Source organism: Mycobacterium heidelbergense (assembly GCF_010730745.1).
Lineage (GTDB): Bacteria > Actinomycetota > Actinomycetes > Mycobacteriales > Mycobacteriaceae > Mycobacterium > Mycobacterium heidelbergense.
In genome coordinates, this window is sequence record NZ_AP022615.1 from 2110071 (window position 1) to 2340756 (window position 230686).

Sequence of the window (230686 nt, forward strand, 5' to 3'; positions counted from 1 at the left end):
GAGAACCTACAAACAACCCCACAGTCACCTCGCCATATTGGCGAATCTCGACAGGTGCAGCTGGTGCGCGACGGTCACCGTCTTGGTTGGACCGTTACGGTGTTTGGCGAGAATGAAATCCGCCTCTCCCCCACGCGGATCGTCGCGTTCGAACGCGTCGGGTCGGTGCAGCAGAATGACCATGTCGCTATCTTGCTCCAGGCTGTTATGGACTGCGATACCGTTTGCAACGAAATTATGTGTCCCACTTACAGTTCCGTCATAGACATCTTGTTCTCCGAGGCTGACGATCTCGACAACCGTATCCCAGAACACGTGGCTGGTGGCTAGCGCATGAATATCGGCATCATCGAGCATGGCCGCCACGCGATGTAGTCGCGCGCGGCTCGGTGAGCGCTTCCACAGCGTTGAGCCACAGAACTGTATTCCCATGGCAGAAGCAAACTCTCGATGAGTTATGTGCTTGTCGATCAGCACATCGCGAACACGCACCCAGACGTCTCTGGGTACCGTGTCCAGGTTGGTATTACGTACCACGCCTTCAAGATGCGACAACACTTCCTGCGCCGCCAAAGCTTTCGCCCCGTGGACACCAACATGACAGAGGAACCTCGTCTGATTCTCCGCTCCATAGATGTACAGGTGCCACGAGTCACGATAGCCAAGCTTCTGTACGCGCTTGATCCTCCCGAAAACGCCGACCCGAAGCAGTAATTGAGCGACGTCGTCGATGAGACGTCGACTCGTCGACGCATAGTAGATCCGTCCCTGGCCAACCTTGTCATCCCACCGCACCGAACCATCGGTGGCCCATAGGTGACGCAGGAACAGCGCCACCTGATCATTGGGCGCACGGCAAACCGCTTGCGGCACAAACTTCTCGTAGCTGCGCTTCCTGAACAGCCCCAGCTCGTCCAGCCACGCCGCGATCGGATTACGCCGACCGTGCGTCAGGTGATACGGCGACGGCAACCGCAGCGTGGTCACTCGCGCCGCAGGGTACTCGTCACGCACTCCGGTCACGCCGAAATGAGCGGCGGATACCGTCACCGCAACCAGGTTGGCCTCGTCCACCGACGCATACCGGATTGGCTGATTCTTCACACACGACCCGTCGCCGATCATATGGGCGAGCAGAATGACTTCTGAATCATCCATCCGCTGCGTGTCGACGGGCTCTGGAACTCGGCGCGGTGCCGCGATACGATCGCCAACCTTGAGCTCCTCCAACGGAGTCCAGCCATCCAACTTCATGAAGGGATGGTTGCCGGTGGCCTCGACTTCGCGTCCCGATGCCAGCCGAAGCCGGAACACCTCCTTGCGACCGCTGGGGAACACGTTGGTCATCGGCCGGGCAACCATGCGCAGGCGCTCGTCCAACGACCACACCAGCGGGCGCTCGCCGGTCCGCATCAGCTCACCGAACGTGATCTCGGCGCCCGTGTCGGCACGCAAGATCCGCGTGGCGGCAGTAAGACATCCCGACTCGCGAAGGTCGGCCAGCATCGGCCGCTTGTCGGTGCGCTGCTCGGGACCACGGTTGAGCTGGCTGATCGCGACCACGGGAACCTCGAGTTCCTTGGCCAACAATTTCAGGTTCCGCGAGAACTCCGACACTTCCACCTGACGTGATTCGTGCTTCTTGCCCGACGTCATCAGCTGCATGTAGTCGACCACGACCAGCCTCAGGTCGGCCTTCTGCCGCAGCCGGCGCGCCTTGGCGCGGATCTCCATCATGGTCAGGTTGGGCGAGTCGTCGATATACAGTGGGGCCTCGCTGATTTCGCTCATCCGCCGCGCCAGGCGAGTCCAGTCGTCGTCGCTCATCCGGCCCGAACGCATATCGGCGAGCTTGATTTTCGCCTCCGCCGACAGCAGCCGCATCACGATCTCGGACTTACTCATCTCCAGCGAGAAGATGACGCTGGCCAAGCGGTGCTTGATCGAACACGACCGCATGAAATCCAACCCCAGGGTGGAATTGTGCGTCGGCACCATTCCCCGACCCGCCAGGTACAGGTGCGCGGCGTTGTCCACCTGGACGCAGCGCACCGGAACGCTGTCCACCCGGCGCACCGCCTCGATCTGCAGCACCGGAGCCAACAGGGCCGTCGTGGTCATGTGCGCGCCATAGCGGGTCGCCGACCCCGCCGCGGCGATGGTGTCCCACCCGCATCGCAGCTGAGCCGACGTCCGGACGCCGCGTGTCGTCGGCCATTGGTGCGCTGCATCTGCGACGATCACCGTTCCGTCAGAGAACTCCACCTCATAGCACGGCCGTCCCAGCATCACGTCGGTGGCAGCCACCACCCGCGTCGGCCGCCCGTCGGCGCCAAGCAACTCATCGCCGACCGCGACGTCACCCATCGTCGTCCAGCCGGCCGGCGTGGCCAGCGGCGTGTCCAACGCGAGCGCCTTACCCACACCCGGTCGCGCCGCCACGATGATCATCTGCCCCGGATGCAGACCGTTGGTCACCTCGTCGAGTTCGGTGAAGCCGGTTGGCACCCCGCGCGAGACACCGCCGCTGGAGGCGATGGCGTCGATCTCGTCCATCGTCGGCTGCAGCAGATCCTCGAGCGGAACGAAGTCTTCGGACAGCCGGCGGTCGGCGACGTCGTAGATTTCGGCCTGCGCCCGGTCGACTATCTCGGCCACGTCGGCGCCCTCGGCGCCCGCGTAGCCGTATTGCACCACCCGCGTCCCGGCCTCCACCAGCCGGCGCAGCAGCGCCTTCTCGGCCACGATGCCCGCGTAGTAGCCCGCATTGGCGGCGGTCGGCACCGTCGAGATCAGGGTGTGCAGGTATGGCGCGCCCCCGATGCGGCGCAGCAGGCCGCGGCGGTCCAGTTCGGCGGCCACCGTCACCGCGTCGGCCGGCTCGCCGCGCCCGTAGAGGTCCAGGATCGCGTCGTAGACGTTCTGGTGCGCCGGGCGATAAAAGTCGCCGGGCCGCAGCCGTTCCAGCACATCGGCGATGGCGTCCTTGCTCAGCAGCATCCCGCCCAGCACTGACTGCTCGGCGGCCAGATCCTGCGGCGGTTGACGGCCGTACTCCTCGGCGGGAGGCGAGGAATCCATGCCTGGCGCCAGATCATCGACGACCGCCACGGTCTCCCTCCTCGCCCGAGACATACATCCGAACATACATTCGATAGCCGACACTCGGAGCGTAGGTCAAGGCACCGACACCGCCGACCCAAGCACCCATGTAGCCTCGCGCCTGGACGACCGTAAACGTTGCTGGCCAGCACTTAAAGGGGCCACTGTTCATAACGCTGTGCATCGCGTGTGCATATCCGTCGACACCTGTGTTGAGCGGGGTGTGGAGAACCTGTGGATTAAATCGAGACCCTTCGACATCAACGCTGATAAAAGGAGTACAACGCGCGTCATTCAATGTGGACAGGAATTCGTCCGGCGTGTCGCGACAGGTTACCGCCCCGGGCGTGTTGGCTTTCGGCCATATTTTCGCCGCGTTACGAGGCGGTTAAGGGGATGACACGACCGCGCCGCCGAAATAGTTCGCCAGCCCGACCGCCCGGGCCGCCGCGAAAGGAACCGTTGGGCGCGCTCACGGCACGACCGATTGCGGCGGCGGCCCATGACGGCCGCCGCCTGTTATGAGCAAACGGCGCCGGCTTAGCTCTCCGCGACGACGTCGACCGCGACCTCGACGTCGATCTCCGGGTGCAGGTGCACCGACACCCGATGCGCGCCGACGGCCTTGATGTGCGCCTTGGGCAGCCGAACGATCCGCTTGTCGAGGTTCGGCCCACCGGCCTTCTTGATGGCCGCGACAATGTCGCCGGCGCTCACCGAGCCGAACAACTTGCCGGAGTCGACGGCGGTCTTCACCGGCAGTGAGACCGGACCCAGCGCCTCGATCGCCGACTTGATCTCGTTGGCGTGCTGCAGGTCGCGCACCACCTTGGTTTCGCGGGACCGGCGAATCTCGTCGGCCTGCTTCTGTGCGCCGCGCGAGGCGACGATGGCCAGGCCGCGCGGCAGCAGGAAGTTGCGGCCGTACCCGTCCTTGACCTCGACCGTGTCGCCGACGGTTCCGAGGTGGTCGACGTCGGACGTCAGAATCAGCTTCATCGTTTACGTAACTTTCGGTTGGTTACCGCGTCGAAGAGGTGAAGGGCAGCAGAGCCACCTCGCGGGCATTCTTCACCGCGGTCGCGATGTCGCGTTGGTGCTGCACGCAGTTACCCGTGACGCGCCGCGCCCGGATCTTGCCGCGCTCACTGATGTACGTGCGCAGCAGCGTGGTGTCCTTGTAGTCGATCGCTTGCCCCTTCTTCGCGCAGAAGACGCACTTCCGCGCCTTGACCGGCTTTTCGGGAGCCGGACGCCGCTTGTTGGACTTGGCCATGTCTGTCTTTCTTCCGTTTCTTACTGGTCTGAGAGTTTGGGGTCAGAACGGTGGTTCTTCGTCACCGCCACCGAAGGACCCGGAAGCCGGGGCGCTGCCCCAGGGGTCGTCGCCCGATCCGCCGCTCGCCTGGGCCGGCGCCGGGCGGGATCCACCGCCGCCGCCGCCGCCGAAGCCACCACCACCACCGGTGCCTCCGCCGCCGCCGCTGCGGCTGGCCTTGTTGACCTTGGCGGTGGCGTACCGAAGCGAGGGCCCGATCTCGTCGACCTCGACTTCGAAGACGGTGCGCTTCTCGCCTTCGCGGGTCTCGAAGGAACGCTGTTTGAGCCGGCCGGTGACGATCACCCGGGATCCCCGGGTGAGGCTTTCCGCGACGTTCTCGGCGGCCTCCCGCCAGATGTTGCACCGGAGGAAGAGCGCCTCGCCGTCCTTCCATTCCCCGCTCTGCCGGTCATAGATCCGGGGCGTCGATGCCACGGTGAAATTCGCCACGGCGGCGCCCGACGGAGTGAACCGCAGTTCGGGGTCGGCGGTCAGGTTGCCGACAACGGTGATAGTGGTGTCACCAGCCACAATTTCCTCCTGGGTCCGCCTTTGCGGGGTGGATCTTCATGAGCGTAGTTTCGCCGAGCTTCGAACAAGCCTAAGCAACCGCGGCGACAGTCGGCAGTCAGTGTTTTTCGGTGCGCATCACCTTGGTGCGCAGCACCGACTCGTTGAGGCTCAGCTGGCGGTCGAGCTCGGATACCGTCGCCGGCGCGGCCTTCAGGTCGATGACGACGTAAATGCCTTCGGCGTGCTTGGCGATCTCGTAGGCCAGCCGACGCTTACCCCAGATGTCGACCTTCTCGACGGTCCCGCCGTCCTTGCGGACGACGTTGAGGAACGTCTCCAAGGACGGGGCAACAGTGCGTTCGTCGAGCGTGGGGTCAAGAATGACCATGATTTCGTATGGACGCATGGAAACCTCACCACCTCCTCTGGTCTGCGCGGCCACGGTCGGTCCGTGGCAGGAGGGTCGCCTGCGTCGGCAACCGGACCAGGCTACCCGACTGCAGGCCGGCCGGAGAAATCAGACGGTGGGAGCTACGCCAAGACCATGTGACGGGTTGAGACTACGTCGTGTCTGGCCGCCCACTTCCCAGTGGAAATACGGCCGGTGGCATCCAGTGCCCTTCGCAATGCGCTTAGCGCGCCGATAAGGGACTCTTCCGATGCGTCCGGCACGTCGATCGTCCAGGTAACGGCCAGATCGGCCAGCCTTGCGGTGTAGTCGGCGTCGACGCCGCGTTCCGCTAACTCGTCCGCGACCGCATCAAGGAGCGCCTCGAACTGAGAGGGGTCGTTTCCGCCGGGCACGAACTGCAGCTCAATCTCGAACATTCCGGGCATGATCCTTCACTCCTCTCTCACTGGCCCCAACAAGTTTTACGGGAAAGTTCTGCACGTAGTTGCTTTTCATAGTAGGGGTTGGATGGACTGAGCTTCACAGTTTTGATATGCAGCTGCTTACATGGGCATTTCATCTTGAAGTACCGGTTCGGGCGCTTCTCGACACGCCAGCCCTTCGCTTCCGCCTCACGCAGAACCGCCTCTAGCTTTTTGTTTGGGTGCTTTGGCCGGACCACAGTATCCAATGCAGCTGGGGACGACAATAATTCACGGGGCGCCCTGATCTATTCGGACGCAGACCAGGGTGATCTGGTTCCCGATAGACCCCTCTACTCGTGCGAGCAGCGCGCTCACTGCCGGCTTTGCAGGTATTCGTTGGCCCTGGCCACGGTGGCCTCATCGGCCTTGGCGAGCGCACCCGTGTCGAACGGCGGCTGCGGGTCGTATTCGATGAGCAGCTGTGCGGCCTGTGCGGCCTCTCGATCGACAAGCAGCTCGACCAGCCGCAAGGCCATGTCGATGCCGCTCGACACACCGGCGGGGGTGATGAGTCGCTGCGGTAGGTGCTCGACGACTCGTTCGGGGACATAGCGCGCACCCAACTCGTTGAGCAGGTCCGCGGCCCTCCAGTGAGTCGTCGCGGTGAGTCCGTCGAGCAGGCCCGCGGCGGCCAGCAACAGCGCACCGGTGCACACGGATGTGGTGAACGTGGTGGTGGGGTGTACCGATTGCAGCCAAGCGCGGACGGCGTCGTCGTGGATCAGCCGGCGGGTTCCGATCCCGCCGGGGACCACCACCACATCGGGGGCGGCGACTTCGTCGAAGGCGGCGTCGCAGGTGACGCCGAGCATCCCGCTCTCCGTGCGCACCTCGCCCCGGCGGTGCCCCACGAACACCACGTCGAACGACGGAATGCGTTGCAGCACTTCGTAAGGACCCACGGCGTCGAGCGCCGTGAACCGGGGAAACAGCGGGATCGCGACCAACGTCATGCTTGCGTCACACCGATCGCTGCTTCGGCACCGGTTTCGGACGCGCACGCGGCCGAGCGGCGCAACCCGGGCGGACGCAGCCAGACGGGCAGCCAGCCGGGCGGGGCGTCGGGGGCGCGGTCAAACGGACCGCCCGCCGGATCGTCCACGCGCCCGTTCCAGCGCACCAGGTCCTCGTCGGGACGGTATATCTGGCGAATCACCAGGGCGCACAGCGCCACGACGGCGGCGTCGCGCACCAACACCGTCGTGGTGAAGAACTGCCCGGGGAGCCCCCGGTCGGGATTGCCGTACAGGTAGTACATCCGCGGTACCCACACCAGCGCGTCAATCGTCATCCACGCCAGCAGGATTCGCCGATGCGGCAACGCCAGCACCGCCAGCGGGACCAGCCACAGCGAGAACTGGGGGCTCCACACCTTGCCGGTCAACAGGAAGGCCGCGACCACCAGGAACGCCAGCTGCGCCACCCGCGGCCGGCGCGGAGCCGTGAGCACGACGTAAGCGATTGCCGCGCAACACAGTGCAAACAACACGGCGACCACGGCGTTCAACATCGTGGGTGGCTCCCAGAAGCCCAGTTTAGGATCGAAACCGCGCCAGCCGGTGGACGATTTCACGACGTTGTACAGCGAGTCGATGTCGTCGCCGCGGCGGGCGTTGAGCCGGAAGAACTCCGACCAGCCCCGCGGAAAGAGCACCAACACCGGCAGGTTCACCAACAACCAGGTCGCCGCGGCCGTCCCCGCGGTGCGTCCCAGCGCACGAAGGCGCCCGGTCCGGATGCCCAGCACCAGCATTGGGCCCAGGAACAACAGCGGATACAGCTTGGCCGCGGCGCCCAATCCGATCAGCACGCCGGCAAGCACGGGTTTGCGCCGAGCCCACGCCAACAGTCCTCCCATCGCGAATGCCGTTGCCAGCGCGTCGAAGTTGGTGAATATCTGAAAGATCACCAGCGGCGAGGCGGCCACCAGGGCCGCGTCCCAGATTCGCCGGCCCGACAGGCCCGCCGTTGCCCACACCGTCGCCAGCCACGCCAACGCCAACCCGAATGCCGCGACGTCGAAGAACATCACCACCTCGGCGACCACCGGAAGAGGTGCGAGCTTGCTCAGCGCGGTGTAGGTCTTGGCCACTGCCATCGACACGTATTGGTAGACGCCGGTCAGCACCGGATACTCCATGTATCGCACAGCGGGCCGCCCGTCGTAGCGGGTCTGCGGCGCGCCGTTGGAGTCGGTCTCGATCCAGCTCGACTTATACGGAAACTTGCCCTGGTTCAACAACTCCGCGCCGTAGAGAGGCACCGTATCGGAGTAGCACAACTCGTAGTAGGCGCGTTGGTTTTCCCAATTGGCGACCCGTTGGTCACCCGTCCCGGTGCCGCTGCTCTGCAGGCAGGCCGCCTTCGTCGACCAGCCGAGAGCCAGGAACACCAGGGCGATCAGGAACATGACTCGCACCGGCGTCATCACCCGGGACCGCCCGATCAGCGCGTGCCGGCCCACCGGGCCCCCCGCCACGTCCGCCAGAGCCGCGCCCAAAAAGTCTGTGCGGCTAGGACAATCCCGGTTGTCGGCGTTACGCAGGTCCGCGGCCAGGGGCAGCGGTGAGATGGCGGCGCTCTGGTGCCGCGCGCCGGTCACGGTGGCGGCGGGGGCGCTTGCGGGCCGCCCGGCGGGACGCCGCCCGGCTGGTAGCCACCCGGTGGGGGTGCTTGCGGGCCGCCCGGCGGGACGCCACCCGGCTGGTAGCCGCCCGGTGGTGGCGGCGGGGCGGTGATCGTCGTGGGGGGACCGACCGGGATGGTGATGCCCGGCGCCACTTCGATGGTGGGCTGGATGACGGTCACCGACGGCGGCGGAGGCGGCGGGGGCGGCGCGGCGGGCACGCCCGCGTAGCCGCCGATCTCGGTCGGCTTCGGGAAGCTTTCGTTGGGGGTGCCCTTCAGGGCGCCATCCATGGTGGACTTCCACATGTCCGACGGCAGGCCGGAACCGTAAACCTCTGCGCCCGAGGCCGTTACCAGCGGCACGTTGTCCTGAACGGTGCCGACCCACACGGCCGTCGACAGCGACGGCGTGTACCCGACCATCCAGGCATCCTTGTTGGCCTGGGTGTCGGCCAACTGCACCGTGCCGGTTTTGGCCGCCGACGGACGTCCGCCGGCCAGGTTGTGGCCGCGCGAATAGCCGGCGATCGGCTGCATCGCGGCGGTGACGTTGTCCGCCACGCCCTTGTCGATGCGCTGCTCGCCGCCGTTGTCCGAGCCGCCCGCGTCGAAAAGCACTTGGCCTTCCGCGTTGACGACCTTTTGCACCAGGTGCGGCCGGTGGTACATGCCGGAGGCGGCCAACGTGGCGTACGCCGAAGCCATGTCGATCGGCCGGGTTTCGTACTGACCCAGCACAATCCCATTGTTGGGTGGTCCGCCCTTGCCATCCTCGGAGAGCGTGTGCTCGACGCCGGGGAAGCTGGCCGCCACACCGGCTTGGTGCGCGGCGTCCGCGACGGCCTGCGGTCCGCCCTTGAGTTTGAGCATCAGCCGGTAATAGGCGGTATTGAGCGAAAGTTTGAGCGCCTCAGCGATATTGCAGGTCCCACAGCTTTCGCCGTCCACGTTGGTGATCTTGATGCCGTTGACGGTGAGCGGTGAGCTGTCGACCTGGTAGCCCAGGCCGATCCCCTGTTCGAGCGCGGCAACCAGCGCGAACACCTTGAACGACGATCCCGTCTGCAGCCCGGCCTGCGCGAAGTCGAAGCCGTTGGCGTCGGGGCCGCCGTAATAGGCGCGTATCGCGCCGTTGCGCGGATCGATCGAAACCACGGCGGCCCGCATGTCGGGGTCCTGCCCGTCGAGGTATTTCGACACCGCCTTCTCCGCGGACTGTTGGGCTTTCGGCTCGATCGTGGTGGTGACCTGAAGCCCCTGTGTGTTCAGGGTCTGCTCGTCGATGTTGAACAGCTCCAGCAGCTCTTTGGTCACCTGGCGCTCGATCAGCCCGTTGGGGCCGGTGGTCTTGTTCTGCGCGCGGGCCTGATCGGGCGGTACGGTCGGCGGAAACACCTGCGCGGCACGATCACTCGGCGACAGGGCCTTGGTCTCCACCATGCCGTCGAGCACCCAGTTCCACCGGGCAACGGCGCCTTTGGGATCGACGGCCGGATCCAGCGTGGACGGCCGCCGAATCAGCGCCGCCAAGAGCGCCCCCTCCGAAATGGTGAGCTGCTCGACCGGCTTGTCGAAATAGGCCTTGGCGGCGGCGGAAATACCGTAGGCACCCCGGCCGAAGTAGATGATGTTCAGATACGCCTGCAGCACATCGTCTTTGGACCACTCACCCGACATCTTGGTGGCGATGACCAACTCCTTGGCCTTGCGCATCAGGCCGCTGAACCCGTGTTGCGCCGAACCGACCAGCGCGTTCTTCACATACTGCTGGGTGATCGTCGAACCGCCCTGCAGATCGCCGCTGCCGAACAGATTGTTCTGCACCGCCCGCACGAAGGCGGTCAGGTCGAACCCCGGGTTGGAATAGAAGTTGCGGTCTTCCGCGGCGATCACCGCCTGACGCACATGCACGGGCACCTGGCTGATGTTGATGTCGACCCGATTACCTTCGGGCGGAACAATTTTGGCGATCTCCGAGCCGTCGCTGGCCAGGATTGTCGAGACCTGGTTGGTACGGATGTTGCCCGGCTTGGGGATATCGACGATGAAGTAGGCCATGGCGAAGGTGACGATCGGCAACAGCACCAGCACCGCCGCGGTGAGGTAGGCCGCTCGTCGCACCCACAGCCAGTTGATCTGCTGGGCCCTGCTCCAATCGACCCGCTGTCGCGGGACTCTGTCGCCCGGTTGACCGGGTCCATCGGGCCGCTCGGGCGGCGGTGGAGGTCCTTCCGGTGGGCGGCTTCCAGGGATCGGCCGGTCGCGCCGCAGAGAAGACGCCGCCGCCCGCCCGTCCAACGCGGCCTTGACCTCGTCGATCGGATCGGGCCGGCGGGGCGACCTGTCGTCAATGACGGGCGGCAGGATCGTGGTCAACCGGTCGTCGGGAGCGACCAGACGGCGCCGCCTGGGGCCCGGACGATCGGGGGCGTCCGGGCGGTCGGTGCCGGTCTGCTCGCCCACGCGCTCGGTTGCCGATTCGTCCGCGTCGCCGGACGACTGGTCGTGGCGCCCTTCGTTACTCAATGGCCGTGCGTGCGCCGTTGCGCGCCGTCCGCGTGCCGCGGGTGCCCTTGGGTGGGCGTGCCGCACCCATCACATACGACTTCACGAGGTGATTCCAGCTGCAGGTTCGGCACACCTCGACCACGTGGACCGCGAACTCCTCGTAGCGGGTCGCCAGCATCACCAACTCTTCGGCGGTGCGCGCCGAGCCGGATACCGCACCCAGGTGGTCGCCGAACACCCACGACACCAGGGTGAGCTGCTCCTTGCGGCAGATCGGGCACATCACCTGGCTCTGCTTGCCGTGAAACTTCGCCGCGCGCAGCAGGTACGGGTTGGCATCACATACCTCGGACACGCCGGTGCGCCCCGAGTAGACCTCGGCGAGCAGTGAGCGGCGCCGAAGCGCGTAGTCCACCATCTGTCGCTGCAGTCGCACGGTGACCAGAGTACGTGGCCATCCGCACCACCGTTACGCAACCGAGAGCGTTCACGGGCCCCGGCCGCCGGGTCACCCGAGCACGAGCACGTCGCCGGCCCCTGTGGTCAATGCCGCACCAACACCAGGTGGTGTTGTGACGAATATATCGAGACGATACGATGACGCGAGGCGTCGGACCGTCGTAACTGCCCATGCAAAGGAGGTGAGTCGATGCTCGAGCTCGCCATCCTGGGTCTCCTGATCGAATCGCCGATGCACGGGTACGAGTTGCGCAAGCGGCTCACCGGACTACTCGGCGCGTTTCGGGCGTTCTCGTACGGATCGCTATACCCGGCGCTGCGGCGCATGCAGGCCGAGGGGTTGATTGCCGAGAACGCCGCCCCGGCCGGAACCCCGGTGCGGCGCGCCCGGCGGGTCTACCAACTGACCGACGCGGGCCGGCGGCGCTTCGGCGAGCTGGTGGCCGACACCGGCCCGCACAACTACACCGACGACGGCTTCGGGGTACACCTGGCCTTCTTCAACCGCACGCCGGCCGAGGCGCGGATGCGCATCCTGGAGGGCCGCCGGCGCCAGGTCGAGGAGCGCCGCGAAGGCCTGCGTGAGGCGGTGGCGCGGGCGAGCAGCTCGTTCGACCGCTACACCCGCCAACTGCATCAACTTGGGCTCGAGTCCAGCGAGCGCGAAGTCAAGTGGCTCAACGAACTCATCGCCGCCGAACGGGCCATGCCCGGTCTTTCCGAATAGATGTAAAACCCCTGCACGACACGAGAACACCCAAGACAAGAAGTTTTATGGAGTTAGGAGAACGCCCTATGAGTGACCACAAGCCGTTAGGGGCGCCGCAGGCGTCGACGGAGGTACGAGTCGCCATCGTCGGCGTCGGAAACTGCGCGTCCTCGCTGGTTCAGGGCGTCGAGTACTACCAGAACGCCGACGAAACGTCGACGGTACCGGGCCTCATGCACGTGCGGTTCGGCCCGTACCACGTTCGCGACGTGAAGTTCGTGGCCGCGTTCGACGTGGACGCGAAGAAGGTCGGCTTCGACCTGTCCGACGCGATCTTCGCGTCGGAGAACAACACGATCAAGATCGCCGACGTGGCGCCCACCAATGTGGTGGTGCAGCGCGGACCGACGCTGGACGGCATCGGCAAGTACTACGCCGACACCATCGAGCTGTCCGACGCGGAGCCCGTCGACGTGGTGCAGGTCCTCAAGGAGGCCGAGGTCGACGTGCTGGTGTCCTACCTGCCGGTGGGATCCGACGAGGCCGACAAGTTCTACGCCCAGTGCGCCATCGACGCCGGCGTGGCGTTCGTCAACGCGCTGCCGGTGTTCATCGCCTCGGACCCCGTGTGGGCCAAGAAGTTCGCCGACGCCGGCGTGCCGATCGTCGGCGACGACATCAAGAGCCAGGTTGGCGCGACCATCACGCACCGGGTGCTGGCCAAGCTGTTCGAAGATCGCGGGGTACAGCTCGACCGCACCATGCAGCTCAATGTGGGCGGCAACATGGACTTCCTCAACATGCTCGAGCGCGAGCGGCTGGAGTCCAAGAAGATCTCGAAGACCCAGGCAGTCACGTCGAACCTGCAGCGCGAGTTCAAGACCAAGGACGTGCACATCGGACCGTCCGACCACGTGGGCTGGCTCGACGACCGCAAGTGGGCCTACGTCCGGCTGGAGGGCCGTGCTTTCGGTGACGTGCCGCTGAACCTGGAATACAAGCTCGAGGTGTGGGACTCGCCGAACTCGGCCGGCGTCATCATCGACGCGGTGCGGGCGGCCAAGATCGCCAAGGACCGCGGCATCGGCGGACCGGTGGTCCCGGCGTCGGCGTACCTGATGAAGAGCCCGCCCAAGCAGCTGCCCGACGACGTCGCGCGCACCCAGCTCGAGGAGTTCATCGTCGGCTAGCTCGCCCTTCGCCGAGCGTCACGTCAGCGTGACGTTCGGCGCCCAGCGGCACGCCAGCGTGACGTTCGACGCGTAGATCGTGACGTGTAGATCTCGACGCGTAGATCGTGGCGCGTAGATCGTAGAGTCGGAGATCGTGACCGACATGTCTGAGGACGGCCTGGCGGAATTGTCCGAGTTCTCGCTGCTGGCCGAGAACGCCGAGCAGGCCGGCGTTGCGGGTCCGCTGCCCGACGTGGAGCGGGTCGACGTGGACAGGATCAGCGCGCTACGGTTTGGCGCCCGTCCCCCACGGATCGTCTTTCTGCACGGCGGCGGGCAGAACGCGCACACCTGGGACACCGTGATCGTCGGTGTCGGTGAGCCGGCGCTGGCGGTGGACCTTCCCGGTCACGGCCATTCCGCCTGGCGCGAGGACGGCGACTACTCGCCGCGGCACAACGCCGATGCCCTGGTGCCGGCTCTTCGCGAGCTGGCGCCGACCGCCGACCTCGTGGTCGGCATGTCGCTGGGCGGCTTGACCGCGATACGGCTGGCCGCGGTGGCCCCCGACCTGGTGCCCGAACTGGTCCTGATCGACGTCACCCCGTCGGCGCTGCAGCGGCACGCGGAACTGACCGCTGAGCAGCAGGGCACGGTGGCGCTCATGCACGGCGAACGAGAGTTCCCCAGCTTCCAGGCCATGCTCGACCTGACCGTCGCCGCGGCCCCCCACCGGGAGGTCAAGGCGCTGCGCCGCGGCGTATTCCACAACTCCCGCCGGCTCGACAACGGCAGCTGGACGTGGCGCTACGACGCCATCCGAGCCGTACCCGACTTCGGCGGTTTGTGGGACGACGTCGACGCGCTGGCCGCGCCCATCACCCTCATACGCGGGGGCTCATCAGGTTTCGTCACCGACGAGGACGCGGCCGAACTCCGCAGGCGCGCAACCAATTTCCGTACCGCACACGTCGTCGAAAATGCGGGGCACTCCGTGCAGAGCGACCAGCCCCGCGTCCTGATAGAGCTGCTGCGCGGGGTGCTGGACGCGCGCTGAGCCGGGGGCCGCTTCTGCCGTCGCAGACCGCGGGTTGCAATTGGCGCGATAGTCGGTAATTCCGTCCATTCGCGTTTGGCTCCGCTTCATCCGCCGAACATCTGGAAGCCCGCGGCAAGTCATGAGAAACTCTCACCGCTGGATGGCCGAAGCGGGTTTGAAAGAGACTCAAAAAGCGAATGCCGAAGAAATACGGGGTCAAGGAAAAGGACCAGGTCGTCGCGCACATCCTCAACCTGGTGCTGACCGGGAAACTGCGCAGCGGCGACCGCGTCGACCGCAACGAGATCGCGGTTGGCCTGGGGGTCAGCCGGGTCCCCATTCAAGAAGCGCTGGTTCAACTGGAACACGACGGCATCGTGTCCACCCGCTATCACCGGGGCGCGTTCGTCGAGCGGTTCGACGAGGCCACCGTCCTCGAACATCACGAACTCGACGGCCTGCTTAACGGCATCGCCTCGGCGCGCGCGGCCACCAATCCCACGCCGCGGATTCTGGGTCAGGTCGACGCGCTCATGCGATCGTTACGCTCCGCGAAGGACTCGCGGGTCTTCTCCGAAATCGCCGCCGAATATCGGCACACGATCAACGACGAATACGCGGGACCGCGGCTGCACGCCACGATCCGCGCTTCGCAAAACCTCATCCCCCGGGTGTTCTGGATGACCTACCAGTGCAGCCGCGACGACATGTTGCCGTTCTACGAAGACGAGACCTCCGCGATACACCGGCATGACCCCGAGGCCGCGCGGGCGGCGTGCGTCGGCCGGTCCTACCTGATGGCCCAGACCATGCTGGCCGAACTGTATCGGCGCAGGGTGTTCTCCGCGCCCGACGACATTGGCCGAGTTGTTGCCGGCTCTCCCCGGGTACTCGCCGGCGTCGACGTGGCCCCCGGCGAGCCGTCGATCGCGCTGTAAACGCGCTGGGCCGCCGGCCGGTCGATACGGTGTCGGTGATGAGTTCCCGTCCGGACCGGCGCACCAAGCGCCGAAAGCTCGTCGCGCTGGCCATGACGACGTTGATGGCGTGCGGCCTGGCAATGCCCGCGCCCGCGGCCGCCGACTGGAACCAGTGCGCGCCCGCCGGCCTGGAGAGCGCGCGCGTCTTGCCGAAGGACCTGACCGAGACCACGACCACCGAGCCCGACGACCGGGACACCACGGCGGGCGTCGAGCCGCTCGGCTCGGTCGACGTCGGCGCATTGGGCCTCGGCACGCCGGGCGTCCTGACGGTCGGCACGCTGTCGGACGCCCCGCCCGACGTCTGCATCAACCCCACCGGCGAATTCAGCGGCTTCGACAACCAGCTGTTGCGCGCCGTCGCCGGCAAGCTGGGTCTCCGAATCAGCTTTGTCAGCACGGATTTCTCCGCGCTGCTCGCCCAGGTGGCGTCCCGGCGCTTCGACGTCGGCTCGGCATCGGTGAAAGCCACCGACGAGCGTCGTCGCACCGTCGCGTTCACCAATGGCTACGACTTCGGTTACTACTCGCTCGTGGTGCCCCCCGGTTCGCCGATCCACAAATTCAGCGATCTGGCCGCCGGCCAGCGCATCGGCGTGGTGCAGGGCACCGTCGAGGAGTCGTACGTCGTCGACACCTTGCACCTGCAACCGGTGAAGTACCCCGGCTTCGCCACCCTGTACGCCAGCCTCAAGACCGGTCAGATCGACGCGTGGGTGGCGCCCGGAACTCTCGCGTCGACCCTACTGCGACCGGGTGACCCGGCGGTGATCGTCGCAAACTCTTTCAGCCGAGGCAATTTCGTGGCCTACGCGGTCGCCCAAGGCAACCGGCCGCTGGTCGACGCGCTGAACTCCGGGCTGGACGCCGTCATCGCCGACGGCACCTGGGCGGACCTGTACTCGCGGTGGGTGCCGCGGACGCTGCCGCCCGGCTGGAAACCCGGGTCGAGGGCCGCCCCCGCTCCAAAACTGCCCGACTTCGCCGCGATCGCCGCGAGTCACCATCGCGAGCCGGTGGGCCCGGCCGCGCCGAAGTCCACCTTGGCCCAGCTGCGCGATTCCTTCTTCGACTGGGACATGTACCGACAGGCCATCCCCACCCTGTTCACCACGGGGTTGCCCAACACGTTGATCCTGACGAGCAGCGCCATCGTCATCGGCCTGGCCCTGGGCATGGTGCTGGCGATCGCCGGGATCTCGCATTCGCGCTGGCTGCGCTGGCCGGCGCGGGTGTACACCGACATCTTCCGCGGCCTCCCCGAGGTGGTGATCATCCTGATCATCGGCATGGGCGTCGGACCGTTGGTGGGCGGGCTGACGAACAAGAATCCCTATCCGTTGGGCATCGCTGCATTGGGATTGATGGCCGCCGCCTACATCGGCGAGATTCTGCGCGCGGGAATTCAAAGCGTTGACCCCGGGCAACTGGAAGCCTCCCGTGCGCTTGGGTTCAGCTATGCGGCCGCGATGCGGCTGGTGGTGGTGCCGCAGGGAATACGGCGGGTGCTCCCGGCACTGGTCAATCAGTTCATCGGCCTGTTGAAGGCTTCCGCGCTGGTGTACTTCCTGGGTTTGGTCGCCCAACAGCGAGAGCTGTTTCAGGTGGGCCGGGACCTCAACGCGCAGAGCGGCAGCTTGTCGCCGTTGGTGGCCGCCGGCCTCTTCTATTTGATATTGACCGTGCCGTTAACGCATTTGGTGAACTACATCGACGCCCGGCTTCGCCGCGGCCGTCGCGCCACCGAACCCGAAGAGCAGGCCGACATGCTGGCGTCCACATTCGGCCAGGAGGTCACGTGACCGCCGACACCGCGGCGCGCGCGCCAGTGTCGCTGGCGGCCAAGGGCATTCACCAGACCCTGGGCGGGACGGCGGTGCTGCGCGGCGTTGACATCGACGCCCCCGCCGGCAGGACGGTCGCCGTCATCGGACCGTCCGGCTCGGGCAAGTCGACGCTACTGCGGACCCTCAACCGGCTGCATGAGCCCGATAGCGGCGACATCCTGCTGGACGGCCGGTCGGTGTTGCGCGACGACCCCGACCGGCTCCGCCAGCGCATCGGCATGGTGTTCCAGCACTTCAACCTCTTCCCGCATCTCAGCGTGCTGAAAAACGTTGCGCTGGCGCCGCGTAAATTCCGCCGGCTCTCTGCCGACGCGGCCCGGGACCTGGCGCTGACCCAGCTGGACCGAGTTGGCCTGAAGCACAAGGCCGATGCCCGCCCCGGCACGCTGTCCGGCGGGCAACAACAACGGGTCGCGATCGCCCGCGCGCTGGCAATGGCCCCGCAGGTGATGTTCTTCGACGAGGCGACCTCGGCGCTGGATCCCGAAATGGTCAAGGGAATTCTGCAACTCATCGCCGACCTCGGCGCCGGCGGCATGACCATGGTGGTCGTCACCCACGAAATGGGCTTCGCCCGGTCGGCATCCGACACCGTCGTTTTCATGGATCATGGCAGGGTCGTGGAATCCGGGCCTCCCGAGCAGATATTCGAAGCCGCCGAGACCGAGCGGCTACGGCGGTTCCTCTCCCAGGTGCTTTGACGGTCTAAGATTGGTCCGCGATAGCTACCTCATACCCCACCTATATCGGGTTAGACTGCCGACTTATGGCGGACAGCGAATCCACCGCGGCCGACGTGGCGGAACTTGCCGAAGGTCTGCACCGCGCGCTGTCCAAGCTCTTTGCGATCCTGCGCCGCGGCGACCCCAGCGGGGCGGCGGCCGGGGACTTGACGTTGGCACAGCTGTCGATCCTGGTCACGCTGCTCGATCAGGGGCCCATTCGGATGACCGACCTGGCGGCGCACGAACGGGTGCGAACCCCCACCACCACCGTGGCGATCCGCCGGCTGGAGAAGATCGGGCTGGTGAAGCGTTCGCGTGACCCGTCCGACCTGCGGGCGGTGCTGGTCGACATCACCCCTCGCGGGCGGGCCGTCCACGGCGAGTCGCTGGCCAACCGGCGCGCGGCCCTGGCCGCGATGCTCAGTCAACTCCCCGAGGCCGACCTGAACACCCTGACCAAGGCGCTGGCGCCGCTCGAACGCCTCGCCTCCGGCGAATCCGGCCCCGCAGGAGAGCCCGCGGCGCGCAAGCAGGCGTGAAAGCGCCTGGTTTTCAACGGAATTGGCGGCTGACGTAAGCTAGGCCACATGCCCACTGCACTCATCACCGGCGCGAGCGGCGGCATCGGTTCCGCTATCGCCACGGCGCTGTCCGCGACCCACACCCTGCTGTTGGCGGGGAGGCCGTCCGATCGGCTCGACGCCGTCGCGGAGCGGCTGGGCGCCACGACTTTTCCGCTGGACCTGACCGACACCGACGATATCGAGGCCGCCTGCGAAATCGTCGACGAACTCGACGTGCTCGTGCACAACGCGGGGGTGTCCATCCCCGGCCATGTCGCCGAGTCCAACGTCGACGAATGGCGCGCCACCTTCGCCGTGAATGTCTTTGGGACGGTGGAACTTACCCTGGCGCTGTTGCCCGCGCTGCGACGCGCCCGCGGCCGGGTGGTGTTCATCAACTCCGGTGCGGGGCGCAGGGTTTCGCCGGGCATGGCGTCGTATTCGGCGAGCAAGTTCGCGTTGCGGGCCTTCGCGGACTCGTTGCGCGACGACGAGCCGGACCTGCGCGTGACCACAATCTATCCCGGCCGCACCGACACCGACATGCAGCGCGAACTCGTCGCGTTCGAAGGCGGCCACTACGATCCCGCCAACTTTCTGCGGCCCGAAACCGTCGCGGCGGCGGTGGCCAATGCGGTGGCCACACCGCCCGACGGCCACCTTCACGAGGTGGTGCTCCGGCCGGGCCGACCGTAAACCGTGCGATGGGCCTTCGGAGTGTCGAGGCCTCAGAGGACCAGGTTCACCAGCCGGCCCGGGACCACGATCACCTTGCGCGGGGTGGCCCCGGCCAAGAACGCCCGGACCTTGTCGTCGGCAATGGCCGCCGCTTTCAGCGTGTCGGCGTCGGCGTCGGCGGCCACCACCACCCGTCCGCGCACCTTGCCGTTCACCTGCACCGGGTATTCCACCGTGTCGTCGACGAGGTAGGCGGGATCGGCCTCCGGGAACGGCCCGTGCGCCAACGAGGCGGTGTGGCCCAGCCGCAGCCACAGCTCCTCGGCCAGGTGCGGGGCCAGCGGCGCCACCATCAGCACCAGCGGCTCGACCGCCGCGCGGGGCATCGAGTCGCGGTGTTCCTTGGTGAGGTGGTTGGTGTACTCGATCAGCTTGGCCGCCGCGGTGTTATTGCGCAGTGCCGCATAGTCTTCGGAGACTCCGGCGATGGTGCGGTGCAGCGCCCGCAGGGTGCCGGTGTCCAGCTGTTGCCCGTCGACCACCCTGGTGTCGCCGGTCTGCTCGTCGATCACCAGCCGCCACACCCGCTGCAGGAAACGGTGCGCGCCGACGACGTCCTTGGTGGCCCAGGGCCGCGAGGCTTCCAGCGGGCCCATCGACATCTCGTACACCCGCAGCGTGTCCGCGCCGTACTCGTCGCAGATCTCGTCGGGCGATATCGAATTCTTCAGGCTCTTACCGATTTTCCCGAATTCCTGAAAGACCTCGGTCTCGCCGTCTGGGCCGTGGTAGACGAAGCGGCCGTCGCGTTCAATCACGTCGTCGGCCGGCACATACGACCCCCGGGCATCGGTGTAGGCGAACGCCTGAATGTAGCCCTGGTTGACCAGCCTGCGGTAAGGCTCGCGGGAGCTGACGTGGCCCAGGTCGTAGAGCACCTTGTGCCAGAACCTCGAATACAGCAGGTGCAGCACGGCGTGTTCGGCGCCTCCGACGTACAGGTCGACGCCGCCCGGGTCGGTCGGGCCGTGCTCGGCGGGCCGCGGGCCCATCCAGTAGGCTTCGTTTTCCTTGGCGCAGAACCGCTCTGAGTTGTGCGGGTCGGTGTAGCGCAGCTCGTACCAGGAGCTGCCGGCCCACTGCGGCATCACGTTGGTGTCGCGGGTGTACGGCTTCAGGCCGTCGCCCAGGTCCAGCTCGACGTGCACCCACTCGCTCGCCTTCTCCAGCGGCGGCGACGGCTCGCTGTCGGCGTCGTCGGGGTCGAACAGCACGGGCGAATAGTCGGGCACATCGGGCAGCTCGACGGGCAGCGCGGCCTCGTCGAGCGCGTTCGGGCGTCCGTCGCCATCGTAGACGATCGGGAACGGCTCACCCCAATACCGCTGCCGCGCGAAAAGCCAGTCGCGCAGCTTGAATTCGATGCGCGCCCGGCCGCGGCCCTCGGATTCCAAACGCGCGGTGATGGCCTCCTTGGCCGCCGCCACATCCATTCCGTCGAGGTAGCCGGAGTTCACCAGCACGCCGTCGCCCGTGTGCGCGGCCTGCGAAATGTCGCCGCCGGCAATGACTTCCACCACCGGCAGCCGGAACTCTCGGGCGAAGTCCCAGTCACGCTGGTCGTGGCCGGGCACGGCCATGATCGCCCCGGTGCCGTACCCGGCCAACACGTAGTCGGCGATGAAGATCGGTACCGGCTTGCCGTTGGCCGGGTTGGCCGCATGGTTGCCCAGGAAGACGCCGGTCTTCTCTCGGCTCTCCTGTCGCTCGAGGTCTGATTTCGCGGCGATGGCGCGACGGTAGGCGGCGACGGCGGCGACGGGTGTGGCGGCGCCATACGTCCACGACGGGTCGACCCCGTCCGGCCAGGCGGCGGCGACCAGCTCGTCGACCAGGTCGTGCTCGGGGGCCAGCACCAGGTACGTCGCGCCGAACAGGGTGTCCGGGCGGGTGGTGAACACCTCGATGTCGGTGGGGTCGCCGTTGGTCTTGGTCGCCGAGAACAGCGCCTCCGCACCGGTGGAACGGCCGATCCAGTTGCGCTGCATGGTCTTTACCTGCTCCGGCCAGTCCAGCAGGTCCAGGTCGTCGAGCAGCCGGTCGGCGTAGGCGGTGATGCGCATCATCCACTGCCGCAACCGCTTCCGGAATACCGGGAAGTTGCCGCGGTCGCTGCGGCCATCGGCGGTGACCTCTTCGTTCGCCAGCACCGTGCCCAGCCCCGGACACCAATTCACCATCGAGTCGGCCCGGTAGACCAGCCGGTGGCCGTCGATCACGTCCGCCTGCTCCCCCGCCGACAGCGTGGCCCAGTCCCGTCCGTCGTCTAGGCGGCGCGCGCCGGAATCGAACTCCGCGATCAGCTCGGCGACCGGACGGGCCTTGTTGGCCGCGGTGTCGAACCAGGCGTTGTAGATCTGCAGGAAGATCCACTGCGTCCACTTGTAGAACTCGACGTCGGTGGTCGAGAAGCTGCGCCGGCCGTCGTGGCCCAGACCCAGCCGGCCCAGCTGGCGCCGGAAATTCACGATGTTGGCCTCGGTCCTGGTGCGCGGGTGCGTCCCGGTCTGCACCGCGTATTGCTCGGCGGGCAACCCGAAGGAGTCAAACCCCAACGCGTGCAACACATTATGGCCGGTCATCCGGAAGTAACGGGCGTACACGTCGGTGGCGATGTAACCCAGCGGGTGGCCGACGTGCAGTCCCTCACCCGAGGGGTAGGGAAACATGTCCTGCACGAACAGCTTGTCGTCGGGAACCGGGGTGCCGTCCGTCGGGGCCAGGTCACCGACCGGATTCGGCACGTTGAACGTCCCGAGCTTCGCCCAGCTGTCTTGCCAGCCGCTTTCGATACGCGCCGCCAGCGCCGCGGTGTAGCGATACGGCGGCGCGTCGGACTCCGGCTCGGGTGCACCGGCGGTCGGGGATTCGGTCACCTGGACAGGGTATAAGGGCCGCCCCGGCGGGCTTGCCGGCCACAGGTTGGTCTCGGTTCCGTTGCGCACCGGTCAGGGGTTCATCCCAGGTCGATTTCGGGCCTGTTCACCGCGTTTGACCACTGGTTACAGTCAGCCTCTAGCCCTGGGTGCTGGCACCCGAGCCATCGGAAAGCCATGGGAAGGACCGACGCAGATGATGGAGATCGCCCGTACGGTGCGGGTACTCGCAGGAGGTCTGGCCGCGGGCGCGATCGGTGTCACGGTCTTCGCGGGTGCCACCGCATCGGCCGATCCGTTGCTTCCGGCGCCACCTCCGGCCCCCGCCGTCCCCGCGCCGCAGAGCGCGATGGCGGCCGCGGGCCAGGTTCCCAGCAACCGGTTGCTCGCCGCCCCGCCGGCGACAAACCCGTTCGCCCCGCCGGGCGCCGCGACGACTCCCGGCGCGCCCGCGCCCGTCGCGGCCACGCCGGCGGCGCTGACCCCGGCCGTCTCCGGCACGATCCGTGAATACCTGCAGTCGAAGGGCGTCAAGCTCGAGGCGCAAAAGCCCCAGGGACTCAAGGCGCTCGACATCACGCTGCCGGTGCCCACTCGCTGGACTCAGGTGCCGGATCCCAACGTCCCCGATGCGTTCGCGGTGATCGCCGACCGGCAGGGCAACAGCATTTACACATCGAACGCGCAGGTGGTGGTGTACAAGCTGGTCGGTAACGTCGATCCGAAAGAGGCCATCACGCACGGCTACGTCGACAGCCAGAAGCTGCTCGCGTGGCAGACGACCAACGCGTCAATGGCCGACTTCGGCGGCTTCCCATCGTCGATCATCGAGGGCACGTACCGCGACGGCGACATGATGCTGAACACCTCGCGGCGCAACGTCATCGCGACGTCCGGGCGTGACAAATACCTGGTGTCGCTGTCGGTGACCACGGACCGTTTGGTGGCGATCGCAGACGCGCCGGCCACGGACGCGATCATCAACGGGTTCCGGGTGACCGTGCCCGGGGCCGCGGCGCCCGCTCCCCCGCAGGCGTCCGGCGCGGCGCCGGTCGGGCTTCCCGCGCAGGCGCCCGGCACGGTGCCGGTCGGAGTTCCGGCGCAGACGGCCGGAACGGCGGCACCGGTCGGGGTTCCCCTGCAGTCGGTCGCGCCCAGCCAGGTGGCCCCGCGGCCCGCGCCCAACCTGTTGACCATGGTGCCGGGGTTGCCGCCCCTGCCGAACTTTTCCTTCCTCCAAGGGCACTGACTCGGCGGTCTGGAGCCGGGCGAGCGGAAGCGTGGGCGGCCTCGTATTGTGAGGCCATGTTGATCGCTGGCGTGCTGTGCGTGTGTGCGGCGGTGGCGTCCGCCGGGTTCGGGACCTGGTCGCTCTCCCACAACCAGGCCGCTGACAGCGCGGCCACCACGCAGCTGGCGCTGCGCGCCATGGCGCCAACCCAGCTGGCGGCGGCGGTGATGCTGGCCGCCGGCGGGGCGGTGGCGCTGGCCGCCTCCCCGAACACCGCACTGGTGGTGCTGATCGTCTGTGTCGCCGGGGCCCTCGGGACGCTGGCCACCGGGTCGTGGCAGAGCGCGCGCTTCGCGCTACGCCAGGAGGCGACGGCGCCCGGCTGCGGTGGCACCTGCGCCGTCTGCACGCAGTCCTGCCACTGAGGGTCCTAGTTTCGGCTCACGTCGATCGGGTGGGTGGCGAGCAACGAAAGCGGCAACGGCTGCCGGCGCAGCACCTGCCCCCACAAATCGGCCCTCGGGCCCACCAAAACATCAGATGGCAAGGCAGACAGCACAATCCAGTCGTCACGCTCGATCTCGCCTTCAAGCTGACCGATGGTCCAGCCGGAGTAGCCGGCGAAGATTCGCACACCCTCCACCAGCGGGGCGAGGACGTCGGGCTCGGCGTCGAGATCGACCATCACAATCCGACCGGCGACGTGCCGCAGGCCCGGCACGCCCTGCGGATCGGCGCCGACCCGCAACGTCGCAAGACAGAGGGCGGCGTCGCGCTTGACCGGCCCCCCGATGAACATGGTCTTGGGCTTGGCCACCAGTTTGGCCCACTGCGGCAGCACGTTGTACACCGCGGTCTCGCTGGCGCGGTTGAGCACGACGCCCAATGTGCCGCCATCGTTGTGCTCCACGATGTAGATCACGCTGCGCCGAAACGTCGGTTCAAGAAGATCGGTGTTGGCGAGCAGCAAAGTCCCGGCGCGCACCCGCTGCGCGGCGGGTGCGATAAAGTCCTCTGGATCTTCGGGTGGCGGCACCACCCCATCATCGCACCTTCGCATCGTCGGCCGGGGCAATCGAGCTTGGCCCCCGGATATTTGTACTGTTGGTGCGGCGGCTTTGTACTCTAGGGCCCGCGGCGATCGTGCCAGCCCCAATCGTGGAAGTCGGTTCTGTGATTCAAACCCGGATGCAGTCGCGCGCACCCGTCGACTTATGGCGGTCAGTGCGCAGTTTGCCGGATTTCTGGCGGCTGCTACAGGTGCGCGTGGCGAGCCAGTTCGGCGATGGTCTCTTCCAGGCGGGGCTCGCCGGAGCGCTGTTGTTCAATCCCGATCGCGCCGCCGACCCGATGGCGATCGCGCGCGCGTTCACGGTGCTGTTTTTGCCCTACTCCCTGCTCGGGCCGTTCGCCGGCGCGTTGATGGACCGTTGGGATCGACGGCTGGTGCTCGTCGGCGCCAACGTGGGCCGCCTGGTTCTGATTGCCGGGATCGGCACCATTCTGGCCATCCGCGCCGGCGACATACCGCTGCTGATCGGGGCGCTGCTGGCCAACGGCCTGGCCCGGTTTGTCGCGTCAGGGCTGTCGGCGTCCCTGCCTCACGTGGTGCCGCGCGAACGGGTCGTGACGATGAACTCGGTGGCCACCGCGTCGGGTGCCGTCGCGGCCTTCCTGGGCGCCAACTTCATGCTGGTGCCGCGCTTCTTCGTCGGCGCGGGCGACGAAGGCGCCTCGGCGATCATCTTCCTCACCGTGATCCCGATCGCGGTCGCGCTGCTGCTGTCATTCCGGTTCGGCTCCCACGTGCTGGGTCCGGATGACACCAAGCGCGCGATCCACGGCTCGGTCGTCTACGCGGTGTTCACCGGCTGGCTGCACGGCGCGCGCACGGTGGTGCAGCGTCCGACGGTCGCCGCCACCCTGTCGGGCCTGGCCGCCCATCGGATGGTGGTTGGGATCAATTCGCTGCTGCTGCTGGTGCTGGTGCATCACGTGGCCGATCCCGCGGCCGCCGGACTGGGTATTGCGTTGCTGTTCTTCGCCGCTTCGGGTCTCGGGGCTTTCCTGGCCAACGTGTTGACGCCGTCGGCGGTGCGCCGCTGGGGGCGCTACGTCACGGCAAACGGCGCCCTGGCGGCCGCCGCGATCGTCCAGATCCCCGGCGCCGCGCTGCTGCTTCCGGTGATGGTGGCGTGCGGCTTTTTCCTCGGCGTGGCCGGCCAAGTGGTCAAGCTGTGCGCCGACTCGGCGATGCAGATGGACGTCGACGACGCCCTTCGCGGGCACGTGTTCGCGGTACAGGACGCGCTGTTCTGGGTGGCGTTCATCGTCTCGATCACGTTGGCGGCGACCGTGATTCCCGAGAACGGGCACGCACCGGCCTTTGTGCTGTTCGGGTCGGTGCTGTACCTGATCGGGCTGGCGGTCCACGGCATTCTCGGCCGCCGCGGCCAGCCCGCGAACCAGAGCTAAGGTCGGAGGTGATGATGGCCGGTGCCGCCCCGATTGTGGCCGACCTGCGCGCCGAAAGCGACGACCTCGACGCGTTGGTGGCGCCGCTTCCGGCGCACCGCTGGGCGGACCCGACGCCCGCGCCGGGCTGGACCATCGCCCACCAGATCGGGCACCTGTTGTGGACCGACCGGGTCGCCCTGACCGCGGTCACCGATGAGGCCGGGTTCGCCGAGGTGCTGCGGGCCGCTCAGGCCGAGCCGACCGGCTTCGTCGACGCGGGCGCCGAAGAACTGGCGGCTCTGCCGCCGGCCGGGCTGCTCACCGACTGGCGGGCCACCCGAGGGCGGTTGCACGAGGCGCTGCTGGCGGTGCCCGACGGTCGCAAGCTGCCGTGGTTCGGGCCACCGATGAGCGCGGCGTCGATGGCGACCGCCCGGTTGATGGAGACCTGGGCGCACGGGCTTGACGTCGCCGACTCCCTCGGCGTCGAACGGCCCGCCACCGAGCGGCTGCGGTCGATCGCGCATATCGGGGTGCGCACCCGTGACTACGCCTTCTTCGTCAACAATCTGACTCCGCCGACCGAACCGTTTCTGGTCGAGCTGCGCGGGCCCGGCGGCGACACCTGGTCCTGGGGACCGCCGGACGCCGCCCAGCGGGTCACGGGCTCCGCCGCCGACTTCTGCTTCTTGGTGACCCAGCGGCGCGCGCTGAGCGCGCTGGACGTCACGGCGCACGGTCCCGACGCGCGGCGCTGGCTGGAAATCGCTCAGGCCTTCGCCGGGCCGCCGGGCCGCGGGCGATGAGCGCGAAAAGCCGCGGCTTAGTGGTCTTACCCGTTAATTCGTCGGGGTTGTTGTCAGACAGATATCGCTGGCACCGAGTCTGCGTTTGTCGTGTCGAGTCTGCGCTCAGCGCTAGCTTTTCCGGCTTGCTGTCGCCGCCACCGCAGTCTCGGCGCGTCAAGTCACGCCCCGACGAACATGCGGGCGAGACCATTTAGACACTGCCCGGCGGCGTACTGAGCTTCTGGAACCAGGCGAGGTGGTAGTTCGCCGACGTGGAGTCTCCGGTGACCGCGCCTTCGGTGGCGGCCAGCAACAGGCAGTTGAGCAAGAGCGCGGGGTCGACGTTGGGATGTTGGATCAACAGCTGATAGCGCGCGGTGTCGAGATGCACTCGCAACAAATCGATCTCTTCTTCCGCGACGCCGGTTCCGGCGGCGGCGGCCCTGGCCAACGTGTGCACCATCCGCGGCAATCCGTCGCGCCAGTGCGTGGCCTGGGTCAGCTCCCACCCCAGGTCTTCAATCGAGGGCAGCTCGCGGGCTTGCACCGAGGCCTTCGTCTCGGCGAAGTCATCCAGTCGACCAAGAGAATCCCCAGGGGCGTACATGACGATGCGTGCACTCTCGCCGACCAGCGCGGCGGCTTTGCCGCCGCGCCGCTCCGGCTCCAACAGCCGCACGCCTTGGGGGAGCGCGATGCCCGGAGGCACCCAGCCGTGGGCAAGGTCGGTGACCAGTACCGTGGTGCCGTCGGAGCGATCGGCGATAGCCCAATTCAGTCGCGGCTCCTGATGGACGACGAAGGCAAGGAGCCGCTGCAACCGTTCGTTATCGGATTCCCGTGCGGCTGACGGCTCGGTGACCTCCGGGTCGATTATCGGCGTTTCATCGTGTCCGCTTTCGTCTGCTTCTGGGGGCTCCGGGGCGGCATCGGGGGGCGCGTCGACGCTGGGATCGGCATCCCGCGGATGCGGGCGTTCGGCGGCCGGCCCGTCCCCCACCGCGTGTAACTGACGAATCGTCGATTCCACCCGCCTGCCGGCGCGGGCCCGGGCCTCGTCGATGACCCTGGCTTCTTCCGCTTGCCGGGCCAACTCGGGCATCCCCGCCAGCCTGACGAGCTTGAGCTCGTCGTTGGCGCTTCTCGTGATCCGCTGCAGGTCGGCCGTCAGATACTCTGCGAGCGTGGCGGTTTCGGGGGTGTCCGGCGACAGCTCGGCCGGCCAAAGTCCGCCCGTCACCCAGGGGGTGCAATCGACGGTAGAGCTGAAGGCCGGGATCGCCAGTGATTCCCGGGTAGCTCTTCGGAGGCGCTGGCGCGCCGTCAGCCGACCGAAGATTGCCACTCGGCCAAGCGTACCGGCATCCGACGGGTGGTCTATTCAGCCGGTGAATTGTGCAGCCGCGATGGCCTGGGTAGCGTGGGGACATGGCTGACTCTGCGCTGCAGCAGCAACTCGACGAAGTGCGCGCCCTGCTGGCCCGCGCACGAGAGTTGTTCGGCCCCAACCCCATTGAGCCTCCCACCGATATCGCGCCCGATCCGGACAGCGCCAAGAGGTGGCTGCTCTAGTCCGCGCGGTCACGGCGGCGGAGTTTATGTGCCAGCAGCTTTTCGATCGCCGCATCAAGGTCATGGGGTGTCGGAACCTCCGCCGACGGGGTGTGTCCGGCTGCCATGATTTCGTGCCGGACCTCCAGTAACGCTTTGAGGCAGGACACGTCGGCGGTCAACAGGATGCCCTGCGCCAGGGTCTCGGCGTCGGTTTCCATCGCCTCTTCGCTCAGCGCGATGCTGTGCATGTATCCGCCGCGGCAGGAGCGGACGAGAATGTGCCCACTCGGGTGAACGGTGTCGAAGGCGGGATTGGCGTCGGTCATCGACCGCCGTCAATGATGCCGCCGAAATGTCGTGCCGCGTCTTGCTCGTGCTCTTCCCACATCGTCGCCGACGTGACCAGTTTCACCGCCATGTCGGCGTGGTCGTCGGCTTGTTGCTCGTAGCACTGCCGTCTGAGCTCAAGCAGATCGCGGCCGGCATCGCGCAGTTCGCCGAAGATGGGCCCCAGCGAGTCCAGGCTCTCCTGGATCGCCGCATGCGATGACGGAACGGTGCGCAGGTAGTCGGAGGTCTCCTGGTGATGCGCGGCGGCTTCACGTAAGTGCGCGGGCACCACATGGATCTGATCTGCCATCTGCTGTCTCCTGTTCCTGCGCCGCCGGGTTGAACCGGCGAATTCACTATTGTCGAGCGGTCGGCGTGGCCGCCGGCCGGGTGGGTGTCGGTGTGTGGGGCTTCGCGGACGCGGCCGCCTCCGGTGGATGCTCCCAGCCTAGAAAGCTCGGCCCGCTCACGGTGGCGATGCGTTGAATCTGGCCGTCGAGAAGCGCTTTTTCATGGCCGAGCGCCAGGGCGTGGCGATCGGTGAAGATCCCTACATCACCGGGCACGACTTGCAGTGGATCGACCGGGGCGGTGACCGCCGTTCCCGGCGGGGGGATGGTAATTCCCTGCTGATGGAACGCATCCGCGATCGGTGCCCCGCCGACCGCGGCTTGGATGGCCGCGGCGAGCTGCGGGCTGGCGGCCGTCACCGCGTCGCCATCGGGCAGGGTCACCGTTGTCGGGCCCGCCGGCGGCGATTCGGGCTTGTTCGCCGAGGCGTCCTCATCGTGGGCCCCGCCGTCGTCGGCGTCATCGCCCGGGTTCGGGTCGCGGGATCCATGCAGGCCTTCCGGATCGTCCAGCGCCGGATCGCTTCCGCTGCCCGCCGGCCGCCCGGGCAACGCCAAGCCGCCCGGGGCACCCCAATCGGCCAGCGAGCCCGGCGCCGCGCCCAGTCCGGGCACCGGCGCCGCGCCGAGGCCGGGGATGGTTGGCATCGCCGGCGCCATCGGGGTGGCCGGAACCGTGGCACCCTCGGCCGGGCCCTGGCCCGGTGCATCCCCGGCGGGTGGGCCGGCGTCGTCGGCCAACGTCGAATCCAAAAGCGGATCCCAACCGGTGTCGGCGTCGTCGGCCGGCTGTTGGATGGTGGTGTCCGCCGGCACCGGGACGGCCGACGCCGGCGGGTGGTCGTCGGGGCCGTGCTTGGAGGCGTCGTACAGCGACGTCCATGCGGCCATCAGGGCCGATTTCGACGTGTCATCCAGACTCGCGTTCAAGACCACCGCGCGGATGTCCTTGAGCTTGCCGATGAGGAATCGTTGGAAATCGCGGGCTCCTGCCGGGGTGTCGAGGTCCGACCGCATTCGTACCGCGGCCTCGGTCTCTCGCTGCAGTGTAATCAGCGCTTCTCTGCCCTCGACGGCCTTCAGGTGTGCGTTCAGGATGGCCGAAACCACTTGCATGTCGAGCTGGGAGCTCGCCGAATTCTGGTGTGCCAGAGCGGCTTCGGCGTTTGTCATGGCTTCGGCGGCGTCGCCCTGCTCTCGGTCCGATGCCGCATCGGGTGCGCCAAACAGATCCGCATGTTGTTGGCGGATCTTGCGCAGGATCGCGTCGAGTTGTTCGGGCCGTGTCGTGGGGGTGATCACCGCGGCCAGCTCGTCGGGCGCAAGGCCCGTCTGCCACGCGTTCGGATCACCGGTGCGGTCGCGCACATATTTGATCGTGGTGATCAGCTCGTCATACACCGACATCGTCTAGGCCGACGGCGCTGCGCCCCACAACCGGCCCTGGTGCGGGATGTGTCGCGACGCCTCCATGCCGGGCGACAGTACCCAGGCGCATTGTTGCCGACAATTCACCCGGGCCCGTCTGTGCACGGACAAACCCGCGTGGGGTTCGCTAGCCCGAAGGGGCGGCGTACTGTGCCCGCAGGCTGTCCAGCGCAGCCCTTTTCGTGCGATCCAGCTCGCGAGCGTTCGCCACGACCGCCGCGATCTCGCGTTGCTTGGCGATCAGAAACCGGTGAAATTCACGCGCCCCCAGCGGGGTATCGACGGCGAGGTCCGCCCGGACGGTGGCGGCGCGATCGATCTCCTCGGCGATCGCGTCGAGTCGCCTGATGCTCTCGCGCGTCGCGGCATGGGCGCTGGCCAGCACCTCGGCCAGCACACGGTCGGCCTCGGCGGCGGTGCCGTGTCGGCTCGCCAGCGCTGACTGCCTCGCCTGGATGGCGTGCAGCGAAGGCCCGGCCTGGTCCGGCATCGGTTCGTTGCCCGTCATAGCGGCCGCCGAATCGCAACGTTGCTGCCGAGCGGACCGATTCGCACCGAGGCGCCCGAGTAGGGCGCCTCGACGACCCGGTTGTTGCCGATGGCGATCTGGACGTGCCCGGCGTGGGGGAAGACGAGATCGCCCGGACGGACCTGCGAACGGGGCACCGGGATCCCGTCGTTGATCTGCTGATAGGTCGTGCGGCCCAGGTGAACGCCCGCGTGCGCGTAGGACCACTGGACCAGCCCGGAACAGTCGAACTGGTCGGGCCCGGTTGCGCCCCAGACATAGGGGCGGCCCAGCCGCGACAACGCGGCGCGCACCGCGATTGCGGCGCGGCCGTTCGGTGACCGCGGCCCGAGGCCGCGATGGTGCGTCATCCGGTAGCGCAGCGCCCGCAGCGCCGCCGAGTGCCGTTGCGCCCGGCCGCGGGCCGCCAGTACGTGGTCCCGCTGCGTGCGCAGCCGCGCTACCCGGCGGCGCGTCGCCTCGCGCTGGGCCATGGGTGTCGCGGGCGCGGCCGTGGCGTCGGCGCGGGCCTCGTCGAGGACCTTCTTGGTGAGTTCGCGCGCCCGGGCCTGATCCTGGTGGGCGTCGGCGATGACGCCGGCGGCAACGGCATCCGTGTGCGCCGCAGCCGCCAGCCGCTGCCGGTGCTGGCCCACCGCGAGTTGGTAATTATCATGTGCCACACCGTCATTCAGGTCAGCGGCGCGCCGCAGTACCCTGTGGTAGTGGGCTGTGCCCGCGTCCATCGTCGGGGGCGATGCGTTGCCGGCAAACAACCGGTGGGCACGGCTCAACACCTCGACTTCACTTTCCATCGCGGCCCCCCTCGCCGCTGGCCGGATCCGTCTCCTCCTGGCGCGTCGACTCGACCGCCTCGGCGAAGGCGCGAACCCGGGGGAGCGCCCCCGGCGGGATGACCCCCCGGTTGCGGATATCCCACATTTCGTCGTTTCCGACACCGACCAACGCCGCGATGATCGCCTCCGGCAACGCCGACTGCACGCACGCTCGATCGAACCGTGCGCTCAAGCTGGTGGGCATCCGCGTGAGGAGGGCCCGCCGCGTAACCTCGAGCGCCTGGAGATGCTCCATGAGCCGGCCCGTCGAGTCGGCGCCGGCGTTCACGGCGACCCGCCAGGAGCTCGCGGCCAGCATCTCCGCCTTCACGCATTGCGCGATCACAGAGAGAATATACGTCTCATATTCGTTTGATGTCGTCGCGGGTAGCCGATCGATGACGGATTTGAGGGCATCGAGCTGCGCCTCGGCGTAGCCTTCCAGCACTTCCGTATCGCTATGGCGGTCGACGACCACCGCGCCGGAGCCCCGCGCGGGCCCCGCGGCGGGCGGTCGAGCGGCCATCAGCCGGGCCAATTCGGCGTCCGGGTCGGCGGCTACGAGCAGCCGAGAGTACGTGCCTGGCGGCAGGCCAAGCCCGTTTTCGACCTTCTGAACTGTGCTTTTGTGCGGCTTGCGGGCGCCGCGTTCCAGAAAGCTCAGGCCCATGATGCTGACGCCGGTCGCGGCGGCAAGGTCTGCTAGCGACCAGTCCCGTGATTCACGCAATGCACGGATGGCCGCCCCGGCCGATTCACGGCTCACCGCACGCTCCGGCCATAGGCCGGATATTACACAGAGCACGTCACTTTCCAGCATATATACGTTTTCGTCACGATTCTCTTGCGGAGGTGACGTATACCTGTATACGCTTTTGCCTACGTTTCACTCTGACAAGGAGACCGACATGGGCCACCCCTGCGCAGCCAATCCGGAACTCTGGTTCGGGTATCCCGACGATGATGGCGGTGACGGCGCGGCCAAGGCCCGCGCTTACGAGCGGTCCGCCACCGAGGCGCGGATCCAATGCCTGCGCCGCTGCCCGCTGGCGCAGCAACGTCGGTGTGCCCAGCACGCCATCGCGCACGGCGAGGAGTACGGCGTCTGGGCCGGCGTCAAACTACCCGGCGGCCAATACCGCAAGCGCGAACAGCTCGCCCGGGCCCACGACGACCTGCGGCGTATCGCCGCCGGCGAGATCAACTCGCGGCAGCTGCCCGAAAACGCGGCCCTGCTGTCACGTCACGAACACGATGCGATTCCGGTGCCCGCGGTGGTGTTGCACCTGCCGACCGCGCAAGTGGGACCCCGTTCGGCCGCTTAGCATTCGGCCGCATCCCGGCGGGCAGTTTGCTGCGCCAACCAACGGGGTAGACGGGCTTCGGCACGACCTGGCTGCCGCGCGTCCCATACCGCCGAGTTGCTGTTCGAGGGCGTCCGCGTTCCGGCGGCCAATTTGCTTGGCGGGCAAGAGAAACTCGAACACAAACTCGCCAGGGCCCGCGAGGCGGCGGCCGGCTCGGCCACATTGGGCACCTTCGAGCAGACCCGCCCGATGGTCGCCGGCACTCCGCTGCGGGCCCGTGCCGCCGACGCGGCGCTATCGATGCAGGATCGCGTGCCCGAACCGCCTATGCGGCTCGCGATGAAGGCGCTTCGGCCGCCCGGCAGGTGAGCCGGCCAGGCGTACTGTCGCGATAGCGGTGCCGCATCGCGCCCACGACATCACGCCCACGACGAAAGGTGGACGATGAGCAACCTCGAAGCCGCGCCGGCCGAGGTCGCGTGCAGTGCTTCACGGGTTTCCGGCACCGAGGTGCTGCATCCGCGGGAGGTCCCGCTGGGCGGGCCGCGGGCGATCCGGGTGCGGCGCACGCTTCCGCAACGACAACGCTCGCTGATCGGGGCGTGGTGTTTTCTCGACCACTATGGTCCCGTGTCGGCGAGCATGGACGTCCCGCCTCATCCACACACCGGATTGCAAACGGCCAGTTGGTTGTTCAGCGGGGGAGTGGAGCATCGGGACAGCGCCGGCGTTCATGCCCTGGTCCGTCCCGGCGAGCTGAATTTGATGACGGCGGGCGCGGGCATTTGTCACTCCGAAGTGTCGGTCGCGTCGAATGCCGTCCTGCACGGCGTGCAGTTGTGGGTGGCGCTGCCCGATTCGGACCGCGACACCGGCCGCGACTTCGCCCACCACGTGCCCGCACCGATTTCGCTGCATGGCGCGGTCGCCCGAGTGTTCCTGGGAGAGTTGGCGGGTGACCGTTCGCCGGTGCGGACGTTCACTCCCTTACTGGGCGCGCAGATCGATCTGGACGTGAACGCTGAGCTGGACATCGACGTCGATCCGGCGTTCGAACACGGCGTGCTTTGCGACTTGGGTCCCGTCGAGATGCGGGAGACCACCCTGGCGGTCGCCGACCTCGGGTACCAGAGCCCGGGCAATTCGTCGCTGCACCTGCGCAACGCCGGTGACCGACCCGCACGCGTGCTGCTGCTGGGCGGGATACCCTTCGCCGAACGGCTGGTGATGTGGTGGAACTTCGTCGGGCGCAGTCACGACGACATCGTCGGCTACCGCCAACTGTGGGAGGACGCCGACGACCGCTTCGGCGCCGTTCAGGGCTACCGGGGTTCGGTGAACCGGCTGCCCGCCCCGCCGCTGCCGACCACCCGGCTGCGACCGAGACCAACACCGGAAGAAAGGGAGCAGGCATGACTGCCGATAAGACCGGCGCGCAAACCACGGTCGCCGCCGAGGAGGGCCGGTACACCATTGCCGTCGAGGGCAAGACCGTCGGGCTGGCCGAATTCGCCGACCGCGGCGATCAGCGCGTTTTTTACCACACCGAGGTCGATCCGGCGTACGGCGGACGTGGCCTGGCGAGCATCCTCGTCGAGGCGGCGCTCGACGCGGCTCGCGACGACGGCAAGCGCATCGTTCCGGTGTGCTCCATGGTGGTCACGGTGCTCAAGAAGCACCCCGAATTCGACGCCATCACCGACCCCGTCACCCCCGACATCGACCGGTGGCTGCAGGCACGGTCGACGAGTTAAGCGCGGGACGGGTCTCGTCGCACGCGTTTACCTGCCGGTGCGCTCGCGGTGCTTGCACCCCGGCCAACAGCAGGGACGGCGCTTGCCTTCTTCGAGCTCTTCCCGGGTCCGGCGAATGCGGCGCTCGCGGGTCGTCTCTTGCTTTGCATCCTCGACCCAGCAGATGAACTCGTTGCGCGCTAAGGGCGTGATGTCCTTCCAGGCCGCGAGTGCCGTGGAGTTGGCGATCAGGGCCCGGCGCAGGTCGGCGGGCAGCGTGTGCACCACCCCGCCGGGTACTCGCTGGCTGCTCACCGAGCTAGGGTAAGGCGATCGAGCCGCGGGAGGCAGCATTGAGCGAGCACGAAGTACGAATGATCGTCTTATCGACCGACGACTTGGACGAGTCGATTCGGTTTTACAGCGAAACCCTGGGGATGCCGCTGAAGTTTCGCGACGGGGCCCACTTCGCAGCCCTCGACGGTGGGGCGGTCACCGTCGCACTGGCGACCGCGGTGGACCATCCCATCTACGGGCAGGTCGTCGTCGGGATCAAGACGGCCGACGTCGACGCCGCCGCGAAGGCCGTGGAGGCCAGCGGTGGCGGCATCGTGCAAGGCCCCTACAACGACGCGCACGAACGCCGCGCCGTGGTCTACGACAACAAGGGCAACGGGTTGGTCTTTTACAGCCCGCTGCCCCGGTGAGACTCGGGCGATCGCACGCTATTTCCAATCGGTCCGGCGAGTAGACGCCGCGCTATTCGCGCACACCGGTAGCCGAATTCGGTGGATCTAAGCGAGGGGTTGCTAGGGCGTTCACAGTGACTGGCAGGCACGCGACGTGCCTGCCTACACTTTCGCCGTGCAGCAGATGTTGCGTGTGAATACCGCGGGCGTGCAGGCGATGGACGCCGCTGGAGTGGTTTCGGTGGGCGAACTAAACGTGACGATAGCTCCGGCGGGGCAGGGGCCGTCGTGTCAGGTCAGCGCAGTCACGGCCCAAGCTGACACGCGCTATCTCGCCAAGGAAGCTGCTTCGGTCACCGGGCTGGCTGCTGTGGCCCATCCGGTGATCGGCGTGTAGCAATGTCGGCGGTCGCAGGGGTTGCTGGCCTGTCGGCGCTATTGGCCTGGCCCACCGACCATCTCACCGAGGCGGCCGATTACTGGGAGACCATCGGCGGGCGCTGCTACGGGGTGGTCAACGGGGTCTGGCGAGACGCGCTGTCGATCGACTGGCAAGGCGACGCTGCTGAAGCGCTGCGCGCCGCGACTCATGCCGACATGATGACAACCAGCGCGGCAGCTGATCAGTTGCAGGCGGCGGCCCACATCGCCCGCAGCGGGGCATCGGATCTGTATGCGGCCCGCTCCCGAGTGCGTTACGTCGTCGAGGACGCCCGCGCGGCGGGATTTGAAGTGAGCGAAGACCTTTCGGTCACCGACCGCACGACTGGCCGTTCAGCCGCCGAGCGGGCTGCTCGGCAAGCCGCAGCACAAGCCTTCGCCGGCGATATCCGTCAGCGTGCCGCCCAGCTTGTCGGCGTCGATCAACAAGTCGCCGGCAAGATCACCGCCGCCGTAGCCGGAATCCGCGATACTTTCCCGCAAAACCCTGCCCCTAGCCCGCCGCCGCAAGACAATCACGTCCGTGCCGTCGACCACACCTGGAAACAAGACGGTGGCAACGGCCAAGCGGATCCGCCGCCCCCGGCTCCTCCCGCCCGAGGGCTGCCGCCCGAGGGCCTTCACCCACCAGTCTCCGATTCCCTGACGCCGGGCCCGGCCAGCCGAGCGAGCGAACAAAGTGTCGGTGGCCAGAGTCTGTGGGATGAGCACGGTGGAGAGTGGCGCTACTTCCCGGGCGACAAATGGCACAATCCGCATTGGGACTACAACCCGCACTCGAGCCCAAATTCTCGTTGGGACAATATTCCGATCAATGGTCTGCCCCCTCGCATCGGTGATGCTCCGCCGATCATCTCTTCGCTGCCGCCGTGGCTTCAAAACCCTGTGGCTTCCGGAGCTCCCGGGCCGCCACAGAACCCACTGCTGGCGCCATTCCCGGGTGCAACCATGCCCGCACCCCCGCCCGCGCCTCCCCCGCCCCCTGGCCCGGGCCTGATGCCGCACATCGACGTGCCCGCACCGAGTCCCGGTGACCTGCAAACCGCCGGCGGTGAGACTGCGGTGGTTGGCGGTGGGGGTCTGCTGCTTCTGATACTGGGGGCGATGGCTCTTGCCTGAGCACCAAACTGATACGACAGGACAGCCCTTCGACCCCACCGCGGTGTCGTCGCTTGCGGAAGTGCTTGCCGAGCACACCGGGGCGCTGACATTCGTTCCACCGGCACACCTGCCGCTGTGGCTACCCGACCTCGCCGTGCCGCAGGGATGGGACGTTGGCGCCGTCGACGGCCCGACCGTGACGAGGATGCTGCTGCGCCGACTCGGCAGCAGCGACCACTGGGATGGCTGCGAGGTCCTTAATCTCTACCGTGTCTCCGGCGTGGTGCCCGAAGCACTAGTGCTCGACAACGCCGACCGCAGTGGTGAGGTCGCGAAGCTCACCGACAATGTGTACCGCGCCCTCCTGGCCGGCATCGACCGAGCCCGCCGCCGCCCAGAAGATATGTCACTAGCAACGACACAAATTCCATCAGAACTCGAAAACCGGCCGTAAGTGGAGACCCATGAGCATCATTCGCGTCAACTTTCTTCCTGAATTTTATTACGGCGACGACGCAGTGTTGTTGACTTTGGATGGCGGCGGAGTCGACGAGCTCAAAGCTGCGCTCAGTGATGCCAAGCAATGGGGGTCATCGCGACTGGAGCACGACGGGGTTGCGCACGAGTTCCGCATTGAGCCCGGCACAGCCGATATCGAACTCGACCCCACCCATGTGGTGTGGCGGCTTGACCATGCCAAGGCGGCCGAAATCGTCGCAGACCTTGCTGTTCTGAGCGACAAGGGCAGCGTAGGTCGTCCAGCCAGCGGCCATTTCTACGTCGATATGTCCACGCCCACCAAGACGCTCGTCGTGTCTCGCGACGAATACGTCGACGTGGTCTATCCGTGGCAGTCACCGGCATAGCAAAGCGCTGAAGGCGATGTTGTACTGACAGATGCCGACGCCGAGCCGGCCGCCATGGTGATGTCAATAGGGCGCTACAACGCGTTGATCCACGAGCTTGAAGAGCTACGCCGGGGCGTCTTCGACCGGCTTGCGGTCGTTAGGTCCAAGCCGAAACGGAACACCCATCGTCGTGAAATGTTCTCTCGGCAGCAGGCGTCGTTTCGTGTCAGAATACCTGACATAATGACCGACAAAAGGCAGACAGGCGGACAATATGGGAGCTAATGCGCTCGCCTCAACCGTGTCGAGTGCGATCGAGCGCTTGGGATTGACCTATGAGGAAGTCGGCGGCATCGTCGATGCGTCTGCGCGCTCGGTGGCGCGCTGGACCTCAGGTCAGGTCGTCCCGCAACGTCTCAACAAGCAACGACTCATCGAACTGGCCTACGTCGCCGACGCCCTAGCCGAAGTCCTTCCCCGCGACCAGGCCAACGTCTGGATGTTCTCGCCGAACCGATTACTGCAGCACGCCAAACCCGCCGACCTGATACGCGACGGCGAATATCAGCGCGTCTTGGCGCTCATCGACGCGATGGCCGAAGGGATCTTCGTGTGAGCGATGCGCTCGACGAAGGGCTGGTGCAACGCATCGACGCGCGCGGCATCATCCAGTGGTCGGGAACGTGCGCTCGATACACCGGCGCCCACCGTGATCCCTTGTCGGGGGAAGAGGGCGTAGATTCGGCGGCAGGTGGAACCCGCCGTTACTGTTCTCAGCGATTTATCTGTCCGATTCCGCGCGAGCGTGCATGGTTGAAGTGGAACGCGCCAGGATCTGAGTCGCCTCGATTTTTTAGATGTGAGACCACCCCAACCGTCGCCCCCGACGCCAGGCCGGTCACCGGCCCGTCAAAACAAGCTGTACCAATAATTGGTACAGTGAGCTTTGTGGGTAAAAATACCTCTTTCAGTCTCGATGAGCATTACAGCGCCTTCATTGATGACGCGGTCGCTGCCGGCCGTTATCGGTCGGCCAGTGATGTCGTCCGCTCGGCGTTGCGGCTGCTCGAAGACCGCGAAACGCAGTTGCGGGTACTGCGCGATGCCCTCGAAGCCGGCGAACGTAGCGGTATCTCCACGCCATTCGACTTCGACGCCTTCCTCAACCGCAAGCGGGCCGCCGCCCAGACACCGCGCGGGCAGTAACCGGTCAATATCTTCTCTCACCTGCTGCGCAAGCAGATTTAGAGCAGATCTGGGACTACACCTATGACCGTTGGGGTGTTGACCAAGCCGATTACTACCTGCGCGAACTACAACATGCCGTTAACAGCATTGCGGAAAACCCAGGAATCGGCCGAGCCTGCGACGAGATCCGCCCCGGCTACCGCAAACTTGCCGCCGGTTCGCACACGCTGTTCTACCAGGTCACCGAGGACGGCATTGTTGACGTCGTGCGCATCCTGCACCAACGTATGGACGTCGACCGCCACCTCTGACTTTCTCTTCAATGCCGCCACTGCATCGACCAACGCCGATGGCATGCACTGCAGCTCATCAGCGCCTGCGCACCGGCCCACGAGACCGAAACCCGATCACCTCAACTCTTGGGAATGAGTCCCGACCACTTCGTGATTCTGTGGGTGATATGGCTCCCACGTGGTAAGGGATCGGCAGCAGCGACTTCGCGCGCAAACACATAAGGTCACGCCCTCTTTCGAGGTCGTGACCCAAACGCACGCAGTTCGTAGAACCGCTCACGGTGTGGAGATCTCAAGAGCAGGTCAGAGGGAAGTTTCGGGAGTTCACTCCACCGACTTTTTGCGATTTTTCCACCGACTTTCGCCAGGTCCAGAGGCCGGATTCGGTGGTGCCGCTCTGGCCTTCGTTTGGTCGCGTCTGGCGGCATCGAGGATCCGACTAGCAGGATGCGGCGCCGTCGTTTCTACTGGTAGCTGGCGTTTCGTGGCGGTTCGTTGGATTTGTGCCGTTTCATTCCACCCACTTCCGGGCGCGGACATGGCGATGGACCGCGCCTGTCTGGCGCGGTCCATCGTGTGGGAGTGGTTCTAGGTTCGCGCCGGTGTGCGGGCAGGGTCGTGGCCGAGGTCGGCGGCGAGCTGACGCATCCGGATGTCGATGGACTCTTCTCTGAAATTGGCAGGGTCGAAGTTCGCTTGGCTTGCGACCTCTGCGCAAGACGTCTTGTCCGTCGTTTCGCAGGTGAAGTCGGTCATGCACTGGACTTTGGCGGCCTGCAGAATGGCCTCTCTGGCGACTTCCGGGTCCGAGTGTCGGATCGTGATCGCGGTGAGCATGGCCATGCGCCTCTGGAGATCGGGTCCCGGCTCCGGCAGCGGCGTCAGGGCGGCGCGTTGCATGAACGCTGATGCCGCTTCCAGGGTCGGCTCGGGCGGCGCTTCGTCAGGAACAGGCGCTGACGCATCGGCCGGTGTCATCTTCTTGTATCGGGCCATCAGCGACCACTGCCGATCGCGCGGCGTGGACGGTTGACAATCGTGCGTGGGCGCGCTGAAATAAACACAGTCCTCCTCGGAGGGTTTGAAGAGCCTCAGAACTCTTTGTTTGGCTGGAAGCCGGGTTGGCGCCCGGCTTTCGGCATTTCTGAGCGGCATATGCCGCGGGAACTGCCGTTACTGCAGTGGGTCTACGTCGTCGCTGCACCTCCCGACTTCGGCACGGATGCAACAGGATTCAGTTCAGTCTCAATGGGCTCATCACGATCGGTTCCGCGCTGGTTTAGCCCCAGTTTCAGGAGTTCGCCGCCGGCCTGCGACAACGTGATGTCGGCGGAGTCCGCATATGTGTAGACGGCTTCGGCGAGTGCCGGTGGCAGGCTGAACTCGACTCGCACCCGTGAAAGGCGCCCGTTCCGCGGCCTGCCCATCGCAACTCCCATCGAGGGTCCCGGAGATTTGTCGAGAGATTCCCGGTCGTAGATTATCTGAACTGTCACGCCAAACCTGTTGCTGTCAAATCCCTCTCGGAGAAATATCGCGGAGATTTTCCGCATGTGGTGAACTTCTTGATCTGCGCACTGCGGCGGCCAAGCTGGCCCTGTTCGGGCCAACGGTCATTCAACACGCGCGCTTCGTTATATATAGGGTCTGTTAGACAACATATTTCGCTGTTCTCAGAGCAGGAGCGATTCGGCATCGATGGAACGCGGCTCGCTGCTGATCTGCGTGCGGGGGCTAGCAGGTTGCAGATCGGAACATTTCGCTCCAGTCTTGGAGAGTTGTTCGCAGGCCGTGTCGTGCGCGCGTGTCGCCGACACTGATGCTTCGACAGGCGAGAGCCAGGCCCGCGCAGCCGCGACGGGTGGCTTTGTTAGTCGTCTGCTCTGATGACCGTGTTCAATCATCAACTACGGCAATGGAGTCCGGTTCAGCGGTGATGCGCCTGATGGTAACCCGCTGCATGTCGGTCAGCATGTCCTCGGTATAGCCATCGATCGCCAGAGCCCACCACACCGTTTTCACGTTCGGACATCGAGGACAACATCGGGGGCCGATGACGCCGAATTGGCCCATGCGCGGCGGGTAGTCCCATCCGAGGTCGAACGCGTGACTCGGGGTCAGGATCTCCTCTACCCCGCACACTTCACAGATGTGCCGCCACTGCGATTCGCTATCCGTCATACGCGCCAGTCTTGCCTCCGGGAGTGACAGATGTGCGCGGCTAACGCGGACGAGGTGCGCTTTCGGAACCGATGTCGCGGCTCGGCAGGCGGTTCGGTCCCTTCGGACTGCATGCTGCTCCAGGACCAACAATCACTTGAACCGTCTCCCCGACGTCTACGTGTAGCTCGGTGGACCTCGTGCCGGGCTGCCGCACTTGCTGCACGCAAAACTCGCGCGACACGGCTCTGCTGGTATGCGACGCTCGATCCTCGTGGACGACCACCCTCAGCTTCCGACCGCGGCGCAGTACCGCGAGCGCAGTCAACGCACCCGCGTGGAGACGCGATCACGCTACCGCGACCATCTCGCCCGGGTACTGAGCGATATGGATGTCGACGATGCCCAGGTCGTGGCCAAGATCGCATTGGATGCGCTGACAGAGTGGCGCGACATCGAGACAGGTGAGCTGTGCAGCTGCTCTTGTCACCCGCAACTGCCCAGCAACGATCTGCACGACTTAGGCTTCGCCTGCAATTGCACCCGCACACGCCGCCAACGACGCGAGTCCTTTCGCGGGCTGCTCAACGCGGGCGACGAGTACTGGCAATCCCCGGAAGGCCTCCAACTCCGCGCGGCCGATGAGGCCGCCGAGGACGAACTGCAAGCCTGGCTGGTCCAACAGCAGGGTGTCGTCGTCGACAGCCACGGCGGCTGGGCGCCCGAGCAGTGGCGGGGCACCGTCGACGGACACAGCTTCTACTTCCGCGAACGCGGCGGAGACTGGGACCTCGAAATCGACCTCCGCCCAACCGGACAGAGCATGCGGATCGTCGACGGCCAGAATGACGACGGCACCACCCGATATCGACAACACGCGTTAGAACGCGGAAGCATCGTTGCTTCCGGCACCATCTACGCCGACGGCTACGGCACGACCCCCGCCGAGCGCGCCCGGTTCATCGTCACCACCATCCGCGACCATCTACGCAGGGAAGTCTGCACACACCACCTCGACCTTCTCGACGCGATCAGCACCGTCCTCGAGGCGGGTGTCAACTGGTGTCCGACGTGCGGAGTCCGTCTCGCGGGTCATTAACTGGATATTGAGTAGCGCAGCCGCGCCCTCGGACTTGTCGGTGCCTGCCGCTAGCGTTTTGACATGCAACAAGGGGCGCGCGACATGCTCGAATCCACTGTTTGGGATTTTCCCAACTTCAGCCTAGTATCGGGTCATGAGCGCTGACATTGGAGCGCGCGTCGGATCGCTCATCCCCGCAGGACAGCAAGGCCGTGTCGCTGATGCCGTGGGCATCCCGCCAGACGCGATGTCGCGCGGGGTCCGAGGGCAGCGCAGCTTCTCAGCCGTAGAGCTGGTGCGGATTGCAGAACACCTCGGGGCGGAGGTGCACTGGCTGATCACCGGCGAGCCTGATCCACATCGGGTAACCGTCGTCGCGCGCCACGACTACGACCCGAGCACTGGCAACCGGACCATTCCGGGCCACAGCAACGACCGCGAAGTCCTCAACGACATCGCACTGGCGTATCGGCAAGCGGCAACCATGTCGTTGCCGAAGTGCAAACCGCCCACCGATGTAGCGGACGCGCGCGCGCAGTTGGGTCCCGATTTCGTGCGAACGCTCCTTGAGGACATTGAGAAGACGTTCGGCATCAACATGATCCGGGTCGCCGAGTTGTCGACGGCCTACGGCTTCACCGTCGGCGACAACGCGATCATCGCGATTCCCGCGTCCGGAAACTGGTTCCGGGAGAACTGGGACATCGCCCACGAACTCGGTCACTTCGCCCACGGGCACACCGACGTCGGCCTCTCGGAGGAGACACGCAACCTCCACGAGCGGGCTGCCAATGGCTTTGCCGCGGAGTTGCTCATGCCGGCTGAACGAGTACACGCCCAGGACTGGGCCTCCATGACAGCGGGCGGGCTGGCCGCGCTGGTCTGGGATTTCGGTGTGTCGACCGCCGCAGTGGGACATCGGCTCGATTCGCTCCAGATTCCGGCATCGCCGGTCGTGGAGGAGTGGCGGACGAAACCGACGCAGCGCCTACTGCGACGCCACTGGCGACCGGCCGTGCCCGGTGATCCGATCACCGCCCGCATGGACGCCGCGGCGCTTCGGCGATTCCCGCCGGCCATCCAAGACGCTCATCTGGAGTTGATCGCGCAGGGGCAACTGCGGAAAGCCACCCTTGCGTGGATGCTTGGGGTCTCTGCCGACGCTTTGGAGGTCGACCAACCGGCCGCACCGGAGTCCATCAGCAGCTCGGAACTGATGACAGCGCTGGGAATCTGAGCTGCCCCAGTGACTCTGGTGTTATTTCCGGATACCACCGCGCTCATCAACTTCGCCACGATCGAGCGCATGGATCTGCTGGAGAAGGTTGCCGTCGAGCGAGCATGGTGTGGATCGGTGTCCGACGAGTGCTCCGCCTGGGCAGGCGAACCCGACCTCTCCTCCATCCGGCGGGCGTGGGACCTCTTCGGCGAGCCTTTACGCCCGGACACACCAGTCGAACACCTCACGACCCGAACGTATTACGAGCGACTTCGGGTGCCCGGCGAACCCCGCACCAAGAACCTAGGCGAAGCCGAGACGCTGGCGATCATCGAATGCCGCTGCCTCCCGGCAATTCTGTGTACCGACGATCACGCCGTCCGCGACTTGGTCGCCGGAATGGGTGGCGACTACCCGAAAGTGATCGGCACCTGGGATCTTTTGCGCATCGGCTACAAGCGAGACTTCGCCACCGGAGACGAGCTTTGGCAGTATTCGCGGATTCTGCACCAGAAGCAGCGCCATACGCCTCCAACAGGTCCGTTCGACCGCGGGAAATTCAACTCCTGGCTCAACGGCTGACGATCAGCACCGTTCCGAGTCCCTATTGACCTGCAGCTGAGCCACTTCCGCCTCGAAGCGAGTCGTCATCGGTCGTGCCCTGTGCTCTCGCATCGTCCGAGGCTCGAAACTAGCTACGGCTGGGGGGTACGAGCGGTTCAACGGCTTTGAACAGGTTCAGCAAGTTCTCTGCGAATTGACCCTGATGCTGAGGCAGGAACTGTGCCATCCCTCGTACTTCAGCGATCGCTTCCCGGGCCCGCGATATTTCGGCCGTCGTAGGCCCAGTCCGCTCGGCCATGGCTTCCTCGATGTTGGTGCGCAAGTATGCGTCAAGGCGGGCACGCATTTGCTCGGCTTGACGCTCGTAGTGCTCAAGTCGGCTTGTCAGCCGGCGGTAGTCCCGCTCAGCGGCGCGACGGCAGTCCTCACTGTGGAAGTCCTTGCGTCGTCCTGGTCCGGCAATCCGAAGGAACTGCTCATCGCATCGCGGATTGGCGCAGGTGGCCTGGAGGTCCTCCCGCTCGTCGTCGTCTCGACGCTTCGCTAAGCCGACGACGTCACCGGACAACCTGGAGCCTCCTGCATGGCTGTGTTAATTTGCGCGTTTTCGATACTCATTGTCGCATGTAAATCCCCACCTCAGATACTTCGACATGCCGGCCAGCGCCGGCGCAATGGCGACAACTCGCCGGCCCAATACGCAATAAATTAGCGCGAATCATCTCGGCGTCATCATGACCGTGTGCGCGAAAACCGGCGCATCTACCGACCGAGAGGCGAAGACATGTCGGGCAAGCGAGGACGCAGCGCCATCACGGGCCGTTTCGTGAAGCAGTCGACGGTGAAGAAACACCCGAAAACCACGACCAACGAAAGCACCGGCAAACGCCGGAAGAAGAAATAGACGACGGTCCCGCGCTAGCCGGCTTCGGCTGTCGGTGGTGAGGACCAGACTTAACTGCGCGACGCACCGCGCATCACAAGATCGGAGGGGCCTAATGGCTCACCTCAAGCAGCAATTCAGGGACGCCTTAGGCTCCATCGAGCCCGGCGACGACAAGGCCCACGCGCCCGAGGCGCACAACCTGGTGCGCGATGCGCTCGAAGCCGATCCCACGCTCGCCGGATACGGCGTGAGCCCGGTGCTGATCGGGTCGTACAAGCGCAACGTGTCAATCAAGCGGATCAAGGACGTGGACGTGTTTGTCCGCCTCCCCGAGGTGTCCGCAGAGGTATCTTCCCGAGACATCCTCGACCGCTTCTTCAAGGTGCTCCATGCAGAGTTCGGCGCCGACTCCGACGGGCACCGCCGGACCAAGCGCCAGGACCGCAGTCTGCAGGTCTCCTTCCCGGAATACGACCTCTATGTCGACGCAGTACCTGCCCGCCCCTACGTGGATGGCCAGACGTGGGAGATCCCGCAGAAGGGGGACGAGGACCAGTGGGTCCGCACCAACCCCGAAGCGCTGACCACACTGTCGAGCGCGATGAATGCTAACCACGACGGCTTCTACGTGCCGACCGTTAAGTTGCTGCGCCAAACGCGACGCGCCCTACTCGGCGTCGGGACGAAGCCCGGCGGATTCTTTATCGAGGCCGCTACGTACCAAGCTTTCAACTCAGGACTCGTCGGCGGCGACGACCAAGCGGAGTACTACGTCTCAGCGCTGCAGCAGATCAGCACGATCATCAACAACTTCGCCACCTACGGCATCGAGGTGAGCGACCCCACACTGCTCGGTCACACCATCTCGATCCGCGCAACGGACGACGAGCTGGAAGCCGCCCGATCCTGCTTAGCAGATGCCGCGGCCGCGGCACGCGATGCGCTCATCGACGAGGACGAAGGAGCTGCTGCGCTGACGTTTCAAAAGCTGCTCGGCGAGAACGGTGACGGTGACACCGTGTTCAAGATGCCGCCCGGTTTCAACGAGGACGGCACCAAGCGCGCCTCGATCATCTCCCCCGGCGCGCGGGTCGTGCCCGCCGGACCGAGAACGTTCGGGTGAGCCTCGCTCGATACGACGACTTCGTCACTTACACCCGGCAACACTTCGAGGAGGGCCTGATACGGCGCGGCTTCCTTGAAACACAGGCAGGGTGGCGGGGCGCCATCGCGCACGCCGACGGCGCCACTGACGTTCTCATCACCCTCACGGATAGATTCCCATTTCACCCGCCCTCAGTGATGCCTGTCGATCATGATGCAGTGCCCTGGTCCTGGCATCGCGAGGTGAGCGGAGCGCTGTGTCTGGTGGCCGAGGACGACCACGATGGACTGTGGTGGACCGAGGTGACCGCGTTCCTGGACCAGGTCACTGCATGGTTCGACCAAGCCCACGCCGGCTGGCCCGAAGACCGCCCCGACCTCGACCTCGACAGGTACTTCCACCAGTCCGACGACACCCGCCTCTACCTCTACGACGACCTCGCGCCATACAGCAACGGATTCATTCGCTTCCGCCCGGCGAGGAACAACACCATGCACATCGGGCGCGGGACAGCACCGTCGAAGTCTGCGAAAGGTAGCAAGCACCGTTTCGGCTTCCTCGCGAACATCGGAGACGTCGAAGTGCCGCCGAGAGCATGGGCGGACATCGCTGAGCGGATCGACCCGAACATCAACCTGGACCGCCGAATTCGGCGCCGCGAAGTCACCGTCGTGATGCTGACGTATCGACGTGGCCCCCACAAGGGCATCATCGCGCTGGAGGTGTGGCCTACAACGGACGGCGGTATCGCGGCCAGGCGCCTGCGCTCCGCGGCAGACACTGACGCTGCCCGCTCCGCGCGGGCCGGCCTGCTAGCTCCTGAACTTCACCGACATCACGTCGCGGTCGTCGGCGTGGGCGCCTTGGGGTCGTTCATCGCAGACATGCTGGCCCGCTCGGGCGTGCACCGCCTCACCCTCGTCGATCACGACATCGTCGAGCCGGGAAACGTCGTCCGTCACCTCGTCGGCCCCGACACCGTGGGGTTGGCGAAAGTCGAGGCGGTCAGACGCCACATCGCCGCCCGCGGCCAACTGCAAGGGGGTGGCATCGCGGTCATCAACAACGCACTGGCCTCTGACGACTCCGCCGCGGAGCTCATGCAAGACCACAGCCTCGTAATCAACGCCACCGCGGACTTCGCCACCACAGCGCTGCTACACCTCACCGCCGAGGCACTCAACACGCATATCCTCTCGGCGGCACTGCAGAACGACGGCGCGACATACCGCATCGATGTGCTGCCTGCGCTCGGCGGCGCCGACCCGTTACCGCCCTCGGATACCGGCGCAGCCAGCGCACACCAACCTCTGTTCGAGTCCGGATGCGGTAGCCCCATCTCGCCGACACCACCGCACGCGGTCATCGAAGCTGCCGCGGCGACAGTCCGGCACGCCATCGGCTTGCTCGTCGAGCAGCCGCTGCACCCGGCAGGCGAGGTCCATCACTACACGCTCCACGAGAGGACGCAGCAGTGAGGCGCACACCGACGCGAATTCAGCTCAGAAACGCAGCGCATGCCTTGATCACGTCCGAAACCGCAAGGCACCTGCCAGCCGAGACCGGAGGCGTGCTGCTCGGTTATCGCGAGGACACCGACATCATCGTCACCCATGCCCTGGTCGTGGACGGGGAACTCGCGTCCGCAAACCGCTATGTGCGCGACGACGTGAAGGCCAACGAGCTGCTGCGTGCCTTTCTCGAAGATCGCGCCGACGACGATCCGATCGGATACATCGGCGAATGGCATAGCCACCCAGCCCCCTGCGGGCCCAGTCCGACCGACGTCCATGCGATTCGGGCCACCGCCAAATCCAGCGACGCCGCCATTGCTCTGCTTGTTCACATCCCGTCAGGCTCCCCGGCGTTTTCCGGCATCGTCGCCGCCCGCGGCCGGCTCGGACGTGTCTCGACCCGAGCAGCCACAGTGTTGTTGCCGCAGAACAGATTTCCACCTCTTGGCCCGCTACCAAACGGTGCGGTCCGCGGTGACGGACCAGTGTTTGTTTCTTATCGGCAGTCCGACGGAACTGCGGCCGCTGAATCGCTTGAGGGTCTGCTCAGGGCGGCGGGGCTGGTCGTGTGGCGCGACCGTAGCGACCTACGCGCGGGCACCACAACCGATCGGCTAGAGCAGGCCCTCACCCAGGGCCTGTCGGCAGCGGTGCTTGTCATGACACCAGACATCGTGTACAGCGAGATCGTCCGCGAACGCGAACTACCGCGCCTGCTGCAACTCGACGCAGATCCAGGGTTCAGCCTGTGCATTGCCAATCACGTTGCCCGACAGCCAGATAATTCGAGGTGCGACTTCGAGGCCCCCGACCGGCTACTGCAAACGGCGCCCGCCCGCACCCTGGCCGACAAGAAGCAAACCAACATGCTCGACGCCGCTGGCGAGGTCGAGATCGCGCGTGACATCCTGATGCACCGCGTCGAACAACGCAGATCCATGCTCCGCCAACAACAACGGCCTTTCACGATTCGCGTGCAAAGCAGGCCGACACCGTCCGCTATTGATGCCGGCGAGGACGACTTGCACATCCGCCTCAGCGCCGCCACCAGCGGGCGCCTTCCCTCCCCACGCGGACTCAGGCTCCTTCAAACCACACTGCCGATAATCAGCGACGCGGTATACGCCACTGGCGCCAGAACCGTACGCATCGCCGGCGGCGCACACTTATCGGTAGCCCTAGCCCTGGGCGCCGCACTGCCTGAGACGAAATTGGGGGTCCTTGAGGTCCGCGACCTCCAGGACCAGGTGTGGACCTCCTTGGCCGGCGAGAGACTCTCCAACAACGACGTCCACATCGAACCCATCGACCCGGAGCGGTCGTCCACAGCAGGGCGTGAGCGAATCGCGGTGTTTGTCAGTCTGACTCCCGAGGCCGACCGCACCGCTTTCGTGCGGCTCATCCGCGAGTCAACCGACGGGTTCACCGCCGCCGCCATCGTGTCGACCGAGCCGAACAGCAGAATCGACGCACGCGAAGGCGGCCGTCTGAGTGCATCCGTCGCGCGCGCTATCAAGGGGCTCGCGGCGAGCAGCGGCCGCGCCGAGGTGCACCTGGCTTTCCACGGCCCGTACACCATGGCTGCGCTCACCGGCCGCTACCTCAACACGTTGCGCACCGTCGTCTACGAATGGGACAGCGAGGGCGCCGACGGGCCGGCCTACACACCGGTCATCGTTTTGGAACCTGGCACCGCCGGAGGACCGATCACCGACGTCCTCGTCTAGAGCGATCTGAATTGCCGACCGATGCTACGGTCCGCCGGGAGTAATGGTCTGCGAGTTCACGTAAGGGTTCCAGGCAGGGCTTTCTCGATCGTGGCCGTCAGCCGATCGTGGGGACTGTGATCGGCGCCGTAAAAGTCGATGACGTATGACAGCGCGTTGTAGAACGTCGCGACCGCCGTAGTGAGCAGTCGTTGAAGGTGTGTGCTGTTCACGCGCAAGGTGAACTCGACGTAGTCACCGCGGTTGACCGGCTCCCGGAACTGGCGCGCAAGATCCAGCGAGGGATGCGTGCCACTTGATAACAGACCGTAAACGCCGCGCGCCTGGCTCCCGCGCAAGGAACTGCCCGCCGACCGAGCCAGCAACCCGAACATCCACTCGACACCCGCCTCTGGTCCTAGAAAACGCTGAGCTGCCAACGTACGACCGGGCGCGCTCTCGCTCAGATCCTCTGCGGTGGCTCCCGGGAAGGTAGCAATCGCCCGTCTACGAACCTCTGTCCATCGCCACTTCGCCGCGAGGTAATTTTCATCCTGTTTGGAACCTAACCGGCTTGCCGCCGCCTTGGTGGCTTCAGCGCTAGCGAAAGTCTCCAGGTAGGCCCGGGCGAGGATGTCGACATAGCGAATCGGCGAATCACCCAGAACCCACAACACACGAGAACTGTGCTCGACGATAGAACGCGCGACCGGCAGCGGCGAGAAGATCAACTCCTCGGCCCGATAGAGGGCCGCTAGACCGCCCAGATGCGCAGCAGCAATCTCGAGGTACGTAACAATCACCTCGGAAACTAAGTCAAAACCGGCCAACATGTCGGCGCTGGAGGTTGCCGGATCACGTTGCGACAGAATAGTTTTCGCTCTCGCAGCTGGTGAGCCCTCGCGCGGCTGCCAGAGTGATTCATCAGCTGTTGCTAAGAAGGAGATTCGGCACTGCTCGGCCACGTCGGCGAGTTCGTTGAGTCGAGCGGCGGCGCCACTATTCGGATTCTGTCCTCTGTCCATTAGGTGGGCTCCTAACGACGACGGCTTCGTCGGCGGTCGTGGTCTACCAATCGACACACGGGCACGTCGTATGTCGGGGCCAGTCATCATGCTGCCAGTCTCCTCCAGCTGCGGATCGCCTGTGGGCGCGAGGACGCGGAGCAGCACGACCTCCGCAGGGCCCCGCGGCTTTGGAGGTTGCCCATGCCTATCTGGTGAGCAACCCGCTCAGCGCTCTGGCCTGACGGGTCGTGTAGCTGGCCGTCGCGGGTAACGGCCAGCTACACGACGGATCGCAGGTCCCTTCTGACCGAGCTGCTGGCAGCACGCCTGGATGCGTCCAGGGCGCGGGGAGTGCGCAGTAGAGTCATCGGCGTCGTTGCGCTTCGCTGTGCGTAACGGAGGAGGGCAGGGGCTTTGTTCGAACAGCACGCGCGGTGGCTTGAGGAACTGCGCGAGTACATCGACCGGAAGGAGCCGGTCACCTGCCGTGCCGGCTATATGCCGCTGACCGCAATCACACTGGAGATCGTGGCCGCGGGCGTCGACCCCCGCCCACACGACAGCGTATATATCGATAGCTGGACCTCGATGGCGGCCGACTTGGCCGACAGCCTGCAGTGGATGGGCCCCGAACTTCTCGCCTTGGTCGACACAGCGGCAACAAGCCTTCAGCAGGCCATCACCAACGGTCTCCTAGTGCCGCGGGCGGGTGCCGCCCGGCCGCGAATTGATGACACCCAGCGGCCCGTCGTCGCCAGGCGGGTCGCCGCGCTTGCGGCGTTACTGGATCGCGACGACGCGCTCGTGGCTGCGTGGCGCGACCTGGTCGCCGGATGCCAGGCCATCGACCACGTCCTGTACCCCAGCGAGCGAATCGCGTTCCTGCGCGACACCGTGGTGGGCCTCAGCGAATACCGTCGACAGGATCGCGGCTATTTCAGCCAACTCTCGACTGCCGTTCAGGTGCTCATGGGCTACGCCTCCAGCGTGCAGCAGGCTCAAGCCATGGTCGGCGATACCGTCGACCCCAGCCTCGACGACCCCCAGGCTCGGATCAACCTCACCGGCAGTGACCTGGCTGAACTTGCCGAGCGCTGCATCCTCAAGCGTCCCCCGACAGGTCAGTATGTGGTCTGGTTTCGCCTCAGCCCGGGTTATTTCCTGGGCCGTGACCCGTACGTCACCCACGGAGGTATCACCTTTTATGAAGCTCAGAGCCTCGCCACCGTGCTGATCCACCAAGACCGGGCCAACGAGGTGCTCGGGGGCGTCGTTCCCGAAGAATTGCTCACCCAGGAAATCCGCGACCTTCAACTGTCGAACAAGATGGACGACACCACGGGATTCGAGTACGCTCCGGCGCTTGTCTATGCCCGCGTCGAGGTTCACGACGTCGAACGCCACCTCGCCATGGCGACGGCCAGGACTCACCTCGACGCGGTGCTCGCGGTGGTGGGCCATACGGACGGCATGTGGGAGATCCTCGGTGGCCACCTGTTCTTCGACAGCTCCCCGTGGGCGCCGTCGATCCCTCGATGGGGATTGAAGCACCCATTACCCGAGCCCGACTTCTACCAAAATGACCATTTCGTAAAGGATCTGACCGATTTCACTGCCAAGGGGCACCTCATCACGGCCGATACCGCTGACGCGGTGCAGCCCGCGTTGCGTCTGTCTGCGGCGCTCAAGAACACGCCGCACACCGACGCAGAAGGCACGGTGATGGCGGCGGTCCGGGCTATCGAGCACAGCAACACCTGGATCGCACCGACCGGCGGCCTGCGGTGGTACAACTTCATCGATCAGTATCTGACCGACGGATACACCCTCACGGTGTTCGCCCGACGAGTGGTGTTCGACGTCTTCGCAGCTGTGTTGCAGTACCGTCCCGACCACACTCCAGGTGCGTCAACTCCACCGGAACTCGCTGTGATCGAGGCGGACATCCTTCTCGATGGCGGATGGGGCACCCGCATCGACAGCCCCAAGACCATTGCCCATGTCTCAGCCCTCCGAGGGATCTATGCCGATCACTGGCTGGCGCGCCGCCTCGCCGAGAGCGACGACATCCTGACCTCGCCCGCGACGATCGGTGCCGCGTTTGACGAGGAACGCCGTCGCGTGGATGCGAGAGTCAGACGGCTCACCCGGTCCCGAAACGCCGCGATTCATGGTGGCACCCTCTCGAACGAGGCATGCGCGACCATCACCGACTTGGCCGCGGTCTTGGCGCACGACGCGCTGAACACCTCGATCTGGGCCCGCGTCACTGGACGCCCGCTCGAGGCTTACGCCACCAGGCGCGCCGACGAGCACCGACAGCGGATCGCCAACCTCAAGAACGGCGGAGACTTGACCAATCTGTTTACCCTCACGCCATGAACCTCTTCGCGTGTTACGCCATGCCGCGAGTGCCCGGCGGTCAATTAGCGCAGCCGAAGGCGCCGCGATCGTTCAGCTCGCATCAATTCAAACCGGATTCAGGGCTACCGGCCGCTAGGTCGAGGAGAGCACGGCAGCACGCAACCCCAAGACCACCGTCGGCGAACACGGCTATAGCCGCAGCAGCAGAACGCATCACCGCAGCGCCATCACCGACAATTTCGTATAGGCATCCACCGCGGGACGTCACCGCAACACCATGTTCATCGAACGCGGCTGAACACCTCCGCGTAATGGGTAATCGCGGGATGGCTGGTGGAAACAGCCACGCTTGATCCCATTCTCGACAGCGAGCCGCCCACTTCGCGGTTTCGAATCTCGATGCGGCACGAACTGTCCGACGAATCGCGCCACACGCCGATGTCAGCCTGCTTCGCCGTATCGCAGTCGCCTTCTGGATGGCCGCGGCCCCACACGGTCAGTAAGTGTAAGCACCCAGACCCGCCGGTCGAGGTTCTCAACGCGCTCGCACTCGGCCGGTAGCAATATCAGAATCCACCCTCTGCCTCCATGCCGCGTATTTGTCGCGCCATGGCGGCTCTGTCTTCTGGCGTTTCTGGGCAAACGCTTTAACCAACGGCCATCGCCCTAGCGATGCCAATCTGTCTTGACCTACCCACATCAGCGCAGTACGAGGAGATTTGCGCGCCTGTGCGGCTAGGAGTTCGGTCACGTAGTCGTCCAGACCATGCATTGCATTGAGCGCATCGGCAGCTTCGTCAGCCGTCGGTTGAAAACCCCGGTGGACAACCCGGTTGCGCGGGCCTGCCACCTTCCTGGACCACTCTCCGACCGGGCTTGTGCCAAGCGGATTCCACTGCCCTCCGAGGCGAGGGTGGTACTCCTTCTTCACGCGTGACGCTAGCGGCGCGGCCAACACTGCGACCGCTGCGTCGATGTCGCCCGTCGACTCGGGCGCACCACCGGTCTCTTCCCATAGCATCAGACCCAGCACTCCTTCGAGGAGAATCTCGCATGCCTGTGCTGCCATTACGATGGTGCCGGCAAAGTCGCCATCAACGGTGAGCGTCTGCTCAGCCTGTACGACCGCGCGGCGATAAATGGCGCGGATATCGCCGGCAGAGAGTAGCTGCACGTTCGACAAGACCTGCGCAAGCGCGTTTGTCTCGAGCAACTTCGTAGGGCGATCATCGCCGAAGTTCTTGTGATTCAGCGGCTGGAGATGGATAGTCCAGTCTGGCTTCTCGATTGTCAGCTCCCGTCGCAGCAAGGGAATCGACGGCCCAACGCGCATGTAGGTCGGTACCCGCGCGGGTACGTCTGCCGACAGGTTGTAGGAGTGTACGAAGTGCTGCAGACAGTGCAGGCACCTCAGCCACGGGTCAGTGAGGTCCTCGATTTCCGTGTCCGTTGGGACGGTGTCCGTCGAAGCCACGTCGTATACGGCTACTTCGGCGATGGTAACGATACGGTTGGGCTTGAATTCCTCGTCACCTCTGACGAACTCGGAAGCAGTAACCGGCGCGAGCGCGGGCACGTCGCCCTTGAAATGCTCCATCACCCTCACCGCAGCGGTAGTGCGGACTTGATAGTCGGCGGGTGCGGCTGGCACGTGGGTGAAGCTGATCGTCACGTCTTGCGGCCCCCCTACCCGTAGCAGAAGCTCATCGACCTGCTCATTGATCGTCGGTGTCGCGAGATAGGGCGTACTTCGTTCGTCATACACAAAGTGCAGGGTGATGTTCTTGTTGATGCCGATCGGGTCGGGCAGAGCAACGAAGTAGATATTCAGGAATCGATTCACGTCAGTCAGACCCGCGTCATCTCACGCTGCGCCGTCTCTCGGGGAGGCGTTGTCCCGCACGGTGTTCAGGATGGCCACAATGTTGTCGACATCCGCCTCGCCGAACACGTCGTCGGGACCTGTGGGCGCGTGGTCGATGTACGGCGATTCGTAGAGTCGCACAGGTTCCATGAAGCCGTTGGCCGTCAGTTCGGTGACAATGAGGTTCACGAAGCGGATCTGGTCTGCATTGAACTTCGAGCCGTCCAGGTATGCGCCGAAGGCCTCGACGGCGGCTTCGCGGTCCAGCCCGACTAATGACCGCACGAACAACCCCAGGCCATGCGACTGCTCCTTGGCCAGCTCGATATCCGATAGCTCCCCCGTACCGCTCTCGATGAGCATCTGCTCCAGCGAAGCGAGGTCGTCGGGCGTCAAGGGCTTGTTGCGTCGTAACCGTTGCAGCGCGACGTGATCCTGGTGCTGTCTGAGATACGCGCGGGCCTTGGCCTGGAAGCGTTCCCAGTTGGTGCCGGGCGTGATCCCCGGGAGTTCAACGAGCGTGGCTTCGCTGAGTTCGTCGGCAAAGTCGGTATAGACCTGATTCCGTTTCGCCTTCTCCAGGAAGCGGAGCAGACCGCGTAATTTGCGCCGCACGGATTCGAGCATTGGCAGAGTGGCGTCGACCCACCACTCATCCCCGCCGACTTCTTCGAGAAGCAGCTCTTGTGCCTTTACAGACGGGATCGCTGTCTGGCTGAGCAGTCCAGTCGCGATGTTCTGAATCTGTTCGCGTAGCCGTTCAGCCGCGACAGCGTCGCCTTCGATTTGGGCTAGTTGACGGCGCAACACGAGCATGTCGAAGCGTTTGGCGTCCTCGTCGTCGTCCTTGTGGGCTGACGGCAGGCCGGCGAGGTGTTCGGCTACATCGCCGGCGACCTCGGGCGTCAGCGAAGTCCACGCTGGCCATTGCGAGTACTGCTCGACCAGCCTGCGGTGTGGTCGCACCAGGAAGTTGTCCGGGTTCATTCCCGTGACGGCACGATGGAGCGACCACGCGACATCGACCCGTAACCCTCGTTCGGTCTCGGTGCCCTGCCCCTCTTCGGGTTCTGGTTCCGAGGGTGGCCAAGCGTGATCAATGGCGGTGATCAGGCCGAGGCGCGTTTCAAAGAGCCTCTGGTTCAAGGACTTCTGGAATGAGCCTTCCGATCCGGGCAGGTCCTGGCTGAAGAATTCGAGGTTGCCGCAGAAGTCGAAGACGTAGAAGTTCTGCTTGTCCTTACCGGGCCCGAAGAGGTCGGGACGGAGGCGGGTGCCGCGGCCGATCATCTGCCAGAACTTGGTCTTGGACCGAACGAGCTTGAAGAAGACGAGGTTGACGACGTCGGGGACGTCGATGCCGGTGTCGAGCATGTCGACCGAGATCGCGATCTGCGGGTCCTTGTCCGTGACGGAGAAGTCGTCGATCAGCGACTGAGCATAGGCAGTGCTGTGGGTGATGACGCGGGCGAATGTTCCGGCGTACTGCGGATATTGGACGTCGAAGCGTCGCGCAATGAACTCGGCGTGCGCTTGGTTCTTGGCGAAGATAATGGTCTTGCCGAGCCTGTCGCCCTCAGCTACGCGGTGGCCCTTACTCATCAGTTCGGCAAGCACCTTGTCGACGGTGTCCTCGTTGAACAGAAACCGGTTGATCTCCTCGGAACTCACCTCATCAGGGGGATTCTCGTCGCCCCAGTCCAGGGCGTCCCAGTCGTCCTTCTCCTCTTCGGAGAGATCGGCGTAGCGGATGCCTTGACGCAGGAATTTGGTGCCGACGGAGATTCCGACAGCAGGCACCAGGAAGCCTTCCTTGACGGCGTCGTCGAGGCTGTAGGCATCAGTGGGTACGCCGTCTTCGAGGTGGAAGAGTCGGTAGGTGTTGTGGTCGACCTCGTCTTTGGGGGTGGCGGTCAGGCCGACGAGCAGTGAGTCATACCAGTCGAAGATGGCCCGGTACTTCTGGTAGACGGAGCGGTGGGCTTCGTCGATGACGACGAGGTCGAAGTAGCCGGGTCCAAACTTCCTGATGCCAGAGTCGGTGTCGTTGATCAGATTCATCATCGTCGGGTAGGTGCATACATACACCCGGCCGTCGGTCATCTTCTCGGTCACCAGGTTCACGGTCGTCGCGTCGGGCAGATGCGTCTTGAACGCGTTGGCAGCTTGCGTGACCAGTGCGGTGCGGTCTGCGAGGAAGAGGACCCGTTTGACCCAGTTGGCTTCCATCAGCTGCTTCACCAGCGCGATGACGGTGCGGGTCTTCCCCGATCCGGTGGCCATCACCAATAGGGCTTCGCGTTCCTTGACGGTGAACGCGTCGTCGATCGCGCGGATCGCACGGTGCTGGTAGTGACGCCCCACGATGGCCGAGTCGATCGGCATGTCGGTCAACGGCTTACGGGTGTCGCGGCGCTGGATTAGAAGCTCCAGCTCGTCCCGGGTGTAGAAACCCTGAATCTCCCGCGGAGGGTAACCGCCGGTGTCATCCCAGATCCAGTGCTCGAAACCGTTGGTGTAGAAGATGACCGGCCGACGTCCTGTCATCTTCTCCAGGCAGTCGGCATACAGCTTGGCCTGCTGCTGGCCGACCTGCGGGCTCTTGGTAGTCCGTTTGGCCTCCACGATCCCCAACGGGAGACCGTCTGCACCCCATAGGACGTAGTCGACGAACCCCTTGCCGTCGCCATTGGGCATGCCGGTGACCGGGTACTCGCGGTCCTTGGTGTCTGTCAGGGGCCAGCCGGCTTCGGCCAGCATGACGTCGATGAACCGATCTCGGGTGTCGGCTTCGTTGTAATCCCGGTCGTCGGGCTGCTGGTTGGTGGCTTGGGCGTTATTAACAGCCTCGCGCAAGGCCGCGATCTCGGCGTCCTTCTGCGCGGCGAGCTCGTCCTTTTCGGCGAGCGCCATGGCGTGGGCTTCGTCCTGGGCGGCGAACTTCGCTGCCAGTTGGGCGACTTCCTGCCGCGTCAGCGGCGCGGCCTGGGCGGCGATTTTCGGGTCGAAGGCGGCCTTCATCGGAACTGCCTGCGGCTGAGTCGAATACCGGAATGCGGCCCACAGCATGACGTGGTGTAGTTCGCGAAGCGCATCCAACGCCACCCGCGGCGGTATCGGCTGAGCCTCGTGGACAGCGGTGTTGCCGAGCTTGCGGATCAGGTTCAGCTTGGTCGCGATCCCGACGCCGACCTTCGACTTGAACTTCGGGTCATTGATCTTGGCGGCCAGGTCGGTCTTGTACGGAATCGGCAGCGCTAGAACGTCATACAGGTAGTCGACCAGGTGCTCGATGGTGCGGCGGCTATAGAAGCACGCCGAGCGTGGGTCGCTCGTGGCGTAGCTCTCCGCCCGCGCGCAGTCAGCGTGCATCTCTGGCCAGTCGACGGTGTGCAGAAAGGCAAAGTTGGACATGCCGTTACCTCACAGCTGACCGGAGAACGCGCGGGACTGCAGCGAAACCGACATGCGTTGCAGTGCCTCCAACCTGCACCTAGCGCGTTGAGATTGCGCATCAATAGACTCAAGGCGTGCACAAAGGTTTGCTAGATCTCCGATCGATGGCACCTTGATCCGCGCCTCACCAAGCTGTTTTATGTTCAGCGTTGGCTGCGCAACAGTCCGAAGCGAGGCCTTGAAGTAGCTTTGAACGGCTTCTGTTTCCAGATACGCCGCTACGAATGTGCGCAGATTACTGTCCGAGATTGGGATTCTAGCGATGGCCCGCGCTATGTTGCTACCGATGTCGACCGCTTGCGCGATCGCAATCTTGCCAATCGTCATGCCGACGCAGACGACTAGTACCTCCGTGCCGCGCAAACGCGAGTGCGAATGCGTTCGATCAATATCCGGACCAATTAGTTTGAGCGCGGTCCTGTCGATACGACGCAGCCTTAGGTCGGAGACACGCACCAACGGCACACCGTTCTTTACCGTTTCTCCAGGCTGAACAACGCCGTAGTTAAGTCGGTCGCCAGCATCAACCAGATCTGACAGGTTCCGCTCGGTCCCATGAACAGAGTCTACGAAGTGCGCTACTGCCGATTGCCGAAGCACATGCAGCCTGGACAGCACCTTCTTTCCGACAAAGCAAAGGCTGTCACAGTGGTCAAGGATGGCGGCGATTCTGCGCTGTTCATTCAGCCCCGGTAGGGCAAGGGTCGATTCTTTGACGATGCGGTCTGAGACCGCGGGGTAGTTGGCCCCCGTAGATTTACGCACCATTTCAGCAACAAAAGCTGGCGTGCGAACCCAGTGGTACAGATACCTGGAATGGACTCGGTGTGAGGGGCGTAACACTGTGAAGCCGGTCGACGCAGTTGCGCCATCGAGTGAGACATCAACTGCAGCAACCGCGTTTAGGTTCGGACGAACGGTCGAAACGAGGACGTCTCCTGACTGGACAAGCTGTCGCGCTCTACTCGGTGCGTCGCTGCCGCGCACCCGCACCGCGTCGGTGATCGACTTGCTAGCGCTGTCAACAGCACCCAGATCCACATACAAGAATTCGCTGTCGGGCTGCGCAGCAGGATTCCAAGTGTGCACGCGTTCGGTGACGTCCCCGATTGCGACGATCACGACAACATCGCCTTCAGCTCAGCCAAGCCCGCAGCGATGTCGCCTTCGAGCAGCTCGATCTCGGCGATGATTTCCAGTGGTGGGCGATGCTCGACCTCGTCGTGAACGATCTCCTTGTACCGGTTGAGCGACATGTCGTATCCCTGGGCGACGATGTCTTCCTTCGTTACGCAGAAGGACTTCTCGGTACGGGACCTATCAAGTTCGGCGGCAGCTCGCGAACCCCACCGCGTCAACACATCTGGTAGGTCATTCGCTTCGACCGGGTTCCGCTTGTCATCCAACGAAAACCCGTCAGCTGTCACGTCGTAGAACCACACATGGTCCGTTCCGCCGGAGTTGGTCTTCGTGAACAGCAGAATCGCCGTCGACACTCCCGAATACGGCTTGAATACACCCGGCGGTAACTTCACGATCCCGTCAAGCTTCTGGTCCTCGACCAAAATTCGACGCAAGTCCTTATGTGCTTTCGACGATCCAAACAACACGCCGTCAGGCACAACAACAGCCGCTCGCCCGCCAGGTTTCAGGAGCCTCAAGAACAATGCCACGAACAGGAGCTCGGTCTTCTTGGTCTTGACGACCCGTTGTAGATCCTTCGAGGTGGATTCGTAGTCCAGCGAGCCGGCGAAAGGCGGGTTGGCAAGGATCAATGTGTGCTTCTCAGCATCCTCGGAGGCACCTTCCGACAAGGAGTCCCGGTACCGGATGTCGGGAGACTCAATCCCGTGCATCAGCATGTTCATGCTGGCAATCCGGAGCATGGTGTTGTCAAAGTCGTACCCGTGAAACATGCTGGCGTGGAAGTGCTTACGCTGCGCCGCATCGGCCAACACCGAGGGATGTTGCTCCCGGATGTACTCAGAGGCGGCTACCAGAAAACCAGCGGTGCCGGACGCCGGGTCGCAGATCTCGTCGGTCGGCGTCGGCGCTGTCATATCCACCATCAGCTTGATGATGTGGCGTGGCGTCCGGAATTGTCCGTTCTGACCGGCACTGGCGATCTTGGAAAGCATGTACTCGTACAGGTCGCCGTTGGTGTCGCGATCGGCCATCGGAATCTCGTCGAGCAGGTCGACTACGCGCGACAACAGCTGCGGCGTCGGGATAGTGAACCGGGCATCCTTCATGTGCTCGCCATAGGTCGAGCCATCGCCACCGAGGGTCCGCAGGAACGGGAAGACCTTCTCCCCGACTGTCGCGAACATGGCAGCTGGCTCCTCATTTTTAAAGCGCGACCACCGGAGCTCTTGTTGGTCTGAACCAAAACGGAGCTCACCGGCTGCGCCGACGCGAGCTTTGCGCTCCTCCAGGGTCTCCAGGTCATCGAGGCGTCGGATGAACAACAGGTAAGTGATCTGCTCGATGACCTCCAACGGGTTGGAGATGCCGCCGGACCAGAATGCATCCCAGACCCGGTCGACTTTGCTCTTCAACTCACCGGTCATCACGGCGGAGGCCCCCTCAACTCATCGACCCAAACTGAACGGAACTGTATATAGGACCCGGCCGACAAGCGGCGCACAACGCTGAGGATCGACCTGGCGAATCGGGCGGCCCCGCGACAACCGACCATCGAGACGGGGACTTGGAACTCGATATCCCGCGTCCCGGCCGTCGGCAGGTTCGTCCAGGCATTCTCGACATAACACAAAGGTCACGACCTCTTTCGAGTTCGTGACCTAAGTGCTGCGGTTACGTAGAACCGCTCACGGTGGGCGAAGGGGGACTTGAACCCCCACGTCCCGAAGGACACTGGCACCTGAAGCCAGCGCGTCTGCCATTCCGCCACTCGCCCGGAAAACAACCGATGGACCATACCACTCTAATAGCGGTGTGCCCCAACCGCCTCGGCGGGCCGGGCGGCGGGTTCCGGCAGCGCGCTCGCGCCCCACAAATGGTCGCAAGCTGCACGGATGCGATTCTCAGAATTCCCATGGTGCCGCAGCGTCGCGCTGTCCCGATACCATGCTGGGGTGATACGACACGCGGGCGAATCGTTTGCCTCGCGCCCGCGACACACCCCCGGCAGCTGCGGGCGGACGCTGAAAGATGAGTAGCCCAAAGGGGCTCGTTCAGCGCATCGAGCGCAAGCTCGAGGCTACCGTGGACAATGCATTCGCCCGAGTGTTCGGCGGACCGATCGTCCCGCAAGAGGTTGAAACGCTACTGCGCCGGGAAGCCGAGGATGGCGTCCGCGCGCTTCAGGGGAATCACCTTTTGGCCCCCAACGAATACATCATTACCCTCGGTATGCACGACTTTGCGAAGGTAGGCGCCGACACGGATCTCACGTCGAGCGCTTTCGCTGGGTACTTGGCCGACTATATCTATGAGCAGGGATGGCAAACGTATGGTGATGTGGTCGTCCGGTTCGAGCAGTCGACGAGCCTGCACACCGGTCAGTATCGCGCCCGCGGTGCTGTCAACCCCGATGCCGAACCCCGCCCGACGGTCAACCAGCCCCTCCGGCCACAATCAAATCACGCGTTCGGCGCAGAACGAGGAGTAGCACCAATGACTGACAATTCGAGCTACCACGGTGGTCAGGGGCAGGGTCGGCCCGGCGATGAGTACTACGACGACCGCTACGGGCGCCCGCAAGACGATCCCCGCGGCCCGGACCCACAGGGCGGACCGGACCCGCGAGCTGGCTATCCACCCGAGCAAGGCGGTTACCCGCCCCCGGGCGGCGGCTACCCGCCGCCTCGCCATCCCGAGCAGGGCGGCTACCCCGACCAAGGGGGCTACCCCGACCAAGGGGGCTACCCGGAACAGGGCGGCTACCAGGGCCCGCGTGGCGGCTACCCGGAGCAGGGCGGCTACCCGGAGCAGGGCGGCTACCCGGAGCAGGGGGGCTACCCGGATCAGCGTGGATACCAACAGCACGGCTATCCCGACCAAGGGCAGGGTGGCTACCCACCCTCGTACGAGCAACGTCCTCCCGCGCCCGGCGGCTACGGCGGTCAAGCCGGCGGACAAGGCGGCGGTCAAGGCTATGACCAGGGCTACCGCCAGGGCGGCTATGGCCCTCCCGGCGGCGGTCAGCCCGCGGGTGGCCAGCAGGGCTACGTTCCTCCCGGCGGCGGGTATAGCGATTACGGTCGCGGGCCGGCTCGCCAGGACGAGGGCGGCTATGCCCCGGCCCCGGCCCCGCCGGGCCCGGCCGAGCAGCAACGCCCGGCCTACCCCGAACAGGGCGCCGGATACGACCAGGGTTACCAGCAGGGTGGCGGATACGGCCAGCAGGACTACAGCGCCGGCGACTACACCCAGTACGCCGAAAGCGTTCCGGGCGGCGGATACGCCCCTCAAGGCGGCTACCCCGAAACCGCCAATCGCGACTACGACTACGGCCAGCCCGGCGAGTACGGCCAGCCGGCCGATTACGGTCAGCAAGCGGGCGGCGGCTACGGCGGCTACGGACCGGGCGGTTACGGGTCGGCCGGGACGATGGTCACCCTGCAGCTCGACGACGGCAGCGGCCGGACCTACCAGCTGCGCGACGGCTCCAACATCATCGGCCGCGGCCAGGACGCCCAGTTCCGGTTGCCCGACACCGGTGTGTCGCGCCGTCACCTGGAGATCCGCTGGGACGGACAGGTCGCGCTCCTCTCCGACCTCAACTCCACAAACGGCACCACCGTGAACAACGCGCCGGTCCAGGAGTGGCAGCTGGCCGACGGCGACGTGATCCGACTGGGCCACTCGGAGATCATCGTTCGCATCCACTAACGCGCCCGGCTTTAACGCAACGCTGCCGTGCTTCGCCCCGCGTCGGCGACCGTCGAAGTATCGTGACGTTGCCGATGTGCTCGGTATCACGGATGCGCAGCGTGCGGCACCAGGACGGAAAGGACGCCAGATGCAGGGACTCGTACTGCAACTGACGCGTGCCGGGTTTTTGATGTTGTTATGGGTATTCATCTGGTCCGTATTGCGGATATTGCGGACCGATATCTATGCGCCCACCGGTGCCGTCATGGTGCGTCGCGGCCTGGCGTTGCGCGGCACGCTGCTGCCCTCGCGTCAGCGTCGCCACGCCGCGCGCTATCTGGTGGTGACCGAGGGGGCGCTCACGGGCGCCCGCATCACGCTCAGCGGCCAGCCGGTGTTGATCGGACGGGCTGACGACTCGACCCTGGTGCTGACCGACGACTACGCCTCGACACGGCACGCCCGGCTGTCTCAGCGCGGCTTGGAATGGTACGTCGAGGATCTAGGATCGACCAACGGTACCTACCTTGACAGGGCGAAGGTGACGACTGCGGTACGGGTCCCCATAGGCACGCCGATTCGGATCGGCAAAACGGCAATCGAGCTGCGCCCGTGAGCCTGGTCCTGCGATACGCCGCCCGCAGCGACCGCGGCCTGGTACGCACAAATAACGAAGACTCCGTTTACGCCGGCGCACGGCTATTGGCCTTGGCCGACGGCATGGGCGGTCACGCCGCCGGCGAGGTGGCGTCCCAGTTGGTGATCGCGGCACTGGCCCATCTCGACGACGACGAGCCCGGTGGCGACCTGCTCGCCAAACTCGATGCCGCGGTGCGCGCCGGCAATTCGGCCATCGCCGCACAGGTCGAGATGGAACCTGACCTCGAGGGGATGGGTACCACCCTTACCGCAATCCTGTTTGACGGCAACCGAATTGGGTTGGTGCACATCGGTGACTCACGCGGCTATCTGTTGCGCGACGGCGAGCTGGCCCAAATCACCAAGGACGATACGTTCGTCCAAACCCTGGTTGACGAAGGGCGAATCACCCGCGAGGAGGCGCACAGCCACCCGCAGCGTTCCCTGATCATGCGGGCGCTGACCGGTCACGAGGTCGAGCCCACCCTGATCATGCGAGAAGCGCGCGCCGGTGATCGTTACCTGCTCTGCTCGGACGGGTTGTCCGACCCGGTGAGCGACGAAACGATACTCGAGGCCCTGCAGATCCCCGACGTGGCCGAAAGCGCTTACCGCCTCATCGAATTGGCGCTGCGCGGCGGAGGCCCCGACAACGTGACCGTCGTGGTCGCCGACGTCGTCGACTACGACTACGGGCAGACCCAGCCGATTCTGGCCGGCGCCGTTTCGGGCGAAGACGACCAGCTGACCCTGCCCAACACCTCCGCCGGCCGCGCCTCGGCCATTAGACCTCGCGACGAGGTACCCAAATCCGTTCCGCCACAAGCAGAACCGTCGAGGCGGTCGCGGCGGTCGCGGTGGCGGATGGCGATCGTTGTCACGCTGGTGGTGCTGCTGGTGCTTGCCGGCCTGGCCATCGGGCGGGCCATCATCCGGAGCAACTACTACGTCGCCCAATACAACGGCATGGTGGCGATCCTGCGCGGAATTCAGGGCTCGCTGCTGGGCATATCCCTCCACGAGCCCTACTTGATCGGCTGCCTGAACGCCCGCAACGAACTGTCCCTGGTCAGCTCGAGCCAAAGCGGCGGTCACCTCGACTGCCGCCTGATGCAACTACAGGATCTGCGCCCTCCCGAACGCGCCCAAGTGCAGGCCGGACTTCCGGCCGGAACCCTCGACGACGCCATCGGGCAGCTGCGCGAATTGTCGGCCAACTCCCTACTGCCACCGTGTCCGCCACCCCGCGCCACCTCTCCGCCCGGTCCCCAAGCCCCGACGGGCGCGGGCGGGACGACAGAGCCGACCGTCCCAGCGCCCACCACCTCTCCCAACCGCATCCCGCCCAGCAGCACCGGTCCGACCAGCACCCCCGCCAACACCGCGCCAGCAGCGCCCGCGACCACGTCCCCCACGACTTCCCCGACGCTGCCTGCACTCCCGCCACCTACACTTCAGCCGGGCATCGACTGCCGGGCGGTGGTATGACCACACAAGTTCAGCCGCCGGTCGCGGTGACGCCTCCGTTGCCTACCCGGCGCAACGCCGAACTGCTGTTGTTGTGTTTCGCGGCGTTGATCACCGTCGCCGCCTTGCTCATCGTCGAGGCCAACCAGGAGCGCGGCCTGCGCTGGAACCTGGTCGGCTACGGGCTGACCTTTCTGGCGATGTTCGGATGCGCACACCTGGCCATCAGGCGCTTCGCGCCCTACACCGACCCGCTGCTGTTGCCAATAGTGGCCCTGCTCAACGGACTTGGCCTGGTGATGATCCACCGGCTCGACCTCGTCACCAACGAGATGAGCGGCCGTCATCACCCCAGCGCAACCCAGCAGATGCTGTGGACCGTGGTGGGGGTCGCCGCGTTCGCGTTGGTGGTCACCTTTTTGAAAGACCATCGACAGCTCGCCCGCTACGGATATGTCTGCGGAGTCACGGGCCTGGTCTTCCTGGCGATTCCCGCGCTGCTGCCGGCATCGTTGTCCGAGCAGAACGGCGCGAAAATCTGGATTCGCTTCCCGGGCTTCTCAATTCAGCCCGCCGAGTTTTCCAAGATCCTGCTGCTGATCTTCTTTTCGGCGGTGCTGATCGCCAAGCGCGGCCTGTTCACCAGCGTCGGCAAGCATTTCATGGGCATGACCCTGCCCCGGCCCCGCGATCTCGCGCCGCTGCTGGCGGCGTGGGTGATCTCGGTGGGCGTGATGGTCTTCGAGAAGGACCTCGGCACTTCGCTGCTGCTCTACGCGTCGTTTCTCGTGGTGGTTTACCTCGCCACCCAACGCTTCAGCTGGGTCGTCATCGGCCTGGCGCTGTTCGCGGCGGGAAGCGTTGCGGCGTACTTCATTTTCGACCACGTCCGCGTTCGGGTGCAGATGTGGTGGGACCCGTTTTCCGATCCCGACGGAAGCGGTTATCAGCTGGTGCAGGCGATGTTCAGCTTTGCTACCGGCGGCATCTTCGGCACCGGGCTCGGCAACGGTCAGCCCGACACCGTGCCGGCGGCGTCGACCGATTTCATCATCGCCGCGTTCGGCGAAGAGCTCGGGCTGGTGGGCTTGGCGGCCCTCCTGATGCTCTACACGATCGTCATCGTCCGCGGCCTGCGCACGGCGATCGCGACGCGGGAAAGCTTCGGCAAGCTGCTGGCCGCGGGCCTCGCGTCGACGCTGGCCATCCAGTTGTTCATCGTCGTCGGCGGGGTGACGCGGCTGATTCCGCTGACCGGGTTGACCACACCGTGGATGTCCTACGGCGGGTCGTCATTGCTGGCGAACTACATGCTGCTGGCCGTCCTGGCCCGCATCTCGCACAGCGCCCGGCGTCCCTTGCGCGCCCGCGCCCACAACACGTCGCCGATCGCGGCGGCCAGCACCGAGGTGATCGAGCGGGTATGAACGCCTCTCTCCGCCGGATCTCGGTGACCGTGATGGCGTTGGTGGTGCTGCTGTTGCTCAACGCCACGATGACGCAGGTCTTCGCCGCCGACGGGCTGCGCGCCGACCCGCGCAACCAGCGCGTCCTGCTCGACGAGTATTCGCGGCAACGCGGCCAGATCGTCGCGGGCGGCCAGCTGCTGGCCTATTCCGTCGCCACCGACAGCCGCTTCCGGTTCCTGCGGGTCTACCCCAACCCCGTGGTGTACGCGCCGGTCAGCGGCTTTTACTCGCTGCGCTATTCCAGCTCGGGCCTCGAACGGGCCGAGGACCCGGTATTGAACGGGTCCGACGAGCGGCTGTTCGGGCGCCGGCTCGCCGACTTCTTCACCGGGCGCGATCCGCGCGGCGGCAACGTCGACACCACGATCATTCCGCGGGTCCAGCAGGCCGGGTGGGACGCGATGCAGCAGGGCTGCGGCGGCCCGCCGTGCAAGGGCGCCGTCGTCGCCCTGGAACCGTCCACCGGCAAGATCCTGGCCATGGTGTCGTCGCCGTCCTACGACCCGAATCTGCTGGCGTCGCACGATCCCGAGGTGCAGTCGCAGGCCTGGCAGCGGCTCCGCGACGATCCCGACAATCCACTGACCAACCGCGCCATCTCGGAGACCTACCCACCCGGTTCGACGTTCAAGGTGATCACCACCGCCGCGGCCCTGCAGGCCGGCGCGACCGACACCGAGCAGTTGACCGCCGCGGCCTCCATCCCGCTGCCCAACAGCACCGCCACCTTGCAGAACTACGGTGACGCACCGTGCGGCAACGACCCGACGGTGTCGCTGAGCCAGGCGTTCGCCCTGTCCTGTAACACCGCATTCGTCCAGCTGGGCATCCTCACCGGGGCCGACGCGCTGCGCGGCACGGCGCACTCCTTCGGGCTGGACAGCACCCCCAGCGTCATTCCGCTGCAGGTTGCCGAATCGACGGTCGGAACCATCCCGGACGCCGCCGCGCTGGGGATGTCGAGCATCGGTCAGAAGGACGTGGCGCTGACGCCGCTGCAAAACGCCGAGATCGCCGCGACCATCGCGAACGCCGGGGTGACGATGCAGCCCTACCTGATCGACAGCCTCAAGGGGCCGGACCTGTCCAACATCAGCACCACGGTGCCCTACCAGCAGCGCCGCGCGGTGTCGCCGCAGGTCGCCGCTAAGCTGACAGAGCTGATGGTCGGCGCCGAGAGGGTCGCACAGCAGAAAGGGGCCATTCCCGGCGTGCAGATTGCATCCAAGACTGGGACCGCGGAACATGGCACCGACCCGCGTCACACTCCACCGCACGCGTGGTACATCGCATTCGCGCCCGCGCAGACGCCGAAGGTCGCCGTGGCGGTGCTGGTGGAGAACGGCGCCGACCGGTTGTCTGCCACCGGGGGAGCGCTCGCCGCGCCGATCGGGCGGGCCGTGATCGAGGCCGCGTTACAGGGAGGACCATGAGCCCGCGAGTTGGTGTGACGCTGTCTGGCAGGTACCGCCTGCAGCGGCTCATCGCCACCGGTGGCATGGGCCAGGTGTGGGAGGCGGTCGACAGCCGGCTGGGCCGCCGCGTCGCGGTCAAGGTACTCAAGCAGGAGTTCTCCCAGGACCCCGAGTTCATCGAGCGGTTCCGCGCCGAGGCGCGCACCACCGCGATGCTCAACCACCCCGGGATCGCCCAGGTCCACGACTACGGCGAAAGCCAGCTGGACGGGGAGGGGCGCACCGCCTACCTGGTGATGGAGCTGGTCAACGGCGAACCGCTGAATTCGGTACTCAAGCGCACCGGGCGGCTGTCGCTGCGGCACGCGCTGGACATGCTCGAGCAGACCGGCCGAGCCCTGCAGGTCGCGCACGCCGCCGGCCTGGTGCACCGCGACGTCAAACCGGGCAACATCTTGATCACCCCGACCGGCCAGGTGAAGATCACCGACTTCGGCATCGCCAAGGCCGTCGACGCCGCCCCGGTGACCCAGACCGGGATGGTGATGGGCACCGCCCAATACATCGCCCCCGAGCAGGCCCTGGGGCACGACGCGACCCCGTCCAGCGACGTCTACTCGCTGGGAGTCGTTGGTTACGAGGTGGTTTCGGGTAAGCGGCCATTCACCGGCGACGGGGCGTTGACGGTGGCGATGAAGCACATCAAGGAGCCCCCGCCGCCGCTGCCCCCCGAGCTACCGCCCAACGTGCGCGAACTCATCGAGATCACGCTGGTCAAGAATCCGCAGATGCGCTACCGCAGCGGCGGGCCGTTCGCCGACGCGGTCGCGGCCGTGCGGGCCGGCCGCCGTCCGCCGCGGCCCAGCCAGTCGCCACCCCCCGGACGGGCCTCGCCGGCGGCGATCCCGTCGAGCCCGACTACCCGGGCGGCGGCCGTCACGTCCACCCGTAGCGTCGCGGCCCGCCGATCCCGGCCGTCCACCGGCGGTTCCCGCCTCCCGGCGCGGCGGACGTTTTCGTCGGGTCAGCGCGCGCTGCTGTGGGCCGCGGGAGTGCTTGGGGCGCTGGCGATCATCATCGCGGTGCTCATCGTCATCAATTCCCGCGGGGACAACCAACAGCAGTCGCCGCCCCCGACGGTCACCGACACCGGGACCCCGCCGGCTACGGCACCGGCGCCGGCACCGGCGAGCAAGACGCCCACCGGCACGGGGGCGGGCCTGCGGCTGAATTGGACGGATCGCGGGACGATAGGGAATTCTGGACTTCAGAGCGAGCCGCGCGAGACACCGCAATGACCACCCCGCAGCACCTGTCCGACCGCTACGAACTCGGCGAGATCCTCGGTTTCGGGGGCATGTCCGAGGTTCATTTGGCGCGCGACCTCCGGTTGCATCGCGACGTCGCGGTCAAGGTGCTGCGCGCCGACCTGGCCCGTGACCCCAGCTTCTATCTGCGCTTCCGGCGCGAGGCGCAGAACGCCGCGGCGCTGAACCACCCGTCCATCGTCGCGGTGTACGACACCGGCGAGGCCGAGACACCCAGCGGCCCGCTGCCCTACATCGTCATGGAGTACGTCGACGGCGTCACCCTGCGTGACATCGTGCACAACGACGGCCCGCTGCCACCGCGCCGGGCCATCGAGATCATCGCCGACGCCTGCCAGGCGCTGAACTTCAGCCACCAGAACGGCATCATCCACCGCGACGTCAAGCCGGCCAACATCATGATCAGCACCACCAACGCGGTGAAGGTGATGGACTTCGGCATCGCCCGCGCGATCGCCGACAGCGGCATTAGCGTCACGCAGACCGCGGCCGTCATCGGCACCGCCCAATACCTGTCGCCCGAGCAGGCCCGCGGTGACTCCGTCGACGCCCGCTCCGACGTCTATTCGTTGGGCTGTGTCCTCTACGAAATCCTCACCGGGGAACCGCCTTTCACCGGCGATTCGCCCGTCGCCGTCGCCTACCAGCACGTGCGCGAGGATCCGATTCCGCCGTCGAAACGACACGAGGGCATCTCCGCCGACCTGGACGCGGTCGTGCTCAAGGCGCTGGCCAAGAATCCGGAAAACCGCTATCAGACCGCGGCGGAGATGCGCGCCGATTTGGTTCGGGTGCACAACGGTGAGCCGCCCGAGGCGCCCAAAGTGCTGACCGACGCCGAGCGCAGCTCGCTGCTGTCGTCGACGCCACCGGGCCTCGGGGGTCCGCGCACGGACCCGCTGCCCCGCCAGCCCCTCGACCGCGCTGACCCCGATCACGCCGGCGGTTCGATCGGTCGCTGGGTGGTCGCGGTCGCCGTGCTGGCGGTGCTGACGATCGTCGTCGTCATCGCCTTCAACACGTTCGGCGGCAGCACCCGCGATGTCCAGGTGCCCGACATGCGGGGCCAGGTGTCCGCCGACGCCATCGCCGCGCTGCAAAACCGGGGCTTCAAGACACGCACCCTGCAAAAGCCCGACTCGACGGTCCCGCCCGATCACGTCATCAGTACCGACCCCGGGGCCAACGCGTCGGTGAGCGCCGGCGACGAGATCACCATCAACGTCTCCACCGGGCCCGAGCAACGCGAGGTGCCCGACGTCTCCTCGCTGAGCTACACCGACGCGGTCAACAAGCTCAAGGCCGCCGGGTTCAGCAAGTTCAAGCAGGCGAACTCGCCGTCGTCGCCGGAACTGCTGGGCAAGGTCATCGGGACGAACCCGCCGGCCAACCAGACGTCGGCGATCACCAACATCATCACCGTCATCGTCGGCTCCGGGCCGGAGACCAAGCAGATTCCCGACGTTGCGGGCCAGACCGTCGACATCGCGCAAAAGAACCTGACCGTCTACGGCTTCACGAAGTTCAGCCAGGCGCAGGTGGACAGCCCCCAGCCGGCCGGCGAGGTGATCGGCACCAATCCGCCGAAGGGCCAGACGGTTCCGGTCGACTCGGTCATCGAGCTGCAGGTGTCCAAGGGCAACCAGTTCGTGATGCCCGACCTGTCCGGCATGTTCTGGGCGGACGCCGAACCGCGGTTGCGCGCGCTGGGCTGGGCGGGGGTGCTCGACAAGGGTCCCGACGTCGACGCCGGTGGCTCCCAGCACAACCGGGTGGTGTACCAGAACCCGCCGGCCGGGTCCGGGGTCAACCGGGACGGGATTATTACGCTGAAGTTCGGCCAGTAGCCGCGTCTGTCGGGAAATACGGCTGCACCGCGGCGCGGACCTCGTTCTCCAAGCGGCGGACCAGCGTGTCGTTGCGTGTCCACCCGCAGTACGCGAGCCAGTTCGCCAGCATTCGGTGCCCGCCCTCGGTCAGGATCGACTCGGGATGGAACTGGACGCCGTGAATCGGCAATCCGGTGTGGCGCACGCCCATGATCACCCCGCTGCGGGTGCGGGCCGTGACCTCCAGTGTCGCCGGCAGCGACTCCGGCAGGATCGTCAACGAGTGGTATCGAGTCGCCGTGAACGGATCCGGAAGCCCTTGCAACACACCAACATTCGTGTGGAATACGCTGCTGGTCTTGCCGTGCAGCAACTCGGGCGCGCGGTCCACGGTGGCGCCGAAAGCGACGCCGATGGCCTGGTGCCCCAGGCAGACCCCCAGCAGGGGGGTGCGCTCCGCGGCGCACGCGCGAACCAGGCCGATCGACGCGCCCGCGCGTTCCGGGGTGCCCGGTCCGGGGCTGAGCAGGACGCCGTCGAACTGCCTCGCGGCGGCGGCATGGCCGTCCGGCGGCTCGGCGAGCCGGGCGTCGTCGTTGCGCCACACGTCGGCCTCGACACCGAGCTGGCCGAGGTATTGCACCAGGTTGAACACGAAGCTGTCGTAGTTGTCGACAACCAGGATCCGCATCGTGTCAGGCTACCGCCCGGCCGCCCGGGTGGATGTCGCTCAGTACCCCACCGGGCCGGCGGGCTGCGCGAAGTGCATCCGCACCGGCTCGGAGCGACCGATGATCTGCACGTCGGGCTTGACCTCTTCGTGGTAGCCGAGGCCGAACCGGACCACGTACTGCTTGTAGAGGATCACCAGGGGAGCGGCGGCCAGGGCGGCTTGCATGGCCGCCGCGTTGCCGATGGCGGTGATCGTGTAGGGCGGGCTGTAGGTGCGCCCATTCAGCAGCAGCGTGTTGCCGACGCACCGAGGCACCGACGTCCCGATGATCCGCTGGTCCTGCATTTGGATCGCCTCCGCGCCGGCACTCCACAACGCGTTGATGACGGCCTGGATGTCTTGCTGGTGCACCACCAAATCGTCGGGCGATGCGTCGCGCGGGAAGCGCCCGTTGGCGTCACGCTGCGCATCCTGCAGGGTCACCACCAGGCCCGGTCCGTGGACCGGGTCCAGTCCCGCCTCACCGGCCAGCACGGCGGACTGTCGCAGCATGGCGGCCAGCGCCGCATCCGACGATCGGCCGTGCGCCGAGTCGAGCTTGTTGTTCAGCTCGTTGCGCCGCGCGCTGAGGCGATTCACCGACGACTGCGCCTCGCGAACCAGATCGACCAGGCGCGGGGCGTCGCTGCGGCGGATCTCGGCGCCGCCGGACACCCCGTGCGTGGCGGCGAGCAGCAGCCCGGCCAGCAGGCACACCAACGGGACGCCGAAGCGCCATGGTGAGCGGCGCTTGTCAATCATCGGCTCTCCATTTCCTGGTCACCGCGCCAGGTGCGTTAGTCTCGTAGCGAGCTTTGCGTGCAGCTGCAATGGTTATCGTCGCACCCCGTCCGGCTCAACGTGTTGTCGATGTAAGTCCCGAGATATCCCCGAGGTAATCGTGCCAAAGTCGAAGGTCCGTAAAAAGAACGACTTCGCCGCCAACGCCGTCAGCCGCACCCCGGTCAAGGTGAAGGCCGGCCCGTCCAGTGTGTGGTTCGTCTGTCTGTTTGTCGGCCTCATGCTGATCGGTCTCGTCTGGTTGATGGTGTTCCAATTGGCCGCCGTCGGAAGCCAGGCGCCGACCGCGCTGAACTGGATGGCGCACCTCGGACCGTGGAACTACGCCATCGCGTTCGCTTTCATGATCACCGGCCTGTTGCTCACGATGCGCTGGCACTGACCACAATTCAAAACGTAATGAATTCATCTTGGTGTGGGTCTGTAACTAGCCCAGCAACCTTGCGGACATGCAATCACACGCGTGTGATTTATCCCCACTGTTGATAGCGCTTGTGGATAACTGCATCGCCAGTGGTGGGAGGGGCTAGATAACGCATGCAGCAAACAGAATGGGAGCCGCGCGCGGCGGGAGTCGCTGGTTGCGGGGCCGCCGGGATTTTGATGGCTATCGCCGGTGTGACCCTGATCACAGACATCCCGGGGCGCATTCTGGCGGGGATTGCCGCGGCGGGTCTGATCTTGTTTGCGGGCCTGACGTGGCGCGCGCGGCCCAAGCTGGCAATTACCCCGGACGGCCTGGCCCTGCGGAGCTGGTTCCGGACGCAGGTATTGCGACGCTCCGACATCAAGATCATCCGCATCACCGAGTTCCGCCGCCACGGGCGCAGGGTCCGGTTGCTCGAGGTCGAAACGGTGGCCGGCGGGTTGACGCTCTTCTCCCGCTGGGACCTGGGGAAGGACCCGCTGGAGGTGCTCGACGCGCTGACGGCCGCCGGCTACGCGGGCCGCAAACGCGGGTGACGGCGGGCCGCTCGGGCGGCGCTGTTCAGGAGATCGTGATCGACTCGATGACGACCGGATCGGAGGGACGGTCGTTGCCATCGGTGGCCGTCGTCGCGATCGCGTCGACAACCTTCTGCGAATCGGGATCGGTCACCTCGCCGAAGATCGTGTGCCGCCGGTTCAGGTGCGGGGTGTTGGCCACGGTGATGAAGAACTGCGAGCCGTTGGTGCCCGGACCCGCGTTCGCCATCGCCAGCAGGTAGGGCTTGTCGAATTGCAGCTCGGGGTGGAACTCGTCGGCGAACTTGTAGCCCGGGCCCCCGCGGCCCGTGCCGGTCGGGTCGCCACCCTGGATCATGAAGCCGTTGATCACCCGGTGAAAGACCGCGCCGTCGTAGAACGGGCCCGACGGGCCGCCCGACGCGTTCTGCGTCGAGTACTCCTTGGTGCCCTGCGCCAGGCCGACGAAGTTGGCGACGGTCTTGGGCGCATGGTTTCCGAACAGGGCAACCTTGATGTCCCCGCGGTTGGTGTGCAGCGTTGCGGTGGCGGTCTGAATGGGGCTGTTAGTCACGGGGCTAGAGTCTGCCATTACACGCACGCGCGTCCGCAGCCGGTATCGCTCGGCAAGGGCCGGCCACGGCGCGCCACCGATAGGCCCGCGAGGCTCCCATTGGTGACAGTCTGATGAGGCACCGGACGGGCGGCACGGAGAGGCGGCAGCATGAGCGCGACGACGGACAATCGGCTGACCCCCAGGCAGCGACTGGCCCGGGGACTGACCTATTCGGCGGTGGGGCCGGTGGACGTCACCCGCGGGGTCGTCGGACTCGGCGTCCACTTCGCGCAGTCGACCGCGTCGCAGCTCCATCGTCGTTACCGGGAGGGCCGGCTGGCCCGAGAAATCGCCGCGGCCCAGGAAACGCTCTCCCAAGAGTTGGCCGCCGCGCAGGAGGTGATCGCCGGGCTGCCGCAGGCGCTGCAGGACGCCCGCCGGTCCCGCCGGCGCGGCAGGCGCCCGTGGCTGATTGCGGGGGCCGTCGTCGTGGTCCTGGGCGGTGGCGCCGTCGCGTTCAGCATCGTCCGGCGCTCAATTCGTGCGGACCACGAGGAGCCGTCGCCCCGGCCGCCCAGCGTCGACGTGCAACCGCGTCCGTAAGCGCGGCAGGGGAAGGCCGCCTGGACCACCCTGGGTATCGAATCCCTGACCTAATTCATTTGCGAGCGGTCGATCCCGAATCGCACGGAGCCTCGGCCGCTGACATGCTCCATGCGTGGCGCAACGCCCTGCGTTACGCGCTGTTGGAATACAGCGGCGGTCTTCACATGCTGGTGATTGGCCCCGGGTCGCGACGCGGCATTCATGCCGACGGCCTGCGGCCCAAATTCTACCGATACCTGCAATGAGATGGTGATGAAACATGAAGAACCAGAATGATATTGAGGAACGGCTTGACACGGTCGAGCCCGAAGGCCCGGTGCGCGACGCCGCGCATATCCGGCGCATCATCGTCGCGGCCGAAGCGCTCCGGACGGCCGACACCGAGCTGACCGCGGCCGTGGCCGCCGCCCGAGCTGCCGGTGACACCTGGGACGCGATCGGTGTCGCGCTAGGAACGAGCCGCCAGGCTGCTTATCAGCGGTTCGGAAAGCGCGTCAGCGCGGCGGGCGCATGAAAGCGGTTGCATAGGCGCCGGTGGACTATCCGCCCGGAGCGGGTGTCGGCATCGAGCGTTTCTCCACCAGCATGGCGAGCGAGGGGAGGAGGAGGATCGCCGGTGGTGGTCGCCGGCTCGCATCGGCGACCACCACCGCCGGATTCAGAGCAACTTGAGCAGGTTGGAAACCAACAACCCGATACTGCTTGCTAACGCTCCGCCGAAGTTGCTCAACATCGACGGAAGATTCGCGAGGACCGACGGGATGCTTTGCAGCGCTGCGGTCAGCTCAGCCGGAATGTTCGCGAGCCGTGAACCGAGATAGCTGCCCAGGGCTGGCCAGCCGTTAATCGAATTGTTCACAAAGCTCTGGAACGCGGTTTGGAGAGCTGTAAACCCGACGTTGCCCTTGGCGGTCAAGATGTTAATCGCTCCAGGAGCCACGATCGCTTTCGCCATGGCTTGGGGGATCGTGTTCACCACGAGATTAAGCAGGCCAGTATCACTTTTACCAAAAGCGGTGCTGCTGAGCAGACCACCAAGACCTGTAGCGTTTCCATTGAGGAATGCGTTCACGGTTGCACCCGGGATATTGGCCAAGTTGGTCAGCGCCCCTAGTGGATCTCCGGCGTTCCACGAACTGATGAACGCTTGAGTGCTAGCGGAAAACGCCTGCTCCGTGTATTCGGGTAAGGCAATAGCACCATACGTCACAGCGTTCGCCACGCCGGCGCCAAGCATGTAATTCGTCGCGTTATAGAATTCATGCACGATGTCGGTCGGGATGTTTAATATCGATTCCAGCGGAAGGCCGATATTTTGGAGCGGCACTTGATACAAGGCGGAGTATAGCCCGTTCAACGCGTTCTGGAAATTGCCTGACATGAGGGCAGTGAACGCCTGTTGCACGCTCGGTGCAAAATTGTTCGCACCGGTCCCGGTGAAGTACTTAAAAGCGGCAGCCGCGGCGGTTTGGAACGACCCGACGTAGATGTTCCCATAGTTGATCCAGTTAGCAGCAACCTGCTGCAGCAGCGGGGCAGGAATATTGCTCCAGGTGTTATAAATCGTCTCCAGGTTGGCGCCGGCCGTCTGAAAAGTATTCATCCACGTCTGAACCACGAGGTTTTGGGTGGGGTCGAAGGCCGCGCTGGCGAGACCCACAGGCACCGCGCTTGCTCCGCTGGCAAGTGAGGCGAGTTCGTTCTCCATGCCCGTGAACAAATCAATCGCGCTGCTGGCGTCGGTGAGGCGGATATCGGAGACGCTCACCTCGGATAGGCGTTGGGCCAGGTGAAGGCCGGGAAGGTGCTGGGTGACCGGAGTTACGGTGATGATGCTGGCGGCCGCCACGGCCACTCCAAGGGTGATGCGAGGACGGGCTGCAAGATCCATGACTATCTCCTTTTTGGCCTGATTAGAAAACTTGGGGAGGGGCGTGGGGCGGATCGGCGGTGGTGGTCGCCGGCTCGCAAACGGCGACCACCACCGCCGGGCTCAGATCAGAGCAACTTGAGGAGGCTGGAGATGAAGAACCCAATATTGCTTGCCAACCATGTGCCGGTGTTGCTCAAGATCGACGGGAGATTCGACAGGACCGAGGGGATGTTTTGCAGTAGTGAGGTCAATGAACCACTAATCTGACTGACGATAGGGCTCAGGGAGGGCCAGCCATTGACTAGGTTATTCACGAAGCCCTGGAATGCGGTTTGGAGAGCTGCGAACCCGACATTGCCCTTGGCGGTCACGATGTTCGTCGCGCCGGAGGCAACGATTTGTTTCGCGAGGCCAGGGCCGAGCGAATTCACCCACGCCCAGACCAAGCCGTTCCCACCAAAAGCCGGGCTGCTGAGTAAGCCGGCAGTACCGCTAGCACCGTTTAGGAAGCCATTCAGCATCGCACCAGGGGTATTGAGCAGGTTGGTCACCGCCCCTAGGAGATTCCCCGAAGTGTACGCATTGTAAGCAGCTTGAAGGCTGGTGCCCAGCGCAGTCTCGGTTTGGGCGGGTATTCCCAGTATGCCCAACAAACCAACACTCGACAAAACTGTGCTTGTCAGATAACTGGTCGCATTGCTGAGATTCTTGGTAATGCCGACGGGGATCTTCTCTATAATGGTTTCAAGCGGGTACAGTATCTGCGGGATTACGAACGCGTAGAAGGCATCATATGTGTCCGTCACTGCACCCGAGATGTTGCCCGATGTGAGGGCGTTGGAGGCATTTAGGAGTTCTCCCCAGAATGAACCACCGGCGCCAAAGTAATTGATAGCGTCGGCCGCAGCCGATTGGTACGATTCGACATAGATATTGCCATAATTGATCCAGTTGGCGAGAACCTGCTGCAGCACCGAGGCAGGGAGCTTACTCCAGACGTTGTAAATGTACTGCAGGTTAGCGCCCGCATGCGTGAAGGTGTTAGCCCACGTCTGAACGATCAGGTTCTGGGCGATCGGACTGAAGTCGTCAGTCAGCGCCGCCGCGGGTACGGCAGTCGCACTTACCCCGCCGGCGAGGGAGGCGAGTTGGTTTTCCACGCCGGCAAATAGGTCGATCACGCTGCTGGCGGCATCGGTGAGCTGAATGCCCGAGACGCTCACTGTGCGTAACTGTTGGGCCAGATGAAGGCCGGGTAGGTGCTGGGCCATGGGGCCTGCGGCGACGACGGCGGCGCTGGTTAAGGCGATTCCGGCGGTGATGTAGGGGCGGGCTGCGAGATCCATGACTATCTCCTTTTTGGCCTGATTAGAAAACTTGGGGAGGGGGAGGAGGCGGATCGGCGGTGGTGGTCGCCGGCTCGCAAACGGCGACCACCACCGCCGGGCTCAGAGCAACTTGAGGAGGTTGAAGAGCAGCGTCCCAATCTGGGCTCCGATGTTCCCCAGTACCGACCCGACCTGGCCAGTGAGGTTGCCGATGAGCGACCCCAAAGGCGCCAGGGCCGCCGGGACGCCCTGCAGCGCTGTGGCCAAACCATTCAGGCTAGGGAAAGTCTTATTAAAGATAGTCCCTAGGTCTTTCGTCGCGGTGTTCCACAACTGAGTGAGTTCTTTCTGCGCGAGCTGGCCAAAGGTGGTGAACGCGCCCGGAATCAGGCTGGACGTGTTCTGCCCGGCCTTCGCGCCAATCGATTGCGAGAGCAATTGGGGAAGCTCCACCCCTAAGTTCCAAGCAAAACCGGGGTTGACAGGCCCGCCGATTAGCCCGTTCCACGGCGCGCCCGCGATCGATGTGAATCCGTTGACGAGGTCGCCGGTGATATTGGCCGGAGCGTTGACAAGCGCGCTCAGCACCCCCACCGGGTCCCCGGCCTGCACCGCGTTGATCACTCCCTGAGCAGTATCGCCCAACGCCGTGGGAACAACGTAGCCGAAGTACGAGATCGGTAGTACCACCGAATTGGACAAGCCAGTCACCGAGAAGAGCTCGGTGACCAGTTTGTTTAGGTTCGCGGTGATGTTGCCGGGGGCCGCCAGAGCCGAGAGGAAATCCTCCCCGGCGCCGGTGAAAATGGCGTTCTCGAGATTGGTCCAGGCTGCGATCGCTCCGGAGAGGTTACCGCCGGCGAGGTCGGTCCCCGCGGTGAACATTGTCCTGACCAGACCTGTTTTTCCATTGCTTACCAGCGTGCTCCAAAACGCGCTGCCAGCCGTATTGATCGCTATGGCGAATGTGTTGCCGAAGCCGAGTTCATTGAGCACGACCTGCGACGCCACCGGAAATGGATTTAAGAGCCAATCCCGGCCGAGCACACCCAGGTTGTTGGCGGCCGTCTGGAATACGTTGGCCCAGGTGGTGATGGGGTTGGCGAAGGCGCCGACGGTGGCTGCGGGCAGAGTGGCCGCGGCCGCTCCGCCGGCGAGTGATGCGAGTTCGTTTTCCACGCCGGAGAACAGATCCAGCGCGCTGCTGGCGTCGGTGAGTTGGATGTCAGACACGCTCACCTGGCGTAGTTGTTGGGCCAGGTGAAGATCGGGTAGGTGCTGGGCCATGGGGCCTGCGGCGATGACGGCGGCGCTGGCCAAGGCCACTCCGGCGGTGATGTGGGGGTGGGCTGCAAGATCCACGACCATCTCCTCTACGCATTCTGAATAACGACGCGTTAAACGTAGCTGTGGATTATTGCGAACGAATCGTGATAATAAAGTAGACAATTCACTAGAACAATATATTTATGCAGCAAAACTGGCCCGAACTGTACGAAAACTATTGCCCGAATTGGCCTAAATGGAGGGCCCCGCCAAAACAATTTGTTGACGGCATTCGAGTAGCGTGGACGCGGCTTCGTTGCCGGGTGTCGACAACGCCTTGATGTGAGCGTCTCGATCCGCTCATATTCAGGCGGTCGGCGCCCCGTCACCATGTCGGTGGGCGGCGCCACAGCGGGGTGAGACGAGTGGACGAGGAAAGACAGTCGTGCGGCTTGCCCGTACCGCCACGACACAAGGAAGTAACCGTCGACGGGTTCGAAGACAACCATGGAGGATTGGCGCCCGCCAGACCGGACAGTGCCGGTGTGTGTTTGTGGCACAAGCCAATACCGATCAAGTTCGGTGACTCACCGAAAGCGCTCAGCCCGGGCACACCACACCCACCACCTGTCTTGGGGTGGACCGCAAAACGGTGCGCACGGAGATGGCCCCGCCGGGTGGCGGCGGGGTGGGTCGGCCACTCCGAAACAGCAGTCGGGCCCGATGGGTGCGGGGCGGGTTGTCGTCGCGGGCCGCTACCTGGCTGCAGCAGATCGGGTGAGCCCCAGATCGAGGTGCGTCGCGAGGTCATCGTGGTGCGGCGTTGTTGGCGGGGGCGATCGGGCAGCGCCGCGGTGACGAACGCCGCCTGCCGTATCGGTGTCGGCTGTGAGCACTATCTGTTAGCAAACACGAGAGTATTCACTCTGTCCTGGCAAACAATTGGATCGCCGCAGTAATAGCTATCCCAAGCGTGAGGGTGAATGCGGGCGGTCCGTTACCAGTAGGTAGTTTCATATTAAAGTAATATCTTGGCGGATGACGTTTGCTACCCTACGTATTACAACGTGACTAGCAGCAGTTTTTCGGCCCCATCGGGATTGCGGAGCCGCGCGTTCCTGAACCGATCACCTAAAGCCTCCCAAAAGCCCCACGAACTTAGGTTCTCCACAGGTACGTCCAGCTCACGGGCTCCGGCGTTGTTGACTCGTAGGCCCGTGAAGAGGGGATTTGAGGGTTCGTGACGAGTTGTAGGGCGTTGCGGCTGGTGAAGACGACGGTACGGCATGCTCGGGCGACGTTGTCGACTCCGGCGAGGCGGTACAGGTTGATCACGGTGTCTCTGAGGCCCGCCCTCGTTTAGGGTGCGGTGCCGGTGCGCACGGTCGAGAAGTCCTCGCCGTAGCTGACACCACGCACCCGGTGCACACGGAGTTCTCGATTCCCAGTGCCGGTGCAGCCAGGAAGCGATCGCCTTGGGATGAGCGTGCTCGAACGCAATACGGCAGATCACGCAGACGATCTCGACCGAGCACACGCCGGTGGCTGTGGGTCAGCCGCGCCGAAATCATCCACGAGCTAACCCCAACAGCCCTATGGACTGCGCAACTGCGCCGTCCGCGACCCCGCGGGCAACCTTGATCCGCATCCAGGAATTGCGCTGCAAGTGCAGATTGGGCCCCCTTCTGCCGAAGGGGACCCAATCGCCGTTGGTGGTCACCGGCTCGCATCGGCGACCACCATGGACTCAGAGCAACTTGAGGAATGCGGTGATGAATGTCCCGATTTGGCCCGCCAACGCTGTCGCAGTGTTGCTTAACATCGACGGGAGATTCGACAGGATCGACGGGAGGTTCTGCAGCAATGCAGTCAATGAACCGCTGATGTTGCTGACGAAGGGGCTCAGGGATGGCCAGCCTTGGGTCAGCTGATTTATAAAGCCCTGGAACGCGGTCGCGAGACTACCGCCTTCCGTGACGTTCGGGGCTCCAGGAGCGACCATCGATTGCGCAAGACCCGGCAAGAGCGTCTTCACGATTTCGTTAAATAGACCGTTGCTGGCACTATTACCAAAAGCCGGGGTGCTGAGTAACCCATTATCAATGGATTTGCCGGATATTGTCCCGTTGATGAGGCCGTTGATCACGTTGCCCGGAAGGTTGGCTACGTTGGCCAGCAACCCTGCCGGATCCGTGGGCCACGCGTTGGAAATCGCCTGAAGGCTGGAGCCTAACGTATTCTGAAAAGCGGTCCCCAATCCAAGCACGCCAAGCAGGCCGACGTTTTTAAGTATGGCGCCGCTGGGCGCAATCGTGTATTGAAGGCCGGTCGAGAAAACGTGTGACATCCAGTAAGGGATCGACAAAATGTTTTCGAGTGGCTCCCCGATATTAGTGAACGGGTTCTGAAGCACCGCAAGCTCCAAGTCGTGCACCGCGGTCGTTAGATTACCCGCTAGGTAGGCATTTTGCGCGAGTTGGAGAGTTGGCCAGAAAGCTCCGGCTTTAGATGAGGTGAAATACGTCACAGCGGCGTTCGCGGCAGTCTGCCACGGCTCGACGTAGTTGTCTCCGTAGTACAGCCAGTTCACGGCGACCTGCTGCAAGACCGGAAAAGGTGTCTGAGAGAAGGCGCTGTAAAGGTACTGCCCGTTGGCGGCTGCGTGCTGGAAAAGGTTGACCCATGTCTGGACAGGCAGCCACGACTGGAAGTCAGTCAGCAGATTCGCGGGCACAGCGGCCGCCGCGGCTCCGTTGGCGAGTGAGGCGAGTTCGTTTTCCACACCGGAGAACAGGTCCAACACGCTGTCGGCACCGGTCAGGTTGATGTCGGACACGCTCACCTGGGGGAGCTGTTGGGCTACATGCAGGTTGGGTAGGTGCTGGGCCATGGGGCCGGCGGCAATAACAGCGGCGCTGGCCAGGGCGACTCCAGCGGTGATGTGGGGGCGGGCTGCGAGGTCCACGACCATCTCCTTTGCGGATTCTGGATAATGACGAATTGAATGTAGCTGTGAAATATTGCGAACAAATCGTGACAACAAAGTAGACAATTGCCTATGGCGCTATATGTGCACAGCAAAGCGTCGCCAGAAATGCACAGGACTATTGCGCGAATTAAGCGAGATGGAAGGCCCCGCCAAAATCATTTATTGACGGCATTGGAGTAGCGTGGCGCGGCATCATTGCCGGGTGTCGACAACGCCATGATGTCAGCGTCTCGCTCCGCTCACATCTAGGCAGTCGGCCCTGCCGGTGGATTTCACCGCGCGGCGCCACAGCACGCCGACACAAGGGGGCGGGTGAAAACGGTCGTGTGGCTTGTCCAGACCGTCACGGCATAAGGAAGTAACCGTCGACGGGCCCGGAGACACCCCTGGCGGATCAGCGCCTACCAAGACCGGAGAGCGCTGGTATGTGCGTGGGGCACAAGCCAATACCGATCACGTCCGGTGACCGGGCGTGGGTACGCCCGGTCACCTCTCTTGGGGTGGGGCCTAAGGCGGTGCGCGCAAAGGTGGGCTCCGCCGGTGGCGGCGGGGTGATCTCGCTGGGTGGATCGGCCACCTCGAACCAGCGGTGGGCCCGGTGGGTGCAGCAGGGGTTGTCGTCGCCGGCGGTTACCTTGGCTGCAGCAGATCAGGTGGCCCGCAGATCGAGGTGCTGGGTGTGGCGAGGGGTGACCGGGCAGACGATCGGATAGCGCCGCGGTGACGAAATCGGCCCGGCGGCGTCGGTGTCGACACACTGAAGCGCTATCTGTCAGCAAACGCGAGAGTGTTAACTATACCCTGGCAAACAATTGTATTGCTGCGGTAATAGCTATCTTAAGTGCGACGGTGAATGCGGGCCGGCTGGTTACCGACAGGTAGTTTCGTATTTAACTATTACGCCCGGGTCCCGCGTTTGCTGTCTATGTGCTTATAACGCGATTAGCAGCGCGTTTCATGCTTCATGAGGATTGCGGGGCCACACGTTCTTGAACCGATCACTTAAAGCCTCTCGAAAGTGCCGCGAGCTTAGGTTCTTCACAGGTACGTCCAGCTCACGGGCCTGTCTGACGTCGACTCCCACGCCGCAGACACATGCCTGCCCAACCAGCTGAGCAACAGCCTCACCCGCCGGGCATCGTCATCTATCACGAACCGCAGGTGTTCGAGGAACCCGCTTGGTTTCCTTGTGGAGCCTAGGGGAATCGAACCCTGACACCTGCCTTGCAAAGGCGAATCATGCTGCAGCTCAAGGATTTACAGCGCGGTCGACGTGCGAAAAGACACAACTGTAGTTGTAACTGTGATCAGATTGTGGTCAAAACGTGTGCGGTCATGGACGGTTTAGAACTTCCATAACGGGGTCGCATCTGTACCCTTTCGCCCCATAAGCAAAGCGCCGCCCCGGCATCTCTCGGAGTGCGCCCAGCTCAACTAGTGTCTGTATCGCCTTCTTCGCAGGTGGGTAGGTAACACCGGTGAGCTCGGCGGCCTCGGGGATCGTGATGATCGGATAACCAAGGAGACAGTCCGCAACAGCGTTGACCACACCTCTCGCCTGTTTCGCGGCTAACTGGCTACGAAGCTCGGACTGAAATGCGAGGAGTTCCTCGATTCGTCCGACTCCGTCCTCCGCTTGATGATGTACGGCCTCGCAGAAGAAGCTGATCCACGAGTCGAAGTCGCCGGTCTTGCTGACGCCCAAGAGCAGGTCCTTGTATTCGTCTTTTCGCGGCTCGAACCATGGCGACAGGTTGAGGAGCGGGTATGTCAATGCTCCCTCGGTGACCAATTGAAGCGTCACGATGAGTCGGCCTAGGCGACCGTTTCCATCCGAGAACGGGTGGAGAGTTTCAAACTGGTAGTGGGCCATGGCTATCTTGATCAACAGGGGATAGTCATCATCTGCGTGGATCCACTTTTCCCAGTCGGAGACACCTTCGATGAGGTAGTCACCAAATGGCGGTGGGACAAACCTAGAGGCTTCGATCCCCTTCGATCGCTCTCCGATGTATACATTCGATTCCCGAAGCCTTCCCTTGTCCCAATTGTCACCACGCGTTTTGTCCACGAGAGTGGCTTGGAGCGGTGCGATCACGGTGAGGCAGATCGGCTTGGACTGAACGAGCCTCAGGGCTTGCTCCGCGGCGCGCACATAGTTCAGCACCTCTCGAACCTCTGCTGTCCGGTTAGCTTCTTCGACGTAGTCAGCCTCAAGCACCTCCTCTAAGGTCGCGTAGGTCCCTTCGAGTGCGGAGGTGCTGCGGGCCTCACGTCGCAACGCTGGCCGAACGAGCAGCCCTGGATCGGGTAGTCGCTTGACGGCGAAGTCCAGGCGGCCAACGGACATGCTGGCTTGATCCGCCAGCTTGTGCGTCGCCAAGCTCAGGTTGACCGTGCTGGGCAGGGGCGCGGGAACGAATGCGAAGTGGTTGTAGTCGCGGCCGAGATACGCATCGTGCCCCGAGATTGGAACTAGTCGGCCCACCGGCGACTTCTCAAAGTCTTCTACCTGCACAAATATACTTTCCCCGGCTTTCGTAAAGCCGGCGCCTCGTCTGTTAAACCCCAGAACCATAGGGCCGACAACCGTTATAGGAAACTGGAAAAAACTATACTATGTCGGGGTTGTGGTATAGCTTCGCCGCCCACGACTGTGAAGGTCAGTAGAGTCCCAGCTCCTCAGTCAGTTCGGTCAGTTCGTCTGCCGCCTTCTTACTATCAAGTTCCATCTGCCGCTGATACTCCCGAACGGATGAAGCCTGAATTCGCCTGTGAGTCCCTACCTTTCGGAACTTAATAGCGCCTTCTTCCACGAGTTTGATTAGGTACGGCCGCGAAACATTGAGCATGTCAGCGGCTTCTTGAGTGGTCAGCTCAGCGTGAGCAGGCATCACTGCAACCGCTCGGCCGGCAGCAGCGTTAGCGAGAATCTGTCGGAGAATCTCGCCGAGCCCGCGCGGCAGCGTGACTATCTTCGAGTGCCCTTCGATAGTCACGTCAACATCCCCAGCGGACGAAGCGGGCTCGTCGAGGATCTGGTTAAGAGCGCACAGCGCCTGGTTTGCCAGATCAGCGTCGACCGTGTTCTCCTCGACTCTGCTGGGTTCCTTTTCCTTGGCCGTCCTGGCTTTCTGGTGTTCTTTGGTGCTGCTCATATCTGAAATATACGAAGCAAACGCAATAACCGCAACGGCCTGGATATGGCCTCTGCCTGCGACTTTGCCGCGGATTTGGCGCCCAGAAGCCCTACTAGGGTCGGTATTGTGTCGGGGGTAAGCAACGCTGTGGAGCTGTGGAGCTGTGGAGCCTAGGGGAATCGAACCCCTGACACCTGCCTTGCAAAGGCAGTGCTCTACCAACTGAGCTAAGGCCCCTCATCGTAACCGGGTGGTTGACCGGGTGTGTCAGCCGCCGCCACATGCCAGACCTCGACTCCGCGTCGTGACCGCGCCACCGCCACCGCTATAGCGATCAGGGCCATTGGCAACGCAACTCTCACGCGACGTCTGGACGGGCACATGGTTGTGGGCCTAGGAGGACTCGAACCTCCGACCTCTTCGTTATCAGCGAAGCGCTCTAACCGCCTGAGCTATAGGCCCGTACGCGCGTACGGCCGAGCGACGAGATTACCGCACTCGCCGTCCCACCCCCAAAAGCGCGACTAATCCCGGTCCGCCAACGTCACTTCGATGCCCCCGATCAGATCGGTGGTCAGGTTGTAAACGAACGCGGCGATGGTGGCCATCGCGGTCAGCAGGACGATGTTGACCAGGCCGATCAGGACGGCGCCGCCGAAGATGGTGCCGCTGGAGACCAGCTCGCCGCTGCTGCCGCTGGTGTTGTTCAGCAGGTCGCCGACGTTGCTGTTCAGCTTCGCCCACACGCCCATGCCGCCGAGCACGAGGTAGAGGAACGCCACCGCGATCATCCAGACGAAGAACAGCGCCACCGAGAGCAACAGGGACACCTTCAGCGTGCTCCACGGATCGATCCGCCGGATCTGCATGCTCGCCCGAACCGGCCCGCGGGTTCGCCGCGACACCTGAACCCTGTCGGGGGCTTCCCGCCTTTCCCGGCCTTCGGGCGTCGTCGGACGGCCCGATCCCGACGGGCCCGACGTCTCCGCACCGCGCTCGGGCGCGGTCTTACGCTGCGGCGGGCGGGGAATCGGGCCGGACAAATCCGGCAACTCGCTGGCGTACGCCTCGGCCGGTGGACCGTCGCCGCGCGTGGGCGCGGCGTCGAAGTCGCGCGGCGGGGCCTTCGAATGGGCGGCCGCGCCGCCCGCGGGCGCGGCGGTGCCCGAGACAAAGCGGTTCAGCCGGGCGTCGACACCGGCGGGCGGGCTCGGCGGGCGCACCTCGGTGTGTGGTTCGCTCGGGCGATGCGTGGGCTGAGGAGCCCGCGGCCCGCCGCGCTGCCAGGATGGCGAATCGCCGGCATCCTGAACGCGGCCTGGCTGTGTGGGCGCCGCACGGTGTACACCGGCACGCTCGACCGAACCGTCCCCGTTGAGGCTGTCGCCCTGGTTGGGGGAGCCTGGCTCGTTCGGTGAGGTCACCCCGACTCCTTAGATTTCCTGCCTCGGCCGCCTGCGCCGTGGCAGTCGCACTATTACTGGTCGGGCCGAGTCTATTGCCTGGCTCGTGCCCGGACCCCTACGGGCCGCCGCTTGCCCTTGTTACCTGGCTAATCCTCCCCGTCCGCGGCGCCATCGGCTTCCTCGACGGTTTCGTCCGCGGTTTCCTCAGCATTGCGCGCGATGGCTAACAGTGTGGCGCCCTCGCCGAGGTTCATCAACCGCACGCCCTTGGTCTGCCGTCCCGCCTTGCGGACCTGGCGCGCGGCCGTGCGGATGACGCCCCCGCCCGAGGTGATCGCGTACAACTCGCTGTCGTCGTCGACAATCAGCGCGCCGACCAGCCGGCCGCGCCGACGGTCGTACTGAACGGTCAGCACCCCCTTGCCGCCGCGGCCCTGCACCGGGTACTCCTCGATTCCGGTCCTCTTGGCGTAGCCCCCGGACGTGGCGACCAGCAGGTAGGTGCCCTCGCGAACCACGTTGAGCGACAACAGGTAATCGTCGGCGTTGAACCGCATGCCCTGCACGCCGGAAGTGGCCCGGCCCATCGGGCGCAGGGCCTCGTCGGTCGCCGAGAAACGGATGGACTGACCGTTGGCCGAGACCAGCAGCAGGTCCTCCTCCGACGAGCACAGCACCGCCCCAACCAGTTCGTCGTTGTCGCGCAGGTTGATGGCCACGATTCCGCCCGAGCGGTTGGAGTCGAACTCCGTCAGCTTGGTCTTCTTGACCAGGCCGTTGTGGGTGGCCAGCACCAGGTACGGGGCGTCCTCGTAGCTGCGGATTTGGATGACCTGCGCGATGCGCTCCTCGGGCTGGAAGGCGAGCAGGTTGGCGACGTGCTGACCGCGCGCGGTCCGCAAAGCCTCCGGCAGCTCGTACGCCTTGGCCCGATACACCCGGCCCTGGGTGGTGAAGAACAGGATCCAGTCGTGCGTCGAGCACACGAAAAAGTGCCGGACGATGTCGTCCTGCTTGAGACCGGCGCCCTGCACGCCCTTGCCGCCGCGTTTTTGGCTGCGGTACAGGTCCGTCTTGGTGCGCTTGGCATATCCGGTTTCGGTGATGGTGACGACGACGTCCTCGCGGGCGATGAGGTCCTCGTCGCTGACGTCGCCGTCGGCTGCGACGATCCGGGTGCGACGGTCGTCGCCGTGCTTGTCGACGATCTCCGTCAGTTCGTCGCGCACGATCGCGCGCTGCCGCTCGGGTTTGGCCAGGATGTCTTCCAGGTCGGCGATCTCGGCTTCGATCTTGGCCAGGTCGTCGATGATGCGCTGGCGCTCCAGGGCCGCCAGCCTCCGCAGCTGCATGTCCAGGATGGCCTGGGCCTGGATCTCGTCGACGTCGAGCAGTTCGATCAGCCCGGTGCGGGCGACGTCGACCGTTTCCGACGCCCGGATCAAGGCGATGACCTCGTCCAGCGCGTCGAGCGCCTTGACCAGGCCGCGCAGGATGTGGGCCCGTTCGTTGGCCTTGCGCAGCCGATAGGTGGTGCGGCGCACGATGACGTCGAGTTGGTGTTCGACGTAGTGGCGGATCAGCTGGTCCAGCCGCAGGGTGCGCGGCACCCCGTCCACGATGGCCAGCATGTTGGCGCCGAAGCTGGTCTGCAGCTGGGTGTGCTTGTAGAGGTTGTTGAGCACCACCTTGGCCACCGCGTCGCGCTTGAGCTCGACGACGATGCGCACGCCGACGCGGTCGCTGCCCTGGTCTTCGACGTTGGCGATGCCGGCGAGCTTGCCGTCGCGGACCTGCTCGGCGATCGAGGTGATGAAGTTGTCGTGGTTGACCTGATACGGCAACTCGGTAATGACCAAAGACGTTCGGCCCCTGGCCTCTTCGACCTCGACCACGCCGCGCATCCGGATCGAACCGCGGCCGGTCTTGTAGGCGTCGGCGATGCCCTGGCTCCCCACGATCAGCCCGGCGGTGGGGAAGTCGGGACCCTTGACCCGCTCCATGACGGCGGCCAGCGTGGCTTCCTCGTCGGCCTCGTGGTTTTCGAGGCACCAGAACACCGCCTCGGCGAGCTCGCGCAGGTTGTGCGGCGGGATGTTGGTCGCCATGCCGACCGCGATGCCGCCGGAGCCGTTGGCCAGCAGGTTGGGGAACCGGCTGGGCAGCACCGTCGGCTCCTGCACCCGGCCGTCGTAGTTGGGAATGAAATCGACTGTTTCCTCGTCGATTTCGCGTAGCATCTCCATCGCCAGGGGAGTCAGCCGCGCTTCGGTGTTGTGGCTGACGAAACCATTGGTCAGGAACGCGTGGTCTTCGGTGTCGACGCGCAGGCTGTAGACGGGTTGCACGCCGGCTTCGGTCACCGAGGCGACCTTGGCGTAGTAGAACCGGCCGTCGGTCAGGTCGGTTGCGATGGCACGCACATCGGGATCGGCGATGCGCGAGAGGATCTCCTCGCCACTCGTTCGCCAACGTTGGATGCGGTCGACGTTGTGGCGATTGAGCCAGTCCTTATCGACCCAGCGGCTGCCGCAGTGCCTGCGAATGAACCGCGCCAACCCGGGAACGTGATCGCCATCCATGCCGGCGCACGGCGGCATGGAACCTAGGATCTTGGCGAGCTTTTCTTGCTTTGCGCCGCCGAAACCGACTCGCGTGGCGAACAACTCAGCCTGAGCCCGGTTGGTGATGACGACCTTGTGCTCGCCGACTGCCATCCGGTACCGGCGCGTGACGATCCCGAACTCCAGCAGCATCTGCTGCACGTCCTTGGCCAACCGTTCGCTACGCGTCGAGTACGAAATCTGAATGGTATTTCGCGGCAACGCAGAGCACGATCCATCGCCCTCGAACAGCGCCTGCAGGAATACGCGCTTGACGACGGCGGGGGAGTGCCACAGCCAGTCGGGAACAGACTTGTCGGCCGACCGCCGCCCGCACAAGTCACCGAGTCGTGTCTTCTTCAGTTCCTTGATGTTGTGAATGTCGAGCTCGTGCAGTGTCGAGCCCGAGGCGATCCGGCGAGAGGATACATAGCGCCGGCCTCCGACGACCGCGTCGTACGCGCCGACGACCATGGTGAAGTAGTCATGGTCGCAGTTGTTGAATCCGGCGCGCGTCTCGGATACAAAACCCTCGCTGATAAAGGCTCCCAGCAGCAGTGCCTCCATCGTGGAATGCCAGTCGGCGGGTCCGAACTCCACCGGCGGGGTCCGTTGCAAGACGACGTGGTCATCGGGACGGATCTCTTCGATGAGTTTCCACAGCAGCGTGGGCACGCCGGCGACGTCGACCAGGCACAGCAACGGGTGGTTCGATGTCCCCGTGACTTCATACCCTTCGGCGGTGCGCACCGTGTAGGTCTGATGTTCGCCGGAATGGAACAGGCGATCCGCCATGACCGGGTCGCCGTGTCGGTCAAGAACCTTCAACTCGACGGCATTATCCGAATTTGGGCGGCCTGCGGGGACGACATCGCCGATCCGCACCGACTGCCCAAATGGCAAGCGCACCAATGCATCCCCGGTACAGCAATAGCGCATGGCGGCCGGTGGGTCGTTGCCCGGAGAGCCAAAGTTGCCCTGCCCGTCGACCAATGGATACCGCAGCGACCACGGCTGCGCCATCCGCACCAGGGTGTCGTAAATCGACGCGTCGCCGTGCGGGTGGTAATTACCCATCGTCTCGGCCACCGAGCGCGCCGACTTGGCGTGGCTGCGGTCCGGGCGGAACCCGGAATCGAACATCGCATACAGCACTCGGCGGTGCACCGGCTTGAGCCCGTCGCGCACCTCGGGCAGCGCGCGACCCACGATCACGCTCATCGCATAGTCGATGTAGCTGCGCTGCATCTCCTGCTGGATGTCTACCGGCTCGATCCGGTCGACGGGTTCGTCGCCGGGTGGCAGCGTGGTGTCGGTCATCTAATCCTCGTTTGTAATCGAACGTGAGACACGTCAGACATCCAGGAAGCGAACGTCCTTGGCGTTGCGGGTGATAAAGCTGCGGCGCGCGTCGACGTCCTCGCCCATCAGGATGGAGAACAGCTCGTCGGCGGCCGCCGCGTCGTCGAGGGTGACCTGGCGCAGCACCCGCACGGACGGGTCCATCGTGGTTTCCCACAGCTCCTTGGCGTCCATTTCGCCCAGACCCTTGTAGCGCTGGATGCCGTCTTCCTTGTTGATCTTCTTGCCGGCCTTCAGCCCCGCCTCCAACAGGCCGTCACGCTCACGGTCGGAGTACGCGAACTCGGGATCGCTACGCTGCCACTTCAGCTTGTACAGGGGCGGCTGCGCCAAGAACACGTGCCCGTTTTCGATCAGTGGTCGCATGAACCGGAACAACAGCGTCAACAGCAGTGTCGAAATGTGTTGCCCGTCAACGTCGGCGTCGGCCATCAGCACGATCTTGTGGTAGCGCAGCCTGGCGATGTCGAACTCGTCGTGAATCCCCGTGCCCAGCGCGGTGATGATCGCCTGGACTTCGGTGTTCTTCAGCACCCGGTCGATGCGCGCCTTCTCGACGTTGATGATCTTGCCGCGCAGCGGGAGGATCGCCTGGAACATCGAGTCGCGGCCGCTCTTGGCCGAGCCGCCGGCCGAGTCACCCTCCACCACATACAGTTCCGACCTTCTAGGGTCGGTCGAGCGGCAGTCCGCGAGCTTGCCCGGCAGCCCACCCAGATCGGTGGCGCTCTTGCGGCGCACCAACTCTCGGGCCTTGCGCGCCGCTATCCGCGCCTGGGCCGACGACACCGCCTTGTTCACAACCGTTTTCGCGTCCGACGGGTTGGCTTCGAACCAGTGCGTGAGCTGTTCGTTGCAGACCTTCTGCACGAACGACTTGACCTCGGTGTTGCCCAGCTTGGTTTTGGTCTGGCCCTCGAATTGCGGTTCGCTGACCTTGACGGAAATGACCGCGGCCAGGCCTTCCCGGATGTCGTCGCCGGTGAGGTTGGGGTCCTTGTCCTTCAGGAGTTTGCGGTCCTTGGCGTATTTGTTCACCACCGACGTCAACGCGCTGCGGAAGCCCTCCTCGTGGGTGCCGCCCTCGTGGGTGTTGATGGTGTTGGCGAAGGTGTGCACCGACTCCGAGTAGCCGGCGTTCCACTGCATCGCGATTTCGACCTCGTGGCCCGGTCCCTTGCCGGAGAAATCCACGATGCTGTTGTGAATCGGGCTCTTGGTCCGGTTGATGTGCTTGACGAAGTCCACCAGGCCGCCCGGGTAGTGAAACGTGCGGTGCTTGACCTTGTGCGAGCCGGTCGCCTTTTCTTCGGCGGACTTGGGTGCCTCGGCGGTATCGCTGACGACGTCGTCGACGACCTCCTCGTCGCTGACCCGCTCGTCGGTGAAATGGATCGTCAAACCCTTGTTCAGGAAAGCCATTTCCTGAAGTCGGCGCGCCACCGTCTCGAAGTCGTACTCGGTGGTTTCGAAGATGTCGGGGTCGGCCCAGAACCTGACCCTGGTGCCCGTCTTCTTGGTGGCCTCACCCTGTTTGAGGGTCCCCGGCACGGCGTGGTCATAGAACTGCGACCACTCGTACCCATCTCGGGCGATATCGACCTCCAGGCGGTTCGACAGCGCGTTGACCACCGACACACCCACCCCGTGCAAGCCGCCACTGACGTTGTAGCCGCTGTTCTCCCCCCCGAACTTGCCGCCGGCGTGGAGTTGGGTCATCACCACGTCGACGGTCGGGATGCCGGTGGCGTGCGTCGCGACGGGGATACCGCGCCCGTTGTCGGCGACCTCGACGCCGCCGTCGTTGAGCAACCGCACATCCACCTGGCTGGCGTAACCGGCCATCGCCTCGTCCACCGAGTTGTCGACGACCTCCCACACCAGGTGGTGCAGTCCGCGTTCGCCGGTCGACCCGATGTACATGCCGGGGCGTTTGCGGACCGCTTCCAATCCCTCGAGGACGGTGATCTGCGCGGCACCGTATTCGTCTTGCGGTTTTTTCTTTTGGGCAGCCACAGTCGGGATGCTCTCCTTGGGGTTGCATGCGAGCGGTCCAGTCACCGCAACGGTCGTACACTCCACTCTACCGTCATCGAGGGCCAGGACAGAGTTTCTGGCCGCGTTTCTACCTAGCTGACCGCGCCGTGTGAACGATATCTTCATTCATGGCGCGTCCCGACGTTTGCCACGCTGGTCCGTTTCGTCCTGGTGGCTCTCAGGCGCCTGTTAGTCAAGGCCCGACTGGGGATGGTCCGGGTTGGTGAACGCGTCAGCCGTAGGTGTCGCGAGGTCCCCTGCCGGAAACGTGTCGGGGCCCCTTCCGCCAGGACGGCGCGGCCGGCCCGGTGATTTTCAGCGACGTCACCACGCCGTTGCCGACCGCCGCCGCGATCTTGGCCAAAAGCTGCGCCTGGACCATCCGCAGCTGGGTCGCCCACGCGGTCGATTCGGCAGCCACACTGAGGACCCCGTCGTTCAAGGCAGTCGGGGTCGCGTGGTCCGCAATCTGCTGGCCCACCACCGACGACCAATGACCCAGCACCGTCCCTTCCGCGACGCGGCCGGACCAGCCGCGTTTTTTCGCCATCTCCCGCACCAACCTGCCCAGCGGTTGCGGATCGCGGACGTCGGGTCCCGGACCCGACCAGCTTCGTCGCCGTCCGGCAACGCGGCGCCGTGCCACCGGGATTGCCCGCCCGCGACCGGCGTCCTTTCCCTGGGCGCGGGCCGCCGCGCGGGCCTCCTCGAGCGTGCGCCGCACCAGGTCGATACCCGTCAACGAACCGAGCCGTTCGGGGTCTTTCGCGTCGTTGTCGGCACCGTTCATGGTCGCACCACCGACACCTGGCCCACATCGTCGTCGCATAGATCGATATGCACCCGTCTAGCATCCCAGCCCGCCGGAATGTCTTCCAGCACCGCCGCGGTCACCAATACCTGTTCCGCCGATTCCGCCACCGTGGCCAGGGCGCGGCGTCGGGCGGCGTCGAGTTCGGCAAACACGTCATCGAGCAACAACACGGGTTCGCTGCCGTCGGCCCGCAACAGCTCATACGCCGCCAGCCGCAGCGCCACCGCGAAGGACCACGATTCCCCGTGGCTGGCAAAGCCTTTCGCGGGCTGATCGCCGAGCCGCAACTCCAAGTCGTCGCGATGCGGACCGACCAGACACATCCCGCGCTCCAACTCCGCATCACGGCGTTCCGACAATGCGGCCGCCAACGCCGCCCGCAGCAACTCGCGGTCGCTGCCGTCGAAGCCTCCCGGGTGGTGAGCGCCGAGGCTGGCACGGTAGGCGACCGACGCCGGCCGCGATCCAGGCGCCAGCAATTGGTAAGCCTTTTCCACCTCCGGCGCCAGCTGGTTCACCAGGTCGATGCGGGCGCCCATCAACTCGGCCCCGTGCTCGGCCAACCGGCTATCCCACACGTCGAGGGTGTCCAGCGCGCCGTCATCGCCCCGATACCGCGCGCCGGAAAGCGATTTCAACAACGCCGTGCGCTGCCGCAAGACCTTGTCGTAATCGGCGCGCACGCCGGCGATCACAGGCCTGCGAACCGTCGCCAATTCGTCAAGATAGCGACGCCGGTCCGCCGGATCCCCGCGCACCAGAGCCAGGTCTTCCGGCGCGAAAAGCACCGCGCGCAACACCCCGACCACCTCGCGCGTGCCGCGCACCGGCGACCGATTCAACCTCGCCTTGTTTGCCCTGCCCGCCGCGATCTCCAGGTCGATCGCGCACTCCCTGCCCTCGTTGACGACGATCGTCGACACCACCGCACGCTCGGCGCCCGCTCGGATCAACGGCGCGTCGGTCCCGACCCGGTGCGAACCCAAGGTCGTCGAATACCACAGCGCCTCAATCAAGTTCGTCTTACCGAAGCCATTTGGAGCGACGAACACGGTCCGGCCCGGCTGCAATTCGAGGTCGGCGTGTGCCCAGGATCGGAAATCGCGCAATCCCAAATGCCGGACGTACACCTATCCGGGCAACCGAACTGGCATCAGCAGGTACACGTAGTCCGTCGGCACCACCGCGAACGGGCCGGTGCCGGTCGGCTGGCTGTCGCCGTCGAACGCCGGACGCAACAACGCGGGCTTGCCCGGGGTCGTGAAACCGAACGACACCCGCTCGGAATGGACCGACGCCAACCCGTCGGTCAGATACGTCGGGTTGAACGCGATTGTCAACGGTTCGCCAACGAAATCGACTTGCAGGTCTTCTTCGGCCCGGCCCACGTCGTCGGCGCCCGCGGACAGCCGCAGCATGCCATCGGCGAATTCCATCCGCACCTGCGCCCCCCGGTCGGCCACCAACGCAACCAGCTTGATGGCCTCGGTCAATTCGGCCACGTTGATCGTGGCCACGGCTGTGTGTTCGGCCGGCAGCAGCTGGCGGAACTTCGGGAACTCCGCGTCCAAGAGCCGAGTGGTGCTGCGTTTGCCGTTACCGCTGATACCGAGCAGGCCGTCTTTTCCGACTCCCGCGCCATCGCCCAACGACAAGCGGACCTCGGACCCGTCGGCGCCGGCTTTGGCGGCCTCGGCCAGCGTCTTGGCCGGCACCAGCACCGCGGCCTCGACGTCGGGCGACAACGCCGACCAGGTCAGCTCGCGAACCGCCAACCGGAATCTGTCGGTGGCGGCCAAAACCACCGTGTCCCCTGAGATCTCGACCCGAATCCCGGTCAACATCGGCAACGTGTCATCCCGGCCGGCCGCGATCGCCACCTGACCGATCGCCTCGGCGAACAGGTCCGCCGGGAGCGTGCCGGTGCCTTCCGGCAATGCCGGCAGCGTCGGGTAATCCTCGACCGGCATTGTCGGCAGCGAGAACCTCGCATTCCCGCAGGTCAGTGCGACCCGGTTGCCGTCCACATAGAAGTCGACCGGCTTGTTGGGCAACGCCCGAGTGATGTCCGACAACAACCTTCCGGACACCAAAACACTTCCGGGACAAGCTATTTCAGCAGCAACCTGGGCTTCGGCCGACACTTCGTAATCGAACCCGGAGATCGTCAGGCCGTCATCCGAGCCGGACAACAGGACTCCGGAAAGCACGGGCACCGCGGGTCTGGTCGGCAGATTCTTCGCCACCCACGACACCGCATCGGCGAAGGACTCTCGCACTAGGCGAAACTTCAAGTCCGTGAGGCCAGCTGTTGTCGTCGCCGCGTCCATAGCGTCCCTTACTTGCCAAGTGAATCGAACAAGGCGGCTAGCGGTTCGTCGCTAGCACGCGGCCCCCGCAACGAACGTCGGTGACACGTCATGCGCCCCGACGCCGCAACAGCAGTCGAAGAACAACCGTAGATCTTCTGCGGCCATCTTCAAAGCTAATCGCGGAGGCCGACAAGCCAGGCCGACGACGGGTTTCGCCGCTGCCACGCAAGGAGCCTCCCCAGCGCTGTATTTCGGAGAAGAAACGACGGAGAGATCTCAGTAACAGTATTAAGTGCTGTGCATTCTGGGGACAGCCGGGTCTTGGCGCAGCTAGGGGCGTCATCGGGTTGTGGATGACGCGGTGAGCAACTGTGTGGGTTTTGCTGAGCGGCTGGGGATGGGGAGTGAGTGTGCACGTGAATCCCAGCGGTGCGCTCGTGTATGGCCGCCTTGTGCACAGGGCTGCACACAGCGCCGCGGGCGTGACTGATGTGACAGGGGTGGGAGAAGTTTTTTGAAAAATTGTGTCTTGGCCGGCGAGAGTCAGCGCTTTGACCGCTGACGGATGCGGGTGGTGAGCTCCTTGACGTGGTCGAACACTTCACGCCGCTCGGCCATTTCGGACAGGATCTTGCGCTGGGCGTACATGACGGTGGTGTGGTCGCGGCCGAAAGCCTGACCGATCTTGGGCAGCGACAGGTCGGTGAGTTCCCGGCACAGGTACATGGCGATTTGCCGCGACTGAGCCAGCGCCCGCGTTTTGCCCGGGCCGCGCAGCTCTTCGACGGTCGTATCGAAGTACTCCGCGGTGGCGGCCATGATGGTCGCCGCGCTGATCTGCATGGTGCTGGCGTCGGCGATCAAATCGCGAAGCACAATTTCGGCCAGCGCCTTGTCGATCGGGGTCTTGTTCAACGACGCGAACGCGGTCACCCGGATGAGGGCCCCTTCGAGTTCACGGATGTTGCGTTCGATGCTGCTGGCGATGAGCTCGAGGACGTCGTCGGGCACCGCCAGCCGTTCCATCTGTGCTTTTTTGCGCAGGATGGCGATGCGGGTCTCGAGCTCGGGGGGCTGAACGTCGGTGATCAGGCCCCATTCGAATCGTGTCCTTAGCCGGTCTTCGAGGGTGGCGAGCTGTTTCGGCGGCCGGTCGGAGGAGATGACGATCTGCTTGTTGGCGTTGTGCAGCGTGTTGAAGGTGTGGAAGAACTCCTCCTGGATGCCTTCCTTGCCCTCGATGAACTGGATGTCGTCGACCAGCAGCACGTCGACGTCGCGATAGCTGCGTTTGAAGGCGACCTTGCGGTCGTCGCGCAGCGAGTTGATGAAGTCGTTGGTGAATTCCTCGGTCGAGACGTACTTGACCCGCATGCCGGGAAACAGCCGTTGGGCGTAATTGCCGGCGGCGTGCAGCAGGTGGGTCTTGCCGAGGCCGGACTCGCCCCAGATGAAAAGGGGGTTGTAGGCGCGGGCCGGGGCTTCGGCGATGGCCAGGGCGGCGGCGTGAGCGAACCGGTTGGAGGCGCCGATGACGAACGTGTCGAAGGTATAGCGGCGGTTGAGGCTGGTCCCGCCGGCGATGGCCGGATCGGCGGTGTGGGGACGTTCGGTGAAGTAGTTGGGCCAGTTCTGCTCGGAGCCGACGGCTTCACCGTTTTCGTAAGCCTCGTCGGTGTCGCCCGACGCTTCCGAGGTTTCGTCGTTGCCGGCTTGGGCGAGGGCCTCGGCTTGGGCGAAGGCAATGTCGTCGGCGTCTTCGGGGGGCGGAGCGATGCGGACGCCGAGTTGGATCTGCTGACCGAGACGGCGGCTGAGCGCGTCGGTGATCGGTGCGCGCAGATGACGCTCGATCTCATTTTGGACAAAGCTGCTCGGAACCGACAACAGAGCAAACCCCTCGACGATCGTGAGCGGCTGGACCAGATTCAGCCATGCCCTTTGCTGGGGGGTCAGCGGGGCGACGAGGGTGGTGCGGGTGCCGGCCAGGCCGTCCGCGGTGGGCTCGCCATTGAGTTCGGAGACGACCGCATTCCACACAGTCGTGAAACCTGAACCGGGGTCATCGGTCAACGACGTAATCTCCCTGGTTCTCGCGGATCCCGGGTCGACGTGCAACCACGCCTGGCGACAAAGCAACTGTCCACATAGTTATACACAGGTGTGGACAGGATGATCGTAAACGAGCCGCAGCCTACCGGCGACGGCTCGCGATCTCCGTGCTGAATGACAACCCGTTCGGGTCGCCTACGCAGCTAGTTGATCCGCCATCCTCGCTTCGTCGTCGAGCGCCGCCCCACTCTGGAACGGCATTGCCCGAAGCTAACAGTTTTCCGTGCGGCTGCCAACCGTTCTGTTGCATTCCAATCGGGTTCTTTAGGCTCCACCGGGGTGTGTTCAACGTTCGCGCGGAGATCGTGCGGCGGTGGCGTGCCCGAGAACGAATGTTTTCGCGGATGCGTTGGGTTGGCTTCGTTGCGGCAGACCAAGTTTGACCCGGCGAACGCCGCTCAGTACCCTCAAACAGTCGCCCGAACGTCGGCGATACGGCTGCGACCCAAGCTCATGTGCCCGGGGACCGCGCCGGCCAGCAGCAAGACCCACCTCCGACCGGCACGCGGACGAGCGCAGTTGAGAAGCGTGAACGGGCGGATGGTAATGCGAGAGACACGAGGAGAACGCCGTGGCCAAGGGCAAGCGGACCTTCCAGCCGAATAACCGGCGCCGAGCCCGCGTGCACGGTTTCCGGTTGCGGATGCGCACCCGCGCCGGTCGCGCCATCGTCTCCAAGCGGCGCGGTAAGGGTCGCCGCGCGTTAACTGCCTGATCGCAACGGCAGGTTTTTCGGCGGTGCTTCCGGCACGCAACCGCATGAGACGGTCAACGGAGTTTGACGCCACGCTGAAGTACGGGGTGCGCACAGCGCAGCCCGACGTCGTCGTTCACGTTCGACGGGACAGCGACGGCGGCACGGGCCCGCGCGTCGGGTTGATCATCGCCAAGCCGGTCGGTTCCGCCGTGGAACGCCACCGGGTGGCGCGCCGGCTGCGGCACGTTGCCCGAACCATGCTGGACGATCTCGATCGGCGCGATCGGGTGGTGATCCGCGCGCTGCCGAGCAGCAGGCTCGCGTCGTCGGCGGGTCTGGAACAGCAACTTCGACGCGGCTTGCGACGCGCCTTTCAGTCGGCGGGAACCGACCGGTGACTGTGTTGGCGCGGGCGCGCGGGGCAAGCGGCAACGCGGGTAAGGCCGCCGCGCGCGCACTGGTTTTCCTGATCCAGCTGTATCGGCACATGGTGTCGCCATTGCGCCCGGCGACGTGCCGCTTCGTTCCAACCTGTAGCCAGTATGCCGTCGACGCGCTCACCGAGTACGGCTTGGTTCGGGGCGGCTGGTTGTCCGCCGCCAGGCTCGCCAGGTGCGGGCCGTGGCATCGGGGAGGATGGGATCCGATACCGGATCGACAAGAGCGCCGGGTGAATGTCGGCGCCGAGGACGCGCGGAGCGCCGCGGCGCAGCAACGGGAGTGTGAGACTTTTGTTTGATTTCTTCAGCCTCGACATCATCTACTACCCGGTGTCGTGGATCATGTGGGTTTGGTACAAGCTGTTCGCCTCCGTGCTGGGCCCGTCCAGCTTTTTCGCGTGGGCCCTCGCGGTGATGTTCCTGGTGTTCACCCTGCGGGCGCTGCTCTACAAGCCGTTCGTGCGCCAGATCCGCACCACCCGCCAGATGCAGGAACTGCAACCGCAGATCAAGGCGCTGCAAAAGAAGTACGGCAAGGACCGGCAGCGCATGGCGCTCGAGATGCAAAAGCTGCAACGCGAGCACGGCTTCAATCCGATCCTGGGCTGCCTGCCGATGCTGGCGCAGATCCCGGTGTTCCTCGGGCTGTATCACGTGTTGCGGTCGTTCAACCGCACGACCGGAGGGTTCGGTCAGCCGCACCTGTCGGTGATCCAAAACCGGATGACGGGGAACTACGTCTTCACCCCGGCGGACGTCGGTCACTTCCTGGACGCCAACCTCTTCGGTGCGCCGATCGGCGCGTTCATGACCCAGCGGTCGGGGTTGGATGCCTTCACCGACTTCAGCCGTCCCGCGGTGATCGCGGTCGGCGCTCCGGTGATGATCCTGGCCGGTGTCGCCACCTACTTCAACAGCCGCGCGTCGGTGGCCCGGCAGAGCGCGGAGGCGGCGGCCAATCCGCAGACCGCGATGATGAACAAGCTGGCGCTGTACGTGTTTCCGCTCGGTGTGGTGGTCGGTGGCCCGTTCCTTCCGCTCGCGATCATCCTGTACTGGTTCTCGAACAACATCTGGACGTTCGGACAGCAGCACCACGTGTTCGGGATGATCGAAAAAGAGGACGAGGCCAAGAGACAGGAAGCGATCGAGCGCCGCGCCGCGAACGCGCCGGCGCCCGGGGCCAAGCCGAAGCGCAACCCCAAGGCGACGCCCGCGGGTGGGAACGGTTTACCGACGACGCCCGGTTCGTCGGAGACGGACTCCGACGGATCGGACGGCGAGGGGGCGGGGGCAAAGGCCGGAGAGGCTCGACCGGACGAGCCGAACACCGACGGACGCAACGACGCGTCGGGCAGCCGCACCCCGCGGCCGGGGGCGCGACCGAAGCGGCGCAAACGCTGACAGGGTGCCGTAGCTTTACGGGCTCGCTTCGGGCGAGTGAGGACGGACAGGGACCCGTGGATGAGGGAGAAGAGAAAGACATGACAGACGCCGACACCACCACCGAACGCGACGTTGACGCGGAACCGTCGGTCGAGGACGTCGCCGAGGAGGCGACGACGCCGGACGCCGGCGGCGAGGAACCCGAGGATGCGGAGGAGCAGTTGGTCGCCGAGGGGGAGATCGCCGGCGACTATCTCGAGGAGCTGTTGGACCTGTTGGACTTCGACGGCGACATCGATCTGGACGTCGAGGGGGACCGCGCCGTCGTGAGCATCGACGGCAGCGACGACCTGAACAAGTTGGTCGGGCGCGGAGGCGAAGTGCTCGATGCCCTGCAGGAGCTCACCCGGCTGGCGGTGCACCAGAAGACCGGTGCGCGGAGCCGGTTGATGCTCGACATCGCGAGCTGGCGGCGCCGGCGGCGCGAAGAACTGGCGGCGCTCGGCGACAAGGTGGCGCGGCGGGTGCTGAACACCGGCGAGCGCGAAGAGCTCTCGCCGATGACGCCGTTCGAGCGGAAGATCGTCCACGACGCCGTCGCGGCGGTGCCGGGGGTGCACAGCGAAAGCGAGGGAGTCGAGCCGTCGCGGCGAGTCGTGGTCCTGCTCGACTAGCGGGGCCGAGTCACAGCCGTGTAATTCGACGCCGAGGCCACAGGGATCGGGGATGTTTCACGTGAAACAAGACGAGGCGATGTTTCACGTGAAACCGACCGACCGCGAACGACCGGGGGAGCGGGACGCCCCCGTCGAGCCCGGGCGCGCGGACGAGGCCGCCGCCGCGATTTTCGGGCCGCGGCTCGACATCGCGCGACGGTACGCCGAACTCCTGGCGGGCGCCGGCGTGGAACGGGGACTCCTCGGGCCGCGGGAGGCGGACCGCCTGTGGGAGCGCCATCTGCTGAACAGCGCGGCCGTGGGCGAGCTCCTCGAGCGGGGGGAGCGGGTGATCGACATCGGCAGCGGCGCCGGGTTGCCGGGGATACCGTTGGCGATCGCGCGGCCGGATCTGGAGATGGTGCTTCTCGAACCGCTGCTGCGCCGAAGCGAGTTTCTCGCCGAGGTCGTTGCCGAACTGGGGCTGGCGGCCGAGGTGGTGCGCGGCCGTGCGGAGGAACGGTGGGTGCGGGAGCGGTTCGGCGTCGCCGACGCCGTGGTGTCGCGAGCGGTCGCGGCGCTGGACAAGCTGACGAAGTGGAGTATGCCGTTGCTACGGCCGGGCGGACGAATGCTCGCGATCAAGGGAGAGCGCGCTCCCGAGGAAGTGGAAGCGCACCGGCGTGTGATGGCGGCGTCGGGCGCGGTTGATGTCAGGGTGGTGACATGTGGCGCGAACTATTTGCGTCCGCCCGCAACCGTGGTGTTAGCGCGGCGCGGCAAGCAGGCGCGCCGGCCGTCGGCACGCATGACAGACAGGGGGACCCGGTGAGTTCTCCGCAAGACCGGTCCGCGGCGGCCCCTCCCGCGCCGCCGGCGGCGGCGCCCGAGGGCGGGGTGTTAGGAGATGTTTCACGTGAAACATCGGCTGACTTCGACACCCCGATCGGCGCCGCGGCCGAGCGGGCGATGCGGGTCCTACACACCACCTATCCGCCGTTGCGCCGGCCCGGCCACCGCCGGGTCTTCACCGTGGCAAACCAAAAGGGCGGCGTCGGTAAGACCACCACCGCCGTCAACCTCGCCGCCGCGCTGGCGGTGCAGGGACTCAAGACCCTCGTCATCGACCTCGACCCACAGGGCAACGCGAGCACGGCGCTGGGCATCCACGACCGGCAAGCGGGCACGCCGTCGTCGTACGAGGTGCTCATCGGCGAGGTTTCGTTGCGGGACGCGCTGCGTCCCAGCCCGCACAGCTCGCGGCTGTTCTGCGTGCCGGCGACCATCGACCTGGCGGGCGCCGAGATCGAATTGGTCAGCATGGTGGCGCGCGAAAACCGACTCCGCACCGCCCTGGCCGGGCTCGACAACTTCGACTTCGATTACGTCTTCGTCGACTGCCCGCCGTCGCTCGGGCTGCTGACCATCAACGCGCTCGTCGCCGCCCCGGAGGTGATGATCCCGATCCAGTGCGAGTACTACGCGCTCGAGGGTGTGTCACAGCTGATGCGCAACATCGAGATGGTGAAGGCGCACCTGAATCCTCAGCTCGAGGTGACCACCGTGGTCCTCACGATGTACGACGGCCGGACCAAGCTCGCCGACCAGGTGGCCGAAGAGGTGCGCCGCTACTTCGGAACCAAGGTGTTGCGCACGGTGATTCCGCGCAGCGTCAAGGTGTCCGAGGCTCCCGGCTACAGCATGACGATCATCGATTACGACCCCGGTTCGCGCGGGGCCATGAGCTATCTCGATGCGAGTCGCGAACTCGCGCAGCGTGATTGACCATCATCCGTGAAGGGAACGAGCATGACGCAGCCGTTACGCAAGAAGGGCGGCCTCGGCCGGGGCCTGGCTTCGCTGATCCCGACCGGGCCGGCGGACAGCGATTCCGGGCCGGCGACGCTGGGCCCGCGGATGGGGGATGCGGCCGCCGACGTCCTGATCGGGGGGCCGGCGCCCGGCACCGCCGCGGTGGGCGCGGTCTATCGCGAGATCGCGCCGGCGGACATCGAGCGCAATCCGCGCCAGCCGCGGCAGGTGTTCGACGAGGAGGCCCTGTCCGAGCTGGTGCACTCCATTCGCGAGTTCGGGCTGCTGCAACCGATCGTCGTCCGCGCGGTCACCGGATCGCAGAGCGGCGCGCGGTACCAGATCGTGATGGGGGAGCGGCGGTGGCGCGCCGCCCAAGTGGCCGGGCTGGCCACCATCCCGGCCATCGTCCGCGAGACCGGCGATGACAACCTGCTCCGCGACGCCTTGCTCGAAAACATCCACCGGGTACAGCTGAATCCGTTGGAGGAGGCGGCGGCTTACCAGCAGCTGCTCGACGAATTCGACGTCACCCACGACGAACTGGCGTCCCGCATCGGCCGGTCGCGGCCGCTGATCACCAACATGATCCGGTTGTTGAAGCTGCCGATCGCCGTACAGCGACGGGTGGCGGCGGGCGTCCTGTCCGCCGGGCATGCCCGAGCGCTGCTGGCCCTGGAGGCAGGCCCGGACGCGCAGGAGGAGCTGGCCGGCCGGATCGTCGCGGAGGGCCTGTCGGTGCGAGCCACCGAGGAGGCGGTCACCCTGGCCAACCGGGGGGACGCGCCCACCCCGGCACCCCCACGGCGCAAGCCGATCCAGATGCCCGGCCTTCAGGACGTTGCTGAGCGGCTGTCGAACACCTTCGATACGCGGGTGTCGGTCAGCCTCGGCAAACGCAAGGGGAGGATCGTGGTGGAGTTCGGCTCGGTCGAGGATCTCCGGCGGATCGTCGACATGATGACGCCGCCGAAGGCATGACCGTTCATACCATGTAATTACGTCACTGTGACACCCCGCCGGTTCCGCGGGCATGACCGGCCGGCTCGAACACCGCATTATCCCGGAATGACCATGTGCCCCAAGCTATTTCGATATTCCGTCGGTCGCCGGCCCGGTGCGCGAGCCGTTTCGCCGGGCCGGCCCGAGTGACGGGATAGACACTGTTCCGATGGCCACAAACTCTCCTATCCTGGAGTGGTTGCTGGTGCAATCGGCTGCAGTACCGCACGGAAGCCAGGAGGCTAGTGTCTGCTCGAATCACGCCGCTACGGCTCGAGGCTTTCGAGCAGCTTCCCAAGCACGCACGACGCTGCGTGTTTTGGGAGGTCGACCCCGCGACCCTCGGCAACCAGGACCACCTCGCCGACCCCGAATTCGAAAAAGAGGCCTGGCTGTCGATGGTGATGCTGGAGTGGGGCTCCTGCGGTCAGGTGGCGACCGCGGTCCCGGACGACGAACGCGGCCACAGCGAGCCGCCGTGCCTGGGGTATGTCCTCTACGCGCCGCCGCGGGCGGTTCCGCGGGCGCAGCGGTTTCCCACCGCGCCGGTGTCCGCCGACGCGGTTCTGCTGACGTCGATGAATATCGAGCCGGGGCAGGACACCGACGATCTGCCGCACGGGCTCATCGCCCGGGTAATCGACGAGCTGGTCCGGCGCGGGGTGCGGGCGTTGGAGGCTTTCGGCCGCACCCCGGCGGCGTCCGGGCTGCAGGATCCGCAGGCGGTGGACCCCGACGTCCGGCCGGTGTTGGAGTCGCTCGGCGACTGCTCGGTGGACCACTGCATCATCGACGCGGAATTTTTGAAGGACGTGGGTTTCGTTGTGGTGGCGCCCCATACGTACTTCCCGCGGCTGCGGCTGGAGCTCGACAAGGGTCTCGGCTGGAAAGCCGAAGTCGAGGCGGCGCTCGAACGCCTGCTGGCCAACGCCCAGCTACAACAGCCGGTGGGGGCCGGGTCCGCGGCGGGCAACACGTTAAAGGCCGCCGAAAGCGGTTAGGAACCGCCCAGCCTGCTCGCCCGTTCGACCGACAATTCGTGAGCCAACAGCTCGGCGAAGGTGAATGTGCCGGTGGGCCGGTCGTTTTTCCCCAGCAGATACAGCCGCTTGACCGCGGCGAGAACGCCTTCGGCGATGGCATCTCGAGTCTGCGTTGAGATCAGCATGGCGCGGTCGCGGGGATTGGTGATGTAGCCGACGTCGACCTGAACGGTCGGCATCCGGGTCAGCCGCAGCAGATCCCACGTCCGGCCATGCGTCCGGCAATCGCGTAAACCGGTGCGGGCCACCACTTCTCGTTGAATGAAGTCGGCAAGATTGCGTCCGATGGTGGAGACCGAGCCGTGCGAGTTTCCGAAGTGGAAGGAGGCCACGCCGTTGGCCGAAGGCCTGGTCTGGGATTCGCAGCGCAGGCTGATCATCAGGTCCGCGCCGACGTTGTTGGCCGTCGCCGCGCGTTCGGCATCCGAGGGGCTGCGGCTGGTCGGCCGCGACAGGAAGGTTTCCATGCCGATGGCGGTCATCCGCCCCTCGAGCCGACTGGCCAAGTCCCACAAGATATCCGCTTCGCTGATCGGTCCGGCCGGACCCTGCGCGATCAAACCGTGGTCCGCGCCGCCGCGGCCCGGATCGATGATGATGCGCTTGCCTGACAGCTTGGGGCCCGACCGGCGGACCAGCTCTTCCTCACGGATGGCGTGCGGAGAGCCGCCGGTGACTCGCGAACTCAGAAAGTACAAGGAGCGCAACGTTTCCGGGCCGCAGATGCCATCGGCGGCCAGCCCGTACTCGCGTTGGTACGACATCAACGCGTTGTGGGTCTGCAGGCCGAAGTAGCCGTCGACCAGGCCGGTGTAGAAGCCGAGATCCTGGAGCCGCGCCTGAAGCGTGGCCACGTCGTCGCCATACAGCGGTGCGCCGAACTGGTGATACAGCGTGCGGGCCCCGAGCCGATACGAGGCCTCCTTCAACGCGCGATAGGTGGCCTCGCCGACAACACCGTCCACGAGCAGGCCGCGGTTCTGCTGGAAAGCGCGCACCGCCTGGTCGAGTTCGGCGTCGAAGACCTCGAGGGCCACATGCCGGCCGGTGGTCAGGTCTTCGTCGGGATTGTCCAGCAGCCCTAGCGCTGCCAGCGTGGCCCGGATTTCGGTCACAGCAGCGCTGCGGTCGCCATAACGCAGCGCGCCGCCGTCTTCACGGCGCGGACTCGACATACCAAGGGCCCTCCGGGACAAGGCTGAATACGGCAACAGCTAGCCGTTATTGTCGCAGACGCTTCTCGGTTTTCGGAAAACCCCAGGCTAAGCGCGGGGCGCGGCGCGGCGAAGTAGCTGACGGTCAGGTGAGGTTCGGAACCGCGTCGGAGAGCTCGCGCAGCAACGCGGCCTTGCCCTTGGCGCCGACGATGCGCTTCACCGGCTGGCCGTCTTTGAACAAGATCATGGTGGGGATCGAAACCACCTGGAAGTCACGCGCGGTTTCCGGGTTGGCGTCCACGTCCAGCTTGGCGATGGTGAGCTGGTCGGCGCGCTCGCTGGCGATTTCCTCGAGAACTGGCGCGACCATCTTGCATGGCCCGCACCAGGTTGCCCAAAAGTCAACCAGCACAGGCTTGTTGCTTGACAAGACGTCCGTCGAAAAAGTTGCGTCGGAGACTTCTACTGTGCTGCTTGCTTTTTCGGCGTCGGTCATCGTGGTGCTCCAATCAATGTGTCGGTACCTTCAGCGTTTCCCGCGGGCGCGTCTGACGCGTGCTCGGCCAGCCACCGCTCGGCGTCGATGGCCGCGGCGCAGCCACTGCCCGCGGCGGTGACCGCCTGCCGATAGGTGCGGTCCACCAGGTCGCCGGCCGCGAAAACACCGTCCAGCGAGGTGCTCGTGGTGCGTCCCCGCACGAGTACGTATCCGTCGGGATCGACGTCGACGACGTCGCGCACCAGCGCGGACCGCGGCTCGTGCCCGATCGCGACGAAAACGCCGGTCACCGAAAGGGTGGATTCTTCGCCAGTCACGGTGTCGCGCAACCGCAATCCGGTGACCGTCGTGTCGCCCTCGACGGCGACCACGGCCGCGTTGGTGACGAACGCGATCTTGTCGTTGTTGCGGGCGCGGTTGAGCATGATCTTCGACGCCCGAAACTCGTCGCGCCGGTGCACCAGCGTCACGCTGCTCGCGAACCGGGTCAGGAAGAGGGCCTCCTCCATCGCGGAGTCGCCGCCGCCGATGACGGCGATGTCCTGGTCGCGGAAGAAGAACCCGTCGCAGGTGGCACACGAACTCACGCCGCGACCCAGCAACTCCTGTTCGCCGGGGATCTGCAGGTAGCGCGCCGCGGCGCCCATGGCCAGGATGACGGCCCGGGCCCGATACGTCTCCCCGTCGGCGGTGACGACCGACTTGACCGGTCCGTCCAGGGCCACCGACTCGATGTCTTCCATCCGCAGGTCCGCGCCGAACCGCAGCGCCTGCTCCCGCATCTCGTCCATCAGCTCCGGGCCGGTGATGCCGTCGCGGAAGCCGGGGTAGTTCTCCACCTCGGTCGTGGTCATCAACGCGCCCCCGAACGAGGTGCCCTCGAACACCAGCGGGGCCAGCTGGGCGCGGGCCGTGTAGAGCGCCGCGGTGTACCCGGCGGGACCGGATCCGATGACGATGACGTCGTGGACTTTGTCGTGACTGGAGGTGTCGGCGGTCATGCGGGCCTTTCGGGTGCGAAAGCTACGTCTACGAACGCCAGGGTAGGCGGGGGTGTTCCCGGGTGTTGGACACCACACTAAGGGCGCGGGACCTGCGTGTTGGCCAGCAACCCGGTGTCGGCGGCGTTGCAATTCGGCGCCACCGCGTACACCGCCAGGTTGTCGGGCGTGTCGCCGGGCAACACCAACAGGACGCCGGGGCGGGCGTTGATCTCGATCGGTCGCGCGCCCAGCACCCGCGTGGAGGCCGGATACCCGAGGCCGCCGAGGCAGGAGGCGCGCCGCGGCGGGTCGCTGAGCGGGCCCCCGGGCGCGCCAAAGTCGGGGCTCCGGTTGAGCAGGCCGACGATCTCGGCCGGCGACAGCGGAATCGCCGGCGGCGGAGTGGACACCGTGATGTGCTCGGCGGTGACGGGGGCGCTGGGTGTGGGGCCGGGCGCGTGGACCAGCGCCGCGGTGCCCACGCCGATCGCCGCGAGCGCCGCGCCCACGCCGGCCACGCCCACGGCCAGCCGCGCGGGCCGGACGCGCGGCCGGGCCGAATGCGCGGCACCGGCGTGCCCCCGGCCTTGACCCGACGCCAGCGCCGCCGAGATTCGGGCGGCGACCTCCGGCGGGATCTCCGGCGCCGACGTCGGGTCGGCGCCTGTCGCGGCGACGTCGCGGCGCACCTGGTTCAAGGCGCGCAGGACCTTCGCCGCGGCGGGGTCTTCGCGGACCCGTTGACGTACGCGGGCGGCGGAGTCGTCGTCCAGCAGACCGGCCTGCAGGTCGGCGAGAAGCCCAGCCGTCAGGGGCGGGTCCGCGTCGGCCGCGCGAGGATCTTCAGGATCTTCTCGAGGTCTGTCGGCTGCACCCATCCGCCCCAGTGTCCGTCATGCGCACACCGATGGCCACGTAGGGCACGCGCCGGTTTCTCAGGGGCGGTCGGGTGTGGCGTGGGCGCCGGCGTTGAGATAGCCGAGGAGCTCGGCGAGGCGAACCCGGGCGCGGGAACATCGGCTCTTGACCGTGCCCTCGGCGACGCCCAGCAGCGCGGCGGTGTCGGCGATCGAATAGCCCTGCATGTCGACGGCCACCACTGCCGCCCGTTGCTCGACGGGAAGCCGCATCAAGGCCCGGTGGACCAGGATCGCCGTCTCCACCTGCGTCGTGCGATCGGCTACCGGGTAGACATCATCGAGCGGGACGGTTGGGTGGGACTTGGTGCGCCGCAGCCGATCCAGGCAGGCGTTGACCACGATGCGATGCAGCCAGCTGCCGACCGCGGCGTCATGCCGAAACGAGCCCGCGCCACGGTGGGCCGAGAGCATCGCGTCCTGCAGCGCGTCTTCCGCGTCCTCGGGGGTGCGGGTGGTGAGCCGGGCAAGGTGGTGCAGCTGCCGTTGGTGGCGGTGGAACAACTCGCCGAACGCGCGGCGGTCACCGGCGACGTGGGCGGCCAGCAGTTCGGCGTCGCTGCGTTCGTGCTGGACTTTTCCCCCGAAACCCACGGCCGGACAGTAGCTAATCGGTCGTCGCGCGGCACTTCACCACGGCACGGGTCTGTGAGCGCCGTCAGGAGGCGGCCTGGACCGTGATCTCCGAGATGCTGGCCTGGCTCTTGCCGTTGGTGGTTCCCAGCGTGGAAATCCACACCAGCAGATTCGACGTCGGCGCGCCGGCCCTGACCGGGATGACGTTACGACCCGGCTTGAGCGCAAAGGCCGGAACCAGCACGGTGGTGTCCTCCAGCTTCGATGGCGACGGCGTGGACGACGAGCGAATCTCCACCTTGGTTCCCGTGCTGGAAACGTCGAGGCTGACTTGGCCCACCACGGTGGGGTTCGGTAGCTGCAACATCAGCCCCTCGCCCTGCTTGAAACCGGGGAAGGGGACGGCGTCGGTATAGATCTCGGTCGACCAGGAGGTGGTGGGGTCGCCATCGATGGTTTGGGCCGCCTGGCCCGGGTTGTCGGCGTCGCCGTCGGGGGAGAACACGGTCGCCTTGGTGGGTTTGACGACGTTGCCGGCGGCGGCGGAGCTGGGTGTCGGCGTCGCCGTCGACGACGAGGGCCCGTTCAGCCCGAGCTCGTCTCTGTTGAGGCCACCGCCTACGTTGCCGAAGATCTTGCTCACCACCGACGCGAGAACCAGCAACGCCACCACGATGACGGCCAGGGCGGCGCCGACACCGATCAACACGTTGCGGCGCCGGCGCGCGAAGGTCGCGTACTCCCGACCGGTCGACACGCGCGCGGTGGGCAGCGCCGGCGAATCGTCGATCGGACCGAGTATCTCGGTGCGATCGGCGACCGCCGTCGCCTGCTGCAGCAGGTTCAAAAGTGTTGAGGCGCTGCGTATTCCGCCATCCTCCTGAACGGCCCGAACCGCGACCGCGGAAATCTGGAAGGGGATGCCGCGGTCGACGGCCATGGGCTCGACGGGATTGCCCGTGGAATCCCGCTCGGCCGGAGCGAGCCCGCTCCGCACCCCGGACTCCGGCAGCGGCCACCGGTTGACCAGGAGGGCATACAGCGAGGCGCCGATTCCGCGGATGTCGCCCTGCGGGTTGGCGTCGGGCATGGTCGCGGGGTAGGCCAGCACGACGTCGCCCTCGATGCTCACACGCACCCGGCTGGGGTGGTCGATCGACAGCGCGACGCCGGCGCGGTGGGCGGCGTCGGCGGCGGCGGCGAGCGACTGCATCGCCCGCACGGCGCCCACGGGCGACGGCGCGGTGTCGGCCACCTCCTGGAGCGAACCGCCGCGGATCCACTCCGAGACCACCAAGCCGCCGGAACCGGTGTGGACGACGTCGAGCACCCGGGCGATGCCGGGCTTGTCGATCCGGCTGAGCCGCAAGGTGCGGGACAGGATGTCCTGCAGCACCTCGTGGGGCAGCGCTCCGTCCGGATCGACGAAGGTCAGCGCGACCTGTCGGTCCAGCTTGGTGTCCAGCGCCTGCCAGAACTGCAGGGGCGGTGCGCCGCCGTGGAAGACCAGCAGCCGATACCGGCCACCGGCGATGCGGGCGCCGGGAACCAGGTGGACATCCTCGGCGGACGCCGCCGATTCCCCGCCGCGTTCCCGGGGCGCATCGAAAGGGATTGGCCCGCGGGCCGATTCGGGTGGGAGGTCGCCGTTCAGCCGATCGGACGGGCGTGGCCCCGCCGCTTCGGGTTCGGGCGGGATGTCGGGTTGGAAGTCGTCGGCGACCGGCCGCGGTAGATCGGCGCCTGACCCCAAGCCGGATCCAGCGCTGGACGCGCTCTCCAGTGGGCGTTCGGTCACCTCCGGTCCTTTCGCTCCGCGGGCGCTGGCGACCCGCTCCGGAGGCCTGCGCCGGATCGGCTCCTGGACCGCATTTACCCCCGGCGGGGACGAATTCCTCTGCTCAGGGTACGTGACGCGGCCCTGCCGAGACGATCCATCCGGCGCAGTCGGTTTGCGGGACGCCACCGAGGCGCGCGGGCCCCCGTCGCGGCCCGAAATCCGGCCCCTGACGGCGTCCAGCGCCGCCCGCGCCTCGGGGACCTGTGCGCGCACCATGACCGCGGCCATGATCGGCAGCATGATGAGCGCCAGCACCAACAGGCGCAGCAGCGAACCCGGGCCCCCGTGCGCCGTCAGCCGGGCCAGCCCCAGCAGCCGATCGGCCACGTGGGCCACCAGGCCGGCCAGCATCGACGCGACGGTTGTCACCAGGATCGTCCGCACCTCGCCGACGCCAATTAGGTGACCCTCCAGGCCCCCCGGGCCCCCCTTGGGCAGGAGGGTGCGCCGCAGCAGGTGGTAACCGACGATCGCGCCGGCCAGAAACCCGATGCCGTTGGCGAGCCCGAGAAAGCCGGCCACCAGCTTGGGGTCGCCGGTGAGGTGGGGCGCCAGCACCGAGCCGGCGATCTTGACGGCCGTGATGACGAGGATGATCACGATCGGCGTCCACGGCTGCTCCCGCGCGTAGAACACGCGCAGCTGCAGCAGCACCAGCCCGTAGGGGATCAACGTGAACGCGGACAACGCGATCGCGGCGCCCAGGTAGCCGGCGTCGACGTCCCCGAAATGGCCGTAGGCGAACAGCGCGCTGCCGATCGCCGGACCGCCGACGGTCATGAACGCCACGATGGGGATCAGCGTGATCAGCGTGAGGCGGGTGGCCAGCGACAGGTCGGCGAGCACGGCGCGAGTGTCGTCGGCGGCGGCGTTGCGGCTCAGCCGCGGCATCACCACGGTCAGCACGGTCACGCCGATCATGCCGAACGGCAACATCAGAACCAGCCAGGTGTAGTTGTAGATGGCCGGGCCCGAAGCGGCCGCCGTGCTGGCGATCTGGTTGCCGACGATCAGGCCGAGCTGGCTGATCAGCACGTAGAGCACCATCGCGGCGGCCATCGCGCCAAAGCGCTTGAGGCGCTGGTCGATTCCCCACAGCGGGCGCAGGCTGACGTGCTGGCGCCGGAGCGCGACCAGCAGCACCGCGGTCTGGGCATATACGCCCAACGTGGTGCCGATGGCGAGGACCAGCAGCTTGGGGTTGCCCATCCGGACGGGATCGACCGAAAGCTCGCCCGGGACAGCCAGATACGCCGCCAGGGTTGCCAGCGCGACGACGTTGTTGACGACCGGCGCCCACGCCGTGGGCCCGAAGACGTTGCGGGTGTTCAGGATCGCCATGAACACCGACGTCAGCCCGTAGGCGAGCACCTGCGGCAGCAGCAGGTAGGCGAAGGCGGTCGTCAGCGGCTCGTTGACCTGCGGGGCGCGGCCCAGCATCAGCCGCACCAGCAGCGGCGCGGCCAGCACCGACAGCGCCGTGGCGACCAGCAGCAGCGCGGTCGTCAACGTGACCAGGCGCCGCACGAACGCCGCGCCACCGTCGGCGTCGCCTTGCTCGGCGCGGGCCAGGACCGGCACGAAGATCGCGGTGAACGTCGCCTCCAGCACAAGCGCCGCAACGAGATTCGGCAGCTGGTTGGCCACCGAGAACGCGCTGGACAGCGCCGCGCCCAGGATGGCGGCCAGCACGACGATCCGAGCGAAGCCGGTGATGCGGCTGACCAGCGTCGCGAACGCCATCGCCCACGACCGGGAGACCAGCGCGGCGTCGGACAGCTCCGGTCGCCGGCGGGCCAGCTCCGGCACCGGGGGCAGGGGACCGGTGGGCGGCGAGCCCGGACCGCCGCGGCCCACCGGGCGTGCCGACGGCGGCACGCGCCGCGGCTGCGGCCGCCGGTAAGCGGGGTTCATACCCGGTGTTCTTGATCGACGACGACCCGTTCGGGCAGGTCGGCGGGTCTGGCGTGGGGTGGATCCGGGCGGTCCAGGTCGGCGCGGTCGGGCTGGCCGCGGAAACGGTGCCAAAGCCGCCGTCCGGCCAGCAGCACCAGCACCGCCGCGGCCGTCATCGTGATGGCGAACAGCACCTTGCCGTAGGCGTTGGAATGCACCGACAGGCGCACCGGCTCGCCCAGCCGCATGCCATCCGGGGTCCGCAGCGTCACGTCGACGGCGACCCGTTGGGTGAAGTTCACTTCGATCGGCACCCGAAGGGGCAGGTACCCGGGCGGCATTTCGATCTGGCCGACGTCGGTGACGGTCATCCCGGGCGGGGCGTCGACCTGCAGCCGCACCCGGATGGGAACGGCGAGGCCGTTGTGCAGCGCCAGCGGGAGCGGGCTGTGTTCGGTGGCCAGGGTGTAGGAGCCGCCGGGGTTGACGATCGTCACCGCGCCGAACAGGTCGTTGATCGTCTTGCCGACCACCGCCAGGCGCTGCTGGGCCAGGCCGTTGCGGGCATCGGGCGGTTCCGATTGGCTCAACGCGCGCAGCATGTCCTCGCGCAGCGGCGCGGTGTACTGGACGCCGGTCAACCCGGTGCGCTCGTCGGTGCTCAACGCCGAGGTCAGACCCCACAGGCGGCCGACCTGGCCGGCGATGCCGGCGGTGACGTCGTCGTTGAATCGACCACGCTCGGAGCCCGAGTCCCCCAACTCGCCCGATTGCTCCGGAGGCTCGTTGCGGGCCGCGGCGTCGGCGATCACGGCCGGTAGCGGTCGCGGCACACCCAGACCGGAGTGGATGGTGGTGCCCAGCGCCGCCAAGATGACGCGCGCGTCGTCGGCCCGCAGGCTCCACGTCGCCGGCGGGACCAGGATCTGGGTGCGGGGCGCGGCGTCGCGCTGCAAAGCGCGCCAGAAGATGGACCCCAGCGCGTCCTGGCGTCGGGCGGTGTCCGAGTCGTGCGCGAGCCGAACCGTCAGCGACGGGTCCAGATAGGTAGGGGTGGCCGGGCTGTCGCCCGCGCCGGCCAGCGCGGCGCCGACGGCCGGGTCGAACGGCGCGACCACCACCTGGGGCGACAAGCGCCTGGGCGCGGCGTCGCTCCCCGAATCCTGGCCGGACATGTCGGCGGCGGCGATGGCGACCGTGTTGTCGTTGGCGCTGAGCAGGGTGACCGCCCGGCCGGTCAACGGGCCGTCGGGCAGCAGCGTGGCCCCGCGGATGGAGGGGATGTCCAGGATGCGGTCGACGATGCCGCCGACGCTGGCGGCGGCGGCGGCGCTCAGCCCGGGATCGTTGACACGCTGCAGGGCGTCCAGGTCGGCTTGCGCGTAGGGCAGCGGCGCCACGCACATCCGGTGGGCAAGCCCGCGCAGCCGGTTCAGCCATTCGGCCGCGGCGGCCTGGCCGGTGCCCGGATGCGTCGGGGTGCCCGGCAGTTGAGCGGGGCCGTCGGGCGAGTTGGACACCACGTAGCCGCCGGTCATCGCGTTGACGGTGACCAGCAGGTCCGGGTCGACGGCCAGGCACAGCGCGCGGCCGACGGCGCCGTCGGGGTCGACGTCGTGGCTGGTGGCGACCTCGGCGGCGGACAGCAGGGTGTCCAGCCGGCCGCCGGCGGCCAGCGAGGTGGCCAGGTCGTCGTCGACGAGGCGGACCGGGATGGTGCCGCCGGGTACGCCGGGGGCCAGCCGGGGCCGGTCGGCCAGCGGCCACAGCATGGTGATCCACACGGGTTTGGAGGTGTCGGGCGCGACGGCGGAATCGAGGTCCGCGGCGTGATCGGGTGGCACGCCGACCACGGGTAGGAGGAACCGTGCGTTGTCGAGCCGGGCGGGGGCGCCATAGTCGGGTGTTCCGTTGACGTTGACCAAGACGGGGTAGATCCCGGGCTTCTCGATGCCCAGGGACGACTTGGTCAAGGCGCGCAGGGGGGCCGACAGCGTGAAGCCGGCTTCTTGTCCGCGTTGCAGTTCGGGGGCCACCGTGAGGAAGTCCGCGGCGGGCTGGTACTGGTCCGTGCTCCCATCCAGGGAGGTGCGCAGGGCCGCCGAGGCGGTGACCGCCGCGGCGTGTTCGAGCCGGACCATCACGTCGCGGACGGGGCGGTCACCGATGTTGATTACCATTCCGCTGACGGTGACGACGGGTTGACTCGCCGCGGTGACCACGTCCGGGGTCACCTGGTCGATGCGGACATGGACAAACGGTGTCGATCCCGGCTCGCCCGCGGCCACGCGCGGCGCCACGGACCCGGTGAGCACCGCAAAACCGGCCACGATGCCGACCACCGCGGCGACGCGCAACAGGCCGGTCCAGCAGAGTCGCGGCGCGGTCACGGCCCTGGCCCGTGACCGTTCTTCCGGCCCGTGATGGGTCTGTCGGAATGCCGGGTGCGCGAATGCGTCTGCGGGCGCCGCCGGGGCGAGCTGGGCGGCAGCGGCGGAAGCGCGGCGGGACCGTCGCTTTGCAGCTTGTCGATCAGCTCGTCGGCCACCTGGGCCAGCCGGCGTTCGTCCGCATAGGCCAGCCGGGACGGCAGTTCCCGGATCGGCACCCAAGCCACCTCGGCGACTTCGAGGTCGTCGTCGGACAGCTCTCCGCCGGAGAAGCGCATCAAATAGTGGTGCACGGTCTTGTGCACCCGGCGGCCATCGGTGACGAACCAGTAGTCGATGCGCCCGAGCGCGGCCAGCACGCTGCCGCGAATCCCGGTCTCCTCGGCGACTTCGCGAATGGCGGTCTGCTCGGCGGTCTCGCCGAGCTCGATGTGGCCCTTGGGCAGCGACCACAGCATCCGTCCGCGCCGATCGACGCGACCGATCAGCGCCGCGAGCTGCTCGTCGCGCGGGCCGTCGATGCCGTCGATGACCAGCCCGCCGGCGGATGTTTCGTGCACGGTGCGCAGCCGCTCCGGCGCGCCGCGAGGCGAGCGGGATCGACGCGGTTGAGTCGCTGCCGAGCCGCCGGCCGCTTGGCCGTCCGTCTGGTTTTCGGCCGTCCCGGCAGCGCCACGATGCCGGCGCCGTCCTCGGCGTCGACGCGGTTTGGCTTGTTCGCCGTCCGACACCCAAGCGATAGTAGCTGGCACGGGTGGGTCTTCAGGAGACGCTCGCCGCCGGCCGGGGGCGTGACGGCGTCGCGCGCCCGGATTCAGGACGCGCGGGGGGCATCGGGTGTGCTTCCATGGCGGAAAATCGGGCCGAGATTTCGACCCTGGATACACGCTCGAAGCCATGAGCGCACAATCGACGCGGTGAGCGCCCCTCTACATGTGAGCGAGGCCGCACCCCTGGTCCGACTAGGCTGATCGAACGTGCCGGAAGCCACCGACGATGTGGAACTGCTGACCGCGGCCGCGGTCGCCCTGAATGCGCGTGCCCCGCTGTTGCGTGAGCTGGGCTCGATGTTCGACGCCGCGGGCCACCAGCTGTACCTGGTCGGCGGTTCGGTGCGGGACGCGGTCCTGGGTCGGTCGTGGCCCGACCTGGACTTCGCCACCGACGCCCGCCCCGAGCGGGTGCAACAGATCGTGCAGCGGTGGGTCGACAACGTCTGGGAGACCGGCATCGAATTCGGCACGGTCGGCATCGGTAAGGGTGAGGAACGCTTCGAGATCACCACCTTCCGCACCGACCGCTACGACCAGGTGTCGCGCAATCCCGAGGTGCGTTTCGGCGATCGGCTCGACGACGACTTGGTGCGGCGCGACTTCACGGTGAACGCGATGGCGGTGCGCATCACGCCGGCCGGCGCGGCCGAATTCCTCGACCCGCTAGGCGGTTTGGCGGCGCTGCGCGCCCGAGTGCTGGACACCCCCGCGGCGCCGTCGGTGTCCTTCGGCGACGACCCGTTGCGGATGCTGCGTGCCGCGCGGTTCGTGTCGCAGCTCGGCGTTACCGTTGCGCCGCGGGTGCGGGCGGCGATCGAGGAGATGGCCCCGCAGCTGGCCCGGATCAGCGCCGAACGGGTGGCCGCCGAGCTGGACAAGATGTTGCTCGGCGACGACCCGGTGGCCGGCATCGACCTGCTGGTGGAGACGGGGATGGGTGAGGTGGTGCTACCGGAGGTCGGTGGCATGCGGATGGCCATCGACGAACACCACCAGCACAAGGACGTCTACCAGCATTCGCTGACCGTGCTGAGGCAGGCCATCGCGCTGGAGGACGGCGGGCCCGATCTGGTGCTGCGCTGGGCCGCGCTGCTGCATGACATCGGCAAGCCGACCACCCGGCGACACGAGCCGGACGGCGGCGTGAGCTTTCACCACCACGAGGTGGTCGGCGCGAAGATGGTCCGAAAGCGGCTGCGGGCGCTGAAGTATTCCAAGCAGATGATCGATGACATCTCGCAGCTGGTGTATCTGCATCTGCGGTTCCACGGCTACGGCGATGGCAAGTGGACGGATTCCGCGGTGCGCCGCTACGTCACCGACGCCGGGCCGCTGCTGCCTCGGCTGCACAAGCTGGTGCGCGCCGACTGCACCACCCGCAACAAGCGCCGGGCCGCCCGGCTGCAAGCCAACTACGACCGGCTCGAGGCGCGGATCGCCGAACTGGCCGCCCAAGAGGATCTGGCGCGCGTGCGCCCCGATTTGGACGGCAACCAGATCATGGAGCTGCTCGGCATCCCGGCCGGCCCGCAAGTCGGCGAGGCGTGGCGCTACCTGAAAGAGCTGCGGATGGACCGCGGGCCCTTGACCACCGAGGAGGCGACCGCCGAGCTGCTGCGCTGGTGGCGCTCGCGCGGGAACCCGTAGCGGCGGCCAAGCGTCCGAGTACGCATGGATTATTGCCTTGCTGGGGACCACGGTGCAGCCGCCATCTGGCACGGTCAGCCCGACCTCGACCTCGACGGTGACGGGCGGCCCGACGCGATCGGACTGGATCTCGACGGCGATGGGATGCGCGACGACGCGCTGGCGGATTTCGACGGCGACGGGATCGCCGATCACGCCATGCTCGACGTTGACAATGACGGCACCCCGGAGGCCTCGTTCATCGATGACGGCTCGGGGACGTGGGGAGTGGCTGTCGACCGGGGTGGGCAACTGCGCTGGTTCGGGCTCGACGGGGTCGAGCACACCGGCGGCCCACTGGTCGATTTCGACGGGCACGGCCACGCCGACGACCGACTGATTGATACCGACGGCGACGGGGTGGCCGACCGGGTGCTGTGTGCCGACGAGAACGGCGTGACCGGATACGTCGACACCGACGGCGACGGCAAGTGGAACGTCAGGCTGACCGACACCAACGGCGACGGTTTGGCCGATGGGGCCACCAATCTATGAGGGCGGGTGGCCGCCGGAGGCCTGAATTGACCGGCAAGCGCGCTGTTATTACCTTGGCCGGCAGCCCACGGGGCGCGCGACGAGAGAACGAGCCGAGGGGGTAGCGATGTTCGTCGACATTGACTTGCTGCACTCGGGGGCCCGCGAGTCGCACCGCGCGGGCGAGCACGCGCAAGAGGGCGTTGAGCAGCTGGCGCGGGGCCCGCTGCTCCCCGGGATGTTCGGGGGCTTTTCGGCGGCCGAAACCTTTCACGACGCGGTGTCCGCTGCGCACGCCCAACACGTTAAAGGTCTGCGGGGCCACCGGGAGACGCTGACCGAACTCGGCCGCAAGGGGCACTATGCCGCCAACGGGTTCGCCGACATGGATGACCGCAACGCCGCAGAAATGCGGGCGGTGCGATGCGCCTCCGCTACATCAGCACTCCGCATCTGATAGCCGAAGCCGGCGGCGACCCCTGGGCGATCAACGAAAGCCTGCAATCCGGACGTCCGGCGCAGATTTCCGTTCTGGCGCAGGCGTTTCATGACGCGGGCCGGTGCACCGCCGAGTCCAGCTCCGCATTCGACGCGGCATGGCGCCGCTTCGGGGCGTCCTGGAATCGGGTGAATGGCGAGCACCCGATCAACGACCTAGCCGAAGTGCAGCGCACGATCCGGTCGCTCGGTGCCCAGTCACTGCAGTTGCCCAAGATCGGGGTCGACTTGGAAAACATCGCGGCCGCCTTGGCGGAGGCGCAACGCGTTGGCGCGGGGCTGATCTCGACATGGGAGGCTCACCTACAGCAGCTCGACGACCAACTCGGCCAAGCGCTGGATCTCGAGAAAGACCCCGAACTAACCGTGGATGACAGGGCCGCGGTGGATGCGCTGATCGGCGCCCTGGAGCAGGAAGCCATTGACGCCACCGTGTCAACGCTGAGCCGGCTCCGCTCACAACGGGACGGCTACGCGGACTACTTGCGGAGGTCGCTGACCGCTTTGCGCACCGACGGGTACGGCCCGGCGATTCTGCGTGCGGTGGACGCGCCGGAATCGCCGTCGAATCCCGAAGAGCCGGTTGAACTTCCGCCACCGGGAAGCAGTGCCGAGGAGGTCAACCGGTGGTGGAGCACCCTCGACCAAGAGCAACAACGCCGACTGATCGCCGACCACCCACCGGAGTTAGGGAACCTCAATGGCGTTCCCATCGTCGCCCGCAGTCAGGTCAACAAGGCGGTGCTGAATGACGACCTTCGCCGCGTGGAGGAGCTCGCCAAGCGGAACGACGTGCCGGTCAACGACGTGGTCGGCCAGCCCGGCAAGTACGGGCTGACCGGGGTGGCTATCACCCGCTACACCAACGCCTTTCGCACCCGGCAGGGCCTGAACGCGCCAGAAGGGGGCGCGGAGGTTTTTCTGCTGGGGTATCGGCCCGAGGCTTTCGGTGGCGAGGGGGCCGCGGCCCTCGCGATCGGCAACCCCGACACGGCGGCCAACACCGCGGTGCTGGTGAAGGGGGCGGGCACGGGCGTGCGCGAGGAAACGCTGACCAACGCCGACGGCGTGCGTCTGTATGAGGAGTCCGCCCGCGCTGGCGGGGGCAAGGAGACGGCGGTGGTGGTGTGGGTGGGCTACGACGCCCCGGACACGTGGTATGACCCAGGCCTGCGGGAACCACATATGGCGCGCACCGGCGCGCAGGCGTTGGTCGCCGATGTGAACGCGTTGGCCGTCACCCACCACGGCCCGCCGACGCACATGACCGTGGTCGGCCACTCCTACGGATCGACCGTCGTGTCGGATGCGTCGGCGGTGTATGGGATGCGCGCCGACGACGTGGTGCTGGTCGGCTCGCCGGGCACCGACCTGGCGCATTCGGCGGCCGACTTCCATCTGTCGCCCGGCGGGCACCTCTACGTCGGGGCCGCCTCGGGTGACGCGGTCACCTGGTCACCCGCTCAAATGACGGGGCCCGGCGTCATCGGGGTGAGCGTGGGAGGTCTCGGAGACGACCCTGCCGATGATGGCTTCGGTTCCACCCGGTTCAAAGCCGAGGTGCCCGGCAACTCGATGAATCCGGTCTATGACCATCTTCATTACTTCGACGAGGGGTCGGAATCGCTGTTCAGCATGGCCGACGTGGTCTCGGGCCACGGTGATCGGTTACAACACGACGGCATGACCGCACGTCACCGTGGCGGATACGGATTGGGCGGATGGCTCGACCCGGAAGCGGCGCGCACGGCGACGACCGGGCACTACCATCGCGCGCCAACGGACTGACTTACGTTGTTCCTGTTGCCGGGGGAGAGATCGTGGGTAATCCGCGCGCGGATGCTGACGAAATCTGTGGTACTCGATTGGGCCGGCGCTTTGGCACAGCAGACCGTTGACATCGATGCCGTCGCCGGGTGACGGAGGCGACGCCAGACTCGTACTTGCCTCGCTAAGGTCAACGGCTGCTGCACAATGCTCTGAGCGCGCACTAAAGTGACATTGCCGCAGGTAGGCGATTAGCCTCGATCAGGTGATGAATCACCAGCCGCCCCCTACGGCGCAGTGGACACCACCCGCGGTAACCCACAGGCCTGCGTCGAATATCGGCATTGTTGTCGCGTTGATCGGGATCGGCCTAATAGCTGCGGCGGCACTAGTTATCGGCATCATCGATTTAACGCGACCGGCTTCCAATGGCGGGGGTGTGGTCCCGACAGTCCAGCCGCCGTCGACATTCACGGCTAAACAGACGGCAGACGCTAAAAAGAACCTCTGCACCATGTATCAAGTTGCGGCGCGATCTGTGAAGGAAGACACGAACGGACCAGATATTGCCATCGCACGGATTTCGTTGACTAATGGCGCTGGCATGCTCGACGCCGCAACCGATAATCCAGCATTGGGTCAGAGTGAGCGAGATGCCGCACGTAACCTGGCTGCGGCATACCGCAACGCGGTAGCTATCAGTAGCGTTTTTGATAAGACGTCATCGGTTTTTCAGCAGTCATTAGATGATGTGAATCGATTGGATGGGATAATGGCAGCGATATGCCCGTAGCCAGACTTCCTTCTCCACATCGAGCATCTCAGCTAACCCCGCGGTGAGTGCCAACGATCGTGATGTTGCACGGAAGCCGGCCCCCATCTACTGGGCCTCTAACACGTGAGTCAGGTCAGAGGATGCGTGACGACATAACTCAAGCTAAACGCCACCATCTAGACGAGATGCCGGTAGGCGATATTGACCATCACCTTTGGCAGAGTGAGTTGCTACAGCCAGGACAATTGCCTGACGATTGAGTGGGTGGGAGTCTGGCTCCAAGGAAGGGTGCTCATGGCGGGGGACCTGCCACCAGGGAAATATACGATGGCCCTCATCGGCGCGTGGTGGCCGCAGCCGTCATCGACACTCCGAGCCGGCGCTCAGCACTGGAGCACTCTTCGACAGCAGCAGGAGCAGTACGCTCACGATCTGCATAGCCAGTGGACCGGCTTGGCTTCACGCAATCAGGGACACACCGTCGATGATCTCGTCTCCCGCCTTCAGCAGGGCGAAAAGCACCACCTCGATTTAGCGGAGAAATATAACGTAAAAGCGGACGCCTTCGAGAGGGGTGCAGACGCAATCGATGGTCTGCGTGAGGGACTTCGAGGAATCGCCGACGACTACAATCAGCGAATTGCTAATATCGAGAACTCAAAGGATTCTGCAGTGACCAAAGCTGCGGAAATCGAGAAGCTTATTGCTGAAGCTAATGGATTCGCCGCCCACAAGTCTGCGGCCACGGTGTCCACGATTATGGATGCAACGCAAAAGATCCTCACCGCCGAGGGGCTAGTGATGTCTCCCCAGGAATTCCTTCAAAATCAAGGCTTGAATGCAGCCACGGGTGGGGGCCTGCCCGCGGCTGGAGCCAGCTCCGGCGCAGGACATCATGCCGGCCACGCGGAGAGCACTGCTGCGGCAGGCGTTGGTCCGGGTGATTTTAAGGGGGGTGCCTCAGCTGGACCTGATGCCAAGGCTGCCGGTCGCGGTTTCGGTGGTACCGGAGGGGGCGAGGACAGACGAACCGGCGCCGGCGGTAGCGCTCCAACTCCCGCCCCTGCCGCCGGTGGACATGTCCCAGGCGCCCCTGGTGTGGGTTCGCCGGTACACGGGGGCGGCGGTCTCCCACCGGCCGCTGCCCTCGGAGGGGCCTCGCCGAACCAGCTGGGGAACTCATTCGCGACAGGAATGATGACCGGTCAGCCGGCCGCGGCCGGTGCGCACAAGTTGTCAGAGGGTGCGTTGAACGCGGTGGGCGCCGCTCCGCCGCCGCAGGCGCCGATCGTCCCGTCGGTATCGGCTCCGACCATGGCCGGTGGCGCGGAACCCGCCGTCTTGGACCAGGGCGCGCCTGCGGCGCCGGCCGCCGGCGTCGGCGCTCCGGTGGTGCAGACCGGTGGCACCAGCGTGCCGGTTGCTGCACCGGTGGTCGGTGGCGGACCGGTGTCGGCACCGGTAAATCCCGTGGTTGGTACTCCGGCCAGCCCGGCGGGACCGTTGCCTGCCTATGGTTCTGATCTGCGTCCGCCAGTCGTTGCGGCACCATCGGTATCGGCACCGACAGCGCCGGTGTCAGGCGCCCCGGTGGCACCATCGCCGTCGACGTCGCCCGCAGCGGGTAGCCCATTGATGTCTACCGTCCAACGGGCGGCTGCCGGACAGGCCGGGACAAGCCCGGCGGCGCCTGCTGGCGCCTCGGCGTTGTCCGCGGCGGCCGGCGCCGTGGCCGGCGATGTGTCCGGTCGGGCCGCGGAACAGCAGAGGCTGCAGCGCCTCGTCGACGCGGTGGCCCGCCAGGCCCCGGGCCTTCCATGGGCCGTCGGGCTCCGCGACGATGGCACAACGCTATTGGTCAGCGGCATCGGGTGCGGATGGATCCCGCCAAATGTGAAGATCCCGGTCGGGGTGAATCGGCTGTTGGAGCCTGCGCTACGCCGCTCCGACGCCAGCGTGATCGATCTGCTGGGCGCCGTCACCACCGCCGCGGTGCACAACGCCAACGGATTCGTCGCGAAGGCGGGACCCGATGACCCCGCTCTCACGGGTGATCGCATGGCCCGCAGCGGGCCGGAAGTCGACGAGCTTGGCCCCACGCTGGTCGAGGCCGTGCGGCGCCGCGACGGGTTGCCGCGGATCGCCCAGACTTTGGCGCAAGCCGCGACCCGCGGGACGGGCGTCACCGAGAACGAGATGGACGTGCTGCGTAACGAGCAGCAGTCTGCGTATCAGAAAGCGCTGGAGGATCAACACGACCTCGCCCGGGTAGCCGACTGGATGCTCCTGGCGGCGGTCGACGCCCTGATCGAAGGCCACGAATACCTGGTGCACTATCACGTCGCGTGGCACGAAGCGGTCTCCGCAAAGGCGTGATGACTACCTTCCAGGCGGCGAGCGCTCTACGATGCGACTCATTGCGACGCGGCCCCAGTGGCCACGGAAAGTTAGCGTGACAGGCAGGCAGGTCAGCGCTTGCGGTGCCTTACACGCGCGGGGTTTGAGGTGCGATCATGACGACGGGTGGGGTCCCGATAAAAGTAAGTCCACCGGACTTCGCGGGGATAGGCATGGCGCCACAAGCGCCACCGCCGATAACCCCGAATGGTCTCCCGCCGGGAGCCGCGACACCCACTGACCAGGCCCACGCCGGGCTCGCGGCCGCGGGCAATCTCGGAGTGGGCGGCGACCAGGCGTCCAGCGTCCAGGGTGACCTGGATCGTAGGGCGCGTGCGCTCGACGCCGCGCAGAAGTTTCCGGCGAACGAGGCTAGCTCAACGCAGCAGTTCCAGCAGCTGGCGCAGATGATCCCGCAGCTGACGTCCGGTATCGCAGGCGCTATAACCGGCGCGGTCGGCGGCATCATGGGCCCGCTCACCCAGATTCCGCAGCAGGCGGCGCAGGCGGGCGAGAGCGCTCTGCAGCCGCTGATGGGTGCGATGAAGGGCGGCGGAGCGGCGGAGGCCGCCCTGACCGACATGGCCGGTGATCAGGCAGTTTTGGACGGCGCCGGCCAGGGAGACGCCGGCCTTGGCGGTTCCGGCGGCGGTGGTGGCGGTGGCACGACTCCGACCGGCTACCTGGGTCCGCCACCAGTGCCGACGTCGTCGCCCCCCACGACACCCGCCGCGGCGTCGGTCAAGTCGGCGACGGTGACCCCGACCGGTGGGATGCCGCCGCCGGCTGCGCCGATGGGCATGACGGGTATGCCGATGATGCCCCCCGGAGCGCTGGGTGCCGGTGGTGAAGGCGGAAGCAAGGACAAGCCCGACGAAAAGCGGGTGACGGTCCCGGGCATACCCAACGGCCAGCCCGTCAAGGGTCGCCTGACGGTCCCGCCGAGCGTTCCCGTCACGAAGTCCGCCGACGGCAAACCGCCGGTTGTCGCCAGGCCCAACCGACGGATCGTGATTATGCCGACGGAGAACGAGGCGCAGGACTAGGCCCACGGCGGCGTCGGGACTTGGCGTCTGCGGATCAGGGCGAAATGGGCTGGTGTGCCGCCTCATTTCAGAGAAGGTGAACCGCCGTGGCGTGGTGGTCACATGTGTCACTCGCGTCTCGGCTTCGGAGGCACCTACCTTTCTGCCCGCCTCACCGCGACAAACCGCGCAGATCTCACCCGCGAACAATTTTGAAACAGCCCGAAACGCGGCGGGCTGTCGCGCGTAGGTGGGCACATCGCCGTATACCGGCCGGACAGTGACCGATGTGACACCTGGGGTTTGACGCCCGGCGTGAACACTAAATCGAGCATTTCGCAGCCAATCGATCACCTCGATGCGGCCGCGGCCAACGACGACCGCTAATAGCGTTGCCAGGGTGACTGGTCGGGTGTCTGCGACGGCAGTAATGTCATGACGTGTGCCATTACCCGGAGACGGCCGGTTGGAGGGAAAGGTACGGGCTTCGTCGCCGACCGGTGTGGATCGCGCATACGTAGTCGAAATCCACTGCAATGCAGAGATTTCCACCATCGCCGTGAGGAACGTGAAGCACGCGCGCATGCCGAGGCGGTGCGCTCAACGCCGTTCGACTGCCCGACCCCAAGCGAGCGAACCGTCGGTTGGTGCATGCTATGGGAGCGGCCGAAGGTGCGACGGCCAGCGGGCCGGAAGATGCGGGAGTTGTAACTGAGGTGTCCGGTACGGATGCGGTGCGCTCGGGCGTGGCGGGGGATAAGGCGTTAGTCGACCAGGTCCTGGCCGATTTAAAGGCGAATTTTGAGAAGTGGGAGGCGGTTCTGGCCGCCCAGGAGTCGGTAACTTTCACCGCCGACGTGGGTGACGTCTATGCGGTGTGCAATTCCGATGGGCGGCTCACCGGGTTGTCGTTGGCGCCGCACGTGATGACGTCCTACACCTCTCGGGAGTTGATGGATCGGCTCAATATGGTTTTCGAGGCGCTGCGTGAAGAAGCGCAGGCCGATTTCGATCGGAATTATGGTGGGGGCGTCGTTGACTGATCCCCTGATGGCGCAGGCCGTGGCCGCCTTGTCCCGGGGCCACAGCTTGTTCGTCGGCGGCAATGCCGGCAACGGCGTCGGTGATACGCCCGCGCAGCTGCACGCCCGGGCCCACGGGGTGCGGCGAGCGACGAACGCGAGCGGGTTGCCGACGGGGGCGGCCGCTCGCTCGGGGACCTCGGCGGAAAGGCTGCACCGGCTGGCCGATACAGACGGCGCGTTGGCCGACATCCTGTCAAGGGCGCGGGCCGACCGCGCGACCGCCCGCGCGGCCACGCGCGTGAACCTCGACGCCGCGGTGGCCGATGCGATGCCCGCGGCCGACACGCCGATGGGCCGGCGCGCGGCGATGACCCGGATGGCCGGACGCTTGCGCGCACAACACCGCCACATTGTGCGGTCGCGATCGCGGGCCCGGCTGTTGGCGCTGCGCCTGCGGCGGCTGCGGTATGGCGTCGGACGCGGCGATGGGCGCGCCGCCGTATTGTCGGCGATCCGTAAGGCATTGGACATCAAGGGTATTCACGATCCCGCGGCGCGTGCCCGGTGGGAGCGTGGCATGGATTTGGTGGCTCGCCGCGAGTCGAACTACGACGCCGACGCTGAAAACGTGTGGGATTCCAACGCGGCCAGGGGCACGCCGAGCAAGGGCGCCTGGCAGTTCATCGCCCCGACATTTGCGGCCTATCACGAGCCGGGGACGTCGCCGAGCATCCACGATCTCGTGGCGCAGGCGTGTGCCTTCATCAACTACGCGCGCGGCCCCTACGGTGTCGCCGCCGACGCGTCGGACCTGGCCGATCGGATTCAGCAGGCGGATCCCCGCCGCGGACCGCGGGGTTACTGAGCCATGACGACGAACACCGTTGGCGACAGCCATGATTCACTGACCAGGAACGGTGCTGGCCAATGCCGTTGAGTTTGTCCAACCGCGACCAGAATTCGGGGCATCTGTTTTACAACAGGCGGTTACGCGCGGCGACGACCCGCTTCTCGGTGCGAATGAAGCACGACGATCGTAAGCAGACCGCGGCGCTGGCACTGTCGGCGGTATTGGTGGCCATCGCCGCGGGCTGGATGGTGTTGCTGAATGTGCTCAAACCCAGCGGCGTGGTGGGTGATTCGGCGATTATCGGCGACCGCGACTCCGGCGCGATCTACGCGCGCATCGACGGCCGGTTGTATCCGGCACTGAATCTGACGTCCGCGCGGCTGGCGACCGGGACCGCCGGGCAGCCAACCTGGGTGAAGCCGGCCGAGATCGCAAGATATCCCACCGGGCCGCTGGTCGGCATTCCCGGCGCGCCGGCGGCGATGCCCGTGAACCGCGGTGCGGTGTCGGCGTGGGCGGTGTGCGACACGGCGGGGCGGCCCCGCACGGTGGACAAGCCCACGGTGACCTCGATCGCGGGCCAGCTCATTGGCGGCCGGGCGACACCGATGCCCAAAGACGCGGGGCAATTGGTGACGTTCGAGGGCGCCGCCTATGTGATCTGGGGCGGCAAGCGCTCGCAGGTCGATCCCGCCGACAGGGCGGTCACCCTGAGCCTGGGCCTTGACCCGGGAATAACTGTGCCAGTGGAGATCTCACGCGCACTCTTCGATGGGCTGCCTGCTACCGAGCCGCTGCGCGTGCCCAAGGTGCCCGAGGCCGGCACCCCGTCGAAGTGGCTGCCGGGCTCCCGGGTGGGCGCGGTGCTGCAGGCCCAAACGGCCGGCGGGGGCAGCCAGTTCTATGTGCTGCTGGCCGACGGTGTGCAAAAGGTCGGGGGCTTCGTGGCCGATCTGATGCGCAGCGCCAACTCCTACGGGTCGACGTCGCCGCGGACGGTGACTCCGGACGTGCTGGTCAACATTCCCGAAGTGAATTCGTTGCCGGTGGACTACTATCCGAACGGCCGGCTGAATTTCGTTGATTCCGCGGCGAATCCGACCACCTGCGTGGGTTGGGAGAAGGCATCCACCGACCCGCAGGCGCGAGTCGTCATCTATAACGGGCGCGGGCTTCCGGTTCCCTCGTCGATGGACAATCGGATCGTGCGTCTCGTCCGGGACGACAGGGACCCGGCGTCCGTCGTGGCCAATCAGGTGTTGGTGTTGCCGGGTGCGGCGAACTTCGTGGCGTCGACGAGCGGTGTGATTACCAGCGATTCGCGGGAATCGCTGTTTTGGGTGGCTGACAACGGCGTGCGGTTCGGCATCGCCTCCGACGACTCGACGCTGCGTGCGCTCGGCCTCGATCCCGCGACGGCGGTGCAGGCGCCGTGGCCGTTGTTGCGGACCTTCGCCGCCGGCCCGGCGCTGTCACAGCAAGCGGCGCTGGTGGCGCGCGACACGGTGCCGGCGCTCGGACAGGCGACCGTGCTGACGACGTCGGCCAGAACGGGGAGCTGACGGGGTGGCCATGGGTCCAGCGAATCAGATTGCCGCGGAGGCCTTTTCGGCGCCTCGCGATGAGGTGGGGGAGGGCAAGGGTGTCTAAAAGGGCGTTTCCCATCAACCGGATCAAGATCCAGCCGCCGAAACCCGTTCGGGTGGCGCCGAACGCGCCGATCGCTCTCCCCGAACGCGAGCCGCGCAACATCTGGGTGATGATCGGCGTGCCGGCGTTGATCGTGGCGTTGATCGGCACGATCGTCATGCTCTACGTCTCCGGGGTGCGCAGCCTGTCGACCGGATTCTTCCCGTTGATGGGAATCGGCGCGTTCAGCATGCTGGCGTTTTCCGGGCGCCTGGGGCGGGCGCGCAAAATCACCTGGGGCGAGCTGGAAAAGGGCCGCCGCCGCTATCTTCGCGACCTCGACGGCAGCCGTGACGAGATCCAGACCGCGGTGTGTGCGCAGCGCAAGTGGCAGGAGGCAGTGCACTCCGATCCGCGTGGGTTGGGGGCCATCATCGGCGGTCCGCGGATGTGGGAGCGCGGCCGAGGCGACGTCGACTTCTTGGAGGTACGGCTGGGCACCGGGGTACAGCACGCGCCGGATTCGGTGTTGTCGGTGACCTGGCCCGACATCGCCTCCGATGAGGAGCTGGAGCCCGTCACCGGCCAGGCCCTGCGCGATTTCATCTTGGAGCAGCGCAAGATTCGCGATATCGCCAAGGTGGTCAACCTGCGATCGGCGCCGGGGTTCAGCTTCGTCGGCGACGACCTCAACCGGGTGCGGTCGCTGATGCGTTCGGTGCTGTGCTCGCTGGCGGTGTTTCACAACCCGCGCGACGTCAAGCTGATGGTCGTGACGCGCAACCCCGAATTGTGGTCGTGGATGGTGTGGTTGCCACACAACCTGCACGACGAGCTGTTCGATGCCTGTGGGTGGCGACGGCTGGTGTTCGCCACACCCGAGGAGCTGGAGGGGGCGCTGGGCGCCGAGCTGCACATGAAGGGCAGGCGTGGGCAGTGGACGCCGCCGACGGCGGCCAGCCCGACCACGATTGGCTCCGCCCTCGAGACCGGCCAGGCCGACACCGGGGCCGATTTGGGCCCCCACTGGGTGATCGTGGACGACAACACCGGCAGCCCCGAGGCGTGGGAGAGCGTGGTCGGCCAGGTCGGCAAGGCGGGAATTACGGTGCTGCGCATCGCCTCTCGGGTTGGCATCGGCGTGGGCTTCGACAAGGACCAGCTCTATGAGATGAGCGAGCGGCACGCGCCCGCGGTCGACGCCGCAGCCAACGGCTCCGCCAAAGCCGGCGAGGATCCCGAGGACGACGACGGCCGGCCGGCGCCGCTGCTGCGCACGGGCGGAAAGTTCTTCGCCCATGGCGATCAGCTGTCAATCCCGCGGGCCTACCGGTATGCGCGCGCGATGGCTCGGTGGTCACCGACGAGCACCACCGAGATCGCCGATTCGACCAGCGGGGCGACCGAGCTGATGCGGGCGCTGGGCATCGGCGACCCCCGTGACCTGGACGTCGATCGACTGTGGGCCGAGCGGCGCGGCCGGGGCGACGAGCGGTGGTCGGAGATCCCGGTCGGCTCCAAACCGAACGGCGAGCTGCAGAACATCATCATCCGCGCCAAGGACTTCGGCGGCTTCGGCTTTCACTCGGTGGTCATCGGCACCAGCGGCTCGGGCAAGTCGGAGTTCTTCCTGTCACTGGTATACGGGATCGCGCTGACACATTCGCCGGAGACATTCAACGTCATCTTCGTCGACATGAAATTCGAGTCGGCCGCCCAGGACATCCTGGGCATCCCCCACGTGGTGGCCGCGCTGTCGAACCTCGGCAAGGATGAGCGACACCTGGCCGAGCGGATGCGCAGAGTCATCGACGGTGAAATCAAGCAGCGCTACGAGCTTTTCACGTCGGTGGGGGCCCGCGACGCCAACGACTACGAGGAGATCCGGCTTGCCGGGCGCGATCTCCCCCCGGTGCCGGTGTTGCTGGTCATCGTCGACGAGTATCTCGAGTTGTTCGCCAATCACGACAAGTGGATCAACCTGATCATTCACATCGGCCAGGAGGGCCGCGGCGCCAACGTGTTCTTCATGCTGGGCGGGCAGCGCCTCGACCTGTCGTCCCTGCAAAAAGTCAAGTCCAACATCGCCTTTCGGATCGCGCTGCGCGCCGAGTCGGGCGACGACAGCCGCGAGGTGATCGGCACCGACGCCGCCTACCACCTGCCCTCGAAGGAGAACGGTTTCGCGCTGCTGAAGGTCGGCCCGCGTGACCTGGAACCCTTCCGCTGCTTTTACCTGTCGGCGCCGTTCGTGGTGCCCAAGAAGCGGGAGGCGGTCAGGACCGTGGACATGACCCTGACGCAGCCCCGGCTCTACAACTGGCAATACCAGCCGCTGGAGGACGCCGACGCCGCGGCGCTGGAGGCCGCATCGGCCGCCGACGAGGAACCCGACGAATTCCTTTTGCACGAAGACGGTTTCAAGAAGAAGAAGATCGTCGACGTGCTGCGCGAGTCGCTGCAGAAGGTGCCGCACCGCGCACCGCGCCGGCCGTGGCTGGAGCCGCTGGAGAACCCCGAACCCGTCGACGCCTTGGTGGCCGGGTGGCGCGGCAAGCCGTGGCACGTCGACTACGGCCATAACCCCGGCCTGGTGTTTCCGGTGGGCATCATGGACATTCCCGAGGAGTCCAAGCAGGTCGTCTACTCCGTCGACGGGTTGCGCAGCAACATCATCGTGGTCGGGGCCAAGCAGCGCGGCAAGACAACCACATTGATGACGCTGATGTGCTCGGCGGCGATGATGTACACCCCGTCGCGGGTGACGTTCTTTTGCGTGGGCGGGGCGACCATGGCCCAGATCGGGTCGCTGCCACACATCGCAGACATCGTGTCGCCCAAGGACACCGAGGGCATCGAGCGCATCTTGAGCAGCATGGACGCCTTGATCGATGCGCGCGAGGACGCGTTTCGGCGGGCCAACATCGACCTCGACGGGTTCCGTGAGCGGCGGTTCGGGCCGGGCAGTGACGGGCTGGGCGGAACCGACCCGAATGACCCGTTCGGCGACGTCTTCGTGGTGGTCGACGACTACGACGAGCTGTACACCAAGGACACGATGGTGGGCGATCGCATCATCTCGCTGAGCAGCCGTGGTCCCGAATACGGGGTGCACGTGATGTGCAGCGCGGGGGGCTGGATTCACGGGCAGCGGCAGAAGCTGCTGCAGAACGCCACCGCCCGAATCCAATTGCGGCTGGCCGAGCCCGGCGAGAGCCAGATGGGGCACGCGGCGATCGAGTCCCGTGAGGCGGCCCGTCGGACGTTGAACCGCCCCGGCTTTGGTTTGACGGACTCGCTGCACGAACTGTTGGTCGGCCTTCCGGCGATGGTCGACGCGGCCACCCGCACGGTGGTGGACACCCCCGGCGTCGGCGCCCGCATCGCCGAAGTCGCCGGCGTCACCAAGCACGCGGTCCTGCAGCGGCTGCCCGAACGCGTGGAACTCGAGGCGATCCTCGATGCCCATGCCGCCGACGATCTGTCGATCGCGTTCGCGATCGGCGAGCGCCACCAGCTGGGCCCGGTTCCCCTGCGGCTGTCGGAGAGCCCGGGCTTGATGATTTTGGGTCGCCAAGGCTGCGGCAAGAGCCTGTCGCTGGTGGCCATCGGCGAGGCGATCATGAGCCGGTTTGGCCCGGAGGAGGCCCAGCTGACGCTGATCGACCCCAAGACCGCCCCGCACGGACTGCGCGATCTGCACGCCCCGGGCTACGTCCGGGCCTATGCCTATGACCAGGACGAGATCGACCGGGTGATCACCGAACTGGCCCAGGACGTCCTGTTGCCGCGGCTGCCTCCCAAAGGCTTGAGCCAGGAGGAGTTGCGTGCGCTCAAGCCGTGGGAGGGGACGCGGCATTTTGTGCTCATCGACGATGTGCAGGACCTGCGGCCGGCTCAGACGCAGAGCTACCCGGCGACGGGGCCGGTGGGCGCGGCGCTGTGGAAGCTGATGGAACGCGCCCGGCAGATCGGCCTGCACGTGTTCACGACGCGCAACAGCACCAACTGGGCGACCCTGCAGATGGATCCGTGGTGGAGGTACCAGACCTCGGCGAAGGTTGCGCAGCTGTATATGGACAACGACCCGCAGAACAAAATCAACCGGCTTGTCCGCGCCCAGGCGTTGCCCCCTGGACGAGGACTGCTGGTCACCGACGATTCCGACGTTGAGGGGATTTTGGTGGGCCTACCGTCGCCGGCGGTCGAGCAATAGGCCCCATTAGCGCATTACGCGGTAATCGGCGAATTTCAGGTTCGACGGCCCGCGAGCGCCAACGCCCAAGTGACAAGCGTTGCAGAAGTGACAATAGCGGTCGCTGCGGCTCAAGTGGCTGCAGAAGTTGCCGGCGGGGCAAATGTGACTTCGTCCGCGTGAGGCACAACAGCAAATTGGATCCGGGGGGAGCCAAGCGGATATTCGGACTGAATACGCGGCCGTCAGGCAGGCACTAGACTGGCCGAATTGTTCGCAGCGCAGATCCGACTGCGAGAAGCTCGGAGGGAAATATGTCCTGGACCGTACAACCTGAGGCCGTCCTGGCATCAGCCGGAGCGGAATCGGCCATCAGCGCAGAGGTCGAGGCGGCGGCCGCGTCGGCCGCGCCGGCGCTGGTCGGGACGACGCCGATGGGTAACGATCCCGACTCGGCTCTGTTCAACACGGCGCTGAGCGCGTGCGGAGGCGCCTACCTGGGTGTGGTTCAGGAGCACTCGCTGCAGCGCGGGTTGTTCGCCGGTACACAGGGTGTCGCGTCGTGCGTCTACACCGCCACCGAGGCGGCCCGTAGCTTGACGCTCGGGTTGTAAGCGGGTCTGGTGCCTGACCCAGGGTGGGCGGCGCGCCCACCCGAAGCGAACGATCTTCTGCTCAAGGCCGGGACCGGGGTGGCCACGATGTTGGCCAACCAGGCGGCCTGGACGGCCTTGGGCGCCAGTCATCACGCTTCGGCCAGCGCGTCGATGATCAACACCGCGGCGACCTCGGCGAGCTGGCTGGGCGCCGGGTCGGCGGGCTCGGCCGCGAGCGTCACCATGCTCAACGCGTCGCTGCACGGGTTGGCCGGCTGGGTGGACGTGAAGCCGGGGGTGGTGGCCGCCGCGATCTCGGCCTACGAGATGGCCAACGCCGCCATGCGTCCGGCGCCGGAGTGCAACGCCAACCGTGACGAATCGGTGGCCGACAACATCGCCAATCCCAGCGTGCTGTGGACGCTGACCCCGCGGATCGTCGCGCTCGACACCGAGTATTTCGGGGTGATGTGGCCCAACAATTCCGCGGCCGGCGCGAGCTACGGGGGGATCCTTGCCGGGCTGGCCGAAAGCCTGGCGATTCCGCCGCCGCTGGCGACGATGGGCGCCTCGCCGGCCGCCCCCGCGGAGGCGGCCTCCGCGATCGGCCAGGCGGCGGGCGACGCCGCGGCCGGCGACGGAATGCGCGCCGCCTTCCAGGGCGTCTCCTCGGCGACAAACGGTGCCGGCGCGCCGACCTCGGCGGGCGAAGATCTCGGCGGGCAGGTCGGCACGTTCATGGAGCCCGTGCAGTCGATGTTGGGCGCGGTTCCGCAGGCGCTGCAGGCCCCCGCGGGGCTGATGCAGGCGCCGATGAGCGCGCTGCAGCCCGCGTCCTCGATGATGGGCATGTTCGCCGGCCCCGGCGTCATGGGCGCCGGGGCACCGGCCTCGGCGGTGTCCGAGGTCAGCGCGGTTTCCGCGGCGCCGGGCGCGGCGGCCGGCGGAGGGGCTTCACTCGGCGGCACCGGTGTGCCCGTGAGCAGCTTCACCCGTCCCGTCAGCGCTTTTGAGCCCGGGAACAGCGGCCGGCCGGTGGGGCTGCGGCCCAGCGGGGCGCTGGGAGCCGAGTCGGTGCGCGCGCAGCCGACCACCACCACCACGACGGGCGGCACCGGAATCGGCGGCATGCCGGTGGGCCACGCCGCCGGCGGCCATCGCGGTTCCCAGGACAAGCCCGAGCAGTCCGCCACGGTGCGCGTGGTCGACGAAAGGGTCTAAAACGGCCTGGTCAAAGGGTGAATCGACACATCTGAATAGCGCCCATACACTTCGACGCATGCCCCCGGGGACCGAACGGGAATCAATTGGGGACCTGCCTAACCGGATTAAGGAGTAATCACAGTGACAATCAAGGTGACACCGCAGTTGCTGCGCAGCACCGCCCATGACATTCAGGCGAACATGGAGCATGCGCTCGCGATCGCCAAGGGCTACCTGGCCAACCAGGAGAACGTGATGAACCCGGCGACCTGGTCGGGCGGGGGCGTCATTGCGTCGCACATGACCGCCACCGAGGTCACCAACGACCTGAACAAGGTCCTGATGGGCGGCACGCGCCTGGCCGAGGGCCTTACCCACGCCGCGGCATTGATGGAATCGCACGAGGCCGACTCGCAGCACGCGTTTCAGGCCTTATTCGGCGGCGCCGCCCAAAACGTTTAGCAATTCCGGCCCACTTCACTTTCGAAAGGACCTTCACCATGGACGATGCCATCACTTACAACCCGGGAGCCGTGGCCGACTTCGCGACGGACGTGGGTTCCCGCGCCGGCCAACTCCACTCCATCCACGCCGACGTTTCGCAAAAGACGAACGCGCTGCAGGAGTTTTTCGCCGGCCACGGCGCGACGGGGTTTTTCGACGCCCAATACCAAATGCTGTCGGGACTGCAGGGCCTCATCGACACGGTGCGCCAGCACGGCCACACGACCAGCCATGTGCTCGACGCCGCCATCCACACCGACCAGCAGATCCACGGCCTGTTCTGAGAACTCCCCGACCGGCCGCGTGCGCCCCACCGTTGGTGCGCCGGGCGGTGTGGCCGAGGTGAACGCGCCGTGCTGACCACGACAGTCGATGGCCTGTGGGTGTTGCAGGCGGTGACCGGGGTGGAGCAGCTGTGCCCCGAGCTGGGCCTGCGGCCGTTGCTGCCACGGCTGGAGACCGCCGAGATGGCGCTGCGCCACCCGGTGGTCGCGGAGCTGACGGCGTGCGGTGCGCTCGACGCCGCCGGCAACGCCGACCCGATGATCCGGGAGTGGATGACCGTGCTGCTGCGGCGCGACCTCGGGTTGCTGTTGCACATCAGCGTGCCGGGCCGCGATCCGACGCGCGCGGCCATTTGCCGGTTCGCCAGCTGGTGGGTGGTCCTCGAGCGGCACGGCGATCTGGTGCGTCTGTATCCCGCCGGCACCGCCCGCGAGGAAGCCGCGGCCACCGAGCTCGTGGTGGGTCAGGTCGAGCGGCTCTGCGGGGTCGCCGAAGCGGCGCCGCTGCGGCCGGTGACGGTCGACACCGAGGAGCTGCTGGAGTCGGTGCACGACGCCGCCGGCCTGCGATCGTTTCTGCTTGGCCAGCGCTTGGATGTCGACCAGCTGCACATCGTCACCATGGCCGCCGATCCGGCGCGCTCGGCGTACGCGGCCATCGTGGCGCTGCAGGCCGGTGTCGGCCCGGACAAGACGGCCCGACTCGCGATCGGGGAGTCGTCGGTCGCGATCGTCGACACTGCCGCCGGTCGGTTGTGCGTCGAAGGCGTGACGTCGGGTGGGCGTCGCTACCAGGTCCTGTCCCCGGGCTCGCGGAGCGACATCGGCGCGGCGGTGCGGCGCCTCATTCGGAATCTGCCGGCCGGCGAGGACTGGTACTCCTACCGACGCGTGGTCTGACAACGCCGTTAAACCGGCAGGACGACCAATCTTGGAATGGCAAACCCTAACGCTTGTAATGCACTTCACCGGCTTAGTGATCGCGTAAACGATCTATCGCCAATCGTGTTAGCATCGCGGTCGTGACCACCCCTTGGAATGACCCTAATATGTTTGACGAAGAGAGGCTTGGGCGGGGGGATCCGCCGGCGGTGCGCCACCGGGATTCGGTATCGGATACGATGCGTATCACCGATTTAGCCGCTCCGCGAAAAATACCACCGGGTTCCGGCTGGAGAAAATTCGTCTATAACATTTCGTTCCGAAAGATAAACCTCGGTGAATCACCGGCCGAACGGCATTACCGTGAATTGAAGGAACGTATTCGGCGGCATATCCGCCGGCAATTCGTGATCACCCTGGTCTCCGGCAAGGGCGGGGTGGGTGCGACGACGATGACCGCGTGCATCGGCGGCGTCTTCCGCGAGTGCCGCCCGACGAACGTGATCGCGATCGACGCGGTTCCGGGTTTCGGCACCCTGGCCGACCGGATCGACGAGGCCCCGCCCGGCGACTACACGGCCATCATCAACGACACCGATGTCCAGGGTTACGCCGACATCCGGGAACACCTGGGGCAAAACGTGGTGGGGCTCGACGTGTTGGCCGGAAACCGGACGTCGGACCAGCCCAGGCCCTTGGTGCCGGCGATGTTCGCCGGGGTATTGGCGCGGTTGCGGCGAACCCACAACGTCATGGTTGTCGACACCGCCCCCGACCTTGAACACCCCGTCATGAAGGCCGTATTGGACAACACCGACACCCTGGTGTTTGTCTCCGGTATCACCGCGGACCGATCCCGGCCGGTGCTGCGCGCCATCGACTTCCTCAGCGCGGAGGGCTATCACGAGCTGGTTTCGCACAGCACCGTGATCATCAACCACACCGACAGCGCCGTCGACAAGGACGCGCTGGCCTATCTGACCGAGCGGTTCACCAAGGTGGGTGCGACCGTGGAAGTGATGCCGTTCGATCCGCACCTGGCGCGGGGCGGGATCATCGACACCGTCCACGAGCTAAAGAAAAGGTCGCGGTTGCGGCTGTTTGAAATCACCGCGGGGCTGGCCGACAAATACGTTCCCGAGGCCGGTGCCGAGAGGGCGCAGCAGTGACCGAGAGGTTGCAGCCGCATAAGGTCGCCTTCCCGGCGCGCTGCGCGGTCAACATCTCCTATGACAAGCACCTGTGCTCGCAGGTGTTCCCCGCCGGAACCCCGGTGGAGGGATTCTTCGAGGGCATGGTCGAGCTGTTGAGCGACGACCTGAAGCGCAAAGGCTTCGACGGCGTCGCGCTGCCGCCCGGCAGCTACGAGCTGCACAAGGTCAACGGCGTGCGCCTCGACATCAACAAGAGCCTCGACGAGCTCGGCGTGCAAGACGGTGACACCCTGGTGCTGGTCCCCAGGGTCGATGGGGAATCCTTTGAGCCGCAATACGAGTCGCTGTCGACGGCGCTGGCGGCCATGGGCAAGTGGCTGGGCCGCGACGGCGGGGACCGGATGTTTGCACCGGTGACGGCGGTGACGGCCGCCCACACGGCGATCGCGGTCCTCGCCATGGCGGTCGGTGTGGTGGTGGCCCTGACACTGCGGGAACGCACCTTTACCGACAGCGTGATCCCGGCCGCCGTTGCCGGCGGGGTCGGCGTGCTGCTCGCGATCGCCACGGTGGTGGTGTATTGGGGATGGCCGCGGCGGCGCGACATGTTCAGCGGATTCGCTTGGCTCACAGTGCTTTTGCTGGCCGTTGCCGGCGGTTGCGCGCCGCCGGGAAAGCTGGGCTCCCCGCACGGGCTGATCGGGTTCGTGGTGGTGATTCTGGGTGCCATCGCGATCAGCGTGGCGACCCGGAAACGATGGCAGACCGCGGTGGCGACGGCGGTGGTCACGGTGTGCGGGACCATCGCCGCGGTGGCCGCCGCCCGGATGTTCCGGCCGGTGTCGGTGCAGGTGCTGTCGATCTGCGTGTTGTTCGGACTGCTCGTGCTGGTGCGGATGGCGCCGACGATCGCGCTGTGGGTGGCCCGGGTACGGCCCCCGCACTTCGGATCGATCACGGGGCGCGACCTGTTCGCGCGCCGCGAGGGGATGCCCGTGGACACGGTGTCTCCGGTCGGCGCGAACGAAAGCGAAGACGAGGACGACGAACTCACCGACATCACCGCCCGCGGCGCCGCGATCGCCGCGTCGGCGCGCTTGGTCAACGCGGTGCAGGTTGGTCTGTGCGTCGGGGCGTCCGCGGTGCTGCCGGTCGCGGTCTGGGGGGTGCTGACGCCGGGTCGTCACTGGGCGTGGTTGGCCCTGGTGGTGGCCGGCCTGGTGGTGGGCATCTTCATCACCCAGGGCCGTGGGTTCGCCGCCAAGTACCAGGCGGTCGCGCTGGTGTGCGGGGCATGCGCGGCGGTGTGCGCCGGCATCATCAAGTACGCGCTGGCCGCGCCCAGGAACCTCGAGGGCGCGCTGGTATGGCCGGTGGCGCTGGTGGTGGCCTTCGCCGCATTGGGTTTGGCCGCAGCGCTTTTGGTGCCGTCGACGCGGTTCCGGCCGTTGATCCGGTTGACCGTGGAATGGCTCGAGGTGTTGGCCATGATCGTGTTGCTGCCGGCGGCCGCGGCGCTGGGAGGGCTGTTCACGTGGCTTCGCCACTGATGTCGGTGTGCACCCGGGTCGCCGCGGTCTTCGCGGCCCTGACGCTTGTCGTCATTGTGGGCAATGTCCCGTCGGCACAAGCGATTTCACCGCCCAGGGTGGATCCGGCGGCGGTGCCCCCCGACGGGCCGCCGCGACCGGATCAACCGATGCGGCGCGCCAACAGCTGCTCGGCGCCGATCACCGTGAAAACGCCCGACGTGTCGCAAATGGCGCCCGGCTTCGACCTGCTCAACATCAGCCGCGCGTGGCAGTACAGCACCGGCAACGGGGTGCCCGTGGCGGTCATCGACACCGGGGTTTCGCCCAGCCCGCGACTGCCGGTCGTTCCCGGTGGCGACTACATCATGGGCGAGGACGGGCTATCCGATTGCGACGCGCACGGCACGGTGGTGGGCGCCATCATCGGCGCCGCACCACAGGGGCTGGTGCCGATGCCGCGACCGATGCCGGCCACGCCTGCGTTCCCCCCGCCGGCCGGGCCGCCCCCGGCCACTGGAGGGGCTCCCCCTCCAGTCGAGCTGCCGCCCCCCGTGGCGCCGCCCCCACCGCCCCCGCCGGTGACGATCACCCAGATCGTTCCGCCGCCACCACCGCCACCGCCGGAGGCCGGTGCGATGGCGCCCTCCAACGGGCCGCCCGACCCGCAAACCGAGGACGAACCCGCCGTGGCGCCGCCCCCGCCGGGGGCCCCCGACGGCGTGGTCGGTGTGGCTCCGCACGCGACCATCATCTCGATCCGGCAGTCCTCGCGGGCCTTCGAGCCGGTCAACCCGGGGCCGGCCGATCCCAACTCGGACGCGAAGATCAAAGCGGGCACGCTGAACACGTTGGCGCGGGCGGTGGTGCACGCCGCCAACATGGGCGCGAAGGTGATCAACATTTCGGTGACCTCGTGCCTGCCGGCGGTGGCCACGACCGATCAGCGCGCGCTGGGGGCGGCGGTGTGGTACGCGTCGACCGTCAAGGACGCGGTGATCGTCGCCGCGGCCGGCAACGACGGGGAGGGCGGCTGCGACAACAACCCGATGTATGACCCGCTGGACCCGTCGGACCCGCGCGACTGGCACCAGGTGAAGGTCATCTCCTCGCCGTCGTGGTTCTCCGACTACGTCCTGTCGGTGGGCGGTGTCGACGCCGGCGGCGCCCCCATCGACAAGAGCATGTCGGGCCCCTGGGTCGGTGTGGCCGGGCCCGCAACCCACATCATGGGCCTGTCGCCCCAGGGCGGCGGGCCGGTCAACGCCTATCCGCCGACCAGGCCCGGCGAGAAGAACATGCCGTTTTGGGGCACCAGCTTCTCGGCGGCCTACGTCAGCGGCGTCGCGGCGCTGGTGCGCGCCAAATACCCCGAGCTGAGCGCGCATCAGGTGATCAACCGGATCGTGCAGTCGGCCCACAATCCACCGGCCGGCGTCGACAACAAGGTGGGCTATGGCCTGGTCGATCCGGTCGCCGCGCTGACGTTCAACATCCCGCCCGGCGACCGGATGCCCCCGGGCGCGCAGAGCCGGGTGATCACCCCGGCCGCGCCCCCGCCGCCGCCGGATCATCGGGCGCGCAACGTCGCCCTCGGCTTCCTCGGCGCCGTGGCCGCCGGCGTGCTGGTGGTGGCCGTCGGGGCGCGGCTGCGGAGGGCGCGATGAGGTCGCGGCTGACCGGCTTCGGCCCGGGCAGCGACCGGCGGGTCATCGGTGTGTTGGCGGTGTTCGTGCTAGCCCTGGCGGGCTGGGCGGTGGGCGGCTACGCCGGCGCGGCGGCGGCCGTGCTGGTGGGCGTCGCGCTGGCGTTCGTGCCATGGTGGGGACAGCCGGCGTGGTCCTGGGCGGTCCTGGCGCTGCGGGGCCGCCGGCCGATCGGCTGGAGCGACCCAATCACCGTGGCCAGCAACCGATCCGGCGGTGGCGTGCGCGTCCACGATGGCGTGGCCGTGGTGGCGGTGCAGCTACTCGGCCGGGCGCATCGGGCGACGACGGTGACCGGTTCGGTGAGCGTCGAGACCGAGAACGTCATCGACGTCGTCGACCTGGTGCCGATGTTGCGGCACCCGCTCGGGCTCGAGCTCGACTCGATCAGCGTCGTCTCCGTCGGGTCGCGGTGCGGCAACGTCGGTGACTACCCGCGGGTGTACGACGCCGAGATCGGCACCCCGCCGTACGCGGGCCGGCGCGAGACGTGGCTGATCGTGCGGCTGCCGGTGATCGACAACACGCACGCGCTGCGGTGGCGCACAACCCTTGGGGCGACGGCGATTTCGGCGGCCCAGCGGATCGCGGGATTGCTGCGCTGCCACGGGCTGCGCGCGAAGGTGGCGACCGCGACCGACCTGATCGAGCTCGATCGCCGGCTCGGCTGGGACGCGGTGTCGGGCACGGCGCAGAAGTGGAAGGCCGTCCGCGGGGAGGCCGGGTGGATGACGACGTACGCCTACCCGGCCGAGGCGATCACCTCACACGCGCTCGCGCAGGCATGGACGCTCCGCGTCGACGAGGTGATCCAGAACGTGACGATATTCCCGGAAGGGACCTGCACCGCGACGGTCACCGTGCGCACACCCACGCAGGCCCCGAGCCCGCCCAGCGTCATCCTGCGCCGCCTCAACGGTGAGCAGGCGGCCGCGGCGGCCGCCAACATGTGCGGCCCACGCCCGTACCTGCGCGGGCTGCGCCGAAGCGCGCTGCCCGAGCGGCTGATCGTCGAGATCGGGCCGTCGGGTGTGTTGGTGGGCAAGCTGAGCAACGGGGACCGGCTGATGATCCCGGTTACCGACGCCGGCGAGCTGTCACGGGTTTTCGTGGCCGCCGACGACGCGATCGCCAAGCGGATCGTGATCCGCACCGCGGGCGCCGGCGAACGGGTCTGCGTGCACACCCGCGACCAGAAGCGCTGGGCCAGCGTGCGGATGCCGACGGTCAGCGTCGTCGGCGCCGCACGGCCGGTGCCCCGCACCACCGTCAGCGTCGTCGAATACGTTCCGCGACCCAAGGCCGGTGGCGGCGGCTCGGATGGCGCGGACATCGCGATCTCGCCCGCCCCCCGGCCCGCCACCGTGGTCACCGTCGCGCCGGCCGGCACGAGGCTCCCGGACGGACACGGGCACGCGTTCGAGGTGGTCATCGAGCAGGTCAGCGGTGAGATGGTGAAGGTCATTGCGGCAGAACAAGATTGGCTGGTCGACATGGACCTGTTTCGTGCGGAGAACCGCTACGTCAACCTCGAGTCGGTCACAATGTCGTATGCCACCTAGCGACGGTGTGGACGATGGGTGACTTGCTTACGGCACGTAGGCATTTCGACCGCGCCATGGAAGTCGGGGACCGGCAGGGGCGCGCGGCGGCATTGCCGGAGTTCGTCGCCGCCACCGAGGCCGATCCGTCGATGGCCGATGCCTGGCTGGGCCGTATCGCCTGCGGTGACAACGACTTGGCGTCGCTGAAGCGGCTCAACGACCACCGCGAATGGCTGCATCGCGAGACCACGCGGATCGGCCGGAAGCTGGCCGCCGAAATGCAGCTGGGCCCCTACATCGGCATCACGGTGACTGACGCATCCCAGGTGGGTTTGGCGCTGTCGTCGGCGCTGACGATCCCCGGCGAATACGCCGAGGCCGAAAGGGTTTTGGCCAACCGTGAGCTGTTGGATTCCTGGGGCAACTATCAATGGCATCAGCTGGCCCGGGCGTTCCTGATGTACGCGACGCAGCGCTGGCCAGAGGTGTTGTCGACGGCCGCCGAGGAGCTGCCGCCGCAGGCGATCATCATGTCGGCGGTGACGGCGTCGATCTGCGCGCTGGCCGCGCATGCCGCCGCGCACCTCGGGCAGGGCCGGGTGGCGCTGGACTGGCTGGATCGCGTCGACGTGGTCGGACAGCACAGCTCGTCGGCCAGGTTTGGCGCCGAGGTGCTGACGGCGTCGATCGGTCCCGCCGACATTCCGCTGTTGGCCGCCGACCTGGCGTACGTGCGGGGCATGGTTCACCGCCAGCTCCACGAGGAGGACCGGGCCCAGATCTGGCTGTCGAAGGCCACCATCAACGGGGTGTTGACCGACGCGGCCAAGGCGGCGCTGGCCGACCCGAACCTGCAGTTGGTCGTGACCGACGAACAAACCATCGCCAGCCGCACCGACAAATGGGATGCCGCGACGGCAAAGAGCCGCGAGCAGCGCGAGGACGACGACGCGGCGGAGCGGCGCGCCCAGCTGCTGGCCGAGGGCCGCCGGCTGCTGGCCAAGCAGGTGGGCCTGGCGGCGGTCAAGCAGGCGGTGTCGGCGCTGGAAGACCAGCTCGAGGTCCGGATGATGCGCCTCGAGCACGGGCTTCCGGTGGAGGGCCAGACCAACCACATGCTGCTGGTGGGACCGCCCGGGACGGGCAAGACGACCACCGCCGAGGCGCTGGGCAAGATCTACGCCGGCATGGGCATCGTGCGCCACCCCGAGGTCCGGGAGGTCCGCCGGTCGGACTTTTGCGGCCACTACATCGGGGAATCGGGACCCAAGACCAACGAGCTGATCGAAAAGTCGCTCGGCCGAATCATTTTCATGGACGAGTTCTACTCGCTGATCGAACGCCATCAGGACGGCACGCCCGACATGATCGGCATGGAGGCCGTGAACCAACTCCTGGTCGCATTGGAAAACCACCGCTTCGACTTTTGTTTCATCGGAGCGGGCTATGAGGATCAGGTGGACCAATTCCTCACCGTGAACCCGGGTTTGGCCGGCCGGTTCAACCGCAAGCTGCGGTTCGAGTCCTACTCGCCGGCCGAGATCGTCGAGATCGGACACCGCTACGCGGCCCCGCGCGCCAGCCTCCTCGACGAGGGGGCGCGGGAGAAGTTCTTGGACGCCGCCACCACCATCCGCAACTACACCACCCCCGGCGGGCAGCACGGCATCGACGCCATGCAGAACGGCCGGTTCGCCCGCAACGTCATCGAACGTGCCGAAGGATTCCGCGATACCCGCGTGGTCGCCCAAAAGCGCGCCGGCCGGCCGGTGACGGTCGAGGATCTGCAGATCATCACCGCCGCCGACATGGAGGCCGCGGTCCGCAGCGTGTGTTCGGACAATCGCGACATGGCCGCCATCGTCTGGTAAGGGCATGCGCCCACGGCGCTTTGACCGCCGCGCGGGGGACTCGGGGACGCGTCGTCGTCCCGGCCGCACCGCCGAGGTCGGGGCGCTGCCAACGTCGGGCGCCAATTCCCGTGTGTCACATCGGTAACCCGCTGGCCGGCATACGACGATGTGCCCGCCTACGCGCGACAGCCAGTCGCTGTTAGGCGGGCAGAGAGAAGTATGTGCCCGCGACGCCGCGACGCACGTGACACGTGTGACCACCACAAGGTGTCAGGCGTGGCCCGCCCTGGCTTACCAACCAACCCACAGCGGTGGCGCTGCGGCGGCTCGCGGCGCCGGAAAACTTACGGCCCCGCGGTGCACGGCTCGAATCGAAAAACGGTGAGCCGGCCCGCCAGCGCCTCGAATTCGTCGGCCGTGCCGTCGCGGACCAGCCCCGAGCGCTTCGCGAACGCGACCCCGACCGGCACTTCGGTGGAAAACGCCCGCAGCACCGGGCGGGCTTCCTCGGCGGCCAGTTCGACGATCTTGACCTCGCGTGAGCGTCGGCCCCGGCTCAGCGTGCCGACGCCGGCGGCGCGGGCGTTCGCCGCCCAGTCGGCGCCCGGGTAGCCGGCCACCACGTAGAGGCCGCCGTGAAAATCGAACGGGGTCATCGGCGTGCTGCGCGGGCGGCCCGACTTACGGCCGGGCACCGTCAGCACCATCGCGGGGCCGGTCGGTATCCCGAGCCGCTGGATCGCCATCATCACCTTGTTCATGGGTTTGAGGTAGCGCGGCGGACGCAGTTCGGACATGTCGGGCTCCTTACCTAGGTTCTGGTGAACAGGTCGCGATGTTGGGAAACCCACTGGGCGAACGGGATCGCCGGCCGGCCGAGGATCTTCTCCACGTCGTGGGTGACCAGGGCGGGCTTGTCGAGCGTCTCGGCGAGCATCGCCGTGTAGGCGTCGGCGAAGCCGGCGCTGAACCCCAGGCCGATGAACCGTTGCCGCACCAGGTCCTCCGGCACCTCCCGGTACTGCAGCGGCCGGCCCAGGACGGCGCCGACGACCCCGGCCAGCTCGGAGTTGGTGAACGCCTGCGGACCGGTCAGCGGGATCCGCTGACCGACGAGCTCGTCGGTGAGCAGCGCCCGCGCGGCGACCGCCGAGATGTCGCTCTCGACGATCGGCGCGGACGAGGCCGCCGCGTATGGCCCGGCCACCACGTCGCCGGCGCGGATCTGCGCCGACCACATGCCGGCGAAGTTGGTCGCGAAAACCGTGGGCCGCAGGCTCACCCAGGCCAGGCCCGATTCGACGGCAAGCCGTTCGACCTCCCTGTTGCGGTCCCCGCGAAACCGTGACGGTTGCCGGGAAAAGTCGTCGTCGGCGTTGATCGCCGACAGCGCGACCAGTTTGCCGACCCCGGCGCTCAGGCACTCGGTCACCACCTCGGGCAGCCGCTCGCCCAGCGCCCGGGAATTGAGGAATACCGCCGATGCGCCGGCCAGCGCGTCGGCGGTCGAGCCAACCACCTCGACGCCGGACGGGAACCCGGCGGTGGTCGGCGTGCGGGTGACCGCGCGCACGGGCGCGCCCGCGGCGACAAGTTCGTGGACGAGCGGGCGCCCGACGTTGCCGGTTGCCCCCGTTACGACGATCGTCATGGTGTGGTTCCTTCCATGAATTTTCTGCGGTACTCCAAGGACGGCGCCGAAGGCGGGAAAGTTACAGCCCGGACGCGTAACTTTTCGCCCCGGCAGATCGTCGAAGATTCATGAACCAGTCGCCGTCACCCAGCGACCAGGTCACGGAGGCCTGGCGCCGGCACCGCCCGTATCTGGTCAACCTCGCCTATCAGATGATGGGCGATGTCGGCGATGCGGAAGACATTGCGCAGGAGGCGTTTCTGCGTCTGTCGCGCGCCGATCTCGATGAGATCGACGATGTCCGCGGATGGCTGACCGTGGTGGCAAGCCGCCTCTGCCTCGATCAGGTGCGTTCGGCCCGCGCCCGCTACGAACGGCCGGGCGGAAACGATCTCGAGGACCGGCGGCCGGCGCCGTCGCGCCAGGACCCGGCCGACCGGATCACCCTCGACGACCAGGTCCGTGCCGCCTTGCTGGAGGTTCTACGCAGGCTCAGCCCCGGCGAGCGGGTCGCGTTCGTGCTGCACGACGTGTTCGGGGTTCCCTTTGACGCGATCGCCGAGACCGTCGGCCGCCCCGTCGGCACCTGCCGCCAGCTGGCGCGCCGCGCGCGGGGCAAATTCACGGTGGCCCAACCGAAGTCGGCCGAAGTGGCCTCGGCCGAGCACCAGCTCGTCACCGAGAAATTCATCACCGCGTGCGCCAACGGCGACCTCGCCGGACTGACCGCCGTCCTGGACCCGGCGGTCTGGGGTGCCGGGACGATCCTCGCCGATCCGGCGCCGCCGCCGCAGGTCAACCATGGGCCACAGGCGGTGGCCACCAACCTGCTGCTCTATCTGGGACCGGAAGTGACGCTGGTCAGCGGTCCCGCCGGGGGACCGGTGGTGCTGGCCTTCGCGGAACGCCGGCTCTTCGCCGCCATCGTGCTGACGATCCGCGGCGGCCTCGTGACCAAGATCGAGGCCGTCGCCGACCCCGTGGCGCGCGCGGGTGCCGGTCAGCGGCCCTGATGCGGGTCCGTCCGCGCCGCGAAATAGCCGGCGATCGTCGCGGTGACCTGGAGGAATTTGCGCCGCGTCGCCGGCGCCATCTCCCCGTTCACATCGATGACGCCGCCGGGCCGAAGGTGGGGGTCGAACGGCACCTCGATCACCGGCTGTCCGTGATCGACGAACTCGCGCGCCAGCAACTCCCGGGTGCGCTTGTCGGCGTGGCCATCGGAATCGTTGAGCACCACGATGGTGGTGCGCAGCAAACTCGTCAGGCCCCTTTCCGACAGCCATTCCATGGTCCTGGCGGCCGCGGATGCCCCGTCGGCCCACGGCGAGGACACCACGATCAGCGCGTCGAGATCGCGCAGGACTTCCTGGGTGACCGGCGAGTCCATCGTCGAGCCGCAGTCGATGACCGAGATCGTGAAATGGCGGTCCAACCGGAGCGCGGCCTCCCGGTAGATCGCGGGGTCGAGCACCCGGCGCGGGCCGGACGCCGGTTCGCCGCCGAGCACGTGCAGGCCGGCGGGATTACGGCCGAGACGCTCGACCACATCGGTGAACGACCGCACGTTCTTGTCGGAGGTCAGTTCCCAGAACGACCCGGTCGACCGCGGGTCGATTCGGCTGCTCAACCGGCCGAACGCGGTGTCGGCGTCGATCGCCACGACGTGGTCTTGCGGACGCAATTCGGCAAAGAGCGATCCCACGCTGGCGGCCACCGATGTCTTTCCCACCCCGCCCTTGCCCAGCACGCCAACCTTGTAGGTGCCGCGGAGGACGCCCCGGACGGCCGCTTCGAAGTGGGCCTCCTGGCGCTGCGCCGCCGACGGACCCGGCTTGACAAGGCCAAAGGTGGCCAGCCGCACGATGCGTCGCCAGCCACGGTCGGGCAGCGCGGGCGCCGGCGCGACGGCGGGCGCCGGGGGAGCGGACTGCTGGCGCGGCGGGGGGAGCGGCGGGGCGGCCCACGGGGCCGGCGGGTATGCGGCGGGCGCGCCGGGCCGGTCGGGCCGCAGGCGGTCCCGCAGGAATTCGTCGCGCTCGTTCATGGGCTCCCCGGGTGCCACGCGATCGACCCTCGCGTGTGGCTGACGGCGGGGATCGGCATGAGTCGAGTATCGGTCACGCGCCGCCGGCGGATTCTCCCGAGTGGCGCGCAAACTTGGGCGGAGATCCCGTCCCGCCGGGGCGCGCCGGCCGAAAACCGCATGTCGGCGACATTGCCGATCACCGGCCGCAGCGAATTTACGGCGCTGACAGCCGGCGGTTAGACTGGACGAAGTTGGCATGTCAGGCGGGTTTTGTCATATCGTTTTACGACTTGTCGAGACCGGTTCCAGGCCACCGTTCAGAGTTGCACGGACGTATCCCTAAACCGGATCATCCCCGCCTGGGGACAGCCCATCGACAAGACCGAAGGGGTTTTAGCCCGCCACCCTCGGGTGCGGCCTCGTCGGAGCCGCTCATAACGGCCGCGGAACGTTCTGGTGAAGGGTCAGGTGCATATGACGCCCAAGCGCGTTGGGTTATATAACCCCGCGTTCGAGCACGATTCGTGCGGGGTAGCCATGGTCGTCGACATGCACGGCCGTCGTAGTCGCGAAATCGTCGACAAGGCGATCACCGCGCTGCTCAACCTCGAACACCGCGGCGCTCAGGGCGCCGAGCCGCGCAGCGGTGACGGCGCGGGCATCCTGATTCAGGTCCCGGACGCGTTCCTGCGGGCAGTCGTGGACTTCGAGCTGCCCCCGCCGGGCAGCTACGCCACCGGTATCGCGTTCCTGCCGCAGTCGTCCAAGGACGCCGCGACCGCCTGCGCCGCCGTGGAAAAGATCGCCGAGGCCGAGGGCCTGCAGGTGCTGGGCTGGCGCAACGTGCCCACCGACGACTCGTCGCTGGGCGCGCTGTCCCGCGACGCAATGCCGACCTTCCGGCAGGTGTTCATGGCCGGCGCCTCCGGTATGACGCTGGAGCGCCGCGCCTACGTGGTCCGCAAGCGCGCCGAGCACGAACTCGGCACCAAGGGCCCGGGCCAGGACGGGCCCGGTCGCGAAACCGTCTACTTCCCAAGCCTGTCGGGCCAGACGTTCGTCTACAAGGGCATGCTGACCACCCCGCAGCTCAAGGCGTTTTACCTTGACCTGCAAGACGATCGGCTGACCAGCGCGCTGGGGATCGTGCACTCCCGGTTCTCCACCAACACCTTCCCGTCCTGGCCGCTCGCGCATCCGTTCCGGCGCATCGCCCACAACGGGGAGATCAACACCGTCACCGGGAACGAAAACTGGATGCGGGCCCGCGAGGCGTTGATCAAGACCGACATCTTCGGGTCCGAAGCCGACGTCGAGAAGTTGTTCCCGATCTGCACCCCCGGCGCGTCCGACACCGCGCGCTTCGACGAGGCGCTCGAACTGCTGCACCTGGGCGGGCGCAGCCTGGCCCACGCCGTGTTGATGATGATCCCGGAGGCCTGGGAACGCCACGACTCGATGGATCCCGCGCGGCGGGCGTTCTATCAGTACCACGCCTCGTTGATGGAGCCGTGGGACGGCCCGGCGTCGATGACGTTCACCGACGGCACCGTCATCGGCGCCGTGCTCGACCGAAATGGCTTGCGCCCCTCCCGGATCTGGATCACCGACGACGGCCTGGTGGTGATGGCCTCCGAGGCCGGCGTGCTCGACCTGGACCCGGCGAAGGTGGTCCGCCGGATGCGGCTGCAGCCCGGCCGGATGTTCCTGGTGGACACCGCCCAGGGCCGCATCGTCTCCGACGAGGAGATCAAGGCGGAGCTGGCCGCCGCGCATCCCTACCAGGAGTGGCTCGACAAGGGGCTGGTTCCGCTCGAAGACCTGCCGCAGGGCGACTACACGCGGATGGCCCATGAGCGGCTTGTCATGCGGCAGTTGGCTTTCGGCTATACCTACGAGGAACTCAACCTGCTGGTGGCGCCCATGGTGCGCACCGGCGCCGAGCCGATCGGTTCCATGGGCACCGACACCCCGGTCGCGGTGCTCTCGCAGCGCCCCCGGATGCTGTTCGACTACTTCCAGCAGCTTTTCGCCCAGGTGACCAACCCGCCGCTGGACGCGATCCGCGAGGAGGTGGTGACCAGCCTGCAGGGCACCACCGGCGGGGAGTGCGACCTGCTCAACCCGACCGAGGAGTCCTGTCACCAGATCGTGCTGGCGCAGCCGATCCTGCGTAACCACGAGCTGGCCAAGCTGGTCAACCTCAACCCCGACGACAATGTCCATGGCCGTCCACATGGCATGTCGTCCAAGGTGATTCGCTGTCTGTACCCGGTGGCCGAGGGCGGCGCCGGGCTGGCCGCCGCGATGGACGAGGTGCGTGCGCAGGCGTCGGCGGCGATCGCCGAGGGCGCCCGGATGATCATCCTGTCCGATCGCGACTCCGACGAGCGGATGGCCCCGATACCGTCGCTGCTGTCGGTCGCCGGGGTGCACCACCATCTGGTGCGGGAACGGACCCGCACCCAGGTGGGCCTGGTGGTCGAATCCGGTGATGCCCGCGAGGTGCACCACATGGCGGCGCTGATCGGCTGCGGCGCGGCCGCCGTCAACCCCTACCTCGCGTTCGAGTCGATCGAGGACATGCTCGACCGCGGCGTCTTGGACGGCGCCGGGAACGGGATCGACCGCACGACGGCGTTGAACAATTACGTCAAGGCCGCGGGCAAGGGCGTGCTGAAAGTGATGTCCAAGATGGGCATCTCGACGCTGGCCTCCTACACCGGCGCGCAACTGTTCCAGGCGGTCGGCATCTCCGAGGACGTGCTCGACGAGTACTTCACCGGGCTGAGTTGCCCGACCGGCGGGATCACCCTGGACGACATCGCCGCCGACGTCGCCACCCGCCACAGGCTGGCGTACCTCGACCGGCCCGACGAACGCGCGCACCGCGAGCTCGAGGTGGGCGGCGAGTACCAGTGGCGCCGCGAGGGCGAGTACCACCTGTTCAACCCCGAGACCGTGTTCAAGCTGCAGCACGCGACCCGCACGGGGCAGTACAAGATCTTCAAGGAATACACCCGTCTGGTCGACGACCAGAGCGAGCGGCTGGCGTCGCTGCGCGGGCTGCTCAAGTTCCGCGGCGATGTGCGGCCCCCGGTTCCGCTGGACGAGGTCGAGCCGGCAACCGAAATCGTCAAGCGCTTCTCCACGGGCGCGATGAGCTACGGCTCGATCTCCGCGGAGGCGCACGAGACGCTGGCCATCGCCATGAACCGCCTCGGTGGCCGGTCCAACAGCGGCGAGGGCGGCGAGGACGTCAAGCGGTTCGAGCGCGATCCCAACGGGGACTGGCGGCGCAGTGCGATCAAGCAGGTCGCCTCCGCCCGGTTCGGGGTCACCTCGCACTACCTGACCAACTGCTCCGACATCCAGATCAAGATGGCCCAGGGCGCCAAACCCGGTGAGGGCGGCCAGCTTCCAGGCCACAAGGTGTACCCGTGGGTCGCCGAGGTCCGGCACTCCACGCCCGGCGTCGGGCTGATCTCGCCGCCGCCGCACCACGACATCTACTCCATCGAGGACCTGGCGCAGCTGATCCACGACCTGAAGAACGCCAACCCGTCCGCACGCGTGCACGTCAAGCTCGTGTCGGAGAACGGGGTTGGCACGGTGGCGGCCGGGGTGTCCAAGGCGCACGCCGACGTGGTGCTGATCTCGGGGCACGACGGCGGCACCGGGGCCACCCCGCTGACCTCGCAGAAGCACGCGGGCGCCCCATGGGAGCTAGGGCTGGCCGAGACCCAGCAGACGTTGCTGCTCAACGGGTTACGCGACCGGATCGTGGTCCAGGTGGACGGGCAGCTCAAGACCGGGCGCGACGTGATGATCGGCGCGCTGCTCGGCGCCGAGGAGTTCGGCTTCGCCACCGCCCCGCTGGTGGTGGCGGGCTGCATCATGATGCGGGTGTGCCACCTGGACACCTGCCCGGTCGGCGTGGCCACCCAGAACCCGGTGCTCCGCGAGCGGTTCACCGGCAAGCCCGAGTTCGTCGAGAACTTCTTCCTGTTCATCGCCGAAGAGGTCCGGGAGTACATGGCGCAGTTGGGCTTCCGCACGTTCAACGAGGCCGTCGGGCAGGTGGCGTCGTTGGACACCACCCTGGCGCGGGCGCATTGGAAGGCCCACAAGCTGGACCTGACACCGGTGCTGCACGAGCCGGAGTCGGCGTTCATGAACCAGGACCTGTACTGCAGCTCGCGGCAGGACCACGGCCTGGACAAGGCGCTCGATCAGCAGTTGATCGTGATGAGCCGCGAGGCGCTGGACTCCGGCAAACCGGTCCGGTTCTCCACCACGATCGGCAACGTCAACCGCACGGTGGGCACCATGCTCGGCCACGAGCTGACGAAAGCCTATGGCGGCCAGGGCTTGCCGGACGGGACCATCGACATCACCTTCGACGGATCCGCCGGCAACAGCTTCGGCGCCTTCGTGCCCAGGGGGATCACCCTGCGCGTCTACGGCGACGCCAACGACTACGTCGGCAAGGGCCTGTCCGGTGGCCGGATCGTGGTGCGGCCGTCCGACAACGCGCCGCAGGACTACGTCGCCGAGGACAACATCATCGGCGGCAACGTGATCCTGTTCGGCGCCACCAGCGGCGAGGCCTACCTGCGCGGCGTGGTCGGCGAACGGTTCGCGGTCCGCAACTCCGGCGCCCACGCCGTGGTCGAGGGCGTCGGCGACCACGGTTGCGAGTACATGACCGGCGGCAAGGTCGTCATCCTGGGCCGCACCGGCCGCAACTTCGCGGCGGGCATGTCCGGCGGCGTGGCCTACGTGTACGACCCGGAGGGCGAATTGCCGAACAACCTCAACACCGAAATGGTGGAGCTCGAGACCCTCGACGAGGACGACGTGGAGTACCTGCACGCCACCGTCCAGGCGCACGTCGACGCCACCGATTCCGCGGTGGGACAGCGGATCCTGTCCGATTGGCCGGCGCAGCGGCGACATTTCGTCAAGGTGATGCCACGGGACTACAAGCGGGTGCTGCAGGCCATCGCCGAGGCGGAACGCGACGGCGTGGATGTCGACAAGGCGATCATGGCGGCCGCGCATGGCTGATCCCACCGGCTTCCTGAAATACACGCATCGGGAACTGCCGAAGCGCCGGCCTGTCCCGCTGCGGCTGCGCGACTGGAACGAGGTCTACGAGGACTTCGACGAAGAGACCCTGCGGCATCAGGCCGCCCGCTGCATGGACTGCGGTATTCCCTTCTGCCACAACGGCTGTCCGCTGGGCAACCTGATCCCGGAATGGAACGACCTGGTGCGGCGGGGACGCTGGCGCGACGCGATCGAGCGGCTGCACGCCACCAACAACTTTCCGGACTTCACCGGACGGCTGTGCCCGGCGCCGTGCGAGCCGGCGTGCGTGCTGGGCATCAACCAGGATCCGGTGACGATCAAGCAGATCGAGCTGGAGATCATCGACCGCGCCTTCGAAGAAGGCTTTGTGGTGCCGCTGCCCCCGGACAAGCTGACCGGCAAGAAGGTGGCCGTGGTCGGCTCGGGGCCGGCTGGTTTGGCCGCCGCCCAGCAGCTCACCCGCGCCGGCCACAGCGTGACCGTCTTCGAGCGCGACGACCGCATCGGCGGGCTACTGCGCTACGGCATCCCGGAATTCAAGATGGAAAAGCGCGTCCTGAACCGGCGGCTGGACCAGATGCGCGCCGAGGGCACCGAATTCCGGCCCGGCGTCAACGTCGGGGTCGACATCACCGCCGAGCAACTGCGCGCCGACTTCGACGCGGTGGTGCTGGCCGGCGGCGCCACCGCCTGGCGCGACCTGCCCATCCCCGGCCGGGAGCTGGACGGCGTCCACCAGGCGATGGAATTTTTGCCGTGGTCCAACCGCGTTCAGGAGGGCGACGACGTCCTCGGCGAGGACGGCGAGCCGCCGATCACCGCCAAAGGCAAGAAGGTCGTCATCATCGGCGGCGGCGACACCGGGGCCGACTGCCTGGGCACCGTGCACCGGCAGGGCGCGGCCGCCGTGCACCAGTTCGAGATCATGCCGCGCCCGCCGGACGAGCGCGCCCAGTCCACCCCCTGGCCGACCTACCCACTGATGTACCGGGTGTCGTCGGCGCACGAAGAGGGCGGCGAACGGGTGTTCTCGGTCAACACCGAGGAGTTCGCCGGCGACGACGGCCGCGTGACCGCGCTCAAGGCGCACGAGGTGGCCATGCGGGACGGCAAGTTCGTCAAAGTCGAGGGCTCGGACTTCGAGATCGAGGCCGACCTGGTGTTGCTGGCGATGGGATTCGTCGGTCCGCAGAGGGAGGGCCTGCTCACCGACCTCGGGGTGAAGCTCACCGAGCGCGGCAACGTCGCGCGCGGCGCCGACTACGACACCTCGGTCCCCGGTGTTTTCGTTGCCGGTGACATGGGTCGCGGCCAGTCGTTGATCGTTTGGGCGATAGCCGAGGGCAGGGCCGCGGCGGCGGGGGTGGACCGGTATTTGATGGGTTCGACGGCCCTCCCGGCGCCCATCAAGCCAACGGCCGCACCGCTTCAGTAGTCACACCAGCCACATTAGAAACAGACTTATATTCGTCCGGCGTTTCTGCGACAGTTTGCCAGACGACTGTTGTCTAATGGGCCGTTGTGGGCCTCGTCACATGGACGCGACATGGGAGTCCAGTGGAACGGACCGATCGCAGGAGTGATCACTGTGCATATCAACCCAGTACCTCGGTCGCGGATGGGGCGAATCGCCTGGTCATGGTTTCGTCATCCGGTAAAGAGCCGCGAGTTTCCCGCTAAGAACGAGCGCCTGGTCACCGCCGAGGAGCTGCTGCTGTTCGGGGTGTAATCACCTCAGACGGGCGTGCGCGCTGATACGCGGACGTTTGCTCGGCGAGCGACCGGCCGCGACCATCCCGAACGCACCGAAATCTACGTTAGCGTGACGTCCACTCGATCTTTGCGCGCTCCCGTCGATTTCGATGCGCGGCTATCGGGGTGACAACAGCCCCGAATCCCGGATCGCCTCCGCCAGCGGTTCCAGGACGGCGGGGTCGTGCGGCGGCGAGAGGTAGACGATCCCGAGGTCCAGGCCTTCGGCGGCCAGCCCGGCCGCGTCCGCGATGACCTTCCCGTAGTCGCGGTCCGGCCCCAGGCCGAGATGGGCCGACAGGGTGATTTCCTTCGGATCGCGCCCGATGTCCGCGCAGTGTGAGGCGAGCACGTCGCGCTTGTGGGCGAATAGCTCCGGCGGGCCGCCGACGAAGTTCCAATGCTGGGCGTAGCGGGCGGTGATCCGCAGCGTGCGTTTCTCCCCGCTACCGCCGATGCAGATCGGCGGGTGCGGGCGCTGCACGCCCGTGGGCTCGTTGCGGGCGGCCTTGAGTTGGTAGTACGTGCCGTCGAAGTCGGTAGTCTCGTGGCTCAGCAGGCTGGTCAGCACCTCGCAGGCCTCCTCGAACCGGTCGAAGCGTTCCTTGATGGAGCCGAGCTCGATGCCGTAGGCACCGGACTCCTCCTCGTTCCACCCCGCGCCGATTCCCAGCTCCAGCCGCCCGTTCGAGATGATGTCCAGTGCCGCGGCCATGTTGGCCAGCACCGCGGGGTGTCGGTAGTGGATGCCGGTGACCAGCGTCCCCAGCCGCAGCCGCTTGGTGGCCTGCGCCAGCGCGGTCAGCGTCGTCCAGCCCTCCAGGCAGGGCCCGTCGCTGTCGGAGAAGATCGGGTAGAAGTGGTCGAAGGTCCACCCGGACTCGTAGACGTCGATGTCGTCGGCGGCCTGCCAGACGGCCAGCATGTCGGCCCAGGTGGTGTTTTGCGGTGAGGTTTTGAACGCGAATCGCATGAACTCGACGTTAGCCGATCTTTATGAAGCGCAACTAAACTCCGTCCACCGGTGACCGGCGGGCCGCCGCGCCTCGGCGGGCACACTGGAGCCATGGACCCGGTAGCTGCTTTGCGGCAGATCGCCTACTACAAGGACCGCAGCCGCCACGACCCCAGGCGGGTGATGGCCTACCGCAACGCCGCCGACATCATCGAGGGTCTCGACGACGCCGAGCGGGAGCGCCACGGCCAGGCCAACAGCTGGCAGAAGCTGCCGGGCATCGGGCCCAAGACCGCGAAGGTCATCGACCAGGCGTGGTCCGGTCGTGAGCCCGACCTGTTGGTCGAATTGCGTTCCGCCGCTGAGGATCTCGGTGGCGGCGACGTCCGTGCCGCGCTGCGCGGGGATCTGCACCTGCATTCGAACTGGTCGGATGGGTCGGCGCCGATCGACGAGATGATGGCGACGGCGTCCGCGCTGGGCCACGAGTACTGCGCGTTGACCGATCATTCGCCGCGGCTGACGATCGCCAACGGGCTGTCGCCGGAGCGGTTGCGCGCGCAGCTCGATGTGATCGATGGGCTGCGCGCCGAGTTCGCGCCGATGCGCATCCTTACCGGGATCGAGGTCGACATCCTCGAGGACGGCGGCCTGGATCAGGAGCCCGGGATGCTGGAGCGCCTGGATGTCGTGGTGGCCAGCGTGCACTCGAAGCTGTCGATGGACTCCGCGGCGATGACCCGCCGGATGATCAACGCCGTGTCCAATCCGCACGCCGACGTGCTCGGCCACTGCACGGGCCGGCTGGTCTCCGGCAACCGCGGCATCCGGCCCGAATCGAAGTTCGACGCCGAGGCGGTGTTCGCCGCCTGCCGGGACCATGGGACGGCGGTGGAGATCAATTCCCGCCCCGAGCGCCGGGACCCGCCGACGCGTCTGCTCAAGCTGGCGCTGGAGATCGGCTGTCTGTTCAGCATCGACACCGACGCGCACGCGCCGGGTCAGCTGGACTTCCTCGGCTACGGCGCCCAGCGCGCGGTGGATGTGGGCGTGCCCGTCGACCGGATCGTCAACACGTGGCCGGCCGAGCGGTTGCTGGAGTGGACGGGTGCGAACTGATCAATACCGCTACGCCACAGCGGTATTCGACGTGCAACAAGTGGTATCCAAGTCAGAACAAGGGCTCGGTTTGTAGTCCGCAATGCGTGCGGATCACCTCGTAATCACGATCACGATGTGCCACAGTGACCCCGATCCGCAGCGCCATCGCGGCCACCTGGCAATCGATCAGGCTGCGTACGGTGTCACCACCGCGACGACAGCGCCGGTGGATAGCGGCCGCATCTTCTGCGTCCCGCACGGGGGCAAACGGCTCGATATTGAACCGTTGCAGTAGTCGCCTCCGCCGTATTGCCTTGGACTCGTCGGTCGTACCGATCAGCAGTTCCATCATCACGACCTCAGGGACGATCACCTGCGAGTTGGCGGCAATGCGATCTGCTAGCCAGCGGCTGGCGAGCGACTCAGAGGTGGTCAGAAATTCAATCCAGACCGACGTGTCGACGATCATCTAAGACTGGTCTGCGAGGCCTATGCCCGTGTCCGAAAACGATTCGATCTCATCATTGGTGAAATCGAAACCGCTGCCCTGGAGTGCCAACGCCTCATCGCGGTCTAACGGTTCACCCACGAGCCTGCGCAGTGCGAGGTCAACGGCACTCCGCTTCGAATCCAGTCGATACATTCGCTGCGCGGCGGCCACAAGTTCGTCGTTGATTTCGATGTTGGTCCGCGACATAACACCATCATGCACTATTAGGTGTAAGACGGCGAGAGCGAGGCGACCCGTGCGAATGCTGCTAGTCCGGCAGGTGCGGCATTTCGAGGCCCGGGTCGCGGCCGACGAGCACCGCGGGCGTGAGCGCGGATCGGCCGTAGCGTTCCCGTACCCGGTCGATCGCCGCGTCGACCTCGTCGCGGCGGGATGCCTCGCCGAACGGCAGCAGCAGCTGCTGGGCGCCGCTGCGGTCGATGCTCGACACCGCGAAGCCGACCAGCGTCAGCCCGCGCTGCGCGATCAGGGGCTCCGCCGCCGCGACCAACTGCCGGGCGGCCGCCAGGATGGGCGGCGTCGACGACGTGGCCCACGGCAACGTGTGCGACCGCGTCGCCCGGCCGAAGTCATCGAACCGCAGGCGTAGCGTCACCGTGCGCCCGGTGCGTCCGGCGGCGCGCATCCGGCCGGTGATCCGGTCGATCAGGTTGACCACCACGGCGTCGACCTCGGTGGCCGACATGCGATTCCCGGCGCGACCCAGCGCCCGCTGGGCGCCCACGGACCGGCGACGCACACCGGTCGTCACCCGGCGGCGGTCGATGTTGCGGGACAGCGCGTACAGCTGGCGGCCCATCGCCGCGCCCAGCAGGGAGGCCAGCATCGACTCGCTGAGCTCGGCGACGTCGGCGACGGTCGTGATGCCGTGCGCGTGCAGTTTTTCGGCGGTCTTGGCGCCCACACCCCAGAGCCGACGCACCGGCAGCGGGCGCAGGAATGCCAGCTCTCGATCGGGCGGCACCAGCAGGAGTCCGTCGGGCTTGGCTTCTTGGCTGGCGACCTTGGCGAGAAACTTGGTCCGGGCGACGCCGACGGTGATGGGCAGGCCGACGCGGTCGCGCACGTCGGCGCGCAGCCGCTCCGCGATCTGGACCGGCGTGCCGGAGACCCGGCGCAGGCCGCCGACGTCGAGGAAGGCCTCGTCCACCGACAGCGGCTCCACGATCGGTGTGCAATCGCGAAACACCTCGAACACGGCGTCGCTGGCGCGGCTATAGGCGCCCATCCGGGGCGGCACCACCACGGCGCGCGGGCACAGGCGCCGCGCCTGCGCCCCGCCCATCGCCGTGCGCACGCCGTAGGCCTTGGCCTCGTAGCTGGCCGCCAGCACCACCCCGCCGCCGACGATCACCGGGCGGCCCCGCAGCGCCGGGTCGTCGCGCTGTTCGACGGACGCGTAGAAGGAGTCCAGGTCCGCGTGCAGGATGGACGCATCGCACCGCACGAACAGATGTTCGCACGCGGGTGTGACAGCTAAGGCCTGACGTTGGCTGACGGTTCGTGACTCGGGGCGGGTCACGCCGGCCACGTCGTGGTGGTCACAATTGTCACATGCGTCTCGGCGTGGCGGGCACACACGCTTTTGCCCGCTTCACAGCGACAAAAAAGCGGTCAGCAGTCGCTCATAAGTAGGTAACAACCCCCGACGAACTCACGGACCTGACGTCTAGCCGGGCTCGCCGTAGATGCTGGTGACCCAGATGTGGGTGAGGGTGTCGACGACCCGGTCCTCGTCGACCGCGGGGGTCTCGGCGGACAGGGCGGCCATCATGGTGCGCTCGTTCATCTGGTTCAGCGACGTCGCCAGGTCCGCCGCCGGGATGGTCTCCGGCGCGGCGCCGCGCGCCCGCTCGGCGGTGATCATGGCCGCCGTCTGGTCGATCCACTTCTGCATGAACCCCAACCACGTCGCCCGCAGCTCCGAGCTGGTGGCCAGCGCCTCCGTCGCGGCCCGCGCCAGCGGCCGGTGCGTGGCGAATGCGGTGAAGAACGCCTTGATGCCGTTGCGCCACACCCGCCGCGGGTCCGTCGGTAGCCGCTGCACCGCGCCGTCGAACTCGGAATCGGCCCGGGCGATCACCGGCTCCAGCAGCGACAGCAGCACCGCCTCCTTGGACTTGAAATAGAAGTAGAACGTCGGCCGCGACAGGCCGGCGCCCTTGGCCAGGTCGTCGACCGAGATGTCGGCGAGCGATCGCTCTTCCAGCAGCCGCTCGGCGGTCGCCAGGATCGCCTGCTCGCGGTCGTCGCCCGAGGGCCGCATGGAACGGCGGCCACGCAGGGCACGAGTCTGGCCGGCGGTAGTCACGGCGGCTACTTTACACGGAGTCGAAAGTTTCGACACCCCGTTGACGCACTCGACACCGCGTTGATAACGTGGCCCCATGACTGAGCACCTCGACGTCGTCATCGTGGGCGCCGGCATCTCCGGCGTGAGCGCCGCCTGGCACCTGCAGGACCGCTGCCCGACCAAGAGCTACGCCATCCTCGAACGCCGCGACGATCTGGGCGGCACATGGGACCTGTTCAAGTACCCCGGCATCCGCTCGGACTCGGACATGTTCACCCTCGGGTTCCGGTTCAAGCCGTGGCGCTCGGCGAAGTCGATCGCCGACGGCGCCTCGATCAAGGCCTATATCAGGGAGACGGCGGTCGAGAGCCGGATCGACCGGCACATCCGCTACCGCCACCGGGTTCTGGCCGCCGACTGGTCCGACGCCGACAACCGCTGGACTTTGACCGTGGAGAACGACGGCCGCCGGTACGACATCACCTGCTCCTTCCTGCTCGCCTGCACCGGCTACTACAACTACGACGAGGGATACACGCCCACCTTCCCCGGCTCCGAGGACTTCGAGGGCACGATCGTCCACCCGCAGCACTGGCCGGAAGACCTTGACTACCAGGGCAAGAAGATCGTCGTCATCGGGTCCGGCGCCACCGCGATCACGCTGATCCCGGCTCTGGTGAACTCGGGCTCCGGTCATGTCACGATGCTGCAGCGCTCGCCGACCTACATCGGCTCACTGCCCGGGGTTGACCCCTTCGCCGTGCGGGCCAACCGGTGGCTGCCGGACCGCCTTGCGCATATCGCGAATCGCTGGAAAGCCATCGCGTTCAGCACCTTCCAGTATCAGTTGTCCCGGAAACGCCCCGCCTACATGCGCAAGACGTTGATGACGATGGCGCAGCGACGCCTGCCGAAGGGCTACGACGTCGAAAAGCACTTCGGGCCCAGTTACAACGTCTGGGACCAGCGGCTGTGCCTGGCCCCCGACGGCGATTTCTTCCGGACTATCCGGCACGGCAAGGCGGACGTCGTCACCGACACCATCGACCGGTTCACCAAGTCCGGGATCAGGCTCACCTCGGGTGAGGAGTTGCAGGCCGACATCATCGTCACCGCAACGGGATTGAACATGCAGTTGCTGGGTGGGGTGCAGCCGTCGAGGAACGGTGAGCCCTTCGAACTGACATCGTTGATGACCTACAAGGGCTTGATGTTCTCCGGCGTCCCCAATTTCGCCATCACCTTTGGGTACACGAATGCGTCGTGGACGCTGAAGGCCGACCTGGTCTCCGAATTCGTCTGCCGGTTGCTGAACTACATGGATGCCAAGGGTTTTGACACCGTGGAGCCGCAGCGGCCGGGCGTTGACGTTGACGAGTTGCCGTTCATGGACTTCAACCCGGGCTACTTCCAGCGTTCGGTGCACATGCTCCCCAAATCGGGGTCGCGCGCGCCGTGGCGGCTCAAGCAGAACTACTTCTTTGACATGCGCACGATCCGGCGCGGCAAGATCGACGACGAGGGCCTGCGGTTCGCCAAAAAGCCTGCGGCGGTTGCTGTTTAGGGCGATGCACTGGATGCACGGCTGTCGAGAAGTTTCTTTACGGGTATCAACGGAGCCGTGACCGCATGCTGCACGGGTGGGTATCGGCGTGATGGAGGAAACCTGGCCGACTGCCATCCAAGCCGGCAGTGGTCTCGGAGTAACGGATCGCCACACGCCCAGCTGAGAAGCACATCAATAACGATGGGCCCCTTCTTGCGAAGGGGCCCATCGCCGTTGGTGGTCACCGGCTCGCATCGGCGACCGCCGCCGGGCTTACAGCAACTTGAGCAGGTTGGCGATCAACAACCCGATTTGGCCCGCCAGCGCTCCGCCGAAGTTGCTAATCATCGACGGGAGGTTCGACACGAACGAGGGGAGGCTTTGTAGCATTGCGGTCAATTGAGTGCTAAAGGTGTTGATCATGGGACTCCACCCGTTGGTCAGGGTATTCACGAATTGCTGCACTGTGGTGGCGCCAGGGGCGGCCATTCCCGGGCCGAATGTTTGCTGGCCAAAGGTGATGTAGTGCTGGAGCCATCCAGTCGGTGCAAGAGTTAAGAGTCCATTGATTAAGTTTGTCCGGGTCGCGCTCTGGGGGACGCCCTTGAGTAGGGCGTCAACGAACGCGCCAGGAGTATTCAATAAATACGTGAGTGCCGTTGTCGGATTTCCAGCATTCCACGCCTGCAACGCCGAATTAAGCGAGGGCCCGATACCCTTGGAAATGAGTGAGAGAGACGTCGAAGCAAGTTGGTCGCCGACTATCGACAGCAAGTTGTTTGAGGAGAAGGTAGGTGTGGAAATCGTCCAATTGTACAGGTTTGAGACATTCGCTAGCACACTACTTGGGATACGCAAGATACCTTCCAGCGGCGCACCGATACCGATGAATGGTCCTGATATCCACCCGGACAGAATTAGATTCAGCGCAGTGCTAATGGAAGTTTTGCTGCCAGTTGCGAGGATGGCATTCGCGTTGGTGATAGCCTGCCAGGCGGTGCCGTTCGGGCCGAAAGTCTTGACGGCCGCCAAGCCCGCCTGCTGGTATGCCGAGACGTAGGCGTTGGCGTAGCCGACCCAGTTATCACCGATCTGCTGCAAGACCGGGAACGGATCCGCAAGCCACTCACTGGCAAGCACCGGCAGATTGGTGACGACCGTCTGGTAAGCGTCATTCCAGGTCTGGACGACGAGGTTGCCGGTGATGGAGCTGACAACATCCCCGGGGACGGCGGCCGCGGCCGCTCCGCTGCTGGCGAGGGAGGCGAGTTGGTTTTCCATACCGGCGAACAGGTCCATCATGCCGCTGCTGGCGTCGGTGAGTTGGATGTCTGACACGCTCAGCTGGCGTAGTTGTTGGGTCACGTGAAGGCCGGGCAGGTGCTGGGCCATCGGGCCTGCGGCGAGGATTGCGGCGCTGGCCAGAGCGACTCCAGCGGTGATGTGGGGGCGGGCTGCGAGATCCACGACCATCTCCTTTGCACAATTCTGAATAACGACGAAATGAACGTACCTGCCAATTATGTTGAGCGAATTGTGAGCGACAAACTAGGTAATTAACTCTGGTGGTATGCATTAGCGGCAAACCTGATCTAAGCGAATGGGACGCTATTATCCGAATTGGTCTAAATGGAAGGCCCTGCCACAAGCATTTATTGGCAGTATTGGAGTTAACGTGGCGCGACGTGGTTGTCGGGTGTCGACAGCACCATGAGGGGAGGGCGTCGTCGCGCAACGTCGCCCTCAGGACCGCCCGCATTGATTGCCGGTGGATTTCACGCGCAGCACCACGGCATGCTGACGCGAGCGGCCAGCTAAAACACTCATACGGCTTGTCCGTACAGCGACGGCCCAAGAAGGTAACCGTCGGTGGAGTCACAGACAACCAACGAAGGTCAGCGCACGCCAGGCCGGACAGCGCCGGTGTGTGCTTGTGGGACAAGTCAATCCGATCACGTCCGGCGATCCACAAGCGGTCGTCGGGGATAAGGGTCGGGCACGCCACACCCGCCACCTCTTCTGGGTGGGCTGTAAAGCAGTGCGCACGGGAGTGGCCCCGGTGATCACGGCGGGGTGATCGCCGAAGGGGTTCGGCCAACTCAGAGCAGCAGTAGACCCGGTGGGTGCGGGACGGCCTTTCGTCACTGGCCGCTATTGGCCGTCGCAGATCAGTTGACCGAAGATTGAGGCGCATCGCGAAGTCATCGTGCGCTGTGTGCCGCGACGGATCGCAGCGCCTCGGCGACGAGCACCGTCTGGCCGCATCGGTGTAGGCAGTGACGCGCTATCTCTCAGCAAATACGGGAGCGGTCCTGTATACCCTGGCGAGCAATCGTGTTGCTGCGGTAGTAGCTATCTTAAGCACGGGGGGCGAATGTGGATCGGATCGCTACCGATAAGTAATTTCATTTTAAACTATTACATCGGGGGCCATAGTTTGCTGCTGACACATATGCGGCGCAGCTACCAGGATCTTTTAAACCTGTGATGATTGCGGACCTGGACGTTGGCGAAGCGATCACCTTAAGCTTCTCTAAAACGCCACGGGCCCAGGTTCTTGGCAGGTACTTCGAGCAGCTCGTCCCCACGTGACCGCCCGAGTTGCTCTGGGCGTACGAGCACCATCTCCGTAGGTCAGCGTGGGTGGGGGCCGCGGTGAATGCGAACCCGGTGTCGGGACTCTAAGCGATTGCGGACCTTGAGACTTCATGCCTGGTCTGCCCGTTGAATACCGCGTCGGTGTCATCAAGCAGAACTCCCTCTTCGACATGCGAACGATCCGGCGCGGCAAGATCGACGACGAGGGCCTGCGGTTCGCCAAAAGGCCTGTAGCGGTTGCTGTTTAAGCCGGTGCACTGGGTGCGCTGCTGTCGAGAAGGTTCTTTACTGGTATCAACGGAGCCGTGACCATATGCCGCATGGCTGGGAAACTCCCCAACCTGTAGCACGGTTAAAACCCCGCGACTGGGTCGTCCAAAATCCACAGAGCGAATGGCATTTCATAGCAACGTCGGTGTTGTGGAGGAACCCTGATCGCTGCCGTTCAGCCCGCATTGGTCGCGTGGTCCCGAATGCGGCAGGCTCAGCTGAGAAGCACACCGATAAACGATTCGGCCCCCTCCTTGCGAAGGGGGCCGAATGCCGTTGGTGGTCACCGGCTCGCATCGGTGACCATACGGGTCTCAGAGCAACTTGAGCAGGTTGGAAATCAACAACCCAATGTTGCTTGCCAACAAACCGCCGAAGTTGCTCAATATCGACGGGAGATTGGCCACGACCGAGGGGATGCTGTGCAGCAGTGACGTCAATCCACCACTAATGGTGTTGACGACGGGGGTCAAAGATGGCCAGCCGTTGGTCAGTTGGTTCACAAACGCCTGGGCTGCGCCTGACAGACTGCCGCCGGTCGCGATGTTCACCGCGCTAGGAGCCACGATTTGCTGCGCGAGACCCGGGTTGAGCAAGGTCACCAACTCGTGAACTAGGCCATTGGAACCCAGCAAGCCCGTAAACCCGTTGAGGGCGGCGTTTGTTGTCGCACCGGGGGTATTGAGCAGGTTGGCCAGCGCCCCCAACGCGTCCCCACCGGTCCACGAATTGTAAACAGCCTGAAGACTGCTACCCAGTGCTGTCTGCGCTGCGGCGACCGGGCTGAAGAGGCCTAAGAGACCAATAAAAGTGACATCAGTATTCACCAAATAGCTGGTTGCGTTCGAAAGATTTTTCGTGATGTCCACGGGGATCTGCAGGATCTTTTCGAGTGGCAGCAAGATATTTGAGATGGGGATGTTGTACAGGGCTAAGTACAAGGTGCTCACCGCGGCGCTGATCTTGCCGGTCGTGAGATCGGTCCACGCCGTTTGGAGAAGCGGCCCAAAGCTACTACTAGTATTGCCGGTGAAGTACCCCACAGCGGCGGCCGCGGAGGTTTGGTACGCCCCGACGTAGGTGTTGGCGTAGTCGACCCAGTTTGCAGCGGCCTGCTGCGGGATCACAAAAGGAACCTTGCTCCACGTGTTGTACAGCGTCTGCAGGTTCGCCCCCGTCGCCTGGAACGTGTTGACCCACGTCGCGAGGGGAAGGGGTAGTGCAGCGGGGTTAATAAAGTCGGTGAGCGCAGCCGCAGGCACAGCGACCGCGCCGACACCACCAGCCAGCGAAGCGAGCTCGTTTTCCACACCGGCGAACAGGTCAACCATGCTGTCAGCGGCACCGGCGAGCTGGATGTTGGAAACGCTTATCTGGGAGAGCTGATGGGCCAGGCGAAGGTCGGGCAGGTGCTGGACCATGGGGCTGACGGCGAGGACAGCGGCGCTGGCCAGGGCGACTCCGGTGGTGATGTGGGGGCGGGCTGCGAGGTCCACGACCATCTCCTTTGCACAATTCTGAATAACGACGAAATGAACGTACCTGGAAATTATGGTGAGCAAATCGCGGCAACAAAATAGGTAAATCACTATGGCGATATGTATTAACAGCAAACCTGCTCTAACTGCATGATCCAGCTATTATCTGAATTGGTCTAAACGGATGGTCCGCCACAAGCATTTATTGGCAGCATTGGAGTAACGTGACGGCGCGCTGTTGTCAAGTGTCGGCAGCACCATAATGGGAGGGCCTCGCGGTACGACGTCGCCCTCAGGGCTACCCGTATTGATTGCCGGTGGATTTCACCGCGCAGCACCACGGCATGCTGACGCGAGCGGGCAGGTAAACAGTCGTGCGTCGTGTCCGTCATCGCTACGAGACGAGGGAGATAACCGTCGGTGGAGTCAGAGACAACCCACGAGGGTAGCGCACGCCTGGCCGGACAGCACCGGTGTGTGCTTGTGGCACAAGCTAATCCGATCACGCGCGGCGATCCACAGTGCTCGCCGGGGACAAGGGTCGGGTACACCACACCCACCACTTACTTTGGGTGAACCATAAAACAGTGCGCACGTCGGTGGCCCCGGCGATCACGGCGAGGTGATCGCCGAAGGGGTTGGGCCAACTCAGAGCAGCAGGGGGCTCAGCGGGTGCGGGCGGGTTTTCCGCGCTGGCCCCGCTGCCTGGTTGCGGCGGACCAGTTGGCCCGGGATCGAGGTGCTGCGTGCCCGCGACAGATCGCAGCGCCTCGGCGACGAGCAGGGCCTGGCCGCGTCGGTGTCAGCGGCGGAGCACGATCTCTCAGCAAATACAAGAGCGTTCGGTACGGCCTGGCAAACAATCGTATTGTTGCGGCAATAGCTATCTTAAGTATGGAAGTGAATGCGGGGCGATTGGTTACCGGCAGGTAGTTTCGTTTTAAACTATTTTGGCGGCGACAGTAGTTCGCTGCAGCACATGTATAGCGCGGCTACCAGTACTTTTTAGCCCTATCGTGATTGCGGAGTCACGCATTACTGAAGCGATCACCTTAAGCTTCTCTAAAACGCCACGAGCCCAGGTTCTTTCCAGGTACTTCCAGCAGCTCGTCCCCACGTGACCGCCCGAGCATCGTCTCCGCAGGCCAGCGTGGGCGGGGGCCACGGTGAATGTCGGTATCGGGGACTTCAGCGATTGCGGGATCTGAGATCTCATGCCTGGTCTGCCCGTCGAATACCGCGTCGGCGTCATCAAGCAGAACTACTTCTTCGACGTGCGACGATCCGGCGCGGCAAGATCGACGACGAGGGCCTGCGGTTCGCCAAAAGGCCTGCGGCGGTTGCTGTTTAAGGCGGCTCGCTGGGTGCGCTGCCGTCGAGAAGGTTCTTTACTGGTATCAACGGAGCCGTGGCCGCATGCTGCGCGGCTGGGAAACTCCCCAACCTGTAGCACGGCTAAAACCTTGCGACTGGGTCGCCAAAACCCGCACAGCAAACATTTCGCGGCAACGTCGGTGCCATGGAGGAAACCTGGCGGACTGCCACCCAGCTGCATTGGACACGTTGTGGCGGGTCGAAAGAGCACGCCAATAAAACGTTCGGCCCCCTCCTTGTGGAGGGGGCCGAACGCCGTTGGTGGTCACCGGCTCGCATCGGCGACCACACGGGTCTCAGAGCAACTTGAGGAGCTGCATGAGCAACGTCCCTACCTGGGTAGCGATGTTGCCCAACACTGACGGGAGACTCGACAGGACCGGTGGGATACTTCGCAGCAGTGAAGTCAATTCGCCAGGAATGTTGCTAAGGCCTGAACTGACTGCGTTGACCACAGCAGTCAGGGACGGCCAGCCGTTGATCAGCTGGTTCACAAAGCCCTGGATTGCGTTCGCAAGGCTGCCGCCCAGTGCAACGTTTTGTGCGTTGGGAGCCACGATTTCTGTCGCAAGGTTTCCGGCGATCGTGTTCACCAGAACACTGAGCGTGCCACTGGGATAGTTGAGCAAGCCGGAAGTGAGCGAGCGCCCGCTAAGCACGCCACCATTGAGGAAGTCGTTCGTTATTGCGCCGGGCATATTGGCCAGGTTAGTCAGCGCACCTAGTGGGTTCCCAGCTGTCCACGAATCATAAACCAGTTGAAGATTGTTACCGAGCGAAGCGAAGAGCACGTGGGGCAGTTGCAGGATGCCAAAATTACCAATGTCGGTCACGCCTGTCGTGAGCAGATAGTTGGTTGCATTGTAGAGATTCTGGCTGATGTCGATAGGGATATTTAGAATCTTTCTCATCGGCAAGAGGACCTGCGTAAATGGAAAGCTCCATAATGCTTCATACAAGTAAGGATAAAATGCGGTGGATATCTGACCCGACATGAAATCGGCGAGCGCTGTGTTTATCAGCCCAGCAAATTGGCTTTTTTGAGTCCCCATGAAGAATTTGATAGCGGACGTTGCGGCGGTCTGGAACTGCGACACATAGAGATCGGCATACGAGACTCCGTTGGCGGCGACCTGTTGCAGGACGGGGAACGGGACTTCGCTCCAAGTGTTGTAAACCGTCTGCAGGTTGGTGCCCGCACTCGCGAAAGTGTTCATCCAAGTCTGAACGACGAGGTTCTGGGTGATCGGGCTCAAGAGACCGCCCAGAACGTCCGCGGGCAGGGCGGCCGCGGTTGCTCCGCTGGCGAGTGCGGCCAGTTCGTTTTCCACGCCGGAGAACAAGTCCAGCGCGCTGCTGGCGTCGGCGAGCTGAATATCGGACACGCTCAGCTGGCGTAGTTGTTGGGCCGTATGAAGGCCGGGCAAGTGCTGGGCTATGGGGCCGGCGGCGAGGACGGCGGCGCTGGCCAGGGCGACTCCAGCGGTGATGTGGGGGCGGGCTGCGAGGTCCACGACCATCTCCTTTTCGATTCTGGATAATGACGAATTGAATGTAGCTGGGAAATATTGCGAACGAATCGTGGCCACAAATTAGACAATTCACTACGGCGATATGCGTGCGCAGCAAAACCGGCCCGAACTGCACAAAAACTATTACCTGAATTGGGTCAAATTGAAGGCGCCACTAAAATTATTTGTTGACGGCATGGGAACATGCGTGACACGGCGTCGTTGCTAGGTGTCGACAACGCCATGATGTCAGTGTCTCGATCCGCTCATATCTAGGCAGTCGGCCCCGTCAACGTGCCGGTGGATTTCACCGTCCGGCACCACAGCATGCTGGCGCGAGCGGGCGGAAAAAACAGTCGTGCGGCTTGTCCGTACCGCCACGGCACAGGAGATAACCGTCGGCGGGTTCGAAGACGATCATGGCGGGTCAGCGCACGCCAGGCCGGGCAGTGCCGGTATCTGCTTGTGACACAAGCCAATACCGATCAGGTTCGGGGTCTTACCGAAAGCGCTCCGCTCGGGACAGGCCGAGCACACCACGTCTCTTGAGGTGCGCCGTAAACCGGGGCGCACGCAGGTGGCCCGGCGGTGGCGTCGGGTGAGGCGGCCACCTCGAAGCAACAGGTGGGCCGGGCGGGTGCGCGAGGGGTTGTCGTCGCCGGCGGCTACCTGGTTGCGGCAGATCTGGTGCGTCGCAGATCGAGGTGGATCGCGAGGTCGTCGTGGCGCGGCGTGCGGCGGGGGTGGCCGGGCAGCGCCGCGGTGGTCAATGCGGCGTTGGTGTCTGCACTGAAGCGCTATCGGTCAGCAAACGCAAGAGTTTTTACTATTCCCTGGCTAACAATTGTATTGTTGCGGTAATAGCTATCTTAAGTGGGGAGTGAATGCGGGGCGGTTGGTTACCGGTAGGTAGTTTCATATTTTACTATTGTCCCGCCAGAAGGGTTTGCTAACTACGTGCTAACAACGCGACTAACAGGGGTTTTCCTGCTCCATCAGGATTGCGGCATCACACGTTCTTGAAGCGATCACACAAAGCCTCTCGAAAGGGCCACGGACTTAGGTTCTTCCCAGGTACGGCGAGCAGCTCGCCCCACGTGACCGGCCGGGCATCACCTCCGCAGGCCAGCGTGGGTGGGGGCCACGGTGAACCCGTGTTGGGGACTTCAGCGATCGCAGGATCTGAGACCTCTTCGGCATGCGAAACGACCCGGCGCGGCAAGGCCCAGGACCCGCGGTTCGCCAAAGAGCCTGCGCCGGTTGCCGTTTAAGGCGGCTTAGTCGCCCGACGCGACGACGACGATGCCATCGTCGTCACTGTAGGCGATCTCGCCGGTTACAAACGTCACGCCGCCGAGGGCGATCTCGACGTCGCGTTCGCCGGCCCCTGTCTTAGCGCTTTTGCGCGGATTGGTGCCCAGCGCCTTGATGCCGATGTCGATGCCGCGCAGCGCGGCGGCGTCGCGCACCGCACCGTTGACGATCAGTCCCGCCCAGCCGTTGGAACGGGCCAATTCGGCGATGACGTCGCCGACCAGCGCGGCGTGCAGGGAGCCGGCACCGTCGATCACCAGCACCCCGCCGGCACCGGGCTCCGAGAGCACCGACTTCAACAGCGCATTGTCCTCGAAGCAGCGCACCGTGCTGATCGGCCCGGCGAATTCCGAACGGCCGCCGAACTGCCGGAATTGGAGGTCGCAGCTGCGCACGTCCGGGCCGATGCTGTCGACGAGGTCGGCGGTCGGCCGAAACGACACGGTCACTGGGGAGTTCAGCGGCGCCGCAGCTGGCGGATCAGCAGGATGGCCAACAGGCTGAGGGCCACGGCAACGATCAGCGGCACCGGCGATTGACCGGACGCCGGCGCGGGCGCGTCGGGCGGGACCGGATTGTTGGCGCCTTCCACGGTCGATTTGGCTTGCGCGGCAGCATCTTTGGCGGCGGCGGCAAGCTGGCCATTCGTTTGGATCCGCTGCTCCGCACCGTGGGGTTGCTCGGCCGGCTTGGGTGGCGCGGGCTCGGCGCTTTTGGCCGGTGCCTTCTTGGCCGCCGCTTTCTTGGCCGGGGCCTTTTTCGCGGGCGCTTTCTTGGCGGGCGCTTTTGCGGTCTTCTTGACGGCCTTCGCGGGAGGCTTCTTCTCCGGCGGGCTCGATGCGCCGCCGGGTTCGCTGTTGGGTTGTTCCTGCGGGTCTGCCATGCGGCCGCTCCTTTGCAGCTTGCTCTCGCGCGCCGAAGTTACTTGGACCCATCATGCCAGGACGCGCGACGGCGTCCCGGCCGTCAGGGTCTGCGCCGCACCGCCCACCAGGCGCCGGCGCCGACAAGCGCCACCGTCACCACCGCAAACGGCCACGTCGGCACCTCACCGCCGCCATCGGTGCCGGCGGGGGCGGGTCCGGGAGTGCCGGTGCCGGGCACCGTCAGCCGAAACGACCAAGACCCGGACACCACGTGCCCGTCCGCCGACGTGACCCGGTAGTTCACCGTGTAGGTGCCGGCCGGCCCGAGCGGACGCAGGCCGACGCCGACGACCGCGCCCTGCACCGCAGGCTCCCCGGCGGACCACACGTTGCCGTCGGGCCCGACGACCGTCATGGCCGCGAACGTGGTCTGCAACCGCTCGTTGAAGGTGGCGCTCACCCGCTCGGGCCCGCTGGTGACCACCGCATTGTCCGCGGGGTCGGTCGACACGCGCGCGGCGTGCGCGAACGCCACCTGCGCGCTCAGGATCGCGGCAAGCGTCAGGGCGGCCAGCAGCGAGCCGACCCACGCGACAACCGCCAGGGGTCTCATGCCCGCCGGCGGATCAGCGCGAGACAGACGCCAACGGCGGCCAAAGCCAAAGCCACCCCGCCCAACAGGCGGGCGGTGCCGTCCGGGGATTTCGCCTGCGGGGGAGGCGCATGATGACCGTGCGGCGCCGTCGGCCCCGCGGCGAGCGCCAGCATGGGCGCCGGATGTTCCGGCTCGCCGCCACCCGGCAGCGGCGGCTGGTCCCACTTCACGACCGTCCCGTCGGAATAGGTCTGCGTGGCCGGGAAGCTCACCGTGTCGGTGTCGGGCAGCTGCACCGAGATCCGGAACAGCGCGAATTGATCCACTCCGATGCCGCCGTTGGGCGCGGCCGTCCAGGTCACCGAGCGGACGGTGCCCGAGGCGGCGTCGCGGTCGAGCTTGGCCGTCCACCCGGGAATGCTTTCGGCGCTGGCAGACGCCACATCGGGAAGGCTGACGGTCAGCGCGGTGGTCGCGGCCCCGGTGTTGGATTCGTTGGGCACCCGGAAGGTGACGACCGCCGTGGTGCCGCGCACCGGATTGTCGCTGGTCGCATGGACGTGCGCCCATGCGGCCGGGGTGCCCGCCGCGGAGCCGAGGTAGAGCGCGACGGCCGCGACGACCGGGATCAGGACGCGCGAAGTCCACCCGCGGGTCGGCATCGGATCAGGCCAATCCGAGGCGGGCCATCAGGTCCGCCTCGATGCCGTCGAGCTGCGACGAGATCGCGGCGTGGGCCGCCCGGCGCCGCGCGGCCGGCATGTTCTCCGCGGCGGTGACGGCCGCCGACAGATCGGTGAGCCGTTCGCCGATGGCGGAGACGAACTGTTTGGTCTCGGCGTCCTTGGGCTTCTTTTCCTGCACCACCCGCAACGACCTTTCCGCCCCGGCTATCCGGGCCGACAGCTGGGCGCCGTGCCCGGAGAACTGGCCGATCTGCGCCAACGGAATCCCGAGCTGGTCGGCGCGACGCTGGTCGATCACCGCGCGGGCGGCCATGGCCGCCCGGTACACCAGCGGCGTCAGGATCGGGGCGAGCAGCCGAGACACCGTCAGCACCCGGCGAATCCGGGTCGGCGAGAGCAACCTGCCCTCCCGTGCCGCCTTGAGCTCGGCCTCGGCGACCTTCAGCGCCGTCCGGTCGCTGTCCCGCTGGGATTTGACCTGCGCCTTGAGGGCCTTTTCCGCACCGCGTCGCTCATTTTTAAGCCGTCGGGCGTCGTTCTTGGCGGCCAACTTGGCCTCCAGTTTGGCGCGGGCCTTGATCGCGCGGGCCTCGGCGCGCCGCGTCGCGCGACTCTTTCGCTTGCGGAACAGGCCCATTCCCGGCCGCCTCCCGATAATCTCGCTGGCTGTCGTTGTCTATCGCCCTCGCGCGTACGCGATCCGTGAGCCAACCCTAATCGGAATGGGGCGGCGGCAGCCGTTCAGGTCCGGGCGCTCGGCCGGTGTCGGGCTATGCGTCGAGGTGCTCGACGCGGCGCAGCTCGTTGATCCGCTCCACGATGTCCTGCTGCGCCTGCGGCGACAACCCCGCGGCGGCCAGCGCGATGCGGCGCACCCCGTCGTCGCGCATCGTGGCCCACCACGCCAACTCCTTGTCGAGCTTTTCGTAGTACTCGTCGTCGGTGAAGTAAGCCGGCTTGATGCGGAAGAAATTGGCCAGGGCGGTCATGGTCGCCGCCGAGGGGTTGGTGCGGTTGCCCGAACGTAGCTGAGACAGGTAGGGAGCCGACATCGTGACGCCCTCCGTCTTGAGCGCCGCGATCACCTCCGCGGAGGTGTGCGGCCCGCGTCCGGGTGGATACACCGTGTCGAACAAGCGGTTGAGGCGGGCGGCGAACGTCGTGCTCATCGATATGACCTCCACTGGGCTGGAGAAGCGAACTATTACCTAAGTGTATTTGCTGACCATGGTAGCGAGGGTTTGGGCCCGCAACCAGGTGCAAACCCGGGTGGGTTCGACACCGGCGTTGCTGGCGGTTGCCAAATCTCCACTTGACGAGCGTCCAACTAATTCGCTGGAGTGTCCACTGAATCAGCAAACTTCACAGGTTATCCGCAGAATTCGGCGTCGGGGCAGTGGTGGCGGGCCGCCGGGCCCACGGTTGGCGAGACGATTTGACCGAGGATGCTGGGCAGCTGCACCGCAACCGGCGGACAACGCGCACCTCTCGGCGGTGTCCTTTGCTGCCAGGTCGGCAACACGCGTGGTAAACGGGCCGAGGGCACGCTCGAAGCCCCGCGGCGTTACCTCGGGGGTGACCGCGGGGGACGGCGGTGGATGAGGGGGGCGTGCCCGTCGCCACCTTAGACGATGCCCGACGACCTCCCGGCGGCCGCGGCTTCTTTCCGGCGTCGTCGCAGAGTTTGCGCCGCCGCCTTATGCCGCAAGCAGCATCGCGAGAATCGCGGTGTCGGGGTGGCTGATCGGATCGACGCCCACGCGGCTCACCATCGACGTGATGGTGCCGTCGGCTTCCGCTTCGACCCAGGCCGCCCGATGCTCCAATCCCAGATATGGCAACCCCGGCAGCAACACGCATCCCGACGCCGCGCCGGTGCATTCCGGCAGCGACGGCATGGTCTCCGAGGGCGGATGCAGCATCAGCAGCGCGGGAGGTTGATGATCCGCGAAATGCCCTGGCCGGATTGCCGATTCACCGAAGACGGTGCCCTCGGCCAGCACCAGGCCCACGGTGCCCGGCTCGGGTTCGTCGGGCAATTCCTCGCGGGCCCCGAACACCGTTGTGGTGGAAAGCAATCCGGGCAGCGACGCGACCCTGACCGCCACCATCAGCAGTTGGGCCCACTCTTTCGTCGAGTCAGGCCAACGCCCGGAGATCACAAACCCCTTCAGGGCGCCACGAGAATGGAAGGGGGACACCCCTATAGGACCGTCTGACCCAGTTTCCATCCCGACCTCCCGCGTGAGTCCTCCGTCCGATTAACCACACTGGTAGCTCGAATAATTCAGCATGCCTGCGGTCTCGGCGCGTTGCAACACGACACGGCCGGTAAGGCCCGCCTTCTCCACAAAGCCGGCCCCACAAGGCCGCCCGGCAAAGACAAGGGCGCCACGCGATCCGCGCGACGCCCCAGCCTTCGAAGGGTGGCCTCAGCCGAAAATAAGCCCCTTGGTTTTCGACGTTGCGGCCGCGTACCGCGACTGCACGTCGGCCCAGTTGACCACGTTCCAGAACGCCTTGACGTAGTCCGCCTTGACGTTCTTGTACTGCAGGTAGAAGGCGTGCTCCCACATGTCGACCTGCAGCAGGGGAATGATGCCGAGCGGGACGTTGGCCTGCTGGTCGTACAGCTGGAAGGTCAGCAGCTTGTCGCCGAGGGTGTCGTAGCCAAGAACCGCCCAGCCCGACCCCTGCAAACCGTTGGCGGCCGCGCTGAACTGCGCACGGAACTTGTCGAACGAGCCGAACGCGTCGTCGATGGCGGCGGCGAGCTCACCGGTCGGCTTGTCCCCGCCGTCCGGCGAAAGGTTCTTCCACCAGATCGAGTGGTTGACGTGGCCGCCGAGGTGGAAGGCCAGGTTCTTCTCGTTCAGGAAGATCGCCGAGTGATCGTCCTTGGCGCGCGCCTCTTCGAGTTTGGCCACCGCGTCGTTCACGCCCTTGACGTAGGCGGCGTGGTGTTTGCTGTGGTGGATCTCGTTGATCTGACCGGAGATGTGCGGTTCCAGCGCTGCGTAGTCCCAGTCCAAGTCGGGCAGGGTGTATTCAGCCACGGCATTCCTTTCTTCGATGATCGTTGGTGGTCGTCATGACGCGCATTTCGCACGGGCCCGCCACGGGGCGGCCTGGCCCCGAGCTTCACCAGTCAACCCTGCTCCATGACCGCGCGCGCCGCAAGGACGACCGCTACGGGCCGGTGACCGGGATACCCGTTCGGCGCGACTTCAAGACAAAACGATGACCGCAAGTATCGCCAGCAACGCCAGCACGATGAGGCCGGCACGCAAGGCGGCGACGCTGTAACTATGGTTCCACGCAGGTGAGCCGGAATACGAGTTCGAGGCGGCCGGCGAACCCGGACCGAACGAATGCGTCGCCATCAAGCGCCTTTCACCTGCTCGTCCACCTCGCCCTGAGTGAGGTGAGTCACAACCAGTTTGCGTGACGGTGATCATAACGCCTTGCGGTGGGGTTGAAAAACGGGCTGGGTAATGGCGTTCGCAACCGCGTGTCGGGGTGCCCGCCCGGCGCGCCGAACCAAGGCAGCGACGGGGCGTGGACCGCCGGACCCGCGAAACCCGATCCGCCGGTGCCTGGTGGTCTTGCCCGTTAGTTCGTCGGGGTTGTTGTCGAAGGTCGCCGGCACCGAGTCTGCGTGGGTGGCGTCGAGACTGCGCTCAGATCGCGTGTGAGCGCTCAGCGTCGCTCCCACTGCAGTCTCGGCGCCTCAGCGAACAGACCCCGACGAACCACTTAGCAAGGCGATCCATTTCGCTCGCGTGGCGTTTGGGGCTGTTTAGGTATAGCCGTATTACCCGCCAGTTATCCACAGTTACGGGCCGGGTCGACGGGTGAAAGCCGTGTTGATGGCGTGGATACCCACGATGGTGTTGTGGATAAACCTGTGGAAACTGTGGATAGCCATGGGCGGCTGTCGGTGTTGCCCGCGGGCGGCCGGCGCGCCTGAAGCACGGCGCCGAAATGAGCTGCCGCGGCCCGCCTCGTCGCCAGAGCTAGTCTGGTCCGGTGATCCAGGTGTGCTCCCAGTGCGGCACGCGGTGGAACGTGCGCGAGAAGCGGCGCGAGTGGTGTCCCCGCTGCCGCGGGGCGCTGATGGCGCCGCTGCCGGACGTGCCGGCGGCCGCGCCACAGTGGAGCCCGTCGCCGGCCAGACCGCCCGCGGCCCCCGGGTGGCAGCGCACTCCGCCGCGACTGCCGCCGGGCTTCCGGTGGATAGCGGTGCGCCCCGGCGCCGCGCCCCGTCCGCGCCACGGACGACGGTCGCTGGGACCCACACCGCGCTACGCCGTGATGCCGCGCTGGGGATTGGCGGATCGCGTCGAGCAGGCCCCGGCGCCCGCCGAAAAGCCCGCGGAGACGGGGCCGTCGGCGCCGATCGTTCGCACCGCACTGCTCCTGAGCGTGCTGATCCTCGGCATCACAGCCCTCGTGTATGTCGCGCGATACGTGCTGCTGGCGATCAATCGGAACACGCTGCTGAACTCGATCGTGGCCATCGCCGCGGATTGGCTCGGGGTGCTGGCCAGCGTGGCGGCGATCGCGGCGGTGATCGCGTCCGGCGCGATCCTGATCCGGTGGTTGATCGCGCGGAGGGCCGCCGCGTTCTCGCATCACGGCCTGCCGGAGCAGCGCTCGATCCGGGCGTTGTGGGCCGGCTGCGTGGTGCCGTTCGCCAATCTGCTGTGGGCCCCGGTCTACGTCATCGAGCTGGCCACCCTCGAAGAGCGCTACGCCCGGCTGCGAAGGCCGATCCTGCAGTGGTGGATCGCCTGGGTCTTCAGCTACCTGATTTCGATTTTCGCCATCGCCACCAGCTTCGCGACCGACGCCCAGGGCATCGCCAACAACACCGTCACGATGGTGTTCGCCTACCTGCTCGCGGCCGCCACACTGGCCGCCGCCGCCCGCGTGTTCGAGGGGTTCGAGCGGAAACCGGTCGCCCGGCCCGCGCACCGATGGGTTCTCGTCGCCCCGGAGGACCCAGAACCCGCCGGGTCCGCATCCGCCGGCCCGGTTGAGTTGGAGGGCCAGGAACCGGCAGCATAGGGGTATGACGTGGGCCGACGAGGTGCGCGCCGGGCACCCCTATGTCGTTGCCCACCGCGGAGCTGCGGCCGCTCGGCCCGAACACACCCTGGCCGCTTACGATCTCGCGCTCAAGCAGGGCGCCGACGGCGTGGAATGCGACGTGCGGTTGACCCGCGACGGCCACCTGGTGTGCGTGCATGATCGCCGCCTGGACCGGACCTCGACGGGCGCCGGCCTGGTCAGCACCATGACCCTGGCTCAACTCCGCGAGCTCGAGTACGGGGCATGGCACGACAGCTGGCGCGCGGACGGCACGCACGGCGACACCAGCCTGCTGACGCTGGACGCCCTGGTGTCGCTCGTCCTCGACTGGCACCGGCCGGTGAAGCTCTTCGTCGAGACCAAGCACCCGGTCCGATACGGCTCGCTGGTCGAGAGCAAACTTCTCGCGCTCCTGCACCGCTTCGGCATAGCCGCGCCGCCCTCCGCCGACCGGTCCCGCGCGGTGGTCATGTCCTTTTCGGCGGCCGCGGTCTGGCGGATCCGGCGGGCCGCGCCGTTGCTGCCCACGGTGCTGCTCGGCAAGACCGCCCGCTACCTGACCAGCAGCGCGGCCACCGCCGTCGGGGCCACCGCCGTCGGACCGTCGTTGCTGACGTTGAAGGACTATCCGCAACTCGTGGACCGCGCCGTCGCCCAGGGCAGGGCGGTGTACTGCTGGAACGTCGACGAATACGACGACATCGACTTCTGCCGGGACGTCGGGGTCGCCTGGCTTGCCACCCATCACCCGGGCCGCACGAAGGCGTGGCTGCAGAATCGGGCCGCGGGCAACGGCAGCGATTAGCGGTCGGAAAGCTATTGCGGTTCGTCGAGCGCGGTCGCGGGCACCGGCGCGTCGGCGGCCAGCGCCTCGAACAGCCTGCCGGCGGCGTCGTGGTCCCACACCACCACCGCGCCGGCGTCGCCGGTGGTGAACTCGCCGATCGGGACGGTCATCGCGGTGGGGGACCCGTGCAGCGCCCAGCCGAGCCGGGCCAGATCCCACACGTGGTCGCCACGGTCGACGGTCAGGGCGCCGGCCGCCGCGCGCGGCACCGAGTACCAGCGCCACGGATCCAGCCACACCGCCGGGCTGGTGACGCGGCGCAGCAGCGCCGAGAGGAACTGCCGCTGGTTGACCATCCGGTCCAGATCCGCGCGGGGTGTGTCGCGCGTCCGGACGTATCCGAGCGCCGTGCGGCCGTCCAGCTCCTGGCAGCCGGCCGGCAGGTCGATGCCGGCCAGCGGATCCTCGATCGGCATGGTCGGGCACATCGTGACCCCGCCGAGGGCGTCGACCAGGTCGGCGAACCCGCCGAAGCCGATCTCCGCGTAGTGGTCGAGGCGCAGCCCGGTGGCCTGCTCGACCGTCCGCGTCAGCAAGGGCGCCCCGCCCAGCGCGAACGCGGCGTTGATCTTGTCCCTGCCATGGTCCGGGATCGGCACATACGAGTCGCGCGGGATCGACACCGCCGTCGCCGGGACGCTCGACCCGAACTGCGGGACGTGTACCAGCAGGATGGTGTCGGTACGACCGTTGCCGATGTCGCCGCCGGTGGCCAGGTCCTGCTGCTGCTCGGGGGTGAGGCCTTGGCGGCTGTCCGAGCCGACGATCAGCCAGTTCGTACCGCGGCCGGGCCCGGGCCGGTCGGGATAGTCGGTCAGCGCCTGCTCGCGGTGCAGCGTCGTGTCGAGCCACAGGGCCCCGCCCAGGACGGCGCCGCCGGCGAGCAGGGCGCCGACCAGCAGGGTCAGCGACACCGCCCGGATCCAGCGGCGCCTGCTTCGCCTGTGCCGCGTCCGCGGGGCGACGGGTCGCGGCGGGGGGCTCGATCGGGGATCCGGGCGCGTCGGCGAGAGCTGCCTTCGGGGCCCGAGCCGTTCCGGTGATCGATCGCCGTTCACCCGGATAACGTACGTGCAGTTTTTAGGGCATCGGTTACCGGCGGGCGCGCAGGCCGTTGATGAACGGGCAGCCCATCAGCACCCGGATGGCCTGGCTCAGCCCGGCCATGTCGTCCACCGGCTTGTGAAAGGCCAGCCGGACGTCGTGGTCGCCGTCGTCGCCTTCGACGCGGAACCGCACGCCGTACCGGTCGAGCCCGAGCGGGCGGACCTGCCCCCGTCGCAAGGTCGCCGGCAGCCTCGACACCAGCCGCGTCACCACGTCGCCATGGACGGTGTCCAGGTGCCAGAGCAGGCCGGCCTCGATTTCGCAGAACGGGTCGGGCCGCGCCGCGAGCAGGTCGGCCACGCTGACCGGCTCGGCGCCGGTGGCGTCGGTGACGACCACCGATGCGATCTCCAGCCGGTGCAGGGTGTAGCGGGGCTCGTCCCCACTGGGCGGCGCCGATAGCGGGGTCTGGACCTGCAGCAAGTCCGGGTTCGGATACTCGGCGGCGATCCCGTCGAGCATCGTCGTCACCTCGTCGGCCGGGACGCGTTCCAAGCGGCCGCGCACCCACACCAGCGAACGGACCGGTTCCCGCAGGGGGATCGGAGCGTAGTCGGTCAGCTCCAGCAGCGCTTGCGACCCGGAGGCCTGGCACCCGGTCGCGCCGTCGCGGTCGACGGGAAGTGCGATGGCGAAGGATCCGTCCTGCAGCAGGTGGTGCACGGGCGTGGCGATCGGGTCCTGACGCGCGTCCCCGCCGTTTTCCAAGGCCACGAGCGCGCCGCCGGCCCGGACGCAGGCGCTGCGGATGCGTTCTGCGGTCGTCGGCACGGTGCTGCTCAGCGGTAACATCGATCTCCTTCAGCACTTAGGTAAGCCTAAGTTAACTTACGACTCTCGATGCCGCAAGGCCTTGTGTGGGATCCCGCGCCGTTAGGGTTGGGTGGTGGTCCGCATCGCTTACCTCGGTCCCGAAGGGACGTTCACCGAGGCGGCGCTGCGGCAGATCACGGCCGCCGGCCTGGTGCCCGAGCAGGGACCGGGCGCCGTGCGGCAGATGCCGATCGAAAGCACCCCGGCGGCGCTCAACGCGGTCCGGGACGGCGACGCCGATTACGCGTGCGTCCCGATCGAGAACTCGATCGACGGGTCGGTGATCCCCACGCTGGACAGCCTGGCCATCGGTTCGCCGCTGCAGGTGTTCGCCGAGACGACGCTGGACGTGGCGTTCAGCATCGTGGTCAAACCCGGCCTCGGCGCGGCCGACGTGCGGACGTTGGCGGCGTTCCCGGTGGCCGTGGCGCAGGTGCGCCAGTGGCTGGGCGCGCACCTGCCCGGCGCCGAGCTGCGGCCCGCGTACTCCAACGCCGACGCGGCGCGGCAGGTGGCCGAGGGCCAGGCCGACGCCGCGGTGACCTCGCCGCTGGCCGCCGACCATTGGGGGCTGGCGGCCCTGGCCGAGGGTGTCGTCGACGAACCCAACGCCCGCACCCGCTTCGTCCTGATCGGGCTGCCGGGCCCGCCGCCGGCCCGCACCGGAGCCGACCGGACGTCGGTGGTGTTGCGCATCGACAACGTGCCGGGCGCGCTGCTGTCCGCGCTGGCCGAATTCGGGATCCGCGGCATCGACCTGACCCGAATCGAATCCCGGCCGACCAGGACCGAGCTCGGAACCTACCTGTTCTTCGCCGACTGTGTCGGCCACATCGACGACGGCGCCGTCGCCGAGGCACTCAAGGCGCTGCACCGTCGTTGTGCCGATGTGCGATATCTGGGTTCGTGGCCGACGGGTTCGGCCGCCGGGGTGGCGCCACCGCCGGTGGACGAGGCGTCGCGCTGGCTGGCGCGGCTGCGGGACGGCAAACCCGCGCGGGGCCCGGGGGGGTTGGACTCATGAGCGGTCGGTTGGTGCTGCTGCGGCACGGCCAGTCCTACGGCAACGTCGAGCGCAGGCTGGACACCCGCCCGCCCGGGACAGGGCTGACGCCGCTGGGCCGCGACCAGGCCCGGGCGTTTGCCCGCGGTTCGGGACGGCCGACGATGCTCGCGCACTCGGTCGCCACGCGGGCGTCGCAGACAGCCGCGGTGATCGGGGTTCAGCTCGACCTGGGCGCCGTCGAGGTCGCCGACATTCACGAGGTGCAGGTCGGCGAGCTGGAAAACCGCAACGACGACGAGGCGGTCGCGGAGTTCAACGCCATTTACGAGCGCTGGCATCGCGGTGACCTCGACGTGCCGCTGCCGGGCGGGGAGACCGGCAACGACGTGTTGGACCGCTATGTGCCGGCGCTCACCGACCTGCGCCTGCGCTACCTCGACGACGACGACTTCAACGGCGACATCATCGTCGTCAGCCATGGCGCGGCGATCCGGCTGGCCTCCGCGGTCCTGGCCGGGGTGGACGGCAACTTCGCGCTGGACAACCACCTCGGCAACGCCGAATCGGTGGTGCTGTCCCCGATCACCGACGGGCGGTGGAGTTGCGTGCGGTGGGGAGCCGTGACGCCGCCGTTCTATCCCGAAGCCGAGGCGACCCCGGTCGCGGACGCGGTGCGCTCAGGCACCGACCCGATGGGCTGACGGCTGATCGACGTCCGCGCACGCACAGCCGACGGCATCGCAGTCGATGACGAACGTGTGCGCCAACAGCTCGGGGCTGCCGCAGTCCGGCTCGGTGCATTCCGATCGGCGCAGCGCGTGGCGAATGATGGTGCCGTGGCAATGGTCCAAGCCCGCCCGGCACTCGCGGCATTCGGCGCTCATGAGCCGTTCATAGCACCCGGCCCCGACAAATTCGGGATGCCGCGCCCATGGGGACGGCCGGGGTTCTTAGGCCCGGGTTTTTAGGCCCAGCCCAGTTCTTCCAGGCGGTCGTCGTCGATGCCGAAGTGGTGGGCGATTTCGTGGATCACGGTGATCGTCACCTCCTCGACGACCTCGTCGTCGGAGTCACAGACGTCCAGCAGCGCCTCGCGGTAGATCGTGATGGCGTCCGGCAGCGATCCGGCGTAGTCGGAGTCCCGCTCGGTCAGCGCCACGCCTTCGTAGAGCCCGAGCAGTTCAGCGTCCTGGGGGTGGCGGTCTTCGACCAGGACGACGACGTTGTCCATCGCGGCCGCGAGCTCCGGCGGGATCAGGTCGAGCGCGTCGGAGACCAGCTCGTCGAACCGCCGCGGATCCATCCGCACCGACACCCGGCTAGCCTCCCGGCGCCGGCTCGGCCGGCGGGGGCGGCGGTGGTGGTGGCGGTGGCGGTGGTGGCTCCGGCGGGAACGGGGGCGGCTCCGGTGCTTGGGGTGGCGGCGGCGGTCCGCCGTCCCCCGGCGGTAGGGCGTCCTGCGGCGGCTGGGGGGCCGGGGCCTGCTGCGGGGGCGAAGGGGCCGGCGCCCGCGGCGGCGTCACGACCGGCTGTTGCTGCGGGAGGTGCTGATTGTTCGGCGGGATCGCGTCGGGCGGACTGCTGGCCTGGGTCGGCGCCTGGACCTGAATCGGCGGCAGCATGAGCCGCTCCTCGGGAATGTCCGGCGGCGGCACCGGCGGCTGGCCGTTGATCAGCAGCTGGCCCTTCGCGCTGTTGACCAGCGTGGCCCAGCCGCCGTTGCCCAGCGTCGCGCCGATGCTGCACGCGACCTCGCGGCTGCCCGCCGACCAACTGGGCAGCGACACGGTGGGGTAGATCAGCGTCAGCGTGGTGGTGCGCAACTTGGTGGGCGCAAGGTAAGCGTCCGTCATCTTGGTGCACGCGTCCTTGATGAACCCGTCCTGATCGGGCTCGGCGGGCAGGGCGCCGGGAAACTTCTCGGCCAGGTTCACCGTGCCGGTGACCTCCATCGCGTGCGGGGCGGCGCAGTCGACCGGGACGTCTGTCGGCTGGTTGGTTGCCGAGTCGATGCCCAGGCAGGTGCCGGCCGGCCACACCTTGGACTGGTCGACGTCGTCGACCCTGCCCTTGAAGGCCTGCTGCTGGTTGTTGGCGCCGGGCAGCTGCAGGCCGCACAGCATGCGGCGCTCGCCGGACTGGCGCCATGCCCGGTCACCGGCCCACAGCAGGCTGACGGTGAACTTGCTGTTGGGGTCGAACTTGGGTCCGAGATAGTTGCGGACGGCGGCCTCGCACTGCTCCTGCGTGATCTGCTGGATGCGCGCGGGCGACGGGGGCGCGGCGTTGGGCCCGTATTCGGAGCCCGGGAACGTCCGCATGTCGACGGACTCGGCGACCTCGAACTTGTGGTCGTCGGCGCAGTTGACGATGGTGGCCGACTCCGGGGTGGCGTCCGGCCACATCAGGCAATCACCGCCGTTTGCGCGGTTGAAGGTGGCGTCGCTCTTGGATCCGGTGCTGGGCACCGGATCGCTGTCGATGTAGCCGGCCAGCCGGTCCGGGCCGGCGCCGATCGGGATCGCGGTGACCAATCCGGCGATCAGCAGGCCGCCAAGCGCGGTCAGCAGCAGGCCTCGCCGTGTGGCCTGGGCCTGCAACCCGCGCGGCCACTGGAAGCCGGCCGACGGCTGTTCGGCCGCGTCGTTCGGGGAGCCGGCGAGGGTGCTGGCTTCCGAAACGTCCTTCTCCGGCGCTTGCGACATCCGCACCATTCTGTCAGGGCCCGTTAAGCGGCGTGACAAAAGTGGTGGATGTTGCGTTGTGGGATTTACCGGCGGGTGCTCCTGGCACCGGATCGGAACCCCAAAAGTAGTGTCAGGGCCGTGATCGACCTGAAGCTGCTCCGGGAAGACCCCGATGCCGTGCGCCGTTCCCAAGTCAGCCGCGGCGAAGACCCGGCTCTGGTGGACGCCCTGTTGACGGCCGACGCCGCGCGGCGGGCCGCGATCTCTGCCGCCGACGCGCTGCGCGCCGACCAGAAGGCCGTCAGCAAGGGCGTGGGCGCCGCGTCGGCCGACGAGCGCCCGGCCAAGCTGGCGCGCGCCAAGGAGCTCGCCGAGCAGGTGAAGGCCGCCGAAGCCGCCCAGTCCGAGGCCGAGGCGGCGTTCACGGCGGCGCACATGGCGATCCCGAACGTGGTCCTGGATCCGGTGCCCGCCGGCGGTGAGGACGACTTCGCGGTCCTCGACGTGGTCGGTGAGCCGGCCGCGATCGAAAACCCAAGGGACCATGTGGAACTCGGCGAGTCGCTGGGTCTCATCGACATGCGGCGCGGGGCCAAGGTGTCCGGCGCACGGTTCTACTTCTTGACCGGGCGCGGTGCCCTGCTGCAGCTCGGCCTGCTGCAGCTGGCCCTGCGGCTGGCCGTTGAGAACGGCTTCATCCCGATGATCCCGCCGGTGCTGGTGCGCCCGGAGGTGATGGCCGGCACCGGATTTCTGGGCGCCCACGCCGACGAGGTATACCGGGTCGACGCCGACGACCTGTATTTGGTGGGCACGTCCGAGGTGCCGCTGGCCGGCTACCACGCCGACGAGATCCTCGACCTGTCCGGCGGGCCCCTGCGCTACGCGGGCTGGTCGTCGTGCTTCCGGCGTGAGGCCGGCAGCCACGGCAAGGACACCCGCGGCATCATCCGGGTGCACCAGTTCGACAAGGTGGAGGGCTTCGTCTACTGCGAGCCCGCCGACGCCGAGGCCGAACACCAACGGCTGCTGGGCTGGCAGCGCGAGATGCTGGCCCTTATTGAGGTGCCGTATCGGGTGATCGACGTGGCCGCGGGCGATCTCGGTTCGTCGGCCGCCCGCAAGTTCGACTGCGAGGCATGGGTTCCCACGCAGGGCGCCTATCGCGAGCTGACGTCGACGTCGAACTGCACCACCTTCCAGGCGCGCCGGTTGGCGACGCGCTACCGGGATGCGGGAGGCAAGCCGCAGATCGCCGCCACGCTCAACGGCACGCTGGCCACCACCCGCTGGCTGGTCGCGATCCTGGAGAACCATCAACGGCCCGACGGCAGCGTGCGGGTGCCCGAGGCGCTGGTCCCATATGTCGGCACCGAGCTGCTGGAGCCTTAGGCGCTCAGGCGCCTGTCGCGAGCGTGCGCAAATGTACACGTGTGACGGCGTGTCGCTGAACAGACACGCACGCTCGCGCGCGGGAGGTGCCCCCAGCTCGCGCGCTAGGCGTCCACCTTTTCGCGGGTTTGGTCGTGCCGGTGCTGCCGCTCGATGGTGGCGAAGTAGAACGCAAACGCGAAGGCGAAGCTGGTGAACAGGCTGGACACGAAGTACAGCCACGGTCGCCGCAGCCCCCGGCGATAGCCGTCGACGATCGTAAACAGCGGCAGCAGAATCACATTCGCGATCGTGTAGTCCTGGCTGGCGGAGCTGGCGGCCGGGTTGGTGAACATCAGCCGGATGTAGTCCGCCCAGCTTCCGGGCCCCCAGATCGGGTTCGTCGACCCGCGCGCGTACTGCTGCACGAAGTGGACGTTGAACCACCAGCCCAGCACGACCGACGCGATGCCGACGACGTAATACACGCATTCCAGCGGGGAGAACATCGGTCCGCGGGCTGGCCGGGCGTAAACCTTCGGGTTCGACGCGACGATCCATCCGATGACGGAAAGCCCGAGAACCGCGTGGACGAGAAGCGACACCATGGCGGCAGTCTCACCCCCGCCCCGAAGTTTTGTCAATATTGACAGAACAATTCTTGGTACCTTCATTGCCATGGTCCGGCCCGCGCAGACGGCGCGCAGCGAACGCACCCGGGAGGCGCTGCGGCAGGCCGCCCTGGTGCGATTTTTGGCCCAGGGTGTCGAGGACACGTCGGCCGAGCAGATCGCGGCGGACGCCGGGGTATCGCTGCGCACGTTCTATCGCCACTTCCGGTCCAAGCACGACCTGCTGTTTGCCGACTACACCGGCCTGAACTGGTTTCGCGCCGCGTTGGACGCCCGGCCGGCCAATGAGCCGATCATCGATTCTGTGCAGTTGGCCATCTTCTCGTTTCCCTATGACGTTGAGGCCGTGACGAAAATCGCCGCCTTGCGGGGCGGCGAGCTCGACCCCGGGCGCATCGTCCGCCACATCCAGGAGGTCCAGGCCGACTTCGCCGACGCCATCCAGGCGCAGCTGCTGCGGCGTAGCTGTGTGGTCGACCCGGCGCCGGACGCGCGGTTGCGCACGGCGGTGACCGCGCGCTGCGTCGCGGCGGCGGTGTTCGGCGCGATGGAGGTGTGGATGCTCGGCGGCGACCGGTCACTGGGCGAACTGGCGCGGGTATGCCACGTGGCACTGGAATCCCTGCGGGCCGGCATCAGCGACGCCTGGGTACCGGACATAGTTTCGTCATAATTGACAAAACTTTGGGTACATGCCAGCCTGCATTCGTGGAGGTCTGGAGATGACCGGGTTTGACGCGATCGTTATCGGCGCGGGCCACAACGGGCTGGCCGCCGCGGTGCTGCTGCAGAAGGCGGGGCTGCGGACCGTGTGCCTGGACGCCAAGCTCTACGCCGGTGGAATGGCTTCCACGGTAGAGCTTTTCGACGGCTACCGGTTCGAGATCGCCGGGTCGGTGCAGTTCCCGACGTCGTCGGTCGTCGTCGAGGCGCTCGGCCTGGACACCCTGCCGACGATCGACCTGGACGTGATGTCGGTGGCGCTGCGTGGCGTGGGTGACGATCCGCTGGTCCAGTACAGCGACCCGATCAAGTTGTTCACCCACCTCAACGAGGTGCACGGGGCGGACGCCGTCAACGGGATGGCGGGGCTGATGGCCTGGAGCCAGGCGCCGACCCGGGCGCTGGGCCGGTTCGAAGCCGGGACGCCGCCCAAGACCTTCGACGAGATGTATGCCTGCGCCACAAACGAATTCGAACGCTCGGCCATCGACGACATGCTGTTCGGTTCGGTCACCGACGTGCTGGACCGCTACCTTCCGGACCGCGAAAAGCACGGCGCGTTGCGCGGCTCGATGACCGTGCTGGCCGTCAACACGCTCTATCGCGGGCCGGCCACGCCCGGCAGCGCGGCCGCGCTCGCCTTCGGGCTGGGCGTTCCCGACGGGGACACCATGCAGATGAAGAAGCTGCGCGGCGGCATCGGGGCGCTCACGGCGCATCTGTGCGAGCTGCTGGAAAGCCACGGCGGTGAGGTGCGGCTGCGGACCAAGGTCACCGAGATCCTGGTCGCCGACGGCCGGGTGACTGGCGTGCGCACCGAGGCGGGGGACACGCTGACCGCGCCGATCGTCGTCTCCGGGATCGCGCCCGACGCCACGCTCAACGAGCTAATCGACCCGGCCGCTTTGCCCGCGGATATCCGGGAACGTTATGCCCGCATCGACCACCGCGGCAGCTACCTGCAGATGCACTTCGCGCTGGACGAGGCCCCCAGCTTTGCCGCGCCCTACGAGGCGCTCAACGACCCGGCCATGCAGGCGTCGATCGGCCTGTTCTGCACGCCGGAGGAAGTCCAGCGGCAGTGGGAGGACTGCCGGCGCGGGATCGTTCCGGCCGACCCGACGGTGGTGTTGCAGATCCCGTCGCAGAACGACCCGGATCTGGCCCCCGAGGGCAAGCACGCCGCGTCGGCGTTCGCGCTGTGGTTCCCGATCGAGGGCGGGGCCGACTATGGCCAAACGAAGGTCGAGATGGGGCAGCGGGTGATCGACAAGATCACCCGGCTCGCACCGAATTTCGAGCGCAGCATCATCCGGCACACCACGTTCACGCCCAAGCACATGGGTGTGATGTTCGGGGCGCCCGGTGGCGACTACTGCCATGGGCTGTTGAACCCCGACCAGATCGGCCCGAACCGGCCGGGCCCGAAAGGGTTCGTCGGCCAGCCGATCCCGATCGGCGGGTTGTACCTGGGCAGCGCGGGCTGCCACGGCGGGCCGGGGATCACCTTTATTCCCGGCTACAACGCGGGCCACGCGGCACTGACCGATATGGGCCGCTAGCCATACCGCCGAACGTGAACTGAGGGCGAGTTTTTCGCGATTTTTCAACCCTGACGTCACGCTCGGCGAGGGGAAGGGGCAGGGTGCGCGAGGGGAAGGGGCAGGGCGGGCGAGGGGAAGCGACAGGCGAAAACTAGCCGCGCCGGCTCAGCAGCTCGTCCAGCACGGCAAGGAACTCCTCCGGGCGCGCCGGCGTGAAGGCGGGACGCAGCCGGTGTCCCGGCACGTCCAACGTGATCAGCGTCGCCTTGAACGGGCGTTGCACGTCCAGGGGAAGCCAGCGGTGGAAGTCGGAGCTGCCCCAGATGCGGAACCGCTGCATGAACAGGCCCAACGCCTCGGCTTTGTATCCGCGGATCGTGTCCAGGGCGATGACCTTCGATGTGCCGGAAGGAAAGTGGTAGCGGCGCAAGGTGATCGCCGCCTGATCCAGTTGAACCAGGCCGTCATCGTAGGACGGGCCGTAGGTCGCGTTCATTTCCGTGAGCTTCGCAGCTGGTGGCCCCGAGCGGTCAGGCAGTGGCCATCGTCCAATCGCCACTGCCACCCGTGCAGGTTACAGGTCAACGTGTTCCCCTCCACCACACCGAATCTCGACAGGTCGGCCTTGAGGTGGGGGCAACGACGCTGAATCTCCCAGCCGTCCAGCGTGATCGACGCCGAGTCGTCGTGGGTCTCGGCGAACCACCCGTCGGCGTAGGCGATCCGTTCGTCGGTCAGGCACTTGAAGAACGTGTACAGGTATTCGTTGTAACCGCCCACCCGCCAGGCCGTGAAGCGGGTGGACAAGAAGATGGTGTTGACCCAGTCCGGTTCGCGATCGCGCAGGACGGTGCGGACCAGCTCCGGCGCTATGGCGAAGCCGTAGCGGACCTTCTCGTCGGGAATCCGTTCGCGCACAGCACGTTTCGGGAAGTCTAAGATCACCTTCTCGGGACCGATGACGAGCTCGACGGGGGAGCCGATGCCGTCGCAGATCTCGTCGCTTTGCAGCATGATCGGCTCGAACAGCGCGCGGAGTTGTTCCAGCAGTGGCTCGCCGGCGGCCGGGGCCCAGCTGGCCCGCTCGGCGGCCAGGACGGGCGCCATCCGGTCGGCGTAGTCGGCGATGTAGGCCGCCTTGCCGGTGGTGAAGATGGCCTCGACGCCCCCGCAAGCGGGGGGTGCCCCCAGGTCGGCCGGCAGCGGATGGGTCAGCGAATTCAACGCCGCGCCAGTGAAGTCCGCAACCGATCCAGGGACCATCAGCAGGCCGCGATCGTGCCCGTGCGTGCGCATCTGATCCAGGAACACCATCTGGTCGGGAAAGATGTTGGCCGGGTCGCCGCGGTCGTCGTTGAGGTGGCGCAACTCGGGGTCCAAAAAGCACGGCGGCCCCGCCGACGGCACCACCCAGGTCGCCCCGACCTGGGCGATGTACTGACGGGCGCGGTCCATCTGCCGTTGCCGTTTCTGGATGCCGAACGACTCTTTGGCGCGGGCCGGCATGTCGTAGACCATCGGGTACCAGATCGCCCCGGAGTACTGCAGCAGATGCACATCCACGTGGCCGAACTCGGCCGCCAGCACGTCCAGGTCGACCGGCCGGGCGTCGTTCATGTTGAAAAGCGTTGTCGTGCCGTCGGAAACGACCAGTGCGGAATCGCCGATCGGGCCGTCGGCCGGGGCCCGAAGGGCGATGATCATGAAGTCGAGGTCGCCCTTGGGTCCGCTGACCCGGTGCTTGACCGAGTCGGTGGTCTCAAGGAAACGATGGAAGCCTATCTTCTGCAACGCATTTCGCAGGTCTGGCACCGGAAAGTCGGGCAGCAGCACCACCGCGTCCTTGTTGACGTGCTCGGCCAGGTTCCTCGCGTCGAAGTGGTCCTTGTGCAGGTGGGAGACGTACAGGTAGTCGCAGTCACCCAACTTGTCCCAGTCGAGCGCGCTGTTGTCCGGGAAGGGGAACCAGGACGCGAAGTAGGCGGGATTGACCCAGGGGTCGCACAGGATGTTGCCCGCGTGGGTCTGGATCAGAAATCCGGCGTGGCCTACGCTCGTGACCTGCACAAATGCCTTTCGCTGAGGACATGGGGCCCGTTGACGGCTAACGGCTTGTCAGCCCCCGAGCTTAGCGCGAGGCCGCATCTTCGGCCTCGGCAAGGACGCGGGCCGCCTCTTTTCGGCACTTGAGGCGGCTCACGGTCGAGGGCATTAGGCTGAATGGCTGTGGAACCGGCATACGGGACTGCCATTCAGCTCGCCCGCTTGATTTGGCGCATACAGGGTCTCAAGATCACGGTCGAGGGCGTCGAAAACCTACCGAAAACCGGTGGCGCCGTCATCGCCATCAACCACACCGGCTACCTGGACTTCACCTTCGCGGGTTTGCCCGCCTACCAGCAGGGCCTTGGTCGCAAGGTGCGGTTCATGGCCAAGCAGGAGGTGTTCGACCACAAGATCACCGGGCCGATCATGCGCAGCCTGCGGCATATCCCCGTCGATCGGCAAGACGGGGCCGCGTCATACGAAGCCGCCGTCAGGAACCTGAAGGACGGCGAGCTCGTCGGCGTCTACCCCGAAGCCACGATCAGCCGCAGCTTCGAGATCAAGGAGTTCAAGTCCGGGGCCGCCCGGATGGCCGTCGAGGCCGGGGTGCCGATCGTCCCGCTCATCGTCTGGGGCGCGCAGCGAATCTGGACCAAGGGCCACCGCAAGAAGCTGTTGCGGCCGAAGGTCCCGATCATCGTGCTCGTCGGCGAACCGATCGAACCGACGCTGGCCATCGAGGAATTGAAGGGGCTGTTGCACTCGCGGATGCAGCATTTGCTGGAGCGAGCCCAGGAACACTATGGACCGCATCCGGCCGGCGAGTTCTGGGTGCCGCGCCGGCTGGGCGGCGGTGCCCCGTCGTTAGCTGAAGCGGCTCGCATGGACGCCGAGGAGGCGGCCGCGCGGGCGGCCCGCCGCGCCCAGGCCACCGGGGCGGCGGAGCAGTAAACCGATGGCGGAGCCAACCTTTCGCGCTCTCGAGGTCCTGGCCCAGCTGGCGGTTGCGGCGACCGGCAGCCGCATCACTTATAACGGCGAGGAGAACATCCCCGACCGGGGCGGGGCCGTGATCGCGATCAACCACACCGGCTACGTCGACTTCCTGCCCGCCGCGTTGGCCGTGCATCGCCAACGCCGTCGGCTTAGGTTCATGATCAAGGCCGAGATGCAAAAGGTGAAAGTGGTCAACTTCCTGATCAGGCACACCCGCACGATTCCGGTGGACCGTGGCGCCGGGGCGGATGCCTACGCGGTGGCCGTGGCGCGGCTGCGCGAGGGAGAGCTGGTCGGGGTCTACCCTGAGGCCACAATCAGCCGCAGCTTCGAGCTCAAGGAATTCAAAACGGGGGCGGCCCGGATGGCGATCGACGCCAACGTCCCGATCGTGCCGCTCATCGTCTGGGGCGCGCAGCGGATCTGGACCAAGGACCATCCGCGACACATAGGCCGCCACAAAATGCCGATCACCGTGCAGGTGGGCGTGCCGTTAAAGGCCGACGAAGACATCGCCCGCACCAATGCCGCGCTGCGTGAATCGATGACCGCGCTGCTGCACCGGGCGCAGGAGCGGTATCCGCATCCGGCCGGCGCCTACTGGGTGCCGCGCCGGCTCGGCGGCGGCGCCCCGACGTTGACCGAGGCGGCCCAGATAGAGGCCGACGAGGCCGCGGCGCGGTCGGCGCGAAAGGCCGCTCACCGTACCCCGCATCGGTCGCGATAGGGGAGGGAGAAGGAATGGCAGAGCCGTTTTACCGGTTGGGGGAGTGGATCGTTCCGCCGGTCGTCGCGATGCAGGGAACCAAGTTCACGTTTCGCGGCCTGGAGAACATTCCCGCGCGGGGCGGGGCCATCCTTGCCCAGAACCACACCAGCTACCTCGACTGGCTCCCGCCGCTGTTCGCCGTGCGGGAGCGCGGCCGGCGCATGTACTTCATGATCAAGGCCGAAATGGCCGACGTGAAGGCCGTCAACTATGTGATCAAGCACGCCCGGCTGATTCCGGTGGACCGCAGGTCGGGACACGACGCTTTCGAGGTGGCGGTGGAGCGCCTGCGTGCGGGTGAACTCATCGGGATGCATCCCGAGGCCACGATCAGCCGCAGCTACGAGCTCAGGGAGTTCAGGACCGGGGCCGCGAGGATGGCGCTGGAGGCGCAGGTGCCGATAGTTCCGATGATCGTCTGGGGTGCCCACCGGATTTGGCCCAAGGATCGCCCAAAGAAGGTGTTCCGCAACAAGGTTCCGGTCACCGTGGCCGCCGGCCCGCCGCTTCCGCCGCAGGGCACGGCCGAGGAACTCAACGCCGTGCTGCGGCAAGCGATGAATGAGTTGCTGTACCGGGTGCAGGAGGACTATCCGCATCCCGAGGGCGAGCTCTGGGTGCCGCGACGGCTGGGTGGCGCCGCACCGACCCAGGAAGATTCTCGGGCAATCCGTTTGGCCGAATTGCAGGAGCGGCTGGAAAAGTACGGCAGCGACGGGGTGACGCGGCCCGGGCACAACCAATCCGGATTGCATTGACGACTGCACAGGGCGGATCGTCTCAAGGACCCCGAAGTGAATAAGCCGGCGCTCATCGCCTGTGACGTCGACGGCACGTTGTTCGACGAAAACGAAACCATCAGCCCGCGAACCCGCGACGCGGTGCGTGCCGCGGTGGCCGCCGGTGCGCATTTCGTCGTGGCAACCGGCCGCCCGCCGCGCTGGATACGTCCCGTCGTCGAGGCGCTGGGGTTCGCCCCAATTGCGGTGTGCGCCAACGGCGCCGTCGTCTACGACCCCGAGAACGATCGGGTGCTGTCCACCCGCACCCTGCCCGTCGACACCCTGGCCGAGCTGGCCGAACTCGCGACCCGCGTCATCCCGGGCGCGGGGCTGGCCGTCGAGCGGATCGGCGAGCGCGCTCATGACACCGCCACCCCCCAGTTCATCAGCTCGCCGGGCTACGAGCATGCATGGCTCAACCCGGACAACACCGAGGTCTCGATCGACGACCTGCTCAGCGCGCCGGCGATCAAGCTGCTGATCCGCAAGACCGGGGCCCGCAGCGCCGACATGGCCGCCGAGTTGGCCAAGCACGTCGGTATCGAGGGCGACATCACCTATTCCACCAACAACGGGCTGGTGGAGATCGTGCCGCTGGGCATCAGCAAGGCCAGCGGCGTCGAAGAGATCGCCAGGCCGCTGGGCATCGCCAGCGACGAGGTTGCGGCGTTCGGCGACATGCCCAACGACATCCCGATGTTGGCGTGGGCCGGTCATGGCGTGGCGATGGGAAATGCGCACCCCGACGTGCGGGCCGTCGCCGACGAGGTCACCACGCCCAACAGCGACGATGGTGTGGGACGGGTGCTGGAACGCTGGTGGTGTTAGCTCGGCCTGCGGGGTCGTTGGTGAGTGCCGCGGGTGTTGAGTGGGGGCGTTCGGCGGCGATGCAGCGGGCGCGGGTGATGGCCCGTAGCGGCACCATCGCGGTGCTGCTGGCCGTACCGGGAAGGTACTTCAGGCCGTGGGGTTTTCGGTGAGCGTGGGTAGATGACTTTAGGCAACTGCCAGCTGGCAATCTTCCTTGTTTCGAGGACCTGCTGGTAAACGGCATCATATCCGTTAGATGGCGAACTCTCCTCGCCCGTTCGATAGTTTAATTTGAAACTACCTATCGGTAGCTAAGGCGCCTCCCGCCCTTGGTAACCAAAATCTGATCGAGATAGGCGTCTGCCAGGTCATATATCGAAGAAGCAATGTTTGCTGTGGTAACTCGCAAACGAAGGGCGTGTCACCGGCGGATCGCGGTCGTTCGGCCTCGTTAGGCGCAAACCTGAAAAGGCGAGTCGGGCGACTGGCGGCGCCGCCTCACCTCGCTCGGGGCCGTCGCCGGGACCTCCTGCCTCATGGCTGAGGTAGCGCGTGCGTCTCGGTGATTGCCCATTCGGCGGCCGAGTCAAGAATATGCAGCGCGGGCCTGGTGAACGGGTGCTCATTCGGCTCAGCCGCACACCACTTGAGGTACGTACCGCGCGCCCCTGAGGTAGGAGTCGACGGTGTAGGGCACTTTGCGGTCGGCCTGCATCACTAACTGCCAACAGGGCATGAGGGCCACCACGTCGATGGTTTAGCGGCCGGCGGCAAGAATTTCCAAAATGAATAATAATTTCAGGTTTGTCTCGGGCGGATCTTTGCTGCAAATGCATATCACCGCAGTTAATTGCCCATCTTATTGCGCGATCTGCTCAACATAACTTCCCGGTACGTTCACTTTGTCGTTATTCAAAACACGAAGGAGATGATCGTGGACCTCGCAGCCCGCCCTCACGTCACCGCTGGCATCGCCATGGCCAGCGCGGCTGTCATCGCCGCAGGCCCCACGGCCCAGCACCTACCCGATTTTCATGTAGCCCAACACCTGCCCACGGTGAGCGTGTCGGACATCAATCTCACCGACGCCGCCAGCGGCATGATGGACCTCTTCGGCGGTGTGGAGAACGAGCTGGCCTCCCTCGCCAGCGGAGGAGCTGGCGGAGCAGCCGCGGCCGCAGTCCCCGGCCTCCTCGACGGTGTGGTCAACCCGTTCCAAACCTGGCTCAACATCATCCCCGAATCGATCGCAAACCTCCAAAAGTTAAACACCCTATGGAGCAAGGATCCTTTCCCGGTGTTGCAGCAGGTAGGTGCTAACTGGCTGGAGTACGGAACAGAGTATGTCAATGCTTGGCAAACTTCTGCGAATGCTGCCACAAGCTTCTACTTTGGCAACGCAAGCACCAGTTTTATTCCGCAGATGCTCAAGGGCGTTGCGGATCTCCAAGCGGGCAAGATCACAACAGCAGAACCGCTCATACTCGACGCACTTTTTAGTACCCCGCTCCGGAACATCGGGCAACCGCTCGAGAACATCCTTTTCATCCCGGCCCAGATGGCGACAAATTTTGGCAAATTCGTCAACAGCGCCGCAACGTACGTTCCTCTTGGCCTCGTCCTAACCGGCGTCCTCGGCCTTGTCCAAGGGGTGGGGAAGACGCTTGGCACCAGCATTCAAGCCGCTTATAACGCCTGGAACGCCGGAGAAACGTTGGGTGCGGTCACCAACCTGCTCGACATCCCCGGCCAGCTGACAAGCAGCCTCCTCAACGGCCCGACGGGTACTGCCGGGCTGGTCGGCGGCTTCTTGTCGACCGGCATCTATCAGATCATCCTTCAGGATTTGCAGATATCGATCGTCACGCCCGGCGCCCAGGACATCTTTCATGGCGGCAGCCTTGTGGCGGGGTTGCAGGGCCTGACGAATACGTTGACCAATGGATGGCCGAACCTGGCCGCCAGTCTGGGCACCCTTGGGCCCCAGTTGACGTCGATCCTGCAGGGCGTCCCGGCGGCTTTGGCCAATGTCCCGTCCTATCTGGCGGGCATGGCGGGATCGTTGGCAAGCCACCTGGGGACATTGCTCATGCAGCTCCTCAAGCTGCTCTGAATCCGCTGGGGGTCGCCGATGCGAGCGGGTGACCACTGACGGCGATGGCCCCCTTCCCAGGAAGGGGGCCATCGTTATGTACGCCCAGCATGGGCATTCGCTACGAGGTGTGAGTCTTCCCCACGAGGTCACCACTCCCAACACCGACGACGGTGTGGAGCGGACGCTGGAAACGCTGGTGTTTAGGCCTGCGACGCGAGCCCGCTACCCCGGGGGCGTGATGGCGTCGGCGAGCTGCTGAGGCAGGAAGTTGATCAGCAAGGGTGCGAGTCCCATGAACGGCGTGCCGAAGACCGTCACGGGGAAAGACTGCACCCCAAGCGAACTCAGGTCCAGCGTAGCCGTAATCGGGTGGGGCGGAACGAGAATCCCGTCGAAAGGCAGGTGCAGGATGATCTGGGCGGTAAAGCTCGGGAAAGGATATGGAAGATTCACCGGCACCGGCATCGTCATATCCACGAGGACATTGCTGTTGAGGAAGCCGTTCGCCATGACGGCTGGAGCGTCGGCGAGCGCCCCGAGCGCCGCCACGCCGTTGCCGGCCAACAGGGCCTGCTGAATCGCCGTCGCGCTGGTCGCGAGACCGTTGAGGGTCGCGATCGGCGCGCCCGCGGCGGCGTAGGTGAGCACCAGCGGCAACCCGAAGAAGGCGCTGAGCGATCCGGTCTGCGGGGCCAGCAACGGAACCATAACTGTCGCAACGATGTTCGGCAGCGTCAGCGTGTTGAGAACGTTGGTGAAATTCTGCGACACCTGCCTGAGGATGGACGGGGGCATCAGGTTGGTGAGGTACTGCGCCTCTTGCCCGGGGATATTCATGATGTTGAACAGATCACCCAGCGGGCCAAGCAATTTGGGGATCGTCGTGACCACTGCCGTGGTACCCACCAGACCACCCGTCACGTTGCTGGTGTCGAGCCCGGTGACCAAGAGATTCGCGAAGGCCTGCGCCACATCGTTGACCGCGCCGTTGTAATCGCCCGCCATGACCGCGTGAAAGGCCATCTGGAGCCCCGCGTGGAAAGCGGGCAGCCCGGCCACGAGGCTGGTGACCGCGTTGTTCAGCGACGAGGCGAATGCCTGGGCGAAGCCGATCTGTGTGGCGATGAACTGCTGCACGTAATACGCCGCGTTGAAGGCCAGAAGCTCCTGGACGCCGGCCCGGATGGCCGTGGGCAGGTTCGCCACGTTGGCGGGGAGGTTTTGGATGGCGCTCGCGAGCGCCGTGGCGACCTGCCGCCAATAGCCCTGCTGGTTGACGATGAACTGGCGCAGGAACGGCAACGGGTCGCCGGCCCAGGCGCCGTAGAGGGCTTGCAGGTTGGCGGCCGTGTTGGCAAAGAGCTGCTGGTACGCGCCGCCCGGGACGGCGGCGGCGGCGGCAACCCCGCTCAGGACCGTGTGGGCCGGCGCGTTCAGCAGGCCCTGCTCGGCGTTGGCGATTTCGGTGCTGACATACGCCGCCGCCCCGCCGTTCAACAGGGTCACGAACTCGTCGTGAAACGCCGCCGCCTGGGCGGTGACGGCGTGAAATTCCTGGCCGTACGCGCCGAACAGCCGGGAGATCGCGACGGACACCTCATCGGCGGCCGCGGCCGCGACGCCGGTCGTGGGACCCGCGGCCGCCGCGGTCGCCTCGCCGAGGGCCGACCCGATACCTGCCAGGTTCGCGGCGGCGGCCGTGACCAACTCCGGCGTTGTGACCACGAATGACACGGCCGTCTCCCCTCGACTCGATCGGTGCAAGCCCGTGATTGTCCGGCACGTCGAGCGTACTGTGGGCAAACCCGCATCAGGTCCGAAACGGGACGTTCAGCCCGCAAAACCGTCTAGGTGGCGGCCGGGTGAGACGGTAGCGAGAAGTGCTCGGGGGGCACCGTTGGGCCGCTCGGGGATTGCGTCGACAGCGGCGTCGTGATGCCGTCGACGACCTCGGTGACGTTTCCGGTGAGCCGTTCGTAGTTCAGCACTCCGTGCTGAAAGTTCTGCGTAATCTGCAGCGGCTCTTGTATTTCCGCGCTGGTCGGCAGCCCCAGTGGACCCCGCTCGTAGCTGAGCGAGGCCCAGGCGTCGTAAATCGCGCCGGTGATCGGCTGCGGGCCCGTCTCGGGCGACCAGTACATCGCGCCCTTGACGAAAGTGGCATAGCGGGCATCACCTTCCGCGCTGTCTTCCGGCGAGGTGGGTGAGCCCAGGACGCTGTTCACGCCGCCGATCGCCAGCCAGTGGTCGTAGATGGCGCCGCCCTGCAGCGCCTTGATCAACTCCTCGGGCGGATCGTTGAAATGCGAGGCGATGTCGCGGATTTCGTCCATCAGGGCGTAAGCCGCATTGCCCGGGCAGTCGGTGTTTCCGACGTCGCGGTGGGTGAAGATGGTGGGCAGGTTCGCGATGGCGCCGGCCGGAAAGGTGGTGTAGTGGCTGCCGGCGGACTCCAATGCCACCGTGCCCTTGGGGTCGACGCCATCCATGCCCAGCCGCCAGCCGAGCAGCCGGCCCACGGCTCGCAGCTGGAGCGGCGTCGGCGGCACGTCGTCGAAGTTGCCGATCATCGCCACACCCCAGGTGTTGCGGTTGAATCCGCCGGTATGAAAGGCCTCGACGGCCTTGGTGAGCCCCCCGGCGCTGCCCTCGAATACCTGGCCGTATTTGTCGACCAGCGCGTTGTAGGCGATGTCGCACCAACCCAGGGTTTTGCTGTGGTAGGTGTAGATCGCCTTGACGATCCCGGCCGATTCGAGCGGGGAGTAATCGTTGCTGCCCGCGGTGTGGTGGATGACCGCCGCGCGAATCCCGTTGTCGTACTGGGGAGTACCGCATCGCAGCGACTCGTCGGCGCCCCACTCCGCTCGGCTGATGATGCTGGGCGGCTGGCCGGGCATCATGACCCCGGCCGGCGGCGTCCAGTGCGTCCTGGCCGGCGCTTGCGGCGGGGAGATCAGGATCGCGGAGATGTTCTGCGCGTAGGGCTGTTCCTTGGATGCCGGCCGGTACCCCAAGTCGTTGTTCGCCCGGTCGCCCGGTGGGGCGGGAGGCTGTGTCACCGCCGCATCGATCGGGCGGGTAACCGCGATCTGAACGGTCCTGGTGGTGCCCACGAACACCGGATCCGTGCTGCGGGGCCCCTCGAGCGAGCCGGCCGCCCGGGCCGATCCCTCGGTGCCCGCCCGGCCGCTGTCGGGCGCGGCGGTTTCATACTCGGTCTGATACCACGGTCCCCACGACCCGTCGGTGCGCTTCGCGCGCACCCGGGTGGACGTGCCGGCGAGGTCGCCGGTGAGCGCCACCAACGAAAACGGTGTGTCCTGAGTGAGTTCGCGGACCGTGACGCCGCCGCCGAGCCCGATCAGAGGCTGCTCGGCGAGTTGGGTGGCGTCGCGGGTCGGCGGCGGGTCGGGCGCGCCGCGGTCGCGTGTCGCGTGGCCGACCCACGAGACGATGACGACGGTCGCCGCGATGGCGGTGAGCAACGTCGTGGGCGCACGCCTGCGGGACGACACCAGCCGATGTTACTTGTGTTTCTAATGTTATTTGTGTGACGACACGAAAGGTGCGCGCGGAAGTCCTCGAAGGCCTGTTTGACGGCACCGCAGAGATGAAGTTGCTGGGCGGGTTGCTGGTGTCCCGGGCCCGTGCCAGGCTCTGCGGTGCCGTCAGGTGACAGGTTTCTCTCGCTCTAGTGGTCTCGCTCGTAAGTTCGTCGCGGTCTGTTCGCTGAGGCGCCGAGACTGCGGTGGGAGCGACGCTGAGCGCTTAAACGCGATCTGAGCGCAGTCTCGATGCCACCCACGCAGACTCGGTGCCGGCGACCTCTGGCAACAACCCCGACGAACTAACGGGCAAGACCACTAGTGAGGCAGTGGCAGGGCACCGGCCGCGGCTGGCGCGGCACCTGCGGCGGCCGGCAGGGCACCGGCGACACCCGGCAGGGCAGCGGCGGCACCCGGCAGCGCGGCCGCGGCCGGTCCACCCGCGGCGTTCTGCTGAGCACTCTGCGCGATGGCGGGCATCACCAAGCCCTTGATCAGGTCGATCGCTTGGTTGGCGCCCAGCTGGTTGGCGGCCTGCATCAAGTCGTTGACGAGCCCGCCGGAGCCGCCACCGCTGCCCGAGCCGGCCGGCGAACCGCCCAGCGTCGACGGGTCACCGAGGATCGGGTAGGTGCCGTCGGCGCCCGGGTCCAATCCGGTCGGTGCGCTGATCGGCACTTCGCTGGGACCGCCCAGGCCGGGCGCGACTCCAGCCGGGCTGGTCAGCCCGGGGTTGAGTCCCGCGCCCGGAGTCGTCGGCATCGCGCCGGGCGCGCCGACCCCGGGTGTCGTAGGCGGCAGCCCCGGGTTGGAGAGGCTGGGGCTGGTGAGACCGGTCGTCAGGCCCGGGGTGAGGCCGGGGCTGGTCAAGCCTGGGCTGGCCAAGCTTGGGCTGGTCAAGCCCGGACTGGTCAAACCTGGGCTGGTCAAGCCCGGGCTGGTCAAACCCGGGCTGGTCAAACCCGAAGTGCCGGTACCAGTCCCGCTCAAAGCGGGCACTGGCGGCAGGTTGATCCCGAACTGCGACAGTCCCTGGGACAACGCGCCTATCAGCTCGCCGGGCAGGTCGCTCATGACCGCCGCCCGCTTGAACTCGTGATGCTCGGGCGGCTTGCTGCCGGTGGTCGATTCGTAAACAAGGAAGTATGCGCAAGGACTCGCCACTGCCAGGGCGGCGACCGCGCTCATGGCTGTCGAAAGCTTGCGTCGGCGTCGGTTCGGCACGGAAGTCTCCTCAGATCTGGACAACTAATTCGGAACTGCGGTTGTGTCGGCGTGCCCTGCCCGTCGTATCCGGCGTGAAGCACACAGAGTCGATGGTACGAGTGGGATTGCTGTGACTAGAGTGCTGATATTGAATCGTGAGGTAATTGCGACTGGGACCGTGACCGCGCGTCCGGGCCGCCTCAAAGGCTTTGTTACCTGGCCGAACGCCGGTTCCGCGGCGTCGCCAAATGGGTTAGGCCCGCGCGGTCGGATACCCTAGGCAACCGATGACCGCTCGTTTCGACCTCCTCGTCGTCGGCTCCGGATTCTTCGGCCTGACCATTGCCGAGCGCGTGGCTACCCAACTCGGGAAACGCGTGCTCGTCGTCGAACGGCGCCCGCACCTCGGTGGCAACGCCTATTCCGAGGCCGAGCCGCAGACCGGCATCGAGGTGCACAAGTACGGCGCCCACCTGTTCCACACTTCCAATAAGAGGGTCTGGGACTACGTGCGGCGGTTCACCGAGTTCACCGACTACCGCCACCGGGTGTTCGCGATGCACAACGGGCAGGCCTACCAGTTCCCGATGGGGCTGGGTTTGGTGTCGCAGTTCTTCGGCAAATACTTCACCCCCGACGAAGCTCGGCGGCTCATCGCGGCGCAAGCCGCCGAGATCGACACCGCGGACGCGCAGAACCTGGAGGAGAAGGCCATCTCCCTGATCGGCCGGCCGCTCTACGAGGCGTTCGTCAAGGGCTACACCGCCAAGCAGTGGCAGACCGACCCCGCTGAGCTTCCGGCCGCCGTCATCAACAGGCTGCCGGTGCGCTACACCTTCGACAACCGCTACTTCAGCGACACCTACGAGGGCCTGCCGGTCGACGGTTACACGGCGTGGCTGAAGAAGATGGCCGCCGACGACCGCATCGAGGTCAGGCTGAACACCGACTGGTTCGACGTCCGCGATCACCTGCGCGCGGACAGCCCCGAGGCCCCCGTCGTATACACCGGGCCGCTGGACCGCTACTTCGACTACGCCGAGGGCCGGCTCGGCTGGCGCACCCTGGACTTCGAGGTGGAAGTGCTGCCCACCGGGGATTTTCAGGGCACGCCGGTGATGAACTACAACGATCTCGACGTCCCCTACACCCGCATCCACGAGTTCCGCCACTTTCACACCGAGCGCGACTACCCGGCCGACAAGACGGTGATCATGCGGGAGTACTCCCGGTTCGCCGAGGACGACGACGAGCCCTACTATCCGATCAACACCGAGGCCGACCGCGCCCTGTTGGCCGCCTATCGAGCGAGGGCGAAGTCCGAGACCGCGTCGTCGAAGGTGCTTTTCGGCGGCCGGCTGGGCACCTACCAGTATCTGGATATGCACATGGCCATTGCCAGCGCGCTCAACATGTACGACAACACCCTCGCGCCGCATCTGCGCGACGGCGCCCCACTAGCCGAAGAGGAAGGCGCGCCCGCATGCGCGCCGGCGACGATGCAGAGCGAAGCGATGAGGAGGAGTGGCGCTAAATGATCGCCGTCAGCCTCCTGTCCCGAATCATCCTGCCCCGTCCGGGCGAACCCCTCGACGTGCGCAAGCTCTACCTCGAGGAGTCGACCACCAACGCCCGGCGCGCCCATGCGACGACGCGCACCTCGCTGCAGATCGGCGCGGAGTCCGAGGTGTCGTTCGCCACCTACTTCAACGCGTTCCCGGCCAGCTACTGGCGACGCTGGACGATATGCACGTCGGTGGTGCTGCGGGTGGAGGTGACCGGGACCGGGCGCGTCGACGTCTACCGCACCAAGGCCACGGGCGCGCGCATCTTCGTCCAGGGCTGTCAGTTCGCCGGCACCGACGACGAGCCCGCCGTCGTCGAGATCGAGGTGGGGCTGCAGCCGTTCGAGGACGGCGGCTGGATCTGGTTCGACATCACCACCGACACCGCGGTCACGCTGCGCAGCGGCGGCTGGTATGCGACCGAGCCCGCCCCGGGCACGGCCAACGTCGCCGTCGGCATCCCGACGTTCAACCGCCCCGCGGACTGCGCCAACGCGTTGGCCGAACTCACCGCGGATCCGTTGGTGGACGAGGTGATCGGGGCGGTGATCGTGCCCGACCAAGGCGTCCGCAAGGTGCGTGACCATCCCAACTTCCCCGCCGCCGCGGCCCGGCTGGGCAATCGGCTGTCCATCCACGACCAGCCCAACCTCGGCGGCTCCGGCGGCTACAGCCGGGTGATGTACGAGGCCCTGAAAAACACCGACTGCCAACAGATCCTGTTCATGGACGACGACATCCGCATCGAGCCGGACTCGATCCTGCGGGTGTTGGCCATGCACCGCTTCGCCAAGAGCCCGATGCTGGTGGGCGGGCAGATGCTCAACCTCCAGGAGCCGTCGCACCTGCACATCATGGGCGAGGTGGTGGACCGGTCGAACTTCATGTGGACCGCGGCGCCGCACGCCGAGTACGACCACAATTTCGCCGAGTACCCGCTGAGCGACACCGAAGACAAGAGCAAGCTGCTGCACCGCCGCATCGACGTCGACTACAACGGCTGGTGGACGTGCATGATCCCGCGGCAGGTCGCCGAGGAGCTGGGCCAGCCGCTGCCGCTGTTCATCAAGTGGGACGACGCCGACTACGGCCTGCGGGCCGCCGAGCGCGGCTACCCGACGGTGACGCTGCCCGGCGCGGCGATCTGGCACATGGCCTGGAGCGACAAGGACGACGCCATCGACTGGCAGGCCTACTTCCACCTGCGCAACCGGCTGGTGGTCGCGGCGATGCACTGGGACGGTGACGTCACCGGCCTGGTCCGCAGCCACCTGAAGGCGACGCTGAAACACCTTGCCTGCCTTGAGTATTCGACGGTCGCGATCCAGAACAGGGCGATCGACGATTTCCTGGCCGGCCCCGAACACATCTTCTCGATCCTGGAAACCGCGCTGCCCGAAGTGCACCGCATGCGCAAGGACTACCCGGACGCCGTCGTGCTCCCGGCGGCCAGCGAACTGCCGGCGCCGCGGCACATGACCAGGGCGATGAAGCCACCGGTGAACCCGCTGTCCGTCGGTTACCGGTTGATCCGCGGGATCTCGCACAACCTGACCAAGGCCGACCCGGAGGCCCACCTGCGCCCGGAGTACAACGTGCCGACCCAGGACGCGCGCTGGTTCCGGCTGTGCACGGTCGACGGGGTCACGGTGACGACGGCCGACGGGTGCGGCGTGGTCTACCGGCAGCGCGACCGGCGCAAGATGTTCTCGCTGCTGCTCAAGTCGCTGCGCCGGCAGCGTCAGCTGCTGAGCCGGTTCGACGAGATGCGCAGGGTGTACCGGGACGCGCTGCCCGTGTTGTCCAGCAAGCAGAAGTGGGAGACGGCGTTGTTGCCGGCCGCCCGCAACGAGCCTCGCCAAAAGCCCGAGCATGCCTGAAGCCACCACGTCGGAGGCCCCGCGCGGCGAGGTGGCCGCGCTGGTGGCCGTTCAGGCCGCGCTGGCCGACCGCCCCCGCGCGCTGACCGCGGCGCGGGCGCTGTCCCACTTCGGGGAGCACAGCATCGGCTGGCTGGCCGTGGCGGCGCTCGGCGCGGTGGTCATGCCGAGGCGTCGCCGCGACTGGCTGGCGGCCGGTGCCGGGGCGTTCGCCGCGCACGCCGCGGCGGTGCTGGTCAAGCGGCTGGTGCGGCGCCAACGGCCGCATCACCCGGCCGTCGCGGTCAATGTCGGCACACCCAGCCAGCTGAGCTTCCCCTCCGCGCATGCCACCTCCACCACGGCCGCGGCCATCCTGATGGGCCGGGCCGCCGGGCTGCCCGGGGGAACGGCCGCCGCGGTGCTGGTCCCCCCGATGGCGCTGTCGCGGCTGGTGCTGGGGGTTCACTATCCTAGCGACGTCGCCTTCGGCGTGGCGCTCGGCGCCGGGGTCGCCCGCCTTGCACTCTGGCTCGATGGGAAGTCGAGGTAGGGGCATGGCCGAAATGAGCGAAGACGTGGTGACCGGGCCCCCGGGGAACCTGATCGTCGGCGTGGTCAAGGCGATGCGCCCGCGCCAATGGGTGAAGAACGTCCTGGTGCTGCTCGCACCCGTGGCCGCGTTGGGCGGCCCGGTCCACTACAACTACGCCGACGTGCTGATCAAGGTGTCGGTGGCGTTCGTGGTGTTCTGCCTGGCGGCCTCGTCGGTGTATTTGATCAACGACGCGCGCGATGTCGAGGCCGACCGCGCGCACCCCACCAAGAGGTTCCGCCCGATCGCGGCGGGCGTGGTGCCCGAATGGCTGGCCTACACGCTGGCGGCGTTGTTGGGGGTCGCCTCGCTGGCCATCGGCTGGTGGCTCACGCCCAATTTGGCGCTGGTGATGGCCGTCTACATCGCCATCCAGCTGGCCTACTGCTTCGGCCTCAAACACCAAGCGGTGATGGACATTTGCATCGTGTCGTCGGGGTTCCTGATCCGGGCCATCGCCGGGGGTGCGGCGACCAATATCCATCTGACGCAATGGTTTTTGCTGATGATGGCGTTCGGGTCGCTGTTCATGGCGGCCGGCAAACGCTATGCCGAGCTGCAGCTGGCCGAGCGCACCGGCGCCAAGATCCGCAAGGCCCTGGAGAGCTACACCAGCACCTACCTGCGATTCGTGTGGACGTTGTCGGCCACGGCGCTGGTGGTCTGCTACGGGCTGTGGGCCTTCGACAAGGAACACGGCGAGGCGAGCTGGTTCGTGGTGTCCATGGTCCCGTTCACGATCGCGATCCTGCGCTACGCGGTCGACGTGGACGGCGGGCTGGCGGGGGAGCCCGAAGACATCGTGCTGCGCGACCGGGTGTTCCAGCTGCTGGCGCTGGCGTGGATGGTGACAGTTGGGGCCGCCGTTGCCTTCGGTTAGCCCCCACCTCAAAGGCCTGTGGGCGCTGAATGGCACTGCGCTGCGCCGACGGCCGGTGGTCAGGCGGGCGGGCTGGCCGCTGTTCCCGTACGCCACTGTGGTCCGGGTCAGCCTGTGGATCAGCGTGGCGGTGGTCGCGGTGCTCTTCGCCTGGGGGGCATGGCAGCGACGCTGGATCGCCGACGACGGGCTGATCGTGCTGCGCACGGTCCGCAACCTGCTGGCCGGCAACGGGCCGGTCTTCAACGAGGGCGAGCGGGTGGAGGCGAACACCTCGACGGCGTGGACCTACCTGATGTACGTGGGCAGCTGGGTCGGCGGGCCGATGCGCATGGAGTACGTGGCGCTGGCGCTGGCCCTGGTGCTCTCGGTGCTGGGCGTGGCGCTGCTGATGCTGGGCGCCGGCCGGCTGTACGCGCCCAGCCTGCGGGGACGCAGGGCGATCATGCTGCCCGCCGGGGCGCTGGTCTACGTCGCGTTGCCGCCGGCGCGCGACTTCGCCACCTCCGGCCTGGAGAGCGGGCTGACGCTGGCCTACCTGGGATTGCTGTGGTGGATGATGGTGTGCTGGTCGCAGCCGGTGCGGGGGCGTCCGGACCGCCGGACGTTCACCGGCGCGCTCGCCTTCGTCGCCGGGTTCAGCGTGCTGGTCCGGCCCGACCTGGCGCTGATGGGCGGGCTGGCGCTGATCATGATGCTGGTCGCGGCCCGCACCTGGCGGCGCCGCGCGCTGGTGGTGGTGGCCGGCGGATTCCTGCCGGTCGCCTACGAGATCTTCCGGATGGGCTACTACGGCCTGCTGGTGCCGGGGACCGCGCTGGCCAAGGACGCGGCCGGCGACAAGTGGTCGCAGGGGATGATCTATCTCGCCAACTTCAACGCGCCCTACGCGGTCTGGATACCGGTGGTGCTGCTGGTGCCGCTGGGGGTGCTCGTGGGGGCGGCCCGTCGCCGCCCGTCGTTCCTTCGGCCCGTGCTGGCGCCCGACTACGGCCGGCTCGCCCGGGCGGTGCAGAGCCCGCCGGCGGTCGTGGCATTCGTCCTGGTGAGCGGGCTCGTGCAGGGGCTCTACTGGATTCGGCAGGGCGGCGATTTCATGCACGCGCGGGTGTTGCTGGCGCCGCTCTTTTGTTTGCTGGCCCCGGTGGCCGTCATCCCGGTGGCGATGCCCGACGGCGTGGACTATTCGCGGGAGACGGGATATTGGGTGGCCGGCGCCGCCGGCCTGCTGTGGTTCGGCGTCGCGGGCTGGTCGCTGTGGGCAGCAAACTCACCCGGCATGGGCGACGACGCCACCCACGTCACCTACTCCGGAATCGTCGACGAGCGCCGCTTCTACGCGCAGGCCACCGGGCACGCGCATCCGCTGACCGCCGCCGACTACCTGGATTACCCGAGGATGGCCGCCGTCTTGACGGCGCTCGACAACACGCCGGACGGGGCGTTGTTGCTGCCGTCCGGCAACTACATTCAGTGGGACCTGGTGCCGATGATGCGGCCGCCGCCGGGCCAGCCGAACGGTACGGCACCCCAAAAGCCGCAACACACAGTGTTTTTCACCAACCTCGGCATGGTGGGGATGAACGTCGGGCTGGACGTCAGGGTGATCGACCAGATCGGCCTGGCAAACCCGCTGGCCCAGCACACCGAGCGGTTGAGGCACGGCCGGATCGGGCACGACAAGAACCTCTTCCCGGACTGGGTGATCGCCGACGGTCCGTGGGTGAAGGGGTATCCGGGAATTCCGGGCTACCTGGATGCGAACTGGGTCGCCCAGGCGGTGGCCGCCCTGAAATGTCCCGAGACCCAGGCGGTGCTGGGCTCGGTGCGCGCCCCAATGACGTTGCATCGCTTCGTCTCCAACGTCCTGCACTCCTATGAATTCACCAAGTACCGGATCGATCGTGTCCCGCTCTACGAGCTTGCCAGGTGCGGGCTTCCGGTGCCGGAGCCCGCCCCGCCCCCTCCCCGCGAGTGAGGCGCTCGGCCGGGAAATATTTTTCGCCGGACCCGCGGCCCGCCACCCGCAGGCCGGTCTCGGGTCATTGCCAGCAACTTCACATCTGCGCCCTCACCAGTGAGCGACGACGGTCAGGCACATGCGGAAACGCTGTTCTCCGCGCCGTCGTCGGGCCGGAAAATCATCGGGAAGGACGGCCGAATGACGGTTTGCCTGACCGGCTCGATGAGAGCGGATGACCAAAGGTGTGGTTGACTACACGGGCACTGTTGCGCTCGGCGCGGCGACGATGTGGGCCGGGACGGCCCGAGGAGGAGCCGTGCGGTCGGATATGCGCATGCAGTCCGACCAATCCGGGAATGCGCCGAGGCGCGGAAGTACCCGAAAGGATGAGGAAGCAAGGATGACGTTAGTCGACAGGTTTCGCGGCGCCGTGGCTCGCATGCCGCGGCGGCTCGTGGTGGGGGCCGTTGGCGTGGCCCTGCTATCGGGCCTGATCGGCGCCGTGGGGGGCTCGGCGACCGCTGGTGCGTTCTCGCGCCCCGGTCTGCCGGTGGAGTACCTGCAGGTGCCCTCGGCCGGCATGGGCCGCGATATCAAGGTTCAGTTCCAAAGCGGTGGCGCCAACTCGCCGGCGCTGTACCTGCTCGACGGTATGCGCGCGCAGGACGACTACAACGGCTGGGACATCAACACCCCGGCGTTCGAGTGGTACTACCAGTCCGGCCTTTCGGTCGTCATGCCGGTCGGCGGGCAGTCCAGCTTCTACTCCGACTGGTACAAGCCCGCCTGCGGCAAGGCCGGCTGCACCACCTACAAGTGGGAAACCTTCCTGACCAGCGAGCTGCCGGCGTACCTGCAGAGCAACAAGCAGGTCAAGCCGACCGGCAGCGCCGCCGTCGGCCTGTCGATGGCCGGGTCGTCGGCGCTGATCCTGGCGGCCTACCACCCCGCCCAGTTCGTCTACGCCGGCTCGCTGTCGGCGCTGCTGGACCCGTCGCAGGGCATGGGGCCGTCGCTGATCGGCCTGGCCATGGGCGACGCCGGTGGCTACAAGAAGGACGACATGTGGGGGCCGTCGAGCGACCCGGCGTGGCAGCGCAATGACCCGTCGCTGCAGGTCGGCAAGCTGGTCGCCAACAACACCCGCATCTGGATCTACTGCGGCAACGGCAAGCCGTCGGACCTGGGTGGGGACAACCTGCCCGCCAAGTTCCTCGAAGGCTTCGTGCGGACCAGCAACCTGAAGTTCCAGGACGCGTACAACGGCGCGGGTGGCCACAACGCGGTCTTCAACTTCGACGCCAACGGCACCCACGACTGGCCGTACTGGGGCGCACAGCTCAACGCGATGAAGGGCGACCTGCAGTCGACGTTGGGTGCGACCCCCAACACCGGCGGCGGTGACACCAGCCAGGGCACCTAAACCCCTAGCAACGATCGACGGCGGCGAGCCCCTCGGGTTCGCCGCCGTTGGTTTTCTCGGCGGCGCGCGGGTGTGGCCCATTTCACTACCCGCGGTCCGGGCGAGATGCGGCGCTGGTTAATGTGCACACAGCGACTGGTCCGAAGTCGAGGGAGGGTGGACATGAGGATCGTGCGGGGTCTGGGGGCGTTTTGCGTTGCCGCGCTGTCGGCGGGGCTGGTCGGCGTTTTAGGGCCGGCGGCATCCACCGGCACAGCCAGGGCGGCGGGTTACGAAAGCCTGATGGTGCCGTCGGCGGCGATGGGCCGCGACATCCCGGTGGCCTTCCTGGCCGGCGGTCCGCACGCCGTGTACCTGTTGGATCCCTTCGACGCCGCCCCGGACGTCAGCAACTGGGTCACCGCGGGCAACGCGATGAACACGCTGGCCGGCAAGGGGATCTCCGTGGTGGCGCCCGCCGGCGGCGCCTACAGCATGTACACCAACTGGGAGCAGGACGGCGGCAAGCAGTGGGACACCTTCCTGTCCAGCGAGCTGCCCAACTGGCTGGCCGCCAACAAGGGCCTGGCACCCGGCGGCCACGCCGCCGTCGGCGCCTCCCAGGGCGGCTACGCCGCGATGGCGCTGGCCGCCTTCCATCCCGACCGGTTCGGCTTCGCCGGCTCGCTGTCCGGGTTCCTGTACCCGTCGAACACCACCACCAACGGCGCGATCCTGGCCGGCCTGCAGCAGTTCGGCGGCGTGGACGGCAACGGGATGTGGGGGGCCCCGCAGCTGGGCCGGTGGAAGTGGCACGACCCCTACGTGCACGCCTCGCTGCTGGCGCAGAACAACACCCGGGTGTGGGTCTACAGCCCGACCAACCCGGGCGCCAGCGATCCCGCCGCCATGATCGGCCAGGCGGGCGAGGCGATGGGCAATAGCCGCATGTTCTATCAGCAGTACCGCAGCGTCGGCGGCCACAACGGCCACTTCGACTTCCCGGGCGGCGGCGACAACGGCTGGGGCTCGTGGTCGGGGCAGTTGGGGGCCATGTCGGGCGACATCGTCGGAGCCATCCGCTAGGTTCGACGGTCCCGGGGGCGCCGCGCGGCCTGACGTACCGTGTAGGGGGTGCAGCAGGGGTCGGGAGCGCCGCGTCACATGCAACGCGCGCGGTCCAAGTGCCCGATGCCGCGGCCCGTCGCGATCGCACCGGAAACCCACCGACTCTGCTAGCAGGAGAACATGCCCACCAACGCCCGGCGTAGACGCCACCGAATCCTCGCCTGGATCGCCGCCCTGGCGGTGGCCGGCGTCGTGCTGCTGGTGATACTGGCCGTGGTGGTGCTGTTGCGCAGCCGGCAATCGTCACCCACCGCGGTGCCGCCCGGCGTGCTGCCTCCTTCCTCGGGGACAACCCACCCGCACAAGCCGCGGCCCGCTTCTCAGGATTCGTCCTGCCCCGATGTGCAGCTGATGGCCATTCCGGGTACCTGGGAGTCCTCCCCGCAGGACGATCCGCTCAACCCGACGCAGTTTCCGAATGCGTTGCTACGCAAAGTGACTGGTCCGATCTCCCAGCAGTTCCCGTCCTCTCGGGTGCAGACGTACACCGTCGCGTACACGGCGCAGTTCCACAACCCGTTGAGCGGTGACACGCAGATGTCCTACAACGAGAGCCGGGCGGAAGGCACCCGCGCGGCGGTCCAGGCGATGACCGACATGAACAGCAAGTGCCCGTTGACCAGCTACGTACTGGTGGGCTTCTCCCAGGGGGCGGTGATCGCCGGCGACCTCGCCAGCGATATCGGCAACGGCCGCGGACCCGTCGACGACGACCTGGTGCTCGGCGTGACGCTGATCGCCGACGGCCGCCGCCAGTCCGGGGTGGGCAACGACGTCGGGCCCAACCCGCCGGGCCAAGGCGCCGAGATCACCCTGCAGGAGGTGCCGATGTTGTCGGGGCTGGGCCTGACGATGACCGGCGCGCGGCCGGGCGGCTTCGGCGCGCTCAACGGCAAGACCAACGAGATCTGCGCCCCCGGCGACCTCATCTGCGCCGCACCCGACGAGGCGTTCAGCGTCGCCAACCTGCCGAACACGCTGAACACGCTCGCCGGCGGCGCGGGCCAGCCGGTCCACGCCCTGTACGCCACGACCCAGTTCTGGAACGTGGACGGGGCGTCCGCGACCGACTGGGCGTTGAACTGGGCCCGCGGGCTTGTCGAAAACGCGCCACACCCCAAGCATGGGTGAGACGGCCCCGGCGGGAGCCGGGCGGTGGACACAGCCGCCACCTAGCCGCCCGCCGGATGCGATCGGCGGTACCTTGTGATTTGGTCTGCCGCGAGGCGCCCTCTAACATTAAGAGAAAAGTAAGAGCATTGTGGTTGTGACCCGCTTGGGTCGAAGCCGGCACCGAATCGACGCTCGCGTAAGCATGCGCCGCGACAGGGACCGGCCCGCGCGCGGATATAACGTCGGAGCAGCCGACCTTATCGTGTTGTGACAGGAGAAGTGGCATGGCGTACCACAACCCGTTCATCGTCAACGGGAAGATCAGGTTTCCGGATAACACCAACCTGGTTCGCCACGTTGAGAAGTGGGCGAAGGTGCGTGGCGACAAGCTGGCCTATCGGTTCATCGACTTCTCCACCGAGCGCGACGGCGTCGCGCGCGACATCTCGTGGTCCGACTTCGGCGCCCGCAACAGGGCCGTGGGCGCCCGCCTGCAGCAGGTCACCCAGCCGGGCGACCGCGTCGCCATCCTGAGCCCGCAGAACCTGGACTACCTCATTTCGTTCTTCGGCACGCTGTACTCGGGCAGGATCGCGGTGCCGTTGTTCGACCCGGCCGAGCCCGGTCACGTCGGCCGCCTGCACGCCGTGCTCGACGACTGCACCCCGTCGACCATCCTGACCACCACCGACGCCGCCGAGGGCGTCCGCAAGTTCATCCGCGCCCGCTCGGCCAAGGAACGCCCCCGCGTCATCGCCGTCGACGCGGTGCCCAACGAGGTCGCCGCCACCTGGCAAGAGCCCGAGGCCGACGAGAACACCATCGCCTACCTGCAGTACACGTCCGGTTCCACCCGGACCCCGACCGGCGTGCAGATCACCCACCTGAACCTGCCCACCAACGTGCTGCAGGTGCTGCAGGGACTCGAAGGCAAGGAAGGCGACCGGGGCCTTTCCTGGCTGCCGTTCTTTCATGACATGGGCCTGATCACGGCGCTGCTGTCGCCGGTGATCGGCCACAACTTCACCTTCATGACGCCGGCCGCGTTCGTGCGCCGGCCCGGGCGGTGGATCCGGGAGATGGCGCGCAAGCCCGAGGACGATCCGGAATGCGAGGTCATCACCGTCGCGCCGAACTTCGCCTTCGAGCACGCGGCCGTCCGCGGTGTGCCCAAGGAGGGTGAGCCGCCGCTGGACCTGAGCAATGTCAAGGCGATCCTCAACGGCAGCGAGCCGGTGTCCCCGGCGTCGATGCGCAAGTTCTATGAGGCGTTTGCGCCCTACGGCCTGCGGGAGACCGCGATCAAGCCGTCCTACGGCCTGGCGGAGGCGACGCTGTTCGTCTCCACCACGCCGATGGACCAGGCGCCCACGGTCATCCACGTCGACCGCGACGAGCTCAACAACCAGCGCTTCGTCGAGGTGGCCGCCGACGCGCCGAACGCCGTCCCACAGGTGTCCGCGGGCGTCATCGGGGTCGACGAATGGGCGGCCATCGTCGACCCCGACACGGCCACCGAGCTGCCGGACGGGCAGATCGGCGAGATCTGGCTGCACGGCAAGAACCTGGGCAGCGGCTACTGGGGCAGGGAGGCCGAGACCACCGAGACCTTCAAAAACATCCTCAAGTCGCGGATCAGCCAGTCGCACGCCGAGGGCGCCGCCGACGACGGGCTGTGGGTGCGCACCGGCGACTACGGCACCTATTTCAATGGCCACCTCTATATAGCGGGCCGGATCAAGGACCTGGTCATCATCGACGGCCGCAACCACTATCCGCAGGATCTCGAGTACTCGGCGCAGGAAGCCAGCCGGGCGCTGCGCACCGGCTACGTGGCCGCCTTCTCGGTCCCGGCCAACCAGCTGCCCCAGGCCGTGTTCGACAACCCGCACGCCGGTCTGAAATTCGATCCGGAGGACACCTCCGAGCAGCTGGTGGTCGTCGCCGAGCGCGCCGCGGGTTCGCACAAGCTGGATTACCAGCCCATCGCCGACGACATTCGGGCGGCCATCGCCGTGCGCCACGGCGTGACCGTCCGCGACCTGCTGCTGGTGCAGGCCGGAACCATCCCCCGCACGTCGAGCGGCAAGATCGGGCGCCGCGCCTGCCGCGCCGCCTACCTCGACGGGAGCCTGCGCAGCGGCGTCGGCTCCCCGACCGCCTTCGCCGCCGCAACGGACTGAACCCAACACCATGGCTGACACAGAACCTGACACCAACTCCCCGGCCGACGGGGAAGACTTGCCCGCGAAGAAGACCGACTTGCGCGCCGGCGACGATGCAGAGCGAAGCGATGAGGAGAAGCGGCGCATAACAACGGTCCCCGAGCTGCGGCAGTGGCTGCGCAACTGGGTGGGCAAGGCGGTCGGAAGGCCGGCCGACGAGATCGACGAGTCGGTGCCGATGGTCGAGCTCGGCTTGTCGTCGCGGGACGCCGTGGCGATGGCCGCCGACATCGAGGACATGACCGGTGTCACCCTGTCGGTCGCGGTGGCCTTCCAGCATCCGACCATCGAATCGCTGGCGACCCGGATCATCGAGGGCGAACCCGAGCCGGACCTGACCGGAGACGATGTCGCGGACTGGACGCGCACCGGGCCCGCCGAGCGCGTCGACATCGCGATCGTGGGGCTGGCCACCCGGCTGCCCGGCGACATGAACAGCCCCGACGAGACCTGGCGGGCGCTCATGGAGGGCCGCGACGCCATCACCGACCTGCCCGAGGGCCGCTGGGAAGAGTTCCTCGAAGAGCCGCGGCTGGCCGAACGGATGGCGAAGGCGCGCACCCGCGGCGGCTACCTCAAGGACATCAAAGGCTTCGACTCGGAGTTCTTCGCGGTGGCCAAGACCGAGGCCGACAACATCGACCCGCAGCAGCGGATGGCGCTGGAGCTGACCTGGGAGGCGCTCGAGTACGCGCGGATCCCCGCGTCGAGCCTGCGCGGCGGGGCCGTCGGCGTGTACGTCGGCGTCTCGAACAACGACTACAGCTTCCTGGCGGTGTCCGACCCGACCGTCGCGCACCCGTACGCGATCACCGGCACCGCCACGTCGATCATCGCCAACCGGGTGTCCTACTTCTACGACTTCCGCGGCCCCTCGGTGGCCGTCGATACCGCCTGCTCGAGCTCGCTGGTGGCCACCCATCAGGCGGTGCAGGCGCTGCGCAACGGCGAGTGCGACGTGGCGGTCGCCGGTGGCGTCAACGCGCTGATCACTCCGGTGGTGACGCTGGGTTTCGACGAGATCGGCGCGGTGCTGGCCCCCGACGGCCGGATCAAGTCGTTCTCGTCGGACGCCGACGGCTACACCCGCTCCGAGGGCGGGGGCATGCTGGTGCTCAAGCGGGTCGACGACGCCCGCCGCGACGGCGACCAGATCCTGGCCGTCATCGCCGGCAGCGCGGTCAACCACGACGGCCGGTCCAACGGCCTGATCGCGCCCAACCAGGACGCGCAGGCCGAGGTGCTGCGCCGCGCCTACAAGGACGCCGGCATCGACCCGCGCACCGTCGACTACATCGAGGCGCACGGCACCGGGACCGTCCTCGGCGACCCGATCGAGGCCGAGGCGCTGGGCCGCGTCGTCGGGAAGGGTCGTCCCGCCGATCGCCCGGCGCTGCTGGGCGCGGTGAAAACCAATGTGGGCCACCTGGAGTCGGCGGCCGGTGCGGCCAGCATGGCCAAGGTGGTGCTGGCGCTGCAGCACGACAAGCTGCCGCCGTCGATCAACTTCGCCGGACCCAGCCCCTACATCGACTTCGACGCGATGCACCTGAAAGTCGTTGACACCGCGACCGATTGGCCGCGCTACGGCGGCTACGCGCTGGCCGGGGTGTCCAGCTTCGGCTTCGGCGGGGCCAACGCGCACCTGGTGGTGCGCGAGGTGTTGCCCCGCGACGTGGTGGAAAAGGAGGCGCGCGAGCCGGAACCCGAGGCGCCGGCCGAGGCGCCCACGCCCGAGGCGCCCACCTTCGAGGGCCACTCGCTGCGGTTCGACGACTTCGGCAACATCATCACCGACACCCCCGCGCCCGACGAGGAAGAGCCCGAACTGCCGGGCGTCACCGAGGAGGCCCTGCGGCTCAAGGAGGTGGCGCTGGAAGAGCTTGCGGCACAAGAACTTCCGACACCGGTGATTCCGCTCGCGGTGTCGGCGTTCCTGACGTCCCGCAAGAAGGCCGCCGCCGCCGAGCTGGCCGACTGGATGGAAAGCCCCGAGGGCCAGGCGTCGTCGCTGGAGTCCATCGGGCGGTCGCTGTCGCGGCGCAACCACGGCCGCTCCCGCGCGGTGGTGCTGGCCCACGACCACGACGAGGCCGTCAAGGGCCTGCGCGCGGTCGCCGAGGGCAAGCAGCGGCCCAACGTGTTCAGCGTCGACGGGCCGGTGACCAACGGGCCGGTGTGGGTGCTGGCCGGGTTCGGCGCGCAGCACCGCAAGATGGGCAAGAGTCTGTACCTGCGCAACGAGGTCTTCGCCGAGTGGATCGAGAAGGTCGACGCGCTGGTCCAGGACGAGCTGGGCTACTCGGTGCTCGAGCTGATCCTCGACGACTCACAGGACTACGGCATCGAGACCACCCAGGTCACCATCTTCGCGATCCAGATCGCGCTGGGCGAGCTGCTCAAGCACCACGGCGCCAAGCCCGCCGCGGTGGTCGGCCAGTCGCTGGGCGAGGCCGCGTCGGCCTACTTCGCCGGCGGCCTGTCGCTGCGCGACGCCACCCGGGCGATCTGCTCGCGCTCGCACCTGATGGGCGAGGGCGAGGCCATGCTGTTCGGCGAGTACATCCGGCTGATGGCGCTGGTCGAGTACTCCGCCGACGAGATCGCTACCGTCTTCCCCGCCTTTCCTGATCTCGAGGTGTGCGTCTACGCCGCCCCCACCCAGACCGTCATCGGCGGCCCGCCCGAGCAGGTGGACGCGATCATCGCCCGCTGTGAGGCGGAGGGCAAGTTCGCCCGCAAGTTTCAGACCAAGGGAGCCAGCCACACCCAGCAGATGGACCCGCTGCTCGGCGAGCTCACCGCCGAACTGCAGGGCATCAAGCCGATGAGCCCGACGGCCGGCATCTACTCGACCGTGCACGAGGGCAGCTACATCAAGCCCGGCGCCGAGCCGATCCACGATGTGGAGTACTGGAAGAAGGGCCTGCGGCACAGCGTCTACTTCACCCACGGGATCCGCAACGCCGTCGACAGCGGGCACACCACGTTCCTGGAGCTGGCGCCCAACCCGGTGGCGCTGATGCAGGTGGGCCTCACCACCGCGTCCGCCGGATTACATGACGCCCAACTGATTCCGACGCTGGCCCGCAAGCAGGACGAGGTCGAGTCGATGGTCTCGACCATGGCGCAGCTGTATGTCTACGGCCACGACCTGGACGTCCGGACCCTGTTCACCCGCGCCCAGGGGCCCGGGGATTACGCGAACATCCCGCCGACCCGGTTCAAGCGCAAAGAGCACTGGCTGAACGCGCACTTTTCGCACGGCACCAGTTCGGTGATCATGCCGGGCAACCACGTCGCGCTGCCGGATGGCCGCCATGTCTGGGAGTACACGCCCAAGGGCCTCACGGATCTGGCGGCGTTGGTGAAAGCCGCTGCGGCCGAAGTGATTCCGGACGCCCGGTTGATGGCCGCGGAGCAGCGCGCGGTCCCCGGCGAGGGCGCCCGGCTGGTGACGACGATGACCCGCCATCCCGGCGGCGCCTCGGTTCAGGTGCACGCCCGCATCGACGAGTCCTTCACGCTGGTGTACGACGCGCTGGTCGCGCGGGGTGGTTCCGAGTCGGTGTTGCCGGCCTTCAAAACGGCCCACGCCGGCGCCGGCACCGCGATCGCGGGGTCCGCCAACGGGGGAGAGACGGCCGCGTCTCAGGTGGGACCCGCCGAAGACCCGGATGGCGGAACGCTTTCCGACAGTTTGACCAACCGCTACATGCCGACCGGATTCACCAAATGGTCACCGGATTCCGGCGAGACCATCGGCGAGCGACTCGGCGCGATCGTCGGGGCGGCGATGGGGTACGAGCCCGAGGACCTGCCGTGGGAAGTGCCGCTCATCGAGCTCGGCCTGGACTCGCTGATGGCGGTGCGGATCAAGAACCGCGTCGAGTACGACTTCGACCTGCCGCCCATCCAGTTGACGGCGGTGCGCGACGCCAACCTCTACAACGTCGAGAAGCTGATCGAGTACGCGATCGAGCACCGCGACGAGGTCCAGGAGCTGGCCGAGCACCAGAAGACGCAGTCGGCCGACGAGATCGCCCGGGAACAGGCCACGCTGCTCAGCGGCGCAACGCCGGCACCGGCGCCGGCGCCGCCGGCCTCGGATGTGCCGATACCGCCGCCGCCGACGGATCCGTCCGGCCCAACGGTCAACGGCGCGAACGGAACCAGGCCGAACCTGACCGGGGCGGCCGAGGCCCTCAACCAGGAGGCGATCGCCAGGGCGCTCAACTCCGACGTGCCGCCGCGCGACGCCGCCGAGCGGGTCACCTTCGCCACGTGGGCGATCGTCACGGGCAAGTCCCCGGGCGGCATCTTCAACACGCTGCCCAAGCTCGACGAGGCCACCGCCGCCAAGATGGCGCAACGGCTTTCGGAGCGCGCCGAAGGCCCGATCACCACCGAGGACGTGCTGACGTCGGAGAACATCGAGGCGCTCGCCGAGAGGGTGCGGGGTTACCTGGAGGCCGGCGTGGTCGATGGGTTCGTGCGCACCCTGCGGGCACGGCCCGAGGGCAGCTCACGAACGCCGGTGTTCGTCTTCCATCCGGCCGGCGGATCGACGGTGGTCTACGAGCCGCTGCTCAACCGGCTGCCGGGGGACACCCCGATGTACGGCCTCGAGCGGGTCGAGGGCACGATCGAAGAGCGTGCGGCGCAATACGTTCCGAAGCTGATCGAGATGCAGGGCGAGGGGCCCTACATCCTGGCCGGCTGGTCGCTGGGCGGGGCGCTCGCCTATGCCTGCGCGATCGGCCTCAGGCGGCAGGGCTGCGACGTGCCGTTCGTCGGGCTGATCGACGCGGTGATGCCCGGCGAGCCGATCCTGCAGACCAAGGAGGAGACCCGCAAGCGCTGGGACCGCTACGCCCGCTTCGCCGAGCGGACCTTCAACGTCGAGGTCCCCGAAATCCCCTACGAGCACCTTGAACAACTTGATGACGCGGGACAGGTCCAGTTCGTGCTGGATGCCATCAGCCAGAGCGGGGTTCAGATCCCGGGCGGCATCATCGAGCACCAGCGCACGTCGTACCTGGACCAGCGGGCCATCGACACCGCCGAGTACCAGCCCTACGACGGCCACGTCACGCTCTACATGGCCGATCGCTACCATGACGATGCGATCACGTTCGAGCCCGCCTATGCCACCCGCAAGCCGGACGGCGGCTGGGGCGACTACGTCGCCGACCTCGAGGTCGTGCCGATCGGTGGCGAGCACATCCAGGCCATCGACGAGCCGATCATCGCCAAGGTGGGCGCCCACATGACCCAAGCGCTGAACGCCGTCGAGGCGGAGCGGCAGCCGGGCAAGTCCGAACAGGTTAGGTAGGCAAGTAGTGACGGAGACCGTCCCAGCTCCCACCCAGCACACGACGGCGGAAAAGCTGGCCGAGCTGCACGCTCGCCTCGAGCTGGCCAAGGAGCCCGGCGGGGAGCAGGCCGCCGCCAAGCGCGACAAGAAGGGCATCCCGAGCGCGCGGGCCCGCATCCACGCGCTGCTGGATCCGGGCACGTTCTTCGAGATCGGGGCGCTGGCCCGCACCCCCAACGACCCCAACGCCCTCTACGGCGACGGCGTGGTGACCGGCCACGGCATGATCGACGGGCGCCCGGTCGGGGTGTTCTCCCACGACCAGACGGTGTTCCAGGGTTCGGTCGGGGAGATGTTCGGCCGCAAGGTGGCCCGGCTGATGGAGTGGTGCGCGATGGTCGGGTGTCCGATCGTCGGCATCAACGACTCCGCCGGCGCCCGGATCCAGGACACCGCCACCTCGCTGGCCTGGTATGCCGAGCTGGGCCGCCGCCACGAGCTGCTGTCCGGAATCGTGCCGCAGATCTCCCTCATCTTCGGCAAATGCGCTGGGGGAGCGGTCTATTCGCCGATCCAGACCGATCTCGTGGTCGCGGTGCGCGACCAGGGGTACATGTTCGTCACCGGGCCCGACGTGATCAAGGACGTCACCGGCGAGGAGGTCAGCCTCGACGAGCTCGGCGGCGCCGACGCCCAGGCCCGCTACGGCAACATCCACCAGGTGGTCGAGTCCGAAGCCGCCGCGTTCCAATACGTGCGCGACTTCCTGTCCTTCCTGCCATCCAACTGCTACGACAAGCCGCCGATCGTCAATCCGGGGTTGGAACCGGAGGTCACCCCGACCGACCTGGAACTCGACTCGATCGTGCCGGACTCCGACAACGCGGCCTACGACATGCACGAAATTCTGCTGCGGATCTTCGACGACGGCGACTTCCTCGACGTCGCCGCGCAGGGCGGCCAGTCCATCATCACGGGCTACGCCCGGGTCGATGGGCGCCCGGTCGGCGTGATCGCCAACCAGCCCATGCACCTGGCGGGGTCGATCGACAACGAAGCCTCCGACAAGGCCGCGCGGTTCATCCGGTTCTGCGACATGTTCGAGATCCCACTGGTATTCGTGGTGGACACGCCCGGGTTCCTGCCGGGGGCGGATCAGGAGAAGAACGGCATCATCAAGCGCGGCGGGCGGTTCCTGTCCGCGGTGGTCGAGGCCGACGTGCCGAAGGTGACCATCACGATCCGCAAGTCCTACGGCGGCGCCTACGCCGTGATGGGGTCTCGGCAGCTGACCGCGGACTTCAACTTCGCCTGGCCCACCGCCCGCATCGCGGTGATCGGCGCCGAGGGTGCCGCACAGCTGCTGATGAAGCGGTTCCCCGACCCGACCACCCCCGAGGCGCAGCAGATCAAGAAGGACTTCATCGAGGGCTACAAGCTCAACATGGCGATCCCGTGGACGGCCGCCGAACGCGGGTTCATCGACGCGGTCATCGACCCGCACCAGACCCGGCTGCTGCTGCGCAAGTCGCTGCACCTGTTGCGGGACAAGCAAATCTGGTTCCGCGTCGCGCGCAAGCACAGCCTGCTCCCGCTCTAGTCCCTCTCGCTGGCAGTCCTCTCGCGAGCCCTCTGGCGAGCAGACGCAGACTCGCACATCTCACCCGTTCGCAGTGCGAGTCTGCGTCTGCTCGCGCAAGCAAAGCGCCCCGTGGCCGCGCGGCCGATCACGCGGTTTGGTGCAGCTCCGGCGTCGCTTCCGCCGGGTGTGCGGCGGTCGGGGCCCAGCCGACGTAGGTCAGGTACAGCCCGATCAGCGCGGAAATGACGCACAGCGCCACCCACCAGCCTTGCGCGCCGATCATGCCGTTGGCCATCGACACGAAGGCTCGGGGAAAGGCGAAAAGGAGCAGCCCGCGCAGCGTGATCAGCCAGCCCAGCGCGGACACGATGATGGCCGCGGCGCCGTGCCAGTACTGGTGGCCGGCGACGACGATGAGGCCGAAGGCCAGGATGAAGGCGCCGGTCACCCAGGTCCACAGTGAATTCGCCTCGAACTGCGACAGCAGTGTCGGCATGTCGCCGGCACGGGCCACGGCCGTGACACCGACGATGACCAAAAAGGGACCGAGCACGCGAGAGAACATGCGCGTCCGCGCCTGCGGCTGTTGTGAAGCGTCCATTACCCTGCCTCCATTCTGACTACCTGTATCGGACCATTCGGCCGACGCGCCGGGATAGGGACCGAAGTCCCGTCCGCGCAGGGGCGTTCGTCCCCGGGCGCTGATCCCACCACCAAGGCGGCGAATAAATTCAAACGGCTTATACCGGCGCCACGAATTCGGACGTGTAGAACTCGGCCGGGTTTTGTGAGATTGGGCTGGGGCGTTCGACAAACACCCAGACACCCGTCGTGCCCGACCGAATGGTGTCCTGAATAGTCACCGTTCCGTTGCCGGCGGCGTCGGTGTCCATTCCGGTAAAGGCGGTACCCGGATCTCCGGGGCCACAGGTGGCCGATGACGGCCGGGGTTCCTGGATCAGGCCGACGTCGTAATGGGTGCCCGGCTGGTTGGGGATCGCCACATGCACCTCCGCGACCGCCCGTGACCCGGAGGCGTGTATGAGGGCCGAGCCGGTGCCCAGCGGCGGCCTGGGCACCATCGCCGCGATGGTCACCAGGCTGAAATCGCACCGCCGGAGGTCGCCGTCCAAGACGACGGTCGTGCCGCCCTCGGCCGCGGCGATTTCACGTGCGGTCGCGGGAGACATCGCCATAGTCAGCGTTGCCGCGTATATCCCTAATCGCGCCAGCTTGTGCATCGGGCCACCTTTTTGCCCATAGGTTAGTGGTCTGGTCCATAAGTTCGTCGGGGGTTGTGACCATACGCCGCTGGCGCCGAGTCTGCGCTGGTGGCATCGAGCCTGCGTTCACCGCTAGCTTTTCGCCTTGGGCGCCGCCACCACCGCAGTCTCGACGCAAATAGGTATTGACCCGCCGCCGCCGAAATTAAACCTATGCCGTGGAATTACTCGAGCGTCGATTTAATAAAGCCCGTTGCGATGCAACCGCTTTCGCGTGTTTGCTCTCAGGGCTTGATCCGGATCTCGCCCGGCGACCACCACCCGCTGCGGGTGGCGGTGCCCAATTGGAGCTGGGCGGGCTCGGTGCTCACGAGGGTGTCGAACTTGCGCAGTGAACCCCAGTCGCGGCCCCAGTCGCGGGACAGGTACGTGGACATGACATGCGCCCGCAGCAACAGGTCGGTGATGCCCAGCAGGCCGCCGTTGACGCCGTCCTCCCAGGTGTCGGTGTCCTGCTTCTTGGCGTTGTAGTCCGGGGTGATGCGGAATTTCGGGATTTCGGTGACACCGTTGACGTGCAGCATCGGTTGTTGGCACGGGAACGCCAGCCCGACCGCCCAGTCCAGCAGCACCGGCTGCGTCGAGCCCACGTACTCCTGCACCGAGCGCAGCTCCGGCACGCGGGGCGCGGTCACCGCGATCCAGTCGTCCGGCGTCAGGGACAGGTCCTCGGCCACCACCCGCACCGCGACCGCGTCGGCGGGCATCTGGGAGCGCGGGAAGCGCAGGTTCCGCCACACCTTGGGCTGCTCGCCGTACAGGTCGTAGGGCACCAGGCGACCGGCCGGCTGCACGGAGCCGCCGGGACCGGGCCTGCCGAATTCCAGCACCACGGTCTGCCCGTCGGTGTGGTGGTGCAGGATGCTGTTGCCGGTGATCGTGCCCGCGGCGGTGACCACCACCAGGGGATGGCCGGGGTCCGCCTTCGGCAGCTGGTACCACGCCGAGGTGAGCCTGCTTTGCTGTTGCGGGCCGGTGGTGTAGCTGCCGGCCAGCGGAACCCGATCGGGGCTGAGTCCGTAGGGCAGCGGCACCGTCGATCCGTTGACGCCAGGCGTCGTCAGCTTGAGCGGCGCGTCCCAGTCGTAGTCGGTGCCGGGTTGTGTCACCGACGTCTCCTTGACCGACTCGGCCAGGGTGCGGTCCGGTACGCCGTTGGGAGTGAACCCCGTCGGGTTGACGCCACCCAAGGGCCCTAGGGGCCCCCACGGACCCGAGTTGTCGGGCAGGGGCGCCATGAAGCCGGCGTTGCTGTCCGGCTCGACGAGGACGTCGTCGGCCAGCCCGCAGCCCCCGGAGAACTCCCGCAGGTTGTCCCAGGCGTTGGAGTAGGTGGGGTACTGGCGAACGATGCCGGCCACCATCGACCCGATGAACACCAGCACCATGAATCCGGCCGCGAGCGGGATCGGCGCCGCCGTCAGCGCCCGCGCCAGCTGTCCTTCGCCGTGCCCCCGGGACGCGAAGTGCAGGTAGGCCGCATACAGAGCGACAAGCACGAACAGCGCGAAAAAGATTGTGCTGATGCTGATTCCGTCGATTTTCGGCATACTGCTGTTGAACGGAACGCCGTAGCTGGACACGTACCACCAGCCGTTGGTGGTGGCGAAACACAGCGCCAATATGAACAACAGCGCCGCCAGGAACGCCATCCGATTGCGCGACCAGCGCAGCACCTCATGCGACACCAGCACGGTGGTCAGCGCGGCCATCGCCGCGCCCACCGCGGCGAACAGCCCGAAGTGGTGCACCCACTTGGTCGGGGTGAACATCAGGAAGAACATGGTGCCGAATATGACGCCCATCAGCCGCCACGCCGGCCCACGCGCCACGCCGGGAACTCGCTTGCGCCGCAACATGATAAACATCGCGGTGAACAAGCACAGCGCGGTGACCAGGAAGCCGAACCGGCGCGACAGCGAGCCGTCGACGGTGGGCAGGATGAGGTAGTAGTAGCGCAGGTTTTCGGTGTACCACGCCTGGCTGGGGCCGATGTCGGTGCGAATCCTGGTGGCTTCCAACACCGTTGACAGCGTCTGGTCGGCGAACACCACGGTGAGTATGACGAAACCGGCCGCCAGCATCGGCGCCACCAGCGGCCACGTTCCCACCAGGCGATGGCGCTTGACCAGAATTCGCAGGATCGGTCGTCCGCCGGCGACCAGCGCGGCGACCGCGATCAGGCCGGTGGGCTGGATGCCGAGCGTGAACGCGGCGGCGATCACCGCCAGCGCCGCCGGTGTCAGGCGGCTGTAGCGCATGGAACGCTCGATCAGCACGTAGGTGATCAGCGAGCCGACCGCGATTTGGCCCTCCGGGCGCAGGCCGTTGTCGAACGGCATCCACGCGGCCAGCAGGACCATGCCCGCCGCCCAGTTCGCGGCCTTGCTTCCCGCCACCGCGGGCCCCAGCCGGGGCAGCACCTCACGCGACAACAGCAGCCAGCACACCAGCCCGGCGACCAGGTCCGGCAACCGCATCCACAGGCTGGCGTCGCTGACGTGGGTCATCAGCGCGAGCAGGTTGTAGTACCAGCCGAACGGGTCCTCCGGGCTGCCGAACCAGCGGAAGTAGTTGGACATGTAGCCGGCGCGACCGGCGACCCGCGCCATGCCCAGGATGTAGCCGTCGTCGGAGGAGTTCGCGCCGATTACATGCCACAGCACGAAGCCGAAGATGACCGTCGCGTCGGCCAGGGTGAAGGTGCGCCAGTTCGCCGGAATGAGCCGGCGCATCCGCCGCCCGTCCAATTGGTCGAGGCGCCACAGCGCGACCAGCGCGACGATGGTGGACACGATCGCCAGCACCATCGCGACCAGTTTCAGCGTCGTCGGTGTGGTGGAGAACCGGGTGTCGATGGTCGCCGAGAACCGCAGCCCGGGCGGGGCGGGACCGGTGAGATCCGTGAACACGCCGACGATCTGAGGGCGCAGGTTGGGATCGGGGAAACCGCCGCGGACCGGCTTGCCCGCCGGATCGGTCAGCCCGACGAAGGTGGCGTAGGCGCCCGCCCGGGTGGACGTGATCTCGATGTGCTGGCATTGCGGGGACTCAGCCTGATCCCGCGGCACGCTGGCGATCACCACGTTGCGGTCGGTGACGTCGACGCGCTTGTTGTTGGCGACGACGAACAATCCGTTGAGCGCGGCGTCCTTGCCTTTCTTGGGCGCCGTGCTCAGCACGACGCCGCCCTCGGGTGGCAGGGCGCGCACCACGGAGCACGGCACGGTTACCGTCACGTCGACCGGGGTCAGCGAAATCAGCGGTGCGGTAACGCTATTCAATTGTCCGTTCTGCGGCCAGTTCAGCGTCGCGGTGGTCTGCACGACGGGCAGCAGCGGCGTCGCGACCGACAAGACGAAGCCGATCAGCCCGGCGACCGTCGCGACCCAGCGCGTCACGCGCACGTCGTGGCGGGGGGTCGCCTCGGCGTCGCGGTTCCTGACGGCGGTGACGCTCATGGCAGCGCCCGAATCGGTCCCTGCCGGCTCCACCCGGGCACCGTGATCACACCCTGTTCTATCGCGGCGGCCGGCGCATCATTGGCCGGCACCAACGGGTAATACTGCTCGACCGATCCCCAGTCGCGATACCAGTCGCCGCGCAGGTACGTCGAGACCGTCGAGGTGCGCAGCAGCGCCTGGGTGAACAGGAAAGGGCCGCCGGCCTCGCCGGCCTCCCACCCGTTCGACGACGCCGCCGTCTGTTTGTGATCGGGCAGGATGCGGTAGTGCGGAAGTTCGGCAACGCCAAGGTGTTCGGAGAACGGCCGCTGGCAGGGGAAGTTCGCGGCGGTCGCGATGTCCATGAGCACGGGCGTGTGCGATCCCATCAATTGCTGCAGGGTCTGCAGCACCGGGACCCGCGGCGGTGTGAACGCGAACCACTGATCGGAGCTCAGGTTCGGGTCGTAAGCGACGATGCGCGCCACGTTGGCCTCCGGGGGTGCCCACGTCAGCGGGAACCGCAGATTGCGCCAGGCCGGCTCCGGCCCGATGTCGATCGGCTGCACCTCCGCGAGCGGCTGGGTGGTCCCGTCGGGGCGGGCCAAGTCGCGGTGGCCCCACTGCAGTTTCAGCTGCTGCCCGTAGGTGAAGGTGCCGTCCTCTTTGTAGGACCAGATGGCACCGGACGCCGATACCACGACGAGCGGCCGGTCGGGGCTGCGCGGCGGCAGCTGGTACCACGCCGAGGTCGCCGTGGCGGCCAGCGAGTTTTCTCCGTAGCTGCCCATCACCGGGGTGCGGGCGGGGTCGAGGCCGAACGGCAGGGCCGCGTGCGACCCGTTCACCCCGACGGGGCCCTTCCCGCCGGCCGTGCCCGCGGAGTCGCTCATGGCGGCGTTGGGCTTGTTGGGTGACGCGTCGGAATTCACCACCCCCGGTTTGGTCACCACCGGGTACGACCTCAGGTCATCGCCCACCCCGTCGGGCTTGAAGCCGACGGGGTTGACACCGCCTAGCGGGCCGTCGGGACCGAAGGTCTGTCCCGGAACGGGTTGCAGCATACCGGCATTGGGATCGGGCTCGGCCAGCACGTCGTCGGCCATGGCGCAACTGGTAAGGGAAAGGCCCGAACTCAGCGCCGCCAGGTTGGCCTTGGCGGTGGTGTAGAGCGGGTAGCGGACCGCGGCGCCCTTGGCCAGCGAGCCGACTTCGCCGAGCACCATGATCGTCGCGACCACGAGCAGCGGGGTCGACGCGAGAACGCGGTTGCGCCGGTTGTCCTTGACCTCGGTATGCCCCGCGTAGTCCATCCGGAAGTGGTACCAGGCGGCCAGCAGCCCGGTGAGGATCGACAGCGTCAGGAACATCGACGTCACCGGGTGGCTCGCGATGACGGGCTGGATGTCGAACCACGGCACCCCGTAGTTGCCGACGTAGAACCAGCCGTTGATGCCGGAGGTGGCCACCGCCAGCACGAACAGCAGCGCCGTCACGTACAGCGTCAGGTTGCGCCGGCTGTGCAGGCCGATCCGGGCGCAGGCGAACGCGGTGACCGCACCCAGCGCGCCGGCCAGCCCGGCGAACGCGCCGAACTGCACCGCCCACTTCGTCGGCGTGAACGTCAGCAGCAGCAGGCCGATCGCGGTGGTGCCGAGCAGCCGCCAGGCCGGCCCGCTGGCCAACCCGGGCACCCGGCCGCGGCGCAGCAGGATGACCAGCATTCCGAACAGGCACAACAGCAGCACCAGCACCGCGAAGCGCCGGGCCATCGACCCGTCGGGGTTCGACTCCACGGTAAGGAAGTAGTAGCGCAGCCAGTCCTGGTACCAGGCGATCGTCGGCCCGACCTTGTACTTGATGCGCCACGATTCGGCGACCGTGGCCAGCGTCTGACTACGGAACACCACGACGGTGATCAGCGACAACGACGCCGCCAGCACCGCCAGCGGGGCTAGGAGCCCGTCGGTGGTGCGGCGATGCCGGATGATCCGGGCGACGGCACGCGCCCCGGTCAGCAGCGCGGCGACGGCGATCAAGCCCTGCGGCGCCAGCGTCGCGGCGAGCATCGCCACGACGATCGCCACCGCGGCGGGAGCCACCCGTCGCAGCGCGATCGCGCGTTCCACCAGCATCCAGGTGACGAGCACGCCCAGCGCGATCAGCGGCTCGGGCCGCAGCCCGTTGTTGAAGGGCAGCCAGGCGGCCACGAAGACCGCGCCCGCGGTGAACACCGCCGCCCGGTTGGCCGCCAGGCCGCCCCGTCCCGGGCCCAGCCGCCGCAGCGCCCAATGGCCGATGACCAGCCAGCAGGCGATTCCGGCCAGCGTGGCCGGTATCCGCATCCACACACCGGCGGTGCTCACCGACGCCAGCTTGGCGAGCACCGCGAGATACCAGTCGAACGGCGCCTCCGTGGTGCCGAAGTAGCGGAAGTAGTTGGCCACGTAGCCGGCCTTCGGGGCGACCCGGGCGATGGTCAGGTTGTAGCCGTCATCCGACGAGGTGGCGCCGATGACGTGCCAAACCAGCAGCGCCGCGATCACCCCGGCGTCGGCGAGCCACGTCGCCGGCCCCACGCGCCAGCAGGAAGCCCAGCGCACGCGCGGGCGGTACCGGGACAGCCTGGCGATGGGGGACCGCCAGTTGACCAGGAGCTCGCCGCCGCGGCTGCGACGATCCAGCGCCGCCATCGCCAGCACGGCGACCAGGACCGCCAGCACGCCCGCGACCATGACGACCTTCTTCAGCGCGGTGGGTGCGGTGATGAACCGGGTGTCGACGTCGATGCGGGCCGACAGCCCCGGCTGCGGGGGCACCTTCAGGTCGGTGAAGATCCCGCCGACCTGCGGTTTCTTTTCCGGCGGAAGTATCCCCGACGCGCCGGGGATGCCGACGAAATCCGCGCCCGTCGCACCGGCGTCGGCCCACAGGTGCAGCACGCTGCAGGCGCCGGCCGCGACCGCCGAGCGCTTCGCCACCGCGGCCACGGTGTCGCGGAACGCGACGACGACCACGTCCTTGTTGGCGCGCACGAAGAGCCCGTTTTTGCCGGTGTCGACGCCGCTGGCCGGCAGGGTGGAGACCACCAATCCGCCGCTGGAAGGCAAGGTGGCCATCGCCGAGCACGGGATGGAAATGTCCAGCGCGCGCGGCGCCCCGGACACCAGTGGGGCGGTGATCTGGGTGACCTGCCCCGCGGGACCCTGCGCGGTCGCCTGCGGCCACAGGATTGTCGCGGTGGTCTGTTTCACCGGCAGCAAGGGAACGGTCAGGCACAGCAGCAGACCCGCGAGCCCCGCGGCGGCGGCGATCAGCCGCGGGATCCGCTGCGATCGCTGATTACCGTCGTGGGGCACGAGGCTCGATGGTAGGGGACGGGGCTTGGTGCGGTGAGGATGCAGGGCCGCTGCGGCGGGCCCGGGCACCAGGACGCCGTTGGGCACCCCGGCTGACGATCGCTATCTGCCCAGCCGTCCGGCCAGCGTGGGCCGGCCCGCGCCGTCCAGGTCCGCGAGCGCCGCTCGGCGGCCCGACATCGCCATCAGGAGCGCCTCGCCGGGACCGGTGACCTCCGGGCCGCGGCCGTGCGCCCAGTCGACGTCGTTGGCGCGCAGTCGAAGTCCCCTGATCCGACGCCCGGCGCCCAGCCTGGGGTTACCGGGCACCAGGCCGAGGACCCGCTCGAGGCGGTCGGCCGGGACGATGCGCGGCCGACCGAGCGCGCGCCGGATGTCTTGGTGATGGATCGTGCCGTCGACGAGCGCGATCATGCCGCCGAAGCCGGCTGTCAGTCCGCGCGGCTGGAGATGATTGCGCAGAAATTCCAGCAGCTGTTGGGGGCTCAGGTCCGAGAACTCGTCGACGCCCACCTGGTTGGCCCGCACGATCCAGCCCTTCGCGAAGCGCTTCAGCAGCCCCGGAGCGCCCAGCTCTTCGTAGCTGATCATATGCGCCACAACGTCTTTGACGGTCCACCTGGTGCAAAGGCTGCGCGCCTCCCAGTCCTGCGGCGCCAGGGTGTCCAGGAACTCCGCGAGGTCGGCCCGCTCGGCGCGGGCCATGGTGATCAGGGTGGCTGTCATGTGTGCACCTCCAGCTGCCAGGTCGGACCGATATCCCGGCTGAACACCACCCGACGCGGCGGCTCGAGGACCGTCTCGGCGAGCGGATCGTCCCGGTAAGTGGCCCGCGAACCGTAAATCTAGGCTTACCCGATCTCCGGCCATCAACCACTTCCGCCCCGACCGCGTCAGGCTAGCCTGACAGTTTATGAGCGCTGCCGACGACTGGGAGCATGCCCGACAAGCGTGGCGACGGCTGGCCGGGCGTAACGGGCGTCCGAGCCAAGGTGACGACGAGTTGGCGGCGCTGTCCGACATCGGTGTCGTGCGGCGGATGTTGGATCAAGCCGAACTGGCGGCCGTCCGGGCCGCCCGACGACACGGGAATTCCTGGGCCGAGATTGCCACGCATTTGGGCGTCACACGCCAATCCTCATGGGAACGCTGGCGCGATCTCGACGGCTCCGCGGGCGCTTACGAGCCGGCCGCGGACCTGTTGACGACGCGGGCCCACGAACAGCGTCGGGCATCGACGATAGTGGTACCCAACGTCGTGGGACTCGAATGGATCGACGCCAGTGACGTGCTCAACGACAAGGGACTGGTCGCGATCAATGCGAGACCGGACACCCCGACCATGCCGCAAGACCGGGGCTGGATCGTCACCGACCAGAGCCCGGAGTCTGGAGCGCGCGTCGCCGCCGGTTCGGTGATCCGGCTCTGGCTCACCGGCGACGGAGACGCCGGAGTCCGTGAACCGCGACGGCCGCGACCCACCCCCAAATCGGCCCGCGCGATGCGGCCCGAACCCCGCGATCAGGCCGTGGGGTAAGCGCGGGCATGTGCTAGCGATCTCGTCCGTGAGTTCGTCGGTCTGTTCGCTGAGGCCGGCGGTAGCGACCTGAACGCTGCCAGCGCTGAAGGCGGGCTCGGCGCTGCTGCGGGTCGGCTCGGGGTTTCAGCACAGCCTTAGCGCATCGGTTCGGCGGCGTTGCTTGTCGTCGATTTTGATTCTGCGCTGACCAGGCGCTCTACTCGTACTTTTACCTGGTGGCCGCAGAGTCATCAACGCGACAAGCCGCCCCGCGGAGAAGCTGGCCAGCTAAATTGAGCCATTAGTTGGGACGAGCTCGGAGTGCCGCACACTTAGGTTATTCCATCCCTGACACGAGCATCCTGAGAAACCGATTTTACTGGTAACCGCCTGTCTAATACTAAGTGGCATAAATGATTTCGCTGCCATTGTGCGGCCACACGGTCGAGAGGCTTCGGATGCCGAATCGTCTATAGAGGGCGGTTGAGGCTACTGTTAGGTGGACACATCGTCGTATGCCGGCCGGCGAGTTACCGATGTGACACATGGGAATTGACGCGCGATGTTCGCTCACCGCGCCCCGGCCGAGCCAAGTCGCAGACCGGCGCCGGCGGCGTCTGGTAACAACCCCGGCGAACCAACGACCGCGACCACTAATGCCGCAGCGGAGCCGGGTTCCACAGGCCGCTGCGGGTGGCCGTCCCCAGCTGCAGAAGGGCGGGCTGCGCGCTGGGGTAGTAGGGCGTCAACCGTTGCAGCGAGCCCCAGTCCCGGGACCAGTCGTCCTTCAGATACGTGGCCATGGTGGTCGCTTTCACCAGCAACTCGGTGACGCCCAGCGGGCCGCCGCCGTTGTTGTCCATCACCGGTGAGTTGGCCTCGGCGCCGAATCGGTCGGGCAGGATGCGCCATTTCGGCGTCTCGTCGACGCCGTTTTGATGGCCGAACGGTCGCTGGCAGGGGAACGCCAGACCGACCAGCCAGTCCAGGAACACCGGGTCCTTCGAGCCGACCACGTCCTGCAGCGTGCGCAGCCGCGGAATCCGCGGCGGTGTCAGCGCGATCCAGTGCTGCGGCGCCAGGTCTTCGTCGTCGGCGACCAGGCGAATCTGGGTGGCGGCGCTCGGGATGGCCGACAGCGGCAACCGCAAGTTGCGCCACGCCGGGGAGGCCCCCACGTCGGCGAATTGGAATGAACCGCCGGGGTGGCCGCTCGCCGCTTGATCGTCGGTGGCCCACTGCACCTGGACCTCGCGGGGGTCGAAGCGGCCCGACGCACTCACCACCAGCAGCGGTCCCGCCTTGTCGCGGGCGGGCAGTCGATACCAACCGGACCGCAGGTGGGCGGGTACCTGGATGCCGGAGCGCCAGCTGCCGAGCACCGGTGTGCGCGCGGGGTCGAGGTTGAAGGGTAGCTGGGCGGACGAGCCGTTGATTCCCGGTGCGGGGGTGGTGCCGCCCTCGGTGCCGGGCTGGTTGCTGCCGGTTTTCTCCTCGTCGTTGACGAAACTGCGGTCACCCGGGCGTTCCATCACCGGGTCGGCGCGGACATCGGCGGGAATACCGTTGGGCGTGAAGGCTTCCGATAAGCCCGCCCCGAGGGCGTCGGCCACCGAAGCGCTCACCGGCGCCAGCATGCCGACGTCGGGGTCCTGCTCTACCAGCACGTCCTCGGCCAGTCCGCACGACCTGCCGGTGAGCGCCTCCAGGTTGGAGCGGCCGACCGACCATGCCGGATATTGGTCGATCATCGCCAGGGTCAGCGACGCCACCTCGAACACCACCAGCACCCACGTCGCAATCGCCAACGGGGACTGAATAATTCCGGCCGCCCGCGCCCCATAGCGGGTCTTGGGTGGTCCGTTATCCGGGTCGACGAAATGGAACCACGCCGCCAACAGCAGCACCAGCAGGGTCAGCCCGAGCAGCGCGGTGGCAAACGCGTAGTGCCACGCCGGGAACGCATTCGACCACGGCACACCGAAATTGGACACATACCACCAGCCGTTGACGCTGGCGAACGACAACGCCACCAAAAACAGCACCACGGCGGCGAACACGGTGCGGTTGCGGCGGGATCGCATCGCCACGGATGCCGCCGCGACCGCGGCAAGCGCGCCCAGCGGTCCGGCCAGCCCGGCGAACACCCCGAAGTGATGGGTCCACTTGGTGGGCGTGAACATCATCGCGACGAACGAGATGATGGTGATCCCGAC

At 66.6% G+C, this 230686-nt stretch carries 193 protein-coding genes, 3 tRNA genes and 7 pseudogenes (1 of these 203 running past the window's edge); 110 read left to right on the forward strand and 93 right to left on the reverse strand.

Going from position 1 to position 230686, the window contains the following annotated elements; translation table 11 throughout:
- Nucleotides 1–24: 24 nt before the first annotated feature.
- The 10 genes from G6N25_RS09920 to G6N25_RS09965 form a co-directional block, all read right to left on the reverse strand.
- Nucleotides 25–3111, reverse strand: a complete 3087-nt coding sequence (locus G6N25_RS09920; protein WP_083073078.1) for a replicative DNA helicase — start codon at nt 3109–3111, stop codon at nt 25–27.
- 531 nt (nt 3112–3642) lie between these two features.
- Entirely contained in the window at nt 3643–4101 is a 459-nt protein-coding gene (gene rplI / locus G6N25_RS09925; protein ID WP_083073079.1) for a 50S ribosomal protein L9, read from the reverse strand.
- A gap of 22 nt (nt 4102–4123) precedes the next feature.
- The gene (gene rpsR / locus G6N25_RS09930) at nt 4124–4378 is read right to left on the reverse strand and encodes a 30S ribosomal protein S18 (RefSeq protein ID WP_083073080.1); all 255 of its coding nucleotides are present in this window, start codon (nt 4376–4378) and stop codon (nt 4124–4126) included.
- A gap of 42 nt (nt 4379–4420) precedes the next feature.
- Nucleotides 4421–4954 carry a single-stranded DNA-binding protein gene (locus G6N25_RS09935; protein WP_083073081.1) on the reverse strand — a complete coding sequence of 178 codons (534 nt, stop codon included), beginning with the start codon at nt 4952–4954 and terminating at the stop codon, nt 4421–4423.
- Between the two features lie 97 nt (nt 4955–5051).
- Entirely contained in the window at nt 5052–5342 is a 291-nt protein-coding gene (rpsF, locus tag G6N25_RS09940) for a 30S ribosomal protein S6 (protein WP_083073082.1), read from the reverse strand.
- A 125-nt stretch (nt 5343–5467) separates the two neighbouring features.
- Nucleotides 5468–5764 carry a hypothetical protein gene (locus G6N25_RS09945; RefSeq protein WP_142272520.1) on the reverse strand — a complete coding sequence of 99 codons (297 nt, stop codon included), beginning with the start codon at nt 5762–5764 and terminating at the stop codon, nt 5468–5470.
- A 359-nt stretch (nt 5765–6123) separates the two neighbouring features.
- A complete protein-coding gene (locus tag G6N25_RS09950) occupies nt 6124–6765 on the reverse strand; it encodes a DJ-1/PfpI family protein (RefSeq protein WP_083073085.1) in 642 nt (213 codons plus the stop codon).
- The gene (locus G6N25_RS09955) at nt 6762–8414 is read right to left on the reverse strand and encodes a glycosyltransferase family 87 protein (protein WP_083073086.1); all 1653 of its coding nucleotides are present in this window, start codon (nt 8412–8414) and stop codon (nt 6762–6764) included. Before G6N25_RS09955 ends, G6N25_RS09950 begins: the two co-directional genes overlap by 4 nt.
- Nucleotides 8411–10903, reverse strand: coding sequence for a transglycosylase domain-containing protein (locus G6N25_RS09960; RefSeq protein ID WP_163672595.1), 2493 nt, complete (start codon nt 10901–10903; stop codon nt 8411–8413). Before G6N25_RS09960 ends, G6N25_RS09955 begins: the two co-directional genes overlap by 4 nt.
- A gap of 55 nt (nt 10904–10958) precedes the next feature.
- On the reverse strand, nt 10959–11384 hold the full coding sequence (locus tag G6N25_RS09965; protein WP_083075449.1) for a DUF5318 family protein: 426 nt from the start codon (nt 11382–11384) through the stop codon (nt 10959–10961).
- A 213-nt stretch (nt 11385–11597) separates the two neighbouring features.
- Here G6N25_RS09965 and G6N25_RS09970 point away from each other — a divergent pair, with 213 nt between their 5' ends.
- From G6N25_RS09970 to G6N25_RS10005, 8 genes and pseudogenes are all read left to right on the forward strand, one after another.
- Nucleotides 11598–12134: a PadR family transcriptional regulator gene (locus G6N25_RS09970; protein ID WP_083075447.1), complete on the forward strand. Its 537-nt coding sequence runs from the start codon at nt 11598–11600 to the stop codon at nt 12132–12134.
- Between the two features lie 68 nt (nt 12135–12202).
- Nucleotides 12203–13306 (forward strand): inositol-3-phosphate synthase, encoded by a 1104-nt coding sequence (locus G6N25_RS09975; protein WP_083075446.1) that lies wholly within the window; start codon nt 12203–12205, stop codon nt 13304–13306.
- Between the two features lie 145 nt (nt 13307–13451).
- Complete coding sequence (locus tag G6N25_RS09980; protein ID WP_142272754.1) at nt 13452–14345, forward strand: alpha/beta fold hydrolase; 894 nt, start codon at nt 13452–13454, stop codon at nt 14343–14345.
- A 179-nt stretch (nt 14346–14524) separates the two neighbouring features.
- Nucleotides 14525–15239 (forward strand): annotated as a pseudogene (locus tag G6N25_RS09985) (GntR family transcriptional regulator); the annotation flags it as partial.
- Between the two features lie 64 nt (nt 15240–15303).
- Nucleotides 15304–17109: an ABC transporter substrate-binding protein/permease gene (locus G6N25_RS09990; protein ID WP_083075459.1), complete on the forward strand. Its 1806-nt coding sequence runs from the start codon at nt 15304–15306 to the stop codon at nt 17107–17109.
- Nucleotides 17106–17855: an amino acid ABC transporter ATP-binding protein gene (locus G6N25_RS09995; RefSeq protein WP_083075441.1), complete on the forward strand. Its 750-nt coding sequence runs from the start codon at nt 17106–17108 to the stop codon at nt 17853–17855. Before G6N25_RS09990 ends, G6N25_RS09995 begins: the two co-directional genes overlap by 4 nt.
- 65 nt (nt 17856–17920) lie before the next feature.
- Complete coding sequence (locus G6N25_RS10000; RefSeq protein ID WP_083075440.1) at nt 17921–18418, forward strand: MarR family winged helix-turn-helix transcriptional regulator; 498 nt, start codon at nt 17921–17923, stop codon at nt 18416–18418.
- A gap of 48 nt (nt 18419–18466) precedes the next feature.
- Nucleotides 18467–19138, forward strand: coding sequence for an SDR family oxidoreductase (locus tag G6N25_RS10005; RefSeq protein ID WP_083075438.1), 672 nt, complete (start codon nt 18467–18469; stop codon nt 19136–19138).
- Nucleotides 19139–19170: 32 nt separating this feature from the next.
- Here the strand turns inward: G6N25_RS10005 and leuS are convergent, their stop codons facing one another.
- Nucleotides 19171–22056: a leucine--tRNA ligase gene (gene leuS, locus G6N25_RS10010; RefSeq protein ID WP_083075458.1), complete on the reverse strand. Its 2886-nt coding sequence runs from the start codon at nt 22054–22056 to the stop codon at nt 19171–19173.
- Between the two features lie 196 nt (nt 22057–22252).
- Between leuS and G6N25_RS10015 the strand changes: the two genes are divergently transcribed.
- Nucleotides 22253–23305 (forward strand): LpqN/LpqT family lipoprotein, encoded by a 1053-nt coding sequence (locus G6N25_RS10015; RefSeq protein ID WP_083075437.1) that lies wholly within the window; start codon nt 22253–22255, stop codon nt 23303–23305.
- A 56-nt stretch (nt 23306–23361) separates the two neighbouring features.
- Entirely contained in the window at nt 23362–23712 is a 351-nt protein-coding gene (locus tag G6N25_RS10020) for a hypothetical protein (RefSeq protein ID WP_083075435.1), read from the forward strand.
- 5 nt (nt 23713–23717) lie between these two features.
- Here G6N25_RS10020 and G6N25_RS10025 read toward each other — a convergent pair whose 3' ends face one another.
- On the reverse strand, nt 23718–24326 hold the full coding sequence (locus G6N25_RS10025) for a YqgE/AlgH family protein (protein ID WP_142272751.1): 609 nt from the start codon (nt 24324–24326) through the stop codon (nt 23718–23720).
- A gap of 149 nt (nt 24327–24475) precedes the next feature.
- Here G6N25_RS10025 and G6N25_RS10030 point away from each other — a divergent pair, with 149 nt between their 5' ends.
- Nucleotides 24476–25762 carry an MFS transporter gene (locus G6N25_RS10030; protein WP_083075432.1) on the forward strand — a complete coding sequence of 429 codons (1287 nt, stop codon included), beginning with the start codon at nt 24476–24478 and terminating at the stop codon, nt 25760–25762.
- A gap of 14 nt (nt 25763–25776) precedes the next feature.
- The gene (locus G6N25_RS10035) at nt 25777–26550 is read left to right on the forward strand and encodes a TIGR03084 family metal-binding protein (protein ID WP_083075457.1); all 774 of its coding nucleotides are present in this window, start codon (nt 25777–25779) and stop codon (nt 26548–26550) included.
- Between the two features lie 193 nt (nt 26551–26743).
- Here the strand turns inward: G6N25_RS10035 and G6N25_RS10040 are convergent, their stop codons facing one another.
- Complete coding sequence (locus G6N25_RS10040; RefSeq protein ID WP_083075431.1) at nt 26744–27877, reverse strand: DUF5631 domain-containing protein; 1134 nt, start codon at nt 27875–27877, stop codon at nt 26744–26746.
- 83 nt (nt 27878–27960) lie between these two features.
- On the opposite strand from G6N25_RS10040, the gene G6N25_RS23505 reads away from it, so the two are divergent.
- A complete protein-coding gene (locus G6N25_RS23505; RefSeq protein ID WP_169924623.1) occupies nt 27961–28104 on the forward strand; it encodes a hypothetical protein in 144 nt (47 codons plus the stop codon).
- On the opposite strand, the gene G6N25_RS10045 is transcribed toward G6N25_RS23505, so the two are convergent.
- The 6 genes from G6N25_RS10045 to G6N25_RS10070 all read right to left on the reverse strand — a co-directional run bounded on the left by G6N25_RS10045 (nt 28101) and on the right by G6N25_RS10070 (nt 32304).
- Nucleotides 28101–28412 (reverse strand): DUF2694 family protein, encoded by a 312-nt coding sequence (locus tag G6N25_RS10045; RefSeq protein WP_083075429.1) that lies wholly within the window; start codon nt 28410–28412, stop codon nt 28101–28103. The genes G6N25_RS23505 and G6N25_RS10045 overlap by 4 nt on opposite strands.
- A complete protein-coding gene (locus G6N25_RS10050) occupies nt 28409–28726 on the reverse strand; it encodes an ESX-1 secretion-associated protein (RefSeq protein ID WP_083075428.1) in 318 nt (105 codons plus the stop codon). The genes G6N25_RS10045 and G6N25_RS10050 overlap by 4 nt, the downstream gene beginning before the upstream one ends.
- Before the next feature lie 46 nt (nt 28727–28772).
- The gene (locus tag G6N25_RS10055; RefSeq protein ID WP_083075426.1) at nt 28773–30173 is read right to left on the reverse strand and encodes a DUF4226 domain-containing protein; all 1401 of its coding nucleotides are present in this window, start codon (nt 30171–30173) and stop codon (nt 28773–28775) included.
- A 148-nt stretch (nt 30174–30321) separates the two neighbouring features.
- The gene (locus G6N25_RS10060; protein ID WP_083075456.1) at nt 30322–30684 is read right to left on the reverse strand and encodes a DUF4226 domain-containing protein; all 363 of its coding nucleotides are present in this window, start codon (nt 30682–30684) and stop codon (nt 30322–30324) included.
- Between the two features lie 14 nt (nt 30685–30698).
- The gene (locus tag G6N25_RS10065; protein WP_083075424.1) at nt 30699–31517 is read right to left on the reverse strand and encodes a C40 family peptidase; all 819 of its coding nucleotides are present in this window, start codon (nt 31515–31517) and stop codon (nt 30699–30701) included.
- Nucleotides 31507–32304, reverse strand: a complete 798-nt coding sequence (locus G6N25_RS10070) for a helix-turn-helix domain-containing protein (RefSeq protein WP_083075455.1) — start codon at nt 32302–32304, stop codon at nt 31507–31509. The genes G6N25_RS10065 and G6N25_RS10070 overlap by 11 nt, the downstream gene beginning before the upstream one ends.
- 142 nt (nt 32305–32446) lie before the next feature.
- On the opposite strand from G6N25_RS10070, the gene G6N25_RS10075 reads away from it, so the two are divergent.
- The 4 genes and pseudogenes from G6N25_RS10075 to G6N25_RS10090 all read left to right on the forward strand — a co-directional run bounded on the left by G6N25_RS10075 (nt 32447) and on the right by G6N25_RS10090 (nt 34599).
- Entirely contained in the window at nt 32447–32863 is a 417-nt protein-coding gene (locus tag G6N25_RS10075) for a WhiB family transcriptional regulator (protein WP_083075423.1), read from the forward strand.
- Between the two features lie 69 nt (nt 32864–32932).
- A pseudogene (locus G6N25_RS10080) lies at nt 32933–33130 on the forward strand (acyl-CoA dehydrogenase family protein); the annotation flags it as partial.
- 159 nt (nt 33131–33289) lie between these two features.
- Complete coding sequence (locus G6N25_RS10085) at nt 33290–34261, forward strand: pirin family protein (protein ID WP_083075421.1); 972 nt, start codon at nt 33290–33292, stop codon at nt 34259–34261.
- Entirely contained in the window at nt 34258–34599 is a 342-nt protein-coding gene (locus G6N25_RS10090; RefSeq protein ID WP_083075420.1) for a GNAT family N-acetyltransferase, read from the forward strand. Before G6N25_RS10085 ends, G6N25_RS10090 begins: the two co-directional genes overlap by 4 nt.
- 27 nt (nt 34600–34626) lie before the next feature.
- Here G6N25_RS10090 and G6N25_RS10095 read toward each other — a convergent pair whose 3' ends face one another.
- Nucleotides 34627–34893: a YdeI/OmpD-associated family protein gene (locus G6N25_RS10095; protein ID WP_083075418.1), complete on the reverse strand. Its 267-nt coding sequence runs from the start codon at nt 34891–34893 to the stop codon at nt 34627–34629.
- Between the two features lie 38 nt (nt 34894–34931).
- On the opposite strand from G6N25_RS10095, the gene G6N25_RS10100 reads away from it, so the two are divergent.
- The 9 genes and pseudogenes from G6N25_RS10100 to G6N25_RS10135 all read left to right on the forward strand — a co-directional run bounded on the left by G6N25_RS10100 (nt 34932) and on the right by G6N25_RS10135 (nt 39156).
- The gene (locus G6N25_RS10100) at nt 34932–35285 is read left to right on the forward strand and encodes a VOC family protein (RefSeq protein ID WP_083075417.1); all 354 of its coding nucleotides are present in this window, start codon (nt 34932–34934) and stop codon (nt 35283–35285) included.
- 166 nt (nt 35286–35451) lie between these two features.
- Nucleotides 35452–35664: a hypothetical protein gene (locus tag G6N25_RS10105; protein ID WP_232065940.1), complete on the forward strand. Its 213-nt coding sequence runs from the start codon at nt 35452–35454 to the stop codon at nt 35662–35664.
- A gap of 2 nt (nt 35665–35666) precedes the next feature.
- Nucleotides 35667–36827 carry a hypothetical protein gene (locus tag G6N25_RS10110; RefSeq protein WP_163672418.1) on the forward strand — a complete coding sequence of 387 codons (1161 nt, stop codon included), beginning with the start codon at nt 35667–35669 and terminating at the stop codon, nt 36825–36827.
- Nucleotides 36820–37263, forward strand: a complete 444-nt coding sequence (locus tag G6N25_RS23800) for a hypothetical protein (RefSeq protein WP_232065756.1) — start codon at nt 36820–36822, stop codon at nt 37261–37263. Before G6N25_RS10110 ends, G6N25_RS23800 begins: the two co-directional genes overlap by 8 nt.
- A gap of 10 nt (nt 37264–37273) precedes the next feature.
- Nucleotides 37274–37675 (forward strand): hypothetical protein, encoded by a 402-nt coding sequence (locus tag G6N25_RS23805; RefSeq protein WP_232065758.1) that lies wholly within the window; start codon nt 37274–37276, stop codon nt 37673–37675.
- A gap of 256 nt (nt 37676–37931) precedes the next feature.
- Nucleotides 37932–38273, forward strand: coding sequence for an antitoxin Xre/MbcA/ParS toxin-binding domain-containing protein (locus G6N25_RS10120; RefSeq protein ID WP_083075410.1), 342 nt, complete (start codon nt 37932–37934; stop codon nt 38271–38273).
- A pseudogene (locus G6N25_RS10125) lies at nt 38270–38487 on the forward strand (RES domain-containing protein); the annotation flags it as partial. The gene G6N25_RS10120 and the pseudogene G6N25_RS10125, both read left to right, overlap by 4 nt.
- A gap of 118 nt (nt 38488–38605) precedes the next feature.
- Nucleotides 38606–38863 (forward strand): type II toxin-antitoxin system ParD family antitoxin, encoded by a 258-nt coding sequence (locus tag G6N25_RS10130; RefSeq protein ID WP_083075454.1) that lies wholly within the window; start codon nt 38606–38608, stop codon nt 38861–38863.
- Nucleotides 38800–39156 (forward strand): type II toxin-antitoxin system RelE/ParE family toxin, encoded by a 357-nt coding sequence (locus G6N25_RS10135; protein ID WP_083075453.1) that lies wholly within the window; start codon nt 38800–38802, stop codon nt 39154–39156. The genes G6N25_RS10130 and G6N25_RS10135 overlap by 64 nt, the downstream gene beginning before the upstream one ends.
- Nucleotides 39157–39726: 570 nt before the next feature.
- Here the strand turns inward: G6N25_RS10135 and G6N25_RS10140 are convergent.
- The 3 genes from G6N25_RS10140 to G6N25_RS10150 form a co-directional block, all read right to left on the reverse strand.
- Entirely contained in the window at nt 39727–40134 is a 408-nt protein-coding gene (locus G6N25_RS10140) for a hypothetical protein (protein ID WP_083075408.1), read from the reverse strand.
- Between the two features lie 191 nt (nt 40135–40325).
- On the reverse strand, nt 40326–40691 hold the full coding sequence (locus tag G6N25_RS10145) for a hypothetical protein (RefSeq protein WP_142272750.1): 366 nt from the start codon (nt 40689–40691) through the stop codon (nt 40326–40328).
- Between the two features lie 343 nt (nt 40692–41034).
- Nucleotides 41035–41319 (reverse strand): hypothetical protein, encoded by a 285-nt coding sequence (locus G6N25_RS10150; protein ID WP_083075406.1) that lies wholly within the window; start codon nt 41317–41319, stop codon nt 41035–41037.
- A gap of 235 nt (nt 41320–41554) precedes the next feature.
- On the opposite strand from G6N25_RS10150, the gene G6N25_RS10155 reads away from it, so the two are divergent.
- From G6N25_RS10155 to G6N25_RS10190, 8 genes are all read left to right on the forward strand, one after another.
- On the forward strand, nt 41555–42397 hold the full coding sequence (locus G6N25_RS10155) for a hypothetical protein (protein WP_083075404.1): 843 nt from the start codon (nt 41555–41557) through the stop codon (nt 42395–42397).
- Between the two features lie 307 nt (nt 42398–42704).
- Nucleotides 42705–43616, forward strand: coding sequence for an ImmA/IrrE family metallo-endopeptidase (locus G6N25_RS10160; protein ID WP_232065759.1), 912 nt, complete (start codon nt 42705–42707; stop codon nt 43614–43616).
- A 9-nt stretch (nt 43617–43625) separates the two neighbouring features.
- Entirely contained in the window at nt 43626–44180 is a 555-nt protein-coding gene (locus tag G6N25_RS10165; protein WP_083075402.1) for a hypothetical protein, read from the forward strand.
- A 175-nt stretch (nt 44181–44355) separates the two neighbouring features.
- Entirely contained in the window at nt 44356–44709 is a 354-nt protein-coding gene (locus tag G6N25_RS10170; protein WP_142272749.1) for a hypothetical protein, read from the forward strand.
- A 195-nt stretch (nt 44710–44904) separates the two neighbouring features.
- A complete protein-coding gene (locus tag G6N25_RS10175) occupies nt 44905–45066 on the forward strand; it encodes a hypothetical protein (RefSeq protein WP_158084907.1) in 162 nt (53 codons plus the stop codon).
- A 94-nt stretch (nt 45067–45160) separates the two neighbouring features.
- A complete protein-coding gene (locus G6N25_RS10180) occupies nt 45161–46171 on the forward strand; it encodes a nucleotidyltransferase domain-containing protein (protein WP_083075398.1) in 1011 nt (336 codons plus the stop codon).
- Between the two features lie 224 nt (nt 46172–46395).
- Nucleotides 46396–47631 (forward strand): ThiF family adenylyltransferase, encoded by a 1236-nt coding sequence (locus G6N25_RS10185; protein WP_232065760.1) that lies wholly within the window; start codon nt 46396–46398, stop codon nt 47629–47631.
- The gene (locus G6N25_RS10190; protein WP_083075394.1) at nt 47628–49394 is read left to right on the forward strand and encodes an SAVED domain-containing protein; all 1767 of its coding nucleotides are present in this window, start codon (nt 47628–47630) and stop codon (nt 49392–49394) included. Before G6N25_RS10185 ends, G6N25_RS10190 begins: the two co-directional genes overlap by 4 nt.
- 56 nt (nt 49395–49450) lie before the next feature.
- Here the strand turns inward: G6N25_RS10190 and G6N25_RS10195 are convergent, their stop codons facing one another.
- Entirely contained in the window at nt 49451–50398 is a 948-nt protein-coding gene (locus G6N25_RS10195) for a hypothetical protein (RefSeq protein ID WP_142272748.1), read from the reverse strand.
- A 396-nt stretch (nt 50399–50794) separates the two neighbouring features.
- Between G6N25_RS10195 and G6N25_RS23810 the strand changes: the two genes are divergently transcribed.
- On the forward strand, nt 50795–52762 hold the full coding sequence (locus G6N25_RS23810; protein ID WP_232065761.1) for a hypothetical protein: 1968 nt from the start codon (nt 50795–50797) through the stop codon (nt 52760–52762).
- Between the two features lie 263 nt (nt 52763–53025).
- On the opposite strand, the gene G6N25_RS10205 is transcribed toward G6N25_RS23810, so the two are convergent.
- The 6 genes from G6N25_RS10205 to G6N25_RS10230 form a co-directional block, all read right to left on the reverse strand.
- Entirely contained in the window at nt 53026–53238 is a 213-nt protein-coding gene (locus G6N25_RS10205; RefSeq protein ID WP_142272747.1) for a hypothetical protein, read from the reverse strand.
- 41 nt (nt 53239–53279) lie between these two features.
- Complete coding sequence (locus G6N25_RS10210) at nt 53280–54587, reverse strand: hypothetical protein (RefSeq protein ID WP_083075390.1); 1308 nt, start codon at nt 54585–54587, stop codon at nt 53280–53282.
- Between the two features lie 21 nt (nt 54588–54608).
- On the reverse strand, nt 54609–58022 hold the full coding sequence (locus G6N25_RS10215) for a DEAD/DEAH box helicase family protein (RefSeq protein WP_083075389.1): 3414 nt from the start codon (nt 58020–58022) through the stop codon (nt 54609–54611).
- A gap of 9 nt (nt 58023–58031) precedes the next feature.
- Entirely contained in the window at nt 58032–59186 is a 1155-nt protein-coding gene (locus G6N25_RS10220; protein ID WP_083075387.1) for a restriction endonuclease subunit S, read from the reverse strand.
- Nucleotides 59183–60637, reverse strand: coding sequence for a type I restriction-modification system subunit M (locus G6N25_RS10225; protein WP_083075385.1), 1455 nt, complete (start codon nt 60635–60637; stop codon nt 59183–59185). The genes G6N25_RS10220 and G6N25_RS10225 overlap by 4 nt, the downstream gene beginning before the upstream one ends.
- Before the next feature lie 264 nt (nt 60638–60901).
- Nucleotides 60902–60984 (reverse strand) — tRNA-Leu (locus G6N25_RS10230).
- Between the two features lie 254 nt (nt 60985–61238).
- On the opposite strand from G6N25_RS10230, the gene G6N25_RS10235 reads away from it, so the two are divergent.
- The 7 genes from G6N25_RS10235 to pknB all read left to right on the forward strand — a co-directional run bounded on the left by G6N25_RS10235 (nt 61239) and on the right by pknB (nt 71068).
- Entirely contained in the window at nt 61239–62921 is a 1683-nt protein-coding gene (locus G6N25_RS10235; RefSeq protein ID WP_083075383.1) for a DUF3662 and FHA domain-containing protein, read from the forward strand.
- A 130-nt stretch (nt 62922–63051) separates the two neighbouring features.
- On the forward strand, nt 63052–63519 hold the full coding sequence (locus G6N25_RS10240; protein ID WP_083075381.1) for an FHA domain-containing protein FhaB/FipA: 468 nt from the start codon (nt 63052–63054) through the stop codon (nt 63517–63519).
- Entirely contained in the window at nt 63516–65030 is a 1515-nt protein-coding gene (locus tag G6N25_RS10245) for a PP2C family protein-serine/threonine phosphatase (protein WP_083075379.1), read from the forward strand. Before G6N25_RS10240 ends, G6N25_RS10245 begins: the two co-directional genes overlap by 4 nt.
- Nucleotides 65027–66436: an FtsW/RodA/SpoVE family cell cycle protein gene (locus tag G6N25_RS10250; RefSeq protein WP_083075377.1), complete on the forward strand. Its 1410-nt coding sequence runs from the start codon at nt 65027–65029 to the stop codon at nt 66434–66436. The genes G6N25_RS10245 and G6N25_RS10250 overlap by 4 nt, the downstream gene beginning before the upstream one ends.
- Nucleotides 66433–67911 (forward strand): D,D-transpeptidase PbpA, encoded by a 1479-nt coding sequence (gene pbpA, locus G6N25_RS10255; RefSeq protein WP_083075375.1) that lies wholly within the window; start codon nt 66433–66435, stop codon nt 67909–67911. Before G6N25_RS10250 ends, pbpA begins: the two co-directional genes overlap by 4 nt.
- A complete protein-coding gene (locus G6N25_RS10260) occupies nt 67908–69191 on the forward strand; it encodes a serine/threonine-protein kinase (protein WP_083075373.1) in 1284 nt (427 codons plus the stop codon). Before pbpA ends, G6N25_RS10260 begins: the two co-directional genes overlap by 4 nt.
- Nucleotides 69188–71068, forward strand: coding sequence for a Stk1 family PASTA domain-containing Ser/Thr kinase (gene pknB / locus G6N25_RS10265; RefSeq protein WP_083075371.1), 1881 nt, complete (start codon nt 69188–69190; stop codon nt 71066–71068). Before G6N25_RS10260 ends, pknB begins: the two co-directional genes overlap by 4 nt.
- Here the strand turns inward: pknB and G6N25_RS10270 are convergent.
- Nucleotides 71046–71741: an aminodeoxychorismate/anthranilate synthase component II gene (locus tag G6N25_RS10270; protein WP_083075369.1), complete on the reverse strand. Its 696-nt coding sequence runs from the start codon at nt 71739–71741 to the stop codon at nt 71046–71048. The genes pknB and G6N25_RS10270 overlap by 23 nt on opposite strands.
- 39 nt (nt 71742–71780) lie before the next feature.
- Nucleotides 71781–72524, reverse strand: coding sequence for a DUF881 domain-containing protein (locus G6N25_RS10275; protein WP_083075367.1), 744 nt, complete (start codon nt 72522–72524; stop codon nt 71781–71783).
- 139 nt (nt 72525–72663) lie between these two features.
- Here G6N25_RS10275 and crgA point away from each other — a divergent pair, with 139 nt between their 5' ends.
- Both crgA and G6N25_RS10285 read left to right on the forward strand, forming a co-directional pair.
- The gene (gene crgA / locus G6N25_RS10280) at nt 72664–72945 is read left to right on the forward strand and encodes a cell division protein CrgA (RefSeq protein ID WP_083075365.1); all 282 of its coding nucleotides are present in this window, start codon (nt 72664–72666) and stop codon (nt 72943–72945) included.
- A 155-nt stretch (nt 72946–73100) separates the two neighbouring features.
- On the forward strand, nt 73101–73526 hold the full coding sequence (locus G6N25_RS10285; protein ID WP_083075363.1) for a PH domain-containing protein: 426 nt from the start codon (nt 73101–73103) through the stop codon (nt 73524–73526).
- A gap of 25 nt (nt 73527–73551) precedes the next feature.
- Here G6N25_RS10285 and G6N25_RS10290 read toward each other — a convergent pair whose 3' ends face one another.
- A complete protein-coding gene (locus G6N25_RS10290) occupies nt 73552–74100 on the reverse strand; it encodes a peptidylprolyl isomerase (RefSeq protein ID WP_083075361.1) in 549 nt (182 codons plus the stop codon).
- Nucleotides 74101–74232: 132 nt separating this feature from the next.
- Here G6N25_RS10290 and cwsA point away from each other — a divergent pair, with 132 nt between their 5' ends.
- The gene (cwsA, locus tag G6N25_RS10295) at nt 74233–74667 is read left to right on the forward strand and encodes a cell wall synthesis protein CwsA (RefSeq protein WP_083075359.1); all 435 of its coding nucleotides are present in this window, start codon (nt 74233–74235) and stop codon (nt 74665–74667) included.
- Between the two features lie 262 nt (nt 74668–74929).
- Nucleotides 74930–75184, forward strand: coding sequence for a hypothetical protein (locus G6N25_RS10300; RefSeq protein ID WP_083075357.1), 255 nt, complete (start codon nt 74930–74932; stop codon nt 75182–75184).
- 144 nt (nt 75185–75328) lie between these two features.
- Here G6N25_RS10300 and G6N25_RS10305 read toward each other — a convergent pair whose 3' ends face one another.
- From G6N25_RS10305 to G6N25_RS10315, 3 genes are all read right to left on the reverse strand, one after another.
- A complete protein-coding gene (locus tag G6N25_RS10305) occupies nt 75329–76561 on the reverse strand; it encodes a hypothetical protein (RefSeq protein WP_163672420.1) in 1233 nt (410 codons plus the stop codon).
- Between the two features lie 107 nt (nt 76562–76668).
- The gene (locus tag G6N25_RS10310) at nt 76669–77889 is read right to left on the reverse strand and encodes a hypothetical protein (RefSeq protein WP_083077659.1); all 1221 of its coding nucleotides are present in this window, start codon (nt 77887–77889) and stop codon (nt 76669–76671) included.
- A gap of 102 nt (nt 77890–77991) precedes the next feature.
- Nucleotides 77992–79233, reverse strand: a complete 1242-nt coding sequence (locus tag G6N25_RS10315) for a hypothetical protein (RefSeq protein WP_142272777.1) — start codon at nt 79231–79233, stop codon at nt 77992–77994.
- A 1492-nt stretch (nt 79234–80725) separates the two neighbouring features.
- Here G6N25_RS10315 and G6N25_RS24310 point away from each other — a divergent pair.
- Nucleotides 80726–80798 (forward strand): annotated as a pseudogene (locus tag G6N25_RS24310) (VOC family protein); the annotation flags it as partial.
- An 86-nt stretch (nt 80799–80884) separates the two neighbouring features.
- On the opposite strand, the gene G6N25_RS10325 reads toward G6N25_RS24310, so the two are convergent.
- The 12 genes from G6N25_RS10325 to dnaA all read right to left on the reverse strand — a co-directional run bounded on the left by G6N25_RS10325 (nt 80885) and on the right by dnaA (nt 97873).
- The gene (locus tag G6N25_RS10325; RefSeq protein WP_142272776.1) at nt 80885–82102 is read right to left on the reverse strand and encodes a hypothetical protein; all 1218 of its coding nucleotides are present in this window, start codon (nt 82100–82102) and stop codon (nt 80885–80887) included.
- A gap of 1357 nt (nt 82103–83459) precedes the next feature.
- Nucleotides 83460–84644: a Fic family protein gene (locus tag G6N25_RS10330; RefSeq protein ID WP_083075789.1), complete on the reverse strand. Its 1185-nt coding sequence runs from the start codon at nt 84642–84644 to the stop codon at nt 83460–83462.
- A gap of 145 nt (nt 84645–84789) precedes the next feature.
- Nucleotides 84790–85284 carry a helix-turn-helix domain-containing protein gene (locus tag G6N25_RS10335; protein ID WP_083075776.1) on the reverse strand — a complete coding sequence of 165 codons (495 nt, stop codon included), beginning with the start codon at nt 85282–85284 and terminating at the stop codon, nt 84790–84792.
- A gap of 146 nt (nt 85285–85430) precedes the next feature.
- Nucleotides 85431–85503 (reverse strand) — tRNA-Ala (locus tag G6N25_RS10340).
- Between the two features lie 151 nt (nt 85504–85654).
- Nucleotides 85655–85728, reverse strand: a tRNA-Ile gene (locus G6N25_RS10345).
- 62 nt (nt 85729–85790) lie between these two features.
- Entirely contained in the window at nt 85791–86690 is a 900-nt protein-coding gene (locus G6N25_RS10350) for a DUF3566 domain-containing protein (RefSeq protein ID WP_083075775.1), read from the reverse strand.
- A gap of 128 nt (nt 86691–86818) precedes the next feature.
- Nucleotides 86819–90595, reverse strand: coding sequence for an intein-containing DNA gyrase subunit A (gene gyrA / locus G6N25_RS10355; RefSeq protein WP_083075773.1), 3777 nt, complete (start codon nt 90593–90595; stop codon nt 86819–86821).
- A gap of 33 nt (nt 90596–90628) precedes the next feature.
- A complete protein-coding gene (gyrB, locus tag G6N25_RS10360; protein ID WP_083075772.1) occupies nt 90629–92653 on the reverse strand; it encodes a DNA topoisomerase (ATP-hydrolyzing) subunit B in 2025 nt (674 codons plus the stop codon).
- Nucleotides 92654–92906: 253 nt separating this feature from the next.
- On the reverse strand, nt 92907–93464 hold the full coding sequence (locus G6N25_RS10365; protein WP_083075770.1) for a DUF721 family protein: 558 nt from the start codon (nt 93462–93464) through the stop codon (nt 92907–92909).
- Nucleotides 93461–94618: a DNA replication/repair protein RecF gene (recF, locus tag G6N25_RS10370; protein WP_083075769.1), complete on the reverse strand. Its 1158-nt coding sequence runs from the start codon at nt 94616–94618 to the stop codon at nt 93461–93463. The genes G6N25_RS10365 and recF overlap by 4 nt, the downstream gene beginning before the upstream one ends.
- Complete coding sequence (gene dnaN, locus G6N25_RS10375; RefSeq protein WP_083075768.1) at nt 94619–95818, reverse strand: DNA polymerase III subunit beta; 1200 nt, start codon at nt 95816–95818, stop codon at nt 94619–94621.
- A gap of 525 nt (nt 95819–96343) precedes the next feature.
- Nucleotides 96344–97873, reverse strand: a complete 1530-nt coding sequence (gene dnaA, locus G6N25_RS10380; protein WP_083075767.1) for a chromosomal replication initiator protein DnaA — start codon at nt 97871–97873, stop codon at nt 96344–96346.
- A gap of 610 nt (nt 97874–98483) precedes the next feature.
- Between dnaA and rpmH the strand changes: the two genes are divergently transcribed.
- From rpmH to G6N25_RS10425, 9 genes are all read left to right on the forward strand, one after another.
- Complete coding sequence (gene rpmH, locus G6N25_RS10385; protein WP_083075766.1) at nt 98484–98627, forward strand: 50S ribosomal protein L34; 144 nt, start codon at nt 98484–98486, stop codon at nt 98625–98627.
- A 23-nt stretch (nt 98628–98650) separates the two neighbouring features.
- Nucleotides 98651–99007, forward strand: coding sequence for a ribonuclease P protein component (gene rnpA / locus G6N25_RS10390; RefSeq protein ID WP_083075765.1), 357 nt, complete (start codon nt 98651–98653; stop codon nt 99005–99007).
- Nucleotides 99004–99348 (forward strand): membrane protein insertion efficiency factor YidD, encoded by a 345-nt coding sequence (yidD, locus tag G6N25_RS10395; protein WP_142272775.1) that lies wholly within the window; start codon nt 99004–99006, stop codon nt 99346–99348. Before rnpA ends, yidD begins: the two co-directional genes overlap by 4 nt.
- Entirely contained in the window at nt 99332–100453 is a 1122-nt protein-coding gene (gene yidC / locus G6N25_RS10400) for a membrane protein insertase YidC (RefSeq protein WP_142272774.1), read from the forward strand. The genes yidD and yidC overlap by 17 nt, the downstream gene beginning before the upstream one ends.
- Nucleotides 100454–100533: 80 nt before the next feature.
- Nucleotides 100534–101109: a Jag family protein gene (locus G6N25_RS10405; protein WP_083075786.1), complete on the forward strand. Its 576-nt coding sequence runs from the start codon at nt 100534–100536 to the stop codon at nt 101107–101109.
- Between the two features lie 79 nt (nt 101110–101188).
- A complete protein-coding gene (rsmG, locus tag G6N25_RS10410; RefSeq protein WP_083075784.1) occupies nt 101189–101923 on the forward strand; it encodes a 16S rRNA (guanine(527)-N(7))-methyltransferase RsmG in 735 nt (244 codons plus the stop codon).
- The gene (locus tag G6N25_RS10415) at nt 101818–102876 is read left to right on the forward strand and encodes a ParA family protein (RefSeq protein ID WP_232065763.1); all 1059 of its coding nucleotides are present in this window, start codon (nt 101818–101820) and stop codon (nt 102874–102876) included. Before rsmG ends, G6N25_RS10415 begins: the two co-directional genes overlap by 106 nt.
- A gap of 24 nt (nt 102877–102900) precedes the next feature.
- Entirely contained in the window at nt 102901–103884 is a 984-nt protein-coding gene (locus G6N25_RS10420; protein ID WP_083075762.1) for a ParB/RepB/Spo0J family partition protein, read from the forward strand.
- A 266-nt stretch (nt 103885–104150) separates the two neighbouring features.
- On the forward strand, nt 104151–104906 hold the full coding sequence (locus tag G6N25_RS10425) for an acetyltransferase (RefSeq protein ID WP_083075761.1): 756 nt from the start codon (nt 104151–104153) through the stop codon (nt 104904–104906).
- Here the strand turns inward: G6N25_RS10425 and G6N25_RS10430 are convergent.
- From G6N25_RS10430 to G6N25_RS10465, 8 genes are all read right to left on the reverse strand, one after another.
- Nucleotides 104903–106123, reverse strand: a complete 1221-nt coding sequence (locus G6N25_RS10430; RefSeq protein ID WP_083075760.1) for an N-acetylmuramoyl-L-alanine amidase — start codon at nt 106121–106123, stop codon at nt 104903–104905. The genes G6N25_RS10425 and G6N25_RS10430 overlap by 4 nt on opposite strands.
- A 124-nt stretch (nt 106124–106247) precedes the next feature.
- Complete coding sequence (trxA, locus tag G6N25_RS10435; protein WP_083075759.1) at nt 106248–106601, reverse strand: thioredoxin; 354 nt, start codon at nt 106599–106601, stop codon at nt 106248–106250.
- Nucleotides 106598–107605, reverse strand: a complete 1008-nt coding sequence (gene trxB / locus G6N25_RS10440; protein ID WP_083075758.1) for a thioredoxin-disulfide reductase — start codon at nt 107603–107605, stop codon at nt 106598–106600. Before trxB ends, trxA begins: the two co-directional genes overlap by 4 nt.
- Nucleotides 107606–107682: 77 nt before the next feature.
- A complete protein-coding gene (locus G6N25_RS10445) occupies nt 107683–108465 on the reverse strand; it encodes a hypothetical protein (RefSeq protein WP_083075756.1) in 783 nt (260 codons plus the stop codon).
- A 57-nt stretch (nt 108466–108522) separates the two neighbouring features.
- Nucleotides 108523–109098, reverse strand: a complete 576-nt coding sequence (sigM, locus tag G6N25_RS10450) for an RNA polymerase sigma factor SigM (protein WP_083075755.1) — start codon at nt 109096–109098, stop codon at nt 108523–108525.
- 64 nt (nt 109099–109162) lie between these two features.
- Nucleotides 109163–112834, reverse strand: coding sequence for a murein biosynthesis integral membrane protein MurJ (locus tag G6N25_RS10455; protein WP_083075753.1), 3672 nt, complete (start codon nt 112832–112834; stop codon nt 109163–109165).
- Nucleotides 112831–115206, reverse strand: a complete 2376-nt coding sequence (locus G6N25_RS10460; RefSeq protein ID WP_083075752.1) for a DUF6049 family protein — start codon at nt 115204–115206, stop codon at nt 112831–112833. The genes G6N25_RS10455 and G6N25_RS10460 overlap by 4 nt, the downstream gene beginning before the upstream one ends.
- On the reverse strand, nt 115203–115937 hold the full coding sequence (locus G6N25_RS10465) for an NUDIX hydrolase (protein WP_083075750.1): 735 nt from the start codon (nt 115935–115937) through the stop codon (nt 115203–115205). Before G6N25_RS10465 ends, G6N25_RS10460 begins: the two co-directional genes overlap by 4 nt.
- A 246-nt stretch (nt 115938–116183) precedes the next feature.
- On the opposite strand from G6N25_RS10465, the gene G6N25_RS10470 reads away from it, so the two are divergent.
- The 21 genes from G6N25_RS10470 (at nt 116184) to eccA (ending at nt 143573) form a co-directional block, all read left to right on the forward strand.
- Entirely contained in the window at nt 116184–117626 is a 1443-nt protein-coding gene (locus tag G6N25_RS10470) for a CCA tRNA nucleotidyltransferase (RefSeq protein WP_083075748.1), read from the forward strand.
- Between the two features lie 24 nt (nt 117627–117650).
- Complete coding sequence (locus G6N25_RS10475) at nt 117651–118160, forward strand: pullulanase (protein ID WP_083075747.1); 510 nt, start codon at nt 117651–117653, stop codon at nt 118158–118160.
- A 106-nt stretch (nt 118161–118266) separates the two neighbouring features.
- Nucleotides 118267–118596 carry a DUF2563 family protein gene (locus G6N25_RS10480; RefSeq protein WP_083075745.1) on the forward strand — a complete coding sequence of 110 codons (330 nt, stop codon included), beginning with the start codon at nt 118267–118269 and terminating at the stop codon, nt 118594–118596.
- Complete coding sequence (locus G6N25_RS10485; RefSeq protein WP_083075744.1) at nt 118563–120425, forward strand: putative alpha/beta hydrolase; 1863 nt, start codon at nt 118563–118565, stop codon at nt 120423–120425. The genes G6N25_RS10480 and G6N25_RS10485 overlap by 34 nt, the downstream gene beginning before the upstream one ends.
- 244 nt (nt 120426–120669) lie before the next feature.
- The gene (locus tag G6N25_RS10490; protein ID WP_142272773.1) at nt 120670–121197 is read left to right on the forward strand and encodes a hypothetical protein; all 528 of its coding nucleotides are present in this window, start codon (nt 120670–120672) and stop codon (nt 121195–121197) included.
- Nucleotides 121198–122814: 1617 nt separating this feature from the next.
- On the forward strand, nt 122815–123555 hold the full coding sequence (locus G6N25_RS23815) for a DUF5631 domain-containing protein (RefSeq protein ID WP_232065764.1): 741 nt from the start codon (nt 122815–122817) through the stop codon (nt 123553–123555).
- A gap of 137 nt (nt 123556–123692) precedes the next feature.
- Nucleotides 123693–124622 carry a hypothetical protein gene (locus G6N25_RS10500; RefSeq protein WP_372506929.1) on the forward strand — a complete coding sequence of 310 codons (930 nt, stop codon included), beginning with the start codon at nt 123693–123695 and terminating at the stop codon, nt 124620–124622.
- 635 nt (nt 124623–125257) lie between these two features.
- Complete coding sequence (locus G6N25_RS10505) at nt 125258–125644, forward strand: DUF2710 family protein (protein WP_142272772.1); 387 nt, start codon at nt 125258–125260, stop codon at nt 125642–125644.
- The gene (locus G6N25_RS10510) at nt 125622–126491 is read left to right on the forward strand and encodes a transglycosylase (protein ID WP_083075738.1); all 870 of its coding nucleotides are present in this window, start codon (nt 125622–125624) and stop codon (nt 126489–126491) included. The genes G6N25_RS10505 and G6N25_RS10510 overlap by 23 nt, the downstream gene beginning before the upstream one ends.
- A 62-nt stretch (nt 126492–126553) precedes the next feature.
- The gene (gene eccB, locus G6N25_RS10515; protein WP_083075736.1) at nt 126554–128038 is read left to right on the forward strand and encodes a type VII secretion protein EccB; all 1485 of its coding nucleotides are present in this window, start codon (nt 126554–126556) and stop codon (nt 128036–128038) included.
- Nucleotides 128039–128118: 80 nt separating this feature from the next.
- On the forward strand, nt 128119–132321 hold the full coding sequence (eccCa, locus tag G6N25_RS10520) for a type VII secretion protein EccCa (RefSeq protein WP_083075734.1): 4203 nt from the start codon (nt 128119–128121) through the stop codon (nt 132319–132321).
- Between the two features lie 293 nt (nt 132322–132614).
- The gene (locus tag G6N25_RS10525) at nt 132615–132914 is read left to right on the forward strand and encodes a PE domain-containing protein (RefSeq protein WP_083075733.1); all 300 of its coding nucleotides are present in this window, start codon (nt 132615–132617) and stop codon (nt 132912–132914) included.
- Nucleotides 132915–132923: 9 nt separating this feature from the next.
- Nucleotides 132924–134117 (forward strand): PPE domain-containing protein, encoded by a 1194-nt coding sequence (locus tag G6N25_RS10530; protein ID WP_083075731.1) that lies wholly within the window; start codon nt 132924–132926, stop codon nt 134115–134117.
- Nucleotides 134118–134240: 123 nt separating this feature from the next.
- Entirely contained in the window at nt 134241–134561 is a 321-nt protein-coding gene (locus tag G6N25_RS10535) for a WXG100 family type VII secretion target (RefSeq protein ID WP_083075730.1), read from the forward strand.
- A 38-nt stretch (nt 134562–134599) separates the two neighbouring features.
- The gene (locus G6N25_RS10540; protein ID WP_083075728.1) at nt 134600–134887 is read left to right on the forward strand and encodes a WXG100 family type VII secretion target; all 288 of its coding nucleotides are present in this window, start codon (nt 134600–134602) and stop codon (nt 134885–134887) included.
- 69 nt (nt 134888–134956) lie between these two features.
- Nucleotides 134957–135787 carry an ESX secretion-associated protein EspG gene (locus tag G6N25_RS10545; protein WP_083075726.1) on the forward strand — a complete coding sequence of 277 codons (831 nt, stop codon included), beginning with the start codon at nt 134957–134959 and terminating at the stop codon, nt 135785–135787.
- Nucleotides 135788–135909: 122 nt separating this feature from the next.
- Nucleotides 135910–136938 (forward strand): MinD/ParA family ATP-binding protein, encoded by a 1029-nt coding sequence (locus G6N25_RS10550; protein WP_142272770.1) that lies wholly within the window; start codon nt 135910–135912, stop codon nt 136936–136938.
- Between the two features lie 8 nt (nt 136939–136946).
- Entirely contained in the window at nt 136947–138473 is a 1527-nt protein-coding gene (gene eccD, locus G6N25_RS10555) for a type VII secretion integral membrane protein EccD (RefSeq protein ID WP_083075781.1), read from the forward strand.
- A complete protein-coding gene (gene mycP, locus G6N25_RS10560) occupies nt 138458–140119 on the forward strand; it encodes a type VII secretion-associated serine protease mycosin (protein WP_163672422.1) in 1662 nt (553 codons plus the stop codon). The genes eccD and mycP overlap by 16 nt, the downstream gene beginning before the upstream one ends.
- Nucleotides 140116–141720 (forward strand): type VII secretion protein EccE, encoded by a 1605-nt coding sequence (gene eccE / locus G6N25_RS10565; RefSeq protein WP_083076877.1) that lies wholly within the window; start codon nt 140116–140118, stop codon nt 141718–141720. Before mycP ends, eccE begins: the two co-directional genes overlap by 4 nt.
- Nucleotides 141721–141734: 14 nt before the next feature.
- Nucleotides 141735–143573 carry a type VII secretion AAA-ATPase EccA gene (eccA, locus tag G6N25_RS10570; RefSeq protein WP_083076880.1) on the forward strand — a complete coding sequence of 613 codons (1839 nt, stop codon included), beginning with the start codon at nt 141735–141737 and terminating at the stop codon, nt 143571–143573.
- 326 nt (nt 143574–143899) lie between these two features.
- Here the strand turns inward: eccA and G6N25_RS10575 are convergent, their stop codons facing one another.
- Together G6N25_RS10575 and G6N25_RS10580 are read right to left on the reverse strand one after the other, a co-directional pair.
- Nucleotides 143900–144352: a nitroreductase family deazaflavin-dependent oxidoreductase gene (locus G6N25_RS10575; protein WP_083076882.1), complete on the reverse strand. Its 453-nt coding sequence runs from the start codon at nt 144350–144352 to the stop codon at nt 143900–143902.
- Between the two features lie 14 nt (nt 144353–144366).
- Entirely contained in the window at nt 144367–145206 is an 840-nt protein-coding gene (locus G6N25_RS10580) for an NAD(P)H-binding protein (RefSeq protein ID WP_083076885.1), read from the reverse strand.
- A gap of 110 nt (nt 145207–145316) precedes the next feature.
- On the opposite strand from G6N25_RS10580, the gene sigI reads away from it, so the two are divergent.
- A complete protein-coding gene (sigI, locus tag G6N25_RS10585) occupies nt 145317–146201 on the forward strand; it encodes an RNA polymerase sigma factor SigI (protein WP_083076887.1) in 885 nt (294 codons plus the stop codon).
- On the opposite strand, the gene G6N25_RS10590 is transcribed toward sigI, so the two are convergent.
- Nucleotides 146189–147235 (reverse strand): MinD/ParA family ATP-binding protein, encoded by a 1047-nt coding sequence (locus G6N25_RS10590; protein ID WP_083076890.1) that lies wholly within the window; start codon nt 147233–147235, stop codon nt 146189–146191. The two genes, sigI and G6N25_RS10590, sit on opposite strands and share 13 nt — an antisense overlap.
- A 456-nt stretch (nt 147236–147691) precedes the next feature.
- Here G6N25_RS10590 and gltB point away from each other — a divergent pair, with 456 nt between their 5' ends.
- Together gltB and G6N25_RS10600 are read left to right on the forward strand one after the other, a co-directional pair.
- Nucleotides 147692–152287 carry a glutamate synthase large subunit gene (gene gltB, locus G6N25_RS10595; protein WP_083076926.1) on the forward strand — a complete coding sequence of 1532 codons (4596 nt, stop codon included), beginning with the start codon at nt 147692–147694 and terminating at the stop codon, nt 152285–152287.
- A complete protein-coding gene (locus G6N25_RS10600) occupies nt 152280–153746 on the forward strand; it encodes a glutamate synthase subunit beta (protein ID WP_083076893.1) in 1467 nt (488 codons plus the stop codon). Before gltB ends, G6N25_RS10600 begins: the two co-directional genes overlap by 8 nt.
- A gap of 435 nt (nt 153747–154181) precedes the next feature.
- On the opposite strand, the gene G6N25_RS10605 is transcribed toward G6N25_RS10600, so the two are convergent.
- Nucleotides 154182–155036 carry an LLM class F420-dependent oxidoreductase gene (locus G6N25_RS10605; RefSeq protein WP_083076896.1) on the reverse strand — a complete coding sequence of 285 codons (855 nt, stop codon included), beginning with the start codon at nt 155034–155036 and terminating at the stop codon, nt 154182–154184.
- Between the two features lie 93 nt (nt 155037–155129).
- On the opposite strand from G6N25_RS10605, the gene G6N25_RS10610 reads away from it, so the two are divergent.
- Complete coding sequence (locus G6N25_RS10610) at nt 155130–156137, forward strand: PHP domain-containing protein (RefSeq protein WP_083076899.1); 1008 nt, start codon at nt 155130–155132, stop codon at nt 156135–156137.
- 52 nt (nt 156138–156189) lie between these two features.
- Here the strand turns inward: G6N25_RS10610 and vapC are convergent, their stop codons facing one another.
- The 4 genes from vapC to G6N25_RS10630 form a co-directional block, all read right to left on the reverse strand.
- Nucleotides 156190–156588: a type II toxin-antitoxin system VapC family toxin gene (vapC, locus tag G6N25_RS10615; RefSeq protein ID WP_071512907.1), complete on the reverse strand. Its 399-nt coding sequence runs from the start codon at nt 156586–156588 to the stop codon at nt 156190–156192.
- On the reverse strand, nt 156589–156816 hold the full coding sequence (locus tag G6N25_RS10620; protein WP_083076902.1) for a type II toxin-antitoxin system VapB family antitoxin: 228 nt from the start codon (nt 156814–156816) through the stop codon (nt 156589–156591).
- 61 nt (nt 156817–156877) lie between these two features.
- Nucleotides 156878–158083, reverse strand: coding sequence for a DNA polymerase IV (dinB, locus tag G6N25_RS10625; RefSeq protein ID WP_083076930.1), 1206 nt, complete (start codon nt 158081–158083; stop codon nt 156878–156880).
- Between the two features lie 216 nt (nt 158084–158299).
- Nucleotides 158300–158941, reverse strand: coding sequence for a TetR/AcrR family transcriptional regulator (locus tag G6N25_RS10630; RefSeq protein ID WP_083076905.1), 642 nt, complete (start codon nt 158939–158941; stop codon nt 158300–158302).
- Nucleotides 158942–159017: 76 nt separating this feature from the next.
- Between G6N25_RS10630 and G6N25_RS10635 the strand changes: the two genes are divergently transcribed.
- The gene (locus tag G6N25_RS10635) at nt 159018–160487 is read left to right on the forward strand and encodes a flavin-containing monooxygenase (protein WP_083076908.1); all 1470 of its coding nucleotides are present in this window, start codon (nt 159018–159020) and stop codon (nt 160485–160487) included.
- A gap of 255 nt (nt 160488–160742) precedes the next feature.
- Here G6N25_RS10635 and G6N25_RS10640 read toward each other — a convergent pair whose 3' ends face one another.
- On the reverse strand, nt 160743–161936 hold the full coding sequence (locus G6N25_RS10640) for a hypothetical protein (RefSeq protein WP_142272848.1): 1194 nt from the start codon (nt 161934–161936) through the stop codon (nt 160743–160745).
- A gap of 1277 nt (nt 161937–163213) precedes the next feature.
- Between G6N25_RS10640 and G6N25_RS10645 the strand changes: the two are divergent.
- Nucleotides 163214–163315, forward strand: a pseudogene (locus G6N25_RS10645) (hypothetical protein); the annotation flags it as partial.
- A gap of 336 nt (nt 163316–163651) precedes the next feature.
- On the opposite strand, the gene G6N25_RS10650 reads toward G6N25_RS10645, so the two are convergent.
- Entirely contained in the window at nt 163652–164833 is a 1182-nt protein-coding gene (locus G6N25_RS10650; RefSeq protein ID WP_142272849.1) for a hypothetical protein, read from the reverse strand.
- A gap of 1232 nt (nt 164834–166065) precedes the next feature.
- On the opposite strand from G6N25_RS10650, the pseudogene G6N25_RS23820 reads away from it, so the two are divergent.
- A pseudogene (locus G6N25_RS23820) lies at nt 166066–166166 on the forward strand (hypothetical protein); the annotation flags it as partial.
- 319 nt (nt 166167–166485) lie between these two features.
- Here the strand turns inward: G6N25_RS23820 and G6N25_RS10655 are convergent.
- The 10 genes from G6N25_RS10655 to G6N25_RS23510 form a co-directional block, all read right to left on the reverse strand.
- Complete coding sequence (locus G6N25_RS10655; protein ID WP_142272850.1) at nt 166486–167703, reverse strand: hypothetical protein; 1218 nt, start codon at nt 167701–167703, stop codon at nt 166486–166488.
- 1274 nt (nt 167704–168977) lie between these two features.
- Nucleotides 168978–169463, reverse strand: coding sequence for a ribonuclease E activity regulator RraA (rraA, locus tag G6N25_RS10660; protein ID WP_083077580.1), 486 nt, complete (start codon nt 169461–169463; stop codon nt 168978–168980).
- Between the two features lie 8 nt (nt 169464–169471).
- Nucleotides 169472–169897 (reverse strand): Rv3852 family protein, encoded by a 426-nt coding sequence (locus tag G6N25_RS24165; RefSeq protein WP_083077578.1) that lies wholly within the window; start codon nt 169895–169897, stop codon nt 169472–169474.
- 83 nt (nt 169898–169980) lie between these two features.
- Nucleotides 169981–170493, reverse strand: a complete 513-nt coding sequence (locus G6N25_RS10670) for a copper resistance CopC family protein (protein WP_083077576.1) — start codon at nt 170491–170493, stop codon at nt 169981–169983.
- Entirely contained in the window at nt 170490–171137 is a 648-nt protein-coding gene (locus tag G6N25_RS10675; RefSeq protein ID WP_083077574.1) for a YcnI family copper-binding membrane protein, read from the reverse strand. The genes G6N25_RS10670 and G6N25_RS10675 overlap by 4 nt, the downstream gene beginning before the upstream one ends.
- A gap of 4 nt (nt 171138–171141) precedes the next feature.
- Nucleotides 171142–171798 (reverse strand): DUF6474 family protein, encoded by a 657-nt coding sequence (locus tag G6N25_RS10680; RefSeq protein ID WP_083077572.1) that lies wholly within the window; start codon nt 171796–171798, stop codon nt 171142–171144.
- A gap of 133 nt (nt 171799–171931) precedes the next feature.
- Entirely contained in the window at nt 171932–172330 is a 399-nt protein-coding gene (locus tag G6N25_RS10685; RefSeq protein WP_083077583.1) for a transcriptional regulator, read from the reverse strand.
- A 528-nt stretch (nt 172331–172858) separates the two neighbouring features.
- Entirely contained in the window at nt 172859–173392 is a 534-nt protein-coding gene (locus G6N25_RS10690; protein ID WP_083077570.1) for a peptidase, read from the reverse strand.
- 201 nt (nt 173393–173593) lie between these two features.
- Nucleotides 173594–174217 carry a superoxide dismutase gene (locus tag G6N25_RS10695; protein ID WP_083077568.1) on the reverse strand — a complete coding sequence of 208 codons (624 nt, stop codon included), beginning with the start codon at nt 174215–174217 and terminating at the stop codon, nt 173594–173596.
- A gap of 171 nt (nt 174218–174388) precedes the next feature.
- On the reverse strand, nt 174389–174544 hold the full coding sequence (locus G6N25_RS23510; protein ID WP_169924634.1) for a hypothetical protein: 156 nt from the start codon (nt 174542–174544) through the stop codon (nt 174389–174391).
- 646 nt (nt 174545–175190) lie between these two features.
- Between G6N25_RS23510 and G6N25_RS10700 the strand changes: the two genes are divergently transcribed.
- Both G6N25_RS10700 and G6N25_RS10705 read left to right on the forward strand, forming a co-directional pair.
- Nucleotides 175191–176231, forward strand: coding sequence for a DUF4328 domain-containing protein (locus tag G6N25_RS10700; RefSeq protein ID WP_083077566.1), 1041 nt, complete (start codon nt 175191–175193; stop codon nt 176229–176231).
- Between the two features lie 4 nt (nt 176232–176235).
- On the forward strand, nt 176236–177060 hold the full coding sequence (locus G6N25_RS10705) for a glycerophosphodiester phosphodiesterase (protein WP_083077564.1): 825 nt from the start codon (nt 176236–176238) through the stop codon (nt 177058–177060).
- Between the two features lie 11 nt (nt 177061–177071).
- On the opposite strand, the gene G6N25_RS10710 is transcribed toward G6N25_RS10705, so the two are convergent.
- Together G6N25_RS10710 and G6N25_RS10715 are read right to left on the reverse strand one after the other, a co-directional pair.
- Nucleotides 177072–178160: an LCP family protein gene (locus G6N25_RS10710; RefSeq protein WP_083077562.1), complete on the reverse strand. Its 1089-nt coding sequence runs from the start codon at nt 178158–178160 to the stop codon at nt 177072–177074.
- Nucleotides 178161–178194: 34 nt separating this feature from the next.
- On the reverse strand, nt 178195–179001 hold the full coding sequence (locus G6N25_RS10715; RefSeq protein ID WP_083077560.1) for a DUF2470 domain-containing protein: 807 nt from the start codon (nt 178999–179001) through the stop codon (nt 178195–178197).
- Nucleotides 179002–179095: 94 nt separating this feature from the next.
- Between G6N25_RS10715 and pheA the strand changes: the two genes are divergently transcribed.
- Nucleotides 179096–180046, forward strand: a complete 951-nt coding sequence (gene pheA, locus G6N25_RS10720; protein ID WP_083077582.1) for a prephenate dehydratase — start codon at nt 179096–179098, stop codon at nt 180044–180046.
- The gene (locus G6N25_RS10725; protein WP_083077558.1) at nt 180043–180729 is read left to right on the forward strand and encodes a histidine phosphatase family protein; all 687 of its coding nucleotides are present in this window, start codon (nt 180043–180045) and stop codon (nt 180727–180729) included. Before pheA ends, G6N25_RS10725 begins: the two co-directional genes overlap by 4 nt.
- On the opposite strand, the gene G6N25_RS10730 is transcribed toward G6N25_RS10725, so the two are convergent.
- The 3 genes and pseudogenes from G6N25_RS10730 to G6N25_RS10740 all read right to left on the reverse strand — a co-directional run bounded on the left by G6N25_RS10730 (nt 180706) and on the right by G6N25_RS10740 (nt 182733).
- On the reverse strand, nt 180706–180912 hold the full coding sequence (locus G6N25_RS10730; RefSeq protein WP_083077556.1) for a hypothetical protein: 207 nt from the start codon (nt 180910–180912) through the stop codon (nt 180706–180708). The two genes, G6N25_RS10725 and G6N25_RS10730, sit on opposite strands and share 24 nt — an antisense overlap.
- A pseudogene (locus G6N25_RS10735) lies at nt 180909–181343 on the reverse strand (metallopeptidase family protein). The gene G6N25_RS10730 and the pseudogene G6N25_RS10735 overlap by 4 nt, the downstream one beginning before the upstream one ends.
- A gap of 4 nt (nt 181344–181347) precedes the next feature.
- On the reverse strand, nt 181348–182733 hold the full coding sequence (locus G6N25_RS10740) for a septum formation family protein (RefSeq protein WP_372506971.1): 1386 nt from the start codon (nt 182731–182733) through the stop codon (nt 181348–181350).
- 120 nt (nt 182734–182853) lie between these two features.
- Between G6N25_RS10740 and serS the strand changes: the two genes are divergently transcribed.
- Nucleotides 182854–184107, forward strand: a complete 1254-nt coding sequence (serS, locus tag G6N25_RS10745) for a serine--tRNA ligase (protein WP_083077627.1) — start codon at nt 182854–182856, stop codon at nt 184105–184107.
- A 104-nt stretch (nt 184108–184211) separates the two neighbouring features.
- Here serS and G6N25_RS10750 read toward each other — a convergent pair whose 3' ends face one another.
- A complete protein-coding gene (locus tag G6N25_RS10750) occupies nt 184212–184694 on the reverse strand; it encodes a DUF2834 domain-containing protein (RefSeq protein ID WP_083077628.1) in 483 nt (160 codons plus the stop codon).
- Nucleotides 184695–184764: 70 nt separating this feature from the next.
- Here G6N25_RS10750 and G6N25_RS10755 point away from each other — a divergent pair, with 70 nt between their 5' ends.
- Both G6N25_RS10755 and G6N25_RS10760 read left to right on the forward strand, forming a co-directional pair.
- Nucleotides 184765–185391: a TetR/AcrR family transcriptional regulator gene (locus G6N25_RS10755; protein ID WP_083077630.1), complete on the forward strand. Its 627-nt coding sequence runs from the start codon at nt 184765–184767 to the stop codon at nt 185389–185391.
- Nucleotides 185392–185440: 49 nt separating this feature from the next.
- Nucleotides 185441–187003: a phytoene desaturase family protein gene (locus G6N25_RS10760; RefSeq protein WP_083077631.1), complete on the forward strand. Its 1563-nt coding sequence runs from the start codon at nt 185441–185443 to the stop codon at nt 187001–187003.
- Nucleotides 187004–187136: 133 nt separating this feature from the next.
- On the opposite strand, the gene G6N25_RS10765 is transcribed toward G6N25_RS10760, so the two are convergent.
- Entirely contained in the window at nt 187137–187481 is a 345-nt protein-coding gene (locus G6N25_RS10765) for a hypothetical protein (RefSeq protein WP_083075916.1), read from the reverse strand.
- Nucleotides 187478–189052, reverse strand: coding sequence for an MBL fold metallo-hydrolase (locus tag G6N25_RS10770; protein ID WP_083075918.1), 1575 nt, complete (start codon nt 189050–189052; stop codon nt 187478–187480). The genes G6N25_RS10765 and G6N25_RS10770 overlap by 4 nt, the downstream gene beginning before the upstream one ends.
- 159 nt (nt 189053–189211) lie before the next feature.
- Between G6N25_RS10770 and G6N25_RS10775 the strand changes: the two genes are divergently transcribed.
- The 6 genes from G6N25_RS10775 (at nt 189212) to G6N25_RS10795 (ending at nt 194501) form a co-directional block, all read left to right on the forward strand.
- Nucleotides 189212–189982, forward strand: coding sequence for a lysophospholipid acyltransferase family protein (locus tag G6N25_RS10775; RefSeq protein ID WP_163672425.1), 771 nt, complete (start codon nt 189212–189214; stop codon nt 189980–189982).
- Between the two features lie 4 nt (nt 189983–189986).
- Entirely contained in the window at nt 189987–190754 is a 768-nt protein-coding gene (locus tag G6N25_RS10780) for a lysophospholipid acyltransferase family protein (protein WP_083075921.1), read from the forward strand.
- Between the two features lie 14 nt (nt 190755–190768).
- A complete protein-coding gene (locus tag G6N25_RS10785; protein WP_083075923.1) occupies nt 190769–191554 on the forward strand; it encodes a lysophospholipid acyltransferase family protein in 786 nt (261 codons plus the stop codon).
- 36 nt (nt 191555–191590) lie between these two features.
- On the forward strand, nt 191591–192406 hold the full coding sequence (locus tag G6N25_RS10790) for a Cof-type HAD-IIB family hydrolase (protein ID WP_083075925.1): 816 nt from the start codon (nt 191591–191593) through the stop codon (nt 192404–192406).
- 20 nt (nt 192407–192426) lie between these two features.
- Entirely contained in the window at nt 192427–192558 is a 132-nt protein-coding gene (locus G6N25_RS24170) for a hypothetical protein (RefSeq protein ID WP_264055964.1), read from the forward strand.
- Between the two features lie 764 nt (nt 192559–193322).
- Nucleotides 193323–194501, forward strand: a complete 1179-nt coding sequence (locus G6N25_RS10795) for a hypothetical protein (RefSeq protein WP_142272790.1) — start codon at nt 193323–193325, stop codon at nt 194499–194501.
- Nucleotides 194502–194705: 204 nt separating this feature from the next.
- Here the strand turns inward: G6N25_RS10795 and G6N25_RS10800 are convergent, their stop codons facing one another.
- A complete protein-coding gene (locus G6N25_RS10800) occupies nt 194706–196217 on the reverse strand; it encodes a PE family protein (RefSeq protein WP_083075928.1) in 1512 nt (503 codons plus the stop codon).
- Nucleotides 196218–196330: 113 nt separating this feature from the next.
- The gene (locus tag G6N25_RS10805) at nt 196331–198001 is read right to left on the reverse strand and encodes an LGFP repeat-containing protein (RefSeq protein WP_179961662.1); all 1671 of its coding nucleotides are present in this window, start codon (nt 197999–198001) and stop codon (nt 196331–196333) included.
- Between the two features lie 35 nt (nt 198002–198036).
- Here G6N25_RS10805 and G6N25_RS24175 point away from each other — a divergent pair, with 35 nt between their 5' ends.
- Nucleotides 198037–198162, forward strand: coding sequence for a hypothetical protein (locus G6N25_RS24175; protein ID WP_264055965.1), 126 nt, complete (start codon nt 198037–198039; stop codon nt 198160–198162).
- A 187-nt stretch (nt 198163–198349) separates the two neighbouring features.
- Here G6N25_RS24175 and G6N25_RS10810 read toward each other — a convergent pair whose 3' ends face one another.
- Nucleotides 198350–199255 (reverse strand): PirG, encoded by a 906-nt coding sequence (locus G6N25_RS10810; protein ID WP_179961663.1) that lies wholly within the window; start codon nt 199253–199255, stop codon nt 198350–198352.
- Between the two features lie 269 nt (nt 199256–199524).
- On the opposite strand from G6N25_RS10810, the gene glf reads away from it, so the two are divergent.
- The 11 genes from glf (at nt 199525) to G6N25_RS10865 (ending at nt 218884) form a co-directional block, all read left to right on the forward strand.
- Nucleotides 199525–200775: a UDP-galactopyranose mutase gene (gene glf / locus G6N25_RS10815; RefSeq protein WP_083075932.1), complete on the forward strand. Its 1251-nt coding sequence runs from the start codon at nt 199525–199527 to the stop codon at nt 200773–200775.
- Nucleotides 200772–202682 carry a glycosyltransferase gene (locus G6N25_RS10820; RefSeq protein ID WP_083075934.1) on the forward strand — a complete coding sequence of 637 codons (1911 nt, stop codon included), beginning with the start codon at nt 200772–200774 and terminating at the stop codon, nt 202680–202682. The genes glf and G6N25_RS10820 overlap by 4 nt, the downstream gene beginning before the upstream one ends.
- Entirely contained in the window at nt 202675–203214 is a 540-nt protein-coding gene (locus G6N25_RS10825) for a phosphatase PAP2 family protein (protein WP_083075935.1), read from the forward strand. The genes G6N25_RS10820 and G6N25_RS10825 overlap by 8 nt, the downstream gene beginning before the upstream one ends.
- A gap of 13 nt (nt 203215–203227) precedes the next feature.
- Nucleotides 203228–204136, forward strand: coding sequence for a decaprenyl-phosphate phosphoribosyltransferase (locus tag G6N25_RS10830; RefSeq protein ID WP_083075952.1), 909 nt, complete (start codon nt 203228–203230; stop codon nt 204134–204136).
- Complete coding sequence (gene aftB, locus G6N25_RS10835) at nt 204123–206114, forward strand: terminal beta-(1->2)-arabinofuranosyltransferase (protein ID WP_269473866.1); 1992 nt, start codon at nt 204123–204125, stop codon at nt 206112–206114. Before G6N25_RS10830 ends, aftB begins: the two co-directional genes overlap by 14 nt.
- A gap of 385 nt (nt 206115–206499) precedes the next feature.
- Nucleotides 206500–207522, forward strand: coding sequence for a diacylglycerol acyltransferase/mycolyltransferase Ag85A (ag85A, locus tag G6N25_RS10840; RefSeq protein WP_083075938.1), 1023 nt, complete (start codon nt 206500–206502; stop codon nt 207520–207522).
- Between the two features lie 162 nt (nt 207523–207684).
- On the forward strand, nt 207685–208587 hold the full coding sequence (locus G6N25_RS10845; RefSeq protein WP_083075939.1) for an esterase family protein: 903 nt from the start codon (nt 207685–207687) through the stop codon (nt 208585–208587).
- A gap of 162 nt (nt 208588–208749) precedes the next feature.
- On the forward strand, nt 208750–209760 hold the full coding sequence (gene culp6 / locus G6N25_RS10850; RefSeq protein ID WP_083075940.1) for a carboxylesterase Culp6: 1011 nt from the start codon (nt 208750–208752) through the stop codon (nt 209758–209760).
- 266 nt (nt 209761–210026) lie between these two features.
- The gene (gene fadD32, locus G6N25_RS10855) at nt 210027–211925 is read left to right on the forward strand and encodes a long-chain-fatty-acid--AMP ligase FadD32 (RefSeq protein WP_083075941.1); all 1899 of its coding nucleotides are present in this window, start codon (nt 210027–210029) and stop codon (nt 211923–211925) included.
- Between the two features lie 10 nt (nt 211926–211935).
- Complete coding sequence (gene pks13, locus G6N25_RS10860; RefSeq protein ID WP_083075942.1) at nt 211936–217302, forward strand: polyketide synthase Pks13; 5367 nt, start codon at nt 211936–211938, stop codon at nt 217300–217302.
- 7 nt (nt 217303–217309) lie between these two features.
- Nucleotides 217310–218884, forward strand: coding sequence for an acyl-CoA carboxylase subunit beta (locus G6N25_RS10865; RefSeq protein ID WP_083075943.1), 1575 nt, complete (start codon nt 217310–217312; stop codon nt 218882–218884).
- A gap of 127 nt (nt 218885–219011) precedes the next feature.
- On the opposite strand, the gene G6N25_RS10870 is transcribed toward G6N25_RS10865, so the two are convergent.
- The 5 genes from G6N25_RS10870 to G6N25_RS10890 form a co-directional block, all read right to left on the reverse strand.
- The gene (locus G6N25_RS10870) at nt 219012–219467 is read right to left on the reverse strand and encodes a hypothetical protein (protein ID WP_083075944.1); all 456 of its coding nucleotides are present in this window, start codon (nt 219465–219467) and stop codon (nt 219012–219014) included.
- 139 nt (nt 219468–219606) lie between these two features.
- Nucleotides 219607–220107, reverse strand: coding sequence for a hypothetical protein (locus G6N25_RS10875; RefSeq protein ID WP_083075945.1), 501 nt, complete (start codon nt 220105–220107; stop codon nt 219607–219609).
- Nucleotides 220108–220373: 266 nt separating this feature from the next.
- On the reverse strand, nt 220374–223610 hold the full coding sequence (locus tag G6N25_RS10880; protein ID WP_083075946.1) for an arabinosyltransferase domain-containing protein: 3237 nt from the start codon (nt 223608–223610) through the stop codon (nt 220374–220376).
- Nucleotides 223607–226951 (reverse strand): arabinosyltransferase domain-containing protein, encoded by a 3345-nt coding sequence (locus tag G6N25_RS10885; protein ID WP_083075947.1) that lies wholly within the window; start codon nt 226949–226951, stop codon nt 223607–223609. Before G6N25_RS10885 ends, G6N25_RS10880 begins: the two co-directional genes overlap by 4 nt.
- 102 nt (nt 226952–227053) lie before the next feature.
- Nucleotides 227054–227677, reverse strand: a complete 624-nt coding sequence (locus G6N25_RS10890) for a maleylpyruvate isomerase family mycothiol-dependent enzyme (protein ID WP_083075948.1) — start codon at nt 227675–227677, stop codon at nt 227054–227056.
- Between the two features lie 187 nt (nt 227678–227864).
- Here G6N25_RS10890 and G6N25_RS10895 point away from each other — a divergent pair, with 187 nt between their 5' ends.
- Nucleotides 227865–228488, forward strand: a complete 624-nt coding sequence (locus G6N25_RS10895; RefSeq protein WP_083075949.1) for a PASTA domain-containing protein — start codon at nt 227865–227867, stop codon at nt 228486–228488.
- A 635-nt stretch (nt 228489–229123) separates the two neighbouring features.
- On the opposite strand, the gene G6N25_RS10900 is transcribed toward G6N25_RS10895, so the two are convergent.
- Nucleotides 229124–230686: the 3' portion of an arabinosyltransferase domain-containing protein gene (locus G6N25_RS10900; RefSeq protein ID WP_083075951.1), read on the reverse strand. Its footprint extends 1701 nt past the window's final position; the window shows 1563 of its 3264 coding nt (coding positions 1702–3264); the start codon falls outside the window, past its right edge; the stop codon is at nt 229124–229126.

Bases quoted from the DNA above. Each gene is read 5' to 3' on its own strand.
- G6N25_RS10730 (WP_083077556.1), bottom strand. From the start codon at position 180,912: ATGAGCGCCGAATGCCGCGAGTGCCGGGCGGGCTTGGACCATTGCCAC.
- eccB (WP_083075736.1), top strand. From the start codon at position 126,554: ATGCCGTTGAGTTTGTCCAACCGCGACCAGAATTCGGGGCATCTGTTT.
- rpsR (WP_083073080.1), bottom strand. From the start codon at position 4,378: ATGGCCAAGTCCAACAAGCGGCGTCCGGCTCCCGAAAAGCCGGTCAAG.
- G6N25_RS10680 (WP_083077572.1), bottom strand. From the start codon at position 171,798: ATGGGCCTGTTCCGCAAGCGAAAGAGTCGCGCGACGCGGCGCGCCGAG.
- G6N25_RS10895 (WP_083075949.1), top strand. From the start codon at position 227,865: ATGAGCGCTGCCGACGACTGGGAGCATGCCCGACAAGCGTGGCGACGG.
- G6N25_RS10610 (WP_083076899.1), top strand. From the start codon at position 155,130: ATGGACCCGGTAGCTGCTTTGCGGCAGATCGCCTACTACAAGGACCGC.
- G6N25_RS10045 (WP_083075429.1), bottom strand. From the start codon at position 28,412: ATGACCGACGCCAATCCCGCCTTCGACACCGTTCACCCGAGTGGGCAC.
- G6N25_RS10000 (WP_083075440.1), top strand. From the start codon at position 17,921: ATGGCGGACAGCGAATCCACCGCGGCCGACGTGGCGGAACTTGCCGAA.
- eccA (WP_083076880.1), top strand. From the start codon at position 141,735: ATGGGTGACTTGCTTACGGCACGTAGGCATTTCGACCGCGCCATGGAA.
- G6N25_RS10475 (WP_083075747.1), top strand. From the start codon at position 117,651: ATGGATTATTGCCTTGCTGGGGACCACGGTGCAGCCGCCATCTGGCAC.
- G6N25_RS10105 (WP_232065940.1), top strand. From the start codon at position 35,452: ATGTTGCGTGTGAATACCGCGGGCGTGCAGGCGATGGACGCCGCTGGA.
- G6N25_RS10090 (WP_083075420.1), top strand. From the start codon at position 34,258: ATGACTGCCGATAAGACCGGCGCGCAAACCACGGTCGCCGCCGAGGAG.
- G6N25_RS10485 (WP_083075744.1), top strand. From the start codon at position 118,563: ATGCGCCTCCGCTACATCAGCACTCCGCATCTGATAGCCGAAGCCGGC.
- G6N25_RS10215 (WP_083075389.1), bottom strand. From the start codon at position 58,022: ATGTCCAACTTTGCCTTTCTGCACACCGTCGACTGGCCAGAGATGCAC.
- trxB (WP_083075758.1), bottom strand. From the start codon at position 107,605: ATGACCGCCGACACCTCCAGTCACGACAAAGTCCACGACGTCATCGTC.
- G6N25_RS10500 (WP_372506929.1), top strand. From the start codon at position 123,693: ATGACGACGGGTGGGGTCCCGATAAAAGTAAGTCCACCGGACTTCGCG.
- G6N25_RS09975 (WP_083075446.1), top strand. From the start codon at position 12,203: ATGAGTGACCACAAGCCGTTAGGGGCGCCGCAGGCGTCGACGGAGGTA.
- G6N25_RS10780 (WP_083075921.1), top strand. From the start codon at position 189,987: ATGGCGGAGCCAACCTTTCGCGCTCTCGAGGTCCTGGCCCAGCTGGCG.
- G6N25_RS10580 (WP_083076885.1), bottom strand. From the start codon at position 145,206: ATGACGATCGTCGTAACGGGGGCAACCGGCAACGTCGGGCGCCCGCTC.
- G6N25_RS10870 (WP_083075944.1), bottom strand. From the start codon at position 219,467: ATGGACGCTTCACAACAGCCGCAGGCGCGGACGCGCATGTTCTCTCGC.
- G6N25_RS10825 (WP_083075935.1), top strand. From the start codon at position 202,675: ATGCCTGAAGCCACCACGTCGGAGGCCCCGCGCGGCGAGGTGGCCGCG.
- G6N25_RS10525 (WP_083075733.1), top strand. From the start codon at position 132,615: ATGTCCTGGACCGTACAACCTGAGGCCGTCCTGGCATCAGCCGGAGCG.
- glf (WP_083075932.1), top strand. From the start codon at position 199,525: ATGACCGCTCGTTTCGACCTCCTCGTCGTCGGCTCCGGATTCTTCGGC.
- G6N25_RS09980 (WP_142272754.1), top strand. From the start codon at position 13,452: ATGTCTGAGGACGGCCTGGCGGAATTGTCCGAGTTCTCGCTGCTGGCC.
- G6N25_RS10765 (WP_083075916.1), bottom strand. From the start codon at position 187,481: ATGAACGCGACCTACGGCCCGTCCTACGATGACGGCCTGGTTCAACTG.
- G6N25_RS10755 (WP_083077630.1), top strand. From the start codon at position 184,765: ATGGTCCGGCCCGCGCAGACGGCGCGCAGCGAACGCACCCGGGAGGCG.
- rpsF (WP_083073082.1), bottom strand. From the start codon at position 5,342: ATGCGTCCATACGAAATCATGGTCATTCTTGACCCCACGCTCGACGAA.
- G6N25_RS10050 (WP_083075428.1), bottom strand. From the start codon at position 28,726: ATGGCAGATCAGATCCATGTGGTGCCCGCGCACTTACGTGAAGCCGCC.
- G6N25_RS10505 (WP_142272772.1), top strand. From the start codon at position 125,258: ATGGGAGCGGCCGAAGGTGCGACGGCCAGCGGGCCGGAAGATGCGGGA.
- G6N25_RS10275 (WP_083075367.1), bottom strand. From the start codon at position 72,524: ATGATTGACAAGCGCCGCTCACCATGGCGCTTCGGCGTCCCGTTGGTG.
- vapC (WP_071512907.1), bottom strand. From the start codon at position 156,588: ATGATCGTCGACACGTCGGTCTGGATTGAATTTCTGACCACCTCTGAG.
- dnaN (WP_083075768.1), bottom strand. From the start codon at position 95,818: ATGGACGCGGCGACGACAACAGCTGGCCTCACGGACTTGAAGTTTCGC.
- G6N25_RS10540 (WP_083075728.1), top strand. From the start codon at position 134,600: ATGGACGATGCCATCACTTACAACCCGGGAGCCGTGGCCGACTTCGCG.
- eccE (WP_083076877.1), top strand. From the start codon at position 140,116: ATGAGGTCGCGGCTGACCGGCTTCGGCCCGGGCAGCGACCGGCGGGTC.
- G6N25_RS10575 (WP_083076882.1), bottom strand. From the start codon at position 144,352: ATGTCCGAACTGCGTCCGCCGCGCTACCTCAAACCCATGAACAAGGTG.
- G6N25_RS10035 (WP_083075457.1), top strand. From the start codon at position 25,777: ATGGCCGGTGCCGCCCCGATTGTGGCCGACCTGCGCGCCGAAAGCGAC.
- G6N25_RS10415 (WP_232065763.1), top strand. From the start codon at position 101,818: ATGTGGCGCGAACTATTTGCGTCCGCCCGCAACCGTGGTGTTAGCGCG.
- G6N25_RS10075 (WP_083075423.1), top strand. From the start codon at position 32,447: ATGGGCCACCCCTGCGCAGCCAATCCGGAACTCTGGTTCGGGTATCCC.
- G6N25_RS09990 (WP_083075459.1), top strand. From the start codon at position 15,304: ATGAGTTCCCGTCCGGACCGGCGCACCAAGCGCCGAAAGCTCGTCGCG.
- G6N25_RS10845 (WP_083075939.1), top strand. From the start codon at position 207,685: ATGAGGATCGTGCGGGGTCTGGGGGCGTTTTGCGTTGCCGCGCTGTCG.
- G6N25_RS10830 (WP_083075952.1), top strand. From the start codon at position 203,228: ATGAGCGAAGACGTGGTGACCGGGCCCCCGGGGAACCTGATCGTCGGC.
- G6N25_RS10820 (WP_083075934.1), top strand. From the start codon at position 200,772: ATGATCGCCGTCAGCCTCCTGTCCCGAATCATCCTGCCCCGTCCGGGC.
- gyrA (WP_083075773.1), bottom strand. From the start codon at position 90,595: ATGACCGACACCACGCTGCCACCCGGCGACGAACCCGTCGACCGGATC.
- trxA (WP_083075759.1), bottom strand. From the start codon at position 106,601: ATGACCGACGCCGAAAAAGCAAGCAGCACAGTAGAAGTCTCCGACGCA.
- G6N25_RS10635 (WP_083076908.1), top strand. From the start codon at position 159,018: ATGACTGAGCACCTCGACGTCGTCATCGTGGGCGCCGGCATCTCCGGC.
- G6N25_RS10760 (WP_083077631.1), top strand. From the start codon at position 185,441: ATGACCGGGTTTGACGCGATCGTTATCGGCGCGGGCCACAACGGGCTG.
- G6N25_RS10455 (WP_083075753.1), bottom strand. From the start codon at position 112,834: ATGAACCCCGCTTACCGGCGGCCGCAGCCGCGGCGCGTGCCGCCGTCG.
- G6N25_RS10890 (WP_083075948.1), bottom strand. From the start codon at position 227,677: ATGACAGCCACCCTGATCACCATGGCCCGCGCCGAGCGGGCCGACCTC.
- G6N25_RS10740 (WP_372506971.1), bottom strand. From the start codon at position 182,733: ATGTCGCAAGCGCCGGAGAAGGACGTTTCGGAAGCCAGCACCCTCGCC.
- G6N25_RS10685 (WP_083077583.1), bottom strand. From the start codon at position 172,330: ATGAGCACGACGTTCGCCGCCCGCCTCAACCGCTTGTTCGACACGGTG.
- culp6 (WP_083075940.1), top strand. From the start codon at position 208,750: ATGCCCACCAACGCCCGGCGTAGACGCCACCGAATCCTCGCCTGGATC.
- G6N25_RS10060 (WP_083075456.1), bottom strand. From the start codon at position 30,684: ATGCCGGACCAGGCCGGGCCTTCGCTGCACGCCATCCAGGCGAGGCAG.
- rsmG (WP_083075784.1), top strand. From the start codon at position 101,189: ATGTTTCACGTGAAACCGACCGACCGCGAACGACCGGGGGAGCGGGAC.
- G6N25_RS10120 (WP_083075410.1), top strand. From the start codon at position 37,932: ATGGGAGCTAATGCGCTCGCCTCAACCGTGTCGAGTGCGATCGAGCGC.
- G6N25_RS10020 (WP_083075435.1), top strand. From the start codon at position 23,362: ATGTTGATCGCTGGCGTGCTGTGCGTGTGTGCGGCGGTGGCGTCCGCC.
- G6N25_RS10240 (WP_083075381.1), top strand. From the start codon at position 63,052: ATGCAGGGACTCGTACTGCAACTGACGCGTGCCGGGTTTTTGATGTTG.
- G6N25_RS10880 (WP_083075946.1), bottom strand. From the start codon at position 223,610: ATGAGCGTCACCGCCGTCAGGAACCGCGACGCCGAGGCGACCCCCCGC.
- G6N25_RS10260 (WP_083075373.1), top strand. From the start codon at position 67,908: ATGAGCCCGCGAGTTGGTGTGACGCTGTCTGGCAGGTACCGCCTGCAG.
- G6N25_RS10430 (WP_083075760.1), bottom strand. From the start codon at position 106,123: ATGTCGAGTCCGCGCCGTGAAGACGGCGGCGCGCTGCGTTATGGCGAC.
- G6N25_RS10290 (WP_083075361.1), bottom strand. From the start codon at position 74,100: ATGGCAGACTCTAGCCCCGTGACTAACAGCCCCATTCAGACCGCCACC.
- G6N25_RS10270 (WP_083075369.1), bottom strand. From the start codon at position 71,741: ATGCGGATCCTGGTTGTCGACAACTACGACAGCTTCGTGTTCAACCTG.
- G6N25_RS10785 (WP_083075923.1), top strand. From the start codon at position 190,769: ATGGCAGAGCCGTTTTACCGGTTGGGGGAGTGGATCGTTCCGCCGGTC.
- pknB (WP_083075371.1), top strand. From the start codon at position 69,188: ATGACCACCCCGCAGCACCTGTCCGACCGCTACGAACTCGGCGAGATC.
- G6N25_RS10310 (WP_083077659.1), bottom strand. From the start codon at position 77,889: ATGGATCTCGCAGCCCGCCCCTACATCACCGCCGGAATCGCCTTAACC.
- G6N25_RS10600 (WP_083076893.1), top strand. From the start codon at position 152,280: ATGGCTGATCCCACCGGCTTCCTGAAATACACGCATCGGGAACTGCCG.
- G6N25_RS10510 (WP_083075738.1), top strand. From the start codon at position 125,622: ATGGTGGGGGCGTCGTTGACTGATCCCCTGATGGCGCAGGCCGTGGCC.
- sigI (WP_083076887.1), top strand. From the start codon at position 145,317: ATGAACCAGTCGCCGTCACCCAGCGACCAGGTCACGGAGGCCTGGCGC.
- G6N25_RS10335 (WP_083075776.1), bottom strand. From the start codon at position 85,284: ATGAGCAGCACCAAAGAACACCAGAAAGCCAGGACGGCCAAGGAAAAG.
- G6N25_RS10285 (WP_083075363.1), top strand. From the start codon at position 73,101: ATGCAGCAAACAGAATGGGAGCCGCGCGCGGCGGGAGTCGCTGGTTGC.
- rplI (WP_083073079.1), bottom strand. From the start codon at position 4,101: ATGAAGCTGATTCTGACGTCCGACGTCGACCACCTCGGAACCGTCGGC.
- G6N25_RS10725 (WP_083077558.1), top strand. From the start codon at position 180,043: ATGAGCGGTCGGTTGGTGCTGCTGCGGCACGGCCAGTCCTACGGCAAC.
- pbpA (WP_083075375.1), top strand. From the start codon at position 66,433: ATGAACGCCTCTCTCCGCCGGATCTCGGTGACCGTGATGGCGTTGGTG.
- G6N25_RS10620 (WP_083076902.1), bottom strand. From the start codon at position 156,816: ATGTCGCGGACCAACATCGAAATCAACGACGAACTTGTGGCCGCCGCG.
- G6N25_RS10305 (WP_163672420.1), bottom strand. From the start codon at position 76,561: ATGGATCTTGCAGCCCGTCCTCGCATCACCCTTGGAGTGGCCGTGGCG.
- G6N25_RS10750 (WP_083077628.1), bottom strand. From the start codon at position 184,694: ATGGTGTCGCTTCTCGTCCACGCGGTTCTCGGGCTTTCCGTCATCGGA.
- G6N25_RS23510 (WP_169924634.1), bottom strand. From the start codon at position 174,544: ATGGCGACGCATTCGTTCGGTCCGGGTTCGCCGGCCGCCTCGAACTCG.
- G6N25_RS10445 (WP_083075756.1), bottom strand. From the start codon at position 108,465: ATGGGTGCAGCCGACAGACCTCGAGAAGATCCTGAAGATCCTCGCGCG.
- G6N25_RS10300 (WP_083075357.1), top strand. From the start codon at position 74,930: ATGAAGAACCAGAATGATATTGAGGAACGGCTTGACACGGTCGAGCCC.
- G6N25_RS10085 (WP_083075421.1), top strand. From the start codon at position 33,290: ATGAGCAACCTCGAAGCCGCGCCGGCCGAGGTCGCGTGCAGTGCTTCA.
- G6N25_RS09945 (WP_142272520.1), bottom strand. From the start codon at position 5,764: ATGTTCGAGATTGAGCTGCAGTTCGTGCCCGGCGGAAACGACCCCTCT.
- G6N25_RS10715 (WP_083077560.1), bottom strand. From the start codon at position 179,001: ATGTTACCGCTGAGCAGCACCGTGCCGACGACCGCAGAACGCATCCGC.
- G6N25_RS10030 (WP_083075432.1), top strand. From the start codon at position 24,476: ATGCAGTCGCGCGCACCCGTCGACTTATGGCGGTCAGTGCGCAGTTTG.
- G6N25_RS24165 (WP_083077578.1), bottom strand. From the start codon at position 169,897: ATGGCAGACCCGCAGGAACAACCCAACAGCGAACCCGGCGGCGCATCG.
- G6N25_RS10155 (WP_083075404.1), top strand. From the start codon at position 41,555: ATGCGACGCTCGATCCTCGTGGACGACCACCCTCAGCTTCCGACCGCG.
- G6N25_RS10140 (WP_083075408.1), bottom strand. From the start codon at position 40,134: ATGGCCCGATACAAGAAGATGACACCGGCCGATGCGTCAGCGCCTGTT.
- G6N25_RS10180 (WP_083075398.1), top strand. From the start codon at position 45,161: ATGGCTCACCTCAAGCAGCAATTCAGGGACGCCTTAGGCTCCATCGAG.
- G6N25_RS10590 (WP_083076890.1), bottom strand. From the start codon at position 147,235: ATGAACGAGCGCGACGAATTCCTGCGGGACCGCCTGCGGCCCGACCGG.
- G6N25_RS10605 (WP_083076896.1), bottom strand. From the start codon at position 155,036: ATGCGATTCGCGTTCAAAACCTCACCGCAAAACACCACCTGGGCCGAC.
- G6N25_RS10675 (WP_083077574.1), bottom strand. From the start codon at position 171,137: ATGCCGACCCGCGGGTGGACTTCGCGCGTCCTGATCCCGGTCGTCGCG.
- G6N25_RS10015 (WP_083075437.1), top strand. From the start codon at position 22,253: ATGATGGAGATCGCCCGTACGGTGCGGGTACTCGCAGGAGGTCTGGCC.
- gltB (WP_083076926.1), top strand. From the start codon at position 147,692: ATGACGCCCAAGCGCGTTGGGTTATATAACCCCGCGTTCGAGCACGAT.
- G6N25_RS10705 (WP_083077564.1), top strand. From the start codon at position 176,236: ATGACGTGGGCCGACGAGGTGCGCGCCGGGCACCCCTATGTCGTTGCC.
- G6N25_RS10690 (WP_083077570.1), bottom strand. From the start codon at position 173,392: ATGGAAACTGGGTCAGACGGTCCTATAGGGGTGTCCCCCTTCCATTCT.
- G6N25_RS10875 (WP_083075945.1), bottom strand. From the start codon at position 220,107: ATGCACAAGCTGGCGCGATTAGGGATATACGCGGCAACGCTGACTATG.
- G6N25_RS10250 (WP_083075377.1), top strand. From the start codon at position 65,027: ATGACCACACAAGTTCAGCCGCCGGTCGCGGTGACGCCTCCGTTGCCT.
- G6N25_RS10110 (WP_163672418.1), top strand. From the start codon at position 35,667: ATGTCGGCGGTCGCAGGGGTTGCTGGCCTGTCGGCGCTATTGGCCTGG.
- G6N25_RS10005 (WP_083075438.1), top strand. From the start codon at position 18,467: ATGCCCACTGCACTCATCACCGGCGCGAGCGGCGGCATCGGTTCCGCT.
- G6N25_RS10365 (WP_083075770.1), bottom strand. From the start codon at position 93,464: ATGAACGGTGCCGACAACGACGCGAAAGACCCCGAACGGCTCGGTTCG.
- G6N25_RS23815 (WP_232065764.1), top strand. From the start codon at position 122,815: ATGTCTACCGTCCAACGGGCGGCTGCCGGACAGGCCGGGACAAGCCCG.
- fadD32 (WP_083075941.1), top strand. From the start codon at position 210,027: ATGGCGTACCACAACCCGTTCATCGTCAACGGGAAGATCAGGTTTCCG.
- ag85A (WP_083075938.1), top strand. From the start codon at position 206,500: ATGACGTTAGTCGACAGGTTTCGCGGCGCCGTGGCTCGCATGCCGCGG.
- G6N25_RS10055 (WP_083075426.1), bottom strand. From the start codon at position 30,173: ATGTCGGTGTATGACGAGCTGATCACCACGATCAAATATGTGCGCGAC.
- G6N25_RS10405 (WP_083075786.1), top strand. From the start codon at position 100,534: ATGACAGACGCCGACACCACCACCGAACGCGACGTTGACGCGGAACCG.
- G6N25_RS23805 (WP_232065758.1), top strand. From the start codon at position 37,274: ATGAGCATCATTCGCGTCAACTTTCTTCCTGAATTTTATTACGGCGAC.
- G6N25_RS10480 (WP_083075745.1), top strand. From the start codon at position 118,267: ATGTTCGTCGACATTGACTTGCTGCACTCGGGGGCCCGCGAGTCGCAC.
- cwsA (WP_083075359.1), top strand. From the start codon at position 74,233: ATGAGCGCGACGACGGACAATCGGCTGACCCCCAGGCAGCGACTGGCC.
- G6N25_RS10145 (WP_142272750.1), bottom strand. From the start codon at position 40,691: ATGCGGAAAATCTCCGCGATATTTCTCCGAGAGGGATTTGACAGCAAC.
- G6N25_RS10235 (WP_083075383.1), top strand. From the start codon at position 61,239: ATGAGTAGCCCAAAGGGGCTCGTTCAGCGCATCGAGCGCAAGCTCGAG.
- G6N25_RS10670 (WP_083077576.1), bottom strand. From the start codon at position 170,493: ATGAGACCCCTGGCGGTTGTCGCGTGGGTCGGCTCGCTGCTGGCCGCC.
- G6N25_RS10065 (WP_083075424.1), bottom strand. From the start codon at position 31,517: ATGGAAAGTGAAGTCGAGGTGTTGAGCCGTGCCCACCGGTTGTTTGCC.
- G6N25_RS10420 (WP_083075762.1), top strand. From the start codon at position 102,901: ATGACGCAGCCGTTACGCAAGAAGGGCGGCCTCGGCCGGGGCCTGGCT.
- pks13 (WP_083075942.1), top strand. From the start codon at position 211,936: ATGGCTGACACAGAACCTGACACCAACTCCCCGGCCGACGGGGAAGAC.
- G6N25_RS23505 (WP_169924623.1), top strand. From the start codon at position 27,961: ATGGCTGACTCTGCGCTGCAGCAGCAACTCGACGAAGTGCGCGCCCTG.
- G6N25_RS10150 (WP_083075406.1), bottom strand. From the start codon at position 41,319: ATGACGGATAGCGAATCGCAGTGGCGGCACATCTGTGAAGTGTGCGGG.
- G6N25_RS09950 (WP_083073085.1), bottom strand. From the start codon at position 6,765: ATGACGTTGGTCGCGATCCCGCTGTTTCCCCGGTTCACGGCGCTCGAC.
- G6N25_RS10195 (WP_142272748.1), bottom strand. From the start codon at position 50,398: ATGGACAGAGGACAGAATCCGAATAGTGGCGCCGCCGCTCGACTCAAC.
- G6N25_RS09970 (WP_083075447.1), top strand. From the start codon at position 11,598: ATGCTCGAGCTCGCCATCCTGGGTCTCCTGATCGAATCGCCGATGCAC.